The sequence below is a fragment of the Bradyrhizobium sp. CIAT3101 genome, from assembly GCF_029714945.1.
Classification (GTDB): domain Bacteria; phylum Pseudomonadota; class Alphaproteobacteria; order Rhizobiales; family Xanthobacteraceae; genus Bradyrhizobium.
Genome location: NZ_CP121634.1, coordinates 8,860,429 through 9,087,631, shown reverse-complemented (window position 1 = coordinate 9,087,631; position 227,203 = coordinate 8,860,429). Strand labels below are relative to the sequence as shown.

Below are 227,203 nucleotides of genomic sequence, written 5' to 3'. Positions count from 1 at the left end.
AGGGCACCGCCGTCGAGTGGCCGGTTGGCGTCGGCGCCAAGGGCAACGAAGGCGTGTCGGGCAACATCAGCCAGACCAAGAACTCGATCGGTTACGTCGAGTACGCCTATGCCAAGCAGAACAAGCTGACCTACACCGGCCTCGTCAACAAGGCCGGCAAGCCGGTGCAGCCGACCGTCGAAGCCTTCCAGGCGGCCGCTTCCAACGCCGACTGGGCCAAGGCTCCCGGCTACTACGTCATCCTGACCGACCAGCCCGGCGACAAGTCCTGGCCGATCACGGCGGCGACCTTCATCCTCATGCACAAGGACGCCACCGACAAGGCGGCCTCGCAGGAAGCCATCAAGTTCTTCCGCTGGGCCTTCAAGAACGGCGGCAAGGCGGCTGAAGAGCTCGACTACATCCCGATGCCGGACAGCGTCGTCCAGCTGATCGAGAAGACCTGGGCTGCCGAGATCAAGAGCTAAGCGCTCTCCTCTCGTGTCCCGGATGCGCGGCAGCGTGGAACGCTGCTGCGCTGAACCGGGACCCACAAGAACGAGGCCCCGGATCAACGTCGCAACGCTTCGCAGCTAGCGCCGCATCCGGGGCACGAGACCAATAAAAAGCGTATATTCTTGGCATAGGGGATCGGCGTGGCAGAAATGGCCGTTCAGAGCGATATCGTCGACGACGCGGGACCATATGATCGCGCCAAGGCGTTGAGCGCGTTCAAGCTCGGCGATGTCACCTTCTACTGGATCACGCGGCTCAGTGCGATCTCGGTGCTTCTCATCCTCGGCGGCATCATCCTGTCGCTGATCGTCGGTGCCTTCCCGGCGATGAAGGAATACGGCTTCGCGTTCCTGTGGACGCAGCGCTGGGCGCCGTCGGCCGATCCGCCCGTGCTCGGCGCGCTCGGACCGATGTACGGCACGCTCGTCACCTCGTTCATCGCGATGCTGATCGCCATTCCGGTCGGTCTCGGCATCGCGATCTTCCTCACCGAGCTCTGCCCGCAATGGCTGCGCCGCCCCATCGGCATGGCGATTGAATTGCTCGCCGGCATTCCCTCGATCATCTACGGCATGTGGGGCTTCTTCGTGCTGGGGCCGTTCCTGGCCAACACCTTCCAGCCTTTCATGATCAAGATCTTCGATGGCGTCCCCGTGCTGGGCGCGATCTTCGCCGGCCCCCCGTCCTATCTCAGCCTGTTCAACGCCGCGCTGATCCTCGCCATCATGGTGCTGCCCTTCATCACCTCGATCTCGGTCGACGTGTTCAAGACGGTGCCGCCGGTGCTGAAGGAAGCCGCCTACGGCGTCGGCTGCACCACCTGGGAAGTCGTGCGCAGCGTGGTGATCCCCTACACCCGTGTCGGCATCATCGGTGGCGTCATGCTGGCACTGGGCCGCGCGCTCGGCGAGACCATGGCGGTGACCTTCATCATCGGCAACTCGTTCCGCATCTCGTCATCGATCTTCGCGCCGGGCACCACGATCTCGGCGGCGATCGCCTCCGAATTCGCCGAGAGCGACGGCCTGCACCAGTCCGGCCTGATCCTGCTCGGCCTGCTGCTGTTCGTGCTGACGTTCTTCGTGCTCGCCGGCGCCCGGCTGATGCTGATGCGGCTGGAAAAGAAGGCGGGGAAGTAACATGAACCCGATTTATTCACGCCGTCGCCGCAAGGACATCGTGATCCGCGGGCTCTGCTTCGGTGCCGCCGCCTTCGGCGTCACCTGGCTCGCGCTGATCCTGGTCACGCTGCTCTATAACGGCCTCGCCGGGTTGAACCTCGAACTGTTCGTCGCGGACACGCCGCCTCCGGGCTCGACTGAAGGCGGTCTGCGCAACGCCATCGTCGGCTCCCTGATCATGACCGTGATCGGCGTCGGCATCGGCGCGCCGCTCGGCCTGTTCGCCGGCACCTATCTCGCCGAGTACGGCCGCAACGACAAGCTGACCTCGGTGATCCGCTTCATCAACGACATCCTGCTCTCGGCGCCCTCGATCATCATCGGCCTGTTCATCTACGGCGCGGTGGTGGTGCCGATGCGCGGCTTCTCGGCGATCGCAGGCTCGCTCGCACTCGCCGTGATCGTGATCCCGGTGGTGCTGCGCACGACCGAGGACATGCTGCTGCTGGTGCCGAACGCGCTGCGCGAGGCTGCCTCTGCGCTCGGCCTGCCGCGCTCGCTGGTGATCAAGCGCATCGCCTATCGTGCGGCGCGCTCGGGCCTCATCACAGGCGTGATGCTGGCCACCGCCCGCGTCGCCGGCGAGACTGCGCCGCTGCTGTTCACCGCACTGTCGAACCAGTTCTTCAGCCTGGGCCTGAACAAGACGATGGCCAACCTGCCGGTCACCATCAACAACTTCGTGCAGAGCCCGTATGCCTACTGGAAGCAGTTGGCCTGGAGCGGCGCCCTGCTGATCACGTTGACCGTGCTTGCCCTGAACATTGGCGCGCGCATCCTGAGCGCCGAGAGGACCGCAAAATGAGCGAAATGTCTGTTTCCGTCAGTACGCCCGCCGTTCATCCCGGCTCGCAGCCTCTGCCTGAAGCCCCGGCCAAGGTAACGGTGCGCAACCTCAACTTCTATTACGGCGAGCACCACGCGCTGAAGAACATCAATCTGGCGCTCGGCACCAACCGCGTCACGGCGTTCATCGGACCGTCGGGCTGCGGCAAGTCGACCCTGCTGCGCATCTTCAACCGGATGTACGACCTCTATCCGGGCCAGCGCGTCTCCGGTCAGCTGATGCTCGACCAGACCAACATCCTCGATCCCAAGCTCGACCTCAATCTGCTGCGCGCCCGCGTCGGCATGGTGTTCCAGAAGCCGACGCCGTTCCCGATGACGATCTACGAGAACATCGCCTTCGGCATCCGTCTCTACGAGAAGATCTCGAAGTCGGAGATGGACGATCGCGTCGAGAAGGCCCTGCGCGGCGGCGCGCTGTGGAACGAGGTCAAGGACAAGCTGAACGCCTCCGGCCTGTCGCTCTCCGGCGGCCAGCAGCAGCGCCTCTGCATTGCCCGCACCGTCGCGGTGCGGCCCGAGGTGATCCTGTTCGACGAGCCCTGCTCGGCGCTCGATCCGATCTCGACCGCGAAGGTCGAGGAGCTGATCCAGGAGCTGTCCGAGAATTACACGATCGCGATCGTGACCCACAACATGCAGCAAGCGGCTCGCGTCTCCGACAAGACCGCCTTCATGTATCTCGGCGAGTTGATCGAGTTCGACGACACCAGCAAGATCTTCACGTCGCCGTCCGACCGGCGCACGCAGGATTACATTACCGGCCGGTTCGGCTGAGGAGACAGGACATGGGTTCTGAACATACCGCAAAGGCCTTCGACACCGACCTCCAGGAGCTCACGCGCCTGGTCGCCGAGATGGGCGGCATCGCCGAGCGCATGATCGTCGATTCCGTCGACGCGCTGATCCGCCGTGATATCGCGCTCGGCCAGCGCGTCGTCACCATCGACGCCGAGCTCGACGCGCTGCAGAAGAAGATCGAGGAACGCGCCGTGCTCACGATCGCGCGCCGCCAGCCGATGGCGGTGGATCTGCGCGAAATCGTCGGCGCCATGCGCGTCGCGACCGATCTCGAACGCATCGGCGACCTCGCCAAGAACATGGGCAAGCGCGTCGCGGCGCTGGAGACGGATTTCCATCCGCTCAAGCTGTTCCGCGGCCTCGAGCACATGACCGACCTCGTGCAGCAGCAGGTCAAGTCGGTGCTGGACGCATATGCCGCGCACGATCTGCCGGCGGCGATGGCGGTGTGGAAGGGCGACGAGGAAGTCGACGCCATCTGCACCTCGCTGTTCCGCGAGCTCCTCACCTATATGATGGAGGACCCGCGCAACATCTCGTTCTGCATCCATCTGATGTTCTGCGCCAAGAACATCGAGCGGATCGGCGACCACGCCACCAACATTGCCGAGACCGTGTTCTACATGATCGAAGGCCAGGCCATCACCGACAAGCGACCGAAGGGCGACATGACGACCTTCGCCACCACGGTCCCCAATACTTGAATCCTTAAGGAGCGACGACCCAATGGGCGCACGCATTATGGTGGTTGAAGACGAGGAAGCTCTCACCGAGCTCCTCCGCTACAACCTCGAGGGCGACGGCTATGACGTCGAGACGGTGATGCGCGGCGACGACGCCGACACCCGCCTCAAGGAGCACATCCCCGATCTGATCGTGCTCGACTGGATGCTGCCGGGGCTTTCCGGCATCGAGCTGTGCCGCCGGCTGCGGACGCGGTCCGACACCAAGCAGCTGCCGATCATCATGCTCACCGCGCGCGGCGAGGAGAGCGAGCGGGTGCGGGGCCTTGCGACCGGCGCCGACGACTACATCGTCAAGCCGTTCTCGGTGCCCGAGCTGCTGGCCCGCGTGAAGGGTCTGCTGCGGCGCGCAAGTCCCGAGCGGCTCGCAACCGTGCTCGCTTTCGGTGACATCGAGCTCGATCGCGAAAAGCGCCGCGTGGCGCGCTCGGGCCGGCCGATCGATCTCGGCCCCACCGAATATCGCCTGCTGGAGTTTTTCCTGGAGCACCCCGGTCGCGTGTTCTCGCGCGAGCAGCTGCTCGACAGCGTCTGGGGCCGCGACATCTATATCGACGAGCGCACCGTCGACGTGCATATCGGTCGCCTGCGCAAGCTGCTCAATCTTGGTCGCGAGCAGGATCCGATCCGCACGGTGCGCGGTGCGGGCTATGCGCTCGATGACCGGTTTGCAAAGGCCGAGCAGGCCTAAGGCTCTTGCAAGCAGACAAAATAAAAAGCGCGCTGGATGGCGCGCTTTTTTATTTCCCCGGTCGTCCCGGCCTTGTGCCGGGACGAGATTACCTGGATGCGCTTACCGCGTGCCAGGCTTCGCCGGCGCCCGCCGCCGATCCGCTGCCGGCTGATACGCCACCCGCGAGTGCTGGGCGCAGTAGGGCAGGCCGGAGAGCGCCTTGCCGCCGCAGAAGAAGAAATCCGGGCTCGAGGGATCGCCGACCGGCCAGTGGCAGGTCGCCTCGTTCAATTCGAGCAGCGACAGCCGCTGGCTCATCGGCACCACGTTGTCGTAGGTGACCGGTTCAGCCTCGACTTCGACCTCGAAGGCCTGCGCCAGCGCGGTATTGCCACGCGCGATGGGCCTGCTCACCCGCATCATGTGCTGCGCCGGACGCGCCTTGCGCGGCCGCGGAGCTGCCGAAGACGGGCTCTTGGCGCGGCCCGACAGGCCGAGCCTGTGCACCTTGCCGATCACGGCGTTGCGGGTGACATTCCCAAGCTCAGCGGCGATCTGGCTGGCCGAAAGTCCGGCCTCCCAGAGCTTTTTCAACTGCTCGACGCGATCGTCGGACCAGGTCAAAACCGTCATTGTAACCTTTCCTTCGCCGCGCGCCTGCCATCCTGGGGCGGCACGACGAATGCCTAAGCTTCGAAAAACCCGTGCCGCCAGAATCCCTTAAGGTTCGCCGGGCGCAATGAGCCGCCCGAACGTTTACGCCGGTACATGAGGACTTTTGGGATCAGAACCGCTGCACGAGATGTCGTATCTGACAAGGCAAACGCTACAATATGGCGTGACTCACGCGCAAGAGTCCGACGACTCGCTTCCACATGTTCCGTGGCCAAAAACCCGCAAATCCGGCACCGCAAGACTACGGAATCAGCGTTTCGCGGGGCTTTCCGGGCGGCATTGACACCATTGGTGCCAGGCATAAGATGGCGATGCGTGCCGCCCTTAAAAGGCGGCACGTTTCGTTTTCCGGACCAATGATGCGCTGCGCAACGCACGCTCAGGCCGTCCGAAACATCCAAAGAGACCATCATGACCAACAGCGTAGCACCGCATTTGCTCCCCGTTTTCGCCAGGGCCGACATCGGTTTTGAGCGCGGTGAAGGCGTCTGGTTGATCGCGACCAATGGCGATCGCTATCTCGATTTCACCTCGGGCGTTGCAGTGAATGCGCTCGGCCATGCCCATCCCGTGCTGGTCAAGGCGCTGCAGGAGCAGGCGACAAAACTCTGGCACATGTCGAACCTGTTCCAGAGCCCGGATGGCGAGAAGCTCGCGGCGCGTCTCTGCAACGAGAGTTTTGCCGACTTCGTGTTCTTCTGTAATTCCGGCGCCGAAGCGCTGGAGGGCGTGATCAAGCTGGTCCGCCACCATCACTTCTCCAAGGGGCATCCGGAGCGCTACCGCATCATCACCTTCGAAGGCGCCTTCCACGGTCGGACGCTGGCGACGCTGGCCGCGACCGGCTCGGCAAAATATCTCGAAGGTTTTGGCCCGCCGATGGACGGTTTCGACCAGATCCCGCATGGCGACATCGAGGCCGTGAAGAAGGCGATCGGTCCGCAGACCGCCGGTATCCTGATCGAGCCGATCCAGGGCGAGGGTGGCGTGCGTTCGGCGCCTCCCGGCTTCCTCAAGGCGCTGCGCCAGCTCTGCGACGAGAAGGGCCTGCTGCTCGCCTTCGATGAAGTGCAGACCGGCATGGGCCGCACCGGCGATCTCTTCGCCCATCGGCGCACCGGCGTCACGCCTGACGTGATGTCGCTGGCGAAGGCGCTCGGCGGCGGCTTCCCGATCGGCGCGGTGCTGGCGACCGCGGAAGCGGCCTCCGGCATGGGGCCCGGCTCGCACGGCTCGACCTTCGGCGGCAATCCGCTGGCGATCTCGGCTGCGAACGCAGTGCTCGACGTCATGCTCAAGCCCGGCTTCTTCGACCATGTGCAGAAGATGTCGCTGCTGCTGAAGCAGAAGCTTGCTTCCGTGATCGACCGTCATCCCGATGTCGTCAGCGAAGTTCGCGGCGAGGGGCTCCTGATCGGCATCAAGGCCGTGGTGCCCTCCGGCGATCTGGTCGCAGCACTTCGCAACGAAAAACTGCTCACCGTCGGGGCCGGCGACAATGTCGTGCGCTTCCTGCCGCCCTTGATCGTCACCGAAGCCGAGATCGAGGACAGCGTCGGGCGGCTCGAACGCGCCTGCACTGCGCTGACCGGCAACAAGCGGGCGGCAAGCTGATGAGCAAGACGCCGAAGCACTTCCTGGACATCAACGAGCTGCCGCTGTCGGAGCTCAAGAGCATGCTCGCGGCCTCCTCCGCCATGAAGGCGAAGCAGAAGGCACATCAGCCGGTCAGGCCGCTCGAGGGCAAGACGCTGGCGATGATCTTCGAACGCCCGTCGACCCGCACGCGGGTGTCGTTCGACGTCGCCATGCGCCAGCTCGGCGGCGAGCCGATCATGCTCACGGGTGCCGAGATGCAGCTGGGCCGCGGCGAGACCATCGCCGACACCGCGCGCGTGCTGTCGCGCTATGTCGACGCCATCATGATCCGCATCCTCAATCACGAGGCGCTGCTGGAGCTCGCTGCGAACGCGACCGTGCCCGTGATCAACGGCCTGACGCGGCGCTCGCACCCGTGCCAGGTGATGGCCGATCTCATGACCTACGAGGAGCATCGCGGCCCGATCGAAGGTCGCACCGTGGCCTGGACCGGCGACGACAACAACGTGCTGGCGTCCTGGGCTCATGCCGCCGAACGTTTCAAGTTCAACCTCAATGTCGCGACCCCGCCGGAGCTCGCTCCGAAGAAGGTGATGCGCGATTTCATCAAGGCCACCAACGCACCGATCGTGCTCGGCACCGATCCCGAAGCCGCGGTGAAGGGCGCCGATTGCGTCGTCACCGACACCTGGGTGTCGATGGGCGACAAGGAAGGCGAGCACCGTCACAACGTGCTCAAGCCCTACCAGGTCAATGCGAAGCTGATGTCGCTGGCGAAGCCCGACGCGCTGTTCATGCACTGTCTGCCTGCCCATCGCGGCGAGGAGGTCACCGACGAGGTGATCGACGGCCCGCAATCGGTCGTGTTCGACGAGGCCGAAAACCGCCTGCATGCGCAGAAGGGCATTTTGGCCTGGTGCTTTGACGCGGTGAAGTAGAGATACGTGCGAGTGTGTGGCCGCGCTGGCGGCTCCATCCTCCGCTGTCGTCCCGGACAAGCGTAAGCGCAGATCCGGGACCCATAACCACAGGCCGTGGTTTTGCGAGGACTCGGAGTTGTCATCTCGCACGATGACGTCATCCTGTGGTTATGGATCCCGGGTTCGCGCTTCGCGCGCCCCGGGACGACATCCAGTTTGAGGCTGCTTCGTACAACGACACCTGCATCCGGAACGCACCACCTCGCGCCCCTTCCATTTCCCGTCCTCCGACCCCAGATAAAGCGCCATGGTTTCCCAATCCCCTGACATGAAAACCGGGTCTGAAGGCCCGGTTCGCGCACCATCCGCGGTTCCCATCGATGATGCCGTGTTGCCCTACGAGGTCGACGCGCTCGATGTGCGTGGGCGCCTGGTTCGGCTCGGCCCCGCGCTCGACGAGATCCTGACCAAGCACGATTATCCCGCGCCGGTCGGCAAGCTGCTCGGCGAGGCCATCGTGCTGACCACGCTGCTCGGCTCGGCGCTGAAATTTGAAGGCCGCTTCATCCTGCAGGCACAGACCGACGGGCCGGTGTCGTTTCTGGTGGTGGACTATCAGGCGCCGGATCGCCTGCGCGCCTATGCGCGCTTCGACGCCGAACGCCTCGGTGACACCAAGGATTCCGGTACGCTGCTCGGCCGCGGCCACCTCGCCATGACCATCGACCAGGGTCCCGATATGAGCCGCTACCAGGGCCTGGTCGCGCTCGACGGCGGCAGCCTGGAAGATGCCGCTCACGAATATTTCCTGCGCTCCGAGCAGATCCCGACGCGCGTCCGCCTTGCGGTCGGCGAGGAGTGGCGCTCGAGCGACGGCGGCAAGCATCGCTGGCGTGCCGGCGGCATGCTGATGCAGTTCTTGCCGAAGGCGCCGGAGCGCGCGCGGCAGGCCGATCTGCATCCCGGCGATGCGCCCGATGGCGCCGAGGTGCACAGCGTTGCCGAGGACGATGCCTGGGTCGAGGCGCGCTCGCTGATCGAAACCGTCGAGGACGTCGAGCTGATCGATCCCGATCTCTCCGGCGAGCGGTTGCTCTATCGCCTCTTCCACGAACGCGGCGTGCGCGTGTTCAATCCGCTTGTCCTGAAAGCGCAATGCTCCTGCTCGCGCGACGCGGTCGCCTCCATGCTGAAGAGCTTCTCGCCGGACGATCGCAGCGCCATGGTCAAGGACGACAAGGTCGTCGTGACCTGCGAGTTCTGCTCATCGGTGTACGAGTTCACGCCGGATGAGGCGGGCGTCGAGGACGCGTAGCGAGGTATCGTAGGGTGGGCAAAGCGAAGCGTGCCCACGATCTCGTGCATTTCGACGGAAATGGTGGGCACGGCGCGTTGCGCCTTTGCCCGCCCTACGGCACCGTCATCCGCCGCTAATTCAACACCCGCTTGTTGTCCGGGCTGTCCAGCGAAAACGTCGGCACGTCGATCTCGAACCGTTCGCCGCTTTCGCTGACCATCTGGTAGCGGCCGGTCATGAAGCCGGAGGCGGTCGAGAGCGGCACGCCGGAGGTGTATTCGAAGCGCTCGCCGGGGGCCAAGGTCGGCTGCTCGCCGACCACGCCTTCGCCCTTGACCTCCTGTTGCCGGCCGGAGGCGTCGGTGATGATCCAGTGCCGCGTCTTGAGCTGCACGGTCTCGTCGCCGGAATTGGTGATGACGATGGTGTAGGACCAGAAATAGCGCGAGCGGTCGGCCGACGACTGTTCCGGAACAAAGTTCGGCTCGACGGTCACTTCGATCTGGCGGGTCACGGCGCGGTACATGACTGCCATCATAACGAAAACCCTGCCGGGAACCAAACGCCGCAGGCGGCTTTCGCGACATCGTCCCGCCAGAATTGACAGGGAAGTACACCCGTATGTGATCCGGCCGCTTTGCGAGGCGGCGACGGGACCGGTACAATCCTCATACGTCGCGATTTGCGGAAGGGTTTTTGGGCCCCGATGACCATTGCCGATCAAGTGACGGGATCGACGATCGCGGGAACCGCGGGTGCCAAGCCCGCGGAGGCCAAACCCGTGGCGCGTGCGCCGGCGATCACGCTGCCGGCGATCGGCGAGCGCGAGCTCAGGCTCGACCTGTTCCGGGGCCTGGCGCTGTGGCTGATCTTCATCGACCATCTGCCGCCGAATTTGCTGACCTGGTTCACGATCCGCAATTACGGCTTCAGCGACGCCACCGAAATCTTCATCTTCATCTCCGGCTACACTGCCGCCTTCGTCTATGGCCGCGCCATGCTGGAGAGCGGCTTCGTCATCGCCACCGCGCGCATCCTGCGTCGGGTCTGGCAGATCTATGTCGCCCACGTCTTCCTGTTCACGATCTTCCTCGCCGAGATCTCCTACGTCGCGACCAGCTTCGAGAACCCGCTCTACACCGAAGAGATGGGGATCATGGATTTCCTCAAGCAGCCCGATGTCACCATCGTGCAGGCGCTGCTGTTGCGCTTCCGCCCCGTCAACATGGACGTGCTGCCGCTGTACATCGTCTTGATGCTGGCGCTGCCGCTGATCCTGTGGTCGATGAAGTGGCGGCCCGACGTGACGCTCGCGCTGTCGGCCGCCCTCTACGCGGTGACCTGGGAATTCGATCTCTACTTCTCGGCCTATCCGAACGGCTTCTGGGCGTTCAATCCGCTGGCCTGGCAGTTGCTGTTCGTGTTCGGGGCATGGTGTGCGCTCGGAGGTGCGCGACGCATGTCGCGCATTCTGGCGTCACGGGTCACGATGTGGATCTCGATCGCTTATCTCGTCGCGGCGTTCTACGTGACGTTGACCTGGTACGTACCCCAGCTCGGCCATCTCATGCCGAAGCGGCTCGAGCAGTGGATGTATCCGATCGACAAGACCGACCTCGACGTGCTGCGCTTCACGCATTTCCTGGCGCTGGCCGCGCTCACCGTGCGCTTCCTGCCGCGCGACTGGCCGGGCCTGAAATCGCCCTGGCTGCGGCCGCTGATCCTGTGCGGCTCCCATTCCCTCGAGATCTTCTGCCTCGGCGTCTTCCTCGCCTTCGCCGGCCATTTCATCCTGGCCGAGGTCTCCGGTGGACCGGGCATGCATGCGCTGATTAGTCTCTCCGGAATCCTGATCATGTGGGGCGTTGCCTGGGTGATTTCGTGGTACAAGCAGGTGGCCGACAAGAGCGGTACGAAAACCAAAGCCGCCGCCGGCAACGCCGATCTGGCGGGAGGGGGCTGATGAAGGCGAAGGTTCTCCTGAGCCTGATCCTGCTGTGCGCTGGTCTCGTCGCGCCTTCGGCGCGCGCCGGCGAAGCCGTGCCTGCCGCGCCCGCAGCCTGCGAATTACCGCCTTATTTGCTCGCCACTGACAGCCAGCTCCACAAGGTCGCCGACACCGTCAAGGCCGGCAAGCCGCTGGAGATCCTGGTGATCGGCAGCCGCTCCACCACCATTCCATCCTCGGAGGACAGCTCCTATCCGGCGCGGATGCAGGCCATGCTGAAGGACAAGCTGCCGCCTGCGGAGACCGTGCACGTATCCGTAGAAATACAGAGCAAGAAGACAGCGGAGGAAGCCGCCAGTACCTTCGTTAAGCTGATGGAAGCAAAAACACCTACTTTGGTCATCTGGCAGACCGGGACCGTGGATGCTATCCGCTCCATCGATCCCGATGATTTCCGCGGCGCCGTGACCGAAGGGGTCGCTGCGTTGCAAAATGCAGGGGCTGACGTCGTCTTGATGAATTTGCAGTACAGCCCGCGTACCGAAACCATGATCTCGGCGCCGCCTTATCTCGATAATATGCGGGTGGTGGCGCAGGAGCATGATGTCCCGCTGTTCGACCGCTTCGCGATGATGCGGCAGTGGAATGACCAGGGTCAGTTCGACCTGTTCAGCCCCTCCCGCGGCCCTGAGCTGGCGAAGCAGGTCCATGATTGCATCGGCCGGGCGTTGGCACAGTTTGTGATCGACGCCGCCCATCTGGGGCCGGCCCAGCAGCAAAATTGAGGTCTAGCGTTAATGAGTTCTCTCCGCCCTTTTGGCCTGACGACATGGCTGGCCGCGCCCGCAGCGGCGGCGCTGCTGATGCTGACGCCCATGGTGTTGCGGGCCCCTGCGCGCGCTCAGGCTGCCCAGGCGACGCCGGCGCCGCAGCAGGGCGCTAATCCCGCACCGGCATCACCGTCCCAGACCACGATTGCCGCGACGTCGTCCGCCGAGCAGCGCGGCCTCACCTCGCGCGCCATCGACAAGGTGAAGCAGGTCGCGAAATCCGCCGGCGACATTTTCAGCCGCGTGCCGTGTCTGTCGCCGAAGGGCGGTGCGAACACGATGGGCTCGCTGCCGCATGTCGCGAGCAAGCTCGTCGCGGGTAAGCCCGTCGTGATCGTCGCATTCGGCTCGTCGTCGACGGCGGGCTACGGCGCGAGCTCGCCCGACTTCAACTATCCGAACCGTCTCGCTGCGCAGCTGCGCCGGCAATATCCCACCGCCGACATCACCGTCATCAATGCCGGAATCGGCGGCGAGGACGCGCCCGAGATGATGAAGCGCCTCCAGAAGGAGGTGATCGACGTGCATCCGGATCTCGTGATCTGGCAGGTCGGCACCAACGCCGTGCTGCGCGATCTCGATCCCGGCGACACCGCCAAAATGGTCGAGGACGGCGTCACCCGCATCCAGGCCGCAGGCGATGCCGACGTCGTGCTGGTCGATCCGCAATATTCGCCGCGCGTCACCGAGCGTCCCGAAAGGGCAAGCAGGATGGTGAAGCTGCTCGGCAAGGTCGCCGAGCTCCGTCACGTCGGTATCTTCCCGCGCTTCGAAGTGATGCGCGAATGGCATGAAAAGCAGGCGCTCCCGGTCGAGAGCTTTGTCATCGCCGACGGCCTGCACATGAACGATTGGGGCTATGCCTGCTTCGCCCAGCTGCTCGGCGACGACATCATCCGCTCGGTCGGCCAGATCAAGCTCGGCGTGAACGTGCCCGCGGACGTGCGGACGTACCGGCCGATGTGATTTGTCGTCCCGGCGAACGCCGGGACCCATACCGCGTGATCTATCGGTGGATTTCGGCGCTAGTACCGGAGACCGCTTAACTACCAGTCTTCGCCAAACCTAATCCTGTGGTTATGGGTCTCGGCTTTCGCCGGGACGACAGGAAGCTCTCACGCCTTCTCCAGCGCCGCGGTCAGATCCTCGATCAGATCGTCGGCATGCTCGAGCCCGGCCGAGAAGCGGATGAAGCCTTCGCCGATCCCGAGCTCGGCGCGCACTTCCGGCTTCAGCCGCTGATGCGTCGTCGTCGCCGGATGCGTGACGAGGCTCTTGGCGTCGCCGAGATTGTTCGAGATCTTTGCAAGCTTCAGCTCGTTGAGCACGCGGAACGCCGCCGCCTTGCCACCCTTCACCTCGAAGCCGACCAGCGTCGAGCCGCCGCGCATCTGCTTCTTCACCAGCGCGGCCTGCGGATGATCGGCCCGACCGGGATAGACCAGTCGCGCGATCTTCGGATGGCTCGCCAGCACGTCGGCGATGCGCGCCGCGGTGTCGGTCTGCGCGCGCACGCGCACGCCGAGCGTCTCCAGGCCCTTGAGCAGGACCCAGGCGTTGAACGGCGAGATCGACGGGCCGGTCTGGCGCATGAAATTGTGGATGTGCTCGGCGATGAAGGCTTCCGACGACAGAATGATGCCGCCGAGACAGCGGCCCTGGCCGTCGATGTGCTTGGTCGCGGAGTAGACGACGACGTCGGCGCCGAGTGCGAGCGGGCTCTGCCAGATCGGCGTGGCGAACACGTTGTCGACGACGAGCCGCGCGCCGCCGCTATGCGCGATCTCGGCGATGCCGGGAATGTCGAGCACGTCGAGCGTCGGATTGGTCGGGCTCTCCAGGAAGAACGTCTTGGTGTTCGGCTTCAGCGCGCGCTGCCATTCGTCGAGATTGGCGCCGTCGACCAGCGTGGTCTCGATGCCGTAGCGGGGCAGCAGATCCTGAATGACGTAGAGGCACGAGCCGAACAGCGCGCGAGACGCGACGACATGGTCGCCGGCTTTCAGCGGCGCCAGGATCGCCGTCGTCACCGCGGCCATGCCTGTTGCCGCCGAGCGCGCGGCCTCTGCGCCTTCGAGCTCGATCATGCGGCGCTCGAACATCGCGATCGTCGGGTTCGAGTAGCGCGAGTAGATGAAGCCGGGGTCCTCGCCCTTGAACCGCGCCTCGCACTCCTCGGCGCTGTTGTAGACATAGCCCTGGGTCAGGAACAGCGCCTCCGACGTCTCGCCATATTGCGAACGCAGGGTGCCGGAATGGACTAGGCGGGTTTCGGGACGGTAGTTGGCAGGCGACTTCGACATAGGACCCTCCGACATGACCGTTGACGCTAAAACGGTCACAAAAAAACCGGCCTGGAAATCTCCACGGGCCGGGATCACAGAGGTCCCCGGCCTGTTTAGCGACTTATTTAACGTGGCTGCAAGCCGGCCGGCTCAAATCACCACGGGATAAGTGATGCTCATATTCCGCAATGCCCTTTTCGTCAAGGCGTCCATCGGATAGCCGTAAAAGGCTAGTATTTCCCGCATGTCCGGATGTATTTGACCCCCGATGAGGACCCCCGGTTGACGTTCACGGTTGCCGCCGACGCCAATGGTATCCTGCCCGACCGCATGATCGCGGCGATGGCGGAAGAGGGCCTCATCCTGCCCGCGTACGATTTCGTCGAAAGCCAGATCCAGCCGGCGAGCCTCGATCTGCGCCTCGGTGACATCGCCTATCGCGTGCGCGCGAGCTTCCTGCCCGGCCCCGGTGCCACCGTCGCCGAGCGCATCGATCAGTTGAAGCTGCACGAGTTCAGCCTCGCCGACGGTGCGGTGCTGGAGACCAATTGCGTTTACATCGTGCCGCTGCTCGAGAGCCTTGCGCTGCCGCCGGAGATCGTCGCGGCCGCCAACCCCAAAAGCTCGACCGGACGGCTCGACGTCTTCACCCGCGTGATCGCCGACGGCACCCGTCGTTTCGACATGATCGGCGCCGGCTATCACGGTCCGCTCTATGCCGAGATCAGCCCGAAGACATTTCCGGTGCTGGTGCGTGAGGGCTCGCGCCTGTCGCAGGTGCGCTTCCGCACCGGTGACGCCATCCTCAATGCCGACGCGCTCGATGCGCTGCATGCCACCGAGCGTCTGGTCGATATCGACGATGCGGATCTCACCGGCGGCGTTGCCGTCTCCGTCGATCTCTCCGGCGAGAAAAGCACGGGCTTCGTCGGCTATCGCGCCAAGCGGCACACCGGCGTGGTCGATGTCGATCGCCGCTCCGGCTACGCGGTGGAAGATTTCTGGGAGCCGATCTCGGCCCGTCCCGACGGCAGCCTGATCCTCGATCCCGGCGAGTTCTATATCCTCGCTTCCAAGGAAGCCGTGCAGGTGCCGCCCGATTACGCCGCGGAGATGGTGCCGTTCGATCCGCTGGTCGGCGAATTCCGCGTGCACTATGCCGGCTTCTTCGATCCCGGCTTCGGCTATGCCGGCGCGGGCGGGCTGGGATCTCGCGCCGTGCTGGAAGTGCGCTCGCGCGAAGTGCCGTTCATCCTCGAGCACGGCCAGATCGTCGGCCGCCTCGTCTACGAGAAGATGCTCGCGCGCCCCGACGCCATGTACGGCCAGCGCATCGGCTCAAACTACCAGGCGCAGGGCCTCAAGCTGAGCAAGCATTTCCGGGTGTAGCTGCACACACGCTGTCATGCCCCGGCTTGACCGGGGCATCTAGTACGCCGCGGCCTATCGGCTCCATCACAATCGCCTCTGGAATACTGGATCGCCCGGTCTTCGCCGGGCGATGACAGCGGAGATTGCGTCACCCGATCCGCGATGACACACTCCCGCAAAACAACAAGCCGGGAGCAAACGATGACCGCAGCTGACGCCGCGCAACAAGCCCAATGGAAACGCTGGCGCGCGGTCGCCGACCTCTATCACGCTTACTTCACCGGCCTCATCCTCACCGTGGTCACGCGGCGCGGCACGGCGGACGCTGCTGAATTCGTCTTCCGCGTCTTCCGCCGCCAGCAGCAGGAGCGCTTCCTGCCCGGTCTCAAGAAGCTCGGGGTCGATCATCTGCCGCCGGCGGTGGCGGCGGCTCAGTATCATTATCTCTCCAACTGGATCGGCGGTGTCCACGTCGAATACATGTATGAGAGCGACACCAAGGCCTGGATCCGCTATCCGCCGCCGCGATGGATCTGGAAGGGCCCGGCGATCTGCGGCGTGCCGGGCGAAGTCTCGCGCGCAATGCTGCGCGGCTGGCACGCCAACAACGGTGTCGCGCTCGGTGATCTCCGCCTGGGCTTCGTCTGCACCAAGCAGAGCGTTGATGGCCAGGACGGGCTCGAAGGCTACTACCATCAATACGATCATCCGCTCGAGCTCGACCAGCGCCTGGTCTTTGCGCGGCACCTCGAAGCGCCGCTGTTCGACGCGAAGACGGCACCAGCTCTGCCTGTCGCAAGCTGGCCGAAGCCGCGGCTGGAAAAGGCCTATCGCAACTACGCGATGGAATATGTCCGCACGGCTGCTCCGGTGATGGTGCAACTGTTCGGGCCCGAAGATGCCGGCTATCTCCTGCACATCACCGGCAAGCTGATCGGCATGCAATTCTTCGACGAGATCGCGGAGCCGCTGGCCATGCGCCGCGGCGGCGCGAGCGAGTTTGTATCCTTCCTCAACGCGCTGTTCGCCGCGCAGGACGATACGGCCGAGACGATACAGTCCGAAGGCAGCTTCGAAATCCGGCAGCAGAGCTGGAAGCTGATGGACGACGTCGCCGATTATCACAGTGCCTGCGCAAAAGTGCTGGAAGGGCTGTTCGAGGGGCTCGCTGCGGGATGCGGCCGGCATATCGGCGTGCATTTGCGACCGACGGCAGCCGGCCGGCCGCCGCTGGTCTGGACGATTGAATAGGTGAACGGTGCTGCGGCGGCTTCACCTCGCCCCGCTTGCGGGAAGAGGTCGCATCCCATCGCAGATGGGATGCGGGTGAGGGGGCACAGGTCCGTCCGGCAGTCTCACGTGCGGAGAAAGGCCCCTCACCCCAACCCTCTCCCCGCAAGAACGGGGAGAGGAAGAACCACAATTCCGCGGGCTGAAATGCGCTCCCGCAGGGCACGCCTGCACCTGACGCAGGAGGAATCGGCAGCCGCCGTGCTAACAAATGCCCACCGCGCTTTCCGCGCGAGGAAATGAATTTGCACACCTAAGCATTGCCGCGCCGCAAATGGCGCTTATGCCCGGGAGAGGAAATGACGGACATCGCCGAGATCCCGGTCGATGAGCAGGAACGTCCGCTGCCGCCGCCACCGCGCCCTGCACGGAGCGCGCTGACCGACGGGCCGATCCTGCGCACGCTGCTGGGGCTCGCCTGGCCGAACGTGGTCGCGCTGTCCGCTGGTACCTGCGTGGTGATCGCGGAGACCTCCTATATCGGGCGTCTCGGCGTCGAGGCGCTGGCCGCGATGGCGCTGGTGTTTCCGACAGTGATCCTGACCATGACGATGTCGGGCGGTGCCATGGGCGGTGCGGTCGCCTCGGCCATCGCACGTGCGCTCGGCGCCGGCGATCGCGAACGCGCCGGGACGCTGGCCGCGCATGCGCTGCTGATCGGCATCAGCTTCGGCCTCGTCTTCATGCTGGGCATGCTGATCTTCGGGCCTCAGGTGCTCACGATGCTCGGCGGCCGTGGCACCGTGCTGACGCATGCGATCGCCTACACGCAGGTGTTTTTCGGCGGTGCCGTGCTGCCCTGGCTGCTCAACACCATGGCCGGCGTGCTGCGCGGCACCGGCAACATGAAGCTGCCATCGCTTCTAATCCTCAACTCCGCGGTCTGGCAGATCGTGCTGGGTGGCACGCTGGGCCTCGGGCTCGGACCCTTCCCGCAACTCGGCATGCGTGGCGTCGCGGCCGGCGCGCTGATCGCCTACTCCATGAACATCTGCGTGATGGGCTGGTATCTGTTCTCGGGCCGCGCACGCGTCGTTCCAAAACTGCGGGGCTTGCGCATCCAATGGGCGATGTTCTTCGACATCCTGAAGGTCGGCGCGATCGCCTGCTTCTCGCCGCTGCAATCGGTGCTGACGATCTCGATCTTCACCCACATGCTGGCCAAATTCGGCACCGCGATCCTCGCCGGCTACGGCATCGGCGCGCGTCTCGAATTCCTGCTGACGTCGATCGCGTTCTCGTTCGGCATCGCCTCGGTGCCGATGATCGGCATGGCGGTTGGTGCCGGCCGCATCGGGCGCGCGCGGCGCATCGCCTGGATCGCGGGCGCCAGTGCCTTCGTTGCCGTCGGCGCACCGGCCTGTCTCGTTGCACTGTTCCCCGACCTCTGGGTCAACATCTTCACGGACAGCGCGACGGTGCGTGCGACCAGCCATCAATATCTGTCGACGGTGGCGCCGTTCTACGCCTTCATCGGCCTTGCCTCGACGATGTACTTCTCGTCGCAAGGCGCGGCCAAGGTGATCGGCCCGGTGCTGGCGCAGACCGCGCGTCTCATCTACATCGCGACCTGCGGCTGGTGGCTATCGACGCATGATGCGACGGCGCAAAGCTTCTTCTGGCTTGCCGCGAGCTCGATGGTCGTGCTCGGCCTGCTCTCAAGCTCGAGCGTGGTGCTGACACGCTGGGGGCCGCGCGAGACGAAGCCGGCCGTGCGGCCTGTGCTGTCGGTTGTCGACTAGCGGATGATCCGGAAAAGTGGGAACCGGTTCCGACAAGATCATCCGCAAACAAGAAGCTGAAGCGCGGCGGCGATATGCCGGCGCGAGCTAGCGATGCCTGTGGCGGCGATGGCCTCCGCCGCCGACATTGGCGAGCCGCATCAATTGCGGGATCATCGCCATCATGTCGCCGCCGCCGGCGCCGCCGAGCATGCCCATGATATCGCCGCCGCCCATGCCGCCAATTCCCATCGGCATGGTGCCGCCACCCATCGGCGCGTAGCCGCCGTAATTGGGCGCGCCGTAGCCGCCGCCGAAATTGCCGCCGGCGAGGCCTCCCATGCCGCCGCCGCCCATCATGCCGCCGAGTCCGCCGCCGCCATTCTCCATCATGCGGCTCATCATCGGGCCCATGGTCTGCATCAGCATGGCGAAGCGGCGCTTGCCCATCTTCGCCTTCATCATCTCCAGCATCGGCGCCATCTGGGTCATCATGTCCTCGCCGCCGGCACCTCCGCCGCCGCCCAGGAACTGCGCCTTCGCCGGCGAACTCGCGACCGAAAACAGCAGCAGCACGGCGGCTGCCTGGCAGATCACCTTGTCCGCACCTCTCATGGCATGCTCCTCGCGTGCGTGGCGTCGCCGGGAGAGCGAGGCCAACCGGACGCACGCGGCCATGGTTACGGCGGAGGAGGGTGGCGTTCTGTGAGAAAGATCACGCAGCCATACCCGGAAAGGCCTTGTGCATCGCGATCACGGCCGCCTTCGTCTGCTCCTGCACATAAGCCGCAAGCTCGTTCGGCAGCATGTCGATGATCCAGACCAGCCGGCACCTTGCCTCGCCCTCGGCGATCACCTGCACCGAAGCGCTGTAGTGCTTCAGTCGCTCGTTGTCGATCGCGTAGACCAGCCGCTGCCGCGCATCGTCGCAATCGACCAGCACCTCGCGGGCGGCCGAGCCATTGGCGAAGGTGACGATGCGTGCGTCGCCGTCGCGTTGGCACGCCGTGACAAAGCCCGGCACCAGCCGCTGATGCAGCGCACCGAAATCGCGCACCGCGTCCCAGACGTCGTGGGCCGGCGCGGGGAGTGGGACGTCGTTGTGGATGGAGGCCATAATCGTTTCCTCAAATGAAGTCCCGTAGGGTGGGCAAAGGCGCAAAGCGCCGTGCCCACCGGCACGCTATCGCTTTGCCCACCCTACGAGTGCTCGCGCTGCGGCTCTAGGTACAAACCGCCTCGACATTGTTGCCATCGGGATCGATCAGGAACGCCGCGTAATAGGTCGGGCTGTAATCCTTGCGCGGCCCGGCGCCGCCATTGTCGTGGCCGCCGCTCTTCAGGCCCTGGCTGTGAAACGCCTTCACCGCGTCATGGTCCTTGGCACGAAACGCGATATGCGCGCCGTCGGCCTTGCGGCCCTTGTTCAGATGCAGCCAGAGCGCCGGCTCGCCCTTCGGTCCGAAGCCGGCATAGCCGTCGCCGCTCGAGCACAGCACGTAACCGAGCGGCGCCAGCACCGCGGTGTAGAAACGGGTGGCCGCCTCGAGGTCGGCAACGCGCAGTCCGATATGGTCGTACATGGTCATCTCCATTGCAAAGCGCGCCGCGTGATGGCGCGCGCCGGAGACGACCCTAGTCAGTTGAGGGCAAGCTGCTCTTGGAGAATCTTGCGCTTCACGTCTGACACCCGGTCGAACTTCAATTTCCGCATCAAGCTAGATCGGGTAGCGCCATCTCAAGGCACGGCGCAGCAGCAGGATGACGACGAACAAGACGACCACTATGGACCAATACGGCCATGGGATCGGTCCCTCGTGCCCAAGATGAGCCATGTACAGGGAGAGGCCGAGCAGCGTCACGGTAAGCGCCGCGGTCGACCAGTACAGCGGTGATCGCGCCAAACCGGCGGCGGCATATTCGTCGGCCTTTTCGCGCGCACGCCTCACGCGGTAGTAGGCGAAGGCACACAAGCCGATGAAGAGGACCCATTCCATGATTGAACGTTAGCGCAGCGCGCAGGAGGCGGCGATCTATTCTGCTGTCTCTGGTCAACGAAGGCTTAGCGGATCGTTCCCTCGTCAGTTCAGGGCCAGACGTTCCCCAAAAATCTCGCGTTCTCCCCGCGCGGCCTGCCGGAACTTGGTCGGCGACATGCCGGCGGCGCGGTGGAAGGTGCGGACGAAATTGGAGAGGTCGCCGAAACCGACGTCATAGGCGATGTCGGTCACTGCGATGTCGTCGTCAGTGAGCAGGCGCGCGGCGTGACGCAGCCGCGAGCGCACCAGATATTGATGCGGGGTCACGCCGAGCACGTTGGAAAACAGCCGCAGGAAATGGAACGGGCTCAGATCCGCCAGGCGCGCGGCCTGTTCGAGATCGATCTCGGCATGCGAATTGTCGTCGATCCACAACGCGGCCTCGACCGCACGGCGGCGGTCGCGCGCCGTCGGTGAGGCCGGCTTGCGCGGCTTGCCCGAGACCACATCGACAAAGCGGCTCGCAAAAATCTGGCCGACCTCGTCGAGGCCCAGATCGCTGTTGCCATCTGCCGCCGTCTGGGCGAGCTCGCCCAGCACCATCAGCTCGGGCAGCGGCGGCGTCGCGCCGACCTGCCACGTCTCGCGCCGCCCGCCGAGCGCCTCGACCAGATCCTCGCTGAAGAAGAAAGACAGGCAGACGTCGCCGCAGACGTGCTCATGCGTGCAGGTGTATTCGTCGCCGGGCGCGCCGACCAGCAGTGAGCCTGCGACAAGCTCGAAGAAGCCGGCGCGGCAATGGCAGCCAAAGCTGCCCGAGCGGACATAGGCGATGGAATGACCGGTGCGGCACTCGGCAAACGGCTTGTCGTCCGGTCCCGCGTCGCAGCGAAACTCGGAGACCGTCATCGATTGTGACGTCAGCAGCCTGGTCGCATCCATTCCACCTATCTAGGTGGGTGAACGCGGCGGGGCAACGGGCAGCAGCACCTCGAACAGCGTCTTGCTGGCGATCGGATGAGCGCCCTCGAGCGCCAGCAGCCGCCGCTTGGAGATCACCCCGCCGTAAGGCGAGATCCGGTCGGCATAGCCGCCGGCCTCCAGCACCCGGTGGCACGGCACGATGATCATGTAGGGATTTCTGGAGATCGCCTGCGCCACCGAATGCGCGGCGCCGGACGCGCCCAGCGCCTTGGCGATCTCGTGATAGCTGCGCGTCTCGCCGCGCGGGATGGTGCAGGCATATTCGTAGACCCGCCGGTTGAAGGCGGGAACGCCGCCGGCGTCCAGGCTGACGTCGGAAAAATCAGGATCGCTGCCTTGCAGCAAGGTCACGATGCCCTCGATCGCCAGCTCGGTGTTGAGCGGGACCGCCTGCTCGCGCGCCTCGGGATGGACCTGAAAAATCCGGCGGCGGGTGTCGATCTCCCGCGCCTCCGGCAATTGCACGGCCACCACGCCGGAATGGCTCCAGACGATGCCGCAACGGCCTATGGCCGTGTCGAATGTCGTGTAAGCACGCCCCACCATGCGCACGCCCCACTGATCGCACGTGTCTCAACCCCTGCAGCGATCATAACACTGCCACAATTCGGCGCACCTGGAATCTTACCGGGACGTTAACAACTGTCCGGCCTGACGCGCCAAAGCGCTTGGCGCCGGACACCGTCTCGGCTAATCAGGACGGGCGCAGCACACGCGCATAAGCGGGCGTAGTTCAATGGTAGAACGGCAGCTTCCCAAGCTGCATACGAGGGTTCGATTCCCTTCGCCCGCTCCAACCCCTGCATCGCATCAAGCACCCGGAGGGCATGGACATGCTCGATACCGTCGCCATTGCCTGTGATCACGGGGGCTTTGCTCTCAAGGAAGCGCTGAAAGTCGCTTTGCCCGATCTGAACTGGCTCGATCTCGGCACGAACAGCGCCGCCTCCGTCGACTATCCGGATTTCGGCCACAAGCTGGCCGACGCCATCAGGGACGGCAAGGCCGCGCGCGGCATTCTCATCTGCGGATCGGGCATCGGCATTTCGATCGCCGCCAACCGCCATGCGCACATCCGTTGCGCGCTGGTCCACGATGTCACGGGCGCGCGGCTATGCCGCCAGCATAATGATGCGAACGTTCTGGCGCTGGGCGGACGCACGACCGGCGATGTGGTCGCAAAGGAATGCGTCGAAGCATTCCTCAGCACGGCATTCGAAGGCGGCCGCCACCAGAAGCGCATCGACAAGCTGGGGCCTTGTTAGAACTGCAGGTTGAGCTGACGCTCCCTGCGCCTAACCCATTGAGCTTAGCACGAACTGCAGGCTGTCGACCGGCATGCCCGAAGTTCATGCTTTGCGCTCAGGGCTGCGTAAGGGAGACGACCCATGCCCGATGTACGAATCCATATCGCTTTAGCCGTGCTTGCGATCTTCGCGCCGAGTTCGGCGTATCCCATGACCTCGATGCAGCAGCAGGCCTCGGCGATGTCGGCGCACGCCATGATCCCGAAGCGGCAGTTCGCGGCGCGACCGGCCAAGCCGGCGTCGCATCGGCTCATGATACAGGTCAACCAGAATGATCCTGCCGTGATGAACCTGGCGCTCAACAACGCCACCAATGTGCTCGACTACTATCGCAAGAAAGGTGAAGAGGCCGACGTCGAGATCGTGGCGTTCGGTCCGGGACTGCACATGTTGCGCAAGGACACGACGCCGGTTGCTGAGCGCATTCACGCCATGAAGGACCTCGCCTTCCCGAACCACGTTCGCTTCGCCGCATGCGGTGTCACGAGGGAGGGAATGGAAAAGAAGGAAGGCAAGCCGCTTGAGCTGCTGCCGGAGGCCTCCATGGTCCCCTCGGGCGTCGTACGCATGATGGAGCTGCAGGAGAAGGGCTGGAGCTACGTCCGGCCGTAGACGGGACGAACGACAGGAGGTCGGGATGACGCGCAAGCTGCTGTTCGTACTGGTCCTGTCGTTGCTCGCGCTGCCCGCTTCTGCGCAAAATGTCGGCAGGACCGGCGGCGACAAACGGAGTGCCGTGCCGGCTGCTCCTGCGCCCGCGAGCCGCGCCGTGCGGGCCGCCCAACCGCGGACGGCCGAGGAGGAGGTGAGAGATCGCACCAATGCGGGCACGATCGGATTCGCCGCCGGACTCCTCGAAGGTGCACCGCTCCGCTTCGCCACCGAGATATCGCGCGTGGTCAACGAAAGCGGAAAGGTGCACGTGCTTCCGGTAGTGACGCGCGGCCCGACCGAGAACGTCAACGACCTGCTCTATCTGAAGGGGATCGACATCGCGATCATCAACAGCGATTCGCTCGACGAGTATCGCGCGCAAGTGCCCGAGATCGGAAAGCGCATCGTGCATGTGATGAATCTGTTTCCGTCCGAGCTGCATGTCTTCGTGCGTCCCGAGATCAACTCGCTCGCCGACCTTGCGCGCAAGAAGGTGAACTTCAACACGCAGGGCACCGCCGCCGCCTATTCGGGTCCACTCATCTTCAGTCGCCTCGGCATCGAGGTGGAGAAGACCTTCGTGCCTCATCCGGCCGCGCTTGAGTTGATGCGCAAAGGCGACATGGCGGCCGTGGTTTTCGTCACATCGAAGCCGGTGGACGCGTTCGTGAAGCGCAAATGGGACGAGGGCTTCAAGTTCCTGGCGGTGCCCTGGAGTCCCGTGTTGGCCGACTATTACATACCGGCCTCGCTGACACCGTCCGATTATCCCGCTCTGGTGCAGGCAGGGCACGATATCGAGACGATCGCGGTGCCGACGGTGCTGGTCGCCTACAACTGGAATCCCGGAACACCGCGCTATGACCGCGTCACGGCTTTCGTGAGCGAGCTGTTCGGCAAGCTCGACCTGCTGCGCGGGTCCGGCTTCGACCCGAAGTGGAAGGATGCCGACCCCGCCGCCAATGTCCCCGGACTGCAGCGCCTGAAGGCGGCCGAGAGCTGGCAGGATCCCCAACTGGCCAACGCCAACCGGACGGGACCTCGATGAGGCGGCTCGCCGCCGTCCTGTTCGCCAGTCTTGCGATCGCGGAAGCGCGCGGTCAATCCGCATCCAGCACGCTCATGGGTCTCGATGAGTGCTTCGCTCAGACGCGCGCCGCGGAAGCGGCCTGCAATCAAGCGGACAACGACACCACCACCCGTCTCGGATGCAGGTTGAGGGCGCACAGCGCGGAGAAACGGTGCCTTGATAGCCTGTTTGCGAACAGGGACGAGGTCCGGCAGCCGGGCGATGCGCTTTCCAAGCCGCGACCTCGTACGCTGCAGGGGGCACCCGCACTCGAGCCGGTGGCACCTCCCTCGATCCCGCCGCGTCGCGAGGACACAACCGCGGGACTTCCAGCTGCCAAGGTTGCCAAGGGTTGGCTGATCAGCGAGACCACGTCCCCAAGAGACTTCTCCCCGCTGTTCGTCGCCAAATTGTACCCGCTCGCCCCGGTTGCAGCGGATACGCCTGGGATACTCGTACTCCGCTGCCGGAACGAGCAGACCGAGATGTCACTTGGCACCAATGGCGTCTGGCGTGCTCTGCGTGGCGGGGAGGTTGAGGTCACTATTACGTCCGATCCAGCTGCGACCAGACCAATGCGCTGGCGATTGGCAGCTGACGGTCGCACGGCCTTCATGCCGGAGGATCCGGTCAATTTCGTGCGCGGGCTGGGCGGCGGGACGACGTCGATTTCTGTCACCGACGGCACAGGCCATAGCGCCGGCGCGACCTTCGATCTCATCGGCATTGATATCGTCCGCGCTAGGCTCGCAAGCGCCTGCCGCTGGCCGAATGTGACGGTCGAATCGAGAGGGCGGTGACGCCTTCGGCTTCGAAGCGCCGATGCTGCCTGCGCGGGAAGGCCGATGGCCTCGCCGTGGTGGCCCTGCGTTTGCGCGGCGATCGCTCACCTTCCAAGATTCTAATATAATAGCCCATCGCTTGCGGCATTTGCCGCTTTCCCGGCTAAGCTCCCTCATGCACTGGCGGGTGCGGTCCTTGCGCCGGGCAACGGTTGGATGAAGGCCAGGACCCAGACCATGGACCAGCAAAAACTCGACAGGGCGATCGGTCGCCGATTGAAGATTCTGAGGACGCAGGCCGGCATGACCCTGAACGAACTCGCGAGCCGCTCCGGCGTCAGCCGGGCCATGATCGGGCGGGTGGAGCGGGCGCAGAGCAGTGCCACGGCGGCGTTGCTCAACAAGCTCTGTGCGGCGCTCGACGTCTCGCTCAGCGACGTCGTCGCGCTCTCGGAGAAACCGCCGGAGCGGCTGACGCGGCTGGCCGACCAGCCGCAATGGCGCGATCCCGACAGCGGCTACCGGCGGCGTCATGCCTCGCCGGCCGATGCGGCGAGCGGCATCGAGATCATCGTCGTCGACCTCCCGGCCGGCGCGCGCGTGGCCTACAGCCCCTGGGGCCGCAGCGCCTTCACCCAGCAGTTGCTGATGCTGGAAGGCGCGGTCTGCGTCCACATCGACGCCAAGGCGGTGCGGCTGCGTGACGGCGATTGTCTCGACTTCGACGTCATGCGCGCGGTCACCTTCGAGAACGAAACCAAACAGGATGCGCGCTACGTCATCATCACGCGGCGCGGCACCTCATACGGGAAGATGTGATGTCGCTGATCGTCCGGGACGCTACGCTCGAAGATGCCGAGGACATCCTCGCCATCTACAATTTCGCCGCGATCAACACCACGGCGGTCTGGACCGACGGACCGGCCGATCTGGACTCGCGGCGCGACTGGATCCGCGCGCGGCAGCAGGCCGGCTATCCCGTGCTGGTCGCGATGAAGGGCAGGGAGGTCGTCGGCTTCGCCTCGTTCGGCGATTTCCGTCCCTTTCCGGGCTATCGCCACACCGTGGAGAATTCGGTCTATGTCGACGAGCGACATCATCGCGCAGGCATCGGCCGCAGCCTGGTCGCCGCGTTGATCGAGCGCGCCACGGCGATGAACAAGCACGCCATGATCGCCGGGATCGAGGCCCTCAATGCCGGCTCGATCGGCCTGCATGCCTCGCTCGGCTTCATCGAGGTCGCCCGCATGCCGGAGGTCGGCTGCAAGTTCGGCCGCTGGCTCGATCTCGTCTTCATGCAGAAGCAGCTTGCGAGCGACGTAAGGCCATGACGATGCAGATCCGCACCGGCGACACCTTCGATCCGCGCGTTGTCGCGCTGCTCGACCATCACGTCACCGCCGCGCGGGCGCAGACCGCGCCGGGCAGCGCGCATGCGCTCGATCTCGCAGGGCTTCGCGCTCATGACGTCGCGTTCTGGACCGGCTGGGACGACGAGACGCTGGTCGCGACCGGCGCGCTGAAGACGCTCACCGCCGACCACGGCGAGGTGAAGTCGATGCACACGCTGCAGACCACGCGCCGCCGCGGCTTTGGTGGCCTGATGCTCCGTCACATCATCGCGGAGGCGCGCCAGCGCGGCATCAGGCGCCTGAGCCTCGAGACGGGCTCGTGGGACTATTTCAAGCCGGCGCACGCGCTCTATCAGGCCCACGGCTTCGTGCCATGTGCGCCGTTCGAGGGCTATGTCGAGGACCGCAACAGTCTCTTCCTGACGCTCGATCTTCGGACCTAGCGAAAAACCCCGGCGCAACCGGGACTCGAAAATATCGTCCTGTCCCTCAAAATGAGTTGCGCACCTCAAAACGCCTCTGCTAGCCTTCAGGCATGGCCCAAGAGACTTCCGAAAGTCTGACCGTCTCCGCCGCGCTGACATTGAAGGACATCGCCCGCGAGGCCGGTGTCAGCTTGGCGACGGTCGATCGCGTCCTGCATAACCGCCCCGGCGTGCGGCCGGACACGGTCCGGCGCGTCCAGGAGACCATCGCACGCAATGCCTTCCAGCCGCATGTGGCGGCCGCCGAGCTCGCCCGCGGCCGTGCCCGCCGGTTTGCCTTCGTCATGCCGACGGGAGCGAACCCGTTCATGCAGCAGATCGAGGCCTATCTCGGCGAGATGTCGGCCTGGCTCTCGGCCCGCCGTCTCAGCGTCGAGTTGATCAATACCGATGTGTTCGACCCGTCCGTGCTCGCGACGTCGCTCGAAGCGCTGTCAGGCGATTACGATGGCGTTGCCGTGGTCGCGCTGGATCATCCGGGCGTTCGCGCCGCGATCAACGATCTCGTCGATGCCGGCACCAAGGTGGTGACGCTGGTTTCGGACGTGCCGTCGTCGCGCCGCCACCATTATGTCGGCATCGACAACATCGCCGCCGGCCGCACCGCCGGCGCCCTGGTTGGGCGGCTGGTCGGCCACAAGCCGGGCAAGATCGCCATCATCGCGGGATCGCAGGGCCTGCGTGACCATGCCGAGCGCATTTTTGGTTTCAACCAGGTGATGGCGTCGGAATTTTCGGACCTCGAGATCCTGCCCCTGCTCGAGGGGCGCGACGATGACGACCGCTCCGAGCAGCTGATATCGCGACTGCTCGGCAAGCATCCCGACATCATCGGCCTCTACAATGTCGGCGCCGGCACGCAAGGCGTGGCCAAGGCGCTGACCGAGGCCGGCCGCGAGAAGCAGATCATGTTCATCGCCCACGATCTCACCGCGATGACGCGAAGGCTGCTGCTGCAGGGCACGCTGGATGTCGCGATCTCGCAAAATCCGGGGCACGAGGCGCGCGCTGCCGTGCGCGTGCTGCTGTCGCTAGCGCGTAACGAGCCGATCTTGAGCGAACAGGAGAATATCCGCATCGACATCCTGATGCGGGACAATCTGCCGTAGCCGCAAGGCGCGCGGTGCCTTGTGTTTTGAAGTGAGTGATTGCGGAAAGCGCGACGTCAGTTCGTGCACCGCGGCAGCGTGATCCGGAAAAGCGGGCAGCGGTTTTCCGACCAGGTCACGCTCAAACGATGAGGGAGGGACGAGTTTGTATCTCGGATTGGACATCGGCACGTCCGGTGTGAAGGCGGTGCTCGTGAACGAAGCCGGCGCGGTCGTCGCGACGGCGTCGCGCGAGCTTGCGCTGTCGCACCCTGCGCCGCTGTGGTCCGAGCAGGATCCCGATTCCTGGGTCGATGCGGCGATCGGCGCGGTCGATGATCTCGCGCGCCAGCACCCGCGCGACGTCGCGCAGGTGCACGGCATCGGGCTGTCAGGCCAGATGCATGGCGCGACGCTGCTCGGCGCGGACGGACGCCCGCTGCGGCCCGCGATCCTCTGGAACGATGGCCGCTCGCACGCCGAATGCGTCGAGCTCGAGCGACGCTGCCCCTCGCTGCACGCCATCGCCGGCAATCTGGCCATGCCCGGCTTCACCGCGCCAAAGCTGCTCTGGGTGGCGCGGCACGAGCCCCACATTTTCGAACGCGTCGCCAAGGTGTTGCTGCCGAAAGCCTATGTCCGCTATCGCCTCACCGGCGAGATGGCCGAAGACATGTCGGACGCCGCGGGCACGCTGTGGCTCGACGTCGGCCGGCGCGACTGGTCGGCGGAGCTGCTGCATGCCACCGGGCTCGACCTGCAACACATGCCGCGCCTGGTCGAGGGCAGCGCGGTCAGCGCAGTGCTTGCGGGCGAATTCGCGCAACGCTGGGGCATGGCGAACGACGTCGTCGTCGCCGGCGGCGCCGGTGACAATGCCGCGAGCGCGATCGGGCTCGGTGCGATCGCCCCCGGCGATGCCTTCCTGTCGCTCGGCACGTCCGGCGTCGTGTTCCGTGTCACCGATCGCTTTGCACCGGCGCCGGAAGCGGCGGTGCATGCGTTCTGCCACGCGCTGCCGGGGCTCTGGCACCAGATGGGCGTGATGCTGTCGGCGGCCGCCTCGCTCGCCTGGCTCGCAGGTGTAATGGAGACGCCTGCGGCCGCGCTCCTCGCGCCGCTCGGCGAGCGCGTCGACGGGCCGAGCCCGGTCAAATTCCTGCCCTATCTCGACGGCGAGCGTACCCCGCACAACGACGCCACCGCGAGCGGCGCCTTCGTCGGCCTGCGCGCTGCGACCGGCCGCAGCCAGATCGTCCAGGCCGTGCTCGAAGGCGTCGCCTTCGCCGCGCGCGACAATCTGGCGGCGCTGAGCGCGGCAGGCGGAGCGATCACGGACGTCGATCTCGTCGGCGGCGGCTCGCGCTCGCCGCTCTGGGCGCAGATTTGCGCCGACGTGCTCGGCATCGCCGTGCACCGCGTCGAGGAAGGCGAGGTCGGCGCGGCGCTTGGCGCAGCGCGGCTCGGCCGGCTTGCCGCCACCGGCGACGATCCCGCCCAAATCTGCACCCGTCCCCGACGGCTCGCCAGTTTCGTGCCCCGCGCCTCCGCAGCGTCCGCCTACGACGAGGCCTATCGCCGCTGGCGCGCGCTTTATCCCGCCTTGAAGGAGAGTCTTTAAGTGAACGCGTCAGCCAAATTCTTCGATGTCAGCGCACCCGTTGCCTTTGCCGGCAAGGATGCGGGAAATGCACCCGCCTTCCGCTGGTACGACAAGGATCGCATGGTTCATGGCCGCAGGCTGGAGGATCACCTGCGCTTTGCCGTGTGCTATTGGCATTCGTTCTGCTGGCCAGGCGCCGATCCCTTCGGCGGCGAGACGTTCCTGCGGCCGTGGCATCACGGCTCCGATCCGATGGCGATGGCGCGCGCCAAGGCCGATGCCGCCTTCGAGCTATTCCGCCTGCTCGATGTGCCCTTCTTCACCTTCCACGACGTCGATGCGGCGCCCGAAGGCGCCTCGCTCGCTGAATCCGTGGCCAATCTCAACGCGATCGCGGACCTGTTCGAAGCGAAGATGGCCACGGCAAAAGTCCGCCTGCTCTGGGGCACTGCAAACCTGTTCACGCATCGCCGCTACATGGCAGGCGCCGCGACCAATCCGGACCCCGAGATCTTCACCTATGCCGCCGGCCAGGTCCGCGCCGCGCTGGAGGTGACGCACCGGCTCGGTGGCCAGAACTATGTGCTGTGGGGCGGCCGCGAGGGCTACGAGACGCTGCTCAACACCGATCTCAAGCGCGAGCTCGATCAGCTCGGCCGCTTCGTCTCGCTCGTGGTCGAGCACAAGCACAAGATCGGCTTCAAGGGCCAGATCCTGATCGAGCCGAAGCCGAAGGAACCGACCAAGCATCAATATGATTTCGACGTCGCCACCTGTTACGGCTTCCTCGCGCGCTACGATCTGCTCAAGGACGTCAAGCTCAATATCGAGCAGAACCACGCCATCCTCGCCGGGCACTCCTTCCATCACGAGGTCGCGCTCGCCGAGGCGCTCGGCGTGTTCGGCTCGCTCGACATCAACCGCGGCGACGATCTGCTCGGCTGGGACACCGACCAGTTCGCGATGAATGTGGGCGAGCTGGCGCTGGTGTTCCACGAGATCCTGAACCGCGGCGGCTTCACCTCGGGCGGGCTCAATTTCGACGCCAAGATCCGCCGCCAGTCGATCGACCCCGATGATCTCATCCATGCCCATGTCGGCTCGATGGATGCCTGCGCGCGCGCGTTCCTCGCTGCCGCCGACATGCTCGATGCCGGCGCCCTCACGGCGCCGCTCGCCGACCGCTACAATGGATGGGCCGGCGCCGAGGGACGGGCCATTCTCGGCGGTCAGCGCTCGCTCGCCGATCTCGCCGATCGCGCGCTGGGGTCGGGCTTCGACCCGCAGCCGCGCTCGGGACGGCAGGAATATCTGGAATCTCTCGTTAACCGCTACGTCTGAGGTCGCTGATGACAAGTGCTGACACAACACCGGTCCTCGAACTCTCCGGCATTGGCAAGGAGTTCGGCGCCATCCGCGCGCTGCATGACGTCGATATGCATGTGCGGCCAGGCGAAGTGGTTGGCCTGATGGGCGATAACGGCGCCGGCAAGTCGACGCTGGTCAAGATCATTGCCGGCAATTTCCGCCCCAGCCATGGCGAAATCCGCTTCGGTGGCAGTGCGGTCCATTTCAACCGGCCCATCGACGCCCGCGCGGTCGGGATCGAGGTCGTCTATCAGGACCTCGCGCTGGCCGACAATCTGACGGCCGCCGCCAACGTATTCCTCGGCCGCGAGCTCAAACGCAAATTCGGGCCCATCGCCTTGCTCGACCACAAGGCCATGGCTTCGCGCGCGCTGGAGCTGTTCGGCGAGCTGCGCTCGGAGACGCGCCCCCACGATCTCGTCAAGCAGATGTCCGGCGGCCAACGCCAGGCGGTCGCGATCGCGCGGACGCGGCTCTCAAACGCAAGACTCGTGATGATGGACGAGCCGACGGCCGCGATCTCCGTACGCCAGGTGGAGCAAGTCCTCGGCCTGATCCATCGTCTGAAAGAGCAGGGCGTCGCCGTGATGCTGATCTCCCACCGCATGCCCGACGTGTTCGCGGTGTGTGACCGCGTGATCGTCATGCGCCGCGGCGAGAAGCGGGCCGACAAGCCGATCCACGAGACGTCCCCCGAGGAAGTCACAGCCCTCATCACCGGCGCGAAGGAGGCGGCGTGATGTCCGTACCCATGGAAAACCCGATCTCCTTCACCAATGTCGGTCGCAGCAAATGGTGGCACCGCGGCATCTTTGCCTCGCAGACCGGTTACGTCCTGCTGGCGCTCATCGTGCTGATGATCGTGATGCGTTTTGCCAGTCCCTATTTCTTCACCGAAGGGAACATGCAGAACGTGGCGAAGAACTTCTCCTTCATCGCCATCGCCACGCTCGGGATCACGTTCGTTATCATCACCGGCGGCATCGATCTCTCCGTCGGCTCGATGATGTGTTTTTCCGCGATGATCACCTCCATGGTCATGGTGGAGCTGTCGGCGCCGGGATCGGCGTTCGTCCATCTGGCCGCCGACGGCAAGACGGTCGTCGCCAATGTGCCCGGCTTGATCCTCCTGATCTCGGTGCTTGCAGGTCTGTTCGTCGCGTTCATCGTCGGGATCGTCAACGGCTTCTGCATCGCGGTGCTCGGGTTGTCGCCGTTCGTCACCACGCTCGGCATGCTCTCGATCGTGCGCGGGCTCGCCTATGTCGTCTCGAATGGCCGTGGCAGCTTTCCGGGTGGGCCCGACGCCGACCTGTTCTACGGATTGACCTCGGGTGATGTGCTCGGTGTGCCCGCGCCCTTCATCTATTTGGTGATCCTCGCCGTTGTGATGGCGGTCGTGCTGCATCACACCAGCTTCGGCCGCCACGTCTTTGCGCTCGGCGGCAACGAGAAGGCTGCCGAATTGACCGGCATCCCGGTTGTGCGCGTGAAGATCGAGGTCTACGTGATCTGCGCGCTCGCCGCCGGTCTGCAAGGCATCATCATCTCGGGCTGGCTGGGATCCGCGCCCGCGAATATGGCGACGTCCTACGAGCTCAACGTCATCGCCGCCGCTGTCATCGGCGGCGCCAACCTCGCCGGCGGCCTCGGCGGCCCGCTGGGCGCCATCGTCGGCTGCGTGCTGCTGGAGGTGATCCGCAACGGCCTCGTGCTCGCGCAGGTCAACTCCTATTGGCAGCAGACGCTGGTCGGCGTGATCATCATCCTGGCCGTGCTGGTCGACCGCATCCGCTCGCGCATGACTTAGAGCATGATCCGGAAAAGTGTGAAGCGGTTTTCCGAAAAGATCATGCTCAAACAGAGACCTGAGAGTTACTCCGGAAGGACAACGAAACATCGTCTATCCGCCTGCCGGGGCATCACATCACAAATGGATAGGCAACAAAGTGTGGAGGGAAGAAATGAAGAAGCTTCTGTTGGCCGGCGTGACCATCGCGATGATGGCGACACCGGCATTTGCCCAGACCTACAAATTCGCCGTCGTGCCCAAGGCGATGAACAACCCGTTCTTCGACGTGGCGCGTGACGGTTGCATGAAGCGAGCCAAGGAGCTCGGCAACGTCGAGTGCATCTACAAGGGGCCGATCGAGCACGAGCCGGCGACGCAGGCGCAGATCATCCAGGACTTCATCACCCAGAAGGTGGATGGGCTCGCGATCTCGGTTGCCGACGTCGCGGCGATGACCAAGTCGATCGACGCGGCGGCTGCAGCCGGCATCCCCGTCATCACGTTTGACGCGGACGCGCCGGGTTCCAAGCGGCAATCCTATATCGGCACCAACAACAAGGACTTCGGCGTCGCGCTTGGCAAGCAATTGCTGCAGCTCCGGCCCGAGGGCGGCAAGTACGCCATGGTCTCCGGTGGTCCGGGTGCGAAGAACCTTGCCGAACGCGTCGATGGCGTTCGCGAAGCACTCAAGGGCTCGAAGTGGGTCGAGGTCCAGGGGTCGCCGACCTTCTGCAACGACGATTCCACGCTCGCGGTCCAGCAGATGTCCGACCTGCGCACCGCGACGCCGGATCTCGCCGCGATCGTTCCCGTTGGCGGCTGGCCGATGTTCGCGCCGGAGGGCTTCAAGGCCTTCGTCAACAAGAACAAGAAGGACATCGACAGCGGCAAGCTGACGCTCGTCGTTGCCGATACGCTGAAGATGCAGCTCGAGTTGCTGCGCGACGGCTACTCCAACGCGCTCACCGGCCAGCGTCCGTTCGAAATGGGCGAGAAGTCGATGGATACGCTGTTGGCTATCAAGAAGGGTCAGAAGGTTCCGGAAACGATCTACACCGGCCTCGACCTGGTGACGAAGGATAACGTCGCCCAACTCTTGAAGTAGAGACGTCGAGCAGGAACGTCTCCCAGCCCCGACGTTCCTGCGTTACACTCCCTCTCCCGCCCGCGGGGGAGGGAGTGCTGCTTTGGAAGGAAATTGCAATGAAGCGTACCCAGCTTGCTGATGGTCTCGATGTCACTTCGATCGGTCTCGGCTCGGCGCCGCTCGGCGGCCTGTTTTCGGCGGTCAGCGATGCCGACGCGGAGGCCACCGTCGCGAAGGCCTGGTCGCTCGGCGTCCGCTTTTACGATACCGCGCCGCTCTACGGCTTTGGCCTGGCGGAACAACGACTGGGTGCTTTCCTGCGGCAGCAGCCGCGCGAGTCCTATGCGATCTCGACCAAGGTCGGCCGCCTGCTGCGCCCGCCTGGTAGCGCGACGAACGAGGACGATCACTACAAGGATGCGCCTGCACTGCGGCCGCAATTCGATTTCAGCTATGACGGCGTGATGCGTTCGGTCGAAGAGAGCCTGGTCCGGCTCGGGCTCGATCGCGTCGACGTCCTGCTCGTGCATGATCCCGACGATCACTACGACGATGCTGTCAGCGGCGCCTTCCGCGCGCTGGTGCGTCTGCGCGATGATGGCACCGTGAAGGCGATCGGTTCCGGCATGAACCAGTCCGAGATGCTGACGCGTTTCGCCGAAGCCGTGCCGGTCGACTGCTTCCTGCTCGCCGGCCGCTATACGCTGCTCGACCAGGGCGCGCTGAACGCGCTGTTTCCGGTTTGCGTTGCGAAGAACATCGGCATCCTGCTCGGTGGCATCTACAACAGCGGTATCCTCGCCAATCCGCATGCGGGCGCGAAGTTCAACTATGAGGACGCTGATGCGGCGCTCGTTGCGCGCGCGCTCGAGCTCGAACAGCTCTGCCGCAAGCACGGCACCGAACTGAAGGCCGCCGCGCTCCAGTTCTGCATGGCCCATCCGGCCGTGACGGTCGCCGTGATGGGCGCGCGCAACGCCGCGGAGGTCGCCGACAACATTGCGATGTCGGAGCGCACGGTGCCGCAAGCCTTCTGGCAGGAGCTGCGCGCGAAAAACCTCGTCGACGCACGGTCGCCGCTGCCTGGCGGAGCGTGAGACATGGCGATCGACGCCCACCAGCATTTCTGGGATCCCGCGCGCGCCGACTATCCCTGGATGGAGGTGCCTGAGCTCACGCCGATCCGCCGCGCCTTCGGGCCCGCCGATCTCGCGCCGCTCCTGAAGGCGAACGGTATCGATGCAAGCATCGTGGTGCAATGCCGCTCGTCGCTCGCGGAGACCGAGGAATTCCTGGCCGTCGCACATGCGACGCCCTCCGTCATCGGTGTCGTCGGCTGGGCCGATCTGACCGATGCCGCGCTTGGCGACACGCTTGATCGGCTACGCGGCCTGCCGGGCGGCGCAAAACTGGTCGGCATCCGCCACCAGGTCCACGACGAGGCCGATCCCGACTGGCTGCTGCGCGCCGATGTCCAGCGCGGACTGGCGGCCGTATTCGCCCGCGATCTCACTTACGATCTTCTGGTCCGCACCCGCGAACTCGCCGCCGCGATCGCGACTGCAAAAGCCTTTCCGCAAGGCCGCTTCGTGCTCGACCACGCCGCAAAACCGCCGATCGCCGATGGCGGCAGCGCCGAATGGTCCGACCGTATCGCGGCGCTTGCGGCCTGCGACAACGTCTGGTGCAAGGTCTCGGGCCTCGCGACGGAAGCCAAGTGGGATGATTGGAACGCGGAGCGGCTGTTTCCGTACGTCCAGCACGTCGCGAACTGCTTTGGCGAGGATCGCCTGATCTTCGGCTCGGACTGGCCGGTGTGCCTGCTCGCGGGCAGCTACGGCGAGATCAAGGGCGCGCTGGAGGCGTGCCTGGCGAAGCTGGGGCCGCAAGTGCGCGAGAAGGCGTTCGGGGTGAATGCGAAGCGGGCGTATCGGCTGGCGTGATGATGTGATCGGCGCAAACGCGCGCCTAATCACAGCTGTCGTCCCGGCGAAGGCCGGGACCCATAACCCCAGGGAGGAGTTTGGCGAAGATCAGTCGTTCGGTACTCGCAGCGCCCGCAATCCGATAGATCACGCGGTATGGGTCCCGGCCTTCGCCGGGACGACACCGGTGTTTGAGGCGGCGCTTATCGCCCTCACGCCCCCGCGGGCACCTGATCCAGAAATCCCGTGATGCTCTTGATCCGCCCGTCCTTCAGCACGGCGAAATCGGTCCCCTTGATCGGGCTGTCGACACCTTCAGGTCCAAGCCCCCACGAGAAGCGGACATGGTCGCCGTAGCCGTTGGGCTCGCCGAGCAGACTGAACTTGAAGTCCGGAAAGCGCTGTTGCACGCCTGAGATCAGCGCATCGATACCGTCCCGGCCGTCCCCCTTCATCAGCGGATCGACATAGCTCGCATCCGCCGTCCAGTTCTCGCTGAGCAGTTCGCGGCGGCGATCTTGTGCGCGCTCGTTCCAGAGATCGATGTAGCGGCGGGCGATGGTGACGTGGTCGGTCATGAGACTCTCCTTCGATGGCGCCGTGTGGTTCGGCTGACCCGACTATCGAAGGTTCGCGCGCAGGGATCGATTACCTCGGAGATCATGTATCCGCAAAAAGGAGCGCGATGATGGTCTCATCGCGCTCCTGTCGCAGGTTGGTTCCGCGCGAATTTACTTCGCAGCGGTCACCATGATCTCGACGGTGTATTGCGGCGCCGCCAGCTTGGCTTCGACGGTGGCACGGGCCGGGGTGTTGCCGGGCGACACCCAGCCGTCCCACACGGCGTTCATTTCCTGGAACGTCTTCATGTCGGTGATGTAGATCGTGGCCGACAGCAGCTTCGACTTGTCGGTGCCGGCCTTGGCGAGGTGGCCGTCGATGGTCTTCAGGATGTCCTGGGTCTGCTTGGTCACGCTTTCGCCGGCCGCGTTGTTGGCGACGACACCGGCGAGATAAACGGTGTTGCCGTGCACGACGACCTGGCTCATGCGCGGGCCGGTTTCAAAACGCTGAATGCTCATAAGGGGATCTCCTGTTGGGAATGGCGGCCCTGTCTAGCGCAGCACCCCGCGCTGTGCCACCCCGGGCACGCATGCGTTGCCGCCAATGCATGCGCCACGAGTAACGCATGCGCTCGTTCAACGAAACCGGCTGAAGAAAGCCCAAATCGTCTCGGCGCCGTCGATGTCGGCATTCTGCGGCCCGAGCAGGCCGGTTGCAACCTTCGGGAAGCGGGCATCCGGCGCAAATCCGGGCATGCGATGTCCGCCATTGTTGATGCGATAAAGCAGGACGTCGTGCCCTGCAGGGCAGCGTGATGTGATCCGCGTGACGCTGGATTGATCGTCGGGCGCCTTACCGGGGAGATCAGTCACGCTGGCGTCGTCGCTCTCGCAGCCATTGAGCTCGCGCCAGAATGCCACGGTCTTCTCGGTGGACCAGAAGCCGTCTGCGGCAAAATAGCTCGACCCGCGTCCGCCCTCGTAGGGGATCAGCGGGTCGGCCGTGCCGTTCATGATCAGCATCGGCAGCGGCCGCGACGGATGGCAGGTGACGGCGGTCTCCTCGGTGAGGTTCATGATCACGCTGGCACCGGCCACAAACAGATCGGCGCGCGCGCAGACCAGCGTCATCACCATGGCGCCGCCATTGGAAACGCCGGTGACATAGACGCGTTTGGCATCGGCCGTGCCGTCGGCCACCAGCTTCTCGACGAGCTTTGTGATGAACGCGATGTCATCGGTGCCCGGCGGTGGACCACGCAGTTCAGGCCCCGCCTTCGTCCGCGCATCGGCCCAGGCATGGTTGAGGCCGTCGGGAAACACCACAGCTAGCCCCTCGCGTTTGGCGACCTGCGGCCACGCCGTCCGCGTGACCATGTCGGCGCCGCGCTGGGTCTTGCCATGCAGCACGATCACGAGCGGCGCCGGCTTCTTCGCAGGCAACTGTACGGTGTAGGAGCGCATCGTGCCGTTGACATCGATCGTCTCGGCGGACGCCGCCGGCGCTGCGGTGAGTGCCGCAACAAACACCCCGACGCGCATCCACCACTTCATGATTTACCCCACCGCTTTTGCCGCGGCGCGGCCGGCATTGCGGCCCGAGAACAGGCAGCCGCCGAGGAATGTGCCCTCGAGCGAGCGATAGCCGTGCACGCCGCCGCCGCCGAAGCCGGCGGCTTCGCCGACCGCATAGAGGCCGGGGATGACGCTGCCCTCGGCGCCGAACACGCGCGAGTCGAGATCGGTCTCGAAGCCGCCCAGTGTCTTGCGGGTGAGGATGTTGAGCTTGACCGCGATCAGCGGTCCCTTCTCCGGATCGAGAATGCGATGCGGCGACGCCGTGCGGATCAGCTTGTCGCCGATGTAACGCCGCGCATTGTGGATGTTCATCACCTGCGCGTCCTTGACGTAGGGATTGGCGATCTCGCGGTCGCGCGCCTCGATCTGCATCCTGATCTCGTCGAGCTTGAGCAAATCATTTCCGGCGAGCTTGTTCATGGCGGCGACGAGGTCCTCGATCTTGTCGCGCACGATGAAGTCGACACCATGGCTTTTGAACGCCTCCACCGGCGCCGGCGCGCCCTTGTTGGTGGCGCGGCGCAAGGTCATGCGCCAGCTTTTGCCCGTGAGATCGGGGTTCTGCTCCGAGCCCGACAGCGCGAACTCCTTCTTGATGATGGCCTGCGTCAGGATGAACCAGGAATAATCATAGCCGGTCGACATGATGTATTTGAGCTGGCCGAGCGTGTCGGAGCCCGGAAACAGCGGCGCCGGCAGCCGCGTGCCGGTGGCGTCGAACCACATCGAGGAGGGGCCCGGCAGGATGCGGATGCCGTGGCGTGGCCAGATCGGTGACCAGTTCTGGATGCCCTCGACATAATGCCACATGCGGTCGCGGTTGATCAGCCGCGCGCCCGTCTTTTCGGTGATGCCGATCATGCGGCCGTCGACATGCTCGGGGACGCCCGAGATCATGAATTTCGGCGGCGCGCCGAGCCGCTCCGGCCAGTTCGCCCGCACCAGATCATGGTTGCCGCCGATGCCGCCGGACGCCACGATCACGGCCTGCGCCTTCAGCGCAAACTCGCCGACGACATCGCGCGACGAGCTCTTGCCGCGCGCGACGTTATCAGGCGCGAGGATCGCGCCGCTGACGCCGTCCACCGTGCCGTTGGTGACCGAGAGCGCATCGACGCGATGGCGGAATTTGAAGATCAGCCGGCCGCTCCCGGCGGCTTCGCGCGCGCGGCGCTCGAACGGCTCGACGATGCCGGGCCCGGTGCCCCAGGTGACGTGAAAGCGCGGCACCGAATTGCCGTGGCCCATCGCGTCGTAGCCGCCGCGCTCGGCCCAGCCGACCACGGGGAAGATGCGATGCCCCATCGCGCGCAGCCAGTCGCGCTTCTCGCCGGCCGCGAACGCCACATAGGCCTCGGCCCATTGGCGCGGCCAATAATCCTCGTCGCGGTCGAAGCCGGCGGTGCCGAGCCAGTCCTGCATCGCCAGCTCGAAGGAGTCCTTGATGCCGAGCCAGCGCTGCTCCGGCGAATCAACCAGAAACAATCCGCCGAACGACCAGAACGCCTGGCCGCCGAGCGACTGCTCGCCCTCCTGGTCGACGACGATCACACGCTTGCCGGCATCCGCAATCTCGGTCGCGGCGACCAGTCCCGATAGTCCTCCGCCGACGACAATCACGTCAGCCTGCTCGGTCGAATGCCCGGCCATGAGTTCCCCCCTGTAGTTGCCCGGAATTGAAGCCAGTTGCGGTAACTGAGATCAAGGGCGTGGCGCGTAAGACACCGTTAACTTGTTCCACTTTGGGATGAAGGCCGGCCGAGTGCAGCGCGGACGCAACACTGGATTTGAATTTGTTTTGAGCGAGCCGGCCTGCCTAGACAAAACCACGGAGTCGACCGACGCTAGGCGCGCATCACCACCTGACACGCAGATTCGAAAACGACCGGGGCGGGGGATAATGAAGTTTCTGACGGGGTTGCTTGCGACGGTTTGCCTGATCGCTTGCATGGGGGCGTCTCACGCAGTGGTTCGAATCGCGGATGACCGCGGCGGCCGGATCGGAACCTACGTCGACAAGTACCAGGATCTGCGCCAGTCCGGTGATACCGTCATCATCGACGGCCTCTGCGCCTCCGCCTGCACCATCGTCCTCGGTGCCATCCCGCACGACCGCATCTGCGTCACCTCGCACGCGACGCTCGGCTTCCACGCCGCCTGGGATTTCGGCACCAACGGTCGCGCCGTGACCAATGCCGAAGCGACCCAGATGCTCTATGCGATGTATCCCTCGCAGGTGAAGCGCTGGATCACGCAGCGCGGCGGCCTCACGCCGCACATGCTGTTCCTGAAGGGCAGGCAGCTCCAGGCCATGTACAAGCCCTGCTATCTGGACGCGCAGGCCTCGACCAACAAGCCGTCGCGCGCGCCCCTCCCGCAAGCGGACCAGCTCGAATCCGCCCGGGGCCAGCTCCTGCACTGACATTCCCGGCCTGAGGGATCGTTCTGGCCCGCCGCGGCGCCTTGCCCGCAGGCGGGCCAAAGCTTATCTGAGAGCCTGGGAACCGGGGCCTTCGCCCCGATAGTTGTGATGGCTCAACCAAAGCACACGGCCCATCCGCTAGAGGACAATTCGCCCAATGCCGGCCGCGCGGCCTCCGTGCTGCTATTGGCCGGTGCAGGGCTCGGCGGTCTGGTCGTCATCGGCGCGCTCGCGCTCTGGTTCCATTACGGCTCCCAGGTGTTCTTCGAAATGATCAGGACCGGCCTTGCCGCCTGCTTCTGATCCGCGACAGGAAGTTTTCCGCTAATGAGCTCCTCTGCCCGTCCGCTGGTGATCGCAACCGCCTTCGCCTCGAGCCTTGTCGTCGGCCTGCTGGTGCTGTTCTGGGCCATGGGCGGGGTCAGCAAGGTGGCGCAGCCGGCCGCGATCGGCGGCCCGTTCCAGCTCACCGACCAGGCCGGCAAGGCCTTCACCGACAAGGACCTCAAGGGCAAGCCGACCCTGATCTTCTTCGGCTATACCCATTGCCCCGACGTCTGCCCGACCTCGCTGTTCGAGATCTCGGAAGTGCTGCGCGCGATGGGCAAGGATGCCGACAAGGTCAACGCCGTCTTCATCTCGGTCGATCCCGAGCGCGACACGCCGGCGATCATGAAGGACTATCTCGCCAGCTTCGATCCGCATCTCGAGGGCCTCAGCGGCGATCCCGCCGAGACCGCCAAGGTGATCACCTCCTACCGGGTCTATGCCAAGAAGGTCCCGACCAAGGACGGCGACTACACCATGGACCACACCGCGCTGATCTATCTGATGGACCGCGACGGCCGTTTCGTCTCGCCGTTCAACCTGAAGCGGACCCCGGAAGAGGCCGCGACCGAGCTGAAGCGGTACCTCTGAGGTCCCGGGTTAACTGCAATCGGCGCTCGCGTTCCCGGCCGGATGGTCTATAAGGCCTTCCGATCCCAATGAAATTCATTCATTTCCGGCCGATGGCTCCATCGCAACAGGCGAAATCGTCCAAATCTGCCCGCGGCTTGCTGGCCGGGCTGGGCCTCGCCGTGTGCCTGCTCGCGGGCCTGCCCGGCGCACGTGCCCAAGCGCCGGCGAAGCAGCCGCCGGCTGCGCCGCAAGCCACGACCCAAGCTACGCCTCAAGCTGCGCCTCAAGCCGCCCCCCAGGCCGTGCCCGGCTTCTGGGACCCGCGGCGGCGCCCGGAGCGGCCCGATCTGTCGCGCCTGACCGTGATCCGCTTCCTGACCGAGACCGACTACCCGCCGTTCAACTACACCGGTGCCGACGGCAATCCGGCCGGCTTCAACGTCGATCTCGCGCGCAGCCTGTGCGAGGAGATCAAGGTCACCTGCACGGTGCAGATGCGCCGCTTCGAGACGCTGGTCGATGCGCTCACCTCGAACCGGGGCGATGCGATCATTGCGTCCATGGCGGTGAGCCCGCAGCTTCGCGCGCGCGTCGATTTCACCGATCCCTATTACCGCGTGCCGGCGCGCTTCGCCTCGCGCAAGGATGCGGTGATGCCGGAGATCCGGCCCGAATATCTCGAGGGCAAGAAGGTCGGCGTCATCGCGGGCTCCGCGCATGAGGCCTATCTCAAGGCGATGTTCACCGACGCCGAGCTGCACGGCTATCCCAACGACGACAGCTTGCGCAATGCGCTCCGCAAGGGCGAGGTCGATTTCATCTTCGGCGACGCCATCTCGCTGGCGTTCTGGATCAACGGCACCGATTCCGGCGATTGCTGTGCCTTCTCCGGCGGCCCCTTCGTCGAGAGCCGCTTCTTCGGCGAAGGCATCGGCATCGCCGTGCGCAAGGGCAACGACGTGCTGCGCCAGGCCCTGAACTGGGCCCTGTTCCGCGTCTGGGAAAAAGGCCGCTACACGGATCTGTGGCTACGGTATTTCTCGGTGAGCCCGTTTTGATCTTCGCCTCTCCCCGCGTGCGGGGAGAGGCCGGATTGCATCGAAGATGCAATCCGGGTGAGGGGGACTCTCCGCGAGTCCAGCTCTCACCGTGATCGCGGAAGCAGCCCCTCACCCCAACCCTCTCCCCGTAAGAACGGGGCGAGGGAGTAAGAGCGGCGGTAGCCGCACCAACTTTTGCATTCCGCGCAAAAATCGCTATTTTCCGCGGCCCGGAGGCCCTTTGATGTCCGTTATCGACCCGAACATGACCCCGAGCGATCTTCGTGCGCTCGCCGAACAATCCAACGCCTGGCCGTTCGAGCAGGCGAAGGCCATTGTCGCGCGGCTGAAGAAAAGCCCGAAGGACGAGGTGCTGTTCGAGACCGGCTATGGTCCGTCCGGCCTGCCGCATATCGGCACGTTCGGCGAGGTCGCGCGCACCTCGATGGTGCGCCATGCCTTTCGGGTGCTCACCGAGGACAAGATCAAGACGCGCCTGCTCGCCTTCTCCGACGACATGGACGGCTTCCGCAAGGTGCCGGACAACGTGCCGAACAAGGATCTGCTGGCGCAATATCTGGGGCGGCCGCTCACCGCGGTGCCTGACCCGTTCTCGAACGAGCATCCCTCGTTCGGTGACGCCAACAACGCGCGCCTGCGCGCGTTCCTGGATCATTTCGGCTTCGACTACGAGTTCGCGAGCTCGACCGTCTATTACAAGTCCGGCCGCTTCGATGCGACGCTGCTCAAGATGCTCGCGGCCTACGACAAGGTGATGGAGATCATCCTGCCGACGCTTGGCCCGGATCGCCGCGCCACCTATTCGCCGTTCCTCCCGATCAGCAAGACCACGGGCGTGGTGCTGCAGGTACCGATGATCCGCCGCGACGTCGCCGCCGGCACGGTGACCTATGTCGATCCCGATACCAGCGAGGAGGTTGAGACGCCCGTCACCGGCGGCAACGTCAAGTGTCAGTGGAAGGCCGACTGGGCGATGCGCTGGGTCGCGCTCGGCGTCGACTACGAAATGGCGGGCAAGGACCTGATCGATTCCGTGAAGCTCTCCGGCGCCATCGCCAGGGCGCTCGGCGGCACGCCGCCCGAAGGTTTCAACTACGAGCTCTTCCTCGACGAGAAGGGCCAGAAGATCTCGAAGTCGAAGGGCAACGGCCTGACCATCGACGAATGGCTGCGCTACGCCTCGCCGGAATCGCTGTCGTTGTTCATGTACCGCGAGCCGAAGGCGGCGAAGCGGCTGTTTTTCGACGTCATCCCGCGCCAGGTCGACGACTATCAGCAATTCACTGATGGCTTCGCGAAGCAGGATGGCAAGCAGCAACTCGGCAATCCGGTCTGGCACATCCATCATGGCCGTCCGCCGCAGGGCGATATGCCCGTGACGTTCCAGCTTCTGCTGACGCTGGTGTCGTCGTCGAACGCGGAAAACGCCGAGACGCTGTGGGGCTTCATCGGCCGCTATCGCCCCGGCGTGAGCCCGCAGACGCATCCGAAGCTGGATGCGATGGTCGGCTACGCCATCAATTATTATCGCGATTTCGTCGCGCCGACGAAGCAGTTCCGCGTGCCGACAGATACGGAGCGCGCCGCGCTGCAGGATTTGCGCGAAGCGCTGTCGCAGCTTCCGGCAGAAGCATCGGCCGAAGACATCCAGAACGTCGTCTACGAGATCGGCCGCCGCGAGCCGTTTCTCGACCAGGTCAAGAAGGGCAAGGACGGCCGTCCGGGCGTGACGCTCGACTGGTTCAACATGCTCTACCAGGTGCTGCTCGGCCAGGAGAAGGGCCCGCGCTTCGGCTCGTTCGTCGCGGTGTACGGCGTGCAGAACGCGGTCAACATGATTGACGGCGCGCTGGCAAGGAGTGCGTGAGGGGCGGTGTTGCGTCGCACTCCGCTGTCGTCCCGGCGAAGGCCGGGACCCATACCGCGTGATCTATCGATGGCCGGCGGTCGTCGTACCGAAGTGCAACTTCGACCCCTCCGCCAAACTTCTCCCTGTGGTTATGGGTCCCGGCCTTCGCCGGGACGACACTGGTGGTGTGGCGGCCGCTCAACGCCCCTCACTGGCTCGCCCAAACGATCCTTGCGATCCAGGCAACATCACCCGCCGCCATCGCGTGCTCGTCTTGGGTTACATCGAGTGGCTGCAAGTCTAGCCCCTTTGCCGTGCGGCGCTTCAGCGTCGCGAGCATCAATTCGCCCGCCTTCGTCTTCACCACCACGCGATCGCCCTTGCGGATCGGAGCGCCGGGCGAGACCAGGATGACGTCGCCGTCGCGATAGGCGGGCGTGAGCGCATCGCCTGAAATCTCCAGTGCGAAGGCGTGGCTGTCCTCGGCGGCCGGCAATGCGATCTCGCTCCAGCCCTTGCCGGATGGAAAGCCGGATTCGTCGAACGCGCCGTTCGCGCCGGCCTGCGTGATGCCAAGCAGCGGCACGGTGCGGCCGTCGCCGGAATCGTCGCCGATCAGCCTGGCGAAAATGTCGATCGTGGACTCCGCGGCCGCCAGTGCCTTCGCGATCGATTCGGTCGAGGGCCAGCGCTCGCGGCCGTCGGAGGTGACGCGCTTGGACTTGTTGAAGGTGGTGGGGTCGAGCCCGGCCCGCTTGGCAAGGCCGGACGACGACAGCCCGGCGCGCGCGGCCAGGCGATCCAGCGCGCCCCAGATCTGGTCGTGGGTCAGCATCCTCTGCGCTTTGGCCTGTTTGACCATGGAAGGTCCAGCCCGTCGCAACTCAGGAAAACTGTCCTCAAATCAACCGGTTTTCCGTTTTTCGCGCAAGGGGCGATAGGCAAGCCTTGAGTTCGGAAGGGGCGACCTTTACGGTCGCGCCGGGTTTCGGGACTCGGCCTGAGGCGAAAAACCCCAACAGACTCAACGAGCTGACTCACAGCAATGACAGGGCTCCGGTAAGCGGTGGTCAAGATCTACAAAATCTGTCCGGCCTCGGCCTGGCGCGAGGCGGAACGGCACGGCGTGTACAGCGGCAGCGCGGATGACGCGCGCGACGGATTCATCCACTTCTCGACCGCCGCCCAGGTTCCGGAGACCTTGCGCAAGCATTATTTCGGCCAGCGCGCGCTGTTCCTAGTCGAGGTCGACGGCGACGCGCTCGGAGCCGAATTGCGCTGGGAGCGTTCGCGCAACGACGAGCTGTTTCCGCATCTCTATGGGGAACTCGATCTCGGCGCGGTGCTCTCGGTGATCAATCTCAACATGCGCTCCGATGGCGGCCACGATACCCCGGAGCTTGCCCCGTGATCCGCGCTTTCGATGCTTTCTCGCTGCCGGTGTTGCGCTGGCTCGATCCGGAAGATGCGCACCGCCTGGCGATCCAGGGCCTGCGCTTTCTGCCGCCGGTGAAGCCGCGCAACGACGATCCAAAACTCGCGGTGCGCGCGTTCGGGCTCAACTTTCCCAACCCGATCGGCATGGCCGCAGGCTTCGACAAGAGCGCGGAAGTGCCGGATGCATTGCTGCGGCTCGGTTTCGGCTTCGTCGAGATCGGCTCGGTGACGCCGAAGCCGCAAGGAGGCAATCCGCGGCCGCGGCTGTTTCGGCTGGAGCGTGACGAAGCCGTCATCAACCGCATGGGTTTCAACAATGACGGTGCCGAGGTCGCGCTGCGCCGGCTCGCTGCGCGCGCGGCGAACGGCGGCATCGTCGGCGTCAATGTCGGTGCCAACAAGGATTCGCCGGATCGCGTCGCGGACTACGTCAAGCTGATCGAGACCTTTGCGCCGGTCGCGAGCTATTTCACTGTGAACGTTTCCTCGCCGAACACGCCGGGCCTGCGCAATCTCCAGGAAGGCGCGCTGCTCGACGATCTGCTCGGACGCGTCATCGATGCGCGCGAGCGTGTCAGGCAGAAGGCCGGCGATACGCCGGTGCTGCTGAAGATCGCGCCTGATCTCAGTCTCGCCCAGCTCGACGACGTCGTGCAGGTCGCGCGCTCGCGCAAGGTCGACGGCATGATCGTGTCGAACACGACGATTGCGCGGCCGAGCACGCTGCGCGAGGAAATGCGGTCGAAGGAGCAGGGCGGCCTGTCGGGCCGGCCGCTGTTCCGCCTGTCGACGCGCATGGTCGCGGAGACCTATGTCCGCGTCGAGGGCGCCTTCCCGCTGATCGGCGTCGGCGGCGTCGATTCCGGCGGTGCGGCGCTGACGAAGATCCGCGCCGGTGCGAGCCTGATCCAGCTTTATTCGTCGCTGGTCTACAAGGGCCTCGGCCTCGTCGACGAGATCAAGCGCGACCTCACCTCGACGCTGTTGCGCACGGGGCGGGATTCGCTGTCCGAGATCGTCGGTGCCGATGCGGCGACGCTCACGGCGGAAGACTGGCCGGGGATGTGAGTTCTTCGCCTCTCCCCGCGTGCGGGGAGAGGCCGGAATTTGCGTGAGCAAATTCCGGGTGAGGGGGACTCTCCGCGAATCCAACTCTCACCGTCCTTGCGGAGACTCCCCCTCATCCCGACCTTCTCCCCGCAAGCGGGGCGAGGGAGAAGAACAGGCTCAATCCGGGCTACGCCTTCGGAAACGTCGCCCGATACAGCGCCGGATACCGCGCCCCCTGCAATCCGCCGCGTGCCACGTAAAACGCAATCAGCGCACACCACAGCCCGGTGTTTCCGAACGACTGCAGCGCCAGCCAGATGGCGAAGAAGATCGCGAGCGAGGCCAGCATCAGGTTGCGCATCTCGCGCGCCCAGGTGGCACCGACATAGATGCCATCGAAACCGAAGGCGAACACGCCGGGGACCGGCGCCAGCACGATGAACGGCAGGAACTCGCGCGCCGCGCGGCGAACATCCTCGCTTGCCGTCATGAAGTTGATTAGGTTCGGCCCGAACAGCGCGAACAGCACCGCGACGACGATCGCGAAGCCGAGGCCCCACAGCAGCACCAGCCGGGTCGAATCCGCAAATCCCTTGGCATCGCGGGCGCCAAAGGTGCGGCCGCAGAGCTGCTGGGCGGCGTTGGCGAGACCGTCGAGGAAGAAGGCGCTGACCAGCAGGAAATTGTTGAGCACGGAGTTCGCCGCCAGCGTGACGTCGCCGGCGCGCGCGCCCTTGGCGGTGAAGAACAGGAACACGGTAATCAGCGCCGCGGTGCGGATCATGATGTCGGAATTGACCGCCAGCAGCCGCATCAGCTTTTCGCGATCGAACAGAGTCGCGCGAGGAACGGCAAAGCCGCCATGGGCATGGTGCCGGCAGACGATGACGCCGAGCACGAAGCCGATGCCCTCCGACAGCAGTGCGGCGATCGCCGCACCGGCAATGCCGGTGTCGTAGACCAGCACCAGCAGGATCGTCGCGGCCATGTTGATGAGGTTGATGACGACCTGCAGCAGCAGCGCCGGATTGGCGCGAGCCTGTCCGACCAGCCAGCCGAGAATGACGTAGTTGGCGAACGCGAACGGCGACGACCAGATCCGGATCATGAAATAGGTCTTTGCCGCGTGCGTCACGCCCGCGCTGCCGCCCATCAAATCGAACAGCGCACCGGCCAGCGGCAATTGCAGCGCGATCAGTGCGCCGCCGATCAGGCCGGCGACGATGAAGCCGCGCACCAGGATCACGGTCTGCTCGCGCGTCTCGCCCGCGCCGAGCGCCTGCGCGGTGAAGGCGAGCGTGCTCATGCGCAGGAAGCCGAACAGCCAGAACAGGCAGTCGAAGATGACGGAGGCCATCGCGACGCCGCCGAGCAGGGCGGCATCGTCGAGCCGGCCGATCGCAGTGGTCGAGACCACGCCGATCAGCGGCGTCGTCAGGTTCGCGACCATCGCTGGACCGGCGATGGCGAAGACCTGGCGGCTGCCGACCTTGGGGTGAACGGGGGCGTGCATCAGCTGCGTCTACCCGACCAACCGCCCAATTGCACCATCGCGGCCGGCATGGCGTGCTTGCGCCGGCCGCGCATTTCAAAGGACCTTAGCGGCGCGGCGAGCCGAAGATGCGCGACAACAGCCAGATCGGGATCACGATGACGGCGCCGAGCAGGAAGTAGCGCCACAGCCAGTTCACCGCATCGAAACCGAGATCCCAGATGCGCTGGAATAGCAGGCGAATGCTGATGAGGATGTTCCAGGGATCGAAGCCGATCGCGGCCAGCACGACGCCGACCAGGATCGAGAGCAGCACCAGGCGAAACGCGACCGCCAGCGGCGAGCCGCCGAGAAAGCGGTGCAGGCCATCGCTGTGGCCGGCCGGCAAATCTCTGACGTCGTGGGCCATCTCAAACTCCTTGGGCGGATTCGCCCGGATTATAGGTCACGGCGGGGGACATGGGGAACCCGTAAGGTTGCGTCAATCGGCTTACAGGATATTAATTTGGGCAAGCGCGTGCCGCGGGCTGGCTGCAACCTCTCCCGCAAGCGGGAGAGGGGGCGCACTTGCCATGCCTCACGCCTCAACCTCCGCCGCCTCCGCTTTCAGCATTTTTTCCAGCGTTTCCAGCCGGTCGGCCTCCCGCGGCGGCTTGTCCCAGCGCAGGCGGCTGATGCGGGGAAAGCGCATCGCGACGCCGGATTTGTGCCGCGGCGAGCGTTGCAGCCCCTCGAACGCCACCTCCAGCACCAGCCCCTTGTCGCCCTCGTGCACGACGTGGCGGACGGGGCCGAACTTTTCGGTGGTGTTGCGACGGACGAAGCGGTCGATCTGCAACAGCTCCTCGTCGGTGAAGCCGAAATAGGCTTTGCCGACCGGCACCAGCTCCTCGCCGCTCTCGGTCTCGGTCCAGACGCCAAACGTGTAGTCGGAATAATAGGACGAGCGCTTGCCGTGGCCACGCTGCGCATACATCAGCACGGCATCGATGATGTGCGGGTCCCGCTTCCACTTCCACCACTGCCCCTTCGGCCGGCCCGGCAGATAGGGCGCATCGCGCCGCTTCAGCATCACGCCTTCGACGGCGTCGGCATCCTCGCCCGCGCCGGCACTCGCGGGATCGGCCCGCGCGGCGGTCAGAGCCTCCCAGCTCGCGAAGGGGACAGTCGGCGAGAGGTCGATGCGGGGATCGCCAAGCTTTGAGATGAAGGTTTCGAGCCGCTCGCGTCGCTCGGCGAACGGCAGTTCGCGAAAATCGTTCTCGTCGTCGCCGAGCAGATCATAGGCGCGCAGGTGGATCGGAAATTCCTTGATCAGTTTTGGCGAGACGGCCTTGCGGTTGAGCCGCTGCTGCAGGACGTTGAAACTCTGCACGCGGCCTTCGCGCAGGATCAGAAGCTCGCCGTCGATCGCGCCCGGCAGGCGCAGTGACGGAACGAGGTCCTGAAAACTTCCGGTGATATCCTCGCCGGTGCGCGAATAAAGCCGCGCCGTGATTTGCCCGCGGTCGTCGCGGCCGGCGACCGCCTGCACGCGGATGCCATCCCACTTCCATTCAGCGATGTAGTCGGCGGGATCGAGGTTTTGGAAATCGCTGTCCTCGATCGCATGCGCCAGCATGACGGGGCGGAACGGCGCAGGATCGCGATTGACCGGCTTCTCGGCGCGGCCTTCCAGCCAGGCGAACAGGTCGAGATAGGGCGGCGTGAGGCCCGGCCAGATCAGCTCGACCTCGTGCGGATCCTTGTCGCCGAGCGCTGCCGCAGCCGTCTTCGCCAGCCGCGCGGAGATGCCGATGCGAAGCGCGCCAGTGACGAGTTTCAGCAGCGCCCAACGGCCGGTCTCGTCGAGCTCGTCGAGCCAGCGTTCGAGTTGCTTCGGCAGTTCGCTCTTGCCGAGCGTGCGCAGCGTGGTGACGACTTCGGTGAGGGTTGGGGGAGGCGGGTTGTTGTGGTTGCTTGGGTGGGCGGACTCATTGGCATCTCGCCCGCGGTACCCCTCTCCCTGACCCTCCCCCGCAAGGGGGGAGGGAACGGAGAGAGCGGTGTGTCCCTCACTCTGGGAATCGCTAGTGGCTATTGCGCTCGCTGACAGCGACGCGCTCCGCTGCGCTCCCTCCCCCCTTGCGGGGGAGGGTGGGGGAGAGGGGTGGCCCGGAAAAGATTCAGCGTTGTTTGCGCCGCGACGCGGCCACATCAGCGCCACCGTCTCCGAGAGATCACCGACATAGTCGTAACTCAACCCGAACAGCACCTCATCGGTGCGCGACGCAATCAAGTCGCGGATCAGCGCCGGCTTGGCGTGCTTGAAGCTCAGAGCGCCGGTGAGCGCGGCCAGCGCGTAGCCGCGGTCGGGATCGCCGACCTCGCGAAAATAGCCGGTAAGCAGCCGCAGCTTGTTGTTGCGGCCGGGCTCATAGGCGAGGCGGTCCAAGAGTTCGGCGAAGCGGTTCATGCCTCGGCCTCGCCGTGAGCCGGCGGCTCGCTCTCCTCTTCCTCGCCATAACCGACGAGATCGAGCGGTTGCGCCCGCAGGCCTTTCGTCTTGCACCAATGCACCAGCGCGTCTTCCTGGCCGTGGGTGACCCAGATCTCGCCGGCGCCGGTGGCGGCGATGGTCGCGGTGAGGCCGTCCCAATCGGCGTGATCGGAGATCACCAGCGGCAATTCGACGCCACCCTGCCGCGCGCGGGCGCGCACGCGCATCCAGCCCGAGGCGAAGGCGGTGACGGGATCGGGGAAGCGCCGGGCCCAGATATCTGATGTCGCCGACGGCGGTGCCAGCGTGATGGTGCCGGCGAGTGCCGCCTTCTTCATGCCCATCGCCGGCCTGAGCTCGCCGAGCGCGATGCCGCGGCTCTGATAGTATTCGGTGATCTTCTCCATCGCGCCGTGCAGGTAGATCGGCGCGTCATAGCCGGCGAGGCGCAGCAGCGCGATCACGCGCTGCGCCTTGCCGAGCGAGTAGGCGCCGACGAGATGCGCGCGCTCCGGAAACAGCGCGACGGAGGCGAGCAGCTTCTTCACCTCGAGAGCGGCATCGCCGTGGCGAAACACCGGCAGACCGAATGTGGCCTCGGTGATGAAGACATCGCAGGGCACCAGCTCGAACGGTACGCAGGTCGGGTCGGGTGCATCCTTGTAATCGCCGGAGGCGACGATGCAGGTGTCCTTGCAGGTGACGGCAATCTGCGCCGAGCCCAGCACATGGCCGGCGGGATGAAACTTGACCTTGACGTCGCCGAACCGGATCTCCTCGCCATAGCTGATGACTTGCGTCGCGCCGGCAAAATTCTCGCCGTAGCGCAGCCGCATCATGTCCAGGGTTTCCTGCGTCGCGAGCACCGCGCCATGGCCGGCGCGGGCATGGTCGGAATGGCCGTGGGTGATCACGGCGCGCTCGACCGGGCGGACGGGGTCGATGTGGAAGCCGCCGGGCTTGCAGCACAGGCCGTCAGCAGTTGGCAGCAGGATGTCTTGCGGGCGCATGCCCTGCTATATAGGTCGCTCGACCGCATCTTCGAGTCACCACCTGGTTCCCAATGCCGCTCCGCCTGTTTCTGACCTCCGGCGATCTCATGGCCGACCGCCGTTTCGAGTTCGCACGCGACCTCCAGCTCAAGGGCGATCTGCCCGCCGCCGCCGATCTGATCGAGCAGGCGATCGAGCTCGCGCCAAACTTCACCTCCGCCTGGTTCACGCTCGGCGAGATCCGCCAGCAGCTCGGCGAGCGCGACAAGGCGATCGCGGCGTTTCGCAAAGCGCGCGAGTCCGATCCGGAGGACCAGCACGGCGCCGGCCTGCATCTGATGCGGCTTGGCGATACCGAGATGGCGGAGATGCCCAAGGCTTACGTGCAGGCGCTGTTCGACCAATACGCGCCGCGCTTCGAGCACGCGCTGATCAACGATCTCGGCTATCGCGCGCCGTCGCTGATCTTCAAGGCGGTGCTGGCCGCGCGCGTCGCTGCGAAGAAGCCGGCCTACTTCAAACGCACCATCGATCTCGGCTGCGGCACCGGCCTCGCGGCGGCGGCCTTCGCAAAGCAGGTCGATCATTTCACCGGCATCGATCTGTCGCCCGGCATGATCAAGGAAGCGCGTGCTACCGGGCTCTACGCCGAGCTCGAGGTCGCCGACATGATCGAAGGCCTGCGCGGCAAGGCGGACGGATACGCGAACCTCGTCGTCGCCGCTGACGCCTTCGTCTATCTCTCCGATCTCGCGCCGGTGCTCACGGAAGCGAAGCGCGTGCTTGCGACCGGCGGCGTGCTTGCCTTCACGCTGGAGACGCATGACGGCGATGGCACCGTTCTCGGCGAAGGCCTGCGCTATGCCCATTCGGCGGAATATGCGCGCGGTGCGATCGCGAAGGCCGGCCTCAAGCTTCTCACACTGGAGCCGTGCTCGCCGCGCAACGAGAACAACGAGCCGGTGCGCGGTCTCGTTGTCGTGGCCGAGAAAACTTGAGTCTAGGCGCTAAATACCCTGCAATTTGAGCGTCATTGCGTCGCAAAGCGACGACTTCCTACTTGCGAGCCGTGCGGATGCCAGCACAATGCGCGCACCAGGGAGAGAAACAACAATGACAAAGAATCCATCGCGGCGCGATGTCAGCGCCGCCGCGCTCGCCACCATCGCCGCATCCGTTCTGCCCGCGCCGTACGTTTGGGCCGCTGAGAAGAAATACGATTCAGGCGCCAGCGACACCGAGATCAAGATCGGGCAGACCGTGCCGCATTCCGGTCCCGGCTCGCTCTACGGCGTGCTCGGGCGCATTGGCGAAGCCTATTTCCAGATGCTGAACGAGAAGGGCGGCATCAACGGACGCAAGATCAAGTTCCTGACCATGGACGACGCCTACAGCGCGCCGAAATGCGTCGAGGCGACGCGTCGCCTCGTCGAGCAGGAGGAGGTGCTGGCGCTCTACGGCTCGCTCGGCACCGCGCCGCAGACGGCCGTGCACAAATACCTGAACTCCAAGGGCGTGCCGCAACTGCTGCTCAACACGGGCGCGTCGAAGTGGAATAACCCGAAAGAGTTCAAATGGACGATGGCGGGCCTGCCGCTCTATCCGACCGAGGCACGCATCCTGGCGCGGCACGTCGTCGCCACGAAACCGAACGCCAAGGTCGGCATCCTCTACCAGAACGACGATTTCGGCCGCGACTTCTTAGGGCCCTTCAAGAAGGTGCTGGCCGATGCCGGCGGCACCGCGCAGGTGATCATGGAGCAGACCTACGATCTCACCGATCCCACGGTCGATTCCCAGCTCATCAATCTCTCGAAATCGGGCGCGGATGTTTTCTACAACATCACCACCGGCAAGGCGACGTCGCAGTCGATCCGTAAAGTGGCCGAGCTCGGCTGGAAGCCGCTGCAGCTGTTGTCGGCGGGCTCGACCGGCCGCTCGATCCTCAACGCCGCTGGCCTCGAGAACGCCGCGGGCATCGTCGCCATCCGCTACAACAAGGAGGTCGGCCTGCCGAAATGGGAGAAGGACCCCGACGTGATGGCGTTCGAGGCACTGCGCAAGCAGTACACGCCGGCGATCGATCAGGACAACACCATCGCCTTTGCCGGCTACGGCCAGGCCGTGACCATGGGCGAGATCCTGCGCCGCTGCGGCGACGAGCTCACCCGCGCCAACGTGCTGAAGCAGGCCTCCACGCTGAAGGGCTTCCACTCGCCCTATTTCCTCGACGGCGTCACCTACGACTACACGCCCGACGACTACACGCCGATGAAGACGCTGTTCATCTCGATCTTCAGCGGCAAGGATTGGGATATCTCGGACAAGCCGATGTCGGAGTAGGGACCTCCCCACCCCTCGACGAACCCGCCGGCACGGCTTACCTCTTACGCCGTGCCGCCCCGCATCCTCAAAATACCGGCCGAGCCGGCCGCATTGCTGCCCGAGCGCTTCCAGGCGTGGTTTGCGGCCCGCGGCTGGGCGCCGCGCGAGCATCAGTTCGCGCTGCTGGAGAAGGCGCGCGAGGACGCTAGCGCGCTTCTGATCGCGCCGACCGGCGCCGGCAAGACGCTGGCGGGATTCTTGCCGACGCTGGTGGAGCTGAGCTCTGCGCCGACCTCTCCCGCGAAATCCGTCGTCTCCACCGGCCGCGCCGTGCAACGCAGCACCGGCCTGCACACGCTCTACATCTCGCCGCTGAAAGCGCTCGCCGTCGACATCGCGCGCAATCTGGAGCGGCCGGTCGCCGAGATGGGCCTACCGATCAAGATCGAGACCCGCACCGGCGACACGCCGGTGTCGCGGCGCCAACGGCAGCGGCGCTATCCGCCCGATATTCTGCTGACGACGCCGGAGCAGCTCGCATTGCTGCTGTCCTCCGACGACGCGCCGTTTTTGTTTTCCTCCCTGAAACGAATCGTGCTGGACGAGCTGCACGCGCTGGTGACCTCCAAGCGCGGCGATCTGCTCTCGCTGGGCCTGGCGCGGTTGTGGCGGCTGGCGCCGCAGATGCGCGCGATCGGCCTCTCGGCGACCGTGGCCGAGCCGGAAGCGCTGGTCCGCTTCCTGGTGCCGCAGCCGAAAGACAAAGCCTGCTCCGCCGACATCGTCATCGCCGGCGGCGCGGCGCCGCCGCAGGTCGAGATGCTCGACACAAGCGAGCGGCTGCCCTGGGCCGGTCACAGCGCGCGCCACGCGCTTCCCGAAATCTACCAGCTGATCAAGGCGAACAAGACCACGCTGGTTTTCGTCAACACCCGCAGCCAGGCCGAGATGCTGTTCCAGAATCTCTGGAGCATGAACGACGACAATCTGGCCATCGCGCTGCATCACGGCTCGCTCGACGTCGCCCAGCGCCGCAAGGTCGAGGACGCCATGTCGGCAGGCAAATTGCGCGGCGTGGTCTGCACCTCCTCGCTCGATCTCGGCGTCGACTGGGGCGACGTCGATCTCGTCGTCAATATCGGCGCGCCCAAGGGAGCGTCGCGCCTGATGCAGCGCATCGGCCGCGCCAACCATCGCCTCGACGAAGCCTCGCGCGCGGTGCTGGTGCCGGCCAATCGCTTCGAGGTGCTGGAGTGCCGCGTCGCCATCGACGCCATCGCCGAGAACGCGCAGGACACGCCGCCGCTCCGCACCGGCGCGCTCGACGTACTGGCCCAGCACGTGCTCGGCTGCGCCTGCGGCGAGCCGTTTTTCTCCGAGCAGCTTTACGACGAGGTGCGCACCGCGGCGCCTTACGCCGATCTCACGCGACAGGATTTCGACGACGTCGTCGACTTCGTCGCCTCCGGCGGCTACGCGCTAAAAACTTATGAGCGCTTCGCCCGCATCAAGCAGGACAAGCAGGGCCGCTGGCGCGTGGCCAACCCAAAGGTGCGGCAGAGCTACCGGATGAATGTCGGCACCATTGTCGAGGACGACATGCTGAAGGTGCGGCTGGTGCGCTCGCGCGGCGGCGGGCAAGGAAAAACAGGCGGCGCGACCGGCGTGATCGCGCGCGGCGGCCGATTGCTCGGCGAGATCGAGGAGGCCTTCATCGAGGGCCTGAGCCCCGGCGACACTTTTGTGTTCAGCGGCGAAGTCGTGCGCTACGAAACCCTGGTCGAGGACCAGGTCTATGTCTCGCGTGCGCATGACAAGGATCCGAAGGTGCCCTCCTATATGGGCGGCAAGTTTCCGCTCTCGACTTACCTCGCCGAGCGCGTTCGGCGTCTGCTCGATGACGGGCGCGCGTGGCAAGGCCTGCCGGAGCAGGTGCGTGACTGGCTGTCGCTGCAGAAGGACGTGTCGCGCGTGCCCGCGGTGCGCGAGTTGCTGGTCGAGAGCTTTCCGCGCGCCAACAAGCATTACATCGTCTGCTATCCCTTCGAAGGCCGGCTGGCGCACCAGACGCTGGGCATGCTGCTGACGCGCCGGCTGGAACGCGCGCGGGCGCGGCCGCTCGGCTTCGTCGCCAACGAATATGCGGTGGCGATCTGGGCGCTCGGCGACATGTCCTTCATGATCCGCAACGGCAGGCTCGATCTCAACGCGCTATTCGATCCCGATATGCTCGGCGACGACCTCGAGGCCTGGCTCGCCGAATCCGCCCTGATGAAGCGCACGTTCCGAAATTGCGCGATCATCTCCGGCCTGATCGCGCGCCGCCACACCGGCGAGGAGAAGAGCCGCCGCCAGGTGCTGTTCTCGACCGATCTCGTCTACGACGTGCTGCGCAAGCACCAGGCCGATCACGTACTGCTGCGCGCCGCGCGCGCGGATGCCGCCACCGGCCTGCTCGACCTGCGCCGTCTCGGCGACATGCTCGCCCGTATCCAGGGCCGCATCACCCACCGGGAACTCGACCACGTCTCCCCGCTCGCCGTCCCCGTGATGCTGGAAATCGGCCGCGAGTCAGTCTATGGCGAAGCTGGCGACGAGCTGTTGGCGGAAGCTGCCGACGAGCTGGTCAAAGAGGCGATGGGATAGAAGCAGGTTTTGACGTGACGTTGGGCGCGCTGGTTTCAGAGGATGTCGAGGACATGCGCGTTTCCAGGGTCACCATCAGTGATGTGACTTTTGCGGCCGACCTCTCCGGCGCGCTGTTCTGGGAAGAGCAGCGCCTGCTCGTCGTCTCCGACCTGCATCTTGAAAAAGGTTCCAGCTTCGCCACCCGCGGCGTGCTGCTGCCGCCCTATGATACGCTGGCGACGCTGAGCCGGCTCGCTGCTGTCATCTCCCGCCATGATCCAAAGATCGTCATCGCGCTCGGCGACAGCTTTCACGATCGCGCCGCGCACGAGCGCCTCTCCGCGGATGACCGCGACGCCGTCGCCGCGCTCCAAAGTGGCCGCGACTGGATCTGGATCTCCGGCAATCACGATCCCATGCTGCCGCGCGATCTCGGCGGCACTGTCGCCGATGAAGTCGCGATCGGCCCGATCACGTTCCGCCACGAGCCGACCGGCGCGCATGGCGAGATCGCCGGCCATCTGCATCCCAAGGCCCGCGTCTCCACGCGCGGCCGTTCGATGGAGCGGCGGTGTTTCGCCAGCGACGGCATGCGCGCCGTAATGCCGGCCTTCGGCGCGTATGCCGGCGGCTTAAGCATCCGCGACGCGGCCTTCGCAAAGATCTTCCCGAAGACCAGTTTTGTCGCGCACTTGCTCGGCGACCGCCGCGTCCACGCGATCGCGGCATCGCGCTGTTATTGAGGGGCGATCGCTCTATTTGGGCTCAACACTTTCTCCACACGCACAACTGCGCTCCCTCCCCCCTTGCGGGTGTTCAGACCGGGGAGAAGGTGGACAGGTGTTCGGAGACATCGTGGACACTTTCGAGCCGTCCGTCGAGAGGTCGGATGTCGGCGGTTGCAATCGTCTGGGTTCTGAAGAGGACGTCGAAGACGCCATCCTCCATGGTTGGCCGGAATGCGATGTCTTTGCCGCGGAAGGCCTTCGGGACTTTGAGATTGCGACCGCGGAAGCTGACGTGACCGCTCTGCTGAACCCGGCGCACAGCGTCGTTTGGTGCGTATTCGAAGGGCGCGATCGTCTCGACATAATCGCGCGGGCTCGGTTGATAGCGGCTGGCCGGCGCTGCGAGCTGGAGCGCTTCGTGCGGCCGTTGCGTGTTGTAGACGGTACGCCATCGCTCGAAAGCCCGCTGAGCGGCAGCGATGTCGGCGAAGGCAGGAGCCGACAACACTTCGGCCTTGAGGCTGCGGTGGAAGCGCTCGTCCTTGCCCATGGTCTGCGGATGATAGGGCCGGGAATGGCTGATCTTGACGCCATGCTCGATCAACCAGACGCCAAGCGGGGTAAACGGGCTGCCCGGACCGTCGCCCCAGGGCGAACCGTTGTCGGTGATCATCCTCTCGGGCAGGCCATAGCGGCGGAAGGCCGCGATGAGGTGCTGCCTGACCGTCTCGGTCTGCTGGTCGGCGCACGCCGCCAGTGTCACCGAAAAGCGCGAATGATCGTCGAGCACGGTCAATGGATGAAGCCGGCCGGTGTGCATGGCCACGTGGCCCTTGAAGTCCATCTGCCACAACTCGTTCGACCGCGACCGCTCGAAGCGAGTGAAGGTGGGCGAGCCGCCACCAAACTTGCCCAGTTCCACCCCATGACGCTTCAGGATTGCCGTCACCGTCGAGGGCGACGGAACGGCTTCCTGCCCCAGATCCTTCAGCCGCCTGGCGATCTTCCGCCCGCCCCAGGCCGGATGCTCGGCTCGAAGCGCAAGCACGGCCTCCTCGATCGCCGCAGCACTGCGTGCCGGCGACGTCTGTGGCCGCCGCGACTGCTCTTGAAGCCCGCTCATCCCGGCCGCTCGCCAACGCTCCAGCCACTTGTAGCCGGTCGTCGGGCTGATGCCGAACCGACGGCACAACTGCCGAACATTGGCTCCCTCGTCCGAGGCCAGCACGACAAACTCCGATCTCGCGTCCATCCGGGACACCTCGTGGAACGGCATCCGACAGCCTCCTTACTGAGCTGTCGAAAGTGTCCACGATGTCTCCGAACACCTGTCCACCTTCTCCCCGGTCTGAACACCCGCAAGGGGAGGGTAAGCGAACAGCTCTCTCCTAAAACACCACACCCACCCGCGTGCCGCGCTTCCATGCGATGCGGCAGCGCTTCTTGGTGTTGACGTGCAGCAGCTCGAACCGATCGGGAATCTTCACCTGCCCGCCGAGATCGATGCAGGCGCCGCCCGGCGAATAGTCCACCAGCGTACAGACGATGATGGGCGCGCGCGGGTCGGTGATGATCTTGGCCTGGCGGGACACCAGGCCCGACGGCTTCACACGGGCATGTCGGCGCGGATGCATTGGCACTCTCCTCCAATACCGCGGACAGCGCGGTGGCAGGTTCCGAGTGTGGAGGAGCAGTTGATGCGATGAAGCTAAGGCGGGGCGGAGAATTTTAATGAAAAGTAGCGGCGATTGAGGAAAGTGGCGGTAGCGGGGTGCCTACCCTCCCCTGGAGGGGTCCGAGACGAGCGCAGCTCGCTCGAGGGTCGGCACGTAATCGAGCGAAGCGAGATTGCGTGACGGGGTGGGGTGATCTCTCCACTCGGGCACTGTTCGTCGCGGAGAGACCGTCACCCCACCCCGTCTCCCATTTCGCTGCGCTCAATGTGAGCCGACCCTCCCCCTCCAGGGGAGGGTAAGAGGAGCTCACCCCGTCACGATCTCCCCCGCCTCCGCCTCAAGACCGCCCCCCGGCGCCACCGGCATCGGCACCGTCACGAAATCCTTCGGCAAATTCACCGGCCGATAATCCGGCTCGACCGCCATCCGCTTCAACACGCTCTCATGCACATGCGCGCCTTCGGGAATGACGCGCGGCTCGCAATCCGGGATGTAGAAGCCGAAAAACACCTTCCGCTCCGGCCATTCCTTGTACTTCGCGCTCTTCGGCAAGAACTCCAGCACGCGCCAGGCCGCGCTCATTGAATTGTGCAGCATGCCCGCCTTGCCGGTGTAGGCAGGCCCGACATAGCTGAACGGCGAGTTCTTGCGCTGGATACCCCAGGCGAGCTGGTTCACGGTGCGCGGGTTGAAGTTCAGCCCGGCCTTCGCCGCCTCCTCGATCATCCAGATCAGCGGATATTTGGACTCCGCACTTTCGGCCTCCGGATAGCCGCCGCCGACGTCGCAATGCACGCCGGCGAACCACACCTGCAGAATGTCCTGCGGCTCCTTCTTCTCGTCGGGGACGTAGCGGTTGCTCCAGTATTCCTGCGGCTCCTCGTACGCTTTCAGGCGGAACATGCAGCGCCGCTCGTCGATGGCGATCGCCTGGCGGAAGATGTTGACGCTCGGGTTGCGCAGCGTGAAGGCGAGCTCCTCCAGGCTGAACACGAGGAAGAACACGTCGCGCCGCGGCACGATCACGCTCGCCACCGTGTCCCACACGCCGATGAAATGGATGGTCGGCCAGCGCGTCGAGGTGATGCGCGCGAACTGGGCGGCGAGGTCGAATGCGTCCTTCGGCAGCGGGCCCTCGTCGTCGACCGCGATGTTCTTGAGGTCCTCGATGTCGTTGCCGTGCCCGGTCCCGGAATATTGCTTGTAGGCGACGAGGCCACTTCCTGCGAGGTTCGCCTGCTCCGGCGAGATCAGCCCGACCTTGTGGATCAGCCCCGCCAGCACCCGAACCGTGTAGGCGCCGCGCGAAAAACCGAACAGATAGATGCGGTCGCCCGGCGCATAGTGCTCGACCAAGAAGCAATAGGCATTGAGCACGTTGTCATCGAGCCCGTAGCCGGTGGCGAGCCCCAGCACCAGCTTGATGTTGGCCTTCCACCTGTTCCAGGTCGACGGCTCCGTCACCGTGCCGACCCCGGGATCGTAAAACACCATCTGCCGCGGATGCGTCCTGTCGGTCTTGCGCAGGCAGCGATAGAGCTTCAGGACGTTGGAGATGTTCTCCGAGATCTCGTTGCCGGTGCCGTCACAGCAGATGACGAGGTTTTTGGGTGCGGTTTCGTGCGCGTGGTCCACGGGATGCGCCTCCGGGTGATGCTACCGGGGCGAGCATAGCGGAAAAGCGCGACGGCGAGGAGACGAGGGTCTCTTACCCTCCCCTGGAGGGGGAGGGTCGATCGCGCGCAGCGCGAGCGGGGTGGGGTGATCTCTCCACACGGGCACTGTTGGATGAGGAGGGACCGTCACCCCACCCCGTCTCACATTTCGCGACGCTCAATGTGAGCCGACCCTCCCCCTCCAGGGGAGGGTAAGAGTCGCACGCGGCTTGCTCCACCGCTCGCCTACTTCTTCTTCCCCTGGCCGATCTCCGGCTGCCACGCCGCGTCCTTGCGGCTTGGTGCCGCGGCGATCGCCTTGATCTTGTCCTTCTTCGGCTTCTTGACTTCGCGATTGCTGCGTTGCTGTCCCTTGGGCATGACGTCCGTCTCCTCCGGGGTTCGAACTCGCAAGATTGGCGCTGCCGTATGCGCGAGCCGCGACCAGATAAGGCACGCAATGTGTGCCGCGCACACGAGACGCGGAAAATGCAGCGCGATATGGACCAGCGGCCATTGCGTGAGTGGCGCTGACGCGATCGAGCCTACGCCTGCAGCCTACCGTTAGCGAGGATTAAAGCGTCGCGTGCGGCGGCGATGGTGCGCGCATGGAAAACAGCGGTCGTCCTCGCCAACGCCAGGACCCATAACCACCGCGGCGCGTTGGTGTGGAGGCTTGTGCCACAGCGAACCTCGACGAAGTCGACCGGGGTAATGGGTCCTGGCGCCTGTGCGCAATTGCGCACCAAGGCCAGGACGACGTCGAGCGGTCATCGCGCCGCGAAGCACCTTGCGTAACAGGAGTAAGCCATGCCCCTCACCAGCGGCCGTTTCATCGGCCACGAACAGGACCGCGGCATCGTCCAGTTCTCGATGCAGGACGGCGCGAAGGAAGTCCCCTGCGCGATCTCGACCTCCGCCATGGATACCCTCGAACGCGGCCCGCAGACCCGCGCCGAGCAACGCGAAGCCCAATTCACCCGCCTCCGCGACCGCATCGAAGCGCGCGCGGCGAGCAAGTACCGCGCGACGGAGTTCGAGGGCACGCCGCCGGGGATCGTGCTGCGGAGCATTGATTTTCGGGGGTAGGGAGCGGGCTACCTTGTCGAAGGTGACCCTGTCGAAAGTGACCTGGCACGCCGGCATGATGCCCCGTGGCAGCGTCGGTTGTTGACATTAACCAACTGTTAACCATGCGGTCGCCTAATGTTGGCAATGGGGGGATTCACCATGCCGGCCCAGGTGACGCGACCGAAGTTGACGCGACTGAAGTTGATGCCTGTTTCGGCCGATCCGGCCATCCGGTCGGTGGCGAGGCTGGCGGTACGCGCCAGGGCCGTCCTACAAGGCAAAACACCTGTCCTACGGAGCAAAGCCATGTTCGGAAAGGACGACTTAGTCGACCATCTCAGCCGCGATCTCGATCGCGCGCGCGGAAGACGCGATGCACTCGCATCCGAAGCCACGACCCTGACGGCCCAGATCGCCGAAATCGAAGCCCGCCTTTCCGAGGAGAAGAAAAAGCGGGAGCGCGAGCGCGTCCTGGGCGAGATCGAAGCGATCAAGACGCGAATCATGCAAGCCGCCGGCGCGTTTGCACCTGTCGTCGACGGTCTTTCCAAGGCGATCGAGCAGGCGACCGCGGTCGTGCCCGAGGCGCGCGAGCTCAATAGTTTCCTGGTGTCGGTGGCAAGCGAGATCGACAGCGTGCTCGATCCCCTGTTGCGCGAACTGGATCAGCGCGCGGATGCGGTGCGAGCGGGACAGGCCGTGCCGGACCTGCCGAGTTCGGCCAGTGAAGCGCCGCCCGTCGAGCTGCCAAAAGACACCAACGAGCGCCTGCTTCGCTTCCCGGCGTGGCTGTCCCGTGACAAGGAGGCGGACAAGACGGAAACCGCCGAGAGCCCGCGCAGCACGGCAGCGTGAAGCATCGGCGCGCTGGCTTCGTTGCGGCGCATCCTTCGAGACGCCCGCCTTCGGCGGGCTCCTCAGGATGAGGACGGAGTGCGCGACAGCACTTCGACAGGTGACGATGCCGCTCAGCCTCATCCTGAGGAGACCGCAAAGCGGTCGTCTCGAAGGACGAGGCGCGCGCTCAGGCCGTCCATATTGCCATATGCGGGAGCCGTCCCGCGCAAGCGGGAGAGGGAGCGCACCTTCTTCACGGCAAACCAGCCTCGCCTGATCTCATCGCGCTCTGGAGCCGCTTAGCGGCAGTCCATGTCCGGCATTGGAGCCGGGTAATCCCTCCTCCAGCCGCCGCTCAGTTGGCGGCGCGGCGCAGGAAGGCCGGGATATCGAGAACGGCCTCGTCGGGCGCGTTGCGCGCGGGGACGCGACTGGCGGGATGGAGCGGCGCAATCGCCGCGTGGCGCGCATAGTCCAGGCCGGGCCTTGCTGGTGGTCCCACGGGATGATGCGGCTGCGGGCGGAGCGGCGGGCTTTCTCCCTGCGGAAGGGGTGCGCTGCGCTCGATGCGATCGGCGATGCGCCGGCCGTCATTGCGCAGCCTTCCGGCGAGTTGGGCGAGGGCGGTTTCCACCGGCAGCGCCTGCTCCGCGTCGAGATTGTCTATGCCGGTCGCCACCACGGAGACGCGGACGATGCCTTCGAGGCTATCGTCAAAGGACGCGCCGACTATGATGTTGGCATCCGGATCGGCCTCGTCGCGAATCCGGGTCGCGGCTTCGTCGACCTCGTACAGCATGAGATCCTTGCCGCCGGTGATGGAGATGATGAGGCCGCTGGCGCGCTTGATCGAGGGATTCTCGATCAACGGATTGGAGATCGCGGCCACGGCGGCGGCAAGCACGCGCTTCTCGCCCGAAGCCTCGCCCCGTCCCATCATGGCCTTGCCCTTCTCCTTCATGACGGAGAGGACGTCGGCAAAATCGAGATTGATCAGGCCTTCCTTGACGATGAGGTCGCTGATGCAGGCGACGCCCGAATAGAGCACCTGGTCGGCAAGGGCGAAGGCATCGGCGAATGTGGTCTTCTCGCTGGCCACCCGGAACAGGTTCTGGTTCGGGATGATCAGGAGGGTGTCGACCGCCTTCAGCAGCTCCTCGATGCCGGCTTCGGCGAAGCGCATGCGGCGCTGGCCCTCGAAGTAGAACGGCTTGGTGACCACGCCGATGGTGAGAATGCCGAGCTCGCGCGCGATCCTCGCGACGATGGGTGCGGCCCCGGTGCCGGTGCCGCCGCCCATGCCGGCCGTCACGAACACCATGTGCGCGCCGGTCAATTCATCGCGGATCGTATCGATCACCTCTTCGGCCGCGGCGCGTCCCAGTTCCGGCTGCGAGCCGGCGCCGAGGCCCGCGGTCACCTTCGTGCCGAGCTGGATGAGGCGGCTTGCCTTCGACATGGCCAGCGCCTGCGCGTCGGTATTGGCGACGACGAACTCGACACCCTGCAGCCCGGCCGTGATCATGTTGTTCACGGCATTGCCGCCGGCGCCGCCGACGCCGAACACGACGATGCGGGCCTTCATTTCATGAATATCGGTGGTGCCAGTCATTCTTCCCTCGCGATTGCTCCGGCAAGCCGGGGCTTAAAGAAAGTTCGAGTGCTACCTGCGGGCCGCGCGGTCTGCCTGCACGATCGAAGCGGCCAGATGTCCCAAGCGAAGCGCGGCGCGTCCCGCGAACGAGCCGCCGGGGCGGCCTTCGGTCCGCAGTGCCGCCATTTCGTCTTCCAGTCGTGTTGCCCACGCATTGGCTGCCTTCGTCTCGGCGCCCGCCTGCTGCAGCTCGACCGCGAGGCGCTCGGCGCGCTCACGCTCGCGCTCGAACACCACCCTGTAGGCGGTTGCGACGTCTTCGAGCCGCGCAATCTCCGCCTTGAAAGCCTCGGTCTCAGAAGCGTTTCCCAGCGAAGTGGATACCGGTTCGCGCAAGGAAAACGCGTCAGAATAAGAATTTAGAACCCCGTTCCGACTCCGTCGGAACGGAAATGGCTCTAACGCTTCGATCCTCGCCATGGAGACGTCGACGGAGTCTGCCCGTCGGCCCATTCGCGGGCGGGGCGTGTACCGCAGCTCGGAGAAATCAACCCTCACCAGCGCCTTGCCGTCATCCGAACGCGAGCGCGGCAGGCCGCGACGTCGCGCCAGCGACCGCGCGGCCTCGCGCGAGATATTGAGGCGGGCACCCAGATCGGCATACGTCAACAACGCAACAGACATCGGCGCTTCTCCTGGAGCAAACCGGGAAGGCATTTCGGGTTAATGATGGCTGGACGATTGCAGCAGGCTAGGCTGCGTTGGTTAATGCATGGTTAACGCGCGCGCGATGCTGTTTACCGGTGCCGTCACCGTGCCGCCCCCGGGGGATCGGAAGGCCGACCCTGGGATCGCAGTGCCGCCGCGGGGATCGGAGAGCGCCATCTGTCGCGGCTGCGTCCTGGCGGTCTTGCGCAGGCAGCGAGAGCATCAGGACGTTGGAGATGTTCTCCGAGATCTCGTTGCCGGTGGCGTCACAGCAGATGACGAGGTTTTTGGGTGCGCGTGGTCAACGGGATGCGCCTCCAGGTGATGCTACCGGGGCGAGTATAGCGGAACCTCTGACGTTTATGGGAGGTGCGGTCCCGCTCGGAGGTGTCGTGTTCTTCGAGGGGGAGTCCGAACTTGGATCACAACTATCGAACGACGCGTCCCTGGTTTTCATTAGCTGCAGCACCGCGATGTAATCAAATCTCTGAAGTGGTCGGCCCTGCTTTCCCGTTGTAGAGGCCCAAAGCGCTATTGGAGATAGAGAAGTCGATTTGGAGCGAAGCTCGGAGAGTAAGCCGCGCGCTCTTACGAGGCCGCGCGGCTCACAATTTACCGACCTTGCTAAAGGCGCAACTACCTGGCGCAATGCCTCTACTTCTCACAACACTTTGACTACCGATCTATACTCTCAAGCTGTTCACGCGCTTTTCGCTTGATCCAACCAACTACGGTTTTGCGAGCGGGCGAGGAGGGTACAGCTTGGCCATGCATCCACTTACTGATGGCCCCTTTGCTGATCTTTTCATCTTCAGCCAAGGCTGTCGCAGAAAGTCCATAGCGAGTGAGGCTCAACTCAAGCATCGACGCGAAGTTAGACGGATCGTCAAATCGCCCGGCCGTATCGGCGCGTTCGAGCGCGCCAATAAAGCCTGCGAGTCCATCGCGATAAGCCTTTGCAAGCTCGTCAGCTTTTGCTCTGGCCATGAATCTACCTCCTGCAAAAAAGGGCGCTATCCTTGGCGCCATAAGGACGAACACTCTCATTCCCCACTTCGAGAGAACGTCCGGTAGGAGCTATTTAGTAAACAAAATTTCCTTTGTCAACAATATTTTGATGCGAAACATTGGGTAATATGGCAATTTTCGTGCGAAGGTAAACGACTTGAATTATGTAAATTCCGTGCTACATGTGCGGGTACGTCTATGGAGGCTTGTGCGCAATGTGCGACATCGACCACCGCGTGAAATTATCCGAAGTTGCGGCTCAGCATTTCAGCAGCCTGAATGCTCACGAGAGACAACTCGCACTTCGAACCCTTACCTACCTTGCAGATGCCCATGAGCAGGGCGTTCCTCATACAAAGTACCTCACTGAGATATCTTGGGCCGAGTCGAACATTTTCCATCAGTGGGGAGTGAGGATAATTTACGGAATCGGAGCGCTCGCGCTCGAAATTGATTGGATTGATTTTGATCCTCCCCCAAGGGGAGGCGGCAAGTCAGGGCGAAGGCCGACCGTTGCCGATGCTTATGAGTTTGAAGTTCTTCCTATTGTCCTTTGGAGGGATTTCACTTGTGAGTTAGACGCCGCCTATGCACCAATTTTCCGTCAGGACGTTGTCATGTACACCTACAATGAAGAAGTTCATGAGCTTGGTGCTTTGTTCCGTCTTCTATTGCCCTCGCGGCCATGGATCACTTTAGGTGAGATCGGTTTACGTCAGTTCGCTTTCACCTACGCAATAGAAGCATCGCCAGTTGCACCAACAATCGTGCCCCATCGTGAGCCCGATCTAAATGATGATGCTTTGCGATCAACGGCAGCCGTCATCTCAATCCCGGCCGCTCGTCCATTTGATAAGAGCGGCAACGCTAAGCTCATCGACTACGGCATCGGTGCGCTTTGCGAGGCGGACGGCAAGAGCAAAAACGCGGTATCTCGGCCCTGCCCAGGTTGGTCTCAATCGTTCACGGCTCCAAGGCCGCAGGCGGCTGTCAATTTTGCGGCAACCGTTGGCTTGGACGTCGATGTTCCGACGAGATACGAGGTCGAACCTGACAGGTGTAGCGAGATGTTTTTGTCGCCACGATTTAAAACGTCGGATTGCTTTCGCCTTGACGGTCAGGAGGGATGGGACGAAGGGCTGTGTCCTTCAGCGTTCCACGTGCTCTTCGGCGATCGGGGGGCAAGAATGAGCGCTTGCATGCAATAATTTTTCAATAAAGAACTGGGCAGCTCTTTCGAGCTGCCCAGCCTGTCGTGCCAGTTAGAGCCAGCCGCAATGATGGCAGGCCAGCGCTACATACCCTGCTGCGAGCAGGACATAGATTACGGTTTCCATTCGTCTTTCCTTTAGGGGGCGGGTGCAGTCTACGCGTCGAATTCAACGATGTTTATTTAGGAAAAATTGTTTCCTTCGTCAATATGATTTCCTCCTCTGCGGATCACGGTTCCGTGAGGCTGGCGCAATACGTGCAACGTTCATGGGACAGAGGTCGCCGAGTGCGGCTGACGAAACTTGAGAGCGGATTGACCGGTGCCCGGGCCACGATGAGCAGTGCACCAATGACGCGTGAGTTGGCTGAACAGGCTAGGGGGCACGAGGTCGACCTAGGCATTTCTAATCAATGACGGACCGAGAAGCGGAAGCGTCTATTGTGATCCACAGGGCGAAGTTGGCCGGTTAAGGCTTACGGCCCACTGAGGGACGAGCGCCATATGAGGCAGCAAATTTCCAACTGGTCGGACTTGGCGCAAGACCTGCAAAATTCACTCTCGATTTCCTTAATGGTTTGGACGTACCCGTTACCGAGAGGGGCTACAGCGATGAAAAGTTTCTTGCTTTGACTTTGCTCGCCCGCACCTATTTCAAACGCGAAGAGTGCGTTGATCCTTTTGGATGCGAAACGGTGTGGACGTTGATCCAGTGCCGCGCAATGCGGAGTTGATCGAAACGTTCGAATATCTTTGCATGGCTACTGTTGGCGTTGTGGTCGGTGTGAATCAGATTATTGGCGGGACGCATGATGCAAACCGGATAAGCGTGCTCGTCGGGCGCTTCATCCAATTGCCCAATCAAGCGGCGGCCGATTCATACAACGCTGCAAGCACACGACCGGACTGCCTAGAGGCAGCGTTTGGCGCTGTCGCGGCTGTGCTGTTAAAAATTGCGGACGTCTCCGAGAGCCGCGCGACTACCAAAAACAAAAACGGCCGGATCTTTCGATCCGGCCGCAACGCAAAACTCTACTCGGCTAAGCCTACGCCACGCGACGCAACCTAGCCCCCGCCCAATTCTGAAATTCGATTAGCTGGCCTTCTTGACCGGCGCGTCGCCGATCTTCTTCTGGATGGCGCGCTTCAGTTCGAGGGCGCGCGGCGACAGGGCGTCGGCCTTGGCCTTGAGCAGGAAGGCGTCGAGGCCGCCATTGTGGTCGACGCTCTTCACCGCGTTGGTGGAGACGCGCAGGCGCACGTTGCGCTCCAGGGCTTCGCTGATGAAGGTCACGTTGACCAGGTTCGGCAGAAAGCGGCGCTTGGTCTTGATGTTGGAGTGGCTGACCTTGTGGCCGACGAGGGGGCCCTTGGCCGTCAGTTCGCAGCGGCGAGACATCTCAAAATCCTCAGGTTCGAACCCCCAACGATTGCGGCCGCCATTCTGGGCGCCACGGGGGCTAATTCTGTGTCCTTGCAGGGAGCGGGCGGACGTATAGGGGGTGAGGGGCGGGACGTCAAGGTTTTGGGCGGTCTTTTCGCCTCTCCCCGCGTGCGGGGAGAGGCCGGAATGCGCGCGAATAGCGCGGATTCCGGGTGAGGGGGAGTCTCCGCGGGGGTGGGGCCGGTTGGGTGCACCGACTTTCACCTCCCCCGGGGAGAGCCCCCCTCATCCCGACCTTCTCCCCGCGCGCGGGGAGAAGGAGAAGAGCATCCCCCGATCACCAAAACGGCAGTGTTTAAAGCGCCTTACCATCACATAAAGGGCACATTCACCGCCGAAAGACTTCGGTGAGTTCCCGGCTCTTGTGGCCCGGATGCATTGCTTGCGGCCGTAACAGGCTTAAGTAACAACCACTCGCTTCCCGATTGGATCGTCTCGTGCACACGCCCTCCCTCTTTCCGCCCCGGCTGCGGTCAGCCGGCAGGCTGGCTTTGGCCGCTATCGGCGGGCTGGTGCTGGCGTGGGCGGCGGAGCCGGCAGCGGCGCAGGGCAAGCTCGAGGCGCAGTATGAGGCCACGCTGGCCGGCATCCCGGTCGGCCGCGGCGCCTGGAACATCGATATCCAGGACGACGTGTTTTCCGCGGCGGCCTCCGGCGGCACCACCGGCATTCTGAAGTCGTTCGCGGGCGGGTCCGGCACCGGCGCCGCGCAGGGGCGCGTGGTCAACGGCGCGCTGGTGGCGTCGGCCTACCAGGCTTCCACCACCACCTCGAAGAAGACCGAAGAGATCCACATCACCCTCGACAAGGGCAATGTGAAGGAGTTCGGCATCATTCCGGAGCCGCCGGTCGATCCTGATCGCATCATCGTCACCGACGCGCATCGCCGCGGCGTGTTCGATCCGATGACGGCCTCGCTGGTCCGCGTGCCCGGCACCGGAGAGGTGCTGTCGCCCGACGCCTGCCACGGCAGCGCGCCGGTGTTCGACGGCCGCATGCGCTACGAGCTGAAGCTTGATTTCAAGCGCATGGAGACGGTGAAGGCCGAGAAGGGCTATCACGGCCCGGTCGTGGTCTGTGCGCTCTATTTCGTGCCCGTGGCAGGCTACATCCCCGACCGCCCCGTGATCAAATACCTCGCCGCCCAGCGCAACATCGAGATCGCGCTCGCGCCGGTCGCCGGCACCCGCGTCCTGGTCCCGTTCTGGCTGAAAGTGCCGACGCCGCTCGGCCCGGCGATGCTGGAAGCGACCAGCTTCATCACCACCGCCCAGCCGCCCAGGGTCGCGAAGACGCAGTAAGGGTTTCCCACCCTCCCCTGGAGGGGGAGGGTCGATCGCGCGCAGCGCGAGCGGGGTGGGGTGATCTCTCCCCGTGGACGGTCTTCGTGCGGAGAGATCACCCCACCCCGTCGCCCATTTCGCTTCGCTCAACGTGCGCCGACCCTCCCCCTCCAGGGGAGGGTAAGGAAGTACGCCATATCAACGACTTACCTACTGTGCATGGGGTTGTTTTCGCGACATGCATTGGAGCGCCGCCGATCCGGGGAATCCATTTGACTCCTCCCCGATTCTGATTCGACTCCGCGCCATCCCCAACTTAACCAAATCCGTCACCAAATCGTCGCTTGTGCGCCGTCACAAAACTCCATCTAGTGCGACGGAAACAAGAGTCCCGCGACATGTTGCGTGAACGTAACAGGACTCAAGGGGGAGTCAGCGATTCGGCCGCGATTCGTTCTAGAGTCGTTCCGAAGCTTAAAGGCGAGTGGGAAAAGCGTCGCAAAGTGAGACAGTTGCGCGGGATTTGGGGATCACGTCCCGTCACCCTGAGGTGCTCGCGCAGCGAGCCTCGAAGGGCGACGGGCCCGGCTGCTGCCGCTCGGCCGGTACACGGGCCGTTCATCCTTCGAGGCTCCCCGCCCGGCGCTGCGCGCCGCGCGGCTCGCACCTCAGGATGACGGATCGGGCGCTTCTCACCCCGCCGCCCCAAACAGCACTGACATTCGCCCCAATCGCCACTACCTAATCATTCAGACATGGCCTTTTCTTCTTCCCCCTTCGCCTCCGAGCGCGCGCCTTCCGATCGAGTGCCTGGCGCCGGCGTCACTGCGGTGCTCGGGCCGACCAACACCGGCAAGACCCATCTCGCCATCGAACGGATGCTCGCGCATTCCTCAGGGCTGATCGGCCTGCCGCTGCGGCTGCTCGCGCGCGAGGTCTATAACAAGATCGTCGCGCGCGTCGGCCCCGAGGCCGTCGCGCTGATCACCGGCGAGGAGAAGATCAAGCCGAGAAGTCCGCGCTACTGGGTCTCGACCGTCGAGGCGATGCCGCGCGATTTGGACGTCTCCTTCCTCGCCGTCGACGAGATCCAGATCGCCTCCGATCTGGAGCGCGGCCACGTCTTCACCGACCGCATCCTCAACCGCCGCGGTCGCGACGAGACGCTGCTGCTGGGCGCCGCCACCATGCGCCCGATCATCGAGCGGCTGCTGCCCGGCGTCTCCATGATCACCCGTCCCAGGCTGTCGCAGCTCGAATTCGCCGGCGACCGCAAGATCACGCGCCAGCCGCGCCGGACGGCGATCGTCGCGTTCTCGGCCGACGAGGTCTACGCCATCGCCGAGCTGATCAAGCGCCAGCATGGCGGCGCCGCCGTGGTGCTGGGCTCGCTCAGCCCACGCACGCGCAATGCGCAGGTGGAGATGTTCCAGAACGGCGACGTCGATTATCTCGTCGCCACCGACGCCGTCGGCATGGGCCTCAATCTCGACGTCGACCACGTCGCCTTCGCCTCCGACCGCAAGTTCGACGGCTACCAGTTCCGCCGGCTGACGCCGGCCGAGTTCGCGCAGATCGCAGGCCGCGCCGGCCGCGCCACGCGCAACGGCACGTTCGGCACCACGGGCCGCTGCGGCCCGTTCGAGCCCGAGCTCGTGAACGCGCTCCAGAACCACATCTTCGACCCCGTGAAGATGCTGCAATGGCGCAACTCGAAGCTCGATTTCTCCTCCCTCGGCGCGCTCCAGGTCTCGCTGAACCTGGCCCCGGGCCACGACACGCTGACCCGCGCCCCCATCGCCGAGGACATGCGCGTGCTCGACCACGCCGCCCGCGACGTCGAGGTGCGCGATATCGCGCATGGCAAGGCCGCCGTGGAGCGGCTGTGGGAGGCCTGCCAGGTCCCGGACTACCGAAAGCTGTCGCCGGCGGCCCATGCCGAGCTCGTCACCACGCTCTACGGCTTCCTGATGCAGAAGGGCTGCATCCCCGATTCCTGGTTTGCGGCCCAGGTCGACCAAGCCGACCGCGTCGATGGTGATATCGACACGCTGTCGGCCCGGATCGCGCAGATTCGCACCTGGACCTTCGTCGCCAACCGGCCGGACTGGCTGCGAGACCCCGAACGCTGGCAGGGGATCGCCCGCAAGGTCGAAAATAAATTATCGGATGCGCTCCATGAACGCTTGACTGAGCGTTTCGTTGATCGCCGGACCAGTGTATTGATGCGCCGCCTGCGGGAGAACACGAGCTTGAATACGGAAATCGGCAAGACCGGCGAAGTCATCGTCGAAGGCCATGTCATCGGCCGCCTCGATGGCTTCACCTTTGCACCGGATGCGGCGGGAGCCGGCTCCGATGCGAAAGCCTTGCAGGCTGCCGCGCAAGCGGTGCTCGCCGGCGAGATCAATACGCGCGCCGAACGCCTCGGCAACGCGCCGGACGACCAGTTCGTGCTGACCTCGGACGGCACCATCCGCTGGACCGGCGACGCCGTGGCGCGCCTGACCGCCGCAGAGGAGGCGCTGCATCCGCGCATCCGCATCATCTCCGACGAGCGCCTGACTGGTGCGCCCCGTGAGAAGGTGCAGGCGCGGCTCGACCTCTGGCTCAAGACGCATATCGAAAAGCTGCTCGGGCCGATGTTCGAGCTGTCGAAGGCCGAGGACGTCACCGGCATTGCCCGCGGCATCGCCTACCAGCTCGTCGAGGCGCTCGGCGTGCTCGAGCGTCCCAAGATCGCCAACGAGCTGAAGGATCTCGACCAGCCCTCGCGCGCGACCTTGCGCAAATACGGCGTCCGCTTCGGCGCCTATCACATCTATTTCCCCGGCATTCTGAAGCCCGCCGCGCGTGCGCTGGCCGCGCTGTTGTGGGCGCTGAAGCAGGACAATGTCGATCTCTCGGCACTGTCGGGTGCGCAGCATCTCGCATCGTCGGGCCGCACCTCGTTCCCGGTCGACAAGCAGCTGCCGCGCGATGCCTATCGCGTGCTCGGCTACAAGCAGGCCGGCGAGCGCGCCGTCCGCGTCGACATCCTGGAGCGCCTTGCCGACCTGATCCGCCCGGCGCTGGCCTGGCGCGACAACGCGCCCGGCGAAAAGCCGGCCGGCGCGTTCGACGGCCGCGGTTTCGTCGTCACGCAGGCGATGACCTCGCTCACCGGCTCCGCCGGCGAGGACTTTGCCTCGGTGCTGCGCGCGCTCGGCTATCGCATGGAGAAGCGTGCGCCGCTGCCGCCGAAGCCGGCTGCGCCCGCTGCTGCGGAGACACCGGCGGCTGAAGCGTCTGCCGAGGTGCCCGCGACCGAGGAGGCGGCTGCGCCCGCGGATGCCGCGATCGAAGCAGTCACCGTCGAAGACGCGCCCGGCATGGAGCAGCACGACGAGCCGGCGCACGAAGAGCCGGCGCTCGAAGCCTCGCCTGACGCGCCCGTCACGCCCGAAGATGCCCCCGGCATCGCGCCGCCGGCCGAAGAAGTCGCGGCGCCCGCGGAAGCTGCCGCTGAAGCCGCTCCCGCCGAGACCGCCGCAACGGAAGCCGCTGCATCTCCCGACGCCGCCGCGCCAGTTGAAGCTGCGGCAACGCCCGCCGAGCCCGAACTCGTCGAAGTCTGGCGTCCCGGCGGCCGTCACGACGATCGCAAGCCGCGCCACGAGCGTCATCGCCACCAGCGCCACAACAACAACCGTCCGCAGGCCGGTGCTGAAGCAGGCGCCGCGCCCGCCGAAGGTGAAGCAGCCCAAGCCGCCGACGGAGAGAAGCGTAACGAGCGTCATCGTCATGGCGGTCATCGCAGGGACGGTGGCAGGGATTTCCGCAAGCCGCGCGAAGGTGGTGCCGAGGGCGCGCCGCGTCAGGAAGGAAACCGCCGCTTCGAGGGCAAGGATCGCGACAACAAGGATCGCGATCGCAACCGCGACAACAAGAAGTTCGGCGGCGATCGTGACAAGGGTCGCGACAATCGTGGCCGCGACCGCGACAAGGGCCGCGACCGCCAGGGTGGTCCGTCGCTGCGGCCGTACGCCTCGAGCGCGAACCCGCGCGAGCGCGATCGTCCGGCCGACCCGAACTCGCCCTTCGCAAAGCTCGCCGCGCTGAAAGAGCAGCTTTCCGGTCGCAAGGAGTGATCCCACGACCGAGCGGCAGCGCCTCGACAAATGGCTGTGGCACGCGCGGGTGGTGAAGGCGCGCACCTCGGCTGCTGAGCTGGTCGAGTCCGGCCACGTCCGCATCAACGGCACGCGCGAGAAATCGCCGGGCCACGCCATCAAGATCGGCGACGTCATCACCGTCGCGCTCGATCGCACCGTGCGCGTGTTGAAGGTGACCGGCTTCAACGAGCGTCGTGGCGATGCAGCCTCGGCGCGCTTGCTCTACGAAGAGCTCGGCACGAAGAACTCGGCGACGTAAAGCGCAATTAATTGCGCTTCGTATTCATTTCTTGGTCGATCAACCACATAAAGCCGTCATGATCGGGCGTTCCCGACCTTGCGGCGCCGGGCCATCCGCGCTACGCAAGCCGCGACTTTTAAAAGAGCTTTTCGGAGCGTTGGATGACTTACGTCGTCACTGAAAACTGCATCAAGTGCAAGTACACCGACTGCGTCGAGGTCTGCCCGGTCGACTGTTTCTACGAGGGTGACAACATGCTCGTCATCCATCCGGACGAGTGCATCGATTGCGGCGTGTGCGAGCCGGAATGCCCCGCCGACGCCATCAAGCCGGACACGGAACCGGGCCTGGAAAAGTGGCTCCAGGTCAACGCCGACTATGCCAAGAGCTGGCCGAATATCACCCAGAAGAAAGAATCACCCGAAGACGCGAAGGAATTCGACGGGATGGAAGGAAAGTTCGAGAAATATTTTTCTCCGAACCCCGGCTCCGGGGACTAAATTCCGGCGCAAACTTAACCCTAATACCTTCGTCAGCGTCGAAAACGAGCCCTGAAGACCCCTAAATCATTGATTTTTGCGGGAAATGTGCTATATTGGGCACATTAAGCTGAACCCCCGTCAGCCCAGTTGGCCCCGCCGGGTTCCCGTGAAACCAAATGTCGAACAGGGGCGTGGCAGTTTCCGCGCGCAGGCTGTGTCACAGAAAACGCGTAAAAAGAGTACTTCAGCGAGGGCTTCCCATAAGGAGGCCAAAAAAGTCGCCGCGGCCAGCCGTAGCGCATCCAAGGGTCGGGCCGCTGCCAAGGCGCCGCCGGCTGCAAAGTCCTCGAAGAACAAAAGAAGCGCAATGCCTAACAAGACTGCCAAACCGGCCGCGAAAGCGACCGTTGCCAAGCCTGCTGCTGCCAAGGCTCCCGCTGCCAAGCCTGTCGCTCCGAAGGCTCCTGTTGCTGCCGCCCCTGCCAAGGCCCCCGTTGCTGCTGCCAAGCCGGCCGTGAAGGCCGCTGCACCGGCGCCGAAGGTCGAGGAAAAGAAGGTCGTGACCCAGCGTCAGGGCTTCAAGGCCAATGAATTCGTCGTCTATCCCGCTCACGGCGTCGGCCAGATCCTGGCCATCGAGGAGCAGGAGATTGCCGGCGCGAAGCTCGAGCTGTTCGTCATCAACTTCATCAAGGACAAGATGACGCTGCGCGTTCCGACCGCCAAGGTCGCCAACGTCGGCATGCGCAAGCTGTCCGAGCCCGCGCTGGTCAAGAAGGCGCTGGAGACCCTCAAGGGCCGCGCCCGCGTCAAGCGCACCATGTGGTCGCGCCGCGCCCAGGAATACGAAGCGAAGATCAATTCGGGCGATATCGTCGCGATCGCGGAAGTCGTGCGCGACCTCTATCGCTCGGAGTCGCAGCCGGAGCAGTCCTACAGCGAACGTCAGCTCTATGAAGCGGCGCTCGACCGTCTGTCCCGCGAGATCGCGGTGGTGCAGCACTCGACCGAGACCGAAGCGGTCAAGGAGATCGAGGCCCAGCTCGCCAAGAGCCCGCGCCGTACCAACGCCAAGGCGGAAGCCGCCGACGGCGAAGGCGAGGCGGATGCCGAGGGCGATACCGACGATACCGATGGCGACGACACCACCGTCGCCGACGAGGCCGCGTAAGCGTCTCGCATCGATCGCAAGCCATCAAGAGCCCGGCCGGTTGGCCGGGCTTTTTTGCTTTGGGCGGATCAAGCGTTGCGACGGTGCGACCCATGCGTTCGCACGGCGGTGGGTGCTAAGGCCCGTGGAGAAAGCATCCCGTCGAGGAGAGTGTGACGAACGCGACCCGGATCATTTCCTGATCAGCGGAATCTGCAAATTGGTCGGCCGGTTCTGCTCGGTATCGAAGCCACGTCCATCGATATTGCGGGCGCCCCAGAACAGCAGGTCACCCCTGAGATAGACGAGATCATATTCCATGAAGTTCGTGGCCTCGGCGAGGCCAAAGGGAGCGAAGGCCTTGCCGAAGATGCTCTGGGGCGTGCCTACGGCCCATGGTGCATATCCGACCGCGGCGACCTTGTTGAGCACATCGGCAAATCCCTGGGCCAGCGGTGTAACCTCGTAGGTCTCATCGGCGACGAAGTCGACCTTCTGCGCACCTGGAGCGATGGGATGCACGCCCCTCCACAGCATATGCCCGCCAATCCTGATCCGCGCGAGCGGCACGGCGCCATAGGGATCGGCCGAGTTGACGATCTCGAGCTCGAAACGGTCGGAGGGAAGATATTTGAAGGCCCGCTTGAGATAGAACGGCTTGAGCGTGCCGTCGGCGTTCTTCGCCGCGCTCGGGCGCACCTCCGGCGCGATGCTTTCCCAGTCGCCGAGCAGCGCCTGCTTCAATCCTGTCAGATCCAGTTCCATGCTGTCAGCCTTCGCTTGCGTGTTGGAGGATTGCGCAGCCGCTTCGCCGGATCCCGCCCGCGCGAGGATCAGCAGTGACGATTGAATGCTCTTGAGCATGTGAAGCTCGCTGCCGTGCGCCTCTGCCTGCCAGGCAGATCTCGTTCACGCCGGCTATATCGGCAGCTGGTCGCGTGGAAAAAGACTTTGTAAGCTGGCCCCATGCCCAAGAGATATGGGAGATCGCGATGGAGCTTCGGCATCTCCGCTATTTCGTCGCCGTTGCCGATGCAGGCAGTTTGACAGTTGCCGCCGAGAAGAAGCTGCACACGTCGCAGCCGTCGCTCAGCCGGCAGATCCGCGATCTCGAGCAGGAGGTTGGCGTTTCCTTGATGACCCGCAGTGCCCAAGGCATCGCGCTGACGTCGGCGGGCAAGGCCTTTCTCGAACACGCCCGAATGGCGCTGCTTCAGGCGGAGGCTGCCAGGGAAGCGGCGCTTCGGGCCGCGCAGCCCCCGCAGCCTGCTTTCTCACTGGGCTTTCTGTCGGGCGCCGAGATCGATCTGCTGCCCGAGGTGGACCGCGTTCTGCGCGGCGCATTTCCCGGCATCGACATTCGCCTGTCGAGCGATTACTCGCCCTCGCTTGCCAAGGCCCTGATGCGGCGAAAGCTCGATGCTGCCTTCATCCGGCCGGAAGAGCACATGGAAGATCTGCTCTGCCGGCGCGTCCGCACCGATCCGCTGGTCTTCGTCTTTCCGAGCGACCATCGGCTCGCATCGCAAGCCACGGTGGCGCCCGAGGAGATCAGGGATGAAATTTTCTACCTACCGTCCAAATCCGCTCCCGCGGTTCGCCGTATTGTTTCTGATTATTTCAGCCGGACCGGAATCGACCTCATGCCCGACAGAGAAGTGCACAATGTCGTCCACGCGATCTCCATGATCGCGTCCACGCGCGGCGTCATGATGCTGCCGGCTTACACCAAGCGATATCTGCCGAAGACGATCACCACTCGGCCGGTGCGGGGCGATGCACCGATGCTCGATCTCGTCGTCGCCTATCACAAGGCGAACAAGTCGCCGATCCTGAAGCTGCTTCTCTCGGAAGTGGGCAAACTCGCACCGTCGTCCTGAATTCTTGCGAGACGTGTCACGAGCAGGCGCGCATTTCACTTTGTAGTGACGGAGACGGTTTGTAATGAACGTGTGACGCCCAGGTTGTGCTATCGCTTGTAACGCTACAGGGGAGAACCTCAAGAAACCTCAAGGGAGCCAACCATGACAAGAAAACTATTCGTCGCTCTTGCAATCCTTTCTCTCTCGGCTTCTGCCGCCTCGGCAGCGCATCATCATCACCACGCGCTGAACACACAGGCTGGCGTTCCGGATCCTGCTTCTCAGCCTCCGACGGGGTGGACGGGCGGGCCGAACAGCACCGATCACGCTACTTATCTCCGCAATCTGCACGATTCCGGCTACAACCCGAAGAATGATTTCGACTCCAGCGGACACATCGCGAGCCAATAATTATTGTTCGCACTGTGAAGGCGGACGTCGCCGACGAGGCCGCGTAGGCGCTCGCGTCGATCGCAACGCAATCAAAAGCCCGGCCGCCGGTCGGCCGGGCTTTTTGTTTGTGATGCAACTGCGGTCGAGACTTGCCTTATGGCGCTGCGCGCGGCTGGGTCCATATCGCGATCGGCCGCTCGAGCCCGCGGATCGCTTGGGGATCCAGGGCGATCAATGATGCAAATGTCTCGGCTGTGTTGCCGAGCTCCAGTTTGGCGCGGCTGACGAGATCGTGGCTCGCCACCAGCGCGCAGTCGAGCGTGCGCGTCAGCGCTTCGAGGCGGCTGGCGGCGTTGACGGTCGCGCCGATCACCGCAAATTCCAGGCAGGTGTGCCCGATGTCGCCGAGCACCACCGGCCCGTAATGCAGACCAAAGCTGACGTGCATCGGCGGCTCACCGGATGCTGTTCGCTGCGCGCTCCACCTGTCCGCCGCCGCAATCATGGCCTGGGCGCAGCGCAACGCGTTGCTTGCATCGCGCGTTCCGGCGAAGGGCGTGCCGAATGTCGCCATCAATCCGTCACCCAGATATTTGTCCAACGTGCCGTCGTGACGGAACACCTCCTGCTCCATCAATCCGTGAAATTCGCGCAACGTCCGCACCACCTCCTCCGGAGGGCGTATATCGGCAAAGGCCGTGAAGCCGACGATATCCACGAACAGCACCGCGACGTTCTGCGTGCGCACCTGCTTCAGTGGCTCGTCGTGCTTCGACAATTCCGTCACGACGTTGGGCGAGAAGTAGCGCGCAAGATTGCCGCGCTCCCGTTCCACTGCCGCATGCCGGATCAGCAGATCGTTGCTGCGACGGACGGCGAGCGCCAGCGTCACTGCGACGATCATGAAGACGACGATTTCCTGGATGCGCAAACCGAATCCGATCGCGGCGGGCGAGATCAGTGCGAACAGCCTGTGATCGCTGCCCACCGCGTCGGCAATGCGGGCGGTCAATGCCGGATCGCGATCAGGTTGCCACCACACCCAGGCCACGCCGATCGCCCAGAGCGCTGCGGTCCATGTTCCGACCGCAACCACCGTTCGCCAGGAATAGGCCAGCGTGGCGCCCGAGAGCAGTACGAAGAAATAAATGAAGTTGCCGAAATGGTATTGCATCGCCACCGGCCAGTGCGTCGTGCCGAAGGGGTTCGGGACGATGATGACGAATGTGAGGAGCGCCAGGTCGCAGAATATGAGTGCTAGTTCAGGCCGCGACACGCCGACCCGCCCAACCCTGACCTGGGCCCAGCCGATCAGTGCGAACAGGCCGAGCAGCGCCACGTAGTAGAGCTGCTCCCAGGCCGGGTTGATGGCCGGCAGCAGGCAGGCGATGACGGCCAGCGCGACATAGCGCGCCCGCACGGCCAGTTGCAGGCCCTCCTGCTTGGCTGATGCGAGTGCGGCCTGCGCGAACTGGACGGTTTCGGTCTCGCGCTGGCTGCGCGCGCGTGAAGGCGAGGCGGACGAGTCGAGGCGCTCGACGAGCATTGTCACGGGGCAGTCTCCTCGCTTGGGCCGTTGCAGCACTGGCGGCGGCCGTCAGCCGCCGCATTCGACAGTCTAGTGATGCATGGCTAAGAGGTCATCAGCCCGGATGAGTGTTTTCCATCCGCGTTAGCGAATCGCTCACTTCACCGGCCGCTTCTCGAGCTTTCGTGCCAGCGTACGCCGGTGCATGCCCAGCCGCCTTGCCGCTTCCGAGATGTTGAAATCCGTCTCGATCAGCGTCTGGTGGATGCGCTCCCATTCAAGCGTCTTGATCGAGGTCGGCCGCACGTCGAGCGCAACCTCGGCATTGCCTTCAGCCTTGGTGAAGGCGGCTTCGATGTCGTCGGTGTTGGAAGGCTTGGCGAGGTAGTGACAGGCGCCGAGCTTGATCGCCTCGACGGCGGTCGAGATGCTGGCAAAGCCCGTCAGCACCACGATCAGCATCTCTTCGTCGTGGGTGTGCAGCAGCTCGACACAGGCAAGACCGGAGGCGCCGCCGAGCTTGAGGTCGACCACCGCATAGCCGAAGGATCGCTCCTCCAGAACCTTCCTGACGTCTTCGATCGAAGCCGCGAGCACGACCTCATAGCCGCGGCGCTCGAACGAGCGTTTCAGGGTGCGCGCAAAACCTTCGTCGTCCTCGACGACGATGAGCGAGCGGTCAGGCGTCAAAGCTGCCTCCGATCGCGAGTGTAGCGAGCGGCAGCGTCAGGCGGACGGTAGCGCCACGTTTCCTGTGGTTCTCGGCCGTCACGCCGCCACCCAGCTTGCGCACCACGTTGACCACCAGGAACAGGCCGAGCCCACCGCCGGCGCGGCCCTTGCTCGACTGATAGGGTTTTCCGAGCTGCGCCAGCATTTCCGGTGCGAAGCCCGGGCCGCGGTCGCTGATCGAGAGCACCAGATTGTCGCCTTCGCGTTCGGCGACCAGCTCCACCCACTCGCGCGAAACTTCATAGGCATTGTCGAGCACGTTGAAGATCACCTGCTTCAGCGCGATGTCCGAGACGATCGCGACGTCCTCGCCAAAGGTGTTGACGAAATACAGGGTGCGCGCCGAGCGAGCGTCGCGCCATTCTTCGACCAGCGCAGTGACGAAGGCCGTCACCGTCGTCGGCGAGGATCCCTCGCCGCGCGCTTCGCCGGCCGAGACCAGAATGCCCGTCACGATGGTCTTGCAGCGTTGCAGCGAGGTTTCCATCTCGGTGAGGTCCTCGGCAAGCTCCCGATCGGCGGCGAGATCCGGCATGCGGCGCCAGTCGCTGAGGATGACCGAGAGCGAGGCGAGCGGGGTGCCGAGCTCGTGCGCCGCGCCGGAGGCGAGCAGGCCCATACGGACGATGTGATCCTGCTCGGCGGCGTGCTGGCGCAGCGCCGCCAGATGCGCATCGCGCTCGCGCAAATTCCTGTTGATGCGGGTGACGAACACGACCAGCAGCACGGCGTTGAGGATGAAGCCCAGCAGCATGCCGGTGACGGTGAGCGTATAGGTCTCGCTCAGCGGATTCGGCGGCAGATCGAGCGGCCGGTAGGCCATCGTCAGCCAGACGAAGCTCGCGCAGCTCAGCGCCACCAGCGACCAGGTCGAGCGAGCATCGAGCAGCACCGCGCCGAGCGTGACCTGGAGCAGGAACAGCGAGGTGAAGGGATTGGTGGCGCCGCCGCTGAGGTAGAGTTGCGCGGTCAGCGCGGCGACATCCAGCATCAGCGCGACCAGGAGCTCGTTGTTGGTGATCGCGGCGCGATGGCGCACCCAGACCAGGCTCGAGACATTGAGCAGCACCAGCGCGCCGATCACCGCGCCCATGCGGGTGAGGGGCAGGGGAATGCCGAGCCAGAAATGCACGCCGCCGATCGTCACGATCTGGCCGACCACCGCGGTCCAGCGCAGCTGGATCAGCAGCGCCATATTCTTGCGGTTGGTCTCGTCGTCGGTTGGGGCAGCGCCGATCAGCTCGCTGCGCGCGTCCGCCTGCGATTGCAGCGTGACGGCGAGCTCGCCGTAAGTGTTCCCGTCGTCAGGTCGGTTCGACGATCGTTCCAGCATCTGATCCCGTCCTGCGAGCGGAGGCATCCGAGCCGCCGGCCGTTTCGTGGACGAAGCGTGTGCGGCGGAACAGCCCGCCGCGGAATGTGACGAAAAGCCGGCCGGCCAGCATGAAAGCCAGGGCAAACCACGTCAGCGCGTAGATCAGGTGGTTATTGGGAAAGCGGACCACGGTCAATCCGCCGATTGGACCGCTGCCGGATCGTGATCCGGCGTCAGCATCGACGAAGAACGGGGCGACGTTCGTCAGGTCGCGCGCGGCCGCAATCGCGGCGACATCGCGCGAATACCAGCGGTTGTGCTGGGGTACGTTGTCCCGGAGGAAGCCGCCTTTCGGCTCGGTGATGCGCAGCAGCCCGGTGACCTCGATCTGGCCGTCGGGATTGCCGGCCTGACGCGTCGATGGGTCGCGCCGCTCGGACGGCACGAAGCCGCGATTGATCAGGACAAGCGTGCCGTCGCTGCGCTGGAGCGGCGTCAGCACCCAATAGCCGGGGCCTTCCTCGGTGACGGCCTGAACCAGGGTCTCGCGGTCGTGCAGGAAGCGGCCGGACACGCTGACATGCCGGTATTCGTCGCCTGCGGCGGTGATCGCCGGCCAAGCCGCGCGCGCGGGGATCGGCTGGGCCGCGGCATGAACGCGCTGCTCGACGCGGTCGATCAGCGCGAGCTTCCAGGCGCGGCGCTCGACCTGCCAGACCCCGAGGGCGATCAGAACGACGAAAGCCGTGAGCGAGAGAGCCGTGAGCCACAGGGACGGGCGCGCAGCCTTTGCGGGGCCGCGCACGTCGTTGTCCTCGGGGCTCACGAGATCGCTCACTTCATTCCCGTCATCTCGTGGATCGGCATCATGTTGCTGTTGAGGTGGTTCATCACCCACAGCGAACCGGACAGCGCGATCACCACCATCACGATGGTGAAGATCAGCGCCATCATGCTCCAGCCGTTCTCGGACTTCGGGCTCATGTGCAGGAAGTAGATCATGTGCACGACGATCTGGACGACCGCGAACGCCATGATGACCAGCGCGGTGATCTGCTTGCTCGGCAGCGTGCCGCTCATCACCAGCCAGAACGGGATCGCGGTGAGCACCACCGAGAGCACGAAGCCGAGCATGTAGCCCGAGAACGTGCTGTGGGCGTGGCCGGTATCGTGGTGATGGTCGCCCGCGTGGGCGGCGTGGGTGTCGGTGTTCATCGCAGAACTCCCAGGAGATAGACGAAGGTGAAGACGCCGATCCAGACCACGTCGAGGAAGTGCCAGAACATCGACAGGCACATCAGGCGGCGGCGGTTGGCCTCGATCAGGCCGAAACGCCAGACCTGCACCATCAGGGTCACCAGCCAGATCAGGCCGCAGGAGACGTGCAGGCCGTGGGTGCCGACCAGGGTGAAGAAGGAGGACAGGAAGGCGCTGCGCTGAGGCGTCGCGCCCTCGTGGATCATGTGGGCGAACTCGGTGAGCTCGATGCTGATGAAGGCGACACCGAACAGGCCGGTGATCGCCAGCCACATCTGGGTCTGGCCGACCTTGTTCTGCTGCATCGTCAGCATCGCAAAACCATAGGTGATCGACGACAGCAGCAGCATCGAGGTGTTCACTGCAACCAGGTTGAGGTCGAACAGGTCCTTCGGCGCGGGTCCGGCGGCGTAGTTGGCGCCGAGCACGCCGAAGGCGGCGAACAGCATCGCGAAGATGAGGCAGTCGCTCATCAGGTAGATCCAGAAGCCGAGCGAGGTGCTGTAGCCTTCCGGATGCGGGTGTTCGTCGGCAAGATAGAAGACCGGCTCGCCGGTTTGTGACGGATTGATAGCGACAGTCATTTACTTGACTCCGGCGAGCAGCTTGGTGCGCGCGTCCTCGGTCCGGATGACGTCGTCAGCCGGAATGTCGAAGTCGCGGTGATAGTTGAAGGTGTGACCGATCCCGACGGCGAGCATCGCGATGAAGCTCGCAGCCGCCAGCCACCACATGTACCAGATCAGACCGAAGCCCATCGCGGTGGCAAAGCCGGCGAGGATCACGCCGGTGCCGGTGCTGCTGGGCATATGGATCGGCTTGAACCCGGTGAGCGGACGCTGATAGCCGCGCTTCTTCATGTCCCACCACGCGTCATTGTCGTGAACAACGGGGGTGAAGGCGAAGTTGTAGTCCGGTGGCGGCGAAGAGGTCGCCCATTCCAGCGTACGTGCATCCCAGGGGTCACCGGTGACGTCCTTGAGCTGCTCGCGCTTGAGGAAGGAGACCGCGAACTGGATCAGCATGCACCCGATGCCGAGCGCGACGAGGCCGGCGCCGATCGCGGCGATGACGAACCAGATCTGGAGCGAGGGATCGTCGAACACGCGGAGGCGGCGGGTCACGCCCATCAAGCCGAGCACGTAGAGCGGCATGAAGGCCATGTAGAAGCCCGTGACCCAGAACCAGAACGACAGCTTGCCCCAGAACGGATCGAGCCTGAAGCCGAACGCCTTCGGGAACCAGTAGTTGATGCCGGCGAACGCGCCGAACACCACGCCGCCGATGATCACGTTGTGGAAATGCGCGATCAGGAACAGGCTGTTGTGCAGGACGAAGTCGGCCGGCGGCACTGCGAGCAGCACGCCGGTCATGCCGCCGAGCACGAAGGTGAGCATGAAGGCGATCGTCCACAGCATTGGCAGTTCGAAGCGGATGCGGCCGCGATACATCGTGAACAGCCAGTTGAACATCTTCGCGCCCGTCGGGATCGAGATGATCATCGTGGTGATGCCGAAGAACGAGTTGACGCTGGCGCCCGAGCCCATCGTGAAGAAGTGGTGCAGCCAGACCAGGTACGACAGGATGGTGATGACCACCGTGGCGTAGACCATCGAGGTGTAGCCGAACAGCCGCTTGCCGGAGAAGGTCGAGGTCACTTCCGAGAAGATGCCGAAGGCGGGGAGAACCAGGATGTAGACCTCGGGATGGCCCCAGATCCAGATCAGGTTCACGTACATCATCGGGCTGCCGCCGAAATCGTTCGTGAAGAAGTTGGTGCCGACGTAGCGATCGAGCGAGAGCAGCGCGAGCACGACGGTCAGGACGGGGAAGGAGGCGACGATCAGGATGTTGGTGCAGAGCGCGGTCCAGGTGAAAACCGGCATCTTCATCATGGTCATGCCGGGGCAGCGCAGCTTGACGATGGTGCAGATCAGGTTGATGCCGGACAAGGTCGTTCCGACGCCGGCGACCTGCAGCGCCCAGATGTAATAGTCGACGCCGACATCAGGACTGTAGCCGATGTTCGACAGCGGCGGATAAGCCAGCCAGCCGGTGCGGGCGAATTCGCCGATGAACAGCGAGGCCATCACCAGCACCGCGCCGCCGACCGTCATCCAGAAGCTGAAATTGTTCAGGAACGGGAACGACACGTCGCGCGCGCCGATCTGCAGCGGCACCACGTAGTTCATCAGGCCGGTGACCAGCGGCATCGCCACGAAGAAGATCATGATCACGCCGTGGGCGGTGAAGACCTGGTCGTAGTGATGGGCCGGAAGGAAGCCTTCGGAACCGTTGAACGCGAGCGCCTGTTGCGCGCGCATCATCAGCGCGTCGGCGAAGCCGCGCAGCAGCATCACGATGCCGAGGATCATGTACATGATGCCGATGCGCTTGTGGTCGACGGTGGTGAACCACTCGCGCCACAAATAGCCCCAGAGGCGGAAATAGGTGACGCCGGCGAACAGCGCGCCGCCGCCGAGCGCGACCATCACGAAGGTGCCGACCAGGATCGGCTCGTGCAGCGGCAGTGAATCGAGGCCGAGACGGCCGAAGATGAGCTTGAGAAGATCAGGAGACATGCTGGATCTCTTTAGGAATCTGACTTCGGACGTTGTCCGAGGAAGAACGACGAGGACTTCAGCGGCGCGAAGGTCGGTCGCTTCAGGCCGGCGCCGGTCAGTGGCGCGGTGTCGAGCGGCGCCTTGATCGCGGCGGTGGTGACGCCTTGCGGCGCCTCCGGCGTGCAGGTGCCGGCGACGAAGGTCGGCTCGGGGCCGAACACGGTGCCGCGGCGGGCATACTTGTCGTAGGCCAGCGGCAGGGTGTTGTTCAGGCCCTCATGGCCGTTGCCGCCCTTGGCGTCGATCGCCATCATCTCGCTCTGGCACATCTTGCCGGTCTCGACGCACATGTTGAGGATCAGGCGATAGAGGTCGGCATCGACCGTGCCCCAACGGCGCACCGGCTCGTTCTCGCTCGGCTTCTCGAGCTGGAGATATTCGGCGCGGCCGAGCGAGCCGCCGGCGGATTTGGCCTGTGCGACCCAGGCGTCAAAACCCTTGTCGTCGAGGCCGTGGAAGGTGAAGTGCATGCCGGAGAAGCCGGCGCCGCTGTAGTTCGCCGAAAAGCCCTTGTAAGCACCGGCGTGGTTGATCACGGCGTGGAGCGACGTCTCCATGCCCGGCATCGCGTAGATCTGTCCGGCGAGCGCGGGGATGTAGAACGAGTTCATCACCGAAGAGGCGGTGATGTGGAAGTTGATCGGGCGGTCAACCGGCGCGGCGAGCTCGTTGACGGTGGCAATGCCGTAGTCGGGGTAGATGAAGAGCCACTTCCAATCGAGCGCGACGACATCGACGTCGAGCGGGGCCTTGGACTGGTCCACGGCACGCTCCGCATGGATGCGGCCGATGTTGCGATAGGGGTCGAGCAGATGCGTCCCCATCCAGGTCAGCGCGCCGAGGCAGACGATGATCAGAAGCGGTGCCGACCAGATCACCAGCTCGAGCTTGGTCGAGTGGTCCCAATCCGGCTCGTAGCGGGCCGAGGTGTTGGACTGGCGGTAGCGCCAGGCGAACAGCACCGTCAGTGCCATCACGGGGACGACGATCAGGAGCATCAGGACGGTGGAGATGATGACGAGGTCGCGCTGTTGCGCCGCGATATCGCCGGCTGGCGCCAGCACGACGTAGTTGCAGCCGCTGAGCGCGACTGCCAGGGGTAGCAGCCCCAGGATCTTGAGACGGGACACGGGCCGAGCCTTTGAGAATGAGTTTCCTTTGCGGGGCCAATGGGTAGCTGCGGCGCAACAATCCGGACATTGGACAATTTGTCCAATGTTGCAGTGCGGAATGTTGCGCCAAACAGGGCCGGATTGTCCGGCGCCCCGCCGGGCGGTCGGCTTTGGTTTTCAGGACGTTAAGGGCGCACGCATGGCGACGGCACAGACCCCCGCAATGGCAGACCTCCACTCGGGTGAGCACGGCCACGACCTGGCCAGTCCCGGCGAGATCGCCATCGGCGTCATCATCGGCCGCACCTCGGAATTCTTCGACTTCTTCGTCTACGCGATCGCCTCGGTGATCGTGTTTCCGCGCCTGGTGTTCCCGTTCACGAGCGAGCTGACCGGCACCCTCTATTCCTTCATGATTTTCGCGCTGGCCTTCATCGCCCGGCCGATCGGAACCGTCATTTTCATGACGGTCGACCGGGAGTACGGCAAGACGGCCAAGCTGGTCTCGGCGCTATTCCTGCTCGGCACCGCCACCGTGGCGCTCGCGTTCCTGCCCGGCTATCACGACATCGGCGTTGCCGCGATCTGGCTGCTGGCGCTGGCCCGTATCGCGCAGGGTCTGGCGTGGGGTGGTGCCTGGGACGGCATGGCCTCGCTGCTGGCGCTGAACGCACCGGCCTCCAAGCGCGGCTGGTACGCGATGGTGCCGCAGCTCGGCGCTCCGCTCGGGCTGATCGTGGCGAGTGCGCTGTTCGCCTATTTCGCCGGCAACCTCTCGGCTGACGATTTCTTCGACTGGGGCTGGCGCTATCCGTTCTTCGTGGCCTTCGCCATCAACGTCGTGGCGCTGTTCGCGCGCCTCCGCATGGTGACGACCGAGGAATATGCATCGCTATTCGAGACCCGCGAACTGCAGCCCTCGCGCATCTCCGACACGGTCGCGCGCGAAGGCCACAACATCATGCTCGGTGCGTTCGCGCCGCTGGCAAGCTTCGCGCTGTTCCACATGGTCACGGTGTTTCCGCTGTCCTGGGTGTTCCTGTTCACCCGCGAAAGCCCGGTGCGCTTCCTGATCATCGAGATCGTCGCCGCCGTATTCGGCGTCGCCGCGATCGTCGCCTCCGGCGTCATCGCCGACCGCGTCGGCCGCAAATCGCTGCTGATGGGATCGGCGATCGCGATCGCGATCTACAGCGGCTTCGCCCCGCAGCTGCTCGATGCCGGCGCGTTCGGTGAGACCATCTACATGGTGATCGGCTTCATCCTGCTCGGCCTCTCCTTCGGCCAGTCCTCGGGCGCGATCGCCTCGAACTTCAAGCAGATGTATCGCTACACGGCGTCCGCGCTGACATCGGACATGGCTTGGCTGTTTGGCGCCGGCTTCGCTCCGCTGGTCGCGCTGCTGCTCGCCACCAATCTCGGCGTCATCGCCTCGGGTGCCTATCTGCTCTCCGGCGCGTTCTGGACCCTGCTCGCGCTCTGGCTTAGCGGCCAGCGCGAGGTCGGCGACATGGACGCGGGCGAAACTTCGAACTGACGGGAATAAAACTCGGGCCGGACGATCCTGTTTGCTGCCGCAAACAGGAGATCACATGAACGTCCGGTCGAATTCCGTCCTCCCGCGAAGCACGACAAGCCTGGCTCTCGCCGCGATCGCGCTGCTATGCGCAGCCGGCCCCGCCGGCGCGACCGGCAACGTCGCGCGCGGCCAGATGCTCTACAAGGGCTGTGCCGACTGCCACTCGATCGTCGAGAACGGCGTCGGGCCGATGCACAAGGGCGTGGTCGGGCGCAAGGCGGGCAGCGTACCCGGCTACGATTACTCGCCCGATCTGAAGAACTCGGGGATCGTCTGGACCGAGGAAAATCTCGACAAATGGCTGACCGGACCACAGGCCATGGTGCCGGAGACCAAGATGTTTTTTGATGTCCCGGACGCGCAGGATCGTGCCGACATCATCGCGTATTTGAAGGAGAAGGCGCGGTAATCTCGTCCGGCAGAGCAGGTCTCGTAGGGTGGGCAAAGGCGCGTAAGCGCCGTGCCCACGACCCGTTTCCATTATTTGTGGATGGTGGGCACGCTCCGCTTTGCCCACCCTACGGCACCAGTCGTTTCGTCAGTCCGTCACGATCTTCACGCGGTCACGCACCTTCACCTGCGCGGTGCGATCGAGGCCGTTCAGCACACGAAATCGTTCGGCGGGATGATCGACGCCGGCCATGCGGTGCGACAGCGATTCCACGGTGTCGCCGGGCTGCACGGTGATGACCTTGATGCGCAGCGGACGCGCAGCCTGGATCTCCTCGAGGGTCAGGCGGCGGAACGAATTGACGGTCTCGCGCGCATTGCGCTCGCTCTCGGTCGACTTCTGCCGCGTGGCGAAGATGAAGCGATAGACGTCGCTGCCGAAGCGCAGCGCATAGACCTTGAACGACCACTGGTCGCCCTTGGCGGCGGCGGACGCGGCCGGAAAACCGTTGATGGTGATGTCCTCGGTGGAGGCCTTCTCGACGCCTTCCATCCAGCCGGAATTGAGGTAGTCGCCGAGCGACTGCTCGGCGGGCACGCGCACGACGTCAAAGCGCATCGCCTGCGAGCCGCCCTCGCGCACGCCGATCACCGCCTGCGCGGTGTTGTCGAGCGTGAAATTGTCCGGCGCCTGGAAGGTGAAGCCGAGTTTGGGATGCAGGAAGCGGCGGCCGCGGACAAAGCCTTCGCTCGGGTCCTCGCCAAAGACGAGGTTATCGATCGCGGCGAGATAGCTCTCGCGGTCGCGCTCGCCGCCTTCCGGGGCAACGTATTGCCGCGCAATGGTCTGCGCATTCTGCACGCGTTCGGGCGTGGCCGGGTGCGACGAGGTGAAATCCTGCGCGCGTGGATCGAGCGAGCTCTTGCCGGCCTTCAGCTCGGCATTGCGCTCCATCGCGGAGAGAAAGCGTGCGGCACCATACGGGTCGAAATGCGCCTTGGCGGAGATGCCGACGCCGATGCCGTCGGCCTCGAATTCCTGATTGCGCGAGAAGCTCGCCATAGTGAGCTTGGTCTTGGCGAGCGCGAGCGCGGTCAGGTCAGGATCGTTGCTCATGTCGGTCACGACGCGGGTGACGATCGCGGCCTGGCGCGCCTGGTCCTCGCGCATCGCGGCGTGCTTCGACAGCACATGCGCCATCTCGTGGCTGAGCACGGAGGACAATTCGGAGGTGTCACTGGCCAGCGCGAGCAACCCGCGGGTGACATAGAGTTGGCCGTTCGGCAGGGCGAAGGCGTTCACTGCGCCGGAATTGAGAATGGTGACCTTGTAGCCCTGATCGGGGCGGTCGGACGCCGCGACCAGCCGGTCGACGGTCTTGCTGACCAGTGATTCCAGCCTGGGGTCGTCATAGGTGCCGCCGTAGCTCGCCAGGATGCGCTCGTGCTCCTTTTCGGTGGCGGGGGTCTGCGCGACGGCCGGCTTGGGTTTCGGCATCGCCACCGTCGGCGGCGCCGCCGCGGTCTGGAACCGGTTCATGTCCCCGCAACCGGCAAGCGCGGTGCCGAGCACAAGGCAAAGCGCGGCCGGCGCAGCCCGCAGGCGGCGGCCATCACCTCGTCCGTGCCGTTCTAGCACCCCATTCACGTCGCTTAACCCGTGCCCGGCCCTTTAAGGCCTTACCCCAATAGGCTCGCTTGCGCCCAGCAATTCAACCTGTCCCAAGAGACGCACGTCGATACGCGGCCCCGCAGTCCCCTCAACCCAGCCCCGGACACGAACACGTCGATTTTCCAGAGACTTAAGGGGCATTCCGGCGCCCTCGAACGCCGGCAGCGCGCGCTTTGAAATAGTCACAGCAAAGCCGTGTGTCCAGTTCCGTCCGAAGTTGAGGTAGGTCGTTGCCCCAGCTTGCCGGACTGACAGGACTTTGCCCTCGACCACCATAAAGCGCCCGATCCCGGCCAAAATATCGTCCGGACTTTCCGCGTTTTTTATGGCCGACGGGTCAGCCCAGTTGCCCTTTTTTTGGCGCCTCGCCTCGGCCTCAAACGACATCAGGGCGGCGGCGCACGCTTTGTCTGCGATCTCCGCCGAAACCAGGGCGTCGCCCTGGGCGAGCAGCATGGCCTGCACCGAGGTGTCGCTTTCGGCGATGAACACCAGCGCGCCCTGGCGGCCATAGCGGTCGGGTGTGTCGTCCGCGCTGCGCAGTGCCACGTCGCGGCCGACGAGCAACGAGGTCAGCGCTTGCCTGGTCGATGCGGTGGGTTCGATTCCGGCGAGGCGAACTTCGCGACCATCGTCGAGGCGGATGCTGCGCGCGTCGACGACGGCGGCAACGCGACCTTCGCCCTGTGCCTCGAATTGGCACGGCGCGGCGACCGCGGTGCGACCCACGGCGAGAACAAATACGACGATGAGGTGAAGCCGTTGCGCCACGAGACCCGGAGAGGTTGCGTTACGAACCGATTTTAACTCAAGCGCGGTGTGGCGCGAAAGGGCTTCCTCACGCTCCTTCATTGTGAGCGCAGCGAAGCAATCCCGAATCTTTTCGCGGAGGCAGTCTGGATTGCTTCGCTGCGCTCGCAATGACGTGAATATATTTGTCCGCAACACACCATTCCGCTTTGCGGAAATCGCGGACAGAGCATGCGGCCTGTTCGCACCTGCGCTTGCTGCGCTCTTGCGCATGCGGCATGATTGCGGCAACAGCGTTTGCCAAGAGCAATAATCAAGCCGCCATTCAGAGCCAGGCGATCAAGGGAGGTTTTTCGATGAAGCATGTTTTGTCGGGCATTTTTGCTGCCGCGTTGGCTCTCAGCGCGAATGCTGCGCAGGCCCAGGACAAGCCACCCCTGAAGATCGGCGGCATCCTCGACATGTCGAGCCTCTATGCCGACATCACCGGCCCCGGCAGCGAGACCGCAGCCAAGATGGCGGTGGAAGATTTCGGCGGCGAGGTGCTGGGGCGCAAGATCCAGGTGATCGCGGCCGACCATCTCAACAAAGCCGACCTGTCCGCCAACCTCGCCCGCGACATGCTCGACAATCAGGGCGTCGAAATGATCTACGACGTCGCGGCGTCCGCGACCGCACTTGCCGCCGGCGAGATCGCGAAGGCACGCAACAAGATCATCATGTTCAACGGCCCGGGCTCGATCCGTCTCACCAATGAAGCCTGCGGCCCCTACACCATCCACTACGTGTTCGACACCTACGGCCAGGCCAACGTGACCGGCCTTGCGGCCGTGAAGTCGGGCCTCGACACCTGGTTCTTCCTCACCGCCGACTATGCCTTCGGCCAGGACCTGGAGAAAGACACCAGCGCGGTCGTGACGAAGACCGGTGGCAAGGTGCTCGGCGGCGTGCGTCATCCGCTCAACACGTCGGACTTTTCGTCGTTCCTGTTGCAGGCGCAGGCCTCGAAAGCCAAGGTGATCGGGCTCGCCAATGCTGGCGGTGATACCGTCAACGCAATCAAGCAGGCGGCTGAGTTCGGCATCACCAAGGGCGGCCAGAAGGTCTCGCCGCTGCTCGCTTTCGTCTCCGATATCGACTCGATCGGTCTCGAGACCGCGCAGGGCCTGCTGCTGGCTGAAGCCTTCTATTGGGATCTCAACGACGACACCCGCGCGTGGTCGAAGCGCTTCATGGAGCGGACCAAACGGATGCCGACCTCGGCGCAAGCCGGCGTCTATTCCTCCGTCATGCACTATCTGAAGGCGGTGAAGGCGGCCGGCACGACCGATGCGGCTGCGGTCATCAAGGTGATGAAGGACACGCCGATCAACGACTTCTTCGCCAAGAACGGCAAGATCCGTGAGGATGGTCGCATGATCCACGACATGTACCTGTTCGAGGTCAAGAAGCCGTCGGAGTCCAAGGGCCGCTGGGACGACTACAAGCTCGTCGCCACCGTGCCCGGCAGCGAGGCGTTCCAGTCGCTGGAGCAGTCGCGCTGCCCGCTGGTGAAGAAATAACGACGTGACTCCGTCACGTCGTCATCCCGGGGCTCGCGCAGCGAGAGCCCGGGATCCATAGGGCGGCAGTAGCGGTTGAGAAATGGATTCTCAGATGCGCAATTGCGCATCATAGCTCGCGCTCCGCGCGCCCCGGAATGACAGAGCAAAACAACAACAAGGGAGACGCCCCATGAACGACATGGTCTTGCAGAAGCTCGAAGGCGGACTGCTCACCATCACCATGAACCGTCCCGAGCGAAAGAACGCGCTCAATCCCGAGATGGTCGCAGGATTGGTCGAGGCGGCGCGGCGCGCGGCCGACGATCCCGAGGTGCGCGCGGTGCTGTTCAAGGGGGCTGGCGGCTCGTTTTGCGTTGGCGGCGACGTCAAGTCGATGGCGGCGGGCCGTGCGCCGCTGCCGTTCGAAGTGAAGATGGCGAACCTCCGGCGCGGCATGGAAGTCTCGCGCATCCTGCATCAGATGCCAAAACCCGTGGTGGCGCAGCTCGATGGTGCGGCGGCCGGTGCCGGCCTTTCGATGGCGCTGTCGTGCGACCTGCGCGTTGCCAGCGAGTCCTGCAAGATCACGACGGCCTTCGCCAAGGTCGGCTTCTCCGGCGATTATGGCGGCACGTATTTTCTTACCCAGCTGCTCGGTAGCGCGAGGGCGCGCGAGCTTTATCTGACCTCGCCGGTGCTGACCGCGAAAGAGGCGCATGCGATCGGCATGGTGACCAGGGTCGTGCCCGACGCCGAGATCGATGCGGCCGCGCATGAACTCGCGTTGTCGCTGGCGCAGGGGCCGTCGATTGCACTCGGCTACATCAAGCGCAACATCAACAATGCCGAACACCTGCCGCTGGAAGATTGCTTCGACGGCGAAGCCATCCATCACACTCGCTGCAGCGACACCGAGGATCACAAGGAGGCCGCGAAGGCTTTCGTCGAGAAGCGCAAGCCGGCCTTCAGGGGCGCATGACGATGGCGCCCTATATGCGGCTGCGGCAGATTTGTCTGGTCGCGCCGCAGCTCGCGCCTGTCATCTCCGATATCGCCGAGATCATGGGCCTCGCCGTCTGCTACCGCGACGGCAATGTCGCCAAATACGGCCTGGAAAATGCGCTGCTCCCGGTCGACACGATCATGCTGGAGGTCGTCGCGCCCTTCAAGGGCGGGACCACCGCCGGCCGCTTCATCGAGAAGACCGGCGGCCGCGGCGGCTATATGGTGATCTTCTGCTGCAATGATCCGGACGAGCGCGGCCGCAACGCCAATGCGCTTGGCGTGCGCACCGCCAACGTCATCGACCATGCGCCCTATCACGGGGTGCAGCTCCACCCCCGCGACTGCCGCGCCGCTTTCATCGAGTTCAACCACACCGCAGGCAGTGACGACATTCTTGGCGCGTACCCGCCCGCGGGACCGGATTGGCAAAGCTTCATCCGCAAGGATGTGACGCAGGCGCTGACGGCCGTGGAGATGCAGAGCCCGGACCCGAAGGGATTGGCGACGCATTGGGGCAAGATCATCGGGGTCGCGGCTGATGGCCCTGAGCTGAAGCTGCCCAATGCGACGTTCCGCTTCGTGAAGGGGGCGAGCGAGATCATGAGCGCGCTGGAGTTTCAGGTGGCCGACGTGGCCCAGGTGCTGCACTCCGCCAAGGCGAAGGGGTTGGCGGTTGCGGGCAACGAGTTCCTGCTGGGCGGGGTGACGTTCCGCGTCAGTTGATTGGTTAGTCGTGATCCGTCACCCTGAGGTGCTCGCCTCTTCGGCGAGCCTCGAAGGGCGACGGCCACCGGCGGGGCCGTTCACCCTTCGAGGCTCCGCACGTGCCGCGTTGCGCCACGTGTCTCGCACCTCAGGATGACGGAGCAATATAAGAGCAAGGGTTCAACATGCCGCATCCGCTCGACAGCTTCTTCGCCCCCGCAAGCATCGCGCTGATCGGCGCATCGCGCGACCACGAAAAAATCCCCGGCCGATTGCTCGCGATGCTGCGCAAGAACGAGTATTCGGGAAAGATCTATCCGGTGAACCCGAACTACGCCGAGATCGATGGGCTCGCCTGCCACAAATCGATCGCGGAGATCGGTGCGCCGATCGATCTCGCCATCGTCATCATCCCTGCTCGTGCCGTGTTGCCGGCGCTCGAACAATGCGCGGCTGCCGGCGTCAAGAACGCCGTCATCATCTCGTCCGGCTTTGCCGAGGAGGGGGGCGACAGCGCGGCAATGCAGGACGCGATCGCAGCGCTGGCCAAGCGCACCGGCATGCGGATATCCGGCCCAAACGCCGAGGGCTTTTTCAGCCATGTGCAGCGCGTGGCGGCGACGTTCAGTCCGGCCGTAGACGTCAAGCCAGGTGTGGTGCCGCTGGTCGCTACGACGAAGCGGATTGGCATCGTCGCGCAGAGCGGCGGCGTCGGCTTTGCCTATTATCACCGCGCCAAGGCGCTCGGGATCTCGACGAGCTACGTCGTCAGCGCCGGCAATGAATCCGATCTCGGTGCCGGTGAATTTTTGGACTACATGGTGCAGGACACCGCAACCGACGTGATCCTGCTGTTCATCGAGGGCATCCGCGACGTCGACAAATTCCTCGCGGCCGCGCGGCGCGCGGCGGAGTTGAAGAAGCCGATCATCGTCACCAAAGTCGGCCGCTCCGGTGCGGGCGAGCGGGCGGCAGCCTCGCACACCGCGAGCATGGCCGGCTGGTCGGCGGCCTATGACGCGGTGTTCGCCAAATACGGCTTCATCGTCTCCAATGATCTCGACGAGGCGCTGACGATCGCGGCTTTGCTCGTGAGCAATCCGCTGCCGAAAGGCGATCGCGTCGCCGTGGTTACGACGTCGGGCGGCGCCGGTATCTGGGGCGCAGATGCGGTTGCGCTGCAAGGCTTGCATGTGCCGGAGCTGTCCCTGCCCATTCAAGCGGAGATCGGCAAGCTGATGCCGTCCTACAGCACCGCACGCAACCCGATCGACGTCACCGCGCAAGGCGTGACCTCGGGCGGCCTGCAGAAGAGCGTCGATCTGCTCACGGTGTCCGATGAAGTCGACGCGATCCTGGTCGTGCTGTCGCTGTCGAGCGACGTGCGCAAGCCCTTCAAGGAGCCGGAGCTGACACCGGTTCTGGCCGTGCAGCACAAGCCGGTGGTGTTCTATTCCTATACGGTACCGTCCGACTTCGCGCGGCGCGAGATGGCGAAGTCGGGCGTTGTGGTCCTGTCTGGCCTCACCCATGTCGGCGTTGCGATGCGGCGGATCGCCGACTACGCGAAGTTCAGCCTGCCGAGGGCCGCCGAAGAGGTGCGGCTGCCGGCGCGCGATCTCTCGGCGCACCTGACGTCGCCGGTTTTGTCCGAAGCAGACAGCAAGGCATTGCTCCGAGCCGCCGGCATCACGCTGCCGGATGAGGTGCTGGTCAAAGAGAAGAGCGAGCTGGATGCGGCGGTCGCCCGCGTCGGCCTTCCGCTGGTGATGAAGATCCAGTCGCCCGACATTCCGCACAAGAGCGAAGTCGGCGGCGTGCGCGTCAATATCAACACCAAGGGTGAAGTGTTTCTGGCGTTCGAGGCGCTGGTCAACAATGCCCGCAAGCATCGGCCGGAGGCGGCCATTCAGGGCGTGCTGGTCGGGCCGATGGCGAAGAGAGGTGTCGAGATCATCGTCGGCACGATGACGGACGAGACGTTTGGCCCGATGATGATGGTGGGCCTCGGCGGGATCACCACCGAGCTGTTTCGCGACGTCGTCTATCGCCCCGCACCGGTGAGTGCTGAAGAAGCCGGCGCGATGCTGGCGGGACTGAAGGCCGCGCCGCTGCTGAACGGATTTCGTGGAGCGGCAAAGGCGGATGTCGCGGCGCTGGCGCAGCTGATCGCGGATGTCTCAGTGCTTGCCGCGCGGCATGCCGGAGAGATCGCGGAGATCGAGCTCAACCCGGTGCTCGTGCATCCGGAGGGGCAGGGCGTGACGATCGTGGATGCGCTGGTGGTGGGACGGAAATAACGCGTCAAATCCACACTGTCGTCCCGGCGAAGGCCGGGACCCATAGCCACAGGCAGTGGTTTGGCGAAGACTCGGAGTAGGCGCCTCGCGCCACACTCTTCCCTGTGGTTATGGGTCCCGGCTTTCGCCGGGACGACATGGGAGAATATGGTGACGCCAGAGTGATATGGCGAACGCCGCCGCAGTCACCGTCCCTTGAAATTCGCCACGCGCCGCTCTTCCGTGGCCTTCACGCCTTCCTTGAAATCTTCCGTCGCGCGCAGGCGGGTTTGTTCGGCGAGTTCGTGATTGGTCGCGGCCATGACGCGATCGGCGAGGCCGGCGCGCATCGTGGCGCGGGTGGAGAGCAGGCCGAGCGGGGAGCATTCGGCGATCTCGCCGGCGAGCTTCATCGCGGCTGATTTCACCTGGTCCTGTGGCACCAGCTCGTTGGCGAGGCCCCACTTGTACGCTTCCTCGCCGGTGACGCGGCGGCTGGTGTAGAACATCAGCTCGGCGTTGTTCTTGCCGATCAGTTCGGGCAGCGTCGTCGTCAGGCCGAAGCCGGGATGGAAGCCCAGCTTGGTGAAGTTCGCGGAGAAACGCGCTTCGGGGCAGGTGACGCGGAAATCGGCCGATACGGCGAGCCCGAGGCCACCGCCGATGGCGGCGCCCTGCACGGCCGCGACGATCGGCTTCTTGGCGCGGAAGATGCGCACGGCCTGGATGTAGAGATGGTTGATGGGGCCGAGATTGTCGGCGGGGTCGCCCTTGGTTTTTTTCTCGGCTTCTTGCGCTTCCTGCGCCTGCCGCGCCGGATCGCCGAAATTGGCACCGGCGCAGAACGCCTTGCCTTGCGCCGAGAGAACGGAGGCGCGGATCTCGATGTCGCGATCGAACTCGTCGAGCGCGTCCGCGATCTGGTTGATCAGCGAGATGTCGAAGAAGTTGAGCGGTGGCCTGCGGATCTCGATGGTGCCGACGTGCCCGACTTTCTCGACGCCGATATCTTTGTAGGTGCTCATTCTTGTCTCCAATATCTCAGTAGCGAAGAACCACCTCTCCCATAGGGAGAGGTCGATTTGCGCCAGCAAATCGGGTGAGGGGATCAACTCTATCGTGCGACCCTAACCCCTCACCCGGCGCTACGCGCCGACCTCTCCCCATGGGAGAGGTGAACGGAGCCCGACGCCAGGGTTTCGATCCCATCTAGCGCAAGCCCAGTCCGCGGGCGATGATGCCGCGCAGCACTTCGGTGGTGCCGCCCTGGATGGTGAGTTTCGGTGCGGTCTTGATCGCGAAGTCGAGCTGCCGCTCCAGCGTCTCGCGGTTGGTCGCGGTCTCCTCGACGAAGGCCGCGAGATCGCGCACGCGATGTGGAAGCTGCTGCTCCCAGACCGTGCCGATGTCCTTGACGATGGACGCCTCCACCACCGGCTCCTTGCCGGCCTGCAGCATGCCGGCCACCGAGACCGACATGCGCCGCATGGTGTGGAGCTGCGCCACCAGCCGGCCGATGCCTTCGGCGCTGCGCGTATCCGGATTGGGACCGACCGCGCGGACCAGCTCGGTCAGCACGTAATAGGTCTCGAGGAAACGCTCGGGGCCTGAGCGCTCATAGGCGAGCTCTGACGTCGCCTGCTTCCAGGCGCCGTCGACCTCGCCGAGCACGTGATCCTCGGGCACGAAGAAGTCGGTGAAGACGACCTCGTTGAACTCGTACTGGCCGGTGATCTGGCCGATCGGGTTCACCTTGATGCCCGGCTGCTTCATCTTGACCAGGAACTGCGTCAGGCCGTGACGGCGGTTTTCCTTGGTCGGCGGCGAGGTCCGGAAGATCGCGATCATGTAGTCGGCGATGTGGGCCGATGAGGTCCAGATCTTGGTGCCGTTGATCAGATAGCCGCCATCGGTCTTGGTCGCGCGCGTCTTGGCCGCGAACAGGTCGGAGCCGGAGTTCGGCTCGCTCATGCCGATCGCAAAGCAGATCTCGCCGCGGCAGATGCGCGGCAGGATGTCCATCTTGATGTGCTCGGGCGCGTATTTGATCAACACGGGCCCGCTCTGGCGATCGGCGACGAAGAACCTCCGCGTCGGTGCGTTGGCGACGCGCATCTCCTCGGTGACCACATAGCGCTCGAGGAAGGAGCGCTCCTGGCCGCCGTATTTCTTCGGCCAGGTCATGCCGAGCCAGCCCTTGGCGCCGACCCGGCGGGAAAATTCCGGCGCGTCGGTGTCTTCGCGGTTGGGCTTGTGCGGATCGAAGGTACCGGCGGCGATCTCTTCGGCAAGGAAGGCTCGCACTTCCTTGCGCAGTTGCTCGCACTTCTCGGGCAGGCGGATCGGATCGAAACGAAGGGCAGCGGTCATGTGTTTCGTTCCCTGTTAGCGCGACGCCACGAGTGGCCACAATTCATCGGCGCCTCTGGAGGCGACGAGCTTGCCGAGCTCGACGGCCCAGTGGCTTTCGGAGCCGAAATCGTCACGCCAGGCCAGCGCTCGCAGCGAGTAGCGGTGCAGGATGTGCTCGATGGTGAAGCCGATCGCACCGTGGACCTGATGCGCGATGCCGCCACCCTTTTCCGCGGCTTCCGCGCAGCGGATCTTCGCGGAGGCGGCTTCGAGGTAGACCTCATCATTGAAGGACGTGGCGTTCGCGATGGCGTCGGCGGCCGAGGTCGCGGCTGCCAGCGCGGCGGCGGATTCGCCGGCGAGGCGCGCGAGATTGTGCTGCACCGCCTGGAATTTCGAGATCTTCTTCTCGAAGGCGACGCGCTCGTTGGAGTAGCGCACGGAGATGTCGAGCATGGATTCCAGCGCACCGGCGATCTGGAGGCTGCGCGCGACGCCGCCCATCAGCATCAGATTGGTCTGGTCAACGCCATCAGGCGCAACCTTGATGGTGACAGGCTGCACCTTGTCGAGCGTTACGGTATCGCTGTGGTCGTAGCCGAGATTGAGCCCGGATTCGATGCGGGCCTTGCCGGCATCGACCAGCGCGATCGAGACGCCGTCCTTGCCATGCGCGAGCACCGCAAAATGCTTTGCCGCCTTGGCAAAAGGCACGCCGCGGGCACGGCCGGAGAGTGAGCCGTCGGCATCAATCGTGATGCGATCCTTCGGCGAGGCCGGCAGTACCGTCATCTCGCCGTCGGGCGAAGCGATCTTCGCCTGCGCCAACAGCCAGCCCGCGAGCATGGTCTCGGCGAGGGGAACCGCGACGGCGAAGCGGCCGGCAGCATTCAGCAAGGCAAAACCATCGGCCAGGCTCGCGCCGGAGCCGCCGAGATCGTCGGGCACCCAGGCCAACGGCAAGCCGGCTTCGCTCAGCGCCTGCCACAGCGGCGCCTGCCACGAATTCTTCTTGTCGTTATTGATGGTCTGCGGATCGGCGAGATCGGCGAAGATCTTCTCCGCGGTCTCGACGACGATATTGTCACTCTCCGCCACAGCGTTCCCCGTGTTTTGCCATTGGCGCATCCTGCCCGAGGGGCGGCGCGCGATCTCTTCTTGCGCCCGATGATCCGAAAAAGCCATGGCCCTGACAAGCGTTGATCGCAGGCCCATCTGCATCGCCGGCATGGGGGCGAGGATCGAAAAATGCTAATTCCGCTTAGCGGAGTTTGCTCGATTTGCAGGGCGCGGCAAACTCGCTAAACAAGGCGCCACATTCAATCACGGGGAAGGAAATCCGGATGGCCAAGGACAGTTTGTGCGCAATCGTGACGGGGTCCGCATCCGGGCTTGGCGCTGCGACCGCGGAAATTCTCGCGCGGAGCGGCGCGCGACTCGTCATCAACTATTCGTCGAGCAAGACCGAAGCCGAGGCCACGGCGGAGCTCTGCCGCAAGGCGGGCGCTGCCGAAGTGCTGGTCGCGCAGGGCGACGTCTCGAAGGATGACGATTGCCGCAGGATCGTTGCAGCCGCGAGCGGCTGGGGCAAGCTGGACATTCTCGTCAACAATGCCGGCACCACCAAGCATGTCGCCCACGGCAATCTCGACGGGCTCTCGGCGGAAGATTTCCAGCGGCTTTATGCCGTCAACACGATCGGCCCGTTCCAGATGGTGCGCGCTGCGCGCAGCCTGCTCGAGGCCGGTGCAAACGCGTCGGGGCGCCCATCCGCCGTGGTCAACATCTCCTCCGTCGCCGGCATCAGCGGCGTCGGCTCGTCGATCGCGTATGCCGCGAGCAAGGGCGCGCTGAACACCATGACGCTGTCGTTGTCGCGCGCGCTGGCGCCCTTGATCCGCGTCAACACGGTGTGTCCCGGCTATATCGACACGCCCTGGTTCACCAAGGGCCGCGGCGAGGAACAGGCAAAGCAGGTGCGCGACAGCGTGATCGCGAAGGTGCCGCTCAAGGTCGCATCTTCTGCCGAGGACATCGCGCAGCTCGTCTGCTTCCTGGCGATGCCGGCCTCCAGCAACATGACCGGCGAGGTCGTGCGCATGGATGCGGGGATGCATTTGATTACGTGAAGTCGTGCTCCGCGCGCGCGGCAAACACAGCCGTCGTCCCGGCCTAGTGCGCAATTGCGCACGGGGGCCGGGACCCATAACCACAGGGCGTGGTTATGGCGCGAAGTCGGCAACTACTAATCTTCGCCAAACCAGGTTCGGTGGCTATGGGTCCCGGCCTTCGCCGGGACGACATCGAGTGTGTTGATAGACCACGCGCAAAGCGGCCGTGACTACCCCTTGATCACGCCGCTCGCGACCAGGCGGTGCCAGATGAACAGCACCACCACCGCGCCGATCGTGGCCATGATGAAGCCCGCGCCTTGGTCCGGGCTGTAATGGCCGATGGCCTGGCCGACGAAGGTCGCCAGAAACGCACCGACGATGCCGAGGATGGTGGTGAGGATGAAGCCACTCGGGTTGTTCGGTCCCGGTGCCAGAAAACGCGCGATGAGGCCGGCGACGAAGCCGACCACGATGATCCACAACAGGCCGCCCATGCTCATGTCAGTGCTCCCCTTGCCGAATGCGTAGATCCAACTTCGATTAAATTCGTCCCGAGATCTCGTTCTCGGTCGGCAGCCGTCCGTCCGGCGTCAGATGATCGACCACCTGCGGCAGGTATTGGCTGAGGCCGGAGAGCAGGTCGTCGCGCGACAGGCCGCTCTGGGCCGACAGGCTCTGGATCTGGTCGGCGCCGAGTGCGTTGGCGAGATCGCCGGGGCTGATGGCCTTGTTCTCGCCCTTGCCGACCCAGGTGCTCGCGGTCTCGCCGTGGCCACCCTGCTGGAGCTGGTTGAGGAGATCGCCGAGGCCGCCGCTGAGCACGGAGCCCGCCGCACCACCCGCGAGCAGGCCGCCGAGGCCGCCCTTGAGGACATCACCGAGGCCGCCACCGCCACCAAGCGCGCTACCGAGGCTGCCGCCCGGGCCCGCGTTCGCCGGGGGAGGGACAGGTGTCGGCGCCGATTGCGGCGCGGCGCCCGGCTGGCCTGCGGTGATATGCTTGAATGCCTTCCAGGCGAGCAGGCCGAGGATCGCCATCGTCATCGGCGACATGCCGCCGGACGATTGCTCTGAGCTCGGGGTGCTCGGGCCACGGGGACCGTTCTGCATGCCGTTGAGGACGTCGAGTAGACCCATGGTGCTCTCCTTTGGCGTCTCGTTCGGCGAGCTCTCGCCGCTGACTTGCCCCCCGGGGCAAAAACATATGGGGCTCTCATGACGGTTACAAGGCGGATGCGTCGTGATGGGCATGCCGCTCTACCTCTGCTATCGAAGGCCGGTCGTTAAGGGGAGCAAGATCTGGTGGTTACGGATCGACCGATCGTGGTGGCCGGCGCCGGCGCCATCGGCTGTTTTGTCGGAGGCCAGCTGGCAGCTGCCGGCCGTCGGGTCGCACTGCTGGTGCGGCCGCGGGTGAAGACCGAGATCGAGCGGTTTGGCCTGCGGCTCACGGATTTCGACGGCGCCGAGACGAAGCTGGATGCGGGCCGGCTCGCGCTGTCGGAGGATCCTTCCATCTTCCACAGCGCCGGCATCGTGCTGGTCACGGTCAAGAGCGCCGACACCGCCGATGTCGCGGACCAGATCGCGCGGCACGCGCCGCAGGATGCCGTCATCGTGTCGTTGCAGAACGGCGTCGGCAATGTCGCGGTGCTGCAGGAGCGGCTCGGCGGCCGGCGCGTGCTCGCCGGCATGGTGCCTTTCAATGTGGTCGCAATGGGTGAGGGGCGTTTTCACCGTTCGACCTCCGGCGACATCACCGTTGGCGAAGATGCCGACAACACGGCAGCGGCGCTCTCGGTGCCGGGGCTCAATCTGCGCGCCAGCCGCGACATCGCCGGCGTACAATGGGGCAAGCTGATCATCAATCTGAACAACGCGCTCAGCGCGCTGTCCGACATGCCGCTCGCCGCGCAACTGGCGAACCGCGACTGGCGAAGACTGTTCGCCGACCAGATGGCGGAAGGTCTGGCCGCGCTGAAGGCCGCCGGCATCACGCCGGCCTCGGCAACGCCAATCCCGTCGAACTGGACGCCGACCCTGCTGAGATTGCCCGACATGATCTTCAACGCGATCCTGGGGCGGACGATGAAGATCGATCCCGAGGCACGCTCCTCGATGTGGCAGGATTTGAAGCAGGGCCGCAAGACCGAGATCGACTATCTCCAGGGCGCGGTCATTGCGTTGGCGGAGCAGAACAATGTCGATGCGCCGCTGATGCGCCGCATTGTTGCGCTGATCAAGCAGGCGGAGACGGCCGGGAAGGGCCCGCCGGGGCTTTCGCCACAGCAGATCCGCGGCGCGGCTTGAGAGCGAGGGAGGAGCGGGATGAAGCGTTGTTTGATGATCGGGCTCGCGCTGGCCGCGCTGTGCGGCGCGTCGACGCTGGCCTGCGCCCGGCCACCGACCGTCACGAACTCTCCCGGCTACGATGCGCGCTTGCAGGAGAGCCGCAAGGCGTTGAGCAATTCACAGACGGCTCCGGAACCGGCTACGCCGCCGGTGACGACACCCAAGAAGAGCAAGAAGAAGCAGGCGCACTGAGGCAACAAACTCCACTGTCGTCGCAACTTTATCCCTTCTTCGCCGGCTTGCTCGGCGTCGGGCTGAACAGCTTCTTGATATCGTTCAAGCTCTCCGACAGCCGCGGCCATTCGCAGGAGAACGACCCCTTGGTGCAGGGCGTGCCCTTCTGGCGCAGCGCCTTCGGCCGTTCCACGGGCACCGGCACCCGCTCGACCTCGGTTCGCAACGCGACCTGCTGAAGCTGCTGCACCTGTTGTTCCTGCTGCTCGCGCTGCTGCCGCGCCGTGGCCTGGGCCGCTTCATTGCTGCGGCGCTGATCGGCGAGATAGGCGGTGTAGGATTCGTCGATCTTCTTCTGCTCGTCCGGCGTCGGGTTCGGCCCGGCGATGTCGAAGGTGCGATCCTGCAGGAAGTCGTAATAGGTGTAGCCGCCGCCCGCCTTGCGCCGGCCCGCGAACTTGGCATTGCAGTCTGCGAGCGCCGAGGTCTTCTCGGCCTTGGTCGGGGCTTTTTCGGCAGCGTCGGCGCATTCCTCGAAGTCAACCGGTGCGCGCTTCCACCATTGCGCGTGGGCATGCGACGACGTCAGCAGAAAAACTCCTGCTGCGGCAACGAGAAGCGGCGCCGCACGACGCGATGCAAACACGAACAACATTTTACGAGAGCATTCCCTGCGAAACTCAACCCAACCTGAGTCGGGCCTGATTTTTGCTCCATTATCGACGCCTTGTCACCCGTGGAACCCCGGAAAATCATGGCTGGGATGCTGACATTTTTTGCTTGACGTGGCGCAGGAGTCACAGCCGCACGGCACTGGATGCGTTTAGAATTTTATCGGTTTGAATCCAAAGGGGAAAGTCGGTCATGAGAGTGCTGGCCTGCATCGCCGCCGTCGCATTGGTTTTGATTTGCGATCGAGCGTTTGCCGCGGACGAGGATGCGCCCAATCGCAAGCCGGTGAAGGTCGTTGCCGATGCGCGGCTCTCGGTCGGCGGCCAGGGCATGCTGCCGCTCTATCTCTCCAGCGACTGGTCGATGCCGCTGCCTGCAATTTCCCGCGCCATCATCGTGCTGCATGGACGCCTGCGCAATGCCGACGACTATTATATGTCGGCTCATACCGCGCAGCTCGCGGCGGGTGGCGATGGCCAGAGCGCGCTGATGATCGTGCCGCAGTTCCTGGCCGAGATCGATATCGAAGCGCACAAGCTGTCCGCGGACACGCTGCGCTGGTCGCTGGAAGGGTGGGAGGGTGGCGACGCCGCGCTGGCGCCGAACCCGGTGTCCTCCTTCGAGGCACTCGACGCGATCCTCGCCAAGCTTTCCGACCGGCGTATATTCCCGAATTTGAAGCAGGTCGTGGTTGCCGGTCATTCCGGCGGCGGCCAGGTCGCGCAGCGCTACGCGATCGCCGGCAAGGGCGAGGTGGCTCTGTCGCGCCAGCACATCGACGTGCGCTATGTCGTCGCCAATCCTTCCTCCTATGCCTATTTCAGCAGCGAACGGCCTGAGCCGAAGATCGCCGCATCCTGCCCGGGTTACAACAACTGGAAATACGGCATGGACGCGCGTCCGCCCTATCTTGGCGACGCGACGCCGGTTGCGCTCGAGCAGCGCTATGTCGAACGTGAGGTGATCTATCTGCTCGGTACGCTCGATACCAATCCGGAGCATCCTGCGCTCGACAAGAGCTGCATGGCGAAGGCCCAGGGCCCGTATCGCTACGCGCGTGGCCACAACTATGTGGACGTGATGGCGAAGCGTGATCACGGCACGCCCAATCACAGGGTGTGGGACGTCGCCGGCGTCGGCCACGACGGCGACAAGATGCTGACTTCGAAATGCGGCCTCGCGGCGCTGTTCGATATTCCGGGCTGCGGCGCGGAGCGTTGATGCCTTGAAGGTCCGGCCCCGGCTGTTACACTTCGCGCCGTGAGCGTCTCATCCTGAGGCGCCGCCAAGAAGACGAAGTGGAAACGCCTGATGCTCCTGCCCCTGTCCGATGTGCCGCGCTGGTATGCGCAACGCAAACCCGAAGGCAGCATCGCCGTCCAGCATGGGCAGGATCGACTGACATGGGACCAGCTCGAGCGCGGTGCCAACCGGCGCGCGCGGGCATTTGCGGCGAAGGGCGTCAAGCCCGGTGATTTCGTCGCGATCGGATTGCCCAACGGCAACGCGTTCTTCGAGACCAGCTTTGCGGTGTGGAAATGCGGTGCGACGCCGACCTCGCTGTCGTGGCGGCTGCCGCGCGGTGAAGCCGCAGCCGTGCTCGAGATCCTCAGGCCGGCATTGGTGGTCGGCGGCGAGGCCGACTGGAATGCGCAAAATCGCCTGCCGGCGGATTTCGTGCCGGAAGGTTTTTCCGACGCGCCGATCGACCCGCCGGTGGCGCGCTACTGGAAGGCCATGACATCAGGCGGCTCGACAGGTCGTCCCAAGGTGATCCTCGACCACAATCCCGCGGTCGTCGACACGGCTGCAGCGCCGCCGCTCAACATGCCTTTCGGCGCCTCGCTGCTGAATCCGGGCCCGCTTTATCACAATGCGCCGTTCATCGTGTCGCATTATGCGCTGTTCTACGGCGGCAAGCTCACCGGCCTCGTCAAGTTCGACGCCGAGGAGACGCTGCGGCAGATCGAACGCGAGCGCGTGCAATGGGTCAATTTCGTTCCGACCATGATGCACCGGATCTGGGCGCTGCCGGAGAACGTTCGCAACGCTTTCGACGTGTCGAGCCTGCAGACCGTCTTCCACATGGCGGCTCCGATGCCGCCCTGGCTGAAGGAGAACTGGATCGCCTGGCTCGGGCCGGAGCGGGTCTGGGAGCTCTATGGCGGCACCGAGCGGCAGGGTGCCTGCATCATCTCCGGCACGGAGTGGCTGACGCACAAGGGCTCGGTCGGCAAGATCGGCGAGACGGCGAAGCTCCGCATCATCGGCGAGGACGGCAACGACGTCGCGCCCGGTGAGACCGGCGAGATCTACTTCCTCAACAATGACGGCAAGGATGCCACCTATCACTATCTCGGCGCCGAGCCGAAGCGTCGCGCCGACGGCTGGGAATCGCTCGGCGATATCGGCAGGCTGGATGCCGAAGGCTATCTCTATCTCGGTGACCGCCTCGCCGACATGGTGCTGCGCGGTGGCGCCAACATCTATCCCGCCGAGGTCGAGGCCGCCGTCTCCGAATGTCCCGGCGTCCGCTCCTGCGTGGTGGTGGGCTTGCCGGATCCGGAACTGGGCCAGCGCGTGCACGCCATCATCGAGCCGGAGGCGAATGCGGACGGCCAGGTCATTGCGGACGGCATGGCGGACTTCCTGAAAGACAGGCTCAGCCGCTACAAGCATCCCGAGAGTTTCGAGATCGTCAGCACGCCGCCGCGCGACGATTCTGGAAAGGTTCGACGCACGTTGTTGCGTGACGAGCGCGCCGCGTGGATGAAGGAGGGCCGTGCCTTCCGCATCATCCCTGCGAAGGCGCGGGCGCACGCCGAATAAGACATCACAGAGGGACTGAATTCCATGACCATCACCATCGCAGCGAACAGCGTGCCGAAGCCGCCGGCCGATATCATCGAGGGCTTTCGGAATGCGCCGACCTCGATCATATCAGACAATCTCGGCCGGTTGCCGGGTGCGGTCGGGCTGAAACCATATCATCGCAGCGGCAGGCTGATCGGCGCGGCCTTCACGGTGCGCACCCGGCCCGGCGACAATCTCGCCATTCACCGCGCGCTCGAGCTGGTCGGTCCAGGCGACGTCATCGTGGTCGATGGCGGCGGTGACGAGACCCGGGCGCTCGTCGGCGAGATCATGAAAAACATCGCGCAGTGGCGCAAGGCGGAAGGCTACGTGATCGACGGCGCGATCCGCGATGTCGCGGCCTTCGCCGGCGACGACTTCCCCTGCTTCGCCCGCGCCGTGATCCATCGCGGCCCCTACAAGAATGGTCCCGGTGAGATCAACGTGCCTGTCACGGTCGGCGGCAGCGTGATCTCGCCCGGCGACATCGTGGTTGGTGACGAGGACGGTGTGGTGTCGTTTCCCGCCGCCGGCGCCGCGGCGCTGCTGGAGGCGGTGCGCGTCCAGATCAAGCGCGAGGATGAGACACTGAAGGCTATCCGCGAGGGCCGCTATCAGGGGTCTTACGGCAAGTCGTGATCTGCGCGAGATGATTTGCCGACCGTTGCCGCTGTCGGAGGCTATTTCCAAATATTTTCCTCGCCAACGCGCTTTTAGCGGAGATCACTTCAAGTGCTGCGGAGTTACGCATTCGTCCTGCTTGCTGTTTTGATTCTGCTTCAGTTCACCTCCGGAGGACCGCCGGAGATTGGGACTCTTGCCTCCGATGGTGCGTCGACGACTTCTTACGGTCGAATGACGGAAGAGACGTACGCAAAAGCAAACGATCTTGCCGTGGATGCAGTTGGAAAGCGGTTTGCGGCAAGTGGAATCTTGCGATGCCCTGGCGGAGCCAGCAGTGCTCAAGTCACTGGCGCGCGCGACGTGATCACGACGGTTGCTCACGCATTCCGGGACGTCTGCAAGCCCCACACGCCGCCTGAAAAATGTAGATTCGAATACTATTTGGGAGCGGAGAGGCGCACCATTCCTTTGTCGGCGGCCGTATGGATGGGATCCTGCATCGACAGTGCGCCAAAACAGGGCAGCGCCGATTGGGCCGTCGCAAAGCTCGCATTTCCTGCCGACGTGACGCCCTACGAAATTTATGAGCAGCCCGAAACTCTGGTGGAGCGAGAGCGTGTTCTGGCGGTCGTGGGCTATGATATCGAAGCCACCGGTAAGATGGACAAGGCCGGGCCGTTCAACAAGACGATACAAGAGTGCCAAATCCGCGACGCGAGGGATTGGCGGACTTTTGAAACAAACTGCGAGTTCGAATTCGGAGCATCAGGCAGCGCCCTGTTTCGCCAGTGGGGCCGCCGAATGACGATGGTCGGCATCGTCTTCGGAGACTATCATGATAAAGATTATTGTCCGCTTGGCCGCTGCGAATTCCGGAGCCGCAAATGGTCGAGCTTGTTCGTTACCCTGAGGGGCGAGTTCAAGGACCGGCTCTTGGCCACTGTGCGTCAGTCTGAAGCTAAATAGAGATAAGGGGAGAGCGCCGTGAGCCAGAAGGACGAATTCCACAATCTCGACAATGCCGCCGATGGGCTGTTTCGCGAGCTGGCGGCAGGGGTGACCACGCGCATCTTCTCCGGCGAGCAAGCGATGTTGTCGGTGGTGACGCTGGCGCCGCATGCGCAAGGCAAGCTGCATCATCATGCCGAGGAGCAATGGGGCGTGCTGCTCGAAGGCTCTGCGATCCGTGTCCAGGGCGGCGAGGGGATTGCCGTTGAGAAGGGCGACTTCTGGCGCACACCCGGCAACGTGCCGCACACCATGCGCGCCGGCCCTGACGGCGCCCGCGTGCTCGATATTTTCAGTCCACCACGGCCTGAATACAAAAAGGCGGGGTCGGGTTTCGGGACGACCTGAAGTGCGTACGGATTCGGCCAAGCGAAGGGCTTCCGGTCCGGCCCCCGCTTTGATATGTACAGCCCCAGGCAACCTGCCGTTACCGGCGGGTTCCGCGGTCCCGTAGCTCAGCCGGATAGAGCGGCGGTTTCCTAAACCGTAGGTCGCATGTTCGAGTCATGCCGGGATCGCCATTCTCTTACTCCCCTCAGATCGCTGAAGCCGAAATCCGCGCAAAGCGCTTGCGATATTCGGCAGGCGTTACGCCGACATGGCGGGCAAACGCGCGGCGCAGCGTATCCGCGTCGGCAAAGCCGCAGTGCTTGGCCACTTGCTTGGGGGCTTCGTTTCCAAGCTCCAGCAGGCGCCTTGCAGCGTTGACGCGGGCTTCCTCGACCCAGGTGGCGGGCGTGATTCCGACCTCGGCACGAAACAGCCGCGCAAAGTGACGCGGACTGATGTCCATGCGCGCCGCGAGGCTCGCGACGCTGTGATCCAGTCCGGGATTGGCGGCGACCCAGCGCTGCAGCTCCTGCAGCGCGGCGCGGCCGGCGGGGACGGTCTCGCCCTTGCGGGTGAACTGCATTTGTCCACCCGGGCGTTTGAAGAACATGACGAGCTGGCTCGCAACTTTCATCGCGATCTCGCGCCCGAGATCCTCCTCCACGAGCGCGAGAGCGAGATCGAGCCCGGCGGTCACGCCGGCAGCCGTGCGGAGCTTGCCGTCGGTGACGTAGATCGCGTCCTTGTCGACGCTGACAGAGGGGAATTTTTCGGCGAGCCGGTCTGCGACCGCCCAATGCGTCGTGACCCGTCGGCCGTCGAGAAGCCCCGCCGCGGCAAGGAAGAAGGCGCCCGAGCATACCGACCCGAAGCGCCGGGTTTTGGAAGCGCGTCGGCGCAGCCAATCGATCACGACGCCGTCTGCCGGCACGTCGGCGGCGTTCGGGCATCCCGCGATCAACAAGGTGTCGATGCTGTCCTGGAAGCCGCGATCGATGACGCGGTCGGGGATCAGCCGCACGCCCGACGAACTGCGGATCGGACCCGGCCCTGCCCCCGCCACCATCAGCGCATAGGCCTCGTGGCCGGCCTGTAAGTTCGCCTCGGCGAAAACGTCGAGAGGCCCGGCAACGTCGAGAAGCTGCACCCCGGGCAGCGCAATGATCACGATAGTTCTCGATTTCAGCTTCGCGCGCATGTCCGGCTCGGTCGGTATTTGTCCGTTTTAGACGTGTTACGTCATTTGAGGACAAGCTAGCTCCGATCTAGCTTGCGGTCGAGCCAGGATTTTCAGGAGACCGTCATGCAAGAGATCACCGAAGCCACCGCCATCCCCGACAGCAAGCTGGCGCGCGCCATCACCGAGTACATCCGCGACACCGAGACGGATCTGCTCTTCAACCATTCCAGCCGCGTCTATCATTTCGGCGCGCTGGCCGGCATCCGCCGCGGGCTGAAGTTCGACCGCGAACTGCTCTATGCCGGCGCCATGTTTCACGACATCGGGCTGATGCCGGGCCATGGCAGCAAGCACGAGCGGTTCGAGGTCGATGGCGCGCACGCCGCGCGCGATTTCCTGCGCAGCCACGGCATCTCCGAACACGATGCCTACACGGTCTGGACCGCGATCGCGCTGCACACCACGCCGGGCGTGCCGCAGCACATGCATCCCGTCGTCGCGCTGGTGACGGCGGGCGTCGAGATGGACGTGCTCGGACTGACCTACAAGGAATACTCCGACGCGGAGCGCGAGGCGGTGGTGAGAGCGTTTCCGCGCACGCCGCACTTCAAGGAAGACATCATCCAGGCATTCTACGATGGCATCAGGCACAAGCCGGACACGACGTTCGGCAACGTCAAGGCCGACGTCATCGCCGACAAGGAGCCGCATTTTCATCGCGGCAATTTCTGCAGCGTCATCCGCGGTTCGCACTGGCACGGCTGAGTCAGTTGCGCCGCCGGCGGTTCTCGCGGTTTTGCCGCGCGTCAAGGCTCCAATAAAAAAAGATCGGCACTGCTTTGCGCGACATCGTGCTTGCGAAGCGAGGGCCGGATTCACATCTCCGCTCCCGCAATTCTGGGGTGTGGCCTTGGTTAACATGGCCGCCCAGTTGCGAATTGTGGAGATGAACTATGAACGTCAATGGTTTCGATGGCGCCTGGCTGATGCAGCCGGCGCTTTGGGCCGCGGCAGCGATCGCGCTCGTGATCCTGCTGCGGATTGCCAATATCTTTCGTTATATTCCGAACAATCAGGTTGGTATCGTCGAGAAGCTGTGGTCGACGACCGGGTCGATCGACGAAGGCTTCATCGCGTTGAACGGCGAAGCCGGTTACGAGCCTGAAGTGCTGCGCGGCGGCCTGCACGTGTTCTTTCCGTTCATGTACCGGATCCACAAATCGGATCTCGTCACGGTCGGACAGGGCAAGATCGCCTATGTGTTCGCGCGCGACGGCGCGCCGCTTCAGCCATCGCAGGTGCTCGGCGCCAACGACACCGAGGACAGGTCGGATTTCCAGGACGTGCGGCGCTTCCTGCTCGGCGGTGGCCAGAAGGGGCCGCAGCGCAAGATCCTGCGCGAAGGCACCTATGCGATCAACACGACGCAGTTCGCGATCATCACCGACGAACGCGTCTACGGTCATGCCCTCAGCGGGCAGGAGCGTAGCGTGCTCGACGCCATGCAGCTCACCATCGCCGAGCGCTGGGGCTTCGCGCCCGTCGTGCTCGCGGCCGATCATGATCTGGTCGGCGTGGTCACCGTGCATGACGGCCCGTCGCTGCCGTCGGGCGAGATCATCGCGCCAGAGGTCGGCACGGACTTGCGCGACGACGAGATCTTTCACAACAATTTCCAGGAGCCCGAGAAGTTTTTGGCGGCCGGCGGCTACCGTGGCCGGCAGCTCCAGGTCATCGTCGAGGGCACCTGGTACATCAACCGCCTGTTCGCGACCGTCGAGGCCGTGCCGAAAACGGTGATCCCGGTCGGCAATGTCGGCGTCGTCATCTTCTACACCGGCCCGCACAGCGACGACGTGTCGGGCGAGCAATATCGCCATGGCGAACTGGTCGTGAACGGCGGCCGCGGTGTCTGGAAGGACCCGCTGCTGCCCGGCAAATACGCGTTCAACACCTATGCCGGCAAGATCGAGATCATCCCGACCGTCAACTTCATCCTGAAATGGGTGCGCGGCGAGGTCGGTGCGATGAAGCTGGACGAGAACCTGTCGGAGATCTCGCTGATCACCCGCGATGCGTTCGAGCCGACGCTGCCGCTCTCGGTGGTGATGCATATCGACTACAAGAAGGCGCCGATGATCATCCAGCGCTTCGGCGACGTGAAGAAGCTCGTCGAGCAGACGCTCGATCCGATGGTCAGCGCGTTCTTCAAGAACATCGCGCAGAAGATGACCTTGATCGAGCTGCTGCAGAACAGGGCACAAATTCAGGAAGAATCGGCGGCGCAGATGAAGGCGAAGTTCGAGAGCTATTCGCTCGACCTCCAGGAAGTCCTGATCGGCACGCCGCGTGCCGCTGCCGGCGACCACACCATCGAGAACATCCTGATCCAGCTCCGCTCGCGCCAGATCGCGCGCGAGCAGATCGAGACCTACCAGGAGCAGGAGAAGGCCGCCGTTCAGGAGCGCGCGCTCAACGAAGCGAAGGCAACCGCGGCGGCGCAGACCGCGCTGACGCAGTCGCTGATCCAGATCAAGGTGAACGAGAACGAGGGCGCTGCCGCATTCGCCCGCGCGCAAAAGGACGCGGAGACCCGAAAGGTGACCGCCGCCGCGGTCGGCGAGCAGTCACGGCTCGAGGGCCAGGGCGAGGCCGATCGCGTGCTTGCGGTCGGTACGGCCAACGCTCAGTCGACAAAGCTCTCGGTCGACGCTTACGGCGGACCGGAGTTCAGGCTCGCCGAGCAGAACTTTGCGAAGTTCGCGGAAGCCCTGACCAAGATCAACCAGCCCTTGGTGCCGCAATTCCTGATGTCCGGCGCGCAAGGCCAGGAGAGCAACAATGCGGGCCTGATCCCGACCGCGATGCTGAGCTCGATGTTCGGCCGCATGATGCCCGATGCGCTGGAGCGGCTGAAGGAAGAGGCGCCGCGCGCGGATCGCAGGCCGAACGGGCATTGAGCGCTGTTGATTTGCTTGAACGGCGTGAAAATTGCTAACAGAAGCGACCGGGCTGGAAGCGCGCCTTCCAGCCCGGTCCATGCTTACCCAAGTTGCTTGCCCAAGTTGCTTGCCCACATTCGGAGACAATGATGCCTTTCGATTTGATCCTGCGCGGCGGACGGGTCGTTGACCCCTCGCAGAAGCTCGATGCGGTGACCGATGTCGCCTTTTCCGGTGGCAAGGTCGCTGCCGTCGGCAGCGGGCTCAAGGCGGATCCGGGCACAGACGTGCGCGACGTCTCGCAGTTCATCGTGACGCCGGGCCTGATCGATCTCCACACCCACGTCTATTGGGGCGGCACCTCGCTCGGCATCGATGCCGAGGAATTCTGCCGCGCTTCCGGCGTGACCACCTCGGTCGACACCGGCAGCGCCGGCCCCGGCAATTTCGCCGGCTTCCGCAAGCATGTGATCGAGCCGAGCCAGGTCCGCATCCTCGCTTATCTCCACGTCTCCCATGCCGGCATTTTCGGCTTCTCGCACCGGATCATGGTCGGCGAGAGCGAGGAATTGCGGCTGATGAATCCGATCGAGGCGGCGAAGGTGGCGGACGCCAACCGCGATGTCATCGTCGGCATCAAGGTGCGCGTCGGGCTGCACTCCTCGGGCACCTCGGGCGCCGTGCCGCTCGATATCGCGCTCCAGGTCGCCGACGAGGTCGGCATGCCCTTGATGGCGCATATCGACCATCCGCCGCCGACCTATGAAGAGGTGCTGGCGCGCCTGCGTCCCGGCGATGTGCTGACCCATGCGTTCCGTCCGTTCCCGAATTCGCCGGCGACCGCGCAGGGCACCGTGAAGAAGGCGGTGCTGGATGCGCGCGAGCGCGGCGTGCTGTTCGATATCGGCCACGGCAAGGGCTCGTTCGCGTTCAAGACCGCGCGCGCCATGCTCGCCAACGGCTTCTACCCGGACACGATCTCCTCCGACATCCATCAGCTCTGCATCGACGGCCCGGCCTTCGACCAGGTGACGACCATGTCGAAATTCCTCTGCATGGGCATGTCGCTGTCGGACGTGATTGCGGCCTCGACCGAGAATGCCGCAATGGCGTTGCGGCGGCCAGAGCTCGGCAGCCTCAAGCCGGGCAGCGTCGGCGACGCCACGCTGATCTCGGTGAAGCAAGGCCAGTTCGACTATGAGGACGTCGTCGGCGAGCACCTCATCGGCGACAAGAAGATCGTCTCCGAAGGCGTCGTTATCGGCGGCCGCTGGTGGCATCCGAATTAGGGCTTCGCCCCTTCCCGTAAGAACGGGGAGAGGAAGCTACTCGTTCTTGTCCACATTCCAGAACATCGGCGTCGCCGGGCCGTCGATGACGCCGGTGAGCGATTTGCGCCATGCGCTCGGCGCCTGGAATTGGCCGAGCGGGACGTAGATCACCTGATCGTAGGCCTCCTTCTGGACGTCGAAAGCGATCTTCTTCCGCTCTTCCGGTGAGGCGGCGCGGGCAAAGGCGTCGCGCAGCTCTTCGAGCTTGGGGTCCTCGGACCAGCCGAACCAGCCACCCTCCTTGCCCTTGCCGACCATCGCGCCATTGACGAGCGGGTTCATCGAATCGGCGGCGCCCTGGTATGTGAAGAACATGTTCCAGCCACCTTCCTTCGGTGACTTCTGGTTGGCGCGGCGGGTCACCACGGTCTGCCAGTCCATCGCCTGAAGGTCGACCTTGAAGCCGGCCTCGCGCAGGAGCTGCGCAACCACGATCGGCTGCGCTTTCAGCAGGATCTGGTCGCCTGGCGCCAGGATCACCACGGGCGTGCCGTCATAGCCGGATTCGGCCAGGGCCTTCTTGGCGTCCGCCATGCCGTTGCCCTTGATCAGGGTCTCGCCGCCGGCGTCGCTGGCCAGCGGCGTATCGCAGATGAAGAATGCGCCGCAGAGCTTGTAGTATTTGGGATTGCCGATCTGGGCGTCGAGCACGTCCTTCTGGTTGATCGCGAGCAGCGCGGCGCGGCGAATCTTCACATTATCGAACGGCGGATGCAGGAAGTTCATCCGGCCGAACGATTGGAAGCCGAACTTGTTCAGGATGGTCACGTTGACATCCGGATTGGATTCGAGCGCGGGCAGCATGTCGAAGGGCGGCGTTTCGACGAAATCGACATCACCCGATTGCAGCGCGTTGAGCGCGGTCTGCGCGTCCGGCATCGTGATCCATTCGACCCGGTCGACTTTCACCACCTTGCCGCCCGATGTCCATTCGGCCGGCTCCTTGCGCGGCACATAGTCGGTGTTCTTCTCGTAGACGGCTTTCACGCCGGGTTGGAATTCGCCCGCGACGAATTTGAACGGGCCGGAGCCGATCTGCTCGGGAATCTGCTTGGTGATCGGGGTCTCCGCAAGCCGCTTGGGCATCATGAAGGCGCAGATCGACGATGGCTTGGCGATCGTCTCCAGCACCAGGCCGTAAGGCTCTTTCAGCTTGAGGACGATCGTCCTGGCGTCCGCGGCCTCGATGCCGGCCGTGAAGTCCATCAGCTTGCGCGCCATGCCGTCGACGCTCGTGCCCCAGCGCTTCAGCGAGGCGACGCAATCCTCCGCCGTCACCGGCGCGCCGTCATGCCATTTCAGGCCGTCGCGCAGGGTGAAGGTGTAGGTCAGCCCGTCCGTGGACACCGTCCAGTCGGCCATCTGCGGCCGCACCTTGAAGGTGGAATCGATGCCGAGCAGCGTATCGTAGACCATGTAGCCATGGTCGCGGGTGATGATGGCCGTCGTGAAGCCGGGGTCGGTGACGCGAAGGTCCGATTGCATCACTGCAGTCAGGATCTTCTTTCCGGTCGCAGCCGATGCAGCCGACGTCCAGGCAGCGGTAAGTGCCGATGGTGTAACAGCCGCAAGCTGAAGCAGTTTCCGTCGCGAGACGTGAACCATTCGCAATTCTCCCGATGCAAGCAGACCAGACGGCGGCTGCCGATGGCGGGCAGCGTATGGTTTGCTGCCCTGCCTTGCAATGACGGTTGTCTCGCAAATCCGACTTCGTTTGCGGTCGGGCAGGGGCCATCGGAACCGGTGGCGCGACGGCAGGCTGGCTCGGTCTAGGCTTGCTCGCGATAGAATTGCAGCAGGCGCGCGCCCGCGGGCGAGAGCCACTCGGGCGCGCCTGCGATGTATCCCTCGACGCGGCTGCTCGTCCCGACCAGATAGGTGATGGGCATGCCGACGATCGAGAACATCTCGGTCGATGCTTGCGCCGCTGCGCCGTAGGCATCGACATAGCAGGCGAGGTTTTGCACGGCGAGGCTGCCGAGAAAGGCGCGGATCTTGCGCAGATCCCTGGTGTCGGTGCAGATCGCGACGATGTCGAGCCGATCGGGCCGCGATCCCGCAAGGCGCGCCAGCGTCGGCAGATCGAGCCGGCAGGCTGCGCACCAGGTCGCCCAGAAGTTGATCAGGGTGATGCGGCCCGGCTTCGCAGTCACCACGGCATCCCGGCCGTTCGGATCCTGAAGCCTGAGTTGCGGCATCGCCGCGCGCGGCCGCACGACTGTGAACTGGCTGCGTCCGGCCTCGAACACCGGTGGCCAGCTGTCCTGCGCACGGATCGCGGGCGCGGAAGCGAAAAGCGCCGGCCCGGCGATCAGGAGCGATCGCCGGGATAACGCACGAGGTCTTTCACGCATGGATATAGGCAAAACCCTTGAGTTGCAGATCGACGACGCGTCCGATGCCGAAGGGGACGAGGCTCGCGCCCGGTATCAGCGGAATCGAGACCTGCTCCTTGGCTTCCGCGATCGCCTTTGACGATGCGCACATGCTGTAGGTGAGGTTGGGCAGCGACTGCCGCAGCATCGCCAGCGGCTCGACCAGCGGCGTCTTGTCGGCCCTGAAGACGTCGATACCCTTGCCGTTGGCGACGACCTCGATCAGCAACCGCGCGCCCTTGTCGGCAAAGTGCTTTGCGAGATTGGCCGAGTAGCTGATCGCGTGTCCCATCACGTAAGGTTCGTTGCTGTCGATCAGGATCACGACGCCGTCCGCGAGGCGATCCTCCCTGGCCGCGGCGGCGCCGCCGGCCGTGAGGATCGCGCTGCCGGCGAGCAGGCCCCTGCGGGACCATCCATTGCCAGAGATCATGACCGCGGTATTTCCGCGGGTCAGAACTGGCGCGGCGCGATCGGCGCCTTGCTGTTGCGTCCCCACAGCACGAACAGGCTGAGCGCCAGGAGGACCACGTTCAAAGGCGTGACCTCGGCCTCGCCGCGCGAGATGTGGAAGATCAGAGCAAACACCTGCAACACGGAGCAGCCGAGCGCCGCGAGCACCGTCAGTCGCGGCAGGATCCGCGTCAGGGCGGGCAGGATGATGCCGATCCCGCCGGCGAGATCGATCAGCGCGATGGAGCGAACGAAGGTTTCGGAATACTGGCCGGCCCAGGGCATCATCGCGGCCAACTGCGGAATGGGCGTGGTCAGCTTGACCAGCCCCGCCCCGATGAAGGCGAAGGCGATGAGGATCTGCGCGGCCCAGAGGCCGATGCGAAGGGCGCGGCCGGAGGTGGGGGTTTCAAGAGCGGTGATGGACATGGTGGTTCTCCAAAATGAGCGGGTTGCCACCATTTGATGGTTTCCATTCATTTGATCATTATATGTTCCGGCAGTGGTTCATTTCCTGAATGTTGATGATCTGATGGATTCCCTGGTCAGCATGAGGGTGTTTTGCCTGGTTGCGGAGCTGAAGAGCTTTGCGGCCGCCGCCGAACGCCTGCGCATATCGCCCGCCATGGCGAGCAAGCACGTGATGCAGCTCGAGAAGCGGCTGGGCACGCGGCTGCTCAACCGGACCAGCCGGCGCGTCAGCCTGAGCGAGAGCGGCACACTCTATTTCGAGCAGGCCCGGCAGATGCTGGACTCGCTCGACGAGGTCGAAGCCGCCGTCAGCAAGGCGACCGTCGTTCCCCGCGGCACGCTGCGGCTGACCGCGCCGGTGTGGATGGCAAACACGATGTTCACGCGCATCCTCGCCGACTATCAGGCGCGCTACCCGGAAGTGTGCCTGGACGTCGATCTCAGTGGGCGTCTGGTCAATCTGGTCGAGGAGGGATTCGATCTCGCGCTGCGCGCGACCGGTGCGCCGGACGAGTCGCTGATCGCGCGTCCGATCACCAACGTGCCATTCTACATGGTTGCAGCGCCCGCCTACCTCAAACGCGCCGGGCGCCCAACCAAGCCGGCCGACATCGCCGGCCAGGCGCTGTTGCATTACGCACTTTATCCCGGCGAGAGCTTCTCTTTCGCCGGCGAGCACGGCACGGAGACCATCAAGCTCAATCCGGTGCTGCGCAGCGGCAATGAAACGCTGCTGCACATGGCCGCGCTGGAAGGAATGGGTCTCGCGTTCCTGCCGAAATGGCTGGTCACCGACGACATCGCCACCGGGCGTCTCGAACACGTCATGCCCGAGCACATCATCTTCGTCGGAAAGCTGTTCGCGGTCTATCCGAGCCGCAAATACCTCTCCGCGAAGGTGAGAACCTTCATCGACTTCGTCGCCGCCGACAAGCGGATGAGATAGCGTGCGCGCTAGTCGCGCCCCGCTTCCATGATCGCCCTGGCAAGGCGTGCCGGATCGGAGAAGCACAGCTCGTGGCTTCCCGGCACCTGCACCAGGCGGAACAGGCCGAGCTTCTCCGACAGCCGCGGATGCCAGCCATAGCTGTGCGGCAACGCGGTGTCCTCTGTGCAGTTGATGTAGGACTTTGCCAGTTGCATCTCGGCCGGATTGGCCTTGAGCACGATCTTGTCGGTGAAGGTCGCCAGCGGATGCGGATTGAGCACGTCATAGGCGCGCTGCGCCGTCTCGGCGTCCGCATCGTTGATGAAGGCCTCGCGCCAGATCGGGAAAGGCAGCACCACCGAGCCATCGCCGCGTTCGGCCGCGATCGCATCGAACAGCCCGATATAGTGCGGCGGCACCATGTCGTTGAGGCATTCGCCGTTGTTGGGCACGAAGGCGTTCCAATAGACCAACCGGCGAATCCGCTCGGGTGCGAGGTCGGCGACGCCGGTGATGATCATGCCGCCATAGGAATGGCCGAGCAGAATGACGTCTTTCAGATTGTTCTCGGCAAGATAGTCGGCGATCGACTGGATCGCCTCCTTTAACCCCGTCGTCTTGGCGTCGCCCGGGCGGTTGCCCTTGATCGTCGGGAGGTAGACCTGATGGCCGGCGGCGCGGATCGGGGCCGCGACGGGCTCGAACTCGGCACCGGTGTGCCAGGCGCCGTGGACGAGAACGTAGGTCGACATGTTGTGGCTTCTCCGCAGGATGTGGTTAGATCGGCATGGATGGGGTCTTTTGCGGCGCTCGCGAGGCGCGGCGGACAATTCTTGTTGTGCGAAGTGTGAACCGGCTGGCCGTTTTCCGCTTGGCTGGAAGTGAACCGGATTGGTCTCGGAGTGAACCGATGCAGCAGGTCAATTCCACGAGCCGGCCGCGATACGTCGTCTGGAACACCGCGGAGACCCGGCCGGACGAGCAGTTTTCCTATTACCGCGAGGCGATCTGCCAGGCCTTCATGAACCTGACGCCGGAATCGGCGACGACATCACGCTTCCCGGCCAAGGTGGAGACGATCGCCCTGGGTGCCGGAGCGATCAACCGGGTGGTGTTTCCCGAGCACACCGTGAATCGTTCACGTGCCGACATCGCGGCGTCGCGCGAGAGCTGCTTCTATCTCAACTTCAAGCTCGCCGGGCGCTGCCGCATGCTTCAGGATGGCCGCGAGGTCAGCCTGTCGCGGGGCCAGGTCGGCATCGTCGACAGCGATCGCGAGGTGACGTTGTTGCACGATCGCGGTCCGACGCTGGAGGTCGCTTCGTTCTGGGTGCCGTCGCGTGCCTTGCGTGACCGGCTGCCGCCCTCGTTCGATTTCAGGGCCGAGCGCGTGTCCGACGATCCGCATGTCGGCCATCTCATCGTCGAGACCGCGCGTTCCCTGAATGCCGGCGCGTTGCGGATGGCGGAGGAGGACAGTGTTCGGCTGTTCGACGTGCTGCTCGATCTCGTTGCGCTCAGCCTGTCGCGCCGCTCGCGGGCGCGGTCGGCATCAGCGAGCGCTATGTCCACAAGCTGTTCGAGCGCTCGGGCACGACGTTTTCGGACTATGTGATGGATCGCCGCCTCGTGGGCGCGGCGGCGGACCTGAAGGATTCGGCGCTGGGCGGCCGCGCGATCGGTGCCATTGCGTTCGACTGGGGCTTTTCGGATCTCTCCCATTTCACGCGGCGCTTCAAGCAGCGTTTTGGTTGCCGCCCGGGTGACTGGCGGGCGCGGTAGCACCGGGGCGAGGTAAGCTCTGAAGCGACCTGACTATAAGGATCTCGCGATCAGCAGCTTCATGATCTCGTTGGTGCCGCCATAGATCTTCTGGATGCGGGAATCGATGAAGATGCGCGAGATCGGATATTCCTGCATGTAGCCGTAGCCGCCGAACAGCTGGAGGCATTCATCGGCGGTCTGGACCTGCTTGTCCGAGCACCAGTATTTCGCCATCGACGCGGTGACGGTGTCGAGGTCGCCTGCGACCAATTGCTCGATGCACCAGTCGACGAAGACGCGCGCGATCATCGCCTCCGTCTTGCGCTCGGCGAGCGTGAAGGCGGTGTTCTGGAAATCCATCAGCGGCTTGCCGAATGCTTTCCGTTCCTTGGTGTAGTCGACGGTGAGCTTGACGGCGCGCTCCATCGCGGCGACGGCGCCGACCGCGAGCGCGAGGCGCTCCTGCGGCAATTGCTGCATCAGCTGGACAAAGCCCTGGCCCTCCTCTTTGCCGAGCAGGTTTTCCGGCGGCACCGTGACGTTGTCGAAGAACAGCTCCGACGTGTCGGAGGCGTGCAGGCCGATCTTGTCGAGGTTGCGCCCGCGCTTGTAGCCGTCGGCGCCTGCGGTCTCGACCACGAGCAGCGAGATGCCCTTGGCGCCGGCCTCGCCGGTGCGCGCGACCACGATGACGAGGTCGGCGGCCTGGCCGTTGGTAATGAAAGTCTTCTGGCCGTTGATGACGTAGGAATTGCCCTGCTTCTTCGCCGTTGTCTTGACGGCTTGAAGGTCCGAACCGGTGCCGGGCTCGGTCATGGCGACGGCGCCGACCATTTCGCCCGAGGCCATTTTCGGCAGCCAGCGCTTCTTCTGCTCCTCCGAGCCGTAGTTGAGAATGTAATGCGCGACGATGGCGCTGTGCACGGAGACGCCGGTCGTCAGTTCCGGCACCGTGCTTTCGAGGTCGTCCAGCACCGCGGCGTCATAGGCGAAGGTCGCGCCCAGGCCGCCATATTCCTCCGGGACGCTCGCCAGCAATGCGCCCATCTCGCCGAGCCCGCGCCAGGCGAAGCGGTCGACCATCTTCTGCTCGCGCCATTTCTCGGCATGCGGTGCCAGATCCTTGGCGAGATATTTCCGGAACTGGTCGCGGAAGACGTCGAGCTCTTCGGTCATCCAGGAGGAGCGGTAGGACATGATTACCTCGGTTGATGCGGCTTGCCGGCTTGGTAGGCCAGTCCGATGCGGTAATTATTGTGTTTTCAGGCTGCGCCGGTGACGCTACCAAGGCGGCCGTAACGTCTGTCGGGATGGTTGATTGTGGCTGTCAAAACGCAAGAGCTCAAGCTCGACATCGAGCGCATCGGCAAGGTCTCCGCGATCCTGATGCGGCCGGACAATGCGCGCGCGTGCTACGTGCTAGCGCACGGCGCCGGTACCGACATGCGGCATGCGTCGATGGACAAGATTGCGGTTGGCCTCGCAGACAGAGGCATTGCGACGTTCCGCTTCAATTTTCCTTACATGGAAAACAAGCAGGGCCGTCCCGATCAGCCGGCGGTCGCGCATGCCACGATCCGCGCGGCTGTCGCGGAGGCGGCGCGGCTGTGCGGCGGCGTGACGCTCGTCGCCGGCGGAAAATCGTTCGGCGGGCGCATGACCTCGCAGGCGCAGGCCAAGGCGCCGCTGCAGGGTGTGAAGGGGCTCGCCTTCCTCGGCTTTCCCCTGCATGCCGACAAGAAGCCGTCGACGGAGCGTGCCGAGCATCTCGCCCATGTCGGGATTCCCATGCTGTTCCTGCAGGGCACGCGCGATGGGCTCGCCGATCTCGGCCTTCTCAGGCCCGTCATCGCGGCGCTCGGCGCGAAGGCGAAATTGCATGAGGTCGAAGGCGGCGATCACTCCTTCGCCGTGCTGAAGAGGTCCGGCCGCACCAACGACGAGGCGCTCGCAGAGGTGCTCGATACGCTTGCGGCCTGGATCGACAAGCTTGGCTGAGGCTCAGGCGGAATAGAGGCCCTTGTCGCGCGCCTTCTGGATCGCGAGCGCGGCGATGAGATCGAGCGTCGGCGTCGACAGGCCGGCGGTGCGCGCGAATGCAGCGGGGGCCTTCACCAGCACGTCGATCTCCATGGCGCGGCCGAGCTCGTAATCCTGCAGCAGGGACGGCTTGTGGTTCGGGGCGGGGCCGCTGCGCGTCACGCGCTTGACCTCGGGGATGAAGTGCTGGGCGATGTCATTCGCCTCGGTCAGCATGCGCGGGATGACCTCGGCGAAGGCAGGATCGTCGCGCACGCCGCGCGCGGTCTGGCCGGTCAGCAGGCACAGCACCGACAGTGACATGTTGGTCAGCAGCTTTGACCAGATCGCTTCGCGGATATCGGCCACCGGCGGCGATTCCAGCCGTGCATCGTTGAAGACGCCGCGCAGCTTTGTGATGCGCTCGCAATTGCGGTCGTCGCATTCGCCGATCAGGAGGCGATTGCGGTCGGGCGTCAGGTTCTGCACCACGCCGGGCGCGGTCACCTCGTTGGAGGAGAAGATGACGCCGCCGATGATCCGCTCCTTCGGGATGCAGGCGCGCAGGCGGCCGCCCGGATCGAGGAAGGAAATGTCCGGCGGCGTCGGATGCCGCGGCGGCAGGCCGATGCCGTACCACCAGGGAATGCCGTTCTGGGCGAACACGATGGCAGTGTCGTCCTGGAGCAGCGGCTTGAGGCTGGAGACCAGCCCGGTCAGCGCCGTGGCCTTCAGTGTCGAGATCACCACATCCTGCGGGCCGAGCTGGGCCGGATCGCCGGAGGCGTTCACCTTGGCCGAGACCTCGGAATCGCCGACCCGCAGCTTCAGGCCGTTGGCGCGCACCGCCTCGAGATGCGCGCCGCGCATCACGCATGAGACCTCGTGGCCGGCGCGTGCGAGCCTGACCGCAAGATGGCTTCCGACGGCGCCCGAGCCGAAAATGCAGATGCGCATAAATGATGTTCCGTCCCTGATCCCAAGTCGCCGCCCGGCGGCAGCATGACACAAGCCGCCATGCGATGGACGCGGCCGCCCCACGCTGGAAAGATATGGATCGGGACGCGGTGCCTCGGCCATAGTGCGCGCCAAACGAACGACCGGAGGATCGCCGATGACTGCCAGCCCCGTCCTGTGGACCCTCGATGAGCGTGGGGTTGCGACCGTCACGTTGAACCGGCCCGAGGTCAACAACGCCTATGACGGCGCCCTGATCGCCGGCGTGCTCGCGGCCATGGACGAGCTCGGCAAGAAGCCAAACCTGCGCGTCGTCGTGCTCAAGGGCAACGGCAAGCACTTTCAAGCGGGCGCGGACCTCAAATGGATCAACGGCGTCCGCCCGCAATCGGCGGAGGCCAACGAGGCGGCGTCGCGGGCGACGTTCGAGGCCGTGCAGCGGCTCAACACGTTGCCGATTCCCACCGTGGCACTGGTGCAGGGCGGCTGCTTTGGTGGCGGTACCGGCGTGATCGCGGCCTGCGACGTCGTGGTCGCCGCCGACAACGCCCTGTTCTCGATCACCGAGGTGCGCTGGGGCCTGACCGCCGCGATCATCATCCCGCAGCTCTGCGACGCCATTAGTGTACGGCAAGTCCGCCGTTACGCGCTGACCGGCGAACGCTTTGGCGCCGAAGACGCCCGCCGCATCGGCCTCGTCCATGAGGTGGTGCCGCTCGCCGATCTCGATGCCGCAGGCGGCAAGGTGGTGGAGCAGCTGCTCGCCAACGGTCCGGAGGCGATGGCCGAGACCAAGCGGCTCGCGCTGGAGAGCTCGTTCGGCGGAATGGCCGTGGACGATGCGGCCTACACGCGGCTCGTCCAACTGCATTCGCTCAAGCGCCAGAGCGCGGAGGCAGCGGAGGGACTGGCGTCGTTCGCCGAGAAGCGGGCGGCGAAGTGGGGCGGGAAGGGCTGAGCGTCAGCAGCCGCGGCAGATGTTGTTGATGCTGCGATAGACGGCGTCGTCGTCCTGCCGCATCTGCCGCAGCGATTCCATCGTCTTGCTCTCGTCAGTTGCCGCTGGCGCAGGCTTGTTGCGCTTTGCCGCGAGCTCTTCTTCCTGCCGCTTGTAGCAGGTCTCACGATCAGGCTTGGCCTGGATGAAGCGGCAGTTCTGCTCGAGAGCTGCGGCGGGCGCGGCTGAGATCGCGAGGATGGTAAGGGCTGCGAGAGCAAATTTCAAAGGCATCGAATCCATAGCGGCTCTTCTCTCAGGTCAGCCCGGCGAGAGCAACCGCGATGTTGTGACGGCGGCGCGATGCGGCTTACAGCGACGGCGCGAGTGACGTTTTCAGCAAAGTCAGCAGCGCTTGCACCGCGGCGGCGTTGCGCCGGCGTTCGGGGATTGCGGCTTTCACCCACAATTCCGGAATCGGAAACTCGCGCAGCACCGGTTTTAGCGTGCCGTCGCGTAACGCATCCGCGACGAGATAATGCGACATCAGCGCGATGCCGTTGCCGGCGATCGCGCTGCGCGCCAGCACATGGCCCTCGTTGGAGGAGAGCAGCGGGCTGACCTGGATGGTGATGCGGCCGCGTGGACCATCGAAGATCCATTCGGGCCCGGTCGGCATGAAGCTGAGGCAGCGATGCTCGACGAGGTCGCGCGGATGCTTTGGCGTGCCGTGCGTCTTCAAATAGGCCGGCGAGGCGCACAGCAACCGTTTCAACGGGACCAGCGGCTCGTCGACCACGCCGCCGAAGGAATGTGGGAAGGCGCCGATGGCGATGTCAAAACCTTCGCTGACGGGATCGACCGGGCGGTCGATCAGCACGATCTCCAGCTTCAGCCTCGGGTTCTGCGTCTGGAACGCGCTGAAGGCGTCCGCAAGCCGCGCCACCGTCATCGAGGTCGGCGCCTTAATGCGGAGGTGATCGACCAGATCGTGGCCCTTCTCGCCCATGCGCGAGAGCAGATCTGTCGCGTCGGTGACGACGCCGCGGGCGCGGTGGACGTAACGCTGTCCGGCCTCGGTCAGCCGCAATTGCCGGGTCGAGCGGTGAAACAGCGGCGTGCCGATCCGCGCCTCCAACTGCGTGACGCGTTTTGCCACCACCGAGGTCGACACGTTGAGTTTTCGCGCGGCGGCGGAGAAGCCGGCCGCGTCCGCGGTGGCAAGGAAGGCCTGGAGGTTCACGAGGATGTCCATGTCGACCTTTCTCGATTTGCGAAAGCTGATCATGTATTTTGGTGGATTGTAGCTCGCCTCGCGCTAATTCATAGTCCAGTCCAAGCAAGAGATTTGGGAGAAGGACGCGCCATGCGGGCCACGACGATCGAAGAACCAGCGCGCCAGGTGCCGCTTTACGGCGAGTATGAAGTCGTCGTGCTCGGCGGCGGCCCGGCCGGCATCGTCGCTGCGGCGTCGGCAGCACGTGCCGGGCGCAAAACGCTGCTGATCGAGCGCTACGGTTTCCTCGGCGGCATGGGCACCGCGGCCGGCGTCACCAATTTCTGCGGCCTGCACGGCAACGTCTACGGCGAGGCTGTCAGGCTGGTGCAGGGCATGGCGTCCGACCTGCTGGCGCGGATCGACCATCTGAACGGCCTCAACGCGCCGCATCTGATCCTCGGCAAGGTCTTTGCCCAGGCCTACGACACCGCGGCCTACAAGATCGCAGCCGACGAATTGCTGGCGAGCCACAAGGTCCACATTCTCTTCCATGCGCTCGGTGCCGGTGTCGTGATGGGCGCTGACCGCCGCATCGACGCCCTGATGGTCGAGACCAAGGCCGGCCGGCAGGCGGTACGCTCGGAGATCTTCATCGATTGCTCCGGCGACGGCGATCTTGCGGTCTGGGCCGGCGCGCCATTCGACATTGGCGATGAACACGGTCATCCCATGTATCCGTCGATGATGCTCCGTCTCAACGGCATCGATCCCGCAAAGGCGGGCGATGCCTGGCGGACCATCCCGCAATTGATGGAGGAGGCCACCGCGGCCGGCACGCACAAATTCCCGCGCAAGAGCGCGATCGTGCGGCCGCAGAAATCCGGCATCGAATGGCGGGTGAATTTCACGCAAGTGGCGCGCGAGGATGGCCACGCCATCAATGGCATCGAGCCCGACGATCTGACCCGCGGCGAGATCGAGGGCCGCAAGCAGGCGCTCGCAGCCTTCGAGTTCCTGCGCACCGTGCCCGGCTTTGAAAAGTCCTACATCGTCGATCTGCCGCCGCAACTCGGCATCCGCGAGACCCGCCGCATCAGGGGCGGTTACCAGCTCAGCGGCGAGGATGTGCTCGGATGCGCCTCGTTCGAGGATTCCATCGGCGTCAACGGCTGGCCGATCGAGGCCCATGTTGCCGGCGACGTCATCTTCACCTTCCCGCCGATCCCGGAATCGCGCGGCTACAACGAATTGCCGTATCGCATGCTGGTGCCGGAGGGCGTAGACAATCTGCTAGTCGCCGGCCGCTGCGCCTCGATGACCCATGAGGGCCAGTCGGCGGCGCGGGTTTCCGGGGCCTGTTTCGTGATGGGCGAGGCCGCCGGTTCCGCCGCTGCGCTAGCGCTCTCCGGAAACCGGATCCCCCGTGACATACCGGTTGAAAAATTGCAGGAAACGTTGAAACAACAGGGCGCCTTCATCGGGCGGGATCAGCCCGTGCCAAAGGGCCTGTAACGGACTGCAAAAAGAGAATTATTGGAGGAAGCGGGATGATCGGGATTGCGCGGGTCGCGGCACTTAGCCTTTTGGCTATGATGGCGATGGGCACGGCCAGGGCCGAGGATGCGCTGAAGGCCAAGGTCGGCGTGCTGCGCCTGTCGTCCTCCGCGCCGGTCTTCATCGCGCAGGACAAGGGCTATTTCCGCGAGGCCGGCCTCGACATCGAGCTGAAATTCTTCGACGCGGCGCAGCCGATCGCGGTCGCCACCACCTCAGGCGATGTCGATTTCGGCGTCACGGCTTTCACCGCTGGCCTCTACAATCTCGCCGGCAAGGGCGTGCTGAAGGTCATCGGCGGCATGAGCCGCGAGAAGGCCGGCTATCCCCTGATCGGCTATTTCGCCAGCAACAACGCCTATGCGGCCGGCCTGAAGACGCCGAAGGATCTCGCGGGCAAGCGCATCGCGATGACCCAGGTCGGATCGAGCTTCCATTATTCGCTTGGCCTGCTCGCCGACAAATACGGCTTCAAGCTCGCGGACGTGAAGATCGTGCCGCTGCAATCGCTCTCGAATGCGGCGGCGGCGCTGAAGGGCGAGACGGTTGACGCAGCGCTGCTGCCGATCTCCACCGCACGCAAGCTGATGGACGAGGGTGGCGCAAAATTCCTGGGCTGGGTCGGCGACGAGACGCCCTGGCAATTGGGCGCGGTGTTCGCCTCGCCGAAGACGCTGACCAACAAGGTGCTGGTAACGAAGTTCCTGGGCGTCCTCGCCAAAGCCGATCGCGAATATCACGACGTGATCCTGGCTTCGATGAAGGACGGCGTCGCGCCGATCAACGACAAGACCAAGCCGCTGCTGGAGATCATCGCAAAGTACACCAACCTGCCGGTCGAGCAGGTGGTGGGCAACTGCGCCTACATCGATCCGGACGGCAAGCTCGACGTCAAGAACGTCGACAACCAGATCAAATGGCTCCAGGAGCAGGGCTTTGCCGACAAGGGCTATGATGCGGACACGATCATCGCCAAGGACTATGTGAAGGCGGATTGATGCTGACGTTTGAGACTGCCGCGATGGCCGATCTGCCACCCTCCCCTGGAGGGGGAGGGTCGATCGCGCCGGCGATGCGCAGCATCGTCCGGGGCGAGCGGGGTGGGGTGAGCCACGGCGGTGGTCTGTCCATCATTCGCTCGCGGAAAATTCGAGAGCAGGCTTTGTCAGCATCATCGCGGATAGACCGTCACCCCACCCCGGTTTGCATTTCGCTTCGCTGCATGCAAACCGACCCTCCCCCTCCAGGGGAGGGTGAAGAGAGTGGGCGCATCCAATGGACCTGATCGCCAACCACATCAGCCATCGCTTCGGCGATCTCGCCGTGCTCGATGATATCTCCTTTACGGTGAGCGCGGGCGAGGTGGTGGCGATCGTGGGTCCTTCCGGCTGCGGCAAGAGCACGTTGCTGTCGATCCTGGGCGGCTTGCTGCAGCCGACCTCAGGTGCACCCGAACTCCGTGGTGCACCGCCGGCGGACAGCCTCAATCCGCTGACCTTCGTGTTCCAGGATTTTGCATTGCTGCCCTGGGCCACGGTGGAAGAGAATGTCGAATTTCCGCTGCTGCACACCCAGCTCTCGGCCGTGCAGCGCCGCGCATTGGTCGACGATGCCTTGCGCCGCACTGGCCTGACCGATTTCCGCAAAACCTATCCAAAGCAGCTTTCCGGCGGCATGCGCCAGCGCGTCGGCATTTCGCGCGCGCTCGCAGTGAAGCCTGCGATCCTGCTGATGGACGAGCCGCTGTCGGCGCTGGATTCGCAGACGCGCGAACTGCTGATGGAGGACTTCGTCCGCCTGCTCGCCGATGGCGGCATGGGCGCGGTCTATGTCACGCATAATCTCGAAGAGGCAGCGCGGCTGGCCGACCGCATCGTGGTGCTGTCGCGGCGGCCCGGCCGCATCCGCGAGGTCGTGACGGTGCCGATGACGCGCGCCGAGCGCGGCGAAGCGGCGGCACGCGAAAAGCTGCTCGCACTGCAGAACCAGATCTGGTCGCTGATCCGCAACGAGGCGATCGATGCCGAGCGTGAGGTCCAGCATGCTTGATCGCGCGACCGACACACCGGCCAAGGACGATACGACGCGGCGCGTCCGCTTTCGCGGCGCGGGCTTCGTGCCGGCCTCCAGCCGTTTCGGCGGCTGGATCGCGCTCGCGCTGGTCATCGCCATCTGGCAGGCGGCGGGAAGCACAGGCCTCGTCAATCCGTTGTTCCTGCCGGCCCCCTCGGCGATCGTGCGTGCAATCTACGAGCTCGCACTGTCGGGCGCGCTCTGGCAGCATCTCTCGGCGTCGCTGCTGCGCATCGGTGTCGGCTGGCTGCTGGGCACGGCGGCCGGCGTTGCGGTCGGCTTCGCCATCGGCCTGTCGCGACTGGCGCGCAGCGTCGGCATCACCTTCATCTCGGCGCTGTTCCCGATCCCGAAGATCGCGCTGCTGCCGCTTCTGATCCTCTGGCTCGGCATCGGCGAAGAGCCGAAGATCGCGACCATTGCGCTCGGCGTGTTCTTCTCGACCGCGATCTCGGTCTATAGCGGCGTCGATGCGGTGCCGCGCAACCTCATCCGCATGGCGCAAAGCTTCAACGTTCCCTTCGCCACCATCGTGCGCAAGGTGGTCTGGCCGGGCGCGCTGCCCGCGATCCTCGCCGGTTTCCGCATCACGGCCTCCGTCGCGCTGCTGCTCGTCGTCAGCGCCGAGATGATCGGCGCGCAATACGGCATCGGCGCCTTCGTGCTCCAGGCCGGCAATCTCATGCAGACCGATCAGTTGCTCGCGGGCGTGGTGATCCTGTCGGTGTTCGGGCTGGTGGTGGGAAAGGTGATCGGCTGGCTGGAAATCAAGCTGCTGCACTGGCGGTGATTGACGTCGTCCCGGCGAAAGCCGGGACCCATACCGCGTGATCTATCGAGGAATGACGATCTTCGTACCGCGAAGATAACTACGAGCCTTCGCCAAACTGCGCACTGGGTTATGGGTCCCGGCTTTCGCCGGGACGACACCGAAGATGTGGCGAACAGTCTGTCTTACGCGTTGCCACGATCTTCCCGGAACAGATCCAGCTTCTGCTGCACCGGGCGGTCCGAGAAGCTGAACAGCACGGCATCCGCATCCGCTTCGTGCGTCACCCATTGCCAGCTCGGCACCACGAACAGATCGCGTGGGCCCCATTCGAAAACGGCATCGCCGATGCGGCTGCGGCCCCGGCCTTCGATCGGACAGAACACCGTCGCATCGGTCGCGCGGTAGCGTGCGGTCTTGAAGCCCTTGGGCAGCAGCTGGATGAACGTGCCGATGGTCGGCATCGCGAAATCACCGGTCTCGGGGTTGCTGAATTTAAGCTTCAGCCCGTGGCAGGCGTCCCATTCCTGGCTCGTCCTGGCCTTCTCCAGCGCCTCGCGGGTGTAGGCATAGGGATAGCTGAAGATCGGCGAGGTCTTCGATGACCGCTTCACATCGACCGGTAGCAGATTGTGGCCGTAGCGGGCAAAGCTGTCGCCGGCAGGCCTTGTGATCTTCTGCTGGTCTTCCTTGGAGCCTTCCGCGAAGGAGCAGTCGAAGAACTGCACCAAGGGAATATCGAGGCCGTCGAGCCAGAACATCGGCTCATCGGTCTCGTTGGAATGATCGTGCCAGGTCATCGACGGCGTGATGATGAAGTCGCCGGGCTCCATCGCGGTGCGCTCACCGTCGACGGCGGTGTGGGCACCCTTGCCTTCGAGCACGAAGCGCAGCGCCGACTGGCTGTGCCGGTGCGCGGGCGCGACGTCGCCGGGCGCCACCATCTGCACGCCGGCATAGAGCGATGTCGTGATCTTGGACTGGCCGCGCAGGCCAGGGTTCTCCAGCACCAGCACGCGCCGCTCGGCTTCCTTGGCGGTGATGAGCTTGCCGGCTTCGGTCATGTAGTCGCGGATGATGTCGAATTTCCAGAGATGCGGCCGGCAGGCGCTCTTCGGCTCCGGCGTGATCAGATCGCTCATCACCGTCCACAGCGCGGTGAGATTTTCGCCGTCGATCTTCTTGTAGAACGCCTCGCGTTCCGGCGTCTTGGTCACGGCTTCCATGGCGCGGCTCCCGTCGTTTTTCCTTAGATTGACAGCATACTGACAATCTTTGTAGCGTCAATGGCGGCTGCTCCTGCTAAGTAACGAGAAAATTCGAAGGGAGGGTTTGATGAAGCTGCATGGCTATTTCCGCTCCAGCGCGGCCTACCGCGTCCGGATCGCGCTGAATCTCAAGGGCCTCGGCGCCGAGCATCTGCCGCATCATCTTCGCAAAGGCGAACAATGCGCGCCCGCCTACCTCGCCATCAACCCGCAGGGTCTGGTGCCGGCGCTGGAGAACGATGCCGGTGCGGTGCTGACGCAATCGGTCGCGATCATCGAATGGCTCGATGAAACGCATCCCAACCCGCCGTTGCTGCCGAAGGATCCATTGCAGCGCGCCAAGGTGCGCGCGTTCGCGCTGGCGATCGCCTGCGACACCCATCCGGTGCAGAATTTGAAGGTGCTGGCGCGGTTGCGCGAGCTTGGTCTGCCCGAAGAGAAAGTCCAGGACTGGGCCGCCTGGGTCAATCGCGAGGGCCTGTCGGCCTGCGAGACGCTGATCAGGGACGAGAAAGGGCCGTTCTGCTTCGGCGATGTGCCGACGCTCGCCGATCTCTGCCTCGTGCCGCAGCTTGCCAATGCGCGCCGCTTCGGCGTCGATGTCGCGGCGTATCCGCGTCTGCTCAAGGCCGAAGCCTCCGCCAAGGCGCTGCCGGCCTTCGCCAATGCCGCTCCGGAGAAGCAACCCGATGCCGAGTAAGCCTGCCACTCCGATCACAATAGACGCGGTCTATGCCGCGCCGGGCTATTTGTTCCGGCGCATGCAGCAGATCGCGGTCTCGATCTTCATGGAGGAGTGCAAGGCGTTCGACCTCACGCCGGTGCAATATGCTGCGCTGATCGCGATCCACACCCATCCCGGCATCGACGCGACGCGGCTGTCGGCGGTGATCGCCTTCGACCGCTCCACGCTCGGCAGCGTGATCGAACGGCTCCAGGCCAAGGATTTTGTCGAGCGCAAGCCGGCGCCGGAGGACAAGCGGATCAAGCTGCTCTATCTGACCAAGCCGGGTGCCGCGATCCTGCGCGAGATCATCCCCGCCGTCGAGCGTGCGCAGGCACGCATGCTGGAGCCGCTCAAGCCCGCCGAGCGCAAGGCGCTGATGGGGCTGATGTCCCAGCTCGTCGACCTCAACAACGAGGCCTCGCGAGTGCCGCTGCGGGCCGAGGATGCGCTGGAGCATCTTGGGAAGGCGGGGTGAGGTTGCCCGCGTAGGTGCGTCATTCTCCGCCGTCGTCCCGGACAAGCGAAGCGCAGATCCGGGACCCATACGCCGCAGCAGGAGTTTGGCGAAGACAGGCAATGACCATCTCGTACAACAATGACTGCTGCGGCGTATGGGTCCCGGCCTTCGCCGGGACGACAGCGAATGTGTAGCAACGCGTCCCCTCACATCCGCAACAACGCCTGCCGATCGATCTTCCCCGTGCCCGTCTTCGGAAGTTCGTCGATGAAGATCACCTCGCGCGGATATTTGTACGGCAAGAGCTTGCCCTTCACATAGTCCTGCAGCCGCCGCGTCGCCTCGCTCTGGTCGGTGGTGCGGTTGTTCATGACCACGACCGCCTTCAGCGTCATGCGCCTATCCGGCAGTTCGGCTGCGAACACCGCGCATTCGCGGATCTCGGGATGGTCGGCGAGGCACAGCTCGACCTCGAGCGGGTAGACCCACTGGCCCGAGATCTTGATGAGATCGTCGGCGCGGCCGCGGAAGAAGTGAAAACCGTCGCTGTCGCGAACAAAGCGGTCGCCGGTGTAGATCCAGCCGCCCTCGCGGATGGTTTCGGCGGATTTGTCCGGTCGGTTCCAGTACAGCGGCGTGTTGGAATCGCCGCGCACCCACAAAATGCCTTCCTCGTTGTCGCCGACGTCGCGCCCCTCCTTGTCGAGCAGTGCGACTTCGTAGCCGGGAACGCGCAGGCCCGCGGCGCCGAGCTTCTTCTGCTCGGGGCGGTTGGAGAGGTAGATGTGCAGCACCTCGGTCGAGCCGAGACCTTCGACGATCTCGAGGCCCGTGAGCGTCTTCCAGCCGTTGAAGACTTCGGCCGAGAGCACTTCGGCTGCCGAGAGCGCCATGCGCAGCGAGGAGAAGTTTGTGTTGGTTGCGCCCTCGGCCTTGGTCAGCGAGGTATAGAGCGTCGGCAGACCAAAGAAGACCGTCGGCTTGTACTGCTCGATCGCGGCAAAGATCGATGCCGGTTTCGGCTGTCCCGGCAGAAGCAAGGTTGCCGCGCCCGCCGAGAACGGGAAGGTGACGGAATTGCCGAAGCCGTAGGCGAAGAAAATCTTCGGCACGGAGAAGCAGATGTCGCCCGGGGTCAGCTTCAGCACGTTCTGCGCAAAGGCGACTTCGCTATAGGCCATGTCATGCTGGAGATGCACGATGCCCTTGGGCCGGCCGGTCGAGCCGGACGAGTACATCCAGAACGCCATCTCGTTGCGATGCGTCGGCGCTTCGGCCATTTCGGCCGGGAATTGCGAAAGCCAGTCCCCTGCGGCCATCGCTTTCGGCGCGGCGTGCTCACCCACATCGCCATTGACGACGATCAGCGCGCGGAGCTCCGTGCCCTTGCAGGCCTCGGTGTTGAAACGCGCGCAGAACTCGGCATCCGCCACCGCAACGGCGGCGCCGGAATCGGCGAGATAGAATTGCAGCAGTTCCGGCGGCGTCAGCGTGTTGATCAGCAGCGGCACGAAGCCGGCGCGCACCGCGCCGAAGAAGGCGGCGGGATAGGCCGGCGTGTCGTCGAGGAACAACAGCACGCGATCGCCGCGCTGCAGGCCGAGCGACGCAAGGCCGTTACCCCAGCGGCAGGCCTCAGCGCAGAGCTCGGCATAACTCCGCGCGCCCGCCGGGCCGATCAACGCGAGCCTGTCGCCATTGCCCTTGGCGAGATTGTCGAACAGCACGCGGCTGGCGTTGTAGATTTGCGGAACGGCGAAGCCGATCTCGCGGGCGCCCGCGCTGTCCGCGGGCACCTGGTCGCGGATCTCGTTGCTCATGCCGTGGCCTCGCCGTTCGCGTCTGTGCCGTTCTTCTCGGCCTCGTAGCGCGCCATGAAGGCCGGCGACATGTGGCGCAGGCGTGCATCGTCGATGCGGCCGGAGCGGGTGATGTAGCTATAGGCGAAGTCCATCAGGCCGAGCTGCATGTGCTGGGCAAAGTGCTCGTACCAGAAGGCCGAGGTGCGCGCGGCATTGACGAGCTTCTGCACCACCGGCTTGCGGTCGGCCTGGTAGCGTTGCAGTGCCGTCGTGAGATGCGCATCCGATTCAAGGGCCTTGACCAGCGCGATCGCGTCCTCGATCGCCAGCCGCGTGCCCGAACCGATCGAGAAATGCGCCGAGTGCAGCGCGTCGCCGATCAGCACCATGTTCTTGAACGACCAGTGCTCGTTCCAGACCCAGGGAAAGTTGCGCCAGACCGATTTGTTGGAGACCAGGCAGTGGCCGCCGAGCGTGTCCGCGAACACCTCCTCGCAGACGCCCTTGGACTGCTCGACGTCCTTGTAGGCAAAGCCATAGGCCTGCCAGGTCGCGTGATCGCACTCGACCAGGAAGGTGCTCATGCTCGGCGAGTAGCGGTAGTGGTGGGCATTGAACGCGCCGCGGTCGGTCTTCACGAACGTCTGCGACAGCGTGTCGAAACGCTTCGAGGTTCCATACCAGACGAATTTGTTGGAGGAGTAGGACAGCGAGGTGCCGAAATCACCTTCATAGGTGCGGCGTATCAGCGAATTCAAGCCGTCGGAGGCGACGATCAGGTCGTGGCCGTTGAGCTGGTCGATCGTCTGGATCGGGGTGTCGAAGCGCGCCGTGACGCCGGCATCGAGCGCGCGCTGCTGCAGGAACTGCAGGAGTTCGAGCCGTCCGATCGAGGAGAAGCCGACGCCGTCGATCGCGACGCTGTCGCCGCAATGGTTCAGCGTGATGTTCTCCCAGCTCTCCATGTGCGGCGCGATCGCGTCGACCGTCTCGGGGTCGTCGGCGCGCAGGAACTCCAGGGCCTGGTCGGAGAACACGACGCCAAAGCCCCAGGTCGCGTCGGCCGGGTTCTGTTCGAACAGGTCGACTTGATCCTCGGGGTGACGCTTTCTCCAGAGATAGGCGAAATAGAGCCCACCGGGCCCCCCGCCAATCACGGCGATCCGCAAAGTCTGCCTCCCTAATTGACAGTATACTTACTATCTCAGGGTAGACTAATGGGCTCCGGCTTCCCACGCCAGCGGAATTATCGGAAAGGCGTGGCACGCCGCAGCGCGGCCGCGAGCACAATTTTCGCGTGTGCCCGAAACCGTCCGCCGCGAATCATAGCCAAACTGCGCCGGATTGACTACCCGCGCGTCAGACGCAGCGCTTCACGTAGACCCCGTTCACCAGCACCCTGGTACAGCGGACCACCGGCACCGGCCTGCGGACCACGACGGCTGCGTTCGGTCCGGCGCAACCGGCGCGATAGACGCCGCGGGCGCATACCACCGCGTTGGCGTCGGTGGTCTCAAACGTCATGGTTGCGGCGAAGGCGAGCAATGCGGAAGCGACGAGCAGAAATGAACGCATGTTTTTCTCCCGGTCTTGTCGTGATTGAAATCGGATGTCGGCAAAAGATTAGTCGCAAGAGGCGTGCGAAAATTCACGCGGGGCCGTCCGCCATCAACGGCCCCGCGAGCTGTCTGCTGTTTATCGCGCGGCGAACGGGGCGAGCACCTCCTTGCAGCCGGGCGATAGCGACGCCGCGTTGCTGGAGATGCATTGCACGATGCGGCCACCACCCGGCTGAACGCCGGCGCAGAGCGAGCGAATGTCGGCGCCGCAGGCGGAGCGGACGATGAACAGCTCCTCACGCGGCCGCAGCGGGCGCAGCACGATCACGCTGGGTGCGGCCGTCGGTGCTGCTCCGGCAGCGGGCGCTGCACCAGCTGCCGGCGCGGCCGTTGCTGCTGCGCCGCCGCCACCGGCCGCAGCGGTCACGGCCTTTGCGCAAGCCGCCGAAACCTTGGCCTTGTTCTTCTCCAGGCATTCGAGCGCGGGAGCGCCGCCCGGCGGCACGCTGGCGCAAACCTTGGGATAGTCGCTGCGGCACGCGCTCTTGACCGCGCCAATCTGTGCGCTGCTCGGCTGCTTGGCCGCCGCTGCTTTGGGTGCGGATTCCGCGGCCGGTTTCGCCGCAGGCTCGGCAGCCGGCGCGGCATCGGTCTTTGCAGGTTCCGATTTTGCGGGCGCAGCTTCGGTCTTGGGTGCTGCAGCGGGCTCGACCGCGCGGACCGCGGTCTGGCATCCCCCCGACAGGCTCGACATGTGGCTCTGCAAACATTGATAGGCTTCCACGCCGCCGGGCGTCACGCTCGAGCAATGTGCGATGAAGTCCGAGCGGCATGCGGAGCGGATGGCGCTCTTCTGAGCCTCGGTCGGCGCTTGCGCGTATGCGCTTGTTGCAGTTGCGAAGAGTGCTGCGGCGAGCAACGCGTGACGCGTCGAAACATGTTTCAACATGTTGAACATCTGGGTGTATTCCTGCCCTGTCGGCAACGCCGATGATTTATGAAAAGTGATGCAAGCAATCGTTGCGGCCAATACCGCGTGCGGCATCATTCGCCGCCGCGAGCTCTACCGCAAGTAGATAATGTCAGTGCAATTGCGACGTAACTACGTCGTTAGAGCTTGACCATGCGCTTGCCGCGGTTCTCACCGGCGAGCAATCCGATCAGCGCTTTCGGCGTGTTCTGCAATCCGTCGATGATGTCTTCCTGCACCTTCAGTCTGCCCGCCTTGACCCAGGCCTGAAGATCGGCGAGCGCGCGCTGGTTCTCCTTCATGTAATCCATCACGATGAAGCCCTGCATCACGAGCCGCTTCACCACGATCAGGCCGGGCACGCCGCGCGGGCCGTGTGCCGACGGTGCGCCATCATATTGCGAGATTGCACCGCAGCAGGCGATGCGGCCGTAATTGTTCATCTGCGGCAGGCAAGCTTCCAGAATATCGCCGCCGACATTGTCGAAATAGACGTCGATGCCCTTTGGTGCGGCCGCGCGCAGCGCCTTGAACACCGCGCCGTCCTTGTAGTCGACGGCGGCATCGAAGCCGAGCTCGGAGGTCAGCCATTGGCACTTGTCGGCGCCGCCGGCGATACCGATCACGCGACATCCCTTGATCTTGGCGATCTGTCCGACGATCGAGCCGACCGAGCCCGCCGCCGCCGACACCACGACCGTCTCGCCTTCCTTGGGCTTGCCGACCTCGAGCAGGCCGAAATAGGCGGTGAGGCCGGCGATGCCGAACACGCTGAGCAGATGCGTCATCGGTTCGAGCTTCGGCATTTTCGTCAAATGCTTTGCGGGCACTGCGGCGAATTCCTGCCAGCCGGTGTCGCCGAACACGATGTCACCTGCCGCCAGCTCCGGCGCCTTCGAGCTGACGACCTCGGCAATGCCACCGCCGGCCATCACGCTGTTCGCCTCCACGGCCGAACGGTAGGTCGCGCCGTGCATCCAGGCGCGGTTGGCCGCGTCGAGCGAGATGTAACGCACGCGCAGCAAGGCCTCGCCGTCCTTCGGTTCCGGCAACGAACTCTCGACCATCTTGAAGTGCTCGGGACCGAGCTTGCCGCTGGGCTTTTCCACCAGAAGAATTTGACGATTGCGGCTTCCACTCATGGCGTTCCTCCCTGATCGCTTGACGATTATTGATGCAGCTGCAGCCAAGAAAACGAGCAAGCCGCATTCGTTGTGCGCTGCATGAAGGCTAGATCTCTGCGTTCCGTTTCGCAACGGGAACATCCGGCTCGAGCAGCCGCACGCAAAGCGTGTTGCGTCGCTGTCATATCTGCGACATCATGAAGCGGCCGGTGTAGTTGGGGGTATTCAATGTCGAACAGGTTCACGCAATACATTCTGGCGGCGATGGTGCTCGGCATCATCATGGGCTCGGCGATCTTCAATTTCATGCCCGAGACGCGGGGCGACTGGGCCTCGTCCATCAACCTGATCGCCGTGATCTTCCTGCGCCTGATCAAGATGATCATCGCGCCGCTGGTATTTGCGACCCTGGTCGGCGGCATCGCCCATATGGGCTCGGGCTCGAAGCTCGGCCGCATCTTCGCCAAGACCATGGGCTGGTTCGTCAGCGCCTCCTTCGTCTCGCTGCTGCTCGGCCTCGTCATGGTCAACCTGCTCCAGCCCGGCGCGAACTTCCCCGGCACGCTGCCTGCGGCGGGGCAGTCGACCGGCCTGCCGGTCTCGGCCTTCTCGATCGAGAAATTCCTGACCCATCTGATCCCGACCTCGATCGCGGATGCGATGGCGCAGAACGAGATCCTTCAGATCGTGATCTTCGCGGTGTTCTTCTCGGTGGCGATGGGCGCCCTGCCGGAGCGCTCCAAGCAGATCCTGTCGCTGATCGACGATCTCGGCCACATCATGCTCAAGGTGACGAGCTACGTGATGCTGTTCGCGCCGTTCGCCGTCTGGGCCGCCATCACCGCAACCGTCGCCAAGAACGGCCTGCTGGTGCTTTGGAAGCTCATCGTGTTCATGGGCGGCTTCTACCTCTCGCTCTTCATCCTCTGGGGCATCCTGGTGGCCGTCGGCTTCATCGTGATCGGGCCGCGCTACAGCCAATTGCTCAGGCTGATCCGCGAGCCGCTGATGATCGCGTTCTCGACCGCGAGCTCGGAAGCCGCCTACCCGAAGACGCTCGAAGGCCTCAACCGCTTCGGCGCTTCGTCGCGGATCTCGAGCTTCGTGCTGCCGCTCGGCTATTCCTTCAATCTCGATGGCACGATGATGTACTGCACCTTCGCCAGCATCTTCATCGCGCAGACCTATCACATCGAGATGCCGCTCGCGACGCAGCTCGCGATGCTGGCGACGCTGATGATTACCTCGAAGGGCGTCGCCGGCGTGCCGCGCGCCTCCCTCGTGGTGATCGCATCGACGCTGTCGCAGTTCGGCATCCCCGAGGCAGGCCTGCTCATGATCATGGGCATCGACACCTTCCTCGACATGGGCCGCAGCGCCACCAACGTGATCGGCAACACGCTGGCGACCTCGGTCGTGGCGAAGTGGGAAGGCGAGCTCGGGCCCGAGCATGCGATGGGGCCGGGCGATGCCGTGCCGGGCGACATGGTGCCGGGCGAAGTGCCTGCGATGGCCGGCCACTGACGGGAGTACGTCATGCGCCCTTTGACGGCGATTTCGGGCAGCCTGTTGCTGGCAGCGTGTCTGCTGGCAACGCCTGCCTCCGCCCAGACCAGCGGCAGCGAAGGGCTTAGCCCGACGCTGCTCGCCATCAAGAACGCGCACACCGTGCGGCTCGGCTACCGCGAAAGCTCGCCGCCGTTTTCGTTCCTCGACCAGTCGGGCCGGCCGATCGGCTACAGCCTCGAACTCTGCGAGGCCATCGTCGAGGAGATCGGCGTCGAGGTCGACGATCCCAATCTGAAGATCGACTACGTCAAGGTCACCTCGGACGACCGCATCGATGCCGTGCTCCAGAACAAGATCGATCTGGAATGCGGCTCGACCACCGCCAATTCCGAGCGCGGCAAGCGCGTCGCCTTCTCGCCGCTGATGTTCGTCGCCGGCACCAAGCTGATGGTGCCGAAGGCGTCCAGCGTCCAGTCGCTGACCGATCTGAAGGGCAAGACCATCGTGGTGACGAAGGGCACCACCAACGAGCAGGCGATCCAGGCGGCCGACAAGAAGTTTTCGTTGGGGTTGAACATCGCCGTCGGCGCCGACCACGAGCAGTCGTACCAGATGCTGGTCGACGGCAAGGCCGACGCGTTCGCGACCGACGATATTCTGCTTTCGGGCCTGATCGTCCGCCACAAGGCGCAGGACAAGTTCCGCGTCACCGGCGACTATTTGTCTTACGATCCCTACGGCATCATGTTCCGCAAGGGCGAGCCGCAATTGTCAGCCGTGGTGGATAGGACCTTCCGCAAGCTCGGCTCCAACCACGACCTCGTGCCGCTGTACAACAAGTGGTTCACCGCGCGGATGCCGACCGGCGAGCGGATGAACGTGCCGATCTCGCTGCAGCTCGAGGAAGCCTTCAAGGCGATGGACGATTCCGCCAGCGCGAATAATTAGTGGGGGCTCTTCGGAGGGGCGTGCGCTGTAAATTCCGTCATCCTGAGGTGCGAAGCCCGCGATGCGAATGCATCGCGGGAGGAGCCTCGAAGGATGAACGGCCGCGCTGCTGCAGCCGGGCCGTCGCCCTTCGAGGGCCGCTGAAGAAGCGGCCACCTCAGGGTGACGGTGATGAACTAGTGTTCGCGACTAGCTTCCCCCAAACACCCGATCCAACGCCGCGTCATACGTCGCCTGCACCAGTTCCGGATGCAGCTTTGCCAGCGCTTCCATCATCACACCGGAATTGATCTCCAGCACGCGCCAGTCGCCGTCGACGCGCACCACGTCGACCGACGCGAAGGTGATGCCGATGGCGCTCGCGGCCTCGATCGCGAGTTTCACGCAAGCTGCGCGAGTCTCGCCGTCCTCCAGCAACACCGGCCTTGCGCCGGCATCGAGATTGTGGCGCCAGTCCGCGCCACGCTGCTTGCTGTAGACGACGCGGGGTTGATCATCGAGCAGGATCACGCGGACCTCGTCCTCGATCTCGACATAGGGCGAGATCACGAGCCCGGTGCTCATCGAAAACACTTCGTCAGCCGCGTGGTCGAGCTCCGTCCCGGTCGTCACCCTGAAGACCGATCGTCCTGACGTCCCCTCGTTCGGCTTCACCACGACGCCTTGCGGATGGTCGTGAAGTAGCCCAAGCATGGCCTCGCGCCAGGCGGCATCAACGACATTCCTGCCGAGCTTCGGGTTGAGGAACAGGTGATGCGGAATGCAGGGCACGCCTTCAAGCGACAGCGCCTCCGATGTCGCCGATTTGTCGTTGGCGAGCCGATGTGCGATCGCGCTGTTGAGGCCGATGTCGTAGCCGAAGGCGAAGCGGCGCAGCCCGGCACGACGCATTGCGATCAGCCAGCCGCCCGCGCGGACGTCGACGTCGATGCCATGGCGCATGCCATAGCTCCTGATCGCCTGGACGAAGATCCGCTCGCCGCTTGCCGCCATCTGTTCAGTCGCCTGTCCGGATCATCGTTCCTGTCGCCAAAAGCCGCAAAAATGCGGGAAACGACGCCGGGCCCGGGTGAAAGTCAGAGCTATTCTTAATGAAATTCTCGCGAGCAGGATGGAAATTAAGTGCTGCAATTGCGCCAGAAAGGGAAAAGAAATTGCCCTCTGTGCGCCCCGGACAGCAGATCCGTTAATGATGAGGCCATTTCCGCCGCAAATGCCGCTTTGACCGGCATCAATTGCATCCGGAACGAGGTTGATTATTGGTCTCAATGGCGTAGATCACACACGCGAAATCCTCCGCCATGGCAATGGTGTCCGCCCCGTTTTCAGGGCCGGGCAATGCTTTTGCCCTAAAACCGCAATTATTCGGAATATCGAAAATCATGAGCGCGTTTTACCGAGAGAAGGTTCTTTCCGTCCAGCACTGGACCGACACGCTGTTCAGCTTCCGCGCCACGCGCGATAGCGGCTTCCGCTTCCAGAACGGCCAGTTCGCGATGATCGGCCTCGAGGTCGAGGGCCGTCCGCTGCTGCGCGCCTACAGCATGGCCAGCGCCAATCACGAGGAAGAGCTCGAGTTCTTCTCGATCAAGGTGCAGGATGGTCCGCTGACCTCGCGCCTGCAGAAGATCAAGGAAGGCGACACCATCCTGGTCGGCCGCAAGGCGACCGGCACGCTGATCACCGACAACCTCATCCCCGGCAAGCGGCTGATGCTGCTCTCGACCGGCACCGGGCTTGCGCCCTTCGCCAGCCTGATCAAGGACCCCGAGGTCTATGAGCAGTTCGAGAGCATCGTGCTGGTGCACGGCTGCCGCCAGGTCTCCGAGCTCGCCTATGGCGAGAAGCTCGTCGCGAGCCTGCGCGAGGACGAGCTGTTCGGCGAACTGCTCGCGGACAAGCTGATCTATTATCCGACCGTGACCCGCGAACCGTTCCGCAACCGCGGCCGCATCACCGACCTCATCAACTCCGAGCAGATCTTCAACGACATCGGCCAGGGCCCGCTCAACATCGAGACCGACCGCGTCATGATGTGCGGCAGCCCGGCGATGCTCGAAGAGCTGAAGGTGATGTTCGAAGGCCGCGATTTCATCGAAGGCTCCGGCAACAAGCCCGGCCATTTCGTGATCGAGAAGGCGTTCGTCGAGCGCTGATTGGCGTAAGCACAGCTGTCGTCCCGGCGAACGCCGGCAACTGTTATGTCGGCCCGGTCTGAAGGTAGGGCTTCCTGTCGCGCATCATGGCGTTGAGGACGGTTAGGAGCTTCCTGGCGACGGCAATGAGAGCGAGCTTGGCTGGTTTGCCGGCCTGTCGCAGTCGTGCGTAGAAGGCCTTGAACGGATCGGCCCGGCGAACCGCGTTGAGGGCAGCCATGTAGAGGGCGTCACGAACGCGCTTTCGACCGCCGGCGATCTTGCGTTTGCCACGGAAGACGCCGCTGTCGACGTTGAAGGGGGCAAGGCCCGCGAGTGCCGCGATCTGTTTTGCACCAACACGTCCGAGTTCCGGCATCTTCGAGATGAGCTGCATGCAAGCCACGGGACCCACACCCGGAAGCGAGCGGATCAACTTTGCATCGTCCGCGATCTCCGGCTCGGCCTTGGTCAGCGCCTTGATGTCGGCTTCGATCTCGGCAACTTCGCCGTCGAGAACCTCGATAAGGCGGCTGATCCGTTCGGCCATGGCGCGGTCGTCAGCCTCGCTGCGCCGGTTCTTCTCCTGCGCGCGCATGAGAACCAGCTGATCCCGCCGTTTTGCAAGCCTCGACAAGGCGTTGCGGGCGGGATTGGCGGCCTGCTCGGTTGCCGGCTGCATGACCCGGCCAAAAGCCGCCAGCATCCGTGCATCGATCGGGTCGGTTTTGGCAAGTTGGCCGCTGGCCCGCGCAAAATCGCGAGCTCGAGCCGGATTGATCCGGGCGAAGCGGACACCGGCCTGGCCCAGGGCCTCGCGAAGCGCAAGGTCATAGGTACCCGTGGCCTCGAAGACGATCAGCGCATCGCATCGCCAACGCGCCACCTGCTGTGTGATGGCCTGTGCCGCGTTGGCGATACGCCTGGGCACACCGTCAGCTTCATCAAAGATATCGAGATGCTTTTTGGAGACGTCGATTCCGACGTAACGAAGAGGTATGATCACGGTGCCTGTCCCTGTGATGCGAGGTCTGTTGCCGCAGCCTCGTGCAACTGTTCAGGTTGGTAATGGAACGGGCGGGAGGCCGAGCCGGCTCACGGCGTCAAGCGCCAAGGACCCAACGGCTTCCCGCCCAACCCATCCTGACAGACTTCAAAGACACAGGGACCCATACCGCGGAATCTATCGATTGCGGATGGTAGGCGTACCGAACGACTAGTCTTCATCAAACTACTCCCTGGGGTTATGGGTCCCGGCGTTCGCCGGGACGACGTGTGATTGGAATCTCACCTCACACTCGCTAGCCACTCCCCCTCACCATCCTCCCCCGACTTTGTTATTGGCGTCGCCTGCGTGCGCCTTGTTATAAGCTCGCGTCACGATCTCGCAGCGATGTTGCGATGCGAGAAGTGGGGGAGCTGCGCACGCCTTGTCAGCGATCGACCATGGTCGTCCGCCGAGACCGACTGCCTATGTGCTGGCGGGCGGCGGCAGTTTCGGGGCGATCCAGGTCGGCATGATGCATGCGCTGGCCAAGCACGGGGTCGTCGCCGACCTCGTGGTCGGATCAAGCGTCGGCGCGATCAACGGCGCCTATTATGCCGGCGATCCCTCGCTCAAGGGCGTGCTCGGGCTGGAAGCGATCTGGCGCAGCCTGAAGCGGCAAGACGTCTTCCCGGTCACATGGCGAACGCTGCTCGGCTTCATGTGGCGGCGGGACTTCCTGATTCCGCATGATGGCATCCGCAAGCTGATCGAGGATCATCTGTCCTATCGCAACGTGCAGGAGGCCCAGCTTCCCCTGCACATCGTCACCACCGATTTCGTCTCCGGCGAGAGTGTGGTGCTGTCGGATGGCCCGGTGGTCGAGGCGATCCTGGCGTCGACCGCGATCCCCGGCGCCTTTACGCCGGTCCACTACCGGAACCTCTTCCTTGCCGATGGTGCGATCTCCTCGAATACGCCGGTCCGGATTGCGGTGAAGATGGGCGCAAAGCGGTTGATCGTGCTGCCGGCCGGGCATGCCTGTGCGGTCGAAACGCCTCCCGTCGGTGCGGTCGCCAATGCCCTGCATGCGCTGACGCTGCTGACCGCGCGGCAGTTGGTGGCCGAGCTCGAAGCACTCTCCCCCGATATCGAATATGTCGTGGTGCCGCCGCTGTGCCCGATGGTCGGATCACCCTACGATTTCTCGCGCACGGGCGAACATATCGATCGCGCGATCGAAGCGACCGGCGAATGGCTGGCGCGGGGCGGCCTCGAACGGCACGGCGTGATCCCGCACGAGGCGCAGCTGCACGGCCATTGAATTGGTCACTGATTTGTCATGTGATTGAATCTATTGCAGTGCGAAAGCCCGTCCTCCGGACGGATTGATCTGAAGCGTGCGGATTCGGTAGCCTCAAGACAGGTCCGCGTCATATCCATAGACGCGGCGCGGGCGTATCATACCCCGTCATGCTGACGAGAGGACGTGGTCGTGGCCAACGAGAACAAGACGCAAGCTTCGTCCGAAGGGCTGATGGAAACCCTGCTGCTTCCATTTTCGCCACGCTTCATCATCCTGACGATCTGCGCGGTCGTCACTGCGCTGCTGATCGGCATCGGCATCGCCGACCGCAAGATCTTCGACATCCTCTTGATCCCGATCTGCATCTTCGGCGCCCTGACGCTGCTCGGCGTCCGCGATCTCATGCAGAAAGGCCACGCGGTCCTGCGCAACTACCCGATCTCGGCGCATATCCGCTTCCTGCTCGAAGAGATCAGGCCGGAGATGCGGCAGTATTTCTTCGAGAGCGAGAAGGACGGCATGCCGTTCTCGCGCGACATCCGCGCGGTGGTTTATCAACGCGCCAAGATGCAGCTCGACAAGCGTCCGTTCGGCACCCAGGAGGATGTCTATCGCGAGGGCTATGAGTGGATGCATCACTCGGTGTCGCCGAAGGCGCATGCCGAGGAGAAGTTTCGCGTCACCATCGGCGGGCCGGATTGCGCAAAGCCCTATTCGGCCTCGGTGTTCAACATCTCGGCAATGAGTTTTGGCGCGCTCAGCCCCAACGCCGTGCGCGCGCTCAATGCCGGTGCCAAGAAGGGCGGGTTCGCCCACGACACCGGTGAAGGCGGCTTCAGCCCCTATCACGCCGAGATGGGCGGCGACATCATCTGGGAAATCGGCTCCGGCTATTTCGGCTGCCGTCATCTCGACGGCACCTTCGATCCCGAGGCGTTCGCGCGTGTCGCCGGCCAGGACCAGATCAAGATGGTCGAGCTCAAGATCAGCCAGGGCGCCAAGCCCGGCCATGGCGGCGTGCTGCCGGCGGCGAAGGTCTCGGAGGAGATCTCGAAAATCCGCGGCGTCTCGATGGGCGAGGATTGCATCTCGCCGGCCTCGCATCGCGCCTTCTCCACGCCTGTCGGCATGATGCAGTTCATCGCCGAGATGCGAAGACTCTCCGGCGGCAAGCCGGCCGGCTTCAAGCTCTGCATCGGCCATCCCTGGGAGTTTCTGGCGATCTGCAAGGCAATGCTGGAGACCGGCATCTATCCCGACTTCATCGTGGTCGACGGCAACGAGGGCGGTACCGGTGCCGCGCCGCTGGAATTCATGGACCATCTGGGCATGCCGATGCGCGAGGGCGTCAACTTCGTCCATAACGCGCTGGTCGGGATCAATGCCCGCGACCGCATCAAGATCGGTGCGTCCGGCAAGATCGCAACCGCCTTCGACATGGCGCGGGCGATGGCGATCGGCGCCGACTGGTGCAACTCGGCGCGCGGCTTCATGTTCTCGCTCGGCTGCATCCAGTCGCTGAGCTGTCACACCGATCGATGCCCGACCGGCGTTGCGACGCAGGATCCGACGCGAGCGCGCGCGCTTTACGTGCCGCTCAAGATCGACCGCGTGCACAATTATCACCACGCGACGCTGCACTCGCTGACCGAGCTGATCGCCGCGGCCGGCCTGACCCATCCGCAGGAACTGCGCCCAGTCCATTTCAGCCAGCGGACCTCGACGACCCACGTGCAATCCTTCGCACAGCTTTATCCGCCGCTGCGTCCGGGCGAACTGCTCGAAGGCACGGAAGACCCGCGGTTCCGTGACGCCTGGCGGATGGCACAGGCGGCATCATTCCAGCCGGCGCTGTGAGGCGGCATCCCACCGCATGATACCGCCGCCTGCCGCGGCGTAAATTCGTCGCGAAAAGGTTGCATCTTAACGTTTGTGTCAGCTTCGGGTGTAAATTGGCCCGATGGATGAAGAACGGCGCGACAAGGCCAGGCACCGCGTATTGAAGGCCGGAACCATCGAGTTCGGCGGCGGCGCGATCGACTGCACCGTCCGCAATTTCTCCGACACCGGTGCCGCCCTCGACGTCACCAGCCCGGTCGGCATTCCCGAGCAGTTTACCCTGTCGATCAAGGCAGATGGCGCGCATCTCGCCTGCACGGTGGTGTGGCGCAAGGAAAAGCGGATCGGGGTGAGGTTCGGGTGAGGAATGTGGCGTAAGCTCGCCCAGCAAATTCAGGTGTCGTCCCGGCGAAGGCCGGCAACTGTTATGTCGGCCCGGTCTGAAGGTAGGGCTTCCTGTCGCGCATCATGGCGTTGAGGACGGTTAGGAGCTTCCTGGCGACGGCAATGAGAGCGAGCTTGGCTGGTTTGCCGGCCTGTCGCAGTCGTGCGTAGAAGGCCTTGAACGGATCGGCCCGGCGAACCGCGTTGAGGGCAGCCATGTAGAGGGCGTCACGAACGCGCTTTCGACCGCCGGCGATCTTGCGTTTGCCACGGAAGACGCCGCTGTCGACGTTGAAGGGGGCAAGGCCCGCGAGTGCCGCGATCTGTTTTGCACCAACACGTCCGAGTTCCGGCATCTTCGAGATGAGCTGCATGCAAGCCACGGGACCCACACCCGGAAGCGAGCGGATCAACTTTGCATCGTCCGCGATCTCCGGCTCGGCCTTGGTCAGCGCCTTGATGTCGGCTTCGATCTCGGCAACTTCGCCGTCGAGAACCTCGATAAGGCGGCTGATCCGTTCGGCCATGGCGCGGTCGTCAGCCTCGCTGCGCCGGTTCTTCTCCTGCGCGCGCATGAGAACCAGCTGATCCCGCCGTTTTGCAAGCCTCGACAAGGCGTTGCGGGCGGGATTGGCGGCCTGCTCGGTTGCCGGCTGCATGACCCGGCCAAAAGCCGCCAGCATCCGTGCATCGATCGGGTCGGTTTTGGCAAGTTGGCCGCTGGCCCGCGCAAAATCGCGAGCTCGAGCCGGATTGATCCGGGCGAAGCGGACACCGGCCTGGCCCAGGGCCTCGCGAAGCGCAAGGTCATAGGTACCCGTGGCCTCGAAGACGATCAGCGCATCGCATCGCCAACGCGCCACCTGCTGTGTGATGGCCTGTGCCGCGTTGGCGATACGCCTGGGCACACCGTCAGCTTCATCAAAGATATCGAGATGCTTTTTGGAGACGTCGATTCCGACGTAACGAAGAGGTATGATCACGGTGCCTGTCCCTGTGATGCGAGGTCTGTTGCCGCAGCCTCGTGCAACTGTTCAGGTTGGTAATGGAACGGGCGGGAGGCCGAGCCGGCTCACGGCGTCAAGCGCCAAGGACCCAACGGCTTCCCGCCCAACCCATCCTGACAGACTTCAAAGACACAGGGACCCATAACCCCAGGATTAGGTTTGGTGAAGACTGTCAGTTGCGCGGTACTGCTACCTGCGCACTATCGATAAATCACGCGGTATGGGTCCCGGCCTTCGCCGGGACGACAGCTGAGATCGGTGCTCACCCCGTCTCGACTTCACCCAGCCGGCTCGCCAGGATCTTGTCGATCCTCCTGCCGTCGAGATCGACCACCTCGATATGCCAGCCACTGAGGTCGAAGGCGTCGCCGACATTGGGCAGCACGTTGAATTGCTGCAGCACCAGTCCGGCCACGGTGTTGTAGCGATGATGCGGCGGCAGCTCGATGCTGAGGAGTTCGCCGAACTCGTCGACCGGCATCCAGCCCGAGACGAGCAGTGATGAGTCGGCGCGCCTGACATAAGCCGGCTCCGGCGGCCCTTCCTCGGAATGGAAGGCGCCGACGATCGACTCCAGGATATCGGCGGCCGTGACCACGCCTTCAAAGGCGCCGTATTCGTCGTAGACGAACCCGACATGGACCGGCGCAGCCCTCAGGATTGCCAGCACATCGCGGGCATCGGCCGACGCGGGAATGCTTGGCGCTTCGCGGACGAGCGCCCGCAGATCCGGCGTCCGTTCGTTCATGTACGCGACCAGCAGGTCCTTCGCCTGGAGCACGCCGATCGGCGCGTCGCGATCACCGTCGGAGACGGGAAAGCGCGAATGCGGGCTTTTTGCGATCAGCGCCTGGATCGCTGCCTGATCGTCGTTGAGGTCGATCTCGTCGACCTCGGTGCGCGGCGTCATCACGGCGCCGACCGGGCGGTCGCCGAGCCGCATCACGCCGGCGATCATCTCCTTTTCGCCGGGCTCAAGCACGCCTGCGCTCTCGGCCTCGTTGACGAGGTGATGGATCTCGTCCTCCGACACCTTCTCCTCGGCCTTGCCGCCGCGGCCGAGCAGCGTGAGGATCAGCTTGCCGGAGAGGTCGAGCAGAAACACCAACGGCAGCGAGACCCGTGCCAGCACATGCATCGCGGGCGCGACCTTGACCGCGATGCTTTCGGGATCGCGCAGCGCGACCTGCTTCGGCACCAGCTCGCCGACAATCAGGGTCGCATAGGTGATGATCGTGACGACGATGCCGACGCCGACGATGTCGGCAATGCCTGAGGACAGGCCGAGCTCGACCAGCCATTGCGTCAGCCGCTGCCCGAGCGTTGCGCCGGAGAACGCGCCCGAGAGCACGCCGACCAGCGTGATGCCGATCTGCACCGTCGAGAGGAACTTTCCGGGATCGGCGGCCAGCATCAGCGCGCGTTCGGCGCCGCGCACGCCCCTGGCGGCCAGCAGCGACAGCCGCGCGGGGCGCGACGAGACCACGGCGAGCTCGGACATGGACAACAGGCCGTTGATGACGATCAGGACGACGACGATGATGAGTTCGACAGACAACATTGTGCGCAAGGGGGAGGGACAATCAGCCCGGCGGTCGCCGAGCCAAGCCCTTTATATATGAAAGCGATGCGCGCTTTGCCCGGTTCCGACCAAATTGTCGCAGGCGAAGTTCAGGTGCTTTCGCCGGGATTTTCCAGGCTGAACGTCTCCGACTGCTCGTCATAGGCGAACAGCTCGGCATAACGGCCCCAGGACACGACGGTCTTCAGCGTCTCGTCGGCATAATCCTCGGACATGTAGTCTTCGAGCTCGTTGCGGAACCGTGCCGCGGGCGCGGTATGCGAGGGCCGCTCGTCGAGCACGCGACGGATCAATCCCATCACCGGAACGTATGTGACGAGGTGCTCGGCGAACAGCTTCTTGCGCGCGTCGGTCTCGAGATGGGCAAAACGCTTGCCCGCGTCGGTGAGCACGAGGTCGCCTTCGCTCAAATGGGCGAACCGCAACAGTTGTAGCGACTCGCCGAGATGAAGGATCTCGTCGGCCTCGAGCTGAAGCTGGCCGGCGAGCACCGGCAGGTCCGCGTGTCCGTTGTAGGGCGCGCCCGCCAGCGTCTCGATCAGGCCGGACAGCACGTTGGACGATACATGGTGCAGGGTCATGCCGACGCCGGAGCCGGGAATGCCTTCGATCGCGGGCGCCTTGGGCTCCGCACGCTGCGTCATGCGCGCGTAGATGCTGTCGACGAGCTGACGGAAATGCGGATCGAGCCGATTGCGTGGATGTGCCAGCTCGACCTTGATCTCGACGGCGACCCGCCCCGGATTCGACGAGAATACCAGGATGCGATCGCACATCAGGACGGCCTCCTCGATATTGTGTGTCACCATCAGGATCGATTTGATCGGCAGCCGGCCTTCGACCCAGAGATCGATCAGGTCGGTTCTCAGTGTCTCGGCGGTGAGCACGTCGAGCGCCGAGAACGGCTCGTCCATCAGCAGCAGGTCCGGATGCACGACCAGCGCGCGGGCGAAGCCGACACGCTGGCGCATGCCGCCCGACAATTCCTTGGGAAAGGCCGACTCGAATCCGTCGAGGCCGATCAGGTCGATCGCGGCGAGCGCGCGCTTGCGCCGCTCGGCGGCATCGACGCCCAGTGCCTCCAGTCCGAGCTCGACGTTTTGCAGCACCGTCAGCCAGGGAAACAGCGCGAACGACTGGAAGACCATGGCGACGCCGTTCGGCGGTCCCGCGATGATCTCGCCGCGGCAGGTCGCCTGTCCCGTGGACGGTGCGACCAGACCGGCGATGATCCGCAGCAGCGTGGATTTGCCGGAGCCGGAGCGGCCGAGCAAGCCGACGATCTCGCCGGAGCGGATCGTCAGATCGACGTTCTCCAGCACCAGCAACTGCTCGCCGCTGCCCTTCGGAAAGGACCGGCAGACACCGCGGATATCGATGAGCGCAGGGGGTTGATCGAGCATGATGGTCTCCTCGTCAGCCGAGCCGCAGGCGGCGCTCGCCGAAGGCGTAGAGGGGTCGCCAGACCAGACGATTGAACAGCGTCACCAGGATGCACATCGTGGCGATTCCGAGAACGACACGCGGGAAATCACCTGCTTCGGTCGCAGCCGCGATATAGGCGCCGAGCCCGGTGGCGTTCAGATGGGTGTCGCCCCAGCTGGCGACCTCGGCCACGATCGAGGCGTTCCAGGAGCCGCCGGACGCCGTGATCGCGCCGGTGACGTAATAAGGAAAGATGCCCGGCAGGATCACCTTGAACCACCACCGCCATCCGCCGAGATGAAGGCTGCTCGCCGCTTCGCGCAGATCGCTCGGAAAGGCGCTGGCCCCGGCGATGACGTTGAACAGGATGTACCATTGCGTGCCGAGGATCATCAGCGGGCTCAGCCAGATATTCGGATTGAGCTTGAAGCTGACGATGGCGACGACGAAGACCGGAAAGGCGAGATTGGCCGGAAACGCCGCGAGAAACTGAGCCAGCGGTTGGATGCGTTCGGCCAGTTTTGGACGCAAGCCGATCCAGACGCCGATCGGCACCCAGATCAGGGTCGCAAGGCTGATCAGGACGATGACGCGCAGGAAGGTGACCAGCCCGTCGCGGATCGCAACGAGCACATCGCTCAGGCCGAGGCTGGCGGAGAGATAGCGGTAGGTCAGCCACGCGGCGTAGGCCGTGCCTGCGAGGACGACAGCAAGCCAGAGGCCGTCGATCAGCCGCGACGGCGTGTCTCTGCTCCTTGTCGGGGCCCCCAGCTTGGGGAGCGGAATGCGCAAATTCGAGACCGCGCGATTGATGCTGGAGAAGGGCAGCGTCACGGCCCGCAGGGCGCGGGTCCGGCGAAACAGGTCGAGCATCCAGGAGGTGGGTGACTCACCGGACGCCGTCTGTTCGAAACGGAACTTGTCGGCCCAGGCAATGATGGGCCGGAACAGCAATTGGTCATAAGCGATGATGACGAGCAGCATGGCCAGGATGGCGTAGAAGATCGCCGGCAGATCGCGCTGCTGGATCGCCAGCGCGACATAGGATCCGACGCCCGGCAGCGTTACGGTGGTGTTGCCGACGGTGATCGCTTCCGAGGCGACCACGAAAAACCAGCCGCCCGACATCGACATCATCGCGTTCCAGATCAGTCCCGGCATCGCGAAGGGCACGTCGAGACGCCAGAACCGCTGCCAGCCCGACAGATGAAAGCTTTGCGTCGCCTCTTCCAGATCCTTCGGCACGTTGCGCATCGACTGGTACATGCTGAACGTCATGTTCCAGGCCTGGCTCGTGAAAATCGCAAACACCGAAGCCAGTTCGGCACCGAGCACCTGGCTCGGAAACAGATTCATGAAGAAGACGACGGTGAAGGTCAGGAAGCCCAGGATCGGCACGGACTGGAGGATGTCCAGGACCGGGATCATGACCATCTCCGCGCGCCGGCTCTTGGCGGCGATCGCAGCGTAGACGAAGGTGAAGATGGTCGAGCAAACGATCGCAAGCAGCATTCGCAGGACTGTGCGCAGCGCATAGAGCGGCAGGTTGACCGGATCGAGCGAGACCGGCGAGCGCTCCAGCTCCGACAATGGCGCGACGGTCTGCTCGCCGCCATAGACGATCAGCACCATGGCGCCGATCACGAGGATCAGCGCGACGACATCCCAGACATTGGGGCGCAGCGCCCGGCCGATCGCGACCGTGCGAATATCTCTCGGCTTCATGGGCCTGCCTTTTGGGCAAGAATCCTAGACTAGAATCCTAGACTAGAATTTTGGGCTAGAACTCGGCGTGCAGACGGCCCGAGAAGATCGAGACCGGCCCACGGTCGGCGTTATAGGCCGGGTTTGTGATCAATTGATAGTCCGCGGTCATCGTCACGCCCTTGATCACCGAATAGGCGTAGTAGGCCTCGAGGATGCGTTCGTTGCGGTAGTTGAGCTGGCCGTCGCCGATCAGCAGGCCGGTGCCGCCGGCGGCAAGGAAAGCGCGATGTGCGTCAGACAGGCCGTTGATGGCGCCGCCGATGCCGATTGTGTCATCCGGACGTCCCCAACGGCTGCCCTTGATCGAGAGGCCGCCTGAGACGCTGCGGTCGATATCGGTGAAGGAGAGAATCTGGTTCTGGCCGTCGTTCCAACTCGCCCGCGCGAACAGTCCGACGTCGTTGACGACCTGCTGCTCGAGATTGACGTAGAAGCCGTACTTCGAACGGGTGCGCTGGTTCGCGGTCGCGATGTCGTTGATGTCGAGTGCGGGGTTGGCGGCGGCCTGTGCGACGACATCGTTGTAGTTCGCGGTGTTGCCGCTGTTGGCGAAGACGCCGACGCGCAGTTTGCCGGGCTGCTCGAGGAGCGTGTGACGCTCTTCGAACTCGACCACGCTGCCGCCGGTCTTGAAGGTCAGCACGTCGCTGTTCGGCGCGGACGGCACCTGGAACAGGCCGGCGCGGATCGCCCAGTCCTTGCGGTTGAGCTCGACCACGGCGCCGCGGGTATAGCCGGGCAGGTCGGCCGGGAAGTCATAGGCGCCCGACGACCACATCGCCCAGTTCATGAAATCGGCGCGCGGGTCTTTTGCATAGGAGTTGCCGTCGAAGAAATCGCCGACGGCGAAACGGCCGACGATCAGCGTGACGCGGTCGATATCGCGCTTGCCCGCGAGCTGGTTCGGTGCGTCCTCGACTGCTTCCTGCTCACCGCCGAGTCCGAACGTCTGCTTGAAGTAATAGCGCTGCGCGCGGATTTTTGGGAACGGCGCGCCGGCCTTCTGGGCTTCGCCGTTGGAAAAGCCGGCGAGGCCGAGCGTGCCGTTGAGGCCGAAGCCCTGCGCGAGCTCCGGATTGAAATAGAATTCGCCGCCGTCCCACAGCCGCGCGCCCAGAAACGCCGTCGTCGTCCACGTCGCCTGGAACTGGCCGCCGCCGGGCAGGCTCTGCGGGCTCGCATAGGGCGAATGGATCGGGCCATAGCCTTGCGGCAGCACGGTGGTCTGGGCGTGGACGTTCCAGTCGTCGGATTCAGGCAGCTTGGTCTTGCCGCCGACCACCGGCATCCACGGCGTGTCGCCGAACTGGTAGTTCAGGCCGAGCTTGAACAGATGAATGCGCGGATCGACGTTGACGCTGCCGAGGCCAAAGCCGCTGAGATCGTAGGTCTTGCGGGAGAGGTCGACATATTCGTATTCGGCCTTCGCAGTCCAATTGCCGCTGACCGCGTATTCGAGACCGAGTCCCGCAGTCCATCCGGCCTGGTAGTGGCCGACCGGGAAGAGCGGCGAGACACCATCGGCATCGTTGACGTTGATATGCGTGTGCCCCCACGCGACGCCGCCGGTGACGTAAGGCATGAACCGGTCGAAGGCATAGCCGACGCGGCCGCGCACCGTGCCGATGTAGTCGATCGTGGTGTTGAAGGGCACCGGCGAACGCGCGAGTGCCGGGCCGTCGGTCGGACCCGTGAACGTTGCGTCGGCTTCGATGCCGAGCACGACGCGATTTGCGAGTTGTCGGTTGTAGCCAAGTTGATAGCCGCCGCTGAGCCCGATTGCGCTGTGGGGCAGGACGACGCCTTGCTCGGGCAACGGATTGGTGCCGGGTCCGAAGCTCGCGTCACCGTAGCCGAAATGGCCGCCGACATAGAAGCCGGTCCACTCGTAAACGGTTTTCGCGGCGCGCGCCTTCAGCGGCAGGTCGGCGGCGAAGCCGGCACCCGGCAGCACGAGCACGCCCGAGGCAAGCGCCGTGGCTGCCCGCAGATACCTGTAACGGTGACCTCTCAACGTCAAAACTACGCCCCCAGACGCGACTGTGCCCAACCGCTCCCGACATCCCTGCCGATTCGCGGTGCTCCTGTCATCAGGGGCTTGGCTGTTCGCGCGATCGGACGAGACGAGCTCGTTTCGACGCGTTTCACCCCAAGATCTTGCCAAGTCCCTGCGCTTGTTGCGAACCTTATTGCTAATAATTCGCAATAGCAACTAGTCCGGAATGTCGCAGGCGATGGTTCGCACCGTTATGTGACGGGACTGCAACAACTTCCCGATGCGGAAAAAGGATGACCCCGCCCGGGGGGACAGCCGGGCGGGGTCGGGGGCACGACACGGGGTGGATGAGGCGCCCGTGTCGGACGCAGGATCCACGTGAGATCGGCCTCAGAGCCTCAAATCAGTAGCAAGTGCGAACGCTGCCGACGTACTGGCCGAAAGCGTTGTAACGGGGGGACCAGCCGCAGCGGTGATAGCCGTAATAGGGGTCGCTGCTGGCGGCGATCGCGGTGCCGACGACGGCGGCGGTCGCGATGCCCAGGCCGACACCGACGCCCCAGCCGAGCGGCTTGGCCTGAGCGGTCGACGTGGTGGACGCGACGCCAGCAGTGACGGTGAGAGCGGCGAGAGCGACGGCGGCAATCTTGGTCTTGATCGACATGTGAAACTCCATCCGGGTTGAGGCGGTCCGTTGTGGTCCGCGTGTCCAATTGGACGGAGGCTTGCCGAAACCGGTTCGAAAGCGCCTCGGCCGGCCCGGGAAATCGGCTCTTTCCCGAATGATTTCAGTTGGATGCGAGTTAGCCGAGGGGGCCTCTGGCGAGCCTGTTCACGTCGAAGTTATCGACTTCGGTCAGCAACTCGCAAAAGGCGCGCGCGCCCTGGTCGATGAGCTGCTCGCCCTTCTCGGTCACGGCCAGCGTCGCATTGCCGACGGCGCCGCTGGCGTTGAGATCCTGCGCCTGCCAGGCAAAGGGCGCGGGCCGCTGCGTCGAGAGCCAGCGGTATTGTTTTTCCATCGCGATGCTGCTCGCCGGAAAATCCGCGATCGCATCGGCGCGCACCTGATCGGGATAGCGCGCCAGCATGATCGAGGTCTCGACCGCGCCGCCATGGATGCCGTGGCGCACTTCATCGGCGGGGAACAGTTTTTCCGCGCCCGACAGGCGCGACCACGATGTCGTCACCGCGAACATTCTTTGATGCGCGCGAAGGTCCTGCGCCACCAGCATCATCGCCGCGCTGTTGCCGCCATGGCTGGTGATGATGACGAGCTTTTTCACGCCGCGTCGTGCGATGTCCTCGCCGATTGCGGTCCATCGCTTCAACGCCGTTTCGGTCGGCAGCGTCTGCGTGCCCGGGTAGTCGATATGCTCGGTGGAGATGCCGATCCGTTCAACGGGCAGGAATGTGACCGGCATCGTCTCAGGCAAAAGCTCGCGGATGCGCGCGAGATAGGCGTCCGCGATCAGCACGTCGGTCTCGAGCGGCAGATGCGGGCCGTGCTGCTCGGTCGCCGCCAGTGGCAGCACCGCGATCCAGCGCGCAACATCCGCAGGAGCGGCATCGGCCCAGCGGATCGCGGTCCAGTCGCGGGAAGGCGTCATCAAGGTTTCTTTGCCCGAATTTGTCACGTAGTTTGGTGTTATGGAGGGGACGCGGGCCTGGCCGGCTCGCGTCCCCGAATGTCTTGCGGTTTTATCGCGTTGTTTTCACATCGGCCAGACACGATCGACGGAGTGCATTGATGAGCCCTTCCCATCTGCGGCGAGCGTTAACGGCAGGCTTGCTGGCCACGGTCGTGTCGATCCTGCCGGCGCGCAGCGAGACCCTGGACAAGGTCACCTTCGGCACCAACTGGGTCGCCGAGGCCGAGCATGGCGGCTTCTTCCAGGCGGTCGCCGACGGCACCTACAAGAAATACGGCCTCGACGTCACCATCGTTCCCGGCGGTCCGAACGAGAACAACCGGATGCTGCTGATCGCCGGCAAGATCGATTTCTTCATGGCCGCGAACACGCTGATGTCGTTCGATGCGGTCGCTAACAACGTTCCCGTGGTGACCATCGCGGCGGTCTTCCAGAAAGACCCGCAGGTGATGCTGACGCAGCCGGATGCGAAGGTCACCAAGATCGAGGAGCTCAAGCCGCTGACGCTGTTCGTCTCCAAGGAAGGCATGACCAGCTACTTCCAGTGGCTGAAGTCCGAATACGGCTTCAGCGAGAAGAACGTCCGTCCCTATAATTTCAATCCGCAGCCCTTCATCGCCAACCCCAAGAGCGCGATGCAGGGCTACGTCACCTCCGAGCCCTTCGCGGTCGAGAAGGCTGCCGGCTTCAAGCCCAATGTCATCCTGCTCGCCGATGCCGGCTTCAACACCTATTCGACCCTGATCGAGACCCGCCGCGACCTGGTCGAGAAGAAGGCCGACCTGGTGCAGCGTTTCGTCGATGCCTCGATGATCGGCTGGTACAACTACATCTACCGCGACAATTCCGCCGGCAATGCCATGATCAAGCAGCTCAATCCGGAGATGACCGACGAGCTGCTCGCTTATTCCGTCGCCAAGATGAAGGAATACGGCATCGTCGATTCCGGCGACTCCTTGAAGAACGGCATCGGCGCCATGAGCGACGATCGCTACACCTCCTTCTTCAACAAGATGGTGAAGGCCGGCGTCGTGAAGGGCGATCTCGACTTCCGCAAATCCTACACGCTGCGCTTCGTCAATAAGGGCGTCGGTGTCGAGCTGCGCCCCGCCAAGCCGTAACGACAGCGTTGATGTCCGACGCCAAAACTTCGCCCACGGTCGAGGCCAGCCTGACGGCGCTTGCCGTCAGCCTGCGCGGCGTGACGAAGACCTATGACAATGGCGTCATGGCGCTGGGTCCGTTCGATCTCGCGGTGCGCAAGGGCGAGTTCATCTCGCTGCTCGGGCCATCCGGCTGCGGCAAGTCGACGGCGCTGAGGCTGATTGCCGGGCTCAGCGCGGCGTCATCGGGCACAGTGCGGATGTCGCGTCATGACGGCCCGGCGCAGATCGGCCACGGCATCGGCTTCGTGTTCCAGGAGCCGACCCTGATGCCTTGGGCCAGTGTGCGCGAGAATGTGCGGCTGCCCTTGAAGCTCGGCGGCGCCCCGAAAGCCGAAGCGCGGGCGCGGGTCGACGAAGCGCTCGCCAGCGTCGGTCTTGCCGATTTCGCCGATGCCTTTCCGCGCGAATTGTCCGGCGGCATGAAGATGCGGGTGTCGCTGGCGCGCGCGCTCGTCACCGATCCGGATATCCTGCTGATGGATGAGCCGTTCGCGGCGCTCGATGAGATCACGCGATTCCGCCTCAACAACGATCTGCTCGCGCTGTGGCGCAGCCTTGGCAAGACCGTCATCTTCGTCACGCATTCGGTATTCGAATCCGTCTATCTGTCGCAGCGCGTCGTGGTCATGACGGCGCGACCCGGCCGTATCCAGGCCGACATCCGCATCGAGACCGTCGAGCCGCGCGGGGAGGAGTTTCGCACCTCGGCGGCTTATTCCGATTATTGCCGGCGCGTGTCGGCCGCGCTGGCGCCGTCCTATTCGGGACAGTCGATGCTATGAACGCGCAAGCCCCCGTCACCGCAAAGCCGTCGGCTGCGCAAAGCGCGGTGCGCTTCGTGCTGCCCGTCATCGTGTTCGCGGCCGGCCTTGCCGCCTGGGAGCTCGTCGTCCGCCTCCGGGAGATCCCGCCTTACGTGCTGCCGGCGCCGTCGGCGATTTTCCTGACGCTGATCAAGGACTGGGCGGTGCTGTCACAATCGCTCGCGACCACGCTGCTGACGACGCTGGAGGGGTTTGTCGCGGCCAGCATCGGCGGCATCGCGCTGGCACTGCTGTTCAACCAGTCGAAATGGGTGGAATATTCGCTGTTCCCCTATGCAATCGTGCTCCAGGTGACGCCGGTGATCGCGATCGCGCCGCTCTTGCTGATCTATCTGGAACAGCAGACCGCGGTCGTCGTCTGTGCCTTCATCGTCGCCTTTTTTCCGGTGCTGTCCAACACCACGCTCGGGCTGAATTCGGTCGACCGCAACCTTGCCGGCCTGTTCCAGCTCTATGGCGCATCAAAGCCGCAAACTCTGCGCTTCCTGAAACTGCCTGCAGCGCTGCCCTATATTTTGGGCGGCCTGCGCATTGCCGGCGGCCTGTCGCTGATCGGCGCGGTCGTGGCCGAGATCGCGGCCGGAACGGCGGGCGCCGGCTCGGGCCTCGCCTACAGAATCGCCGAATCCGGCTATCGATTGAACATACCCCGCATGTTCGCAGCGCTGCTTCTGCTGTCGCTTGCCGGGATTGTCATCTATGGGGTGCTGGCGCTAATTTCCCACCTCGTTTTACGGCGCTGGCATGAGAGCGCGCTTGGAAAGGAAAACTGATGTCTACCGGTTCGATTTCGTCCGACAAGATCGACCTTCTGATTTATGGGCCGGTGCGGCCGATCCTCGAGAACGGGTTTTCCGATCATTTCGTCGTGCACAAGGCCGAGACGCGCGGCGACCTCGAGCGGCTGACGCCGGCGGTCCGCGACAAGATCCGCGGCGTCGCGGTGACCTATCACACCGTCCGCGCCGACAAGGATTCGCTGTCGCAATTGCCCAAGATCGAGATGGTGGCGAGCTTCGGCGTCGGTTACGACCACATCGACGCCAAATACGCGGCCGAGCACAACATCATCGTTACCAACACACCCGACGTGCTGACCGAGGAGGTCGCCGACGTCGCGATGGGCCTGCTGATTTCGACCGTGCGCGAATTCATCAAGGCCGACCGCTACGTTCGCTCCGGCCTCTGGCAGACCCAGAACTATCCGCTCAGCGTCGGCTCGCTGCGTGACCGCAAGGTCGGCATCGTCGGCATGGGCCGCATCGGCCAGGCCATCGCGCGCCGGCTCGATGCGTCGTTGGTGCCGGTGGTCTATCACTCGCGCAACCCGTCCAAGGACGTCTCTTACAAGCACTATCCCGACCTGATCGAGATGGCGAAGGCGGTCGACACGCTGATGGTGATCGTGCCGGGCGGCGCCTCGACCAACAAGATGATCAATGCCGAGGTGCTCAAGGCGCTCGGCCCGCGCGGCGTGCTGGTCAACGTTGCGCGCGGCTCCGTGGTCGACGAGCAGGCGCTGGTCCAGGCGCTGAAATCAGGCACCATCCTCGCCGCCGGTCTCGACGTGTTCGTGGCCGAGCCCAATGTGCCGGACGAGCTCAAGACCATGCAGAACGTGGTGCTGTTGCCGCATATCGGCTCGGCCTCCGTGGTGACGCGCAATGCCATGGACCAGCTCGTTGTCGACAACCTCAAATCCTGGTTCGCCGGCAAGGCGCCGCTGACGCCGGTTGCCGAAACGCCGTTCAAGGGGCGCTGATGACCGCTCTTCGGGTCGTTGCTTTGCTGATCGCGGCCTGCGTCGCCGCGATCGGTGCCGCGCATGCGCAGGATGCGACGACCCTGAAGAAGGAGATGATCGGGCAGTGGGAGCTCTCGACCACCGAGCGCAGCAAGACCTGCGTTGTCACGATCAAGGGCGATCCGGTGGCGCAGGGCTTCAAGCTGGAGCTGGAGCCGGCGTGCAAGACGGCGCTGCCCTTCACCAAGGACATCGTCGCCTGGAGCATCAAGGGTCTCGGAGACATTGTTCGTTTGCAGGATGCGACCGGTGAGTCCGTGATCGACTTCACGGAGGTCGAGGCCGGCATCTTCGAGGGCCTGCGGCAGGGCGAGGGCGTCTACATTCTGCAGGACCTCGCCGCCGCGCGCTCGATGGCCAAGTCGATGGACCAGATGATCGGCGACTGGGCCATGGTGCGCGGCAACGGCCAGCCGATCTGCGGATTGACGCTGACCAATACGGAAGCCGATCAGGACAATTTCCAGGTCTTCCTCAAGCCGAAATGCGACGCGGCGATCGCCCAGTTCAACCCGACGCAATGGCGGCTGGAGCGCGGCCAGATCATCCTGATGTCGAAATCCGGTGAGGTCTGGCAGTTCGAGGCCGACGACAATGCCCAATGGCGTCGGGTTCCCGATACGGCCGATCCCCTGATCATGCTGCGCCAATAGGCGCCCGTCCGTTCCTGTCTTTCTGCCTGGCAATTTTTCCTGCGCCCATGTCGATCCGGCCCCGGCCGGATCGTCATCCCAATAGCGAGCTGATCGCGCAGCCGAACCGGCCGCGTCTCGCCTCAACAGGAGTTTTGCATGCGCTTTATGTACATCGTCACCTCCAGCCAGCCGATGAGGGGCCCGTCTCCGGCGCTGATGGAGGCCATGCAGAAGATTTCCGAGCGGGAAATCAAGGCGGGCCGGATGATCGACAATGGCGGCCTGATGCCGCTTGCGACGGGCGCGCGGGTGCGGATCGTCGACGGCGAGCTCAGCGTCATCGACGGCCCCTTCATCGAGGCCAAGGAAGTGGTCGGCGGCTACGCCATTTTCGAGCTGCGCGACAAGGCCGAAGCCCTGGCCATGGCCAAGGAGTTCATGCAGCTGCACCTCGATCACATGCCGGGCTGGGATGGCACCTGCGAATTGCGGGCCTTCGCCACGCCGGGGGTGGATGGGGCCTGCGAGGTTGATGCGAAGTCGGGCGTAGCCGCTCACGCCTGATGACGAGCATCGCGCGTTCCATAGCGTTTTCGAGCGAAGTGGGGACCGGTTCGCGCAAAGAAAACGCGTCAAAACAAGAAACCAGAGCCCCGTTCCGACCCAGTCGGAACGGAAAAGGCTCTGGTCGGCGGCGATGACGGCCGCCGATATTGATCAAGCCATCCGCGCCGCGATTCACGCAACTTGGCGCGTCGTGCAGCCGCGGCTGATCGCGACGCTGTCGCGGATGCTGCGCGACGTGCCGCTTGCGGAAGAGCTGACCCAGGACGCGCTGGTTGCGGCGCTGGAAGCCTGGCCGGCTATCGGCGTGCCCGACAATCCCGGCGCCTGGCTCATGACGACCGCAAAGCGACGCGCGCTCGATCACTTGCGCCGTGGCAAGATGCTTGGCGAGAAGCACGACATGCTGGCGCGCGACATGTTGCAGGAGCAGGAGATCGTGCCCGATTTCGACGCCGCGCTCGACGATGATATCGGGGATGAATTGTTGCGGCTGGTGTTCACCGCCTGTCATCCGATCCTGTCGCGCGAGGCACGCGCGGCGCTGGCGCTGCGGATGATCTGCGGGCTCACCACCTCCGAGATCGCCCGCGCCTATCTGGTGCCAGAGGCCACCATCTCCCAGCGCATCGTCCGTGCCAAACGCACGCTGTCGAATTCCGGCCTCGCCTACGAGACGCCGGCCGGCGACGCTCTGTCGGAGCGTCTCGCCTCGGTGCTGGAGGTCGTCTACCTCATCTTCAACGAGGGCTATCTCGCGGCGCGGGGCGACGAATGGTTGCGGCCGCAGCTCTGCGACGAGGCGCTGCGCATGGGCCGCGTGCTCGCCGGCCTTGCCCCGGACGAGCCCGAGGTGCACGGCCTCGTCGCCCTGATGGATTTGAATGCCGCGCGGGCGCGCGCTCGGACCGATGCAAGCGGCGACCCCATTCTGCTGATGGACCAGGATCGTTCGCTGTGGGATCGCTCGCAGATCCGTCGTGGCCTGCGGTCGCTCGAACGGGCCCGCGAACTCGGCGGTGCGGGACGGTTTTATGCGCTTCAGGCCGCGATTGCGGCGTGTCACGCCATGGCGGAAACGGCTGCAGATACCGACTGGCGGCGCATCGCGCAGCTTTACGCCGAGCTGGCGTTTCTGGTGCGCTCACCGATCATCGAGCTCAATCGCGCGGTCGCGGTCGGCATGGCCGAGGGACCGCAGGCCGGGCTCGACGTGCTGGACGGGATCGCCGGCGCACCGGCGCTGTCGGCCTATCATCATCTGCCGGCGGTTCGTGGTGATTTCCTGCAGAAGCTCGGACGGCGCGCAGAGGCGCGGCAGGCCTTCGCGGCCGCCGCGCATCTTGCGACCAATGCACGTGAACGCGCGCTGATGGAGCGCCGCGCCGCGGCGCTCGCAGGCGAGCAGCTTTAGGTCGTCGGCTTGGGCGGTGGCGCAGTGCCTTGCGCCCATTTCTCCATCTTGCCGAGCACGCCCCAGGCCGTCAGTGCCAGCGAGATGGGAAGCGCGAATTGGCTCAGGCCCGGCACCGCCGACGCAATCGTCCCGAACAATCCGGCCAGGCCTCCTGCATTGGGGCTCGCCGTCACGGCGGAGAGCAGCGCGGTAATGAGCGAGCCGCCAATTCCGAGCGCCGTCTTCTTGCCATCCAGCATTTTGCCGATGGTTTGGCCGAGCGCGCCATTGACCTGTCCGAGCACAGGCTTGTTGCTGAGCAAGGCGCTGAGCAGATCGACCACCTGTTTGAACTGATCGGTCGGAGCGGGATTTGTCGTCGCCGGCGTGCCGGGAGCGGTCTTGGTGATGAGAGAGAGGAGCTGTCCAAGCACATTGACCGTCGGGCTGGCCGCGGGAGTCGTGCTCACTGGCGTTGTTGCTCCCGGCTGCAAGGCCTGCGTGAGGTTCTGCAACTGGTTCAGGATCTGGGAGAGCTGGTTGGACGACCCTGCAGGCACTGTCCCTATCGGCGGGATCGCGATCGGCGTTGCACCGGTCGGGGTCGCTCCCGGCTGCAGAAGCTGTGCAAGGTTTTCCAGCCGCCCCAGAACCTGGGAGAGATCGATATTTGCTGTCCGGACCGGTTGCAGGCCGGCGCGCGTGATGGCGGCGATCGTGGTCCCGTCGAGCAGGCCGGTATCCTCGAGGGCGTGCTGTTGCTGGAATTGCGAGACCGCCGCCTTGGTCTTCGGTCCGCTGATGCCGTCTTCGTCGAGCGGTGGATTGGCGCCGAGCCTGTTGAGCGTCTGCTGCATCAGCAGCACCGACGACGCCACGTCCTCGTCCGGCTCGGAACGGGGGGCAATGGACGGGCTGTTGTCGATGGTGATCGAGGAATCCTGTGACATCATCGCATGCAGGACCACCGCGGTGCCGAGCTGCGTATCGACATGGCTCGGGTCGAAGACGTGGTCCGCGACGAACTTGCCGGCATTTGCCTCGGTTGGTCCGTAGAGGGTCGAGCCGCCGTAGAGATAGGGCGAGTTGACGCCCTTGGCGTGATAGCCGAGACCGTTGAAGCATTCGAGCCGGTACAGCGTACGCGCGATGCACCAGTCCTGCGTGCCGACGAAGTGCTGGATCCGCAGCGCGTCCACGGCGCCGTCGACGAACGAGGCGAACGGGCCGCGGCCTTTCGGAACGAGGCACGTCACGCGCTTCAGCGTTTCGCCGTTGCCGAGATAGGTGTCGAAATCGAAATTGGATTCGCGATAATGGCAGAGCGCGATGAAGTACCAGGGCACACCGGTCAGCCGCTCGATCTGCTGATAGGTCGCCTTGCCGTTGATGGCCTTGCGTGCCGTCGCGTTGGCCTCGCCAAGGCGTGCGGGCCGGATCTGGAGATTGGCCCAGTTCCTCTCATACCCGCTTTTCAGACTCTCGTATGACACCATCTCCCGCTCCCGCGAATTGTTAAAATAATCAGGTCGTTGTGCAATCAGGCGTGAGCCGCATGCCACTAGCCGGCAGGCACGGGCTCTGGGTGTGGTTCGGCAAATGTGGCAGGCCATCGCCGGAGCGCATGTGAAATGGCTTACACGTGCAGCGCGAAAGGTTGCGGTCAAAGGACGCAACGACGTACGCGCGAGCGCGGCGGCGCCACACGCAATCCGGGAACTTGCCGGGTGGCCGTCCGTTAGCAACAGAGACGGTCTGATCGAGGAATCCTGCGATGGCCAAGCGCGTTCTCGCGATCGGCATCGAACCCGGCAGTGCGGACTACAGCGCGTTTCCGCAGCTCACGCCGGCGATGGTCCGCAACCATATCGAAGCGCAGCTCTTGCGCCTGCGCGGTCTCGGCTACGAGGTCACGAGCTGCTTGATCGATCTCGACGAGGCGGCGGAAGCGGCAGTCACGGTGGCGCTGCGCGACGAGCGCTTCGATTGCATCGTCATCGGCGCCGGCCTGCGCGAGCCGAAGGAACGGCTGCTGCTGTTCGAGAAGGTGCTCAATCTCGTCCACCGCCTGGCGCCGCAGGCCGCGATCTGCTTCAACACGACGCCTGCCGACACAATGGAAGCCGTGCAGCGCTGGGTCGCGCCGTAGCCGCGGCAAGCACACCTTCGATTTGAGGCTTCCGCTGGTTGTCGCGACAGGCTGGCCCCGTGACGTAAAGGGCGGAAACAAGCCGGATTCACGCGATTATTCTGGCCCGGGATCGTCCCAAACGCTATGACTGGCCGCATCAGATGGGAGGATTCGGGAATGCTTCGACGTCTTGGAATTGCAGCATGTTTCGCGGTCGCGATGGCCATCCCGGTCCATGACGCGGTGGCGCAGGACGCTATCGGCGGCGCCATCCTCGGCGGCGTCGGCGGGGCGATCGTGGGCGGTGCGCTTGGTGGCGGCCGTGGCGCCGCCATCGGTGCGGTCGTCGGCGCCGGCACGGGGGCTGCGATCGCCTCCGAAGGCGAGCGTCGCCGGTCCGGCTATTACGCCTATCAGCGCGGCTGCTACATGCAGCGCCCGGATGGCCGCTACGTCCCGGTCGATCCGAGATATTGCTACTGAGCGGACAGCGCCGGCGTCGTCTCGCACGCGCCGGCGCTGCCGTGTCTGACCCTGTCGCTAGGCAGCGTTAGCCCGGCTGACGGCGTCGCCAAGCTCGGCATTGGTGTAGGCCTTGCCGCCGATGCCCCACAGGCCGTCCACCGCATAGACCATGTTGACGAAAATCCGCTCCCGCGGATGACGGCCTTCCGCGGCCTTGAACGCGATGTCGGTGGCGTCTGCGATGAAGCCCGCCTTTTGCTCCGGGCTCGCCAGTGCGAAGGACGGGACCTTCAATTCGACCACGACGATGTCGTTCGACGTGCCGCCGGCGAACGACCGGCCTTTCGGGATCGTACTGATCTCGCCGATCACGTTCGGCGTGATGAAGGCATTGCCGGCGAGATCATGGTGCCTGAGAAACGAGGCGGTCAGCTCGGCGAACATGGTTTTCTCGGCGGCTGCACTGAAGATGCCATCCGTGGCGACGACGGTGATCGGCATGACCAAAACTCCCTTCGTGGTGTGAGCGCCACGAACGCCGGCTGCGATCGCGGCTTGCGACAATATTGCGATCGTTATATAACGATCGTGACTGCATTCGCACGACGAGGGCGGTGCCGTCAACGTTAAAATAACGATCGTTATATGACGAGGTGCGCTGGTGCGATACAAGTCCGGACACAAGGAAGAAGCCCGCGCACGCATGGTGGCGGCCGCCGGCCGCGGCTTTCGCCGCCAGGGTTTTGGCGGCATCGGTGTCGACGGCCTTGCCAAGGAGGCCGAGGTCACCTCCGGCGCGTTCTACGGGCACTTCTCGTCCAAGGGCGAGGCGTTCAAGGCTGCGCTGGTGGCGGGCCTCGAAGAGCTGCGCCAGGGTGTCGAAGCCCTGCGGGCCGAGCACGGCGCCAAATGGGTCGCGGCATTCGTCGATTTCTATCTCGGCCAAAAGCGGGTCTGCGAGCTCGGTTCGAGCTGCGCCTTGCAGAGCCTGACGTCGGAGGTGCAGCGCGCAGACGTCGGGATCAAGACGGTGTTCGAGGCGGAGATCGAGGGCGTCGTGAACGCGGTGGCCGACGGCTTGCCCGGCCGATCATCCAAGGACAGACGCGCGCGCGCCTGGGCGCTGCTCTCGATCCTGTCCGGCGGTGTCACGATGGCAAGGGCGGTCGCCGACAAGGATGTCAGCGCGGCCATTGCCTCGGCGTGCCGCGCGGCTGCGCTCAAAGCCTGTGCCGAAACCTGATCGACCGAAGGGGAGAGCCGCAGATGCAGATGTCGAATTATCTCTTCTTCACAACCCAGTGCGAGCCGGCGCTCGCGTTCTATACCGCCTGCGGTCTCGGCGAGGTGACCGAGATCAAGCGCCACGGCGCAGCCGGGCCGATGCAGGGCAAGATCATGCACGCGAAATTCGAGGGACCGGGCATCCAGTTCTATGCATCCGACAATGACGATGCCGAGCCGATGCGCGGCTCGGCGCACCACCTGATGTTGGACGACGCGCAGGCGACGACGGATCTGTTCGCGCGTCTCGCAGAAGGCGGCACCATCACCACACCGCTCGGAATCCAGCCCTGGGGCTACTACGGCAAGCTCACCGATCGCTTCGGTGTGCAATGGATGCTGAACTGCACGCTGGCGCCCGAGTAGCGCGAGAGCCTGGCCGCCGGCTTGATCAATTTCGTCCGGTCGACGCCTCCGGCATGATCTGGCGCAGCGGCTCCGGCGAGATCGAGATCTGGCCGGTGAACGGACGATCATGCGCCGCGATCAGGAGCACCGAGGTAGCGACGCCGGTCGCGAACAGCGCAATCGCGATCGCCGATCCCAGTCGGTTGTCGCAATGAACGAAGCCGATCACCAGCAACTCGCACAGGGCCTGGAGATACAGGCACCACCATTTCACCGCGTTGACCGAGGCCAGGCTGACGATGATCCGCTGCCGCCGCGCATCCAGCGCCTGCTCCAGCGCGCCGACGATCTCGTGCTGCGCCGTCGACTGACCCGTGCCCTGTGGCGTCATCGCGATGACAAGCTGCAAGGCCTCGGCAAGCGGAGGCGGCGTTGCCTTCAGCGAAGCCTCCTGATGCGCCATCATCGGCCATTCCACGGTGACGGCCTGATTGACATAGTCACGCACCAGTCCGCTGAGCTTTGCTTCCTGCTCCGCCGGCAGGCCGGCGGCGAGCAGAACGACGCTGCGCAGTGCGCTGGCCTCGCGGCTCACCGCCGCGCCGGCGCGGTCGCTGTCACCCCAGACCTGCGCCGCAGTGAAGGCGACGAACAGGCCGAAGATGATGCCGAGCACGGGCAGCATGCCGGGCGAGATCGCCTTCAGCGCCTTCGCCCGCTCCTCCGTCGCCACCAGCGCGACGAAGCCGAACACCGCCGCCGCCAGCAGATAGGTGAAGCCGAAGATGACCAGCGCCATCAAGGGCACGGGCAGATTGTGCAGCCAGTCGCTCATATCGTCTCATCGCTAGCGTGAAGGTTTCTCAGATCAGCCGCATCCCGCGCAGGCTGGCATGGCCGTTCTTGCCGACGATGATGTGGTCGTGCACGGCAATCCCGAGCGGCTTGGCGATGTCGATGATCGCCTTGGTCATCTGGATATCAGCCTGCGACGGCGAAGGATCGCCGGAGGGGTGGTTATGCACGACCCCGCTCGCCTGAAGTAATGCATTGAAAATAAATAGCTTTAGAGAAAGTGATTGATTTGCAGAGGTCGGCAATTGGGGGCGGCTTTGTGTGCTCGTGCGGGATTTTCACGCTTCTTCACCTTTATCCACGTCGAGGCCCTTTGAAGCTCGGCAAGTCACAGTATTCCTTTGATCCCATGCTTCAAGTTCATTCATTGGATACAAAACAGCCTTGCCAATCTTGACGAAGGTTGGACCGATCTTCATCGCTCGCCAATTTCGAAGAGTGCCAACTGAAACGCTGCTACGATATCTTTCGGAGACCTCTTCAGCGGTCAGAAATGTTCTGTCGGACATCAATTTCCCCTGAGGTTGCCAACAAACCGATCACGCTTGAGAATGCTGCAGCGCGCCCAATCATGCTCATGCACTGTGTGATGGATCGGCGGCACGTTCGTTGGAAGGGGAGGATTGCGGCAATCGCGAAAATGGATGCCGCCGCGTAGAAAAAGGAATCGTTACTAGTGTGCGCTGGAAGATCGCGACTGGTACGAGATTCATCGCGACGAAAATAGTGGTCGGATGGGCGACGGCCTTACCGCACACCACAGTTCAGTTGTAACCGGCTTGGCTACTCTCTTCTTGTCGAAGCGTCTGAAGCGCGACCTTGTTGGACGTTTCCTTGAAACGACGAGCGAAGGCGGCTCGGCCGGCCTGCTGGTGGAAGGACTCCACCTTCGTTTCCTCCATCAGAAACAGTCGTAGGAAGTGGCGCAGGGTTGCATCGTCGCTCCGGCCGTGGCGGTTCGACAACAGTTCGCGAGCCGCCTCCGATTTGGATTGGGCCGCGAGTAGCCGGGGTGCGAAGACGGGATCGTGGTGTTCCGCGCTACGCGCGATTAGGATTGTTCTGACGCACCAGAGAATTCTCTTCGCTTGCAGTGAGGAGTTAAGTCCTTCGCCAAATCTCGCTAGGAACCATCCGAATTCGCTCGCTCTAGCTATCTCCAACTGATAGTCGGACTTGAAGCGAAAGGACTTCTTGAGCTTCAACAGATATCCTTGCGGATCGAATATCGCCTTCGCCTCGTAAGCGAGGTGGCACGCAAAAAGATCGCCTTCCTTCGCGTCGAGCTTCAGCCGAAGCCACGGGTACAGAAATATCGATGCATGCCCCACCGAAATGTGGCGTGTCTCGTCGTCGAGATTGACCATCAGCAGATCGGTGTCCGATCTCTCTTCATGGTCCGATCTTGCGACGCTCCCAAACAATAAGGTCGCGACTACCGACATGGCCGACTGTCTGCTCGTTTCGAAGGTCGCAGACGTTGTAGAAATTGAATCAACTGACCGATCCCGATGCCTGAGCGCGCGCAAGCGCTTCGATCGCCATCTGGCGGGCGGCAGAACGCGCCTGCATGACTTCGTCTCGGTTTTGTAAGATGATCTGTTGTTTTTTGGGATCAAGGACGCCCGGATCGACGTCCAAATTGTGTTCGCTCATGAGATAGAAGCTCAGACTTAGTCGGCATGGCCGCACCAGACGCCCGTTCGTCATGGCATGCTCGACGGCGACCTGGGCTTGACGCTCGGGCGACAGGCCCGGGTTCGGAACGATCACCAAATTGATCATGTGGATCCACTCGAAATCCAAGGCTGGGTCAACCGGCGACACGCCTTGAACGTCGACATTACTGATCCGGTTCAGTGCATAGTCTCGAAAGTCGTTGTGCTCGCGTGACCAGCATCGCAGGTACCATCGGCCGAAGCTGTGGGCCAGCGCATGGGGAGCGATGGTGCGCGGACGTTCTTCAGATCCAGTCATGGAAGAATAGGCGATGGAGATCTCGAGTCTGTTGCGGACCGCGTCGAGGACGCGCAGCAAGATCGCCGGATCGGTGGGGCGACGCCCCAGGGTCACGACCTCGACTGGCGGGATGGAGTCGAACCAGGTGTCGTCTTGCCGTAGCCATCCGTTCTCGATGGCAACGATCTGCAGAAGATACCGCTCGATCGTTTCGCCGATGAACGCCGGTTTGAAGTCGCCGGCGCGCTTGTAGGCTTTCTCCGTGCGGTCATAAGCCAGATTTTTCGGCGCGATTTTCTCGTATTGGGCGATGTCGGCCGAGGCCTGCTGGGGAGAGATCCCGAAGGTGTCCACCATATCGCTACGATTGAAGCGGCCTAACCAAAACAACCTGAAATCGATGAATTCAAGCCTTCGCTGGACGCCCCATCTTAGTTTCTCACCCTCATCCATCTAAAATACCTCGTAAAAGGCGACGCGTAGAAAAACTATACATCCAGTTACTTGACGCGATACCAACTCCTACCCATATATTATGGACAGAGCCTCAGGTGCGCAAAGCCTCGGGCCTTGGTTAACGCGATTGCCCAAGGTTTGGGCGGGATAACGTAAGAGGCAAAACAATGAGCGACCTGAAGGAAAAGTTTGCGTTCGAAGTCGACGGTGTAGAATACCATAACGAAAACAAAGAGATGAATGGTCGTGAGGTTCGCTCGCATTCGGGGCACAACCCAGCGGCTGACTGGTGCCTGATCCAGATCAACGACGGCTACACGAGCTCGGTCGGTCTCGAGGCTTCGGTGAAGCTCGGCGGTGGAGCCAAGCCGAACTTCCGCGCCATGATGAGCGATCGGGTCTTCGAGTTCACCGTGGAGGATCTCGGCTGGGAGTGGGGCTCTCCGACCATCGCCGAGGCGGACGTGCGCGCCTACGGCAAGATCGCGGACGACCGCGAGATCGTGGTCGATGTGATTGGTCAGCAAGAGATCGTCGTGCCGCGCGGCGGAACGATTGATCTGGCCGGACCGAAGATCGAGCGCATCTACAGCCGCGAGAGCCATCTGCACAACAAGCTGCACGTCATCTTCGTGATCAACGGCGAGCCCACGCCCGTCGAGGGCAAGCCTTCCGAGCAGTTGGTCAAGTTGCTGGAGAAGGCGCTCAAGGAGAGCGAGAACACCGGCCAGCCCGTCGACGCCTGGCAGGTGACCGACGAACCCGGCAACGTCCTGGACGTGTCGAAGACGCTTGCCGAACTCGACATCAAGGACGGGGCGACCCTGCTGGCGAGCCTCAAAGCCGGAGCGGCAGGCTGATGCAGGCCGTCGACAGCGAGGTCAGCCGGCGCAAGTTCGCGCGCGAAGTCGGCCAACTGCGCGAGATCCAGCCCACGCTGATCTCGCGCGGCTGGTGGATCATGTCGGCCGAATTCCCGTACGTTAAAGTCGCCTTCGCGACCGTCGGGATGCGGCCCCGGGTCATTCCATTCGCGGTCAAGGCGGATTTCATCGACTACGACGTCCGGCCTTTGGCGATCACGTTCGTCGACCCTTTCGAGGATCGGGAACTGGCTGCGTCGGAGATGATGACGCATCTTCCGCGGTTGCTGCCGGTCGATCCCGCCATCCCGACGGAGATCGCGGCGCAAATGCCGCCGCAGCGGGTCAACCTTTACCAGCACTATCCGCACATGCCGACGATGCCGGGGTTCCTCTGTCTGCCCGGCACGCGCGCCTATCACGACCATCCCGCCCATTCGGGCGATGCATGGGAGCTTCATCGGAACACCGGCGAGGGACGCCTCTTCGCTCTGCTGGAGACGGTGTGGCGCTACGGCGCCCAGCCGATGAATCAGCTTCAGTTCATGGTCAACATGGTGTTGGGACAGTCGGAGACGCCAGCATGAAGGTCTCCCTGACGGGGGTCACCTCGGTGATGCTGCCGCGTTCCGTAATGACCCGCACCCACGCGCATCTCGCCGCGACGGGCATGCGTGGCCTCGAGGGCATGGCGCTCTGGGCGGGCGTGCAGGAGGGCCATGTCTTCGACGTCCGCGAAGTGATCATTCCCGAACAGCAGGGCATTCGCAGCGACCATGGCCTCGCCGTCATGGTGCCGGGGCCCGAGCTGCAGCGCATCAACCTGTATCTCTACAGATCCAAGCTGCGGCTGTTGGCGCAGATCCACAGCCATCCGACGCACGCCTACCACAGCGAGATGGACGACGAATACGCGATCGCGACGGCGCTCGGCGCATTCTCGCTGGTGGTACCGGACTTCGCGCGCGATCCCTTCTCCATCGCGCGTTGCGCGACCTACCGGCTCACGCCGCGTCCTTGGTGGAAGTCCGGCTCACGTCCAGAATGGAAGTCGGTTGCCGCCGCAGCCGCCATCTTCAACATCGTGGAGGGCTGACGATGGGCCTCGCTCCTTTCTTCGACCGCGCACGCCAGAGCGTCGCGCAAGTGCTGCGCGACGTCCATCCCGACGCCTTCGAACAGCGGTTGGCCGAGACGGTGGTGACGCTCGCCTTCGATTCGCAGGCCGCTTCGACCGCAGAGGGCCTGGCATCGCTCGATATGGCGGCGAGGCTTATTGCGCGTCTCTATCCTCGCGTTCGCGTGCTGATGCTCGACGGCGACGACGTGCTTGCGGACGAACTGATCGCGTTGATGCGACACATCAATCCGAATCTGCAGATCGTGACGGAAATCGGCACCGATCTTCACGTGGCGGTGGTTGCCGGAAAAACGAACCTCGAGACCGACGCTACTGTCTACATGGGGTCCGATCGGTGGATCGCCCGCGTCTCGACCGTCGCCCCGGTCGGCTCGGGCGGAAGCCCGAACCCTTTCGGCGCCGGCGCGGCGGCATGTATCGCCATGGCGAACGTCTTCCGGGCGGTCTTCGAATCGTGGATTGTCAAGCCAGAACTCGATGTCGACGTGACGTTTTCCCTTCTCAACTTCGAGCTGGGAACTACCGGCGCCAATGACGACCTCCGAGCCGGCCTCGATCTCGGGCTGGTCCAACTCGCCGGAGTCGGGGCGATCGGCAACGCCTTCATTTGGGCCATGTCGCGGCTGCGCGGCGTGAAGGGTGAGATCCACCTCATCGACCACGAAGCGGTCGATCTGACCAACCTGCAGCGTTACCTGCTCACTACGATGACGGACATCGACGCTTCCAAGGTCGCGCTGGCGGCTTCGGCGTTGAAGGACAGCGGCATTGAAGCGCGAGCCTTCCCTATGTCCTGGGCCGGATACGTGGAACAGGCGGGTCACCATCGCTTCGACCGCGTCGCCGTGGCGCTCGACAGCGTGCGCGACCGCATTCAGGTCCAAGGCTCGTTGCCGCGACGCGTGTACAACGCATGGACGCAGGCTGGCGACCTCGGCATTTCGCGACACGGCTTCGACGGCAACGAGGCTTGTCTGGCGTGCCTGTATCTGCCGACGGGCAAGCGGCGGAACGAGGACGAGATCGTGGCCGAAGAACTTGGGTTTCGGACGCAAGAGCAGATCCTGCGTGTGCGCACCATGCTCTATCTGGGCTCGCCCGTCGGAGAACCGTTCGTGCGCGAGATCGCCGCCAACGTCGGCGCCGACGTGGAGGCACTTCTGCCCTTTGCCAACCTCCCGCTTCGCGCGTTCCGTCAGAAAGCGATCTGCGGCAACGCCATTCTACGCGCTGCCGACGGTGCGGGTCCCGAACTCGAAGTGCCCATGGCGTTTCAGTCGGCACTGGCGGGCGTGATGCTCGCGGCCGAGATCGTCGCGTCGACGCCGGACGTTCGGGCAGCACAACCTGCGACGCGTTCGGTGGTCGATCTGACGCGCGCGTTACCCGGACGCATCACTTTTCCAATGTTGAAGCGAGCGCAGGGACCGGTTCGGTGCATCTGCCAGGACCCGGACTACATCGGCGTCTATCGAGCAAAGTATGGTGCGGAAGCGGTCTGACGTCGGGTGGCGGACGACGAATTGAGTGCATGGAATAGGGGCGCGTGACCGGTCGGTCATGGCGATCAGTGGCATCCGGAGAAAAACGTGGCGGCTCAACTCAAAACCCATTCAGCGGAAGCCGACCTGCTCAAGGGCGTTCAGCGGATCCTATCGCTCCCTGACGATCAACTCGGTGCTCTATGCCTTCACCAAAGACCGACGCCCCGCGACGGCCATCCCGTTCAACCTGATCTCTACGCTCCAGTTCAGCGGCACGGTCCCGATGATCGACATTCAGGCCTACGCCCTCTGGCTGTCATGAACCATCCGGAACGAATGACATGAAGAAAATTCTCCGGTTCGTTGAACGGACCGCGCACACTATCGGCTTCCTTCTCGCCGTCGTCGCAATCGTCTGGATCGGCGTGCTGGTCGGCCGTCCCGCAGAAAAAAGCGGGAGCCAGCCGACATTCGCCGGCGCGGACCGGAAGCAGAAGCGCCTGGCCGTTTATCTAGACGGCACCTGGAACAGCGTCGACAGCAATACGAACGTCTGGCGAATGCGAGCGCTGACCGCGGCGAAAAGCAAGGATGACAAGCCCCAGCTCGTTTACTACTCAGTCGGCGTTAACGGCGTTCTCGGCGGAATGTTCGGCCAAGGATTGGACGACAACATTCGCCTGGCCTACGAGTGGCTGATCGAGAATTACAATGACGGCGATGAAATTTTCATCTTCGGCTTTAGCCGTGGCGCATACACCGCGAGAGCACTAGCTGGATTGATCGCGATCGACGGCGTTTTGAAGGCCGGTTCTCCGATCGGTGTGGCGGAACTATTTGAGCGCTACAGGAAGGGTGACGAGGAGAGCATCTGGAGGCTGAAGGAAATACAGGCGTCACCCGACGCGGGTAAGTTGTCGCAGCAGGAAAGATGGCTGCTCAAATATTCCCAGCCGGCGGATGTGAAGATGATCGGAGTATGGGATACCGTCGGCTCGGTTGGTCTCGCTGCTGGAAATTTCGCTGGAATCAGCCGATCGCAGTTCGATTATCTCCAAACTGGACTGCGCATCCATATCCTCAACGGGTTTCACGCCCTTGCGATTGATGAACATCGCAACGACTTCGCGCCAACTCTTTGGACAGTCCGCCATCCAAAAGATCCAAAGGCGGTGATTGCGCAGCCGCGCCCGATGTCTAGCGTCGAGCAGCGCTGGTTCGTGGGCGCCCACGCCAATGTCGGCGGCGGTTACGAAACCGATCTCTTGAATCAGGCGCCGCTGCGTTGGTTAATGAAGAAGGCCGAGGCGCTTGGGTTGGCATTCCGTTCGGAAGTCGAACTCGACGGTGACTCCGTTACCGCGCCGATTGCCGATTCCTACACGAAATTCGGCTACGGGATCTATCACCATATCAGTTCGCCACTCTATCGTGCGATTGGTGCGGATCCTGAAGTGCGTGATGATGGGACCCATCCCACCGTCAATGAAACGATCGACGCTAGCGTTTTCAATCGGTGGCGTGCTGATCTCACTTATCGACCGAAAAATCTGATCGATTGGGCAGAGCGGAACAGTGTTGACCCCGCGCAGTTGCAGACGTCTGTTCGAGCAGACAAACCTCAGGAGGCAGTACCCGATCAATAGTCGCTAAGGAGAGGCCGCCGGAATTGTTGTCAGTAGGATCTCGCTGCGGATCGGAAGTGATGATTGCGCCGCGCACGTGGCGCTCAGGACGGCCAAGTCACATGCCTATTCAGGAGACTACCAAAAGCTTTTTGCCTTAGCCCATGTATTTTGTTGGTTCGGCGAGATTCATCCTTTCCTAGATGGGAACGGCCACGTTCAGCGTGCGATCTTCGCGACGATGGCGGTCGAATTCGGCTTTCCGATTTCGGCGCGTTTTTCGATCCACCCGCGGCCATTTGGCCGACTGCTCGCTCTTCCGTTGGAGCTCTTCACGCGCGCTTCAAACGGCGAGGCAGCAGAATATGTGGCGCCGGTCGTAGAATGTCTCGGCTTCTTTCTCGGCGGACCATTCGATGCCCCGCGGCGGAATCTACCCGGCGGGTCGATATACGACTAACGAACAGATATTTCGATTGGCCGGCTTTGCCGAAACACTTGCGCAGGCCTTTGATCGAACAAATGCCAATCGCGAGTTCCGGATCGAGAGAGATGCGATCGGATTTTTGAGGTGGTTGAAATTGGGTGGCTCATCGGCCTAAACGGGTGATCCGTTTTGGTGTGTTCGAGACTGAATCGAACACGCCAGCCCAAGAACAAATGGACGCCGTTTCGCAGTATGAAGCAGGAGGTAAGGCGCGGCGACCGCGCAAATAAGCCCAAGCGCGAGAGGCGCAAAGAGCTGTCTCTAGGGCCACTGCCTGTCGCCAAGATCAACGCGGCGCTTGAAATGGAGCTCGCGGCGGGAGACGTGGTCTTCAGCGTCGGTGCTCAGGTTCACGCCGAGCGCCGCCATTCGAAGGAGTTCCTCCTATGCCTGCCGTATCTGTCGGGGATCGTCACCGATCCCCTCTATATCGGGGATGACCACAAAAACCCGGGCATCGAGCTGATCAGTCGCGTCGTTGCCGCAGACAGTATGGTTTTGGTTGCGATCAATCTCGACCGTGATGAGCAGGGCCGATACCACGTCTTGAGCTTCTACCCCGTGAAGGCGGAGAAGATCGAAAGCCGGCGCCAGAAGGGGTTCTTGAAGGTCGCCCCAAACGCTTAGGGCCCCGCCTACGGCAGGGCCCTAAGTCGTAGAATAAGTTCGGGAAATAGTTTGCCAGATGCCAACCTGGATCTCTTCGCCTTCCGGCTACTTTGCCTCACTAGATGAGCGAGGCGCGTGAGGAGGCCGTTCTCACCTCAAATCACTTCCCACGGAGATAACCCTACAGGCTACCCCCGGTTCTTCCAAGCAGATTCTTTTGATTACGGGGCGTTAGGCTTTCCTCCTAAATGGGCGGTTTCAATTGGTTTTCAAGGTGTTAAATCGGCCGAAACTGCTCAAAAACCTATAAGTCTCAATAAGGAACCGGGCGATATCCGGCCGGATCGGCCCTTCTCGTTTTGGAACCGCACGAACGACGACCTCCTTGGGAACCGGGCAATTAAACCCCGTGCGTAGCACCAACCTCCACTCGGGAGCCAACTGCAAAACGCGGCGACGACCGACCAGTCGGTAAGGCGGTGTGCACGCCAACTTGCTCGATGCAAGCAGCGATTGTCATCGCCGTCGCAAGATGAAATGTCGCTAATGTGCCGAAAGCCGCCCGGAGCACACCTGCGACATAGTGCGCAACTCTCGGCTGCTCCACCTGTTGCGCCGCACGGTCTTGTGCACCTTGCACTCTCGCTGGCGTCGCCATGGCGGCGTCCCTACGTGAGTGAGGCAATGCAGGCCGTCACATCGTTCAGCGGGAGCGTTTGTTCAACCACGGTTCAGCTCCAGGTTGATTAGATGGTCCGAAGCAGGAGGGAGCGTCCAATGATCAGCATCTTTTCGAAGACGTTCATCGCGGCGTCTGTGTTCGCGCTCGTCGCCGGAGCCGCAGAGGCGAGGAATTTCTTCGACCAGGCCGGCAGGGATTTGAGCAATGGCGTCAAGACGGTCACCCAAACAGTCGCGCCTAGTCCGAGCCAGCCCAAGAGGGCTCCGCCAATGAGTCCGTGTCCCGTTTCGCTGGGCACTTGCGCGACGTCGTCGAGGTAGTCTCCGCTCTGCTTCAACAGGAGGGGAACTTGAGTGAATTCCTGACGGGCGTGGTCAAGGCTGTGCCGGCCTTCCGGACCAGGCTCCAGTACGGCATTGGCGTGCTGGCGATCCTCGCCTTCGTGTTCGTGCAGACCAGCCCCACTAGCCCGGTTCTCCCCCAAATCTTCATCTTCGCTGTCGTGCCTCTGCTGCTCGCCATGCAACTGCTTTCGCGCCTGACGCCCGGCATGCAGTTCGTCATCGTGCTGGTGGTCACTTTGATGAGCCTTGCGTTCCTGGGCACGGGCGTGATTCTGACGCTGAAGGACCGAACGCCGCAGCTGCATTCTAGGTACGACAGCTCGGTCTATCCGCCGGAGAACAGTCTGAACGCTCGCTATCTCGTTCAGCAGGAAGCGGACATCAAGAAAGCGACGACCTACAGTGATTATCGCGCGCTTGTGCTGAAGGTCGCGGCGAATCACAAGTCTGCCGAGTTGTCTCGCGACCTGGAAGGTATCGCTAACTTCTACGAAGACTACGACGAGTGCCGCAGCAAGTGGCAGTGCTCGACGTCGCCGCAATTGGATTCGCACCTCGTGGACTTTTGGTACACCTATCGTCCGATTATCGAGGAGCGCCGGCTGAGCTTCTGGTCGCCCAGCTTCGCCTAGCATGTACAGACCTATGCTGAATCTATCCGCAAGCCACTCTATTTGTCCGCTGTGCGCCTCAACCCCGCGACGAACACGACCGAGCTGATCTCCACCAAGCCGCAGTTTGCGATCGTTAAGGCTGTCCTTTGACGATTATCTATTGCCGCGTCAGATAGCTTTCCATTCTTCGTAATCCGCCTGAACTAATCCTGCGAGCTCTTTTGCAGCTTCGTTGAGCCAGGTGCCGTCGCGCAAGATTTTGCATTCCAAGATAGCGCTCGAAAGCCCAGAACTTTGAGAGTGGATTGAACCGATTTCCAACGCCATCGCGCTCAAGAGCTTAGCGTCGAGCTTGCGGTCGAACGCCGAACTCCGCTCCACTTTCCGCGCGTCAGGCGAAATGCGACGAACTAGAAAGTGACTGCCTACTCGCAGGAATGGGTCCGGTGAACGCGAGGGTCCAAGGATGATCGCGCTAAGTTGGGTTGGGTCAACCGATCCGCCTTCTGACCAACTCCAGCCGGAGGGAATAAGAGCCTTTGCTTCGCGGACGACAAATCCTCCCTGCCAGCGCGCGATTGCGACAAACCTTGGTCGCCCGAGACTGCCGCCGCCCTTACGTCTCCGCGCAAACCGCTCCAATTGGGCGCCTGGAGGAAGGCTCGAAAGAAGTTCGGTTCGGGCGGTCTGAGGCGGGTCGGCATCAGGCATATGCGGCAACGCATCCCAGAATTCATTCCTTTCTTCATCGGACACGGCGACGTATTGCCGCATCCAGCGCTCCTTATCGTCCAGAAGCGTTGGCCGCGGTTCGCTCAGACCTTCCTTGTATCCACCGATTATCGCCTCCGCGGCATCTCGATTGCTCAACCCGAATTCAGCTAAGCGTACGCTGACAGCGAGGCGTAGCAGGTCCGACGCAAACGGGATGTGGTCGGCGTCGTCATAATCGTTCGCTCCCAGACCAGGCGTTGCTCGGCATCGCGCCACGTTCCGAAGTTCTCGACATGCGAGTCGCCCACTGCGAAGGGCGCCGGCAGATCAAACAGCTCCGGCGTAGACAAACTCAGCATGTGTCGCCACCTGAAAAATGTCGCGCGAAAGAAAAGAAACGGGCTCTCTTTCATTCGCTCGTGCTTGCGTTCCAGGTCCTTTTCCACCACTTCGCATTGGGTACGCATCCAAGTCTCGTACGAAGCATTTACGTCGACGAAGGACATGACGTCCCCTCTGGTCTTATGGATGCATTAATTTCGGCAGCTACCGCTGCTGCCCAGGCGTCCGACAGGAGAGCATAGTCTGTGCCGAAACTGTTTTGGCGGCACGGCCGCGCAAGCAATTGCACCACAACAAGGGCTTGCTGCGTCGCCAGACTGTCAAGACCACGCCCTTGCTCAGGCTCGAGCATCTTGCTCCGCTGAGACCATCCACAATTTCTCTTGAAATAGGTGGTTGTTATACTACGATACAACTAACCAGAAAATTTTAAATCAAGCTCGCCAGCGACGACCCGCGGACATTCTCTGATTAAGGATTGTCGACTGCCTCTTGAGGACAGGCAGTCGCAAAACTGTCTTTCGACTCATCGTACAAATGCCAAGCGAAGTGCGGTCCGACGCCCGAGCATACTGCTAACCGTTCGGCAGCCAGCGCTATTTGAAAAGAATATTGATGAGGGGCCAACCGATGAAATTGTACCTTCTCGACATGGGATCGAAGATCTACGGCGATTGCATATTGGCCGTGCAGGGTGATCGAAGCATTCTGATCGATGGAGCCCATCCGGGGGACTGGAAATCCAGCGGCGAAACGCCGTCCATTCCAGATCAGATCGCTGAAATCTTGGGTAAGCCGCCGTTTAAAATCAATCTGCTAGTCGTCACTCATTGTCACTCGGATCACATCGGGTGTCTGCCCAAAATGGTGCAGGACGGCACCATCGAATTCGAAACAGCCCTGGTGGCCGACGAGTCGCTCGGCTTTCCGACGGATGGTGAAGACGCCGCCGCCGATGCGGAGACAGCCAAAGTCGTAGCGGCCATCGTCGAGGAGCCACAGCCCGATTTGAGCGGTTCGGCGCTTGATGAATTCCTGACCGACGCCGCGACCCTTTCTTCAAACTACTCGGCGATGTTGGCGAAATTGAAAGCCGATAAGACCAAAATTGTCCGCTATACGGGCCCTTCGAGGGCGGTGACGCTGATCGAGAAGGATTTCTCCGATTTTGACCTCAAAATTCTGGGGCCTAGTGCAGATCATCTGCAGATATGCAGCGACAACCTGAAGCGGCTTAAGAACAAGGCAAGGCGCGCGGCTGACAATATTCGCAAGGCTGACGCGCAGCTTGATGCGGCCGACCTTTACAAGGCTCTCGTCTTCGGATCGAGCGGGATACCCAGCGATGCTGCGACGGACGATCTCCGTCAATACCTCGACATGGTTGGTCCGGGTGCCGCGCTGAACGATCAGAGCATAGTCTTAAGCCTGGGCGCGGACGGTCAGAAGATCTTGCTTACTGGTGATATGCAACTCGCAGTGCCCGAAGTGCCAAACCTGAACGACGAGATGGCGACCGTGCTCGAAGCTATCACAAAGAACGGACCATACCAGTTCGTGAAGCTTCCCCATCATGCATCTTACAACGGCTTCGACGAGACGGTTCTTAAGGCTTTCGAGGGTGTTCAAGCCTTTGGTATCTCGACAGGACGCGGAGATCCCAAACATCCGGATTCCGGCGTGCTCGAACTCCTCGATAGCATCCGGGATAAGTATCACTGGGCCCGCACAGACCGAAACGGCACGATCACAGTGTCGTTCCCGCGCTCGAAGTTGCAGGTCAAGATCGCCGAAGGCGATATGGACGATGCAAGTCCGAATTCAAAGGACGTTCTTCCAGAACAGGAGCAGGAGGAAGAGGAAGTTCCTCAGACCACTCAGGGGCAGGGCACTCCGCCGTCTTCGACCAAGCCAATTCTGTCGGAGTCTAATCAACCTCCCGTTCGCCGAGGCGAGGCGGTCGTGCGGCGTATCGCCGGCGAGGAAGTGGAAATCATCGCGAGAATCCCCCATACCAAGACAAAAGTAACGATCACTGTGGAGATCAATCCCGATGACGATGGCGATCAAGCCGTCGTGAAACCAGGCCGGGGCGATTCAAAAAAAAACTTTCGTAGCGATCTGACCGATCTACTGTTTGTCACCAACTCCAAAAAGCTCGCCGACAACATCGGCGAGACGGAGGCATCGAGCACGCTGGCCTTCCTTCGCTCGAAGCAGGTTGTCGTTGACCTGGCGCGGGAGACGGACGGTTTTGCCGCTATCCGTCGCGAGGCACGCAATTCCTCCCCGAAGGGTGTCGTCCTCCTGGGTGGGTACGACGTGGTTCATTCGGAAAGATACGATACGTTGCCGCCCAGCCTGCGCGCCAGCATAGGTGCAAGTGCCAGAAACGACCCCGACAATTTCATCGTTTGGAGCGACCAAAGCTACGGCGATTTGGACGGTGACCAACTTGCGGACGTACCGGTCTCTCGTATCCCGGACGGTCACACCGCCAGCGTTGTGGTCGCGGCGCTTCAAACCGCGTCGGCCCCGCCGGCTGGGCGGTTCGGTTTGCGGAATTTCGTCCGTCCGTTCGCTGAGCCTATCTATGCGAGCTTGGCGGGCGCCGGAGCGATGTTTACTTCGGAGCAAGTGCACTCAAGTGCCGTCCCTGGCGACCTGACTTTGGAGCATATCTATCTGATGCTGCATGGGTCCGACACCGATACATCTCGATTTTGGGGCGAGACGGCGGGGGACATGCTCGAGGCCATGACGGTCAATAACGTCCCAAAGCAGTGTGGAGCCATCATTTTTGCGGGTTGCTGCTGGGGGGCCCTGACCGTTCGGACGCGCGCAGCGGCCTACCGGGCCGGCGACCCCATTCAGGTCGTTACGCCGGCTCAGTCGATCGCCCTATCCTTCCTTGAAGCGGGGGCCTCGGCCTTCGTGGGGTGCACCGGAGCCCACTATTCCCCCGTGGACGGGGATCTGAACTTCTTCGGGGCGCCGATGCATTCAGCTTTCTGGAAGTACATCCGATCTGGAAGCAAGCCCGCCGAGGCCCTCTTTCGGGCAAAAATCGACTATATTAAGGGTATGCCGCACGGCCGGACGAAGATCGAAGAAGTTGCAATCGAAAACAAGATTCTGAGACAATTTACCTGTCTTGGATTAGGCTGGTGAGACATTATATGATGCACCCTAGCTCTCTTGAGAGGTGGCGGTCATGGCTGGAAAAATGAACTTCAGCGGTCCCTTCGGAAATTGGGAAGAATTGGACTCTTCCGATCGTGGAATCGATTCCGCGGTTCCGCTGTCGAAGCCGCAGCGAGTGGCGCCGGAGGACGATGTGCTGAAGCGCAAATTCGCGACAGATTCCAGTAAGACTTACAGAGCTGATCCCGGCCAATCCCAGATCTCTGAGTCAGAACATTCAATTCTGATCCGGGCGAAGAAGAAGGGTACGAAAGATACCGACGTCAACGCCAAGACGTTTGTGATCTCCGGAAACAAGATCGTCGGCACACAAGGTTGATTGCTGCGCCGCAACGTTTTGATGGCCGCCCCCTGCGAGGGCGGCCATATTTTTTTGCGGGTCAGGGAATGAAGTAGAACGGGTTTGGCAGCTTGAAAGCCATTTCAGCGTGTCCGTTCACCAAGTCGCTCCACTGGTCACCGACGTTGGCAATGATGCTGAAACCCTTGTTCTCGATGTCGCTTCTCGCCACCGTCTTGAATTCTGATGCGCTACCGGTTGAGGCCGTGTCACGAACATAGAGATGGGTCACGCATTAGGCCTGAATATCCTGCCTGCTCTAAATTCCTGAGCGTCCAGGCACTTGCCATCTCGTAGTTGTGTTCGGCCTCCCGTCGACCCGTCACAAAGAACACCTCGATGGGAGTGCACGGTGCTGGCTGTCCAGTGCATCTCGCGAACTCATAGAGCCGCAATGTTGGCCCGATGGCTTTTGCCAGTCCACCTTGTTGCCAATCAAGGTCTCCGCAGGGGTCGCCAACCTTTTCGAAATCGCAACGCCCATTCGGAATGTAGGCGTAGTCGTCCCGGAAGATCCGCGGCCAATTTGAAAGCGACGTCTCGTCGATATCAAGTACGATAGCTGGACGCGTGACTTGACCAGCGCGCGAGGCGACCCATTTAAGCGCGTCGTCGATCACCTTCGCGATCTCGCCATCGTACTTGTCGCAGCGATATCGAAGGAGGCGCTTCTTTACGAAATCAATGTTTTCGGAATCGCCGAGAGCCTCCGCCGGAAGGGCAGGTAGTCCATCACATCCGAGTCGAGGACTGACTGGCGAGGCTAGAGCGGAATTGATGAGGTTTCCAAGCCGGACTCCCGCTAGTGATATTCGTTGTTTCGCGAGTTCAGATGCCCTCTGTTTGTAGGGAGCGTCCAAGCTGTAGCTTCCGGTCCCGGGCCCAATGGGCGCCTGGTAGACAACGGCCTTGGCGAGTTCAAAGCTCTCCACGATCCAGACGTTTTCATCCCTGACGGCTGCCTGTCTCGGGTCGGCTGGAGGCAACAACCGGGCGGCCGCCGCGGCGTCGTCTGCGCTATCGCCAACGCCTGCCGCGTCGTGCCAAAACCAGTGATGGCCTCGCAGCCCCCGCAGTCGATGGTCACGCTATTGCCGCCCGCATCTCCATGCGGTTTGCCGGTCGTGAAGCGTGATGTCGCATGGAGGGGCTGGTGTACGTCACCGACGAGGTGGATCAGCCAGGAAAGATCGTAAGATTTTACGTCGTTGGTTGTGAGCTCCGATGAGAGCGCTTTACGAAAGAGCGCGATCTGCGTTCCGGCATTCGGGGACGGTGGATCCTCAAGCGTTGTACCGTCTGGAGAGAACGGTAGGTCAACGAAATGCCAGTATTTGTGCATAAACAGATCGGAGTAGCCGATGTTTTGCGCGGCTTCCGGGCCGGGAGGCGGACGGTTGCCCCCTTCACTCCCATCCGAAATATAGCCGCGTGCGCCGCGGATGAAGTCCGGCCACGTTGAGGCGCGCAAGAAGGCAACCTGATCTTGCTTATGCGCCGGCACGTTCGTTGCCCAAGCGACGTATTGCGGGTTGAGCCTCAGCAGTTCGGAGACGCGCGCACGCACAGATGGCGTCAGCCTGTCCCATGCGATCTGGGCCACCTCCATGTGGCCGAAAGCGTCCCAGGCAAATGCGGCGGTGCTCTGCAAAAGGAGAAGCAAGATGGTGGAGAGCAGTATCCTGCCTTTCATCGGTCGCCCCTTACTATCTTGAAGATGATCAAACGAATTTAGTGAGCCAGAATGAACTGCGTGCGACGCGGAAATCGTCCTGGCCAGGGCAAGCCTCAGCGCGCGCCTTGTTCGGTGTCCCGGTAGTCGAATCCGAAATCAAAGTCCAAATGTAGGCGGCCTGGGACGATATCACTTGAGGTTGCAATTGCGCAACGTGTAACACGAAGCCGATTTGCGGTTAAATGAGCCGGCTACCGAGTCCGCTAGGGTGCATCTTTTGCGCCCTACACTTAAGAGACCTTTTGTGTCTAGCTCCGCTGATCTAGGCTAGGCTGATCTCAGCGAGGGGGTTGTAGGCATGACCGAAGTCGGGGACGTTCTGAAAGCGACGAGGGTACCCGACACCAAGCTGTTCTTCCTGGGGTGCTTCGACTCTCGCGTAACTGTCCTATCGCAACAGCGCCGGGCTTTGAATCTGGTGGACGCGATACTATCCGCCGGCGACCTCGTTCGTCCCAACGGTCGCGTTGCGATCGTCGGCGGCGGCGTTGCGGGAGTAACAGCTGCGGCCGCCCTCGCCATCGCGGCGCCAAATCTTAAGCGGATAGATCTTTTCGAACGTGAAACCGAGTTGCTGCATCTGCAGCTCCATAGCGACCGCGATTTGCATCCGTTCATTTACGACTGGCCGTCTGCGGGGGCCGCAGACAAAGACGCCGGTCTGCCGATATTGAACTGGCGAGCCGGCACGGCGGAGAACGTAGCCGCGCAGATACTGGCAAGCTTCGAGATAATCCGCTCGCAATCGCGTAATTTATCCGTGCACTGCTCCGCCCAGGCCGTGGACGTCAAGGCCAATGAATTTGGCTGCCGCTTGTCTGTTTCTGGACGGACGGCCGACGGAGGCGCTTACGACGTCGTCATTCTGTCGATCGGTTACGGCTTCGAAATGAAAAATCGGGCGGGTAGTTTCAACTCCTACTGGAGCCCCTCGCAGTTATTGGGACCGGCCGGCGAGAAGCCGGTCATTTTCGTTTCGGGAAACGGCGATGGAGGCCTCGTCGACTTCACAATGGCGACCTTCGATCGCATGACGCACAAGGAAATCATCGATCTGGTCGTGCAAAATGAGGAGTTGGAGTCCGTAAAGGACAAGCTGATTGAAATCGAGCGAGCGGCTTGGGCGGCCCCAGAAGGGACATTCAATATTCTGGACCAATATAGGCAGCTGAAGATACCAAGTTCGTTAGCGATGAGCGTGTACGACAATCTTCGGGATGCCAAAGTTTGGCTGCATACGCGCGAGCCCCACATCTTCCGAAAGAAATCAGCAATACTGAACCGGTTCACGGCGTTCTTGGCCATTCTCGCGGACGAGAAATTCGAGCGAGACAGGATCCGTTTCGTTCAAAATGTCCAGCAAGAGGAACTGGCCCACGGAGAAATCCTGCTCGGAGACACTTCGATCCATCCTTCCATTCCGATCTTTCGTTTCGGACCGGCCCGAGAGGTCAACATTCAGCCGTTCATGACGTGGCGGGATAAATTTCTGGCGGCGAATCCCGAGCAACCGAGCGACTACCATCCAGCCTTGCCGCCACTAAATGCGTCTGCTCGCGCTCGGTTCTCAAGACTTCTTGTCCGCGAGGAACCGCTGGACGGGGTTCCGCCCGCCGCGTCCCCTAAGGAGGCCGCTCGCCAGTGGCTTGGCGACCGCGCGATCGAGGTGAAGGCGGAAAGTCTCGCTCTTTACATTAGGTCAGGCCTGCCCGAGGCGGTCAGAAGTCTGTTGGAGGCCGGGATACTTCCCGATACCTTGCTGGATGGTGTCCATCCGATTGAGCTGGCTCTTCGCCAAATCGAATCGTCAAACCACAACGCTGACGCATCCCAACTCGCTCCCGATCCTGCCCGTGTCGCGATTTTGGCTGCCTTATTGGCCGCAGGAGCAAAGGGAGCGGCGACGGCTGCCCACGATGCGCTGGAGAGTTCGAACGCTCCTCGTCTGGTGGCTTTGCTGCGGGCCGGGCTTCCGCTCGACGCCAAGGACAAAGTTGGACAGACGCTCGCGGTTCGAGCGATGCGACAAGACGACGGGGCTCGCGGTATTCCGGGTCACGTGACGGAGTTGCTTGTCACCGAGGGACCTGTCGCACCACGGACGCTTGGGACCTGGATGCTTCTTTGGGCCGCCTGGACCGGGCGTGCGCGGCTCGTCGAGCGTCTGCTCGATACTGGGATCCCGGTGGACGCGCAGCTTTACCCCGGACTGCCCACTGAGCCGATCGAGGAGTCCGAACAGGCGTTCTGGTGGCCAGGCGGTACCGCCTTGCATCGGTTGCTCGCGAACTCAGAACGTCCCTACGCCGCGTTCTACGAGGAATCGAGGATCTACAGTTGGGAGGTCTTCCTGATCCTTATAGGAAGAGGGGCATCCGGGGGCTCCGGCGATGCGTTGGGCCGAACGCCGCTGCATTTCGCGGCTCGAGGAGGGTTGGAGAAGGCCGCGGCCGCGTTGTTGGAAGCGCCTGGTCTTGATTTAGCGCATGAAGACAATGAGGGCGAAACGGCTCTTCTGGAAGCCGTCAACTGGCGACGCTCAAGACGGGTAGCGCTGTCGCTGATTCCGAAGTGGCTGCCCGCCGAGCAGACCGAACGGGCTCGGCTGCTCTATCGCGCAGCCGAGAATCGCGATGAAGAAATTCTGCGCGCGCTGCTCGATGCGGGTTGCGATCCGAACGCTCGTGCGCCCGGTCTGCGATCAACGTTGGTCGCCTTGGCGCAGGATGCGACTGGCCCTGGAGACCAGGCCACCGCCATTCCATGCCTAGAGTTGCTGCTCGAGCGGGGCGCCGACCCGGCGCAGAAGGACGAGTCCGGAGTTACCACGCTGCACGAGTTTGCCAACGGTCTGGAGCTCGAAGTTGTCGATCGGCTCCTCGCGGCGGGCGCCGAGGTGGAAGCCGTCGATGCGAACGGCCGCACTCCTTTGATGTTCAGCAGGACCCCAGCGATTGCGCAGCGCCTGCTGGCTGCTGGCGCGCAGCCGCTTCGGCGCGATCGCTACGGGTACGACGCGCTCGATCATGCGGTGGTCTTCGGTCGCGATGCGGTCGCCACACTGCTGGAACAGCCTAATCGGACCCCGCGCCCAGAGGCTCGGTTGATCGGGGCGGTGGTCCAGCGCGATGCCGCGGCTGTACGCGCATGTCTGTCGGACGGAGTGCCGGCCGCGACCGTTGGCCCGGACGGAACGCCTGCTCTGATCACGGCAGCAACCAAACAGGCAGTCGATATCATGCATGCACTGTTGGATCACGGGGCGGCAGCGGACACGCGCGATGTCGACGGCTCGACGGCGCTCGACGCCTGTCTCTGGTCGATGAATACCACGCCTGACACGAACGCCGCGTCGATATCCTTGCTGCTGGCGCGCGGCGCCAGGCTGAAAGAGAACCGGGACGCCAGGAATGGCGATGCTGAGGCGGCGGTCTTCAAGGGGTATTTCTGGTGGCGACTAGACCCGATCGCCGATCAAGTGCTCGCGGCAAACAAGGGGGCCCGCAGCAGAAAATCAGCGACCTCGCTAATGTTTGCTGCCATGAGGGGCACGGCTCGTCAGGTAGAGGGCCTGGTGCGAGAAGGCGTCGATGTCAAACTCGCCGATCAGGATGGATTGACGGCTCTTCATTATGTCGCCGACGGTCCGAGCTACGAGGACGAAGGCGAGTACCCCAAGAAGGCCGACATATTGATCGCGGCCGGCGCCGAGATCGACGTCGTTGATAGAGTGGGTGAGACGCCGCTCTTTAAGGCGGTGCGATCCGGGCATGTGCAGACGATTGAATTCTTATTGCATCGGGGAGCGGATCCCGCGCGACGCAACTCGAAGGACGAGACCATGGCGACCGTAGCCCTACAATCCCGTCGCATTGCCGTGTTCAATGAAATGCGGTCGCTGGTCACGAAGAGCTCGCGGTTAACGCCGCGCGCAAGCCTTCGAAATCCCCAAATGCAGACGTGAGGGAACGAAGGCCTCATGAGGAAGCAGGTTCATCGGCCTCCCACGCTGGGGTCGAGTAGTCGAGCGCGACCATCTGTCCTTCGAGCCAGCCCCAGTCAGATGCCTTTGGTTCGAAGGGACAACTGTCCTCTCCAGGTATGTAGTCCCACATGTCGACGAGATCCATGTACTCGTCGATGCTCATCATCTCGGTCAACGGCTTCGCGGCCCTCATGATCTGCATGAATCCGTTACGGGATACCCGACAACCGGGCAGAGCAAAGCGCGGCGCGTGGCGTTCGCGCTACGATAGAGTTTTGCTTCGTAGAGATTACTGGCACGGCCTCGCGCGTTCCGCGCGAACTTGAAGGCGAACCGGCCGAGGACGACGACCGGTGATCTCATGCTACCGGCTCTCGAGACACTGATCATTCCGTACCTGACTTCCGGTCCTTCTTGGTCACGTCGTAGTTCTTGCGGGATCTTCCTTGACGCCGCGCGCGATGACCCGCAGCGCCCCGTCCGGAAGCGGCCGCTGTAGCTTCAGCGCCTCGTCCGCGGGCGCCGTCATCCAGAGCTCGACCTCTTCGGGCGTCGTCAGGATCGGCGAGCCGCCGCATCCGCACGCCGGCGCCGGCCGACTGTCGTCGGCGGGACCGTCCCTCGGAGGGCCTCCCAGTATTCCGTGGGCAGATCTTCGCCCGGGCCGATTGGTCGTACGGGTGCGTTTCTGCCGACGGCGGCCGGCTTTTCCGTCTCCTTAGGGGTCGGCATGCGCCAGCTAGCGGGTCGGTCGGTCATATTATGGGAAATTATATACGTGACGTATCGAAAAGCTGATCGGTGTAATTTCGAGGGGCTGGGCAGGTGCGGCTAGCAGGCGAGTTCGCAGTTTGCAAACTTTTTGGGACATGTTGTCTTTATGGCTTGGCGCGCGGGCAGCTAGCACATACGGTCACACCGAATATTCGGTAGCTCTACCGAATTGATTCGGAACCGCTTCCCCACCAGTGGGGGAAGTTGAGGCCGGAAACGACAAAGCCGCCCGGTGGTGGAAACCGGACGGCCTTGAAGGGGAGGTCACTGATGGAAGGTGGCTCCCGGTCCTGCCCTGATGGAAGGGGCTGGATCGCCAGAGAGGGGAAGCCGGGTTGGCTTGGTGGGCTTAGTCCGGCTCCCCGCTCTCATGCGAATCAATTGGACCTGACTCGCACCCAGCAACATCCATGCTTTGTGGAATCTGCGCAAGTGTATCTGCTTGAGAGTCCCAAGTTTCGCGTGTCACCAGGTTGGAAAATTTAGCGCGGCAAAAACTTCACGGACTGTGAACTCGTCGGACGATGCAGGTTGGCAAACTGCACGCGACAAAATGCAAAGCGCGACGAAGTACTTAAGCGCATGATTAAGATGAAGCCGCAGCCTCACGCTAAGCCGCACGTTAGCCAGCAGCTAAACTTTAATGACGTTGAAGATCATTCGGATGCGCGTATTTCTAAGGGAAATAAGCGTTAGATTTCGTCGTTTGAAACGAGTTGTCTTACAACGCTGATTTGTAAGACAGCTCGTCTTCGTAATACGCTGCTTAATCGTTTGCTTGTTTTGTGCGTCGTTTCGCGTTTCGTGATCGCACAAACTTTCGTGCCATTTGTTTAATTGATTTCGGCGCTATGAGGTCTGCGGTACATCAACCGCTTTCCATGAATATCCTGTATCGCTTTCTCTGAGCGCATCGCATCGTTCCAGCCTAGCGAAATGCAGGTATTGTAGCGGAAGTCAAACTCCGCCAAGTAAAGGTGAAGATGCTTCTCAGCGTAGTGCTGGTCGACGCCCTGCACGCCGCGCTTGAAGATCGAATAGTAACCTTCAACCGTGTTGGTACTGATCTCTCCGCGAGCGTATTCCTTGCGCGAATGGTTCACGGTGTCGTGGCTCAAGTATTCGCGGCCAAGTGAGCGATAGTGCGAGCCGTCATCCGTCATAACGATGGACACCCGGCGCACATTGGTCAGGACGATTGGAACGATATCGGCAACCGATGTGCTATCGATCTTGAAGCTGCGGGCAGAACGTTCACGTTCGACAAGCGTAAGCACGACGTTCTTGTGTGCCCAACCGGTGCGGAGCTTCATCTGACCTTCAATGCGGCCGATGAATGTTTCGTCTATCTCAACTGTCTTACCTTCTCCGCGCATGGGAGGAGGATTCGCGTCTCGCGTTGCCTCGCCAATGCGATGAGCCATGAACCATGCAGTTTTGTAAGTCACGCCAAGCATTCGGTGTAGCTGGTGAGCCGAGAGCCCCTTCTTGGAGGTCGTGTATAGATCCACCGCGTGGTGGCCGGATGGGCCTAACTGTCCTCACTGCGCGTGCTTCGATCAAGCAACCAAGCTGGAGGGCAAATCCACCCGGCCGGGCGTCTACAAAGGTCGGGGCTTGCCGGAAGCCTTTTTCGGTGACGGCTATGGAACATATAGTGAACACTGGAGTCAGCGAAGGTCTAAAAAAGGCAAAAATCATCTGTGACGGGCGATCCGGATGTCGGAACCCAGGCCGCTGGTTCGTTTCTTGAATCCGGCACCTCAGTATCCGGAGTTCGACATGGCCCCCCGCGCAAACTGGAAGGGTTTTCTACGCCTGTCACTCGTCACCTGCCCCGTCGCGCTCTACCCGGCCACATCCGAATCCGAAAAGATCTCCTTCAACCAACTGAACCGGGCGACCGGACACCGCATCAAGTACGTGAAGGTCGATGCCGACACCGGCGACGAGGTGCCGAACGAGGACATCGTCAAGGGCTATGAGCTCGACAAAGGGCAGTACATTGAGGTCACGAAGGAGGAGCTCGAGGAGCTGGCGTTGGAATCGACGCGGACCATCGAGATCGACGAGTTCGTTGACAGGTCGGACATCGACCCGCGCTACCTGATCCGTCCCTATTACCTCACACCGGACGTCAAGATCGGCCATGACGCCTACGCGGTGATCCGTGAGACCATCCGCGAGATGGACAAGGTCGCGATCGGGCGGGTGGTCTTGACCAACCGCGAGCACATCATCGCTCTCGAACCCATGGACAGGGGGCTCGTGGGTACGCTACTGCGCTACCCCTACGAAGTGCGCAGCGAACAGGAGTATTTCGACGAGATTCAGAACGTCAAAGTCACCAAGGACATGCTGGACCTTGCCCGGCACATCGTTAGCCAGAAGGCGGGCACGTTCGACCCTGCGAAATTCGAGGACCACTACGAAGCCGCCCTAGCCGATCTGATCAACCAGAAGCGCTCGGGCAAGACTATCCGCCCGAAGGAGCGGCCGAAGGGCGAGAACGTGGTCGACCTGATGGAGGCGCTGCGGCAGAGCGTCGGTCGGGAGGCCGCGCCGGCGAAGGCGGCACCCCCCCAAGAAGCCTCGTAAGGCGTCGTCGGGCCAGAAAGAGATGTTGACGTCGATCCCGGGGAAGAAGCCGGCGAAGGAAGCGGCGGCGAAAAAGCCCGCGGCGAGCCCGCGGCGGAAATCGGCCTAGTCCAGCGGTAGCGAAAGCGTCTGCGCTTCCGAGAGCTTCTTCGCTTTGATGGCCTGATATCGCTCTTCGATCAGCGGCCCCGCTTCGTCGAGCAAGGGCTTGACGGCGATCACCATGCGGACGAACTGCTCGGGAATTTCGAAATCCGGATTTCTGCGCTTTTCCTCAATGGCGAAGCGCGCGCAGGCGGCGAAGATGTTCCGGAACTGCTCCGGCGTCGGGATCCGCATGCGCCGCCGCTCCTTAAGCTCGTCGAAATAGCTCGGCCATGGATAGGGTTTGGCCACCGAGCCTTGGCGACTGGACAGTAGGAAGACCACGCGGCGACCTTCAGCCTCTGCAAGAGAATTGCTCGATTGAATGTCTATTCTCGGGAGATCGTACGGGCGATAGAAAAGTTCCTTGAGTACAAGGCCGCGCACAACGATAATTTTTCCCGTCCGGCATTGCAGCTAACCGATGGAGACCATGAAGAATATTTGCGTGAATTGCGCAGATTAGTCGCCGAGTTGCGGCGGCTCAATGAAAACCTCGAATACGCCGCCGCGGCAGCCGCTCCGAAGAAATCTTCAAAGCGAGGTCGAGCCCCGAATAAGCAAACCGAGGACTCCGCCATTCAGGTCAAAAAGCACCTGAATACATTCTTGCACAGCTACGCATCGCTTTCTGGAAAAGGTGCGGCTGCACTGACCACTGCCGCCGGGACGGCGCTCTTGGGCCAGTTGGGTGTACCGCTGCCGGAACTCGTTGCTTTGGTGACGCAACTGCATCGTACGTGATTGCGCCTCTGGGAGACGAGGGCAGGGCCAGGTCGGCCCGCCCAGATCCATGCATGATGTCACATGACGGTGTAAGTTACCGTCTGCCGATTCCGAGATCATCGCGCGCACCGTACCGATTTGATGGGGCGCGGGGTTCCGAAATGGTCGCGCGCAGCATTCCGAGCATTATCCGCGCAGGATTCCGACTTGATCGCGCGCAGTTTCGCATGGTGTGAAGCCTGATCGTTGAGCCATTTCTCCGACTGGAAACAGCTGGGAGAATTGGATGCCGACGAGGAGGGTTATCGTGCGCCAGGTGCGCGAGATTGTGAGGTTGAGCCTTGAGGCGGGGCTCTCGACGCGCGTGGTTGGCGAGCGTATCGGCGTCGGGCCGACGACGGTACGTGACACTCTGAAGCGGTTTGTGCGCGCGGGTCTGGCATGGCCAGTCCCGGAAGCGATAAGCGACGTCGAGCTGGAGCAACTGCTGTACGGGGTGCCTGGCGTGAAGCCTGGTCGCCGCAAGGTGGCCGAACCTGACTGGTCCATGATTGCCCGCGAGCTCAAGCGCAAGCATGTGACCTTGCAGGTGCTGTGGGACGAGTACATTGCAGAGCATCCGGACGGGTACCGATATAGCCGCTTCTGTGACTTGTTCCGCAACTGGGAAGGCCGGCTGCCGCTGGTGATGCGCCAGCACCACGGCGGGGGCGAGAAATTGTTCGTCGACTATGCCGGCGACACGGTGCCGGTGGTTGATCAGTAAGACTGGCGAGGTGCGTGACGCGCACGTCTTCGTGGCGGTCATGGGCGCATCCAGCTTGTCCTTCGCGCTGGCGACGTGGACCGAGCAGCTCGGCGACTGGATCGCGGGACATAACGCGGCCTTCGGCTTTTTTGGCGGCGCGACGCAACTGTTGGTGCCCGACAACGCCAAGGTCGCGGTGATCAAGGCCTGCCTCTATGACCCTATGGTCAACCGCAGCTACAGCGATATGGCGCAGCATTACGGCACGGCGATTTTGCCGGCACGGCCGCGTCGTCCGAGAGATAAGGCGAAGGTCGAGGCCTGCGTCGGAATCATCGAGCGCTGGCTGCTGGGGCGGCTGCGCAACCGAACTTTTTACAGCCTGGCCGATCTCAACCGTGCGATCGCCGAGTGGCTGGCCAAGCTCAATGACGGACGGGTGCTGCGTCAGTATGACCGCACACGGCGCCAGCTGTTCGAGGAAATTGATGCACCAAATCTTAGACCGCTTCGCGGCGAGCCGCGGGTCCATGCCGAATGGCGCCGATGCCGGGTCGGGCTCGACTATCACGTCGAGATCGAACGACACTACTACTCGGTGTCCTATCGCTTCGCCCGTCGGGAGGTAGAAGCGCGGATCTCTGCGCGAACGGTTGAAATCTTCCTGGGAGGCGAGCGTATCGCCGCGCACATGCGCGGCAGTGGCAACGGGCGGCACACGACGACCAGCGCCCACATGCCTTCGAGCCACCGGCGCTATGGCGAGTGGACGCCGGCAAAGATCCGCAGCGAGGCAAGCCGGATCGGCCCGATGCTGCGCGTGCTGGTCGACCGGATCATCGAGGATCGGCCGCATCCCGAACAGGGCTATCGTTCGTGCCTAGGTATCCTCCGGCTTGAGATGCGCTTTGGCGCCGAGCGCCTCGAGGCGGCCGCGCTGCGCGCGATCGAGATCCAGGCTCGCAACTACCCAAGCGTCAAATCGATCCTCGAGAAGGGCCTCGATCGCGTCCCGACGCCTGCGTCCCCCGAGCGCGAGCCGATCATCCACACGAACATCCGAGGTTCGGATTATTACCACTAAGGGAAGAAAATGCTGACACACCCCACACTCGACTTGCTCACCCAGCTCGGCCTTACCGGCATGGCCGAGGCCTTTAAGAGCCTCGCCGACAACGAGGAGGTCCATGGCCTCGCTCACGCCGAATGGTTGGCGTTGCTGCTGGACCATGAAGCGACCTGGCGTAACAACCGGCGCCTGGCACTTCGCCTTCGTAAGGCAAAGCTGCGTCATCATGCCGTGCCCGAGGATATCGACTACCGCGCACCCCGTGGGCTCGACCGCCGCTTGTTCGACATGCTGCTCAAGGGAGACTGGATCAAGAACCACGAGAATTGCGCCATTGTCGGGCCGACCGGCGTCGGGAAAAGCTGGCTTGGCTGTGCGCTTGGTCACAAGGCCTGCCGGGACAACCACTCTGTACTTTACACCCGGCTGCCGCGGTTGTTCGAAGAACTGGACCTTGCCCGGGGCGACGGACGACTCACTTCGCGGATGAGGAGCATCGCCGCGGTCGAGCTCCTGATTTTGGACGATTGGGGCCTCCAGGCCATCGACGCCAATGCCAGGCACCATCTGCTCGAAATCCTTGAGGAACGCTACGGCCGTCGATCAACACTCGTCACCAGCCAGCTTCCAATTGCCAAATGGCATGAGCTCATAAATGACCCGACTTACGCTGATGCCATACTTGATCGCCTGCTTCACAATGCTCACAGGCTCGAACTGAACGGTGAATCCATGCGTCGACCGCCTGTCCTTCCTCGGCCTTGATCACATCGTCGGCCGATGAAGACCGAGACTGCAGCCCGCGAAGCTGACCGGCCGCTACGGCACTGTTGGGGGTGCGCGTCCGCTCAGCTTCACTCCGTCGAGCGACCATCATCAAACTTCAGACATGATCTCTTCGGTGGCCGCTTGACCACGGGCTAACGATAAGCCAATTACCCCTAACGATCGGGTGCTTCACCTGCGCGCGATCAGGTCAGAACGCTGCGCGGCATCAGATTGGAATAACTGCGCGCGATCATTGGAATCCGCAACCGTCTTGTTCTTCACTTCCTGGACGATTGGAATCCCACGCGTCATCGCTCCGCTATTCGCAGCGAAAAACTCGGGGTGATCCTTGCGCTCGAGGTGCAAAGTGCACTTCATCAAATCGGTTCTCGGATGGCCTCCGAGTACAATCGTGGCCCATTCGATGGTGCCAGGAAAATCACCCTGCGGCAGGTGGCTTGCAGCTGGGGTTACATGAAAGATGACGACGTCGGTATAAGTTTGGATTGGCATTCAATGCCTCCTTTCGGTTGAATTCGAGGAGGCGAGGGGTTCGGGGACTGCAACGTGCGAACCGTCGACCTCGCCCACCCGGAGATGGACTGTCGGCGGCCGCCTGTTATTCAGGCGTTGTCAGCACTGCGTTGGCAGGCGGTCACGTAGAGAGCTGGTTGAGCTCGGACCCCGTAACCAAAGATGTAAGCGGTCGGGGCTCGAAGCTCAAGACTGATTGCGATAGATTGGTTGAGTTATCCTTGCGGCAGGATCAGCGGCGTGTAGGAGAAAATGTACTCGCCGCCGACCTGGACTTTGGCGGCTTTGTCACCGTTCATCCGGAAGCTCGCACCGAGTGCAGCCTTGTTCGCCGCTCCGATCGAGCGGTTAAGCCGCGCCTTGGTCGGATTTCCGCGCTCGTCGGGCGCTCGACCGCCAATCACTCTGACATAGGTTTCGCTGAGCGAAGCGTCCTCCTTAATCCGGCGGAAGACCCGTAACGTCACATCCGAGTTGTCCGGATGAGTTGGTCGACCACGGGAATCGGTGGTTGGCGTTGCTGGCCGGCATGGGCGACACGAAGGCGCCGTCATTCCACATTTTGGACTTGCCGAGTCCTAAGGCACGCCGCGGAGGTGAAGTTAACCCCTTACTTCGGCGAAAACAGCGAGGTCAGCCGTATGATCATCGCCTGCTTGCTGACTTGGTAGCGGTCGGCCAAAGCGTCGATGCGTGCTTCGTTCTCCAGATCGAGAGTGTAGCCCGCAACATCGAGCCTAATCCATTGTGCCGGAATCAACAGATTGGCTGCAAACGCGTTGGCTTCGATTTCCTCGACGTCCTCGGCGGTTGCGGATCGCGAATCTCTCAAGTTAATTCTGAAGACCTGATCGACGTGAACCTCTGTCCCCTTATGCAGAGCGAGATGGCCCAACTCATGCGCAATCGTGAACCGCTTGCGCAGAGGATGATGGGAGCGGTTCACCGCAATTACCTTTCGGCCGTTTCCCCGAAATAGAATGCCCGATGCATCATCATCGAGCTCTACTTCTCGGATCTCTGCACCCAATAAGTCGGCGACGAGATCGAGCGAAACTGGTGGAGAATTCTGGCCCTCAAGAAGCTCTGCAGCCTTGCGGCGTACGCGTGCGTAGCCGATGCGAGGCTTCATTTATCCGACCTTGATTTCTCTCTTCAGCATCTCGACGACGCGCGCCACGTCCTGTCGCATGGTCGCGTCCGACTGCGACTGCGGTGAAGGCATGAGCTCGGAGGGTTTCGCGTCCAAAGCGTCCGCGATCTCGATCAGCTGATGCAGGAGCACCCGCTGCCGGCCCTTCTCGATATTTGTGATCGACGCACGTGAGAGCTGAACCCGGCGAGCAAGCTCTTCCTGGGTCACGCTGCGAGTCTCTCGGAGCTCCCGGACCCGGTCTCCGAACAGGCGATAAAGGTTTGAATCCATACCTTATTCTACACCACCAGCGCCCAATTTCAAGAAATGTTTGTGCTACCAACAGTTTATGAAACTAGTAAATTAATATTGTTTGTATTATTGACATTAAGGGAATGAAAGTATAGATAAGTGCCCGTTCTTAACCGCGGAGCACTCAAATGGACAACGAAGTTGATTCGCATGAGCTGGTTCTGGCCATCGAGGGGGAGCGCGCACCCCGTCAGATCCAGGTGGCGCGCGGCGCGACCGCCAAGGAGGTCATCGAGGCAGTCGTCCTCGAGACGAAGCGGGTCGAGCTGACGGAAATGTTCTTCGAGGACGAGGAGGAATGTCTTGTCGAGGAGCATCGGGTCGTTGAACTCGTGATCGAGGAGTTCCGGCTCGTCCACGTCGCGTCGAAAGGCAAGATCGCGGTCACCGTGGTTTACAACGCCCGGCAGGTTCACCGGGATTTCGCGCCAAGTGTCACCATCGAAAAGATTATCGCTTGGGCGATCTCACGAGCGGCACTCCACCTCGAGGGCGTGCCTGCGGAGTACCAGTTGAAGCTCGGATCAGAAATCCTGCCGCCGGATCTGCATCTCGGCCAGGTCGCCAAAGGAGAAAAGAAGATCGCCTTCTCGTTGGTGTTCCGTATCAAGCCGCAAGGTGCCTCATGACCCCGGATCATTCGGCCCTTCGGGCCGACATCGACAGCCTCACGTTCAAGCTTGGCTCGAAGCGGGGAAAGTGGGGACTCGAAGCTCTCGAGTTTCCTGTTGCCTACTTCACTATTGCGGCGCCGAAGCGCGAGCAGGGGCCCAATCGTTTCCTGCTGCGGGTCGACTGCCGAAGCTACCCAGCCTTGGCACCGACCTCTCAGTTATGGGATGGCCGGACTGATGCGGCATTGGGCGTTGAACAGCGGCCTATGGGAAGGACCGGCGTGTTGGTGGCTTTCTCGCCGTGGAACGCGTGTCTGTACCATCCGATTGATCGAATGGCGCGCGACCATTGGCCAAACCAATTCGAAGAACTCACCTGGAAGTCCGGCTCAACCATCGTGACACTTTTGGAAACCGTCCATGGTCTTATCAATAATCCGGAGTATTTGGTCTCGACTGCGCCCGACGCCGCGGCTGCGTTGCGACGACCGCTTGTGGCGTGAGATCCTCCGCGAACTGCGTGTCCGCGGACAAGGGCGTCGCGAGAGCGGAGGCTTTCTCCTGGGCAGAGTAGAAGGTGAGACCAAAATCATCACCTCTTTTCTACCATACGACGCGATTGATCCGAATTGTCTCCAGGGGATCATAATTTTCGACGGTTCGCGTATGGACGACGTCTGGCGGATCTGTGGGCAGCAGGGGTGCAGCGTAGTCGCTGACGTTCATACTCATCCTGGTGCGTCATATCGCCAAAGCGATGTCGATCAGAGCCATCCGATGATACCCGAGCGCGGGCATCTCGCATTGATCGTGCCGAACTATGCCGACCGAGACTATATGCCAGGCGAATTCGGCATCCACGAGTACAGAGGCCGTCGCGATGGATGGTCGGACCTGAGCTCACTCGGGCAAAAGCTCTTCCGGGTTCGGAGGTTTGCATGACGTCAAGCGTCGAAGCAGACCGTGGGTCCCAACTGCTGCTGGCGGTCCTTCCAGATATGGATCTGCAGGGAGTAAGACTGGCTCTCGATCGCGCTGCGCTCGAAATCGTCATCGACGACAACGTCGAGCAGATCGCTTGGGCCCAGGCCTGCGCGATCGCGATCGTGGCGTGCGGTCGCAAGATGTTTCGAAGAGGGATCTTTCTTTCACGCCAGCCCGAATGCGAGACGGTTGTCGGGAACGGGTTGCCGAGATTGTTTAAGCGCGCACTCCTTGAAGCAGGTTGCCGGAAGGAGCCAGCCCCCGCCCATTCCTTTCGCATTTGCATAGGCGGAAAGGGGGCCGCGCACCTCTATGCGTCCGCTAACGGTTGGAACGCGATCGTTGGCCCGAATCCCGCAGCCGCAACCTCGCCAGGAAACGAACTCAGTGGCATTTTCGCCGGTGCTGCTTCGACAGCGGCCGCATTTCGGGCATCCGTTCTGTCCGATCCTGTCGCAACTCGAAGAACGCTCGAATACAATCTATGGCAGCCGCAGGGACAGTCGTCACCTGCATCGGCAGAGCTGCGCAATCTGCCCGCCGACTTATGGTTGCTTGGAATGGGAAACCTCGGACAAGCGACGCTCTTTACGCTGGGCTTGCTTCCCTATCGGGACACGTCGCAAGTCCGCCTGTTGCTCAACGATCCAGACATCAGTGGCTGGGAGAATCTGGGCGTCCAACTTCTCACGCAGCCGAGTTGGATCGGTCGGACGAAGGTCAGGTGCGCTGCAGATTGGGCTGAACGTGTTGGCTTTCGTACAGTCCTGAATGAACGTAAGTTTCTGATGACCTCCGGACCCGATCAAGACGAGCCGCGAGTCGCGCTTGCGGGAGTCGACAACTTGAATGCGCGGCGCTTCGCTGCCTCTGCAGGATTTGATCTCCTCATTGACGCCGGACTTGGTTCGACCGCAAACGAGGCCTTTGATGTGCGATTGCATGCCTTTCCTGGCTCAAGAACGCCATTCGATGCTTGGCCGGAAGCGGATTCTTCCGAGCGTGATGGCGAGGGGAATGTAGTCAAGCGCGGAAATATTCAATCTCTCGTTCAGGCTGGGGTCCTGGACGAGTGCGGCGCGATCACGATCGAAAATCAGCCGGTTGGTGTGCCGTGCACGGCTCTTGCGGCCGCAGCTGTACAAGTAGCTCAATTGTGCCGCGCAATTGAGACTGGCACGTGTTGTGAAATGGTCGACTTTGATCTCGTGAACTCAAAAAGAGCCGTCAGTCAGATCATGGACCGTCCTGTCTCACCGATCGTTGCCTGCCCAGCACGTTAGCGGCCGCTAGGCGACGGTCCTGGTTCGGCCCAGATACTCACTGTTGGCATCGAAACTGACCATACTCTCGGCGGGGACATCTAGAACCTCTCCGTTGTCCGCGAGAGGATTGACGTCCCGGTGCACGATGAAGTGCGGAAATTGGGCGATCAGAAGGTCGTTGTTGTAGTCCGTGCTGCTCGTCGCATTGAGAACGAAATGTCCGACCACGGGCCTGGCGCCTGTGTGCCGCTCCTGTTTGGATGACCGGTCGATCAGCTCTGTCACCCAAATGAAGTGTGGTAGCGCACGAGATACGATCTCGCTCTTCATCAGTTCGCTCATCTCGCTTGAGCTGATGTGGCGCCGGTAGCGAGCGGCCGTAGTCAGGTATGTCCGCTGTATCCAGCGTCCTGCGGTGAACCCGTCGAAGAAGGCTCGGATGCTGGACGCGGCGATCGAATTGCCATTTCCTACGGCCTTCACGATCTGGTCAGAAACGTAGCTTGTCGTCTTGATGAAGTCTCTCACAACAATGTCAGCGTTTTCAGCGCGCAGGAAAACGCGTGACGGCAACGGTACGAACATGTGCGAGACGTTCTCCTCCACCGTGAGTATCTTCTGCTGCCACTTCAAGAGGCGGGCTGCGGGCAGATGCTCGATATCGTCTGCTCCGAGAGGCAGTATTCGATACGGCCCCCTTTGATCGTCATGTACGATCAATCCGCGCGCGAACACTGCATGTGTGCCACCATCGCGGACAGCTTTGCCAGGGACTTCAACGTAACCCACAGCGCAGACTGCATGCCCCATGTCCGCCATGGCTATGACAACGGGCAACCCTGAATCCAGATAGCGATGAATAACTTCTGGGGCACTGATCGTCGGAGCAATCTGCTGGCCGCTTTCGAGCTCTTTGAAAAGCATATGGAGTGGCTGGTGTCCCATGCCGCGCAATGCGCGGATCATGTGCATGGGGTTCAACCCCTCGGATCCGGCGGGAAGAGACCTGCTCAGCTCTGAGTCCGTCGGATTGATCGCCAGGCTGGTGATCTCGGCGATTGTGAACGAACTCGTTCGTCGATGACGCGTCTCGACTGCTCGTCCTGCCATCCAGATTGCGGCCTGCGCGCAAGCCCCGAGCCGCATGTCCTGTTGAATGAAGGGGGCCCCAGTTACCTTCACTCGAACCCCAAGAACGTGAGACTCGAAATCTGCTCGTGCCGCCGGCCTGACGGTAAGCTTGCCAATCGTCGGAAAGCGCAAGACGGTTCTGCCGATGGGGCCTTGAGCAATGGGCCTGATTACCACGAACCCGCAGTAGTTCTTGTCCTTGCCCGCGAGGCGTTCAAGCTCGACGACCTGCTTGGAAAGAGGGAGCTCGAACAGTCTGCTAATGTCAGTCCGAAAGAAATGGACGCGCTTGGTGCCTCTCGCGTGCGCTTTGAAGGCACCTGCGTAGAAGCTCAGGTAGTCGGACGTATAGTCGCGGTCGGTGTAGGGAAACTCCACAATTGCGTATTTTGCCCCGAGCTCGATGACGTGATCGAGCAGAGCATCCACGCTGGCGTTAGATCTATCGCCTGCAATTTGTTGGCGCAGCGACTGTGCGCCTTGCGGCGTAAGCTCTACGCCCTTTAGAATCACACGCATTCCACACTTATACCGTGCGGAACAAAAAAGAGGTTAACGGGATGTAAATTCTAGCGGAAAGCGAAGCGGGTCGCCGTCGTCACCACGCGCTGCGCGCGCGCATCCGTCTGCTCGATCTGCTCAAGAGCTGTCTCAGATACTGCGCCCTTGAACCCGATCAATCGCATGTCAATGCGTCGGGCATTTTCCGATTCTGGATTGAGCACTTTCACGATTGGGGTCTCAGCGCTGGCCTTTTTCGGATCCGAAGCTGGCGGGGTCATCGGCTTCCTTCCGCGAGTAGGTGTCGCGAATTCCGTAAACTAAGTGCATACTGCTGCGCATTCTGCAACCCTGGCGTAAAGCAATGGTTGAATCCAACCGAGCGCCCCCTGCCCATGTTCCAAAAAAATACACCCGCCAGGGCTTGGAAATTGCGAGCAACTTGCGTAGAATGTTTATATGGCAAACAAAACTCCCTCCAGCATGCCCCTGTTCGGCAACGCCACCCCGCAAGAGGTGAAGGCGATCCGAACGGAGATTGAGGCATTCACGGACCGGGCGGCCCGAAATCGGGACGAGGCGCAGAAGATGCTTGAGCGCCTGGGCATTGCGCCGTCCGAGGAGCGCCCAAAGCCGAAGGGCTGACGTGCGGCGCACAGTTACCGGGTTCGTTCTGGGCTATCATGGCTGCGACAAGTCTGTCGCTGAACAGCTCCTCGCGGGCGCTCCGTTTGAATTCAGCAAGAACAACTACGATTGGTTGGGCGCCGGCGCATATTTTTGGGAAAACGATCCGCTTCGAGCGATGCGATGGGCGGAGAAGCTTAAGGGCCGTCCCGGCAAGACCGGGAAGATCAAAGATCCGGCCGTCGTCGGCGTTGTCATCGACCTTGGCCTATGCCTCGACCTGACCACACAATCCTCTTTAGATGTCACCCGCACCGCCTATGACGGACTTACAAAAGTGTCAGAGGTAGCAAAGCAGCCTTTGCCCAAGAATGTCGATGAACTTCGACGACCGCTCGATTGCGCCGTCATCAATTACCTCTACGAGTCCTTGCCGAAGCCGAAATTTCAGACCGTGAGGGGTATGTTTATCGAGGGGGGCCCGCTCTACCCTGGCGCATTCATTCAGCGCGAGACGCATGTGCAGATAGCGGTCCGCGATCTGTCATGCATCCAGGGCGTATTTCGTCCCTCTGACATGTGAGCGAACAAGACCAGGCCGGATAGCTCTGACGCACGACCAGCTTTGCGTGGCAAAGTTGCGAAGCGCTGCGAATGCGCGACCAGGCAAGGAGTCGAATAACGTGGACGGTCATCGACGGCCCTTTGCGCGAGAAACTTTAAGGTACACGTCGCTTACATGGCTAGCCGGAAAACGCTGATTTTCCAGCGATATTTTGCCGCGATCTATGGGTGGCTCTGAGTCCCACTCTCTCCGCCACCCCCGTCAAAAATCGCGAAATTCAGCTGAATCCTTGAAGAACAAGGGTTTTTCGATTGGCCGACTGTGCTCTTGGTACACAAAGTCGGTACACATAGTCTACGCATTCGGCACCCGTCCCCGACCGTCTGAGAAAAAAGTGGGAAAACGCGAGATCAAAATCTCGCTGCGAACCCGCGATCCGGACGTTTCCCGCATCCGTCACCTCGAGGAGCTGCTGCGGATCGAGCAAAGCTTCGCGCAGTTCGACGGTGTGGTGGTGAGGTCCGACGGCAGCCCCCGCGGCCTACCTTGAAATCAAGGGCGCCACCAACGCTGGCCCGGCATTGACGGCGCCGGCCAGGCCGGCTCCCGACGACATGCCTAGCGTCCCGCTGGCCGGCGTATCCTTGATCGGCTTATTCGAATCCTACGCCGGCGAGGCGGAGCTTTCGCCGGCGACGGTCAAGCGCTGGCGCCCGCTGATCGCCCGCTTCACGGTTCACCTCGGGCACGACAATGCCCGCGCGATCGGCCGTGACGACGTCATCGCTTGGAAGGATTCGCTGCTGAAGGAAGACACTGCCAATCTAACAGTGCGCGATGCATATCTGGCCTCGGTCCGCGCGACGCTGGAGTTCGGCGTCGATTAGGGGAAGCTCGATGCCAATCCGGCTGCCGGTGTGCGGGTTCGCGTTCGCAAGGCGCTGCAAGAGCGAGAAAAGGGGTTCGATGCGAAGGAGGCCGCTACCATCCTGCGCGCGACAATGCGCAAGGCGTCCCGCAACGCCGCTGAAGAGACGGCTGCAGCTCGTCGGTGGGTGCCGTGGATCTGCGCTTACACTGGCGCCAGGGTCAACGAAATCACGCCGCTCACAGGGCGGGACTTCATCACTCGCGACGACATCCCGATGATCCGCATTCGGGCGCAGAACAGCAAAACACGCAAATTCCGCGAAGGCTGAGCGCCTCTGCGCCGCCGCTCAGCGGGCGACGCCTGGCGCAAATCCGATTCGAGGCTGTCGCGATCGCGGGGGCCCCTTTTGGCGCCCGGAGCAGGGGCACTCACGAAGACGGGGCGAACCCGAAAAATTCTTGATTCCGGCGTTCCGCTTCCGGGAGCGCCATCCGTGCAGGAGGTAATCGCCTTCTCTAGGTGCGGCTCAACCGAGCAGGCCGGAGGGCGATCGAACCCAAGGGAACCTCCATGAACGGAAAGACCGTCATCCTCGCAATTGCGGTCCTCGCTGTCGGCATGCAAGCGGCCGGGGCGCAGGAGTGCCGCAAAATCTACGTCAACAAGAAGCCGGTCACGATCTGCCCGCAGAAGCCCGGGCCGATGAAGCTGCCGAATCCTACGGTGCCTCCGAAGAAGCCGAGCTCACACCGCGTCTGAGCAGGCGCCGCCCCGTGGGCCTGACAGCCCACGGGACGGTCACACGGAATCCTCATTTCGCTCCCTATCGTACTTAACATCGAGTAGGTGCCCAATGCGCAAGTATCTTCGTTTTCTCGTCTGCTTGCTCTGCTTCAGCCTGTCTTCGTCGGCGGCCTTCGCCCAACTCCCCATCATCGCCCGCGCGGTCACAAGGGCATTCGCTGGCGGCGATGCCGCTGCGATCGTGGCGTCGAGAAGCGCGCTCGACGTCGGAAGGACACTCCAGGGCGCAGGTGCGCTAAGCCGCCGGTCCCTGCTGGACTCGACGGCCTTAAGCACGACGATGGGCGTCACAGGCGCATCATCGGCGTGGTCTCGGGACACCGATGCCGGCCTGTCCACCGACAATTCCAACAGTATTTCTCTCGGTGCGTCCGAGGTTCTTCACCGCGGAGGCATATCGGGCGCGTTGGAGCGCGCGGCGGATGAGCGCGAAATGTCTGCAACGTTCCCTGCAATCAGCTCCAATATCAGGGAGTCTTGCACAGAGAAGGCAAATACACCGAAGCATAGCCGCGCAAGCGATGCGCTGATGACGGCTCTGAACAAGCAAGCGGCAGCTCGTCTGAGCCGCTCTACTTATCTCGGACTTGAAGCAAACGATAACACGAGCGAAATGCTCATTAGATCATGGCCAAATGCTCGCACCTTTTGCCCCTGACTGACGATGGACCTCGGGCGTACGTCCTGAGGATGATGATCAAGCATCTGTACGATGCGCGGCGTCGCCCTCAGTCTAAGTACGTCGTTGGCATCGGCGACTATGACGCCCTCGATCCGACGCCACTCGCTTCGGAAAGCCTTGAACAAAAGGACACGCTGTTCCAATTTTACAGGTCGCTTGACCCCAACAAGCAAGTTCTTGTTGATGGCGTCCTGGCAGATCGCAGCCAAAAAGAGATCGCAACCCAACTTGGCATCACGACTCGCTCAGTGCGAAAATTGCACAAGCTGATCGAAACTGAGTATGACGCGATGAACCAGAGACATTAGCCGTTGGACTCCGCGAGCCTCGCGCGGGGTGTATCAGCCTGAAATAGGCAACGGAAGTGGACTGGAGCCGGAGTTAACGGGAAAGGGTCCGGACAGTGCGGGACCTAGAGTCCCGCACAACTTCCGCAGGAGTCGCACGGTGTGCTACGCCATTGTGAAAATGGCGGCGCTGCAAAAAGATTCTACTTGCACTTGTGCGACGATTTTATAACCTGACGGGGAACCGTCACACATGCCAGCAACGCGTCTTCTTTAACGCTTCTGGGTATCGGCATTCCGACGACGTGATGGGTGGGTACGCAGACTTTTCTTGGGACGAGAATAGGTCGGGGGACTTTCGCGCAAGTCATTGAGCAGACGATCTGTCGCGCTTGGTACCGTTTGCTCAATTCGGTTTTGAATATTGGGATCGGCTCCGCCGACAAGTGGATCCGCCCTGCCATCGCCTATTGCCCAAAAGCATATTACGAGCGCGAGCACGAGTTCTACGCGCACGGTACGACTTCGTGGACGTTGTTTCAATTTTTTGTAGGAGCCAATCATGCGGTGCGTTCTTCGATTGCTAGGCTCAATTGCTGCGCTGCTGGCCATTCATTCTACAGCCGCGCTCGCACAGGTCGACCCGAATCTGCAAGTCCGCATCGAGAATCTGACGCCTCCGAAGGATCGCAAGCCGGACCTTCCACAGACCGAAATCGTGACGAAGACGAGAGTGCAAACATACACGACGACCGAGACTGTTGCCGTGCCTCCCGAAGAGAGACGCCGTCGACTTCAAAAAGTTCTGGCCGAACGTCAGATGATGCTTCCCGCCGACGCCGAGGCGATCCAGCGCGCGTATGAGACTTACGGAATCAAAGATCACGAAACCCGTAAGGTTCAGAGAAAGAAGGTCATCACCGAGCACGTCGTAACGACAAAACCACGCGAGACGACTGTCACAGCATCTGTTTCAACACAAACGGTGTTCGACAACAACGCAGCCAAGACCCCCATTCACGTGGGAGATACAGTCTTCGGAACGACAGGTCTGCTTACCGTGAACATCCCCGTGGGTCTAGCCGACAGCTTTATTCTGCAGAGCGGCGTAAGTGACCAGCGCTACGCTCGTTTGTTCGCCAAGAATGTCGATATCCTGGTGAATAACGCTACCTACAACCAGGTCCTCAATCTCGTCGTTCCTGGCAAGACGGCAGGTACGACAACATCAGACGTGATGAGCTATTCGGTTGCCTCAAGCACCGTCTATGGGTCTGGCTTTAATCCCTATCAGGTCGAGCTTTTCACCCCGTCGGTCGCCTGGGCCCGCAACAACCAGGATCTCGCAGGGACCATCTGCGGCCCGAAAGGCCAAGAAGCCTTCTGCGTCGCCGGCACTTTCGTTGCAGAGGGAGAGTTCACGTTCTCGGACATCGCAAGTCAGCAGAATTTCTCTTCCCGGTTATCTGGCAGCGTCACTTGGCAAACGCCCGTGACAGGCCTGACCGCTTCAGCTGGCGGTTACGTCCAAGGCCGGCACTTCACTGATTTTCCTGGCGGCCGTGACGATTTGATCTTGCAGGCTTCCGCCAGGGCTGACTGGACACCTAACAGCAATGTCCAAGTCAGCGGCGTGTTGCAGGTCACGCAACAGTTTTCGACAGTGAAGGTGCTCCAGTGGAACGGCTTTGCCGCGTATCCCTACGTAAGATTAAAAGTCACTTTCTAGAGCTGGTTGGCGAGCACACTTCGCCGGTCTCGGTTGCGCGCGACAAACGACTTATTCAATCAATCGTTCGTCTCCCTATGGCCAAACCTAGCTCTGCAATAACTCGGTACGCATACACTTGATCGTCAGCGCCGGCGAGCATCTTGCCCAGAATGATATTGTCAATCGTAGGTGCCGCTGGGTGTTCGCCGTCGATGAAGCCCAGGCCCATTAGCACAGCGGCTTCCCATCGCACGGCAGCGGCGCACAGAAAGGCGTTCACGGCATCACTTGGCAAGTGAGGATCGCTCGTCCAGCATCCTGAACTCTGACTGCTCTTTTTCACCCTAATGCGTCAACAAGCAAGAACTGGCCGTGATCCATGCCCGAAAAGACCGTCCATGAGTTATACGAGGACTTCGACCCCGAAAATCTGGACGCAAACAACGTAACGCTTTGCAAGGATTGCGCTAAGCACCCCAGTCTCAAGCACTTCGTCGAGCTCCATGCAGCTGAGGGGCCGGTTTGTGGCGTATGTCAGGAGACAGGATACGTTTATCCAGCATGCGCGCCGGCCCAGAAGGATGAGCTCACTAACTTAATCAAGGCGCTCATACGGCTTTACTACAACGAGCACGAATATAACGGGCATCTTCGTGCCGATGATGAGCCTGAAAACCTTCTGGCGAGGCCCAATCCGATTTTAGAGAGCAGTTCGTCGCCCGGGCGAATTCGGTCAGCGGACCGGACCGTTGAATTTCTCTACGCGCTGCTCTCGGCAAAGCCTTATCCACCGGTCGATGAGGGGATCTCGGTATATGCTGGGTTTGATGAAGACCAAGTTAGAGGCGTCAATTTCGCTCTGAAAGAAACACCTAGTCCGATCCTGCATTCCTTCGCTGCTCGATTGAGGAACCAGAACCATTTTGATATTGAGCCGGACTTGCTCTGCCTGCTGGATGAATTCACCGATCGTATAACGCGCATCGTTCCGGCTGGGACCAAGTATTTTCGAGCGCGGATCGGTGTACAAGCAAGATTCGCGGATCTTCGAAGATGTCCTTCCGGTAGTAGAGCCGCATGACGTCGCCGTCGTCTGGAAAGCCGTAGATCTTCCCGTCATACTGCATCTGGTTGTCGCGGTAGGCGGCCGGGATGTCCTGCAACTCGTCGCGATAGCCGAATTTGTCGACGAACTTGTCGAGAGGTTCGAGCGCGCCGGCGCGCGCCGAGATCTGGCATCCAGGACGGAATGACGTTCAATGCGTCATAAGCTCCTGCGCCCGATTTGAAATCCTGCATGATCTTGGTGAACATCTGGTCGGTAGGGACTTCGACGACCCTCACCTTGATGTCGGTGAGCTTCTCCCATTCTTTGGGACCCGAATAGTTCAGCGGATCGAGAGATTGGAGGCCGGCTTCCCAGACGATGCTGATCGTCGTGCCCGCATACTTCTTTGCGGCTTCGACGGCGGTGTCGGCCGCAGGTTACTGGCTTAACTATAGCGATGCTGGCTCATATCCGTTGCAGCTCACGATTTCACTATGACAGTCTTGGTCCGATCGAGACTGCAGAGGTGTATAGGTCATTGGCAACGCTCGTTCAGCGATCCATCGTCTTCTCGATGACGAAGCGCGCGGCATTGACACAGTCCGATTGAGGCTGATCGAGACGGCGATAGACTTCGCGATCTAACAGCAAGCGACGACGGCCGGACTGCTCCTCGCAGTGCTCCTTGATGAGCAAACCGCCCACAGGAGCTTCTCCATCCTGCGGATCCGCCCCTCGGCAGGTCCATCTCACCTCTCCTTACCGAGCCCTTACCAGGAGCGCCAACAGATATGCTTGCTTGCGCCAAAGGGACGCGCGTCCCGATCCGTATCGATCTGAATATTTTGCAACGCGCCGTTGTTGTCGACGAGCACCGTCATGAGCACGGGATGACCGCCGAGCTTCGTACCCTGATATTATCGCTCAGGAGCGCTAAAGAATTGAGTTCGTCATTGAAACGAAGCGAGAGCCCGTGCAAACCCGCTTGATCAGCCATGCCTGAAGTCATTCCAGCCCGTCAGCTAGGTTTCTTCTCGTCGGCACAAGCAAGATTGATATACTCTTCAGCGGCATGGCGGAGACGGACAGGCCCCCGTTCTTTCTAAACAGGGACGGCCTGAAGTTTGAACTGCGGTCTGGGTCCGCAACAATACAAACTGCCAAGAGCACCTAGCGCCATAAGCAGCGCGCCGACTGGCATGTCTATTGATCAGGCTTTAGTCTTCTCACTCTGCGCGACCATTCCCCAAGGAGTCCGAGCAACAGCAGGCCCCGCTCCGAGAATCGGACTTGGTACCTTTTCATACTTTCCTTTCTGTCGAGCGGTGTGGAAGCACTACTTGGATCATCCGTGCCCAATGCAGAGCGGCCTGCCTTCCCAAGTGCCGTGTTAATATTTGCGAGCACAGATTGAATCGGCGGCTAGCGCCCTAGAATGACAACCTTGGGGGAGATTGGGGCATGTATCGTTGCCGCAAATTGGCTTTCGCACTCGTCTCGACCGGATCGTGCGGTTGCGGACTGACTGTTCCGCAGGTTGGCGAATTCTATGACCGCGACTACCCCGGAGCCCCCCGGGAGTGGGCGACACGCCGTTGCTCACTGTCACAGCTCAGATCGAATACCCGCAGAAAGATTTCTTTTTAAATCAGCATTCCTACGCAGTATCATCTGGGTATGAAGCTACGATACCAATCGTTTCAATGCAAGGTTTTAAGTTTTCTCCTTTACCAACCGATTGCGTCGGGCGCGGCAAGCAGGGGCAACGGTAGTCGTTGCGAGCAATATTATCCACATGCTCTGCCGTTAGGGGCACACGAGGAAGAAATGTCAGCACGAGATCGTTTGAGAAAACTCTTCGAGAATTTTGGCATCAAAATCGACATTGCTGACCTGAGCGACGACGTGGTGCACGCGATCCTCGCGGAGTACGACAAGACGGGTAGGATGACCGAGCAGCGGGTCCGCGAGATCATCCAAGAGATGGAACCGCCCGCTCCACGCATATAGGGCGGACAGCGATGATACGCGACCTTTTCTCAACTCGGGTGAAAACGGCATCCGAGTTCGCCACCGTCTGCAACCTGTGATGGATCTCGCGCTGAACTATGGCCAATCGAAATCTTTCCGTCATTCAAGGACCTCGTCGTTGTCGTCCGCGTTCTCGACATAGGCGATGAGCTTCGAGAGGGCGGCCCCGCGCGCCGGCATCGGGGTGGCTTTGGTGTCATCGCGGCTTCGTCAGGCGTCGGGCGGCAAGCCGGTGAAGCTCGGCAACCAAGGCGCGGATGCGCGCGCCGCTGCCGTTCGGATCGGTTGCTGTCGAGCTCACCCCTGCGGCCGTTTGCGACAGCACGCATGGCAACAAAATCGGCCAGATTCTGCGCCGTGATCTTAGAAACTGCACAGGCGCGTTGCTCACGTCGACATCAATTAGCCCGAGTCGGCGAAGCACTAAATCAAGCGAGCGGCGCGCCTGGATTTCCGGGGCACCGTCGATGCAGATGTCCATCAAACCGGACCGGAGACATATTGCGGTGCTCTGGCTAAGCGCGTGCCCAACCCAGAATACCTTTGCATGATGAGCGTTCAAAGCCGCCGCAATTCCCTCTCTGCCAGCGCCCACACTGTATAGTCCAATAACGCGATTGTTGCCGCGCAAGGCTTCCGTCAGCCTCTCTGCTGAAAGCAAATTGTTGTCATGTGCGAAAATGACCAGATCAAAATCGTGGTGGCTGTCCGCATGCTGCATTAAATAGTCGGAGAAGCCGCGTATGCGCTCCCTATGCGCACGGTAGGCTCCGCTGTGGCATGTGGCGATGAAAGCGCCGGCACTCCCCCACAGCATGCGCGACATGTAGTAAGCCGCGCTCCTACCCGCCGCATAGTTGTCGATCCCGATAGGGCACATCCTCCCCGGCACTTCCCGTTAGCAATTGCACGACTTCGACACCCGACAGGCGCACTTTGCAGATGCTCTGTAATGTCAGGATGGTCCGGAGCCAAAATGATGAGGCCGGCACGGCGAGCAGGTGGCTCAGCAATATGCTGGGCGATGCCGGCGATATCGTCCTGACGAACAAACGTCCGGTGCACCAAAATAGTTGGGTCCAAAGAGGCAGAAATCCGCTGAAAGGTAGCGTTGAGCTCGGTATAGAAAGCCTCGGCCTCAGGCTGGACAAGAGCACCTCAATCCGAATGATGCCACTGTGGGGCCTGAAGCGCCGATCGCCATATCTTAGTTTTTTGCCGCTTTGATCGCCCTTTCAGCTAGCTCGGTCCTCACCCGCCGCGGCAACAGTTTCGGTGCCGACATTCGCCTCTCGCGCAATGTCTTTGATCGTCGGACCACTCAAATGCCTGCCTCCGGCGTGACGTTGATCCACACGGAACGGGATGGGCGGTCCTCGCTGTCGTAACGAATTCCTCCGCGCGCGAGCCATGGTAAGCCAATTGGGCTGCCGAACGGCACGCGACAGTCTACCGCCGGCACGTTCACCATCATCATACGAGCCTCGGTATTGCGCTTGAACTGGCTGGCATGTTCCGGGCTCGTAGTGCCGATCCCTGACGAAAAGTAAAATATGGGCGAGTTCAATCGCCTCATCCAGTCTCTCGCCCGGATCACTGCGGCGATGAGCGCAAGATTGAGGTCATTTTTGTAAACCAGTGGATCTCCTGACCTTGCGGTATGGGTAGCTTGGAGCAGAGCGATTCAGTGTCCCCAGCGGAGGGCTAGCGGGTTAACCCCGCGCGCGAGCTCAAGGAGCCCGGCTTTTGTCGTGGGATGAATTTGGTCCAGGGGATGACGCACAGCGTCACATCGGATGACGTTGCCTTCCTTCATCACGGTTTTAGCGGCGCGCAGCCCACATTGGCGGTTCTCGTAGTTGATCAAAGGCAGCACTCTTGCATACGCAGCTGCCGCCTCAGTGCTACGGCCCGCTTTGTGATGATCAAAAACGGGGCGCAACAAATCGGGACAGAGGGCGCTCGACATTGTCCCTGTCGCTCCGGCGTCCAGATCCGCCATCATGGTGATGGCCTCTTCTCCGTCAAATGGACCCGCTATGGCGGCGCCTCCCGCCTCGGTAAGGCTCCGCAGTTTCGCTGCGGCGAAGGGTACTTCAATCTTGAAATATTTGACTAGCGGAACCTCTCGCGCCAATCGCACGAGAAAAGGGACCGAAAGTGTTACGCCGCTGAGAGGTGCATCCTGAACCATGATCGGGATCTTTGCCGCATCGCCGACGCGCGCGAAATGCTCCATCGTGTGAGCTTCGTCTGCCTTTAGGCCAGAGCCGTGGTAAGGCGGCATCAGCATGACAAGGCTTGCGCCTCGTTCGGCAGCATAGCGGGCGCGCTCTGCCGCGATGCGGGTGCTGAAATGGCTGCACGTCACCATGACCGGTTTGCGGCCAGCCACATGGGAGAGGCAGAGCTCAACCAGCAAATTGCGTTCGTCGTCTGACAACAGAAACTGTTCGGAATAATTGGCCAGGATGCAAATTCCGTCGACCCTCTGATCGATCATGCAATCCAAAACGCGAGCCTGCCCCTCGATGTCGAGATTTCCGCTCTCCGTGAATGGTGTTGGCGACACGGGAAGTAGGCCACTACGGACTTCGTCATTTTGGGTTTGCATAGTTCACAATCTCTGTTCTCTCGGGGACGGGATGGTTTTGTGGTTAAATTCTCGCCGCTGGCTGCGGTTCGGCGACAGCAAGAAGCTTGACACACCAAGGGGCCTGGAAAGCGTACGAGCTTCGTTCGAGGAGGACTTAGGTGCGTCTATTCCTTAAGGAGGAGATGAGCAGGCAGCAATTGGCGAAGGTTATTCTGTTACCGTCGATCTCTCGCGGGCGCAGTCGATTCTCGTACGATCAGCCGCGTCTCGAGCTCTACTCTGGAGCGTATGTCGAGCGAATTGTGATCTGCCAAAAAGTAATTAGCGGCTTGTTCGCCCATCAGCCGCGCGGGAACGTCGACGGTGGTGAGGCCAGGAGTGAGATATTCGGCAATATCGAGGTTATCGAAACCAATCATCGATATGTCTTGAGGGACGCTTAGTTCAGCATCCCTGCAACCACGAAGCGCTCCGACAGCAAGTACGTCGCTCCCGCAAAATATCGCAGTTACATTTCTGTTTTGATTGAGAATGAGCTTGACCGCGGCCCGGCCGCGGCTGAACTCGTATGGTGCCTCCACGACGACGATGCTGGAGCGACTAATTCCACGACGTTCGGCAGCAGCCAAAAAGCCCTCGAGGCGGCCAGATGCACGTTCATTCTCCCGCGTAATCCCAGCAATGACCGCAAGGTGCTTGTGACCGAGGTCTGCAAGATAGTTTGCTGCCAGCGCCCCGCCACTGCGGTTGTCAAAGCCCATGCTGGGAATCGAATGATCGTTTGAGAGCGAATAGGTGACAGCGAATCTCACCCTGCGTTCGTGCAACAGTTTCAGAGTTTCCTTGCGGTGCGTCGTGCCCACGAGAACAATGCCATCAACGCCTTTTTCGATGAGATTGCGTACTTCCCGAATCTCCCGATCCAGATCGTAACCGGTCGCAGAATAGATCAGCGATGCTCCCGCTGGTGCTAGTCGGCTCTCAAGCCCTTCCAGCATTCGAGTGAAGATCGCGCTGTCCAATGTCGGAACGATCAAGCCAATCAGCCGGGAACGCGAGGATCGCAGCGCGCGCGCCGATCCATTTGGAACGTAGCCGACTTCTTCGACGATCCTTAGGATCCGCTCTCTCATTTCGTGCGCGACACTTTGGGGGCGATTTAGAACGCGCGAGACAGTCGCGATCGAACATCCGGCGCGCTTAGCTATTTCGACTACCGTCGGCGATTGCCTGCTTTGATCAACGTGCGTGATCTTTTCCGACATCATGGCCTGGTTCTACTCGCTCGATGAAATCGTTATCATCATACTCCGGCTCGAAGGATAGATCAATCCGCTGTCAAGCTATTGAAATAAATCTAATTTCTCCGGAGGTCATTCCATCCAATTTTTACCCCTTGCCGGCGCGAGCCGCATAATGTAAACCTTTTCACAAGCCGCGTCTTCGGCTACAGAAGTGATCGCGAACGGAATGGCCGTTGAGCTTCCAAGCGAAGCTGAGGCGACAGGAGCGATGAGCCGTTGGGGAATGGAGAGGATATGCAAGCCAGGAACAAACGAACGGGCGAGGTGCCAATCATTACGGCCAGACAAGCCGTATCGCTCATCTCGGATAGCGATTGCGTCTACTTTGGCGGTTCAGCCGGAGTTGCAATCCCGGAGCTGATGATCGACGCGCTTCGCGACGTTCACTCCGAGCAGGGATCGCCTCAAAATCTGATGCTGGTCGGTACTGTGGCCATTGGCGATTGGGCTACGACCGGATTCAACAAATTAGCGGCTCCCGGGCTGGTTCGTCGCGTTGTCGCGAGCGGCTTGAACAATTGTCCCGCGCTCGGGAAGCGGGCGCTGGCCAACGAAATTGAAGCATACACGCTGCCTCAGGGCGTGTTGGCGCAGCTCGCGCGTGAAAATGCCGCTGGTCGTCCCGGCGTAATTACCAAGGTCGGGCTCCGGACCTTCGCCGATCCGCGCATCGGCGGCTGCAAGCAAAGCGAGTGCAGCAAGGAGGATATGGTTGCCGTTGTCAATATCGAGGGCGAGGAGCATCTGCTCTATAAGACTTTCCCCATCCAGGTCGCGATCTTGAGGGGCAGCATCGCGGACGAAAAGGGGAATATCTCGCTCGAAGACGAGGCTTATGTCGGCGAAAGTATGTCGATTGCCGCTGCAGCGCGCCGCTCAGGTGGGATAGTCATCGTCCAGGTCAAACGGGTCGCGGCCTCCAACACGTTGAATCAACGCGAAGTAAGAATACCGGGCGTTCTCGTCGATTACCTCGTCGTCGACCCCAATCAGCGCCAGACCTATGCCACGGAGTATAGTCCAGCCTATGCCGGCAAATTGCGCGTGCCGGACGGCAAAATAGACTCTCTGCCATTCGATGTGAGAAAGATCATCGCGCGGCGCGCAGCTCTTGAGCTGGCTCCCGGCGCTACTGTCAACATTGGCTATGGAATCTCGAACGGCATTGCCGTCGTGGCCGCCGAGGAAGGAATATATCGCTCGGTCACGTTGACGGCTGAGCAAGGCGTGATCGGCGGCATTCCCGCGCCCGGACAGGATGCGGGTGCTGGTACGAACTACGACATGATCGCGCCGCAGCCAGATCAGTTTGACTTCTACGATGGCGGCGGGCTCGACATCGCGTTCCTCTCGTCGGCCGAAGTCGATTGCCACGGCAATGTCAATGTGAGCCGCTTCGGCGACAAGATCATAGGACCTGGCGGCTTCATCAATATTAGCCAGGGCGCTCGAAAAGTCGTCTTCTCTGGCACACTCACCGCGGCTGGTTTGGAGGTGGTTCCGAAGGGTGGTTCTCTTGTCATTGCCAATGAGGGGGCGGTCAAGAAGTGGGTCAAAGACGTCTACCAAATCACCTTCAGTGGCGCTCTTGCGAAGGAGCGCCAGCAAGACGTCGTCTTCATCACGGAGCGCGCCGTGTTCAAGCTCACGCCGAAGGGCCTGATGCTGACCGAAGTGGCGCCTGGCATATCAGTCGAAAAACACGTGTTACTGAATATTGAGTTCGACGTGGCCGTATCACCCGACCTTAAGCTGATGGATCCAAGGATCTTCAGAAATGAGCCGATGAACTTGGCCGCGCACTTCCATGACAGCGTCGGGCACAGTTAGGAGGCTGACGTGAAATTCGTGACGAGAGATTACGAGGACAAGGTCGAAATTCTGGCGCTGAATAGGCCAGAGCGACGGAACGCTTTGGGCGAAGACCTTCTGGCAGATCTGCTTGAATCTGTAAGCAGGGCCGCAACCGACCAAGACGTCAACGTGATATTGCTCACAGGAAACGGCCCTGGTTTCTCAGCTGGTGCCGACCTGAAGGACTTTGCGGCAGGGGACATCAACAACACTTTCGACCTCAATCAGCGATTGGGGGCATTTGTGCGCTCTCTCGCTCTCGTCAGAAAGCCCGTCGTCTGTGCTGTTGATGGATTTGCCTTGGGCGGCGGATTCATGCTCGCCGCCTCCTGCGACGTTGTCGTAACAGCTCCTTTGACACGCTGGCACTTGCCGGAAGTCTCGTTGGGATGGTTGCCTGGCTTTGGGCTTCAGACTTTGGCCGCGCGCGTTGGACCGTTTGCCGCTCGCTCCTTGAGTTGGAGCCCGACTGCAATCAACGGCGCGGAGGCTCACCGGCTAGGGTTAGCTGACGTTTTGTCGCCTCCAACTGAAACTGCCCGCGCTGCGGCGCTTCGTTACGCAAAAGGCCTGGCGGCCATGCCGCCTCATGCGGTGCTGACGACGAAGCAGTTCTTCTCCACTTCGGTAACGGCGAAGGCAGAAGTCATGGATGACCTGGCAAACCGCTACTTCGCTCAGGATATTCTCCACGACACGGCGCGGGCGAACATGCAACGCTTTCGTCCCAACAAGACCGCCGGCGCGTAGCTCCGAGTAACCTTCGCTGAGGATACCAAGAAGCCTCTGCATAATTCGTGGTCAAAGGAATCAAATGAACGGCGTCACCGAGAATCTTATTATGGTCGAGCGGCCTGAGCCGGCCATTCTCCTGCTCCGACTCAATCGGTCAAGGCAGAGAAATGCCTTGAGTGCGGCACTGTTAGTCGAGCTTGCCGATACGCTTCGCACAGCTCATTCCGACGAGACTGTTCGGTGTGTAGTTCTCACTGGAGACGAACGCGCCTTCTCGGCCGGCGCCGACATCAAGGAGATGCAGCAACACGGCTTCGAGGCCCTCAGCGATCCCGCACGTCAGCAGGCATGGGACACCATCTCTGACTTCGCAAAGCCGCTCATTGCCGCGGTTCGTGGCGTGTGCCTGGGCGGCGGCCTCGAGCTCGCAATGCTTGCTGACATCCTGCTGGTGGCGGACGACACCGTACTGGCGCAACCGGAAATAACCATCGGAATCATGCCGGGTGACGGCGCCACACAGCGTTTGACGCGAACTGTTGGCAAATCGCTGGCCATGCAGATGATCTTGACAGGTGAGCCGATCGGAGCCGAACAGGCTGTGGCGGCGGGGCTCGCATCGGAAATGCTGCCGGCATCCGAACTGCTCACGCGTGCGCTCACTATAGCGCAGATCATCTCCAGCCGTGCCCCGATCGCGACCCGGCTTGCCAAGGAATCGATTCAGGCCGCGTACGAAATACCGCTGTCGGCCGGCTTGGCAGTCGAGCGGCGCGCAATCCGATATGCGTTCACCACTGATGACCAAAAGGAGGGCATGGCTGCCTTCGTCGAAAAGCGGCCACCGGTATTCACCGGACGTTGACGGGGAGCAGAGCTCAGACAGCCCTCTGACTTAGCGGTCGTCCACGCGGCACCACTCAACGCGGGTCGTTCGCGCCAAAATGTAAACGTTTTCAATATGAATGAACCGGGGGAAATGAATGACCACTATTGTTGAACCCATTGCTCCAGCCACACCGCAAACCATCGCGCCGGCGATGCCGCACGAAAAACAAGTTGCCACTAAGAGCATGACCATAGCTTTAGGCGGTGGCGTAGCTCTGGAGTGGTACGACTGGACCGTTTATGGAATGATGGCTTCTTTTCTGTCGCCGCTCTTCTTTCCCTCCAGTGACCCGACGACGTCGTTGCTCGCCGCACTTGCCGTGTACGGCGCGGGCTTCTTCGCTCGACCGGTCGGCGCAGCGATACTCGGTCCTATTGCCGATCGCATCAGCCACAAGCGGGTGATGATGATCTCCGTCACCGCGATGGCATTGTGCTCGCTGCTGATTTCCGTGTTGCCGGGTTACAAGGAGCTTGGCGTCGCGGCGGCGGTGATATTGTTGCTCATCCGGCTCATCCAGGGGCTTGCCACTGGCGCTGAAGCGGGTGTTGCCAACGCCATCGCGATCGAACTTGCACCGCCGCGCGAGGAGGGGCGCTACCTTGGTCTGATCAGTGGCACATTTATCCAGCTCGGTGTCTTCGCATCCAGTTTGGTCGCCTTTTTCGTGAGTGCCTCCGTGGCTCCCGAGATAATGCACGAATGGGCCTGGCGGCTGCCCTTTGCAGTCGGCGGAGTACTCGGCCTGCTCATCATCTATTTGCGTAGCAAATTGCCAGAGACCTTGATCAAGCACGTCATGCACCGCGACGAACTGTCGCGAACTCAGGAAACCTCGGGCGACGTGTGGAAGACGCTTTGGAGCGTACGGCTTTCGCTGCTCGCCGTCATCCTGGTCGTCGGAGCGGTGCAAATCGCGAACTACGCCTGGAATGCTGGTTTGCCCAACCTCGCCAACGGCGTGTTCAAGGAGAACAGCACCTGGGTGTACGGGATTACGACTCTGATGGGCGTGATCTGGATCGTCACAGCGCCGTTCGTGGGCGCCTTCGCAGATAAGGTCAGGCCCTCGCGCGCATTCACGCTCCTCCGGCTGCTGCTCGTCGCCTGCTTCTTTCTCACGCTGGTTTATTCTGAGAAGAGCATTTCCACGTTCTTCTTCGTGATGGTGTTCGGAGGCGCGATCGTCGGCTTCAACATGGCTCTCTACAACTTCATCGCAACCACGCTGATGCCGCGCGCGGTGCGTACGACGGGTATCGCTGTTGGGTATGCGCTCGGGGTATCGCTGTTTGGCGGGACGTCACCCTATTTGCTGGTGTGGTTGCAGCATGAGCGGATGGCCTGGATGTTTCCCGTCTATGGATCGGTGATCGCGGTCCTGAGCGTTGTTGTTTATCACGCCGCGAAGAAGCGCGGCCACGTCTACATCGGCGACTGATGAAAAGCCCCTCGTCGCTAAAAAATCGGACTTCGCCTGGGGTCTCAGAGAGTTCGTTTGGAGAGAACATGTCGAAAAGCAACTTCTTGCCTGCTCGCGAGCGTATGCTGGCGCGCATTGCCCAAACGAGGGACGCTGCCACAGCGGGACTCCCGCATTGGGCCCGCACAGAGGATGGACAATGGAGGTTCACGCCCGATGGTGATTGGACCGGCGGCGCCTTCGTCGGCGAACTCTGGCTCGCCCATCTGGCGGACCCGCAGCGCTTTCCTTTATCTGACGCCCATGCCGCGCAGGCGAGGATGCTGCCTCGCGCCGAGCGCCGGACGGCATTCAAGGGCTTTGGCTTCTACCACGGTGCGGCGCTTGGAAGTATCCTCTTCGGAGATGAAACGGCACGTGATGCGGCTCTCACGGCGGCTAGGTCTCTGACGCAGATGTTCGACCCGAAACTGGGCCTGATCCCGCTAGGCCAGGATGCTGAGGAGGCAAGCGCCGTCGGGACAGCTGAAAGCAGCATCGATTCCCTCCAGGCCACTGGCCTGCTTTACTGGGCCGCCAACCAGCTGGGTGACTCGCACATGGAGAACGTCGCCAACGCCCACATGCGTAGGGTATTGGAGATCCATGTGCGCCCCGATCATTCGGTGATCCAATCGTCAACACTCGACCCGCAGACCGGGAAGGTGTTGAGAACGCATACGCATAAGGGATACAGCGATGTGAGCACCTGGGGACGAGCGCAGGGGTGGGCGATGCTCTATACAGCTCATGCAGCCATGGTCCGTCCCAAGGAGCCCGTGTGGCGCGAATATGCCGTGCGCTTGCTGGACTGGTGGATCGCCCACGTTCCAGCGGACCTGGTTGCATACTGGGACTTTGATGACCCGGCGATTCCGAGTACAAGCAGGGATACCGCGGCCACTGCGATCGCCGCCGCAGCATCCTTGCGACTTGCGTCTGCACTCGGCACCGTTCATGGCGCCAAGTACCGAGAGTTCGCGGAACGTACCGTGGCTCAGCTGATCTCGGGATACCTGACGCCCATCCGCCCTGGCGATCAGCGTCCGCTTGGAATGCTCACTGGGGGATGCTTCACCCGAAAAGCCGAGGCGCGCGATATCGACACCGCGCCGGACGCAGAACTGATATTCGGGAGCTACTTCTTGTTTGAGTCCCTTGTGATCCTCACTGGCCTCGTGGCTGCAGGTCGGATCTAGTACGGCCGACAGACAAAAAAGCGAGGGTGTCCCAGGTGCGGCATCTAACGCCCTTCCTTCACTGAGCGCCTCTGTCAGAAGGCCGCTGACGCGGTCGGGCGCATAATAGGGCTGAGACTTTCAAAGGCCGAGTTCGACCGTCGTTAGGACGAGCTGCAAGCCATGGGCGCTATCGTCTGCGGAATCAAGCTCGGCCTTGCGCGCAGGAGTTCGCCTGACGACGGTCCCATGCTTCATTATTGTCGCCCACTACGATCGAAAGAAGCTTTACTAGCCTGATGGCCCGTATCCACTGAACCCCGACCACCGAATGGCGGCATTCCTATTCGCGGAACAAACGGCCAAAGACCGCGTTGGAGCCACGCTTCGATCTGGTCCACAGATCCTAGCAAATACGAACGGCCTCAGCATTGTGCCCCCCGGCCAGCTGAGGCCGTTTTTAATTGGAGCTCGCTATACGCGCCTTGAAAAGGGGATTCGGTTTGGGGTCAATTTGGCATTGGTTTTTGACGACTGCCGTATTTGCTAGCCGGGTAATGGGAATCATTCGAGGATTGCAAAACCGTTCCATTGTCAATGCCGCCGGGTCGGCATTCATCCCAGGTTATGGATTCGTCTATTTCGTCATCGGGAAACGAGCGCCTCCGCGGATTGGCGAAGCGCCATAAACCCGCCCTACGCTTCAGTAGGTGGGATCGTCAGCTGCCCGCGAACTCCGCTTGTTTTTTTCCTTCGAACGCGGCTGTTACCCGAGAAGCGGACGGGGTTTGCAGGCAAATTCTCCCTGCATAGCGCTTGCGGAACCCGCCGGCAAGGCGATGCACCGGGCAGCGGTCGCGTCGGTCGGAGCCGTTGCGCATCTCTCCATTCCATCTGCCGGGTGAAAATCGTTCGATTCGCCTTCGCCTCGAAGAGCGGAATCATAGTCAGGACGCGTGGCTGGTGTCCTAGTCGCGCGCCAGATGCTTGATAACTTGCAAGGACGTGTAGTCGAAGGCCTGCCGGTTGGTCTCAGAGATACATCCATTCGAGCATTGCGCTTGTGCTCAAGAATCTTCGCTTGACCTACACCCCGCCTCGTGAGCCGTCCAAGAAATGGCCCCGAAAGCAAAGCCGGCTTCGCCTCGCCCCAGCCCTATGAAGCAGAAAGCCCAAGAGAAGGCAGAAGTGATACGGCTTCCAACAGCAGTTCGAGATATTGCATGGAAGGCGCAGCTCCGGCTCTGCAAACGATATCGGACGCTAAGCGCTGCTGGAAAGAGGCCCCCCGTCGTCGTGGCAGCAATCGAGCGCGAGCTCTTCGGCTTCATCTGGGCGATCGGCCGGGAGATGAAGCCGGCGACAACATAGTCAAATTTCGCGCCGGCCTGTTTGGCCGGGAGCAGGACACTCGGTCAAGGCAACCCTCGAGCGCCCATTGGGCCGGTTCACCCCGACGCCCGTTCTAAGTCCGAGGTAGGCCTGCGACGAAAAACGGTCATGCGGTCTCGCCCCGCGAATGGAAGATTGATCGACCGTCGCCATCGTCGTTCTGCTCCCGACCTGACAGCATCACCTCAAAATAGTACTCACCAGCGCACCCAATGGACACTCCGCAAGGACATGGAAGGGCTCTGCCCCTCGCGCCACGCAAGGACGCGCCCAAAAAGCTGCGTGCAGATTCGCTTACCTTTCACGAACTATTTTGCGGTTCTTTGAGCAGCGGCATGGCTCGGATCCACACCTGCTCCTCGTCGCGCTTGTACTATCGTCTATTCGTTCGAGGGGGAGGCGTTGTCGCGAAGCGAATACGAGCTGCCGGCGCTGGGTGAGTTTGTCGGTAGATCTACCCACGATTTGTGCGGGCGTAGCCGAACTCAAGCAGCGCGATCTCCTGCAGCAGCGGCGCAGTCTGCGCATGTCAAACAACTGATCCTATTATTTCGGACCGGTCGCCTGCCAAGTTCTGTATCGCAATTATGAAACGTAAAGTTTTGGTCGATCAAACGGTCCTCAACCAAAAGCGGCAAATAGGATTAGCAAATAGCTAGTGTTCGCTTTTTTGCGGCTGGGGCACGAAACTCGCGCCTGTCACGCCGAAAAACTGCATCGTCCGGCATTAGACAGCAGGAATAGTGTCGCGGATCCGGTGGATATTTCAGCCGTCAAACGGGCAAACCGAATCGCGAATTTCTATCTCAATAATTTCAAGCATGCCAAGCCGGACGAACCTGCCTACAGAGTACGAGGGCATACATAGAGAGACTCCGTACTCTCTAAGCCGAGACCCAGCGGGATACTGGCAATACTCGTTCGCTGTCGGAGGTAGGATCAGATCCGGCAAGGTCCAAGCGCGCTTGGGGCTGCTGGCAGTTCGGCGAGTTCAAATGCTAATTGATCGTCTTCTCAGGCAGAATCCGAATCACTGACGCGATGATCTTCGACAAGGCTTTAGGCTACCAGTCTTCGACCCTGTTGCGTATTGGTCAGTGAGTCCGAGGTTCGAGGCTTGGTTCTACTATCTTGAGGTCAAGTGCCGGCGGTGCGCAGCACGCATTCGCTGGTCGGCCTGACTGCGGTCAGCGATCGCTGTTCTGCTTCGCCGGTATCTGGGCCACCTTCAACGGCGACCGCGGCACTTCGCCGAATGCCGTCGTCAAACCGACCCATCGACGGCGATGCCGGTGATCGTGACCACCGAGGAGGTGCGCAACGTCTGGATGAGCGCGCCGTGGGACGACGCGAATGCCCTGCAGCGCCCCCTAGGTTTTGAGTCCATCACTCATGACCTCGACTTGAACAAGCGATTCGTACGGATTTGCCCTCGTCGTACGAAAGGTGCGGCATCGGCGCAGTTCACGAATTTGATTTGTTCTGCGCCTCTCAAAAGAATCTCTTATGGTCAAGATGACAAAGAACCAGCTAATTGACGCGATTGCTGAAGGAACGCAAGTTTCCAAGGCTGACGTTAAGGCTGTCATCGAGCACCTGGCGACCGTTGGCTACAAGGAGTTGAACCAGTCCGGTCAGTTCGTCATTCCCGGCTTCGTCAAAATGTCGGCCGTGAACAAACCCGCTACTGAAGCCCGCAGCGGCGTTAATCCCTTCACGAAGGAGCCGATGGAATTCGCAGCCAAGTCGGCCAGCAAATCGGTTAAAGCGTCACCGCTCAAGGTTGCCAAGGACGCAGTCGCGGTATGACGAGCGGCACCGTTTCCGCGAGTAAATTTTAACATTTTGTGACAGCCACACATTGCCGCCAGTTGTCGAGCCGCGTCAGATCAATCCGATCGATGAACGGTGGCGCGGGCGTAGACGAGAACGTCAGGCGGCCAGAGGTGCATTTGGCTCGTCAAGAGAATTCGCAAACGTCCTTGGCGCGCTGGTCGCTTGTTGCGGCCATGGGTCTATTGCAGCCACTTGTCTAAACGGGCAGATTAAACTTGCTTGATTCATCCAAGCCAGTGCCATGGTGATTGCTGCAGCGCCCGATTGTTTTGAAGACAGTCGATTGGATAGGAGAGGTTTTGTAACGGTCAGGACTCTTCCCAGGTGGTTACTTGTTCGGTGATCGTCGGCTTGTCGTGGGTATTATTGTCTGAGCTGTGTCTGGTTTTTGACATCGATGTCTCAAGTCGAACAGTAGAACTCATCTACGGCGACTATAGGCGCGTTGTTCTTTGAGGAATTCTCGCGCAATATCGTTGGCACGTCGGTTGCTTAGGATGCGTAGAACTCAGTGACGATCATCTCGCTTCGCGAGGCGCTGCCAAAGAGTTCGGATTATACGTTCTCAACCGGTCCAAATGTAGCGTCGGATGCGGAGCGAGCGCGATCAGAACTTGAGGGCTCATGTTTGCATCGCGATAGGAAAATAGCCGATCCACCACCGTTGGTGATTTCAGAAAGAATGCGGAAATGCGAAGAGCGCAAAGCAGAGCTCTTCGTGCTTAACCGGATGTGGCCCAGGCAAAGCCCTGACTTGTTGGGGTAGATGATATTCTGAAGAACCTGGTTGTCGCTACGGACTAAACTGCTGAAGGTGTATCTGCCGCTCGCGGGCCACGTTGATTTGGTCTGATTATCCACTGTGAAGAGGGTGCTATGCAGGAGACCGTCGACAGCAAGATTGGACTAGATGCTACTTCCGGCGACAATCGGAAAGCCGAGAGTTCGTTTTTGAAGTTCCGCGGGATAGATCATATTGCCATTGCGGTACTCGATCTTGAGGCGTCAATTCTGTTCTTTCAGGACGTGCTGGGCTTTGAATTGAAGGGCCGTTCTCACGTTAAGGGACGGTCGACAGGGATGCTTTATGCTAACCTTGAGAGCGGCGGCATCAGGTTTGTTCTGTGTCAGGGTACTGAGCCAACCTCTCAGGTCTCAGAGCTGGTGCGGCGTAACGGTGTCGGAGTTGCTCACATTGCTCTTGAGGTCGACAATGTAGATGCTGCTATGAAGACCCTAAAGTCTCGTGGTCTGGGATTTGATACGACCGTTGTTCGTTCTCCTGGACTGGCGCAGGCCTTCTCGAGTCGCTCCATTGAAACGGGCCTTAGCTTCGAATTCATTCACCGAGATGGAGAGAGTGGCCTCCTCGAATCGAACGTTCAGCAGCTTTTTGGTCAGCTTGAACAGTCGGGAAAATATTGACGGAAGAGGTGGGACTTCCAGTCGTGCGCGTGCTCCAACATCTTCATCGTCCAGCCGCGCCTGTTGGTCCAAGATGCCGAATGTGCCGTCAGGTGGCGTTGTATCTAGGGTGGTGCGGAGACCGGTCGCCGGGTTGTTCAACCCCACGTGTTGATCACGCAACCGATACGGCGTCAACTTTTGACCTCAAATGCTGCGAGGCTGAAGTCTAGGCATTCCGCGAACGCCTGACCGTTTTGGCAAGTGGAGAGGAGCTCAGTGCCTGTCCGCAGGCGCTAGATACGCCGACGCGAGTTTCCCGAACGTCGACGTCCGGATGTAGCGAGCTGCACTACGATGCGATCGACCCGCGCCGGATCTCTCGGGGAACAACGACCGCCTGGACTCTAGGTCGTATCATTCCAATCGTTCTATGTGTGAAGGCTGTTGTCGCAGTCAGGTGCTTGGAGGTGTCGTCTAACCGCTCGGGCTTATGGGTGGGCTCTCTCTCCTTAAAATCACCCGGCAATTGGCATGTGGCGACGGGTACGAGGATGTTGATGTTTGGTTCGACGGTTAAGATGGTCGGCCGGTGGATGCGCGGCCACTGGCTAGGAATTCCGGCATGGATATAGGCAACCGCCTACCGATCCTAAGCGAAGCTGAGGCGCGGAGCACAACAGTTGCTCATGAATTGTTGGCATCTCGTGAAGAGTTCTGGCGACGCCGACTAGAGCAGTTCAAGATAGTTCAGCTTCCGTTTTCGTCGTTAAAAGGCAAGGCTCCGGCGATATGGCAATCGACCGCTTGGCTCATGCCGGGTGCGTTGGCTGAGCTATCTCCCAGTGATCGCGCGGAATTCTTGCTAACTGCTTGGGTGGTCTATCTCGCCCGCATCACGGGCGAAGCAGAGCTTCAACTGGGATGGACTCCCGTGGCAAATGGATCGCGAGCCAGCGTGAATGCGCTCGAGGTGCTTGTCGCATCTGTCGTGCCGATGGCCATTACCATCGACCTCGATAACAATTTCGCAGAGGCGCGCACGGCGGTCGCGGCCGAATTCGCTCAGCTGAACGCGCAGGATACCTTTGCGCGGGATCTTATTGCGCGATGCCCGTCGTTGCGCGATGTGGAGGCGCTACGATTGCGCCGTCCCTGGCCGGTTGGCGTTACGGTTACGGAAGAGAGCTGTTCTGCTGCTGAAGAGTCGGTTTCGAGCTCCAGTTCTGAGATAGCTCGCTCCGGTGAGTTGGTAACGCTTGAGATTTGCGCTCTGGATGGGAGCTTCCGATGGCACTTTGATGCAAGTCGCCTCGAGTCCAATCAGATCGAGCGTATGACACAGCATTTGCAGAATTTGTTGTGTGCTGTGATGACCGATGCGCAGCAGTCGTTAAGGTGCATCGGGCTGCTGTCGTCCGATGAACGCACCTACCTCTTGGAGGAGTTGAACCCGACGGCGACGCCTTATCCTTCGGAACGGTGTATCCATGAGCTGTTCGAGGCGCAGGTGCGCAAGGCGCCGGATGCGGTAGCCGTGGTCCATGCTGACGCGCGCTTAAAATATGGCGAGCTCAATACTCGGGCGAACCGGCTCGCATATCAACTCATCGCGCATGGGATGAAGCCGGGCGACCGCGTTGCGATAGTGCTTGATCGAGGCATTGCTCTTGTCGTCGCACAACTAGCAGTTCTGAAGGCGGGCGGGCTCTATGTACCGATTGATCGGGGCGTTCCAGTTGGGCGACAAAGCTGGATTAT

221 protein-coding genes, 2 tRNA genes, 8 pseudogenes and 1 riboswitch (2 of these 232 running past the window's edge) are annotated in these 227,203 nt (G+C 62.8%); of the genes and pseudogenes, 138 read left to right on the top strand and 93 right to left on the bottom strand.

Going from position 1 to position 227,203, the window contains the following annotated elements; translation table 11 throughout:
* The 6 genes from pstS to phoB form a co-directional block, all read left to right on the top strand.
* On the top strand, positions 1–467 hold the final stretch of the coding sequence (gene pstS, locus QA645_RS42090) for a phosphate ABC transporter substrate-binding protein PstS (protein WP_234682148.1). The gene continues 547 nt to the left of window position 1, outside the view; only the last 467 of its 1,014 coding nucleotides appear in the window; its start codon lies beyond the left edge, outside the window; the stop codon is at positions 465–467.
* Between the two features lie 177 nt (positions 468–644).
* The gene (gene pstC, locus QA645_RS42085; RefSeq protein ID WP_254135560.1) at positions 645–1,634 is read left to right on the top strand and encodes a phosphate ABC transporter permease subunit PstC; all 990 of its coding nucleotides are present in this window, start codon (positions 645–647) and stop codon (positions 1,632–1,634) included.
* Between the two features lies 1 nt (position 1,635).
* Positions 1,636–2,481: a phosphate ABC transporter permease PstA gene (pstA, locus tag QA645_RS42080; protein WP_254195960.1), complete on the top strand. Its 846-nt coding sequence runs from the start codon at positions 1,636–1,638 to the stop codon at positions 2,479–2,481.
* On the top strand, positions 2,478–3,299 hold the full coding sequence (gene pstB, locus QA645_RS42075) for a phosphate ABC transporter ATP-binding protein PstB (RefSeq protein ID WP_254134944.1): 822 nt from the start codon (positions 2,478–2,480) through the stop codon (positions 3,297–3,299). The genes pstA and pstB overlap by 4 nt, the downstream gene beginning before the upstream one ends.
* A gap of 11 nt (positions 3,300–3,310) precedes the next feature.
* On the top strand, positions 3,311–4,027 hold the full coding sequence (gene phoU / locus QA645_RS42070; protein ID WP_200296825.1) for a phosphate signaling complex protein PhoU: 717 nt from the start codon (positions 3,311–3,313) through the stop codon (positions 4,025–4,027).
* A 22-nt stretch (positions 4,028–4,049) separates the two neighbouring features.
* Positions 4,050–4,757, top strand: coding sequence for a phosphate regulon transcriptional regulator PhoB (gene phoB / locus QA645_RS42065; RefSeq protein ID WP_254134943.1), 708 nt, complete (start codon positions 4,050–4,052; stop codon positions 4,755–4,757).
* Positions 4,758–4,859: 102 nt separating this feature from the next.
* On the opposite strand, the gene QA645_RS42060 is transcribed toward phoB, so the two are convergent.
* Positions 4,860–5,372, bottom strand: coding sequence for a GcrA family cell cycle regulator (locus tag QA645_RS42060; protein WP_018644522.1), 513 nt, complete (start codon positions 5,370–5,372; stop codon positions 4,860–4,862).
* Positions 5,373–5,825: 453 nt separating this feature from the next.
* On the opposite strand from QA645_RS42060, the gene QA645_RS42055 reads away from it, so the two are divergent.
* The 3 genes from QA645_RS42055 (at position 5,826) to QA645_RS42045 (ending at position 9,248) form a co-directional block, all read left to right on the top strand.
* A complete protein-coding gene (locus QA645_RS42055) occupies positions 5,826–7,028 on the top strand; it encodes an aspartate aminotransferase family protein (RefSeq protein WP_283046993.1) in 1,203 nt (400 codons plus the stop codon).
* A complete protein-coding gene (gene argF, locus QA645_RS42050; RefSeq protein ID WP_283046991.1) occupies positions 7,028–7,951 on the top strand; it encodes an ornithine carbamoyltransferase in 924 nt (307 codons plus the stop codon). Before QA645_RS42055 ends, argF begins: the two co-directional genes overlap by 1 nt.
* A 289-nt stretch (positions 7,952–8,240) precedes the next feature.
* A complete protein-coding gene (locus QA645_RS42045; RefSeq protein WP_254134940.1) occupies positions 8,241–9,248 on the top strand; it encodes an Hsp33 family molecular chaperone in 1,008 nt (335 codons plus the stop codon).
* 115 nt (positions 9,249–9,363) lie between these two features.
* On the opposite strand, the gene apaG is transcribed toward QA645_RS42045, so the two are convergent.
* Entirely contained in the window at positions 9,364–9,768 is a 405-nt protein-coding gene (gene apaG, locus QA645_RS42040; protein WP_254134939.1) for a Co2+/Mg2+ efflux protein ApaG, read from the bottom strand.
* 168 nt (positions 9,769–9,936) lie between these two features.
* Between apaG and QA645_RS42035 the strand changes: the two genes are divergently transcribed.
* Genes QA645_RS42035 through QA645_RS42025 form a run of 3 tightly spaced genes read left to right on the top strand, consistent with a single transcriptional unit; the run spans position 9,937 to position 12,974 of the window.
* The gene (locus QA645_RS42035; protein WP_254134938.1) at positions 9,937–11,193 is read left to right on the top strand and encodes an OpgC domain-containing protein; all 1,257 of its coding nucleotides are present in this window, start codon (positions 9,937–9,939) and stop codon (positions 11,191–11,193) included.
* Positions 11,193–11,963, top strand: coding sequence for an SGNH/GDSL hydrolase family protein (locus QA645_RS42030; RefSeq protein WP_254134937.1), 771 nt, complete (start codon positions 11,193–11,195; stop codon positions 11,961–11,963). Before QA645_RS42035 ends, QA645_RS42030 begins: the two co-directional genes overlap by 1 nt.
* A 12-nt stretch (positions 11,964–11,975) precedes the next feature.
* A complete protein-coding gene (locus QA645_RS42025) occupies positions 11,976–12,974 on the top strand; it encodes an SGNH/GDSL hydrolase family protein (protein ID WP_283046987.1) in 999 nt (332 codons plus the stop codon).
* 149 nt (positions 12,975–13,123) lie between these two features.
* On the opposite strand, the gene QA645_RS42020 is transcribed toward QA645_RS42025, so the two are convergent.
* Positions 13,124–14,311, bottom strand: coding sequence for an O-succinylhomoserine sulfhydrylase (locus QA645_RS42020; RefSeq protein ID WP_283046985.1), 1,188 nt, complete (start codon positions 14,309–14,311; stop codon positions 13,124–13,126).
* 74 nt (positions 14,312–14,385) lie between these two features.
* Positions 14,386–14,465: riboswitch (SAM riboswitch) on the bottom strand.
* Positions 14,466–14,575: 110 nt separating this feature from the next.
* Between QA645_RS42020 and QA645_RS42015 the strand changes: the two genes are divergently transcribed.
* The 3 genes from QA645_RS42015 (at position 14,576) to QA645_RS42005 (ending at position 18,696) form a co-directional block, all read left to right on the top strand.
* Positions 14,576–15,682, top strand: coding sequence for a 2'-deoxycytidine 5'-triphosphate deaminase (locus QA645_RS42015; RefSeq protein WP_254134934.1), 1,107 nt, complete (start codon positions 14,576–14,578; stop codon positions 15,680–15,682).
* A 183-nt stretch (positions 15,683–15,865) separates the two neighbouring features.
* Complete coding sequence (locus QA645_RS42010) at positions 15,866–16,915, top strand: hypothetical protein (RefSeq protein ID WP_254134933.1); 1,050 nt, start codon at positions 15,866–15,868, stop codon at positions 16,913–16,915.
* 338 nt (positions 16,916–17,253) lie between these two features.
* The gene (locus tag QA645_RS42005; RefSeq protein WP_254134932.1) at positions 17,254–18,696 is read left to right on the top strand and encodes an MATE family efflux transporter; all 1,443 of its coding nucleotides are present in this window, start codon (positions 17,254–17,256) and stop codon (positions 18,694–18,696) included.
* Positions 18,697–18,783: 87 nt separating this feature from the next.
* On the opposite strand, the gene QA645_RS42000 is transcribed toward QA645_RS42005, so the two are convergent.
* From QA645_RS42000 to QA645_RS41975, 6 genes are all read right to left on the bottom strand, one after another.
* A complete protein-coding gene (locus tag QA645_RS42000) occupies positions 18,784–19,290 on the bottom strand; it encodes a hypothetical protein (RefSeq protein ID WP_283046983.1) in 507 nt (168 codons plus the stop codon).
* Between the two features lie 100 nt (positions 19,291–19,390).
* Positions 19,391–19,792: an SRPBCC family protein gene (locus QA645_RS41995; protein ID WP_283046982.1), complete on the bottom strand. Its 402-nt coding sequence runs from the start codon at positions 19,790–19,792 to the stop codon at positions 19,391–19,393.
* Positions 19,793–19,898: 106 nt separating this feature from the next.
* Entirely contained in the window at positions 19,899–20,258 is a 360-nt protein-coding gene (locus QA645_RS41990) for a VOC family protein (protein ID WP_283046981.1), read from the bottom strand.
* Positions 20,259–20,393: 135 nt separating this feature from the next.
* The gene (locus tag QA645_RS41985) at positions 20,394–20,672 is read right to left on the bottom strand and encodes a hypothetical protein (protein WP_283046980.1); all 279 of its coding nucleotides are present in this window, start codon (positions 20,670–20,672) and stop codon (positions 20,394–20,396) included.
* A gap of 84 nt (positions 20,673–20,756) precedes the next feature.
* Positions 20,757–21,596: an AraC family transcriptional regulator gene (locus tag QA645_RS41980; protein ID WP_283046978.1), complete on the bottom strand. Its 840-nt coding sequence runs from the start codon at positions 21,594–21,596 to the stop codon at positions 20,757–20,759.
* A 9-nt stretch (positions 21,597–21,605) separates the two neighbouring features.
* Positions 21,606–22,184 carry a methylated-DNA--[protein]-cysteine S-methyltransferase gene (locus QA645_RS41975; RefSeq protein ID WP_254134926.1) on the bottom strand — a complete coding sequence of 193 codons (579 nt, stop codon included), beginning with the start codon at positions 22,182–22,184 and terminating at the stop codon, positions 21,606–21,608.
* A gap of 176 nt (positions 22,185–22,360) precedes the next feature.
* Here QA645_RS41975 and QA645_RS41970 point away from each other — a divergent pair.
* The 16 genes from QA645_RS41970 to QA645_RS41895 all read left to right on the top strand — a co-directional run bounded on the left by QA645_RS41970 (position 22,361) and on the right by QA645_RS41895 (position 36,168).
* Positions 22,361–22,434, top strand: a tRNA-Gly gene (locus QA645_RS41970).
* 37 nt (positions 22,435–22,471) lie between these two features.
* Positions 22,472–22,903 (top strand): ribose 5-phosphate isomerase B, encoded by a 432-nt coding sequence (rpiB, locus tag QA645_RS41965; RefSeq protein WP_283046977.1) that lies wholly within the window; start codon positions 22,472–22,474, stop codon positions 22,901–22,903.
* Positions 22,904–23,026: 123 nt separating this feature from the next.
* On the top strand, positions 23,027–23,557 hold the full coding sequence (locus QA645_RS41960) for a DsrE family protein (protein ID WP_283046974.1): 531 nt from the start codon (positions 23,027–23,029) through the stop codon (positions 23,555–23,557).
* Positions 23,558–23,582: 25 nt separating this feature from the next.
* A complete protein-coding gene (locus QA645_RS41955) occupies positions 23,583–24,647 on the top strand; it encodes a TAXI family TRAP transporter solute-binding subunit (RefSeq protein ID WP_283046972.1) in 1,065 nt (354 codons plus the stop codon).
* Complete coding sequence (locus QA645_RS41950; RefSeq protein WP_283046971.1) at positions 24,644–25,468, top strand: hypothetical protein; 825 nt, start codon at positions 24,644–24,646, stop codon at positions 25,466–25,468. Before QA645_RS41955 ends, QA645_RS41950 begins: the two co-directional genes overlap by 4 nt.
* Before the next feature lie 219 nt (positions 25,469–25,687).
* Positions 25,688–26,269, top strand: a complete 582-nt coding sequence (locus QA645_RS41945) for an XRE family transcriptional regulator (RefSeq protein WP_254134923.1) — start codon at positions 25,688–25,690, stop codon at positions 26,267–26,269.
* Entirely contained in the window at positions 26,269–26,781 is a 513-nt protein-coding gene (locus QA645_RS41940; protein WP_283046968.1) for a GNAT family N-acetyltransferase, read from the top strand. Before QA645_RS41945 ends, QA645_RS41940 begins: the two co-directional genes overlap by 1 nt.
* 2 nt (positions 26,782–26,783) lie before the next feature.
* On the top strand, positions 26,784–27,245 hold the full coding sequence (locus QA645_RS41935; RefSeq protein ID WP_283053605.1) for a GNAT family N-acetyltransferase: 462 nt from the start codon (positions 26,784–26,786) through the stop codon (positions 27,243–27,245).
* A gap of 92 nt (positions 27,246–27,337) precedes the next feature.
* Positions 27,338–28,396: a LacI family DNA-binding transcriptional regulator gene (locus tag QA645_RS41930; RefSeq protein ID WP_283046966.1), complete on the top strand. Its 1,059-nt coding sequence runs from the start codon at positions 27,338–27,340 to the stop codon at positions 28,394–28,396.
* 145 nt (positions 28,397–28,541) lie between these two features.
* The gene (gene xylB / locus QA645_RS41925; RefSeq protein ID WP_283046964.1) at positions 28,542–29,996 is read left to right on the top strand and encodes a xylulokinase; all 1,455 of its coding nucleotides are present in this window, start codon (positions 28,542–28,544) and stop codon (positions 29,994–29,996) included.
* On the top strand, positions 29,997–31,319 hold the full coding sequence (xylA, locus tag QA645_RS41920) for a xylose isomerase (RefSeq protein ID WP_283046962.1): 1,323 nt from the start codon (positions 29,997–29,999) through the stop codon (positions 31,317–31,319).
* An 8-nt stretch (positions 31,320–31,327) separates the two neighbouring features.
* Entirely contained in the window at positions 31,328–32,086 is a 759-nt protein-coding gene (locus tag QA645_RS41915; protein ID WP_283046960.1) for an ATP-binding cassette domain-containing protein, read from the top strand.
* The gene (locus tag QA645_RS41910; protein ID WP_254134917.1) at positions 32,086–33,156 is read left to right on the top strand and encodes an ABC transporter permease; all 1,071 of its coding nucleotides are present in this window, start codon (positions 32,086–32,088) and stop codon (positions 33,154–33,156) included. Before QA645_RS41915 ends, QA645_RS41910 begins: the two co-directional genes overlap by 1 nt.
* Before the next feature lie 154 nt (positions 33,157–33,310).
* Entirely contained in the window at positions 33,311–34,243 is a 933-nt protein-coding gene (locus QA645_RS41905; protein WP_254134916.1) for a sugar-binding protein, read from the top strand.
* A 98-nt stretch (positions 34,244–34,341) separates the two neighbouring features.
* Positions 34,342–35,322, top strand: a complete 981-nt coding sequence (locus tag QA645_RS41900) for an aldo/keto reductase (RefSeq protein WP_283046957.1) — start codon at positions 34,342–34,344, stop codon at positions 35,320–35,322.
* Positions 35,323–35,325: 3 nt separating this feature from the next.
* Positions 35,326–36,168 (top strand): amidohydrolase family protein, encoded by an 843-nt coding sequence (locus QA645_RS41895; protein ID WP_283046955.1) that lies wholly within the window; start codon positions 35,326–35,328, stop codon positions 36,166–36,168.
* Positions 36,169–36,362: 194 nt separating this feature from the next.
* Here the strand turns inward: QA645_RS41895 and QA645_RS41890 are convergent, their stop codons facing one another.
* The 4 genes from QA645_RS41890 to QA645_RS41875 form a co-directional block, all read right to left on the bottom strand.
* The gene (locus QA645_RS41890; RefSeq protein ID WP_283046953.1) at positions 36,363–36,728 is read right to left on the bottom strand and encodes a nuclear transport factor 2 family protein; all 366 of its coding nucleotides are present in this window, start codon (positions 36,726–36,728) and stop codon (positions 36,363–36,365) included.
* A 153-nt stretch (positions 36,729–36,881) separates the two neighbouring features.
* Positions 36,882–37,232 (bottom strand): RidA family protein, encoded by a 351-nt coding sequence (locus tag QA645_RS41885; protein ID WP_148774597.1) that lies wholly within the window; start codon positions 37,230–37,232, stop codon positions 36,882–36,884.
* Between the two features lie 117 nt (positions 37,233–37,349).
* Positions 37,350–38,267, bottom strand: a complete 918-nt coding sequence (locus QA645_RS41880; protein WP_283046951.1) for a PHB depolymerase family esterase — start codon at positions 38,265–38,267, stop codon at positions 37,350–37,352.
* Between the two features lie 3 nt (positions 38,268–38,270).
* Complete coding sequence (locus tag QA645_RS41875) at positions 38,271–39,941, bottom strand: FAD-binding dehydrogenase (protein ID WP_283046950.1); 1,671 nt, start codon at positions 39,939–39,941, stop codon at positions 38,271–38,273.
* A gap of 250 nt (positions 39,942–40,191) precedes the next feature.
* Here QA645_RS41875 and QA645_RS41870 point away from each other — a divergent pair, with 250 nt between their 5' ends.
* The 5 genes from QA645_RS41870 (at position 40,192) to QA645_RS41850 (ending at position 44,541) form a co-directional block, all read left to right on the top strand.
* A complete protein-coding gene (locus QA645_RS41870) occupies positions 40,192–40,713 on the top strand; it encodes a hypothetical protein (protein WP_283046948.1) in 522 nt (173 codons plus the stop codon).
* Positions 40,714–40,821: 108 nt separating this feature from the next.
* The gene (locus QA645_RS41865; protein WP_283046946.1) at positions 40,822–41,016 is read left to right on the top strand and encodes a hypothetical protein; all 195 of its coding nucleotides are present in this window, start codon (positions 40,822–40,824) and stop codon (positions 41,014–41,016) included.
* Positions 41,017–41,040: 24 nt separating this feature from the next.
* Positions 41,041–41,631, top strand: coding sequence for an SCO family protein (locus tag QA645_RS41860; RefSeq protein ID WP_283046944.1), 591 nt, complete (start codon positions 41,041–41,043; stop codon positions 41,629–41,631).
* Positions 41,632–41,723: 92 nt separating this feature from the next.
* Positions 41,724–42,671 (top strand): transporter substrate-binding domain-containing protein, encoded by a 948-nt coding sequence (locus QA645_RS41855; protein ID WP_283053603.1) that lies wholly within the window; start codon positions 41,724–41,726, stop codon positions 42,669–42,671.
* A 226-nt stretch (positions 42,672–42,897) separates the two neighbouring features.
* Positions 42,898–44,541: a lysine--tRNA ligase gene (locus QA645_RS41850; protein ID WP_283046943.1), complete on the top strand. Its 1,644-nt coding sequence runs from the start codon at positions 42,898–42,900 to the stop codon at positions 44,539–44,541.
* A 190-nt stretch (positions 44,542–44,731) separates the two neighbouring features.
* Here QA645_RS41850 and QA645_RS41845 read toward each other — a convergent pair whose 3' ends face one another.
* On the bottom strand, positions 44,732–45,385 hold the full coding sequence (locus QA645_RS41845; protein ID WP_283046941.1) for a helix-turn-helix transcriptional regulator: 654 nt from the start codon (positions 45,383–45,385) through the stop codon (positions 44,732–44,734).
* 204 nt (positions 45,386–45,589) lie between these two features.
* Here QA645_RS41845 and QA645_RS41840 point away from each other — a divergent pair, with 204 nt between their 5' ends.
* Both QA645_RS41840 and QA645_RS41835 read left to right on the top strand, forming a co-directional pair.
* Positions 45,590–45,934: a DUF952 domain-containing protein gene (locus QA645_RS41840; protein ID WP_254195933.1), complete on the top strand. Its 345-nt coding sequence runs from the start codon at positions 45,590–45,592 to the stop codon at positions 45,932–45,934.
* Positions 45,931–47,028 carry a quinone-dependent dihydroorotate dehydrogenase gene (locus QA645_RS41835; RefSeq protein WP_254195932.1) on the top strand — a complete coding sequence of 366 codons (1,098 nt, stop codon included), beginning with the start codon at positions 45,931–45,933 and terminating at the stop codon, positions 47,026–47,028. Before QA645_RS41840 ends, QA645_RS41835 begins: the two co-directional genes overlap by 4 nt.
* 169 nt (positions 47,029–47,197) lie before the next feature.
* Here QA645_RS41835 and QA645_RS41830 read toward each other — a convergent pair whose 3' ends face one another.
* From QA645_RS41830 to QA645_RS41815, 4 genes are all read right to left on the bottom strand, one after another.
* Positions 47,198–48,523 carry an MATE family efflux transporter gene (locus tag QA645_RS41830; protein WP_283046937.1) on the bottom strand — a complete coding sequence of 442 codons (1,326 nt, stop codon included), beginning with the start codon at positions 48,521–48,523 and terminating at the stop codon, positions 47,198–47,200.
* An 85-nt stretch (positions 48,524–48,608) separates the two neighbouring features.
* Complete coding sequence (locus QA645_RS41825; protein ID WP_254134902.1) at positions 48,609–48,911, bottom strand: DUF6460 domain-containing protein; 303 nt, start codon at positions 48,909–48,911, stop codon at positions 48,609–48,611.
* 168 nt (positions 48,912–49,079) lie between these two features.
* Positions 49,080–50,957: an ATP-dependent DNA ligase gene (locus tag QA645_RS41820; RefSeq protein WP_283046932.1), complete on the bottom strand. Its 1,878-nt coding sequence runs from the start codon at positions 50,955–50,957 to the stop codon at positions 49,080–49,082.
* Positions 50,954–51,991 (bottom strand): ligase-associated DNA damage response exonuclease, encoded by a 1,038-nt coding sequence (locus tag QA645_RS41815; RefSeq protein WP_283046930.1) that lies wholly within the window; start codon positions 51,989–51,991, stop codon positions 50,954–50,956. Before QA645_RS41815 ends, QA645_RS41820 begins: the two co-directional genes overlap by 4 nt.
* A 53-nt stretch (positions 51,992–52,044) precedes the next feature.
* On the opposite strand from QA645_RS41815, the gene QA645_RS41810 reads away from it, so the two are divergent.
* The 4 genes from QA645_RS41810 (at position 52,045) to pdeM (ending at position 57,669) form a co-directional block, all read left to right on the top strand.
* A complete protein-coding gene (locus QA645_RS41810) occupies positions 52,045–52,971 on the top strand; it encodes a methyltransferase domain-containing protein (RefSeq protein WP_283046928.1) in 927 nt (308 codons plus the stop codon).
* A 115-nt stretch (positions 52,972–53,086) separates the two neighbouring features.
* Positions 53,087–54,316: an ABC transporter substrate-binding protein gene (locus tag QA645_RS41805; protein WP_283046926.1), complete on the top strand. Its 1,230-nt coding sequence runs from the start codon at positions 53,087–53,089 to the stop codon at positions 54,314–54,316.
* A 51-nt stretch (positions 54,317–54,367) separates the two neighbouring features.
* Complete coding sequence (locus QA645_RS41800) at positions 54,368–56,944, top strand: ligase-associated DNA damage response DEXH box helicase (RefSeq protein ID WP_283046924.1); 2,577 nt, start codon at positions 54,368–54,370, stop codon at positions 56,942–56,944.
* A 53-nt stretch (positions 56,945–56,997) separates the two neighbouring features.
* Positions 56,998–57,669 carry a ligase-associated DNA damage response endonuclease PdeM gene (gene pdeM / locus QA645_RS41795; protein ID WP_283046922.1) on the top strand — a complete coding sequence of 224 codons (672 nt, stop codon included), beginning with the start codon at positions 56,998–57,000 and terminating at the stop codon, positions 57,667–57,669.
* A gap of 73 nt (positions 57,670–57,742) precedes the next feature.
* Here pdeM and QA645_RS41790 read toward each other — a convergent pair whose 3' ends face one another.
* From QA645_RS41790 to QA645_RS41775, 4 genes are all read right to left on the bottom strand, one after another.
* A complete protein-coding gene (locus QA645_RS41790; RefSeq protein WP_283046920.1) occupies positions 57,743–58,930 on the bottom strand; it encodes an IS481 family transposase in 1,188 nt (395 codons plus the stop codon).
* A 112-nt stretch (positions 58,931–59,042) separates the two neighbouring features.
* Complete coding sequence (locus tag QA645_RS41785; protein WP_187437594.1) at positions 59,043–59,288, bottom strand: PilZ domain-containing protein; 246 nt, start codon at positions 59,286–59,288, stop codon at positions 59,043–59,045.
* A 348-nt stretch (positions 59,289–59,636) separates the two neighbouring features.
* A complete protein-coding gene (locus QA645_RS41780) occupies positions 59,637–60,965 on the bottom strand; it encodes a DUF2235 domain-containing protein (RefSeq protein WP_283046918.1) in 1,329 nt (442 codons plus the stop codon).
* A 266-nt stretch (positions 60,966–61,231) separates the two neighbouring features.
* Positions 61,232–61,366 (bottom strand): hypothetical protein, encoded by a 135-nt coding sequence (locus tag QA645_RS41775; protein ID WP_256560985.1) that lies wholly within the window; start codon positions 61,364–61,366, stop codon positions 61,232–61,234.
* A gap of 429 nt (positions 61,367–61,795) precedes the next feature.
* Here QA645_RS41775 and QA645_RS41770 point away from each other — a divergent pair, with 429 nt between their 5' ends.
* Together QA645_RS41770 and QA645_RS41765 are read left to right on the top strand one after the other, a co-directional pair.
* Positions 61,796–62,074, top strand: a complete 279-nt coding sequence (locus tag QA645_RS41770; RefSeq protein WP_283046915.1) for a DUF1488 domain-containing protein — start codon at positions 61,796–61,798, stop codon at positions 62,072–62,074.
* Positions 62,075–62,215: 141 nt separating this feature from the next.
* Positions 62,216–62,911, top strand: a complete 696-nt coding sequence (locus QA645_RS41765; protein ID WP_283046913.1) for a hypothetical protein — start codon at positions 62,216–62,218, stop codon at positions 62,909–62,911.
* Positions 62,912–63,248: 337 nt separating this feature from the next.
* On the opposite strand, the gene ftsZ is transcribed toward QA645_RS41765, so the two are convergent.
* The 3 genes from ftsZ to QA645_RS41750 form a co-directional block, all read right to left on the bottom strand.
* Positions 63,249–64,505, bottom strand: coding sequence for a cell division protein FtsZ (gene ftsZ, locus QA645_RS41760; RefSeq protein WP_283046911.1), 1,257 nt, complete (start codon positions 64,503–64,505; stop codon positions 63,249–63,251).
* A gap of 51 nt (positions 64,506–64,556) precedes the next feature.
* Positions 64,557–65,171, bottom strand: coding sequence for a hypothetical protein (locus tag QA645_RS41755; protein ID WP_283046909.1), 615 nt, complete (start codon positions 65,169–65,171; stop codon positions 64,557–64,559).
* Positions 65,172–65,870: 699 nt separating this feature from the next.
* A complete protein-coding gene (locus QA645_RS41750; RefSeq protein WP_283046907.1) occupies positions 65,871–66,182 on the bottom strand; it encodes a hypothetical protein in 312 nt (103 codons plus the stop codon).
* Positions 66,183–66,418: 236 nt separating this feature from the next.
* Here QA645_RS41750 and QA645_RS41745 point away from each other — a divergent pair, with 236 nt between their 5' ends.
* Both QA645_RS41745 and QA645_RS41740 read left to right on the top strand, forming a co-directional pair.
* Positions 66,419–67,411 (top strand): hypothetical protein, encoded by a 993-nt coding sequence (locus QA645_RS41745; protein ID WP_283046906.1) that lies wholly within the window; start codon positions 66,419–66,421, stop codon positions 67,409–67,411.
* A 699-nt stretch (positions 67,412–68,110) separates the two neighbouring features.
* Positions 68,111–68,482 (top strand): hypothetical protein, encoded by a 372-nt coding sequence (locus QA645_RS41740; protein ID WP_283046905.1) that lies wholly within the window; start codon positions 68,111–68,113, stop codon positions 68,480–68,482.
* 24 nt (positions 68,483–68,506) lie between these two features.
* On the opposite strand, the gene rpmB is transcribed toward QA645_RS41740, so the two are convergent.
* Positions 68,507–68,812, bottom strand: coding sequence for a 50S ribosomal protein L28 (rpmB, locus tag QA645_RS41735; protein ID WP_254127871.1), 306 nt, complete (start codon positions 68,810–68,812; stop codon positions 68,507–68,509).
* 536 nt (positions 68,813–69,348) lie between these two features.
* On the opposite strand from rpmB, the gene QA645_RS41730 reads away from it, so the two are divergent.
* From QA645_RS41730 to QA645_RS41710, 5 genes are all read left to right on the top strand, one after another.
* The gene (locus QA645_RS41730; RefSeq protein WP_254135196.1) at positions 69,349–70,158 is read left to right on the top strand and encodes a DUF3108 domain-containing protein; all 810 of its coding nucleotides are present in this window, start codon (positions 69,349–69,351) and stop codon (positions 70,156–70,158) included.
* Positions 70,159–70,895: 737 nt separating this feature from the next.
* Positions 70,896–74,270 (top strand): helicase-related protein, encoded by a 3,375-nt coding sequence (locus QA645_RS41725; protein WP_283046902.1) that lies wholly within the window; start codon positions 70,896–70,898, stop codon positions 74,268–74,270.
* A gap of 49 nt (positions 74,271–74,319) precedes the next feature.
* Entirely contained in the window at positions 74,320–74,553 is a 234-nt protein-coding gene (locus QA645_RS41720) for a S4 domain-containing protein (protein ID WP_283046901.1), read from the top strand.
* Positions 74,554–74,696: 143 nt separating this feature from the next.
* Entirely contained in the window at positions 74,697–75,035 is a 339-nt protein-coding gene (gene fdxA, locus QA645_RS41715; protein WP_254127874.1) for a ferredoxin FdxA, read from the top strand.
* 148 nt (positions 75,036–75,183) lie between these two features.
* Positions 75,184–76,188: a CarD family transcriptional regulator gene (locus QA645_RS41710; RefSeq protein ID WP_283046898.1), complete on the top strand. Its 1,005-nt coding sequence runs from the start codon at positions 75,184–75,186 to the stop codon at positions 76,186–76,188.
* A 171-nt stretch (positions 76,189–76,359) separates the two neighbouring features.
* Here the strand turns inward: QA645_RS41710 and QA645_RS41705 are convergent, their stop codons facing one another.
* Entirely contained in the window at positions 76,360–77,031 is a 672-nt protein-coding gene (locus QA645_RS41705) for a hypothetical protein (RefSeq protein WP_283046896.1), read from the bottom strand.
* Positions 77,032–77,159: 128 nt separating this feature from the next.
* On the opposite strand from QA645_RS41705, the gene QA645_RS41700 reads away from it, so the two are divergent.
* Both QA645_RS41700 and QA645_RS41695 read left to right on the top strand, forming a co-directional pair.
* The gene (locus tag QA645_RS41700) at positions 77,160–78,047 is read left to right on the top strand and encodes a LysR substrate-binding domain-containing protein (RefSeq protein ID WP_283046895.1); all 888 of its coding nucleotides are present in this window, start codon (positions 77,160–77,162) and stop codon (positions 78,045–78,047) included.
* A 144-nt stretch (positions 78,048–78,191) separates the two neighbouring features.
* Positions 78,192–78,440, top strand: coding sequence for a hypothetical protein (locus QA645_RS41695; protein ID WP_283046894.1), 249 nt, complete (start codon positions 78,192–78,194; stop codon positions 78,438–78,440).
* A 136-nt stretch (positions 78,441–78,576) separates the two neighbouring features.
* On the opposite strand, the gene QA645_RS41690 is transcribed toward QA645_RS41695, so the two are convergent.
* The 8 genes from QA645_RS41690 to cyoA form a co-directional block, all read right to left on the bottom strand.
* Positions 78,577–79,968, bottom strand: a complete 1,392-nt coding sequence (locus QA645_RS41690) for an adenylate/guanylate cyclase domain-containing protein (RefSeq protein WP_283053601.1) — start codon at positions 79,966–79,968, stop codon at positions 78,577–78,579.
* 138 nt (positions 79,969–80,106) lie between these two features.
* Positions 80,107–80,640, bottom strand: coding sequence for a response regulator transcription factor (locus tag QA645_RS41685; protein ID WP_254127878.1), 534 nt, complete (start codon positions 80,638–80,640; stop codon positions 80,107–80,109).
* Entirely contained in the window at positions 80,630–82,015 is a 1,386-nt protein-coding gene (locus QA645_RS41680) for an ATP-binding protein (protein ID WP_283046891.1), read from the bottom strand. The genes QA645_RS41685 and QA645_RS41680 overlap by 11 nt, the downstream gene beginning before the upstream one ends.
* Entirely contained in the window at positions 81,987–82,835 is an 849-nt protein-coding gene (locus tag QA645_RS41675; protein WP_283046889.1) for an SURF1 family protein, read from the bottom strand. The genes QA645_RS41680 and QA645_RS41675 overlap by 29 nt, the downstream gene beginning before the upstream one ends.
* Positions 82,832–83,212 carry a cytochrome o ubiquinol oxidase subunit IV gene (cyoD, locus tag QA645_RS41670; protein WP_254191437.1) on the bottom strand — a complete coding sequence of 127 codons (381 nt, stop codon included), beginning with the start codon at positions 83,210–83,212 and terminating at the stop codon, positions 82,832–82,834. Before cyoD ends, QA645_RS41675 begins: the two co-directional genes overlap by 4 nt.
* A complete protein-coding gene (cyoC, locus tag QA645_RS41665; RefSeq protein ID WP_254127882.1) occupies positions 83,209–83,838 on the bottom strand; it encodes a cytochrome o ubiquinol oxidase subunit III in 630 nt (209 codons plus the stop codon). The genes cyoD and cyoC overlap by 4 nt, the downstream gene beginning before the upstream one ends.
* The gene (cyoB, locus tag QA645_RS41660; RefSeq protein WP_283046886.1) at positions 83,839–85,836 is read right to left on the bottom strand and encodes a cytochrome o ubiquinol oxidase subunit I; all 1,998 of its coding nucleotides are present in this window, start codon (positions 85,834–85,836) and stop codon (positions 83,839–83,841) included.
* Between the two features lie 11 nt (positions 85,837–85,847).
* The gene (cyoA, locus tag QA645_RS41655; protein WP_283046884.1) at positions 85,848–87,008 is read right to left on the bottom strand and encodes a ubiquinol oxidase subunit II; all 1,161 of its coding nucleotides are present in this window, start codon (positions 87,006–87,008) and stop codon (positions 85,848–85,850) included.
* 181 nt (positions 87,009–87,189) lie between these two features.
* On the opposite strand from cyoA, the gene QA645_RS41650 reads away from it, so the two are divergent.
* On the top strand, positions 87,190–88,527 hold the full coding sequence (locus tag QA645_RS41650; RefSeq protein ID WP_254127885.1) for an MFS transporter: 1,338 nt from the start codon (positions 87,190–87,192) through the stop codon (positions 88,525–88,527).
* Positions 88,528–88,582: 55 nt separating this feature from the next.
* The gene (locus tag QA645_RS41645) at positions 88,583–88,978 is read left to right on the top strand and encodes a cytochrome c family protein (RefSeq protein WP_283046882.1); all 396 of its coding nucleotides are present in this window, start codon (positions 88,583–88,585) and stop codon (positions 88,976–88,978) included.
* A 129-nt stretch (positions 88,979–89,107) separates the two neighbouring features.
* Here the strand turns inward: QA645_RS41645 and QA645_RS41640 are convergent, their stop codons facing one another.
* Both QA645_RS41640 and QA645_RS41635 read right to left on the bottom strand, forming a co-directional pair.
* Positions 89,108–90,499 (bottom strand): M48 family metalloprotease, encoded by a 1,392-nt coding sequence (locus tag QA645_RS41640; RefSeq protein ID WP_254127887.1) that lies wholly within the window; start codon positions 90,497–90,499, stop codon positions 89,108–89,110.
* A gap of 132 nt (positions 90,500–90,631) precedes the next feature.
* Positions 90,632–91,483, bottom strand: coding sequence for a thermonuclease family protein (locus tag QA645_RS41635; RefSeq protein WP_283046879.1), 852 nt, complete (start codon positions 91,481–91,483; stop codon positions 90,632–90,634).
* 254 nt (positions 91,484–91,737) lie between these two features.
* Between QA645_RS41635 and QA645_RS41630 the strand changes: the two genes are divergently transcribed.
* The 4 genes from QA645_RS41630 to QA645_RS41615 all read left to right on the top strand — a co-directional run bounded on the left by QA645_RS41630 (position 91,738) and on the right by QA645_RS41615 (position 96,935).
* Positions 91,738–92,943, top strand: a complete 1,206-nt coding sequence (locus QA645_RS41630; protein ID WP_254191441.1) for an ABC transporter substrate-binding protein — start codon at positions 91,738–91,740, stop codon at positions 92,941–92,943.
* Between the two features lie 172 nt (positions 92,944–93,115).
* Positions 93,116–93,904 (top strand): enoyl-CoA hydratase, encoded by a 789-nt coding sequence (locus QA645_RS41625; protein ID WP_254191442.1) that lies wholly within the window; start codon positions 93,116–93,118, stop codon positions 93,902–93,904.
* Positions 93,905–93,906: 2 nt separating this feature from the next.
* Positions 93,907–94,653: a hypothetical protein gene (locus QA645_RS41620; protein WP_283046876.1), complete on the top strand. Its 747-nt coding sequence runs from the start codon at positions 93,907–93,909 to the stop codon at positions 94,651–94,653.
* A gap of 167 nt (positions 94,654–94,820) precedes the next feature.
* Positions 94,821–96,935: an acetate--CoA ligase family protein gene (locus QA645_RS41615; protein ID WP_283046874.1), complete on the top strand. Its 2,115-nt coding sequence runs from the start codon at positions 94,821–94,823 to the stop codon at positions 96,933–96,935.
* 185 nt (positions 96,936–97,120) lie between these two features.
* On the opposite strand, the gene QA645_RS41610 is transcribed toward QA645_RS41615, so the two are convergent.
* The 3 genes from QA645_RS41610 to QA645_RS41600 form a co-directional block, all read right to left on the bottom strand.
* Positions 97,121–97,939, bottom strand: coding sequence for an enoyl-CoA hydratase/isomerase family protein (locus tag QA645_RS41610; RefSeq protein ID WP_283046872.1), 819 nt, complete (start codon positions 97,937–97,939; stop codon positions 97,121–97,123).
* Between the two features lie 184 nt (positions 97,940–98,123).
* Positions 98,124–99,284 carry an acyl-CoA dehydrogenase family protein gene (locus QA645_RS41605; protein WP_254127892.1) on the bottom strand — a complete coding sequence of 387 codons (1,161 nt, stop codon included), beginning with the start codon at positions 99,282–99,284 and terminating at the stop codon, positions 98,124–98,126.
* Between the two features lie 15 nt (positions 99,285–99,299).
* Complete coding sequence (locus QA645_RS41600; RefSeq protein ID WP_283046869.1) at positions 99,300–100,364, bottom strand: acyl-CoA dehydrogenase family protein; 1,065 nt, start codon at positions 100,362–100,364, stop codon at positions 99,300–99,302.
* 245 nt (positions 100,365–100,609) lie between these two features.
* On the opposite strand from QA645_RS41600, the gene QA645_RS41595 reads away from it, so the two are divergent.
* Positions 100,610–101,395, top strand: a complete 786-nt coding sequence (locus QA645_RS41595) for an SDR family oxidoreductase (protein ID WP_283046867.1) — start codon at positions 100,610–100,612, stop codon at positions 101,393–101,395.
* A gap of 212 nt (positions 101,396–101,607) precedes the next feature.
* Here QA645_RS41595 and QA645_RS41590 read toward each other — a convergent pair whose 3' ends face one another.
* Together QA645_RS41590 and QA645_RS41585 are read right to left on the bottom strand one after the other, a co-directional pair.
* Complete coding sequence (locus QA645_RS41590; protein ID WP_194479162.1) at positions 101,608–101,880, bottom strand: GlsB/YeaQ/YmgE family stress response membrane protein; 273 nt, start codon at positions 101,878–101,880, stop codon at positions 101,608–101,610.
* A gap of 40 nt (positions 101,881–101,920) precedes the next feature.
* Positions 101,921–102,517: a YidB family protein gene (locus QA645_RS41585; RefSeq protein WP_283046862.1), complete on the bottom strand. Its 597-nt coding sequence runs from the start codon at positions 102,515–102,517 to the stop codon at positions 101,921–101,923.
* A gap of 165 nt (positions 102,518–102,682) precedes the next feature.
* On the opposite strand from QA645_RS41585, the gene QA645_RS41580 reads away from it, so the two are divergent.
* Both QA645_RS41580 and QA645_RS41575 read left to right on the top strand, forming a co-directional pair.
* Positions 102,683–103,690: a 2-dehydropantoate 2-reductase gene (locus QA645_RS41580; protein WP_283046860.1), complete on the top strand. Its 1,008-nt coding sequence runs from the start codon at positions 102,683–102,685 to the stop codon at positions 103,688–103,690.
* A gap of 18 nt (positions 103,691–103,708) precedes the next feature.
* Positions 103,709–103,924 (top strand): hypothetical protein, encoded by a 216-nt coding sequence (locus QA645_RS41575; protein WP_283046858.1) that lies wholly within the window; start codon positions 103,709–103,711, stop codon positions 103,922–103,924.
* 28 nt (positions 103,925–103,952) lie between these two features.
* Here the strand turns inward: QA645_RS41575 and QA645_RS41570 are convergent, their stop codons facing one another.
* On the bottom strand, positions 103,953–104,561 hold the full coding sequence (locus tag QA645_RS41570; protein WP_283046856.1) for a hypothetical protein: 609 nt from the start codon (positions 104,559–104,561) through the stop codon (positions 103,953–103,955).
* A gap of 209 nt (positions 104,562–104,770) precedes the next feature.
* On the opposite strand from QA645_RS41570, the gene QA645_RS41565 reads away from it, so the two are divergent.
* The 6 genes from QA645_RS41565 to QA645_RS41540 all read left to right on the top strand — a co-directional run bounded on the left by QA645_RS41565 (position 104,771) and on the right by QA645_RS41540 (position 109,584).
* On the top strand, positions 104,771–105,799 hold the full coding sequence (locus QA645_RS41565; protein ID WP_283046854.1) for an alpha/beta hydrolase: 1,029 nt from the start codon (positions 104,771–104,773) through the stop codon (positions 105,797–105,799).
* Between the two features lie 90 nt (positions 105,800–105,889).
* Complete coding sequence (locus QA645_RS41560; RefSeq protein ID WP_283046852.1) at positions 105,890–107,407, top strand: AMP-binding protein; 1,518 nt, start codon at positions 105,890–105,892, stop codon at positions 107,405–107,407.
* A 24-nt stretch (positions 107,408–107,431) separates the two neighbouring features.
* The gene (locus QA645_RS41555; RefSeq protein WP_283046850.1) at positions 107,432–108,070 is read left to right on the top strand and encodes an RraA family protein; all 639 of its coding nucleotides are present in this window, start codon (positions 107,432–107,434) and stop codon (positions 108,068–108,070) included.
* Between the two features lie 93 nt (positions 108,071–108,163).
* Entirely contained in the window at positions 108,164–109,021 is an 858-nt protein-coding gene (locus QA645_RS41550; protein WP_283046848.1) for a hypothetical protein, read from the top strand.
* An 18-nt stretch (positions 109,022–109,039) separates the two neighbouring features.
* Positions 109,040–109,411: a cupin domain-containing protein gene (locus tag QA645_RS41545; protein ID WP_283046846.1), complete on the top strand. Its 372-nt coding sequence runs from the start codon at positions 109,040–109,042 to the stop codon at positions 109,409–109,411.
* Positions 109,412–109,507: 96 nt separating this feature from the next.
* Positions 109,508–109,584: transfer RNA gene (locus QA645_RS41540), tRNA-Arg, on the top strand.
* Positions 109,585–109,598: 14 nt separating this feature from the next.
* Here QA645_RS41540 and QA645_RS41535 read toward each other — a convergent pair.
* Complete coding sequence (locus QA645_RS41535) at positions 109,599–110,591, bottom strand: GlxA family transcriptional regulator (RefSeq protein WP_283046844.1); 993 nt, start codon at positions 110,589–110,591, stop codon at positions 109,599–109,601.
* A gap of 105 nt (positions 110,592–110,696) precedes the next feature.
* Here QA645_RS41535 and QA645_RS41530 point away from each other — a divergent pair, with 105 nt between their 5' ends.
* From QA645_RS41530 to QA645_RS41520, 3 genes are all read left to right on the top strand, one after another.
* Entirely contained in the window at positions 110,697–111,338 is a 642-nt protein-coding gene (locus QA645_RS41530; protein ID WP_283046842.1) for an HD domain-containing protein, read from the top strand.
* Positions 111,339–111,526: 188 nt separating this feature from the next.
* The gene (locus tag QA645_RS41525) at positions 111,527–113,533 is read left to right on the top strand and encodes an SPFH domain-containing protein (protein WP_254127906.1); all 2,007 of its coding nucleotides are present in this window, start codon (positions 111,527–111,529) and stop codon (positions 113,531–113,533) included.
* A gap of 131 nt (positions 113,534–113,664) precedes the next feature.
* The gene (locus QA645_RS41520) at positions 113,665–114,804 is read left to right on the top strand and encodes an amidohydrolase/deacetylase family metallohydrolase (protein WP_254135198.1); all 1,140 of its coding nucleotides are present in this window, start codon (positions 113,665–113,667) and stop codon (positions 114,802–114,804) included.
* 36 nt (positions 114,805–114,840) lie between these two features.
* Here the strand turns inward: QA645_RS41520 and QA645_RS41515 are convergent, their stop codons facing one another.
* The 4 genes from QA645_RS41515 to QA645_RS41500 form a co-directional block, all read right to left on the bottom strand.
* Complete coding sequence (locus QA645_RS41515; protein ID WP_283046838.1) at positions 114,841–116,451, bottom strand: ABC transporter substrate-binding protein; 1,611 nt, start codon at positions 116,449–116,451, stop codon at positions 114,841–114,843.
* 164 nt (positions 116,452–116,615) lie between these two features.
* Complete coding sequence (locus tag QA645_RS41510) at positions 116,616–117,200, bottom strand: TlpA disulfide reductase family protein (protein WP_283046836.1); 585 nt, start codon at positions 117,198–117,200, stop codon at positions 116,616–116,618.
* Positions 117,193–117,654, bottom strand: coding sequence for a DsrE family protein (locus tag QA645_RS41505; protein ID WP_283046834.1), 462 nt, complete (start codon positions 117,652–117,654; stop codon positions 117,193–117,195). Before QA645_RS41505 ends, QA645_RS41510 begins: the two co-directional genes overlap by 8 nt.
* Positions 117,655–117,674: 20 nt before the next feature.
* On the bottom strand, positions 117,675–118,103 hold the full coding sequence (locus QA645_RS41500) for a DoxX family protein (protein WP_283046832.1): 429 nt from the start codon (positions 118,101–118,103) through the stop codon (positions 117,675–117,677).
* 103 nt (positions 118,104–118,206) lie between these two features.
* Here QA645_RS41500 and QA645_RS41495 point away from each other — a divergent pair, with 103 nt between their 5' ends.
* Positions 118,207–119,091 carry a LysR family transcriptional regulator gene (locus tag QA645_RS41495; protein WP_283046830.1) on the top strand — a complete coding sequence of 295 codons (885 nt, stop codon included), beginning with the start codon at positions 118,207–118,209 and terminating at the stop codon, positions 119,089–119,091.
* Between the two features lie 8 nt (positions 119,092–119,099).
* On the opposite strand, the gene QA645_RS41490 is transcribed toward QA645_RS41495, so the two are convergent.
* Positions 119,100–119,825 carry an alpha/beta hydrolase gene (locus QA645_RS41490; protein WP_283046828.1) on the bottom strand — a complete coding sequence of 242 codons (726 nt, stop codon included), beginning with the start codon at positions 119,823–119,825 and terminating at the stop codon, positions 119,100–119,102.
* A gap of 158 nt (positions 119,826–119,983) precedes the next feature.
* Between QA645_RS41490 and QA645_RS41485 the strand changes: the two are divergent.
* Positions 119,984–120,855, top strand: a pseudogene (locus QA645_RS41485) (helix-turn-helix domain-containing protein).
* Between the two features lie 33 nt (positions 120,856–120,888).
* Here QA645_RS41485 and QA645_RS41480 read toward each other — a convergent pair.
* Positions 120,889–122,034 carry an acyl-CoA dehydrogenase family protein gene (locus tag QA645_RS41480; protein WP_283046827.1) on the bottom strand — a complete coding sequence of 382 codons (1,146 nt, stop codon included), beginning with the start codon at positions 122,032–122,034 and terminating at the stop codon, positions 120,889–120,891.
* A 123-nt stretch (positions 122,035–122,157) separates the two neighbouring features.
* Between QA645_RS41480 and QA645_RS41475 the strand changes: the two genes are divergently transcribed.
* Entirely contained in the window at positions 122,158–122,835 is a 678-nt protein-coding gene (locus tag QA645_RS41475; RefSeq protein WP_283046826.1) for an alpha/beta family hydrolase, read from the top strand.
* 3 nt (positions 122,836–122,838) lie between these two features.
* Here the strand turns inward: QA645_RS41475 and QA645_RS41470 are convergent, their stop codons facing one another.
* Positions 122,839–123,813: a ketopantoate reductase family protein gene (locus QA645_RS41470; RefSeq protein WP_254127916.1), complete on the bottom strand. Its 975-nt coding sequence runs from the start codon at positions 123,811–123,813 to the stop codon at positions 122,839–122,841.
* 157 nt (positions 123,814–123,970) lie between these two features.
* Between QA645_RS41470 and QA645_RS41465 the strand changes: the two genes are divergently transcribed.
* Positions 123,971–124,771, top strand: a complete 801-nt coding sequence (locus tag QA645_RS41465; RefSeq protein WP_283046823.1) for an enoyl-CoA hydratase-related protein — start codon at positions 123,971–123,973, stop codon at positions 124,769–124,771.
* A gap of 3 nt (positions 124,772–124,774) precedes the next feature.
* Here QA645_RS41465 and QA645_RS41460 read toward each other — a convergent pair whose 3' ends face one another.
* Together QA645_RS41460 and QA645_RS41455 are read right to left on the bottom strand one after the other, a co-directional pair.
* Positions 124,775–125,053, bottom strand: a complete 279-nt coding sequence (locus tag QA645_RS41460; RefSeq protein WP_283046821.1) for a hypothetical protein — start codon at positions 125,051–125,053, stop codon at positions 124,775–124,777.
* Positions 125,054–125,120: 67 nt separating this feature from the next.
* Positions 125,121–126,005, bottom strand: a complete 885-nt coding sequence (locus QA645_RS41455; protein ID WP_283046819.1) for a LysR family transcriptional regulator — start codon at positions 126,003–126,005, stop codon at positions 125,121–125,123.
* 111 nt (positions 126,006–126,116) lie between these two features.
* Here QA645_RS41455 and QA645_RS41450 point away from each other — a divergent pair, with 111 nt between their 5' ends.
* From QA645_RS41450 to QA645_RS41435, 4 genes are all read left to right on the top strand, one after another.
* The gene (locus tag QA645_RS41450; RefSeq protein ID WP_254191470.1) at positions 126,117–127,481 is read left to right on the top strand and encodes an FAD-dependent oxidoreductase; all 1,365 of its coding nucleotides are present in this window, start codon (positions 126,117–126,119) and stop codon (positions 127,479–127,481) included.
* Between the two features lie 35 nt (positions 127,482–127,516).
* Positions 127,517–128,521 (top strand): ABC transporter substrate-binding protein, encoded by a 1,005-nt coding sequence (locus QA645_RS41445; RefSeq protein WP_283046816.1) that lies wholly within the window; start codon positions 127,517–127,519, stop codon positions 128,519–128,521.
* A gap of 277 nt (positions 128,522–128,798) precedes the next feature.
* A complete protein-coding gene (locus tag QA645_RS41440) occupies positions 128,799–129,572 on the top strand; it encodes an ABC transporter ATP-binding protein (protein ID WP_283046814.1) in 774 nt (257 codons plus the stop codon).
* Positions 129,565–130,386: an ABC transporter permease gene (locus QA645_RS41435; RefSeq protein WP_283046813.1), complete on the top strand. Its 822-nt coding sequence runs from the start codon at positions 129,565–129,567 to the stop codon at positions 130,384–130,386. Before QA645_RS41440 ends, QA645_RS41435 begins: the two co-directional genes overlap by 8 nt.
* Before the next feature lie 164 nt (positions 130,387–130,550).
* Here QA645_RS41435 and gtdA read toward each other — a convergent pair whose 3' ends face one another.
* A complete protein-coding gene (gene gtdA, locus QA645_RS41430; RefSeq protein ID WP_283046812.1) occupies positions 130,551–131,591 on the bottom strand; it encodes a gentisate 1,2-dioxygenase in 1,041 nt (346 codons plus the stop codon).
* Positions 131,592–131,700: 109 nt separating this feature from the next.
* Between gtdA and maiA the strand changes: the two genes are divergently transcribed.
* The gene (maiA, locus tag QA645_RS41425) at positions 131,701–132,333 is read left to right on the top strand and encodes a maleylacetoacetate isomerase (protein ID WP_283046810.1); all 633 of its coding nucleotides are present in this window, start codon (positions 131,701–131,703) and stop codon (positions 132,331–132,333) included.
* On the top strand, positions 132,323–132,835 hold the full coding sequence (locus tag QA645_RS41420; protein WP_254127926.1) for a MarR family transcriptional regulator: 513 nt from the start codon (positions 132,323–132,325) through the stop codon (positions 132,833–132,835). Before maiA ends, QA645_RS41420 begins: the two co-directional genes overlap by 11 nt.
* Before the next feature lie 188 nt (positions 132,836–133,023).
* On the opposite strand, the gene QA645_RS41415 is transcribed toward QA645_RS41420, so the two are convergent.
* The 5 genes from QA645_RS41415 to QA645_RS41395 form a co-directional block, all read right to left on the bottom strand.
* A complete protein-coding gene (locus QA645_RS41415; protein ID WP_283046808.1) occupies positions 133,024–134,637 on the bottom strand; it encodes a benzoate-CoA ligase family protein in 1,614 nt (537 codons plus the stop codon).
* Positions 134,634–135,788: an FAD-dependent monooxygenase gene (locus QA645_RS41410; RefSeq protein WP_254127928.1), complete on the bottom strand. Its 1,155-nt coding sequence runs from the start codon at positions 135,786–135,788 to the stop codon at positions 134,634–134,636. Before QA645_RS41410 ends, QA645_RS41415 begins: the two co-directional genes overlap by 4 nt.
* Positions 135,789–135,978: 190 nt before the next feature.
* On the bottom strand, positions 135,979–136,194 hold the full coding sequence (locus tag QA645_RS41405) for a hypothetical protein (RefSeq protein ID WP_254127929.1): 216 nt from the start codon (positions 136,192–136,194) through the stop codon (positions 135,979–135,981).
* 120 nt (positions 136,195–136,314) lie between these two features.
* Entirely contained in the window at positions 136,315–137,136 is an 822-nt protein-coding gene (locus tag QA645_RS41400) for a cysteine rich repeat-containing protein (protein ID WP_283046805.1), read from the bottom strand.
* A gap of 152 nt (positions 137,137–137,288) precedes the next feature.
* The gene (locus QA645_RS41395) at positions 137,289–138,290 is read right to left on the bottom strand and encodes an NADP-dependent oxidoreductase (RefSeq protein WP_283046804.1); all 1,002 of its coding nucleotides are present in this window, start codon (positions 138,288–138,290) and stop codon (positions 137,289–137,291) included.
* A 210-nt stretch (positions 138,291–138,500) separates the two neighbouring features.
* On the opposite strand from QA645_RS41395, the gene QA645_RS41390 reads away from it, so the two are divergent.
* On the top strand, positions 138,501–139,796 hold the full coding sequence (locus tag QA645_RS41390) for a dicarboxylate/amino acid:cation symporter (protein ID WP_283046802.1): 1,296 nt from the start codon (positions 138,501–138,503) through the stop codon (positions 139,794–139,796).
* A 12-nt stretch (positions 139,797–139,808) separates the two neighbouring features.
* Entirely contained in the window at positions 139,809–140,729 is a 921-nt protein-coding gene (locus QA645_RS41385; RefSeq protein ID WP_283046800.1) for an amino acid ABC transporter substrate-binding protein, read from the top strand.
* Between the two features lie 189 nt (positions 140,730–140,918).
* On the opposite strand, the gene QA645_RS41380 is transcribed toward QA645_RS41385, so the two are convergent.
* On the bottom strand, positions 140,919–141,722 hold the full coding sequence (locus QA645_RS41380) for an ATP-grasp domain-containing protein (protein WP_283046797.1): 804 nt from the start codon (positions 141,720–141,722) through the stop codon (positions 140,919–140,921).
* Between the two features lie 389 nt (positions 141,723–142,111).
* Between QA645_RS41380 and QA645_RS41375 the strand changes: the two genes are divergently transcribed.
* The gene (locus QA645_RS41375; RefSeq protein WP_254127935.1) at positions 142,112–142,885 is read left to right on the top strand and encodes a ferredoxin--NADP reductase; all 774 of its coding nucleotides are present in this window, start codon (positions 142,112–142,114) and stop codon (positions 142,883–142,885) included.
* Positions 142,886–142,928: 43 nt separating this feature from the next.
* On the opposite strand, the gene QA645_RS41370 is transcribed toward QA645_RS41375, so the two are convergent.
* A complete protein-coding gene (locus QA645_RS41370; RefSeq protein WP_283046012.1) occupies positions 142,929–143,870 on the bottom strand; it encodes an IS110 family transposase in 942 nt (313 codons plus the stop codon).
* 424 nt (positions 143,871–144,294) lie between these two features.
* Here QA645_RS41370 and QA645_RS41365 point away from each other — a divergent pair, with 424 nt between their 5' ends.
* The 3 genes from QA645_RS41365 (at position 144,295) to QA645_RS41355 (ending at position 147,358) form a co-directional block, all read left to right on the top strand.
* Positions 144,295–145,173: a patatin-like phospholipase family protein gene (locus tag QA645_RS41365; RefSeq protein WP_283046795.1), complete on the top strand. Its 879-nt coding sequence runs from the start codon at positions 144,295–144,297 to the stop codon at positions 145,171–145,173.
* A 213-nt stretch (positions 145,174–145,386) separates the two neighbouring features.
* Positions 145,387–147,012 (top strand): FMN-binding glutamate synthase family protein, encoded by a 1,626-nt coding sequence (locus tag QA645_RS41360; protein WP_254196127.1) that lies wholly within the window; start codon positions 145,387–145,389, stop codon positions 147,010–147,012.
* A gap of 103 nt (positions 147,013–147,115) precedes the next feature.
* On the top strand, positions 147,116–147,358 hold the full coding sequence (locus tag QA645_RS41355) for a PilZ domain-containing protein (RefSeq protein WP_254127937.1): 243 nt from the start codon (positions 147,116–147,118) through the stop codon (positions 147,356–147,358).
* A gap of 61 nt (positions 147,359–147,419) precedes the next feature.
* Here the strand turns inward: QA645_RS41355 and QA645_RS41350 are convergent, their stop codons facing one another.
* The 7 genes from QA645_RS41350 to QA645_RS41320 all read right to left on the bottom strand — a co-directional run bounded on the left by QA645_RS41350 (position 147,420) and on the right by QA645_RS41320 (position 156,765).
* Entirely contained in the window at positions 147,420–148,361 is a 942-nt protein-coding gene (locus QA645_RS41350; RefSeq protein ID WP_283046012.1) for an IS110 family transposase, read from the bottom strand.
* Between the two features lie 286 nt (positions 148,362–148,647).
* Complete coding sequence (locus tag QA645_RS41345) at positions 148,648–149,946, bottom strand: hemolysin family protein (protein ID WP_254127938.1); 1,299 nt, start codon at positions 149,944–149,946, stop codon at positions 148,648–148,650.
* Positions 149,947–150,056: 110 nt separating this feature from the next.
* On the bottom strand, positions 150,057–151,370 hold the full coding sequence (locus QA645_RS41340; RefSeq protein ID WP_283046792.1) for a nitrate/sulfonate/bicarbonate ABC transporter ATP-binding protein: 1,314 nt from the start codon (positions 151,368–151,370) through the stop codon (positions 150,057–150,059).
* 13 nt (positions 151,371–151,383) lie between these two features.
* On the bottom strand, positions 151,384–153,117 hold the full coding sequence (locus QA645_RS41335) for an ABC transporter permease subunit (RefSeq protein WP_283046790.1): 1,734 nt from the start codon (positions 153,115–153,117) through the stop codon (positions 151,384–151,386).
* Between the two features lie 55 nt (positions 153,118–153,172).
* Positions 153,173–155,110 (bottom strand): carbohydrate porin, encoded by a 1,938-nt coding sequence (locus QA645_RS41330; RefSeq protein WP_283053598.1) that lies wholly within the window; start codon positions 155,108–155,110, stop codon positions 153,173–153,175.
* Positions 155,111–155,558: 448 nt separating this feature from the next.
* A complete protein-coding gene (locus tag QA645_RS41325; RefSeq protein ID WP_254191482.1) occupies positions 155,559–155,819 on the bottom strand; it encodes a hypothetical protein in 261 nt (86 codons plus the stop codon).
* A gap of 139 nt (positions 155,820–155,958) precedes the next feature.
* Entirely contained in the window at positions 155,959–156,765 is an 807-nt protein-coding gene (locus QA645_RS41320) for a creatininase family protein (protein WP_283046788.1), read from the bottom strand.
* 140 nt (positions 156,766–156,905) lie between these two features.
* Between QA645_RS41320 and QA645_RS41315 the strand changes: the two genes are divergently transcribed.
* From QA645_RS41315 to QA645_RS41285, 7 genes are all read left to right on the top strand, one after another.
* Positions 156,906–157,928 (top strand): ABC transporter substrate-binding protein, encoded by a 1,023-nt coding sequence (locus QA645_RS41315; RefSeq protein WP_283046787.1) that lies wholly within the window; start codon positions 156,906–156,908, stop codon positions 157,926–157,928.
* An 11-nt stretch (positions 157,929–157,939) separates the two neighbouring features.
* Entirely contained in the window at positions 157,940–158,755 is an 816-nt protein-coding gene (locus QA645_RS41310; protein ID WP_254127944.1) for an ABC transporter ATP-binding protein, read from the top strand.
* Positions 158,752–159,570, top strand: coding sequence for an ABC transporter permease (locus QA645_RS41305; RefSeq protein WP_283046784.1), 819 nt, complete (start codon positions 158,752–158,754; stop codon positions 159,568–159,570). The genes QA645_RS41310 and QA645_RS41305 overlap by 4 nt, the downstream gene beginning before the upstream one ends.
* Positions 159,570–160,559 carry a 2-hydroxyacid dehydrogenase gene (locus QA645_RS41300; RefSeq protein WP_283046782.1) on the top strand — a complete coding sequence of 330 codons (990 nt, stop codon included), beginning with the start codon at positions 159,570–159,572 and terminating at the stop codon, positions 160,557–160,559. The genes QA645_RS41305 and QA645_RS41300 overlap by 1 nt, the downstream gene beginning before the upstream one ends.
* On the top strand, positions 160,559–161,254 hold the full coding sequence (locus QA645_RS41295) for an AprI/Inh family metalloprotease inhibitor (RefSeq protein WP_283046780.1): 696 nt from the start codon (positions 160,559–160,561) through the stop codon (positions 161,252–161,254). The genes QA645_RS41300 and QA645_RS41295 overlap by 1 nt, the downstream gene beginning before the upstream one ends.
* Before the next feature lie 147 nt (positions 161,255–161,401).
* The gene (locus QA645_RS41290; RefSeq protein ID WP_254191488.1) at positions 161,402–161,800 is read left to right on the top strand and encodes a YciI family protein; all 399 of its coding nucleotides are present in this window, start codon (positions 161,402–161,404) and stop codon (positions 161,798–161,800) included.
* Positions 161,801–161,933: 133 nt separating this feature from the next.
* Positions 161,934–163,214 carry a sigma-70 family RNA polymerase sigma factor gene (locus tag QA645_RS41285; RefSeq protein ID WP_283046777.1) on the top strand — a complete coding sequence of 427 codons (1,281 nt, stop codon included), beginning with the start codon at positions 161,934–161,936 and terminating at the stop codon, positions 163,212–163,214.
* Here the strand turns inward: QA645_RS41285 and QA645_RS41280 are convergent.
* Positions 163,211–164,692, bottom strand: coding sequence for a peptidoglycan-binding protein (locus tag QA645_RS41280; RefSeq protein ID WP_283046775.1), 1,482 nt, complete (start codon positions 164,690–164,692; stop codon positions 163,211–163,213). The genes QA645_RS41285 and QA645_RS41280 overlap by 4 nt on opposite strands.
* A gap of 278 nt (positions 164,693–164,970) precedes the next feature.
* Between QA645_RS41280 and QA645_RS41275 the strand changes: the two genes are divergently transcribed.
* Together QA645_RS41275 and QA645_RS41270 are read left to right on the top strand one after the other, a co-directional pair.
* On the top strand, positions 164,971–165,345 hold the full coding sequence (locus QA645_RS41275; RefSeq protein ID WP_283046773.1) for a hypothetical protein: 375 nt from the start codon (positions 164,971–164,973) through the stop codon (positions 165,343–165,345).
* 159 nt (positions 165,346–165,504) lie between these two features.
* Complete coding sequence (locus QA645_RS41270; RefSeq protein ID WP_254127952.1) at positions 165,505–165,810, top strand: glycine zipper domain-containing protein; 306 nt, start codon at positions 165,505–165,507, stop codon at positions 165,808–165,810.
* Positions 165,811–165,867: 57 nt separating this feature from the next.
* Here QA645_RS41270 and QA645_RS41265 read toward each other — a convergent pair whose 3' ends face one another.
* Complete coding sequence (locus QA645_RS41265) at positions 165,868–166,293, bottom strand: Tautomerase enzyme (protein ID WP_283046769.1); 426 nt, start codon at positions 166,291–166,293, stop codon at positions 165,868–165,870.
* A 160-nt stretch (positions 166,294–166,453) separates the two neighbouring features.
* Here QA645_RS41265 and QA645_RS41260 point away from each other — a divergent pair, with 160 nt between their 5' ends.
* A complete protein-coding gene (locus QA645_RS41260; protein WP_283046767.1) occupies positions 166,454–167,035 on the top strand; it encodes a TetR/AcrR family transcriptional regulator in 582 nt (193 codons plus the stop codon).
* A gap of 23 nt (positions 167,036–167,058) precedes the next feature.
* Entirely contained in the window at positions 167,059–167,442 is a 384-nt protein-coding gene (locus QA645_RS41255) for a VOC family protein (RefSeq protein WP_283046765.1), read from the top strand.
* A 25-nt stretch (positions 167,443–167,467) separates the two neighbouring features.
* Here the strand turns inward: QA645_RS41255 and QA645_RS41250 are convergent, their stop codons facing one another.
* The 5 genes and pseudogenes from QA645_RS41250 to QA645_RS41230 form a co-directional block, all read right to left on the bottom strand.
* Positions 167,468–168,259, bottom strand: a complete 792-nt coding sequence (locus QA645_RS41250; protein ID WP_283046763.1) for a DUF4239 domain-containing protein — start codon at positions 168,257–168,259, stop codon at positions 167,468–167,470.
* A gap of 28 nt (positions 168,260–168,287) precedes the next feature.
* Positions 168,288–168,452, bottom strand: a pseudogene (locus QA645_RS41245) (JAB domain-containing protein); the annotation flags it as partial.
* A gap of 105 nt (positions 168,453–168,557) precedes the next feature.
* Positions 168,558–168,788, bottom strand: a complete 231-nt coding sequence (locus QA645_RS41240) for a helix-turn-helix domain-containing protein (protein ID WP_283046762.1) — start codon at positions 168,786–168,788, stop codon at positions 168,558–168,560.
* Between the two features lie 255 nt (positions 168,789–169,043).
* The gene (locus tag QA645_RS41235) at positions 169,044–169,646 is read right to left on the bottom strand and encodes a hypothetical protein (protein ID WP_283046760.1); all 603 of its coding nucleotides are present in this window, start codon (positions 169,644–169,646) and stop codon (positions 169,044–169,046) included.
* A 127-nt stretch (positions 169,647–169,773) separates the two neighbouring features.
* The gene (locus tag QA645_RS41230) at positions 169,774–170,691 is read right to left on the bottom strand and encodes a WYL domain-containing protein (protein ID WP_283046758.1); all 918 of its coding nucleotides are present in this window, start codon (positions 170,689–170,691) and stop codon (positions 169,774–169,776) included.
* 170 nt (positions 170,692–170,861) lie between these two features.
* Between QA645_RS41230 and QA645_RS41225 the strand changes: the two genes are divergently transcribed.
* The 9 genes from QA645_RS41225 (at position 170,862) to QA645_RS41185 (ending at position 178,561) form a co-directional block, all read left to right on the top strand.
* On the top strand, positions 170,862–171,554 hold the full coding sequence (locus QA645_RS41225; protein WP_283046756.1) for a DUF2604 domain-containing protein: 693 nt from the start codon (positions 170,862–170,864) through the stop codon (positions 171,552–171,554).
* Complete coding sequence (locus tag QA645_RS41220; RefSeq protein ID WP_283046754.1) at positions 171,554–172,144, top strand: putative metal-binding protein; 591 nt, start codon at positions 171,554–171,556, stop codon at positions 172,142–172,144. Before QA645_RS41225 ends, QA645_RS41220 begins: the two co-directional genes overlap by 1 nt.
* Positions 172,141–172,653: a Mov34/MPN/PAD-1 family protein gene (locus tag QA645_RS41215; protein ID WP_283046753.1), complete on the top strand. Its 513-nt coding sequence runs from the start codon at positions 172,141–172,143 to the stop codon at positions 172,651–172,653. The genes QA645_RS41220 and QA645_RS41215 overlap by 4 nt, the downstream gene beginning before the upstream one ends.
* A 2-nt stretch (positions 172,654–172,655) precedes the next feature.
* Entirely contained in the window at positions 172,656–174,200 is a 1,545-nt protein-coding gene (locus QA645_RS41210) for an E2 ligase fold family C protein (protein ID WP_283046752.1), read from the top strand.
* 58 nt (positions 174,201–174,258) lie between these two features.
* Positions 174,259–174,504 carry a hypothetical protein gene (locus tag QA645_RS41205; protein WP_283046750.1) on the top strand — a complete coding sequence of 82 codons (246 nt, stop codon included), beginning with the start codon at positions 174,259–174,261 and terminating at the stop codon, positions 174,502–174,504.
* 19 nt (positions 174,505–174,523) lie between these two features.
* Entirely contained in the window at positions 174,524–175,828 is a 1,305-nt protein-coding gene (locus tag QA645_RS41200; protein ID WP_283046748.1) for a DUF2235 domain-containing protein, read from the top strand.
* A gap of 76 nt (positions 175,829–175,904) precedes the next feature.
* A complete protein-coding gene (locus QA645_RS41195; protein ID WP_283046746.1) occupies positions 175,905–176,267 on the top strand; it encodes a Fic family protein in 363 nt (120 codons plus the stop codon).
* A gap of 219 nt (positions 176,268–176,486) precedes the next feature.
* Positions 176,487–176,921, top strand: a complete 435-nt coding sequence (locus QA645_RS41190; RefSeq protein ID WP_283046745.1) for a hypothetical protein — start codon at positions 176,487–176,489, stop codon at positions 176,919–176,921.
* A 1,013-nt stretch (positions 176,922–177,934) separates the two neighbouring features.
* On the top strand, positions 177,935–178,561 hold the full coding sequence (locus QA645_RS41185) for a hypothetical protein (RefSeq protein ID WP_283046744.1): 627 nt from the start codon (positions 177,935–177,937) through the stop codon (positions 178,559–178,561).
* A 150-nt stretch (positions 178,562–178,711) separates the two neighbouring features.
* Here the strand turns inward: QA645_RS41185 and QA645_RS41180 are convergent, their stop codons facing one another.
* Together QA645_RS41180 and QA645_RS41175 are read right to left on the bottom strand one after the other, a co-directional pair.
* Entirely contained in the window at positions 178,712–179,317 is a 606-nt protein-coding gene (locus QA645_RS41180; RefSeq protein WP_283046742.1) for a hypothetical protein, read from the bottom strand.
* Positions 179,318–179,424: 107 nt separating this feature from the next.
* A complete protein-coding gene (locus QA645_RS41175) occupies positions 179,425–179,763 on the bottom strand; it encodes a DUF2252 family protein (protein ID WP_283046740.1) in 339 nt (112 codons plus the stop codon).
* A 466-nt stretch (positions 179,764–180,229) separates the two neighbouring features.
* Here QA645_RS41175 and QA645_RS41170 point away from each other — a divergent pair, with 466 nt between their 5' ends.
* Complete coding sequence (locus QA645_RS41170) at positions 180,230–182,770, top strand: MBL fold metallo-hydrolase (protein WP_283046739.1); 2,541 nt, start codon at positions 180,230–180,232, stop codon at positions 182,768–182,770.
* Positions 182,771–182,813: 43 nt separating this feature from the next.
* Positions 182,814–183,122, top strand: a complete 309-nt coding sequence (locus QA645_RS41165) for a hypothetical protein (RefSeq protein ID WP_283046737.1) — start codon at positions 182,814–182,816, stop codon at positions 183,120–183,122.
* Between the two features lie 61 nt (positions 183,123–183,183).
* Here QA645_RS41165 and QA645_RS41160 read toward each other — a convergent pair whose 3' ends face one another.
* Complete coding sequence (locus tag QA645_RS41160) at positions 183,184–183,375, bottom strand: HAD family acid phosphatase (protein WP_283046735.1); 192 nt, start codon at positions 183,373–183,375, stop codon at positions 183,184–183,186.
* Between the two features lie 570 nt (positions 183,376–183,945).
* Positions 183,946–184,836, bottom strand: a complete 891-nt coding sequence (locus QA645_RS41155) for a S1/P1 nuclease (RefSeq protein ID WP_283046733.1) — start codon at positions 184,834–184,836, stop codon at positions 183,946–183,948.
* Positions 184,837–185,176: 340 nt separating this feature from the next.
* Here QA645_RS41155 and QA645_RS41150 point away from each other — a divergent pair, with 340 nt between their 5' ends.
* A complete protein-coding gene (locus tag QA645_RS41150) occupies positions 185,177–188,842 on the top strand; it encodes an ankyrin repeat domain-containing protein (protein ID WP_283046731.1) in 3,666 nt (1,221 codons plus the stop codon).
* A 13-nt stretch (positions 188,843–188,855) separates the two neighbouring features.
* On the opposite strand, the gene QA645_RS41145 is transcribed toward QA645_RS41150, so the two are convergent.
* The 3 genes and pseudogenes from QA645_RS41145 to QA645_RS41135 all read right to left on the bottom strand — a co-directional run.
* Positions 188,856–189,065 carry a hypothetical protein gene (locus QA645_RS41145; protein ID WP_283046729.1) on the bottom strand — a complete coding sequence of 70 codons (210 nt, stop codon included), beginning with the start codon at positions 189,063–189,065 and terminating at the stop codon, positions 188,856–188,858.
* Between the two features lie 216 nt (positions 189,066–189,281).
* Positions 189,282–189,425 (bottom strand): annotated as a pseudogene (locus QA645_RS41140) (SOS response-associated peptidase); the annotation flags it as partial.
* A gap of 1,045 nt (positions 189,426–190,470) precedes the next feature.
* Positions 190,471–191,151 (bottom strand): annotated as a pseudogene (locus tag QA645_RS41135) (IS1595 family transposase); the annotation flags it as partial.
* A gap of 268 nt (positions 191,152–191,419) precedes the next feature.
* On the opposite strand from QA645_RS41135, the pseudogene QA645_RS41130 reads away from it, so the two are divergent.
* Positions 191,420–192,344, top strand: a pseudogene (locus QA645_RS41130) (Ku protein).
* Here the strand turns inward: QA645_RS41130 and QA645_RS41125 are convergent.
* Positions 192,341–192,574, bottom strand: coding sequence for a hypothetical protein (locus QA645_RS41125; RefSeq protein ID WP_283046728.1), 234 nt, complete (start codon positions 192,572–192,574; stop codon positions 192,341–192,343). The pseudogene QA645_RS41130 and the gene QA645_RS41125 overlap by 4 nt on opposite strands.
* A 126-nt stretch (positions 192,575–192,700) precedes the next feature.
* On the opposite strand from QA645_RS41125, the gene QA645_RS41120 reads away from it, so the two are divergent.
* The 3 genes and pseudogenes from QA645_RS41120 to istB all read left to right on the top strand — a co-directional run bounded on the left by QA645_RS41120 (position 192,701) and on the right by istB (position 195,687).
* Positions 192,701–193,123, top strand: coding sequence for a hypothetical protein (locus QA645_RS41120; protein ID WP_283046727.1), 423 nt, complete (start codon positions 192,701–192,703; stop codon positions 193,121–193,123).
* 289 nt (positions 193,124–193,412) lie between these two features.
* Positions 193,413–194,937 (top strand): annotated as a pseudogene (gene istA, locus QA645_RS41115) (IS21 family transposase).
* A 9-nt stretch (positions 194,938–194,946) separates the two neighbouring features.
* Positions 194,947–195,687: an IS21-like element helper ATPase IstB gene (gene istB / locus QA645_RS41110; RefSeq protein ID WP_283046725.1), complete on the top strand. Its 741-nt coding sequence runs from the start codon at positions 194,947–194,949 to the stop codon at positions 195,685–195,687.
* 192 nt (positions 195,688–195,879) lie between these two features.
* On the opposite strand, the gene QA645_RS41105 is transcribed toward istB, so the two are convergent.
* The 4 genes from QA645_RS41105 to QA645_RS41090 all read right to left on the bottom strand — a co-directional run bounded on the left by QA645_RS41105 (position 195,880) and on the right by QA645_RS41090 (position 197,587).
* The gene (locus QA645_RS41105) at positions 195,880–196,203 is read right to left on the bottom strand and encodes a hypothetical protein (RefSeq protein ID WP_283046723.1); all 324 of its coding nucleotides are present in this window, start codon (positions 196,201–196,203) and stop codon (positions 195,880–195,882) included.
* Positions 196,204–196,439: 236 nt separating this feature from the next.
* Positions 196,440–196,691, bottom strand: a complete 252-nt coding sequence (locus QA645_RS41100; protein WP_283046721.1) for a hypothetical protein — start codon at positions 196,689–196,691, stop codon at positions 196,440–196,442.
* Between the two features lie 143 nt (positions 196,692–196,834).
* Positions 196,835–197,356 (bottom strand): ImmA/IrrE family metallo-endopeptidase, encoded by a 522-nt coding sequence (locus tag QA645_RS41095; RefSeq protein WP_283046719.1) that lies wholly within the window; start codon positions 197,354–197,356, stop codon positions 196,835–196,837.
* A complete protein-coding gene (locus QA645_RS41090; protein ID WP_283046718.1) occupies positions 197,357–197,587 on the bottom strand; it encodes a helix-turn-helix transcriptional regulator in 231 nt (76 codons plus the stop codon).
* 212 nt (positions 197,588–197,799) lie between these two features.
* Here QA645_RS41090 and QA645_RS41085 point away from each other — a divergent pair, with 212 nt between their 5' ends.
* The 3 genes from QA645_RS41085 (at position 197,800) to QA645_RS41075 (ending at position 200,552) form a co-directional block, all read left to right on the top strand.
* Entirely contained in the window at positions 197,800–198,300 is a 501-nt protein-coding gene (locus tag QA645_RS41085) for a hypothetical protein (protein ID WP_283046716.1), read from the top strand.
* Positions 198,297–198,788 carry a hypothetical protein gene (locus QA645_RS41080; protein ID WP_283046714.1) on the top strand — a complete coding sequence of 164 codons (492 nt, stop codon included), beginning with the start codon at positions 198,297–198,299 and terminating at the stop codon, positions 198,786–198,788. The genes QA645_RS41085 and QA645_RS41080 overlap by 4 nt, the downstream gene beginning before the upstream one ends.
* Before the next feature lie 435 nt (positions 198,789–199,223).
* On the top strand, positions 199,224–200,552 hold the full coding sequence (locus tag QA645_RS41075) for a hypothetical protein (RefSeq protein ID WP_283046712.1): 1,329 nt from the start codon (positions 199,224–199,226) through the stop codon (positions 200,550–200,552).
* Between the two features lie 6 nt (positions 200,553–200,558).
* Here the strand turns inward: QA645_RS41075 and QA645_RS41070 are convergent, their stop codons facing one another.
* Complete coding sequence (locus tag QA645_RS41070; RefSeq protein ID WP_283046710.1) at positions 200,559–202,184, bottom strand: hypothetical protein; 1,626 nt, start codon at positions 202,182–202,184, stop codon at positions 200,559–200,561.
* A 50-nt stretch (positions 202,185–202,234) separates the two neighbouring features.
* Positions 202,235–202,447 carry a hypothetical protein gene (locus tag QA645_RS41065; protein ID WP_283046708.1) on the bottom strand — a complete coding sequence of 71 codons (213 nt, stop codon included), beginning with the start codon at positions 202,445–202,447 and terminating at the stop codon, positions 202,235–202,237.
* A 178-nt stretch (positions 202,448–202,625) separates the two neighbouring features.
* Between QA645_RS41065 and QA645_RS41060 the strand changes: the two genes are divergently transcribed.
* The 10 genes from QA645_RS41060 (at position 202,626) to QA645_RS41015 (ending at position 208,794) form a co-directional block, all read left to right on the top strand.
* Positions 202,626–202,811 (top strand): hypothetical protein, encoded by a 186-nt coding sequence (locus tag QA645_RS41060; RefSeq protein ID WP_283046706.1) that lies wholly within the window; start codon positions 202,626–202,628, stop codon positions 202,809–202,811.
* Position 202,812: 1 nt separating this feature from the next.
* Positions 202,813–203,376: a hypothetical protein gene (locus QA645_RS41055; protein WP_283046704.1), complete on the top strand. Its 564-nt coding sequence runs from the start codon at positions 202,813–202,815 to the stop codon at positions 203,374–203,376.
* Positions 203,377–203,752: 376 nt separating this feature from the next.
* Positions 203,753–203,908: a hypothetical protein gene (locus QA645_RS41050; protein WP_283046702.1), complete on the top strand. Its 156-nt coding sequence runs from the start codon at positions 203,753–203,755 to the stop codon at positions 203,906–203,908.
* 94 nt (positions 203,909–204,002) lie between these two features.
* Entirely contained in the window at positions 204,003–204,245 is a 243-nt protein-coding gene (locus tag QA645_RS41045; protein ID WP_283046700.1) for a hypothetical protein, read from the top strand.
* 30 nt (positions 204,246–204,275) lie between these two features.
* The gene (locus QA645_RS41040; protein WP_283046699.1) at positions 204,276–204,557 is read left to right on the top strand and encodes a hypothetical protein; all 282 of its coding nucleotides are present in this window, start codon (positions 204,276–204,278) and stop codon (positions 204,555–204,557) included.
* A 242-nt stretch (positions 204,558–204,799) separates the two neighbouring features.
* A complete protein-coding gene (locus QA645_RS41035) occupies positions 204,800–204,988 on the top strand; it encodes a hypothetical protein (protein WP_283046697.1) in 189 nt (62 codons plus the stop codon).
* 94 nt (positions 204,989–205,082) lie between these two features.
* A complete protein-coding gene (locus QA645_RS41030; protein ID WP_283046695.1) occupies positions 205,083–205,691 on the top strand; it encodes a hypothetical protein in 609 nt (202 codons plus the stop codon).
* A gap of 32 nt (positions 205,692–205,723) precedes the next feature.
* Entirely contained in the window at positions 205,724–206,023 is a 300-nt protein-coding gene (locus QA645_RS41025; RefSeq protein ID WP_283046694.1) for a hypothetical protein, read from the top strand.
* 541 nt (positions 206,024–206,564) lie between these two features.
* Positions 206,565–207,731, top strand: coding sequence for a hypothetical protein (locus tag QA645_RS41020; protein ID WP_283046693.1), 1,167 nt, complete (start codon positions 206,565–206,567; stop codon positions 207,729–207,731).
* A gap of 361 nt (positions 207,732–208,092) precedes the next feature.
* Positions 208,093–208,794, top strand: a complete 702-nt coding sequence (locus tag QA645_RS41015) for a hypothetical protein (protein ID WP_283046692.1) — start codon at positions 208,093–208,095, stop codon at positions 208,792–208,794.
* A 519-nt stretch (positions 208,795–209,313) separates the two neighbouring features.
* On the opposite strand, the gene QA645_RS41010 is transcribed toward QA645_RS41015, so the two are convergent.
* Entirely contained in the window at positions 209,314–209,466 is a 153-nt protein-coding gene (locus QA645_RS41010; RefSeq protein WP_283046690.1) for a hypothetical protein, read from the bottom strand.
* Between the two features lie 1,122 nt (positions 209,467–210,588).
* Here QA645_RS41010 and QA645_RS41005 point away from each other — a divergent pair.
* Positions 210,589–210,771 (top strand): hypothetical protein, encoded by a 183-nt coding sequence (locus QA645_RS41005; protein ID WP_283046688.1) that lies wholly within the window; start codon positions 210,589–210,591, stop codon positions 210,769–210,771.
* Between the two features lie 217 nt (positions 210,772–210,988).
* Here QA645_RS41005 and QA645_RS41000 read toward each other — a convergent pair whose 3' ends face one another.
* The 3 genes from QA645_RS41000 to QA645_RS40990 all read right to left on the bottom strand — a co-directional run bounded on the left by QA645_RS41000 (position 210,989) and on the right by QA645_RS40990 (position 214,656).
* Positions 210,989–211,618, bottom strand: coding sequence for a hypothetical protein (locus QA645_RS41000; protein ID WP_283046686.1), 630 nt, complete (start codon positions 211,616–211,618; stop codon positions 210,989–210,991).
* An 858-nt stretch (positions 211,619–212,476) separates the two neighbouring features.
* Positions 212,477–213,406 (bottom strand): dihydrodipicolinate synthase family protein, encoded by a 930-nt coding sequence (locus QA645_RS40995; RefSeq protein ID WP_283046685.1) that lies wholly within the window; start codon positions 213,404–213,406, stop codon positions 212,477–212,479.
* Positions 213,407–213,603: 197 nt separating this feature from the next.
* A complete protein-coding gene (locus QA645_RS40990) occupies positions 213,604–214,656 on the bottom strand; it encodes a LacI family DNA-binding transcriptional regulator (RefSeq protein ID WP_283046683.1) in 1,053 nt (350 codons plus the stop codon).
* A 270-nt stretch (positions 214,657–214,926) separates the two neighbouring features.
* On the opposite strand from QA645_RS40990, the gene QA645_RS40985 reads away from it, so the two are divergent.
* The 10 genes and pseudogenes from QA645_RS40985 to QA645_RS40940 all read left to right on the top strand — a co-directional run.
* Entirely contained in the window at positions 214,927–216,522 is a 1,596-nt protein-coding gene (locus QA645_RS40985) for a CoA-transferase (RefSeq protein WP_283046682.1), read from the top strand.
* 9 nt (positions 216,523–216,531) lie between these two features.
* On the top strand, positions 216,532–217,296 hold the full coding sequence (locus QA645_RS40980) for an enoyl-CoA hydratase/isomerase family protein (protein ID WP_283046680.1): 765 nt from the start codon (positions 216,532–216,534) through the stop codon (positions 217,294–217,296).
* A 64-nt stretch (positions 217,297–217,360) separates the two neighbouring features.
* Positions 217,361–218,146 carry an enoyl-CoA hydratase-related protein gene (locus QA645_RS40975; protein WP_283046679.1) on the top strand — a complete coding sequence of 262 codons (786 nt, stop codon included), beginning with the start codon at positions 217,361–217,363 and terminating at the stop codon, positions 218,144–218,146.
* Between the two features lie 118 nt (positions 218,147–218,264).
* Positions 218,265–219,611: an MFS transporter gene (locus QA645_RS40970; protein WP_283046678.1), complete on the top strand. Its 1,347-nt coding sequence runs from the start codon at positions 218,265–218,267 to the stop codon at positions 219,609–219,611.
* Positions 219,612–219,679: 68 nt separating this feature from the next.
* The gene (locus QA645_RS40965; protein WP_283046677.1) at positions 219,680–220,831 is read left to right on the top strand and encodes a hypothetical protein; all 1,152 of its coding nucleotides are present in this window, start codon (positions 219,680–219,682) and stop codon (positions 220,829–220,831) included.
* Positions 220,832–222,022: 1,191 nt separating this feature from the next.
* Positions 222,023–222,181 (top strand): annotated as a pseudogene (locus QA645_RS40960) (IS110 family transposase); the annotation flags it as partial.
* Between the two features lie 1,212 nt (positions 222,182–223,393).
* A pseudogene (locus tag QA645_RS40955) lies at positions 223,394–223,740 on the top strand (hypothetical protein); the annotation flags it as partial.
* Complete coding sequence (locus QA645_RS40950) at positions 223,709–224,011, top strand: HU family DNA-binding protein (protein ID WP_283046675.1); 303 nt, start codon at positions 223,709–223,711, stop codon at positions 224,009–224,011. The pseudogene QA645_RS40955 and the gene QA645_RS40950, both read left to right, overlap by 32 nt.
* A 903-nt stretch (positions 224,012–224,914) precedes the next feature.
* Positions 224,915–225,463: a VOC family protein gene (locus QA645_RS40945; protein WP_283046673.1), complete on the top strand. Its 549-nt coding sequence runs from the start codon at positions 224,915–224,917 to the stop codon at positions 225,461–225,463.
* A gap of 604 nt (positions 225,464–226,067) precedes the next feature.
* Positions 226,068–227,203, top strand: the 5' portion of a protein-coding gene (locus tag QA645_RS40940) for a non-ribosomal peptide synthase/polyketide synthase (RefSeq protein ID WP_349253162.1). 21,805 nt of this gene lie beyond the right edge of the window; 1,136 of the gene's 22,941 nt are visible here — the first part of the coding sequence; its start codon is at positions 226,068–226,070; the stop codon falls past the right edge of the window.

Bases quoted from the DNA above. Each gene is read 5' to 3' on its own strand.
- QA645_RS41235 (WP_283046760.1), bottom strand. From the start codon at position 169,646: ATGGTCAATCTCGACGACGAGACACGCCACATTTCGGTGGGGCATGCA.
- QA645_RS41455 (WP_283046819.1), bottom strand. From the start codon at position 126,005: ATGGACATCCTCGTGAACCTCCAGGCCTTCCTTGCCACCGCGGACGCG.
- QA645_RS41755 (WP_283046909.1), bottom strand. From the start codon at position 65,171: ATGTCTGTTGCGTTGTTGACGTATGCCGATCTGGGTGCCCGCCTCAAT.
- QA645_RS41105 (WP_283046723.1), bottom strand. From the start codon at position 196,203: ATGCCAATCCAAACTTATACCGACGTCGTCATCTTTCATGTAACCCCA.
- QA645_RS41065 (WP_283046708.1), bottom strand. From the start codon at position 202,447: ATGACCCCGCCAGCTTCGGATCCGAAAAAGGCCAGCGCTGAGACCCCA.
- QA645_RS41250 (WP_283046763.1), bottom strand. From the start codon at position 168,259: ATGAGCGACTGGCTGCACAATCTGCCCGTGCCCTTGATGGCGCTGGTC.
- QA645_RS41520 (WP_254135198.1), top strand. From the start codon at position 113,665: ATGCCTTTCGATTTGATCCTGCGCGGCGGACGGGTCGTTGACCCCTCG.
- QA645_RS41385 (WP_283046800.1), top strand. From the start codon at position 139,809: ATGCGCCCTTTGACGGCGATTTCGGGCAGCCTGTTGCTGGCAGCGTGT.
- QA645_RS41405 (WP_254127929.1), bottom strand. From the start codon at position 136,194: ATGCGTTCATTTCTGCTCGTCGCTTCCGCATTGCTCGCCTTCGCCGCA.
- istB (WP_283046725.1), top strand. From the start codon at position 194,947: ATGCTGACACACCCCACACTCGACTTGCTCACCCAGCTCGGCCTTACC.
- QA645_RS41990 (WP_283046981.1), bottom strand. From the start codon at position 20,258: ATGTACGACCATATCGGACTGCGCGTTGCCGACCTCGAGGCGGCCACC.
- QA645_RS41745 (WP_283046906.1), top strand. From the start codon at position 66,419: ATGTGCGACATCGACCACCGCGTGAAATTATCCGAAGTTGCGGCTCAG.
- QA645_RS41460 (WP_283046821.1), bottom strand. From the start codon at position 125,053: ATGGATTCGATGCCTTTGAAATTTGCTCTCGCAGCCCTTACCATCCTC.
- QA645_RS41860 (WP_283046944.1), top strand. From the start codon at position 41,041: ATGAGCTCCTCTGCCCGTCCGCTGGTGATCGCAACCGCCTTCGCCTCG.
- QA645_RS41030 (WP_283046695.1), top strand. From the start codon at position 205,083: ATGCGCAAGTATCTTCGTTTTCTCGTCTGCTTGCTCTGCTTCAGCCTG.
- QA645_RS41295 (WP_283046780.1), top strand. From the start codon at position 160,559: ATGACCGCTCTTCGGGTCGTTGCTTTGCTGATCGCGGCCTGCGTCGCC.
- argF (WP_283046991.1), top strand. From the start codon at position 7,028: ATGAGCAAGACGCCGAAGCACTTCCTGGACATCAACGAGCTGCCGCTG.
- QA645_RS41445 (WP_283046816.1), top strand. From the start codon at position 127,517: ATGATCGGGATTGCGCGGGTCGCGGCACTTAGCCTTTTGGCTATGATG.
- QA645_RS41930 (WP_283046966.1), top strand. From the start codon at position 27,338: ATGGCCCAAGAGACTTCCGAAAGTCTGACCGTCTCCGCCGCGCTGACA.
- QA645_RS40970 (WP_283046678.1), top strand. From the start codon at position 218,265: ATGACCACTATTGTTGAACCCATTGCTCCAGCCACACCGCAAACCATC.
- QA645_RS41170 (WP_283046739.1), top strand. From the start codon at position 180,230: ATGAAATTGTACCTTCTCGACATGGGATCGAAGATCTACGGCGATTGC.
- QA645_RS41280 (WP_283046775.1), bottom strand. From the start codon at position 164,692: ATGGTGTCATACGAGAGTCTGAAAAGCGGGTATGAGAGGAACTGGGCC.
- QA645_RS40990 (WP_283046683.1), bottom strand. From the start codon at position 214,656: ATGATGTCGGAAAAGATCACGCACGTTGATCAAAGCAGGCAATCGCCG.
- QA645_RS40995 (WP_283046685.1), bottom strand. From the start codon at position 213,406: ATGCAAACCCAAAATGACGAAGTCCGTAGTGGCCTACTTCCCGTGTCG.
- QA645_RS42005 (WP_254134932.1), top strand. From the start codon at position 17,254: ATGACGGACATCGCCGAGATCCCGGTCGATGAGCAGGAACGTCCGCTG.
- QA645_RS41605 (WP_254127892.1), bottom strand. From the start codon at position 99,284: ATGACCGCTGCCCTTCGTTTCGATCCGATCCGCCTGCCCGAGAAGTGC.
- ftsZ (WP_283046911.1), bottom strand. From the start codon at position 64,505: ATGACTGGCACCACCGATATTCATGAAATGAAGGCCCGCATCGTCGTG.
- QA645_RS41935 (WP_283053605.1), top strand. From the start codon at position 26,784: ATGCAGATCCGCACCGGCGACACCTTCGATCCGCGCGTTGTCGCGCTG.
- QA645_RS41500 (WP_283046832.1), bottom strand. From the start codon at position 118,103: ATGTCCATCACCGCTCTTGAAACCCCCACCTCCGGCCGCGCCCTTCGC.
- QA645_RS41750 (WP_283046907.1), bottom strand. From the start codon at position 66,182: ATGGCCAGAGCAAAAGCTGACGAGCTTGCAAAGGCTTATCGCGATGGA.
- QA645_RS41915 (WP_283046960.1), top strand. From the start codon at position 31,328: ATGACAAGTGCTGACACAACACCGGTCCTCGAACTCTCCGGCATTGGC.
- QA645_RS41495 (WP_283046830.1), top strand. From the start codon at position 118,207: ATGGATTCCCTGGTCAGCATGAGGGTGTTTTGCCTGGTTGCGGAGCTG.
- QA645_RS41895 (WP_283046955.1), top strand. From the start codon at position 35,326: ATGGCGATCGACGCCCACCAGCATTTCTGGGATCCCGCGCGCGCCGAC.
- QA645_RS41085 (WP_283046716.1), top strand. From the start codon at position 197,800: ATGGACAACGAAGTTGATTCGCATGAGCTGGTTCTGGCCATCGAGGGG.
- QA645_RS41465 (WP_283046823.1), top strand. From the start codon at position 123,971: ATGACTGCCAGCCCCGTCCTGTGGACCCTCGATGAGCGTGGGGTTGCG.
- QA645_RS41400 (WP_283046805.1), bottom strand. From the start codon at position 137,136: ATGTTCAACATGTTGAAACATGTTTCGACGCGTCACGCGTTGCTCGCC.
- QA645_RS41530 (WP_283046842.1), top strand. From the start codon at position 110,697: ATGCAAGAGATCACCGAAGCCACCGCCATCCCCGACAGCAAGCTGGCG.
- QA645_RS41155 (WP_283046733.1), bottom strand. From the start codon at position 184,836: ATGAAAGGCAGGATACTGCTCTCCACCATCTTGCTTCTCCTTTTGCAG.
- QA645_RS41290 (WP_254191488.1), top strand. From the start codon at position 161,402: ATGTACATCGTCACCTCCAGCCAGCCGATGAGGGGCCCGTCTCCGGCG.
- QA645_RS41785 (WP_187437594.1), bottom strand. From the start codon at position 59,288: ATGCATCCGCGCCGACATGCCCGTGTGAAGCCGTCGGGCCTGGTGTCC.
- QA645_RS41950 (WP_283046971.1), top strand. From the start codon at position 24,644: ATGAGGCGGCTCGCCGCCGTCCTGTTCGCCAGTCTTGCGATCGCGGAA.
- QA645_RS41560 (WP_283046852.1), top strand. From the start codon at position 105,890: ATGCTCCTGCCCCTGTCCGATGTGCCGCGCTGGTATGCGCAACGCAAA.
- QA645_RS41975 (WP_254134926.1), bottom strand. From the start codon at position 22,184: ATGGTGGGGCGTGCTTACACGACATTCGACACGGCCATAGGCCGTTGC.
- QA645_RS41490 (WP_283046828.1), bottom strand. From the start codon at position 119,825: ATGTCGACCTACGTTCTCGTCCACGGCGCCTGGCACACCGGTGCCGAG.
- QA645_RS41635 (WP_283046879.1), bottom strand. From the start codon at position 91,483: ATGAAGGAGCGTGAGGAAGCCCTTTCGCGCCACACCGCGCTTGAGTTA.
- QA645_RS41360 (WP_254196127.1), top strand. From the start codon at position 145,387: ATGGAAACCCTGCTGCTTCCATTTTCGCCACGCTTCATCATCCTGACG.
- cyoB (WP_283046886.1), bottom strand. From the start codon at position 85,836: ATGTCTCCTGATCTTCTCAAGCTCATCTTCGGCCGTCTCGGCCTCGAT.
- QA645_RS41335 (WP_283046790.1), bottom strand. From the start codon at position 153,117: ATGAAGCCGAGAGATATTCGCACGGTCGCGATCGGCCGGGCGCTGCGC.
- QA645_RS41380 (WP_283046797.1), bottom strand. From the start codon at position 141,722: ATGGCGGCAAGCGGCGAGCGGATCTTCGTCCAGGCGATCAGGAGCTAT.
- QA645_RS41145 (WP_283046729.1), bottom strand. From the start codon at position 189,065: ATGCAGATCATGAGGGCCGCGAAGCCGTTGACCGAGATGATGAGCATC.
- QA645_RS41905 (WP_254134916.1), top strand. From the start codon at position 33,311: ATGAAGAAGCTTCTGTTGGCCGGCGTGACCATCGCGATGATGGCGACA.
- phoU (WP_200296825.1), top strand. From the start codon at position 3,311: ATGGGTTCTGAACATACCGCAAAGGCCTTCGACACCGACCTCCAGGAG.
- QA645_RS40950 (WP_283046675.1), top strand. From the start codon at position 223,709: ATGGTCAAGATGACAAAGAACCAGCTAATTGACGCGATTGCTGAAGGA.
- QA645_RS42020 (WP_283046985.1), bottom strand. From the start codon at position 14,311: ATGTCGAAGTCGCCTGCCAACTACCGTCCCGAAACCCGCCTAGTCCAT.
- QA645_RS40985 (WP_283046682.1), top strand. From the start codon at position 214,927: ATGCAAGCCAGGAACAAACGAACGGGCGAGGTGCCAATCATTACGGCC.
- QA645_RS41960 (WP_283046974.1), top strand. From the start codon at position 23,027: ATGCCCGATGTACGAATCCATATCGCTTTAGCCGTGCTTGCGATCTTC.
- QA645_RS41175 (WP_283046740.1), bottom strand. From the start codon at position 179,763: ATGTCCTTCGTCGACGTAAATGCTTCGTACGAGACTTGGATGCGTACC.
- QA645_RS41610 (WP_283046872.1), bottom strand. From the start codon at position 97,939: ATGAGCACCTACAAAGATATCGGCGTCGAGAAAGTCGGGCACGTCGGC.
- QA645_RS41275 (WP_283046773.1), top strand. From the start codon at position 164,971: ATGGCCAAGCGCGTTCTCGCGATCGGCATCGAACCCGGCAGTGCGGAC.
- QA645_RS41480 (WP_283046827.1), bottom strand. From the start codon at position 122,034: ATGTCCTACCGCTCCTCCTGGATGACCGAAGAGCTCGACGTCTTCCGC.
- QA645_RS41095 (WP_283046719.1), bottom strand. From the start codon at position 197,356: ATGAAGCCTCGCATCGGCTACGCACGCGTACGCCGCAAGGCTGCAGAG.
- pstB (WP_254134944.1), top strand. From the start codon at position 2,478: ATGAGCGAAATGTCTGTTTCCGTCAGTACGCCCGCCGTTCATCCCGGC.
- QA645_RS41595 (WP_283046867.1), top strand. From the start codon at position 100,610: ATGGCCAAGGACAGTTTGTGCGCAATCGTGACGGGGTCCGCATCCGGG.
- QA645_RS41570 (WP_283046856.1), bottom strand. From the start codon at position 104,561: ATGTTGTTCGTGTTTGCATCGCGTCGTGCGGCGCCGCTTCTCGTTGCC.
- QA645_RS41240 (WP_283046762.1), bottom strand. From the start codon at position 168,788: ATGTCCGACAGAACATTTCTGACCGCTGAAGAGGTCTCCGAAAGATAT.
- QA645_RS41535 (WP_283046844.1), bottom strand. From the start codon at position 110,591: ATGCGCGCGAAGCTGAAATCGAGAACTATCGTGATCATTGCGCTGCCC.
- QA645_RS41450 (WP_254191470.1), top strand. From the start codon at position 126,117: ATGCGGGCCACGACGATCGAAGAACCAGCGCGCCAGGTGCCGCTTTAC.
- QA645_RS41420 (WP_254127926.1), top strand. From the start codon at position 132,323: ATGCCGAGTAAGCCTGCCACTCCGATCACAATAGACGCGGTCTATGCC.
- QA645_RS40965 (WP_283046677.1), top strand. From the start codon at position 219,680: ATGTCGAAAAGCAACTTCTTGCCTGCTCGCGAGCGTATGCTGGCGCGC.
- QA645_RS41820 (WP_283046932.1), bottom strand. From the start codon at position 50,957: ATGAACCGCTTCGCCGAACTCTTGGACCGCCTCGCCTATGAGCCCGGC.
- QA645_RS41810 (WP_283046928.1), top strand. From the start codon at position 52,045: ATGCCGCTCCGCCTGTTTCTGACCTCCGGCGATCTCATGGCCGACCGC.
- cyoD (WP_254191437.1), bottom strand. From the start codon at position 83,212: ATGAACACCGACACCCACGCCGCCCACGCGGGCGACCATCACCACGAT.
- QA645_RS41705 (WP_283046896.1), bottom strand. From the start codon at position 77,031: ATGCTCAAGAGCATTCAATCGTCACTGCTGATCCTCGCGCGGGCGGGA.
- QA645_RS41805 (WP_283046926.1), top strand. From the start codon at position 53,087: ATGACAAAGAATCCATCGCGGCGCGATGTCAGCGCCGCCGCGCTCGCC.
- QA645_RS41880 (WP_283046951.1), bottom strand. From the start codon at position 38,267: ATGAAGTGGTGGATGCGCGTCGGGGTGTTTGTTGCGGCACTCACCGCA.
- QA645_RS42000 (WP_283046983.1), bottom strand. From the start codon at position 19,290: ATGAGAGGTGCGGACAAGGTGATCTGCCAGGCAGCCGCCGTGCTGCTG.
- QA645_RS41125 (WP_283046728.1), bottom strand. From the start codon at position 192,574: ATGCGGATCCCGACGCCGGAGCAGTTCCGGAACATCTTCGCCGCCTGC.
- QA645_RS41875 (WP_283046950.1), bottom strand. From the start codon at position 39,941: ATGGCCGGGCATTCGACCGAGCAGGCTGACGTGATTGTCGTCGGCGGA.
- QA645_RS41225 (WP_283046756.1), top strand. From the start codon at position 170,862: ATGAGCGACCTGAAGGAAAAGTTTGCGTTCGAAGTCGACGGTGTAGAA.
- rpmB (WP_254127871.1), bottom strand. From the start codon at position 68,812: ATGTCTCGCCGCTGCGAACTGACGGCCAAGGGCCCCCTCGTCGGCCAC.
- QA645_RS40945 (WP_283046673.1), top strand. From the start codon at position 224,915: ATGCAGGAGACCGTCGACAGCAAGATTGGACTAGATGCTACTTCCGGC.
- QA645_RS41255 (WP_283046765.1), top strand. From the start codon at position 167,059: ATGCAGATGTCGAATTATCTCTTCTTCACAACCCAGTGCGAGCCGGCG.
- QA645_RS41790 (WP_283046920.1), bottom strand. From the start codon at position 58,930: ATGCCGTTCCACGAGGTGTCCCGGATGGACGCGAGATCGGAGTTTGTC.
- QA645_RS41440 (WP_283046814.1), top strand. From the start codon at position 128,799: ATGGACCTGATCGCCAACCACATCAGCCATCGCTTCGGCGATCTCGCC.
- QA645_RS41505 (WP_283046834.1), bottom strand. From the start codon at position 117,654: ATGATCTCTGGCAATGGATGGTCCCGCAGGGGCCTGCTCGCCGGCAGC.
- QA645_RS41640 (WP_254127887.1), bottom strand. From the start codon at position 90,499: ATGAACCGGTTCCAGACCGCGGCGGCGCCGCCGACGGTGGCGATGCCG.
- QA645_RS41210 (WP_283046752.1), top strand. From the start codon at position 172,656: ATGGGCCTCGCTCCTTTCTTCGACCGCGCACGCCAGAGCGTCGCGCAA.
- QA645_RS41070 (WP_283046710.1), bottom strand. From the start codon at position 202,184: ATGCGTGTGATTCTAAAGGGCGTAGAGCTTACGCCGCAAGGCGCACAG.
- QA645_RS41355 (WP_254127937.1), top strand. From the start codon at position 147,116: ATGGATGAAGAACGGCGCGACAAGGCCAGGCACCGCGTATTGAAGGCC.
- QA645_RS41590 (WP_194479162.1), bottom strand. From the start codon at position 101,880: ATGAGCATGGGCGGCCTGTTGTGGATCATCGTGGTCGGCTTCGTCGCC.
- QA645_RS41320 (WP_283046788.1), bottom strand. From the start codon at position 156,765: ATGACGCCTTCCCGCGACTGGACCGCGATCCGCTGGGCCGATGCCGCT.
- QA645_RS42025 (WP_283046987.1), top strand. From the start codon at position 11,976: ATGAGTTCTCTCCGCCCTTTTGGCCTGACGACATGGCTGGCCGCGCCC.
- QA645_RS41565 (WP_283046854.1), top strand. From the start codon at position 104,771: ATGAGAGTGCTGGCCTGCATCGCCGCCGTCGCATTGGTTTTGATTTGC.
- QA645_RS41025 (WP_283046694.1), top strand. From the start codon at position 205,724: ATGATGATCAAGCATCTGTACGATGCGCGGCGTCGCCCTCAGTCTAAG.
- QA645_RS41220 (WP_283046754.1), top strand. From the start codon at position 171,554: ATGCAGGCCGTCGACAGCGAGGTCAGCCGGCGCAAGTTCGCGCGCGAA.
- QA645_RS41775 (WP_256560985.1), bottom strand. From the start codon at position 61,366: ATGCCCAAGGGACAGCAACGCAGCAATCGCGAAGTCAAGAAGCCGAAG.
- QA645_RS41870 (WP_283046948.1), top strand. From the start codon at position 40,192: ATGAAGTTTCTGACGGGGTTGCTTGCGACGGTTTGCCTGATCGCTTGC.
- QA645_RS41005 (WP_283046688.1), top strand. From the start codon at position 210,589: ATGTCAGCACGAGATCGTTTGAGAAAACTCTTCGAGAATTTTGGCATC.
- QA645_RS42045 (WP_254134940.1), top strand. From the start codon at position 8,241: ATGGTTTCCCAATCCCCTGACATGAAAACCGGGTCTGAAGGCCCGGTT.
- QA645_RS41000 (WP_283046686.1), bottom strand. From the start codon at position 211,618: ATGTCGCGCATGCTGTGGGGGAGTGCCGGCGCTTTCATCGCCACATGC.
- QA645_RS41375 (WP_254127935.1), top strand. From the start codon at position 142,112: ATGAGCGCGTTTTACCGAGAGAAGGTTCTTTCCGTCCAGCACTGGACC.
- QA645_RS41200 (WP_283046748.1), top strand. From the start codon at position 174,524: ATGAAGAAAATTCTCCGGTTCGTTGAACGGACCGCGCACACTATCGGC.
- QA645_RS41035 (WP_283046697.1), top strand. From the start codon at position 204,800: ATGAACGGAAAGACCGTCATCCTCGCAATTGCGGTCCTCGCTGTCGGC.
- gtdA (WP_283046812.1), bottom strand. From the start codon at position 131,591: ATGGAAGCCGTGACCAAGACGCCGGAACGCGAGGCGTTCTACAAGAAG.
- QA645_RS41165 (WP_283046737.1), top strand. From the start codon at position 182,814: ATGGCTGGAAAAATGAACTTCAGCGGTCCCTTCGGAAATTGGGAAGAA.
- QA645_RS41075 (WP_283046712.1), top strand. From the start codon at position 199,224: ATGACGTCAAGCGTCGAAGCAGACCGTGGGTCCCAACTGCTGCTGGCG.
- maiA (WP_283046810.1), top strand. From the start codon at position 131,701: ATGAAGCTGCATGGCTATTTCCGCTCCAGCGCGGCCTACCGCGTCCGG.
- QA645_RS41825 (WP_254134902.1), bottom strand. From the start codon at position 48,911: ATGGCCCACGACGTCAGAGATTTGCCGGCCGGCCACAGCGATGGCCTG.
- QA645_RS42030 (WP_254134937.1), top strand. From the start codon at position 11,193: ATGAAGGCGAAGGTTCTCCTGAGCCTGATCCTGCTGTGCGCTGGTCTC.
- QA645_RS41270 (WP_254127952.1), top strand. From the start codon at position 165,505: ATGCTTCGACGTCTTGGAATTGCAGCATGTTTCGCGGTCGCGATGGCC.
- QA645_RS41615 (WP_283046874.1), top strand. From the start codon at position 94,821: ATGCCGCATCCGCTCGACAGCTTCTTCGCCCCCGCAAGCATCGCGCTG.
- QA645_RS41865 (WP_283046946.1), top strand. From the start codon at position 40,822: ATGGCTCAACCAAAGCACACGGCCCATCCGCTAGAGGACAATTCGCCC.
- QA645_RS41190 (WP_283046745.1), top strand. From the start codon at position 176,487: ATGAAGCAGGAGGTAAGGCGCGGCGACCGCGCAAATAAGCCCAAGCGC.
- rpiB (WP_283046977.1), top strand. From the start codon at position 22,472: ATGCTCGATACCGTCGCCATTGCCTGTGATCACGGGGGCTTTGCTCTC.
- fdxA (WP_254127874.1), top strand. From the start codon at position 74,697: ATGACTTACGTCGTCACTGAAAACTGCATCAAGTGCAAGTACACCGAC.
- QA645_RS41940 (WP_283046968.1), top strand. From the start codon at position 26,269: ATGTCGCTGATCGTCCGGGACGCTACGCTCGAAGATGCCGAGGACATC.
- QA645_RS41630 (WP_254191441.1), top strand. From the start codon at position 91,738: ATGAAGCATGTTTTGTCGGGCATTTTTGCTGCCGCGTTGGCTCTCAGC.
- QA645_RS41700 (WP_283046895.1), top strand. From the start codon at position 77,160: ATGGAGCTTCGGCATCTCCGCTATTTCGTCGCCGTTGCCGATGCAGGC.
- QA645_RS41690 (WP_283053601.1), bottom strand. From the start codon at position 79,968: ATGCTCGTCGAGCGCCTCGACTCGTCCGCCTCGCCTTCACGCGCGCGC.
- QA645_RS41015 (WP_283046692.1), top strand. From the start codon at position 208,093: ATGCCCGAAAAGACCGTCCATGAGTTATACGAGGACTTCGACCCCGAA.
- QA645_RS41765 (WP_283046913.1), top strand. From the start codon at position 62,216: ATGCCGGCCCAGGTGACGCGACCGAAGTTGACGCGACTGAAGTTGATG.
- QA645_RS41150 (WP_283046731.1), top strand. From the start codon at position 185,177: ATGACCGAAGTCGGGGACGTTCTGAAAGCGACGAGGGTACCCGACACC.
- QA645_RS42060 (WP_018644522.1), bottom strand. From the start codon at position 5,372: ATGACGGTTTTGACCTGGTCCGACGATCGCGTCGAGCAGTTGAAAAAG.
- QA645_RS41265 (WP_283046769.1), bottom strand. From the start codon at position 166,293: ATGCCGATCACCGTCGTCGCCACGGATGGCATCTTCAGTGCAGCCGCC.
- QA645_RS41625 (WP_254191442.1), top strand. From the start codon at position 93,116: ATGAACGACATGGTCTTGCAGAAGCTCGAAGGCGGACTGCTCACCATC.
- QA645_RS41770 (WP_283046915.1), top strand. From the start codon at position 61,796: ATGCCCCTCACCAGCGGCCGTTTCATCGGCCACGAACAGGACCGCGGC.
- QA645_RS41215 (WP_283046753.1), top strand. From the start codon at position 172,141: ATGAAGGTCTCCCTGACGGGGGTCACCTCGGTGATGCTGCCGCGTTCC.
- QA645_RS41300 (WP_283046782.1), top strand. From the start codon at position 159,570: ATGTCTACCGGTTCGATTTCGTCCGACAAGATCGACCTTCTGATTTAT.
- QA645_RS41345 (WP_254127938.1), bottom strand. From the start codon at position 149,946: ATGTTGTCTGTCGAACTCATCATCGTCGTCGTCCTGATCGTCATCAAC.
- QA645_RS41325 (WP_254191482.1), bottom strand. From the start codon at position 155,819: ATGTCGATCAAGACCAAGATTGCCGCCGTCGCTCTCGCCGCTCTCACC.
- QA645_RS41315 (WP_283046787.1), top strand. From the start codon at position 156,906: ATGAGCCCTTCCCATCTGCGGCGAGCGTTAACGGCAGGCTTGCTGGCC.
- pdeM (WP_283046922.1), top strand. From the start codon at position 56,998: ATGCGCGTTTCCAGGGTCACCATCAGTGATGTGACTTTTGCGGCCGAC.
- QA645_RS41815 (WP_283046930.1), bottom strand. From the start codon at position 51,991: ATGCGCCCGCAAGACATCCTGCTGCCAACTGCTGACGGCCTGTGCTGC.
- QA645_RS41900 (WP_283046957.1), top strand. From the start codon at position 34,342: ATGAAGCGTACCCAGCTTGCTGATGGTCTCGATGTCACTTCGATCGGT.
- QA645_RS41525 (WP_254127906.1), top strand. From the start codon at position 111,527: ATGAACGTCAATGGTTTCGATGGCGCCTGGCTGATGCAGCCGGCGCTT.
- QA645_RS41985 (WP_283046980.1), bottom strand. From the start codon at position 20,672: ATGGAATGGGTCCTCTTCATCGGCTTGTGTGCCTTCGCCTACTACCGC.
- QA645_RS41620 (WP_283046876.1), top strand. From the start codon at position 93,907: ATGGCGCCCTATATGCGGCTGCGGCAGATTTGTCTGGTCGCGCCGCAG.
- QA645_RS41205 (WP_283046750.1), top strand. From the start codon at position 174,259: ATGGCGATCAGTGGCATCCGGAGAAAAACGTGGCGGCTCAACTCAAAA.
- QA645_RS41830 (WP_283046937.1), bottom strand. From the start codon at position 48,523: ATGCACGCCCCCGTTCACCCCAAGGTCGGCAGCCGCCAGGTCTTCGCC.
- QA645_RS41945 (WP_254134923.1), top strand. From the start codon at position 25,688: ATGGACCAGCAAAAACTCGACAGGGCGATCGGTCGCCGATTGAAGATT.
- QA645_RS42035 (WP_254134938.1), top strand. From the start codon at position 9,937: ATGACCATTGCCGATCAAGTGACGGGATCGACGATCGCGGGAACCGCG.
- QA645_RS41395 (WP_283046804.1), bottom strand. From the start codon at position 138,290: ATGAGTGGAAGCCGCAATCGTCAAATTCTTCTGGTGGAAAAGCCCAGC.
- QA645_RS41285 (WP_283046777.1), top strand. From the start codon at position 161,934: ATGACGGCCGCCGATATTGATCAAGCCATCCGCGCCGCGATTCACGCA.
- QA645_RS41725 (WP_283046902.1), top strand. From the start codon at position 70,896: ATGGCCTTTTCTTCTTCCCCCTTCGCCTCCGAGCGCGCGCCTTCCGAT.
- QA645_RS40975 (WP_283046679.1), top strand. From the start codon at position 217,361: ATGAACGGCGTCACCGAGAATCTTATTATGGTCGAGCGGCCTGAGCCG.
- QA645_RS41510 (WP_283046836.1), bottom strand. From the start codon at position 117,200: ATGCGTGAAAGACCTCGTGCGTTATCCCGGCGATCGCTCCTGATCGCC.
- QA645_RS41885 (WP_148774597.1), bottom strand. From the start codon at position 37,232: ATGAGCATTCAGCGTTTTGAAACCGGCCCGCGCATGAGCCAGGTCGTC.
- QA645_RS41695 (WP_283046894.1), top strand. From the start codon at position 78,192: ATGACAAGAAAACTATTCGTCGCTCTTGCAATCCTTTCTCTCTCGGCT.
- QA645_RS41910 (WP_254134917.1), top strand. From the start codon at position 32,086: ATGTCCGTACCCATGGAAAACCCGATCTCCTTCACCAATGTCGGTCGC.
- QA645_RS41850 (WP_283046943.1), top strand. From the start codon at position 42,898: ATGTCCGTTATCGACCCGAACATGACCCCGAGCGATCTTCGTGCGCTC.
- QA645_RS41995 (WP_283046982.1), bottom strand. From the start codon at position 19,792: ATGGCCTCCATCCACAACGACGTCCCACTCCCCGCGCCGGCCCACGAC.
- QA645_RS41020 (WP_283046693.1), top strand. From the start codon at position 206,565: ATGCGGTGCGTTCTTCGATTGCTAGGCTCAATTGCTGCGCTGCTGGCC.
- QA645_RS41340 (WP_283046792.1), bottom strand. From the start codon at position 151,370: ATGCTCGATCAACCCCCTGCGCTCATCGATATCCGCGGTGTCTGCCGG.
- QA645_RS41515 (WP_283046838.1), bottom strand. From the start codon at position 116,451: ATGGTTCACGTCTCGCGACGGAAACTGCTTCAGCTTGCGGCTGTTACA.
- pstA (WP_254195960.1), top strand. From the start codon at position 1,636: ATGAACCCGATTTATTCACGCCGTCGCCGCAAGGACATCGTGATCCGC.
- phoB (WP_254134943.1), top strand. From the start codon at position 4,050: ATGGGCGCACGCATTATGGTGGTTGAAGACGAGGAAGCTCTCACCGAG.
- QA645_RS41470 (WP_254127916.1), bottom strand. From the start codon at position 123,813: ATGCGCATCTGCATTTTCGGCTCGGGCGCCGTCGGAAGCCATCTTGCG.
- QA645_RS41390 (WP_283046802.1), top strand. From the start codon at position 138,501: ATGTCGAACAGGTTCACGCAATACATTCTGGCGGCGATGGTGCTCGGC.
- QA645_RS41955 (WP_283046972.1), top strand. From the start codon at position 23,583: ATGACGCGCAAGCTGCTGTTCGTACTGGTCCTGTCGTTGCTCGCGCTG.
- QA645_RS41650 (WP_254127885.1), top strand. From the start codon at position 87,190: ATGGCGACGGCACAGACCCCCGCAATGGCAGACCTCCACTCGGGTGAG.
- QA645_RS41555 (WP_283046850.1), top strand. From the start codon at position 107,432: ATGACCATCACCATCGCAGCGAACAGCGTGCCGAAGCCGCCGGCCGAT.
- QA645_RS41230 (WP_283046758.1), bottom strand. From the start codon at position 170,691: ATGGATGAGGGTGAGAAACTAAGATGGGGCGTCCAGCGAAGGCTTGAA.
- QA645_RS41980 (WP_283046978.1), bottom strand. From the start codon at position 21,596: ATGGATGCGACCAGGCTGCTGACGTCACAATCGATGACGGTCTCCGAG.
- QA645_RS41585 (WP_283046862.1), bottom strand. From the start codon at position 102,517: ATGGGTCTACTCGACGTCCTCAACGGCATGCAGAACGGTCCCCGTGGC.
- QA645_RS42010 (WP_254134933.1), top strand. From the start codon at position 15,866: ATGACCGCAGCTGACGCCGCGCAACAAGCCCAATGGAAACGCTGGCGC.
- pstC (WP_254135560.1), top strand. From the start codon at position 645: ATGGCCGTTCAGAGCGATATCGTCGACGACGCGGGACCATATGATCGC.
- QA645_RS41060 (WP_283046706.1), top strand. From the start codon at position 202,626: ATGGCAAACAAAACTCCCTCCAGCATGCCCCTGTTCGGCAACGCCACC.
- QA645_RS41435 (WP_283046813.1), top strand. From the start codon at position 129,565: ATGCTTGATCGCGCGACCGACACACCGGCCAAGGACGATACGACGCGG.
- QA645_RS41305 (WP_283046784.1), top strand. From the start codon at position 158,752: ATGAACGCGCAAGCCCCCGTCACCGCAAAGCCGTCGGCTGCGCAAAGC.
- QA645_RS41180 (WP_283046742.1), bottom strand. From the start codon at position 179,317: ATGCGGCAATACGTCGCCGTGTCCGATGAAGAAAGGAATGAATTCTGG.
- QA645_RS41890 (WP_283046953.1), bottom strand. From the start codon at position 36,728: ATGACCGACCACGTCACCATCGCCCGCCGCTACATCGATCTCTGGAAC.
- cyoC (WP_254127882.1), bottom strand. From the start codon at position 83,838: ATGACTGTCGCTATCAATCCGTCACAAACCGGCGAGCCGGTCTTCTAT.
- QA645_RS41680 (WP_283046891.1), bottom strand. From the start codon at position 82,015: ATGCTGGAACGATCGTCGAACCGACCTGACGACGGGAACACTTACGGC.
- QA645_RS41080 (WP_283046714.1), top strand. From the start codon at position 198,297: ATGACCCCGGATCATTCGGCCCTTCGGGCCGACATCGACAGCCTCACG.
- QA645_RS41845 (WP_283046941.1), bottom strand. From the start codon at position 45,385: ATGGTCAAACAGGCCAAAGCGCAGAGGATGCTGACCCACGACCAGATC.
- QA645_RS41575 (WP_283046858.1), top strand. From the start codon at position 103,709: ATGAAGCGTTGTTTGATGATCGGGCTCGCGCTGGCCGCGCTGTGCGGC.
- apaG (WP_254134939.1), bottom strand. From the start codon at position 9,768: ATGATGGCAGTCATGTACCGCGCCGTGACCCGCCAGATCGAAGTGACC.
- QA645_RS41415 (WP_283046808.1), bottom strand. From the start codon at position 134,637: ATGAGCAACGAGATCCGCGACCAGGTGCCCGCGGACAGCGCGGGCGCC.
- QA645_RS41310 (WP_254127944.1), top strand. From the start codon at position 157,940: ATGTCCGACGCCAAAACTTCGCCCACGGTCGAGGCCAGCCTGACGGCG.
- QA645_RS41645 (WP_283046882.1), top strand. From the start codon at position 88,583: ATGAACGTCCGGTCGAATTCCGTCCTCCCGCGAAGCACGACAAGCCTG.
- QA645_RS42055 (WP_283046993.1), top strand. From the start codon at position 5,826: ATGACCAACAGCGTAGCACCGCATTTGCTCCCCGTTTTCGCCAGGGCC.
- QA645_RS41855 (WP_283053603.1), top strand. From the start codon at position 41,724: ATGGCTCCATCGCAACAGGCGAAATCGTCCAAATCTGCCCGCGGCTTG.